Origin of the sequence: Candidatus Nitrospira neomarina (assembly GCF_032051675.1) — a bacterium.
Taxonomy (GTDB): Bacteria; Nitrospirota; Nitrospiria; order Nitrospirales; family UBA8639; genus Nitrospira_E; species Nitrospira_E neomarina.
Window position 1 is genome coordinate 4213028 of sequence record NZ_CP116968.1, and the last position, 230686, is coordinate 4443713.

Sequence of the window (230686 nt, forward strand, 5' to 3'; positions counted from 1 at the left end):
CTTTTCGGGAGGCGCTTTATCAAGGCTTACTATTTTCGCATTGGGCATTATGCCCTATATTAGTGCCTCGATTATATTACAGCTTCTCACGGTAGTTGTTCCGCATCTTTCGAAATTAGCAAAAGAAGGTGAGCGAGGAAGAAAGACTATCATTCAATACACCAGGTATGGAACGATCCTAATTGCCTTGATCCAAGGATTTGGTATTGCTCTCGGCTTGGAAGGAATGAATGATGGAGCATTTGTTCTTGACCCTGGCTGGCCTTTTCGGTTGATGACAGTGATTACGTTGGTAGCTGGTACGGCCTTTCTGATGTGGTTAGGAGAGCAAATAACTGAACGGGGTGTTGGAAATGGTATTTCTCTTATAATTTTCTCCGGCATAGTTGCCAGTCTTCCAAGTGCAGTTGTTCAAACCTTTGATTTATATCAGGTTGGTCAAATCAGTCTACTTTTACTATTAGTCCTTGGTGTCGTTATGCTGGCAGTTATGGGGGCTATTGTTTTTTTAGAAAGTGGACGAAGAAAAATCGCGGTGCAATATGCCAAGCGAATTGTGGGGAGGCGGGTATATGGGGGACAAAATACCCATATTCCTTTGAAAATCAATACGGCTGGTGTAATTCCGCCAATTTTTGCCTCTTCAATTATTGCGTTTCCGGCCACAATTGCCAGTTTTATACAAGTACCGTGGGTTCAAAGCATCGGGTCCCAACTAGCTCCAGGATCCTTACTTTATACAATGTTATATGTTGGAATGATTATCTTTTTCTGTTTCTTCTACACAGCTGTGGTGCTAAATCCTGTTGATATGGCTGACAACATGAAGAAATATGGTGGATTTATCCCAGGGATACGACCTGGGCAAAAGACTGCAGACTTTATTTATAAGGTTTTAACCAGAATTACATTTGCTGGAGCTATTTATTTAGCCATCGTATGCGTTATTCCAGAATTATTGATTTACCGACTTAATATGCCTTTTTATTTTGGGGGTACCTCACTTTTAATTGTCATCGGGGTGGGGTTGGATACGGCCCAACAAATAGAAAATCATATGCTCATGCGGAATTATGAAGGTTTTCTTGGAAAAGGGTCCTTAAAAGGGAGAAGTGGGTAACAGAATGAGGGTTGTTTTTTTAGGCCCTCCTGGAGTTGGAAAAGGGACTCAGGCAGATTTTATTGCCAAAAAGTTCTGTATTCAAAAACTTTCAACAGGAGATTTGCTGAGAGAGAGCGTTGAAAGGCATACCAAACTTGGAATTGAAGCAAAACTTTTCATGGATCGTGGTGAATTAGTTCCTGATGATGTCGTGATTGGGTTAGTTGAAGAAAAATTAAGTTCTCCTGAATGTCGAAATGGGTTTCTGTTAGATGGATTTCCTCGAACGGTAGCCCAAGCCAATAAGTTGTCTTCGTTTTTGCAAAAGAATGAGGAGGCCATTGATCGGGTGGTATATTTTTCCCTTCCCCAGGCGGATATAATTGAACGAATAAGCGGGAGACGAAGTTGCCCCAAATGTAAGGCCGTATATCATCTGAAGTCCATCCCACCAAAAAAAGAGGGGGTGTGCAATGTATGTGAAATACCCCTTATTCAGCGAAATGATGATAAGTCGGAAACCATACAATCCCGATTGGTGGTATATCAAAAACAAACAGAGCCCTTAATCCAATATTATAAGGAAAGGGGAATTCTTTCCGAATTGGATGGATCAGGGTCAGTCTCTGAAGTTCGGGAGCGATTGGTAGCTCTCCTAACGCAACCCGGATAGAATGATCATCATAAAAACGGCTGAGGAAATTGAACTCATTGCTCGTGCCGGTAAAATTGTTACCCAATGTCATCAATTGCTGGTTCAGGAAGTAAAGCCCGGTATAACGACACTGGAATTAGATAGACTTACAGAGGAATGTATTCTAGATTTGGGCGGAATTCCAGCATTTAAAGGGTATAGGAACTATCCCAATAGCCTCTGTGCATCCATTAATGAAGAAGTAGTGCATGGAATACCCTCAAAGCGTGAATTGAAGGACGGAGACATTATTGGATTGGATGTGGGCGCCATTGTGGAAGGGTTTTACGGAGATGGAGCTGTGACGGTATCAGTTGGGGCGGTGCCTGAGAATACTCAATCATTGGTTGCGGTCACTCAAGAAGCCTTACATAAAGGAATTGAACAGGCTGTTGTGGGTAATCGCCTTTCGGACATATCATTTGCAATTCAAACGCATGTAGAAAGGCATGGGTATTCGGTTGTCCGTGATTTTGTGGGTCATGGTATTGGGCGTCAGTTGCACGAAGAACCGCAAGTTCCAAATTATGGGAGACCCGGACAGGGGCCACGTTTAAAGCCTGGGATGGCCCTTGCTATAGAACCAATGGTAAACCTAGGAGGATCTGCAGTCAAAGTCCTTAAAGACGGATGGACGGCAGTGACTTGCGATAGATCACTCTCTGCTCACTTTGAGCATACCATCACAATCGAAGCGAATGGTCCACCTCGCATTTTAACAGGATGGTCCTAGGTTGGAGGTCAAATAAATTTCCTCATGGGGAAAGAAGATATTATTGAAGTACAAGGGTCGGTTACTGAAACTTTGCCGAATGCGATGTTTCGGGTTCAGTTGGAAAATGGGCATAAAATTTTAGCTCATATTTCTGGAAAGATGCGAATGCATTTTATAAGAATTTTGCCAGGAGATAAGGTGACAGTGGAACTATCTCCATATGACCTGACTCGTGGACGGATTACCTATCGGTTTAAATAGAGGTTGTTATCGTGAAAGTCAAATCATCAGTAAAACCTATTTGTGTTAAATGTAAGGTCATTCGCCGCAAAGGCGTTGTAAGGGTGCTCTGCACAAACCCCAAACACAAGCAGCGACAAGGCTGAGATGCGTTGATGTTCGTTAGGGATTGATTAAGTTAATCCCCAAAGAAGAGAGGAAAGTAAGCAATGGCTCGAATTGCAGGCGTAGAGTTGCCGGTAGGAAAACGGATTGACGTTGGATTAACCTATATTTTTGGGATTGGTCCGGCCAGTTCGCGAGATATATTACGAAAGACAGGAGTGGCTCCTGAAACAAGGGTAAAGGACCTGCATGAAGATGAGGTCGTCCGTTTACGTGAGACAATTGATAAGGAGTATGACGTAGAGGGTGACCTAAGGAAAGAGGTCACGATGAGTATTAAGCGTTTGATGGATATTGGCACTTATCGAGGGTTACGACATCGGAAGGGTTTACCGGTGAGAGGCCAAAGGACGAAAACAAATTCACGAACGAGAAAAGGACGACGTGGAGCGATTGGCGGAAAAGTCAGGAAATAAGCTGCTGAAAGGGATCTTTCATGAGTGTTAAAAAGGGAAAAAAGAAGGAAAGAAAAGTTTTACAGGTTGGGATCGTGCATATCATGGCCTCTTTCAATAATACTATCGTGACGATCACGGATATGACCGGTGGAGCTGTAACCTGGGCAAGTGCAGGTAGCCAGGGATTTAAGGGATCCAGAAAGAGTACGCCTTTTGCCGCTACGCGTGCCGGTGAAGTGGCTGCAAAAAAAGCCATGGAGTTTGGCCTTCGACAAGTGGATGTCTATGTGAATGGCCCTGGATCTGGACGAGAAGCCGCAGTGAGGGCACTTCAGTCCGCTGGCTTGCGGGTCAATCTTATTCGTGATGTGACACCGATACCTCATAATGGGTGTCGGCCTCCAAAACGAAGACGGGTCTAATTTCTTAGGGGGATCTTTTTACATTATCGGTTTTTCGTGAACTGGAGATAGGGGGAGAAAGTCCATGGCCAAATATACTGGTCCTGTATGTCGGTTATGTCGGCGTGAAGGGGTAAAGCTATTTTTAAAAGGGACCAGGTGTATGACTGAAAAATGCGCAATTGAGCGTCGAAGTTATCCACCTGGACAGCATGGGCAATCGCGCCGAGGGCGTGCGACGGAATACGGCACGCAGCTTAGGGAAAAACAAAAGCTTCGACGTGTGTATGGTATGCAGGAACGTCAATTCCTCAATACCTACCACCGAGCAGTTCGCCGGAAAGGCATTACGGGCGAACATTTGTTGAGTCTCCTTGAACGCAGGCTTGATAACGTTGTCTATCGCCTAGGTTTTGCTTCATCACGCGGCCAAGCGAGACAATTGGTCAATCACGGCCATGTGATGTTGAATGGCCGAAAAGTCACGATTGCTTCGGTAACTGTGAACATTGGGGATATTATCGAAATTAAGGAAAAGAGTCGTCAGCTTGTACCGGTCCAAGCCGCTCTAGAAATTACTAGTGGCCGGGGAGTGCCGAATTGGTTAGAGATGGAGCGAAATATATTGAAGGGTACCGTCCAAGCCATTCCCACTAAGCAGGACATTGATGTATTGGTCAATGAACAAATTGTAGTGGAGCTGTACTCACGGTAATTGTATTGCCGGAGATAGAGCGGATGTTGCGAATTGATCACTTACATGGCCTTGGGACCAAGAAAGGGAGACGCGATCCTTATGATAAATAGCATGAAGGATTTCCAAATACCAACGAAGCTGGAATTGGAAAAGGACAGTGCTTCACCTACTTATGGCAAGTTTACAGCTGAGCCATTTGAACGAGGCTTTGGAACCACCATGGGGAATTCCCTCAGGCGGGTTTTACTTTCTTCGCTTCCTGGGGCGGCTGTCACCTCCGTAAAAATTGAGGGAGTATATCATGAGTTTTCGACCATACCAGGTGTGACCGAGGACGTAACGATCCTCATTTTAAACATTAAAGCATTGCGGTTGCGTTTACATTCTGATAAGGCGAAGGCTATCCGATTGAAAAAGAAGGGGCCTGGCGAAGTGTTAGCCGCCGATTTGTCTGTAGACCCGGACGTGGTAATCCTGAATCCAGATTTTCATATTGCTACTTTAGATAAAGATGGAATGTTAGATATTGAACTTATTGTGAAGCCAGGGCGTGGATATGTCCCCGCAGAACGAAACAAAGAAGAGGGATTGCCAATAGGAGTCATTCCGGTAGACTCAGTCTTTTCTCCCATTAAACGCGTTAATTTCAGTGTGGAAAGTGCTCGGGTAGGTCGGATTACGGATTATGATAAACTGATTTTGGAAGTGTGGACTGACGGAAGCATATCTCCACAGGAAGCTGTTACTTCAGCAGCAGGAATTCTTCGCGACCATTTGGATATTTGCCTCCCATCTGAGGAGAGGGGTGAGCCGGCTCAAGAAGAGGGCGGAGATGAGAGCAAGATGTTGATTAATCAACATCTGTTTCGAAGTGTGAATGAATTGGAACTTTCGGTTCGCGCTGCAAATTGCCTAAAAAATGCTAACATTAAATCTATAGGTGATTTAGTTCAAAAAAGCGAAAATGAAATGTTGAAGACCAAAAACTTTGGTAAAAAATCCTTAAATGAAATTAAAGAGGTTCTAGCGGAAATGGGGTTGGCCTTAGGAACCAAAGTGAGCGAAGTTACAGAATCCCATATCTAACTTTTTTCAAAGGACGTGTATTGTGCGTCATCGAAAACGCGGAAGACAATTAGGACGAAATAGTAAGCATCGTTTGGCATTATTTAGAAATTTGGTGACATCACTCATGGAGCATGAGCGAATTGAAACCACGGAGGCTAAAGCGAAAGAGCTACGTGGTATCACCGATAAATTAATTTCGCTGGGGAAGCAGGGAACTCTTCAAGCCAGACGGGGGGCCTTGCGTGTGTTACGGACCAAGCAAACTGTTCAAAAACTTTTTGATGATGTTGCCAAGCGTTTTCCTGAGCGGAACGGTGGGTATACAAGGATTATTAAAACTCGCCAACGACCAGGTGATGCTGCAAAACTGGTGGCTATTGAATTGGTCGAAAAAGGGAATGAGTCTGAGAAAGTGGTCGTTTCTTCTCCGTCCAGTTAGGAATATGCAGAACTTCGTCTTTTAAAATTATATTTCTCACTGCTTCCGTTTCTCCAACATAGTTTCTTCTCTCCGCATTCGATACTTCACAGGGTTAAGGTCTTTTATTTACTTGGCCTGGACCCTGTGCTATTCTTTTTTATGGGTTTTTTACCCTAAGGGTGGTCTTTCGACCGAGCACGTATTCATGCAATTTTATGGTACGAGGACCATTTTAACTCTGCTTGTTTTAGGTATGGCCGTATTTATTGGATATCGTGTGGTGGATCACATGCAAACGCGAAGCCAAGAAACCACTTCTGTAACTTTAGAGGAGCAGCAAGGCGCGGATGCATGGATTCATGGGTTTACTTACCGCCAAACTCGATCTGGATCCACAAAATGGGTTGTAAATGCGGACCAGGCAAAGGTGTTTGACAAAGAACATGTCGCTAAGTTGGAGACGGTTCAGGTGCGGCTTTTCGATAGTGCATTTCAGAAAGAACAATTGCGGATCACCTCTGAAGAAGGTGTCATGAATACTTCCAATAATGACTTTGAGCTAGTGAGTAAAAACGAGAAAACCGTAATCACCTTTGAGTCTGGTTTTCAAGTATTTTCAGATAAATTGACCTGGAACGAACAAGCACGACAGATTTATACCACGGACCCAGTGACAATTAAGGGAGATGGGTTAATCATTACTGGAACAGGATTAGAGGGAGACGTGGATAAGAATGAATTTCATTTGCTCAAAAATGTTCGTGCTGAGGTGGTGTCGCCATAAGAGTTTCGTCGCCGATCTCACTTGGGTGGTTGATATTCTGGCTAATTTTGGTTCTTGGTCCCATCATAGGAAGAGCAGAAGGGCCGAAAACCTCTACGGTCATTACTTCCAATACGATGACGGCCAGTAGCGAAAAAAACCAAGCGATTTTTAAGGGATCGGTCAAAATGGTTCAAGGCGAACTGGTAGTACATTCTGATGTGATGATCGTGTATTTTAAGGAAAAGGTAGCCTCAGATCTCTCTTCGTCCACACCTTCAGGAGCCAAATCAGAATCGGGGAAAGAAATTAGTTATATTGAAGCAAAGGGTAAGGTTAGAATTGAAAAAGGGGAAAGTCGGGCTACTAGTCAACATGCTTTGTATTACAAAGCAGAGGAAAAGGTTATTTTGACCGGATCTCCAGTGGCCTGGCAGGCCGGGACTAGAATTAGTGGTCCAAAGATGACTATGTTTTTAAAAGAAAACAGGAGCGTGGTGGAAGGTGGAACTCAAGTGATTATTGAAGAATCAGAGCAAAATTGAAAATTGCAGGAGTGTCAAATTAGATTTATTGGGTCGTTCAGAATATTTCATAGTGCTCACAAAAATTGTCTTTTAGATTATGACTGAAAAGGATGGGTCAACCAACAGATAGGATGACTGATGGTTGATCATCAAGTTGAGCACCAAAATTTGCTATGTTCAGTAACCGCACGATTGAATCAAGGAACTCCAATGCCTGAAGCTCTGGCGAAGTCTCTTCACAAAATTTCTGCCAAAGATTTAAAAAAGAGTTTTAAGGGTCGTCAAGTCGTTAGAGGCGTCAGCTTGGAATTATTGGGAGGAGAAGTTGTCGGACTTCTTGGACCTAATGGTGCTGGTAAGACTACGATTTTCGATATGGTCGTAGGGCTCTGTCAACCAGATCATGGTGAAATTTTTCTCAACAACCATGAAATCACTGCCTTGCCGATGTATAAGCGGGCGAGGCGAGGCATTGGTTATTTACCACAAGAAGCTTCAATTTTTCGGCGGCTCTCGGTGGAAGACAACGTGTTAGCTGTTTTGGAGACATTAGATCTTTCCACTTCTACCCGAAAAACCAGATTAGATGAATTGTTAGAGGAATTGGATCTGACTCGGCTTCGAACGCATGGTTCCTTTACCCTTTCAGGTGGAGAACGTCGACGCTTGGAGATTACGCGAGCATTAGCTACGAACCCAAAATTTTTACTTCTAGATGAGCCTTTTGCCGGAATTGATCCCATTGCGGTGGGAGATATTCAAGATATTTTGACCAATTTAAAAAAGAAAAATATCGGCATTCTGATTACAGACCACAATGTCCAAGACACGCTTTCCATTACCGACCGAGCCTATATAATAAGCGAAGGAACCATTTTAGAAAGTGGTCCACCTGATGTCATTGTAAATAGTCCAAAAGCCAGGGCTGTCTACCTGGGCGAGCGCTTCAAAATGTTCCAATAAAGAGGAAGTGGGTTTCTGCAATGGATCTTCGGTTAGACCTTCGGTTATCTCAAAAGTTGGTGATGACCCCACAACTGCAACAAGCGATTAAGCTGTTGCAACTCTCTCGTTTAGAGCTTCAGCAGGTGTTGGCTCAACACTTAGTAGAAAATCCTCTTTTAGAAGATTTGGCATTGGAATCCCTGGATGAAGAAGCCTCGGTGGGGGAGGAGCCTTCAGAGCGGGCGAAAGAGTCTGATGCCGAAAGTGAGGCTTCAGGTGAGGGCACAGAAATTCAACCCACCGTCAAGGAAGGTGAGCCATTGTCCTCCGAAGAGTGGGACAATATTTTAGGCAATGACTGGCGGCCTGCTCAGCGGGATGAAGCTTATTCGGGCGAAGAAGAATTTCCTTCATATGAGCAAACGCTTACCAAACCGACTTCTCTTGAAGAGCATCTGGATTGGCAACTCCGTCTCTCTTCTCTCGCAGGGGATGACCGGGACATTGGCAGAATGATTATTGGCAATTTGGATGAAGACGGGTATATGCGGGTGCCTCTTCCCGAATTAGCTGAGGACGCCAAATGCTCAGTTGAACATGTTGAAGAGGTGCTCCGTCAGATTCAGCAATTTGATCCTCCAGGTGTTGCGGCACGGGATTTAGCAGAATGTTTATTGATCCAACTGGATCATCTACAACATGATGAGACCGAATTCACCTCTCATCTGCATACGACGGTACCGATGAATGTGGTGGCTGCTATTTTGAAAGATCATTTAGTCGATCTTCAGAAAAAACGGTATCAGTCAGTGGCCAAAACATTGAACGTGACTTTGGATGAAGTCTATGAAGCTGTTCGGGTGATAGAGAGTCTAGAGCCGAAGCCAGGGCGCCCCTATTTTTCGGATAGTAACTCGATTATTATTCCGGATGTCTACGTCGTCAAGTATGAAGGGGAGTGGGTCGTGCTGTTGAATGATGATGGTCTCCCTCGATTGAGGATTAGTCCGTATTATCGGAGACTCCTTTCCCATTCAGGAGAAGATGCTGGGAACACGAAAAACTATCTTGAGGAGAAATTGAAAGGCGCACAATGGATTATCCGGAGCATTGATCAGCGTAACAAAACGATTGTGAAAGTCGTCAAGAGCCTTGTGAAGTTTCAAGAAGCGTTTTTGGAAAAAGGGGTTCAGTATCTTCGGCCATTAGTTTTGAAGCAGGTGGCCGAAGATGTGGGTATGCATGAGTCAACAATAAGCCGGGTGACGACCAATAAATATTTGCATTGCCCTCAGGGAATTCTTGAACTGAAATTCTTTTTTAATGCAGGGATTCAAAGGGCTGACAACCGTGGAGAGGATATGTCCTCTGTGACTGTTCGAGAGATGATTCGGGAGATGGTGGCACAAGAAGATGCAGCCAATCCGTTGAAAGATCAGGAAATCGTCTCCAGGCTCCGTCATAAAAATATCTTAATTGCTCGTCGAACTGTAGCGAAATATCGAGCTGAATTACATATTGCTTCTGCTAGCCAACGAAAGCGAATACCCACGTAATTTTATACAGCGGACTTCAGGCCTTAGACCCAATTGTGAATATTCCAAAAAATGGTTCTCATTGAGTTTCTGGTTCCTGCTAACCTAAGGATCAAAGAGTGGGTCCATGCCCGATGATTGTGAAAGCGTCATGATGCCGAAGGAAATACCTGAATCTTCTTTGAAAAGCGATCCGTTGCCTCTTCAATTGATGATGGTGACGGGGACATCGGGATCTGGCAAGACCCAAGCTTTGAAGTGTTTGGAAGATTTAGGCTTTTTCTGTGTTGATAATCTTCCGCCGGCCTTATTTCAAAAATTCACTGAATTGTGTGTCCAGCCAGACAAAGACGTGAAGAAGGTGGCCTTGGGAATTGATATTCGTGAGCGGGCTTTTTTTGAAGATTTATTGAGCAATCTTGAAGCCTTGCAAAGTGATGGCTGTCACGTTGAATTGCTCTTTTTAGAGGCACAGGATGATATATTAGTCAGGCGTTTTTCTGAATCACGGCGCCCGCATCCTTTACTCCCACATCGGCCGATTATTGAGGGAATTCAATTAGAGCGTGAACGGTTACAAAGCCTTCGGGCTAGAGCCCATCGCGTCCTGGATACGTCAGAATTTTCCGTCCACGACCTTAAAGCCTGGATCATTAAACATTATCGAGAACGGGGTGAAGGACAATCCCTGAAAATTAGTTTCATGAGTTTTGGCTATAAATTCGGGGTGCCCTTCGATGTGGACATGGTATTTGATGTTCGATTTCTTCGCAATCCTCATTTCGTGCCTGACCTTCAGCCATTAACGGGGGAACACCCCGATATTCAACGCTTTGTCTTGGACACGAGGGAAGCTAAGGTTTTTCTCGAGCACTTGAAGGAATTATTTACTTTTTTGTTGCCATTGTTCGAAAGGGAACAACGAAGTTATGTCACCGTTGCTTTCGGGTGTACGGGCGGGCGGCATCGTTCGGTGGCGATCGTCCTAAGCATGAAAGATACTTTGAAAACATTGGGCTATGACGTCACGATTCACCATCGAGAAATTTCAAAAGAGGCTACACCAGGGTAGTTTCCTTTCTTCCTTCAGTAGACTTTTCGCCAGAATCAGTTCCTATAATTTCAGAGTTTTCTTTATTTAACATCTATTTTGTAGTCTATTTCTGAAACAAAGATTCTGACCCCTCATCAAGCAGTCTTGAATCATCGAGCCATTCCTAATATAAGAGGAATGCAACTCGTGGTGTCCTGCTGACATATTGTGAATACCTCCAGGGAAAACGAATAATAAATCTAGGTAAAAATATGACATCATATTGGGGGATGGCATTTACAGGGAAAATCCCGATAAAACCCCATTGAGGTCAAGAGCCCTTTGCCGATTATTGTTGGACTGAAAAAGATGAACACAGTCTGGGGAGGCATTAGAGAAAGGGTCCGAGGATTTTCGTGGAAAAGCCAGAATGTAACAGGCGTGGATGTAGGGTCTCGAGTGTTGAAGGCGGTGACTCTACAGCCGGGCCATACCTCCCCTATCCTAAAGGGTATTGTGTTTGAATCGCTTCCCTTTACACCTAATCCAAATTCTCAAACAGATCTTGAGGATGACCGACAACTAGTCCAATTTCTTCGAAGACAGTTATCCCCTTTTCCCCGTGCGGTGGGGATTACGGTTTCGAGTCCCCACGTCTTGTTAAAGAGACTGGCACTTCCCTATATGTCGGAAAAGGATCTTCGAGAACACCTAGCTTTGGAGCTTGACCGGTATATTCCGCTTGATGTTCAAGGTGCGGTTTGGGACGTGTATCGACACAAAGATTCTGATGCCCTGGACAACGAAAAAGTTCAGACATTTCTCGTCGTAGCAAAAAAAGAATTCATAGAGGCGCGAATGCGGCAATTTGAAGGGCAAGGGATGCACGTCCATTTTGTCGATGTGGATGCCTTTTCACTGGTGAATATGGTTGCTTACAACTATGGCCATGACGGAACGTGGATGATTATTCATCTAGGACCAACCGGCATTCTCTCGGTGATGATGGAAAAGGGGCGTCTTGTGCATATGCATCAAGTATCCTACGAGGTCGAGTGGTATGGAGACCTGCTTGACAGGGTGCAAGCGGCTGCATGGGCGGATGATGGTCTTAAGTTAGGTGCCTCGGAAACTCTACTTCTTGAACAATTTTTCAAGGAAACGATTCAGCAGGTCATCGAAAGTATCAAGTATGCTTCAGAAGGAACTGACATGGGAGTGGTGCAGGGCGTGATGCTGTCAGGAGGATATTCGATGCTGGAGGGACTTCAATCGAGACTCGCTGATTCATTGCACGTCTCTGTAACCCTGGTTGACCCGTTTAAAAAAATCAAAGTCCCTCAGGAGATGCAACAGGATTCTTGCTTTCAAAAAGCTTTGCCGTTATTTGGTGTTGCGGTTGGAGCGGCATTGCGTGGGGCAATCCCTCATGATTGAAATTAATTTGGCTCGTTCACTTCAGCGGAAAGTTAATCCCCATGAGAATTCACGACTGTTTTGTTGGCTAGTGGGTGTGGCGGTATTTGTGGGATTTGGAGTGGCGAGTTGGTGGTGGACACAATCTTTGCAAGAACAAGTTGAGGCCTTGTTTCAAGAAAAAACAATCAAAATGCAGGATCTTGCCCAGATAAAGGAAAGCCTCGATAAATTGCAGCGTTTTAATGAACAAAAAGTCCTCCTTATGACCTTTATCGAGCAGCTCAGTGATCAGGAGAGAGAAAAGGCTTGGCCGGTGAAATTGCTGAATGGAGTCAGTCGAAATGTTGAAAATCTAGATATCTGGTTGGAGCGGGTACAACTTGAATCACGGGTGGTGGAATTGCGGGGACAATCATTGGCACTAGAAGATATCGGTAAATTTATGGAGGGATTGGAGAATGATGGAATAATCGTGCGTTTACCTGTGGTGGAAATTCTTGATCACCCAGGAGGAGAATCAGACGTTTTTCCCTTTCTGATTCGTTTTGTATGGGATCAACAGGTGACTACATGATGGCACAGTGGAAGTCATTATCCCTTTGGTGTCGATTCGGTTTCCTGGTTGGAGTAATCCTGGTTTGTCTTTTGGGTATTCACTTTGTGATGTGGGATACGATGAATAACTCAATTAAGCAGTTGCAGGAGGAAGTTTCTCGTCTAGCTCAGGAGAGTCGAGGACTCACCAAAAAAACACAATCACTGAATACTATAGAGAAGGAAGTCAACAGCTTGCGTGATGATTTAGCCACTCGAATTCAACAATTTCCTGAAAATATTGAATCAAGGATTTTTCGAAGGGATGTCATCGAAATTGCGAAACGAAGGAATGTGACTGTTCGGGTGTGGAAACCTGAACGTCCTTTGACCGAGCTTCCGCATTCTGAATTTTCGATACCCATTGCCCTTAGAGTAGAAGGGAATTTCCAGGGGACCGTTCAATTTTTGGATGACTTGCGACAGCTTGCATGGGTGGAACGTATTCCTTCCATTACCCTGGCCGGAAGGCCAGACAACGAGCATTCACCTCTCGTCAGCACGAATCTGGTGATGCACGGGTTAACTCCCTTAGGTATTGAACATGTTCAGCAGCTGCTTAAAACTTAATCGATCCCCTCAATGTCAGGCGGGATTGCGAATTATTGGAGCCATAGATACTCGAAGCAGGGTCTCCACAATGTCTGCCTACTTGAGAGGATTCGGGTGCTGCTCGATTTGTGTGTGGATTGTGCTTAATTGGTGGGGGGGGATGGGAGTATTGGCTGCGGAAGGCACTTCCTCATCGACTTCTTACCTAAACAGGCAAGTTAACCCCAGCCTAATTGAGGACAATTCCCGACGGAATGACGGGAGTCGACGAGACCCTTTCAAGCGGATACCTCAGCCGCGTCTGTCAACTCCTAAAGTTACGGCGCCATCCGAAAAGGACTCGAAAATTGTTCCTTTGCCGAATAATCCGGATTGGAGACTTCTCGGTGTGATTCATGGTCGAGATGGGCATCAGGCGATCATTCAAGTATCTCCATCGAAGCGAGTGCTAGTCCAAACGGGATCTGAACTTGCTCGATCAGGATGGACAATTAAGACCATCAGTGAGGAGGAGGTGCTACTTGAATACCTCTCCTCAGCCCCCTCAATGAAGGAGGCTTCCTCGCCAAGAACCTTCATCCTTTCCTTTCCCACCATCAAATAATCATTATGAATATTCTGGTTGAGAAAGCCTGAAAAAACCTTCATAATCTGTACCCTAAAAGTCCGGCGGGGACTCGTTGACTCGTTCCACAAGGGGAGCTGGTGATTGATCACTATCCGTATCCCTAGGCTACAGCTAAAGGCTTGGGTAGATCGTCCTGGTCAGTAAGGTGGGGAACTTCTTCAGAGGGAACATACTACCGCCATGAGTAATTAATGAGCCAAAAAGGAATGCCATGTTGCGATATTTGAATGCGGGGGAATCTCATGGAAGAGGTCTAATGGCTGTGGTAGAAGGGGTTCCGTCTGGATTACCGGTCACGGCCGAAGGGATTAATGTGGATTTGATTCGCCGACAGGGGGGATATGGGCGTGGAGGTCGGATGCGAATTGAAAAGGACCGGATTGAATTTATTTGTGGAGTTCGAAAAGGGAAAACGTTGGGAAATCCGCTAGGACTGTTGATCTGGAATAAGGATTGGGAAAACTGGAAAGACATCATGGCGTCCGAACCTGGTCCCCCTTCCACTGAACGAGTGGTGACTCGTCCACGGCCGGGTCATGCAGATTTGGTTGGAGCCATCAAATATGGTCATAGCGATATCCGCAATGTGCTGGAAAAGGCCAGTGCCAGAGAAACAGCGATTAGGGTGGCCATTGGTGGCGTGGCAAAATCGTTGCTAGCCGAGTTTGACATGCGAGTGGTCAGTTATACGATGGACATTGGAGGGGTTACGGCTCCCAGTCCGAATGATCCGTTGATGGCGTATGAACATGCAGAACAATCTGAGGTGCGATGCCATGACCCTGAGACGGCCAAAAAAATGATTGAACAGATTCGGGCAGCCAAGCATAAAGGAGATTCCTTAGGCGGCATTTTTGAGGTTGTGGTTACGAACGTACCGATCGGGCTGGGGACCTATGCTCAATGGGATCGGCGCCTAAGTGCTCGCTTGGCATTTGCTGCGATGAGTATTCAAGCGATGAAGGGCGTAGAAATTGGAATGGGATTTGAGTCGGCCCGCCGTTTTGGATCTGAAGTGCATGACGATATTTATTTCGACAAAGCCACAGGACAATTTACCAGAAAATCGAACAATGCCGGTGGGTTGGAAGGCGGCATTACGAATGGGCAACCGATTATTCTACGAGTGGCCATGAAACCCATCGCGACTCTCTATACTCCCAAAGACAGCGTGGACATCGAAACAAAAGAACCGTTTGAGGCCACGGTGGAGCGCTCAGATATTTGTACTGTTCCGGCTGCCGGCGTCGTGGGCGAAGCCGTGATTGCCTATGAAATGGCCAATGCCCTGATTGAAAAATTTGGTGGAGATACGTTGGATGAAATGAAAAGAAACTTTGAGGCTTATCAAGAGTATGTCCGCACGTTTTAATCCTCTTGCCCTTAACTCCTCGCGTGGAAGGTTTCTATTGTTTCTTGGAATAAACCTGGTTTGTGGTGACTTCCGCTAGATGAAGACCTCTGAATTCTCGAAACATGTTCCGGTTTCATTGGGAGATCGGAGTTATCAAGTCCTCATTCAACCTCAAATTCTGCCTCAAATAGGCCGTGTGCTTCAGGATGTTGGATTGTCAGGACGAGTTGCCATTGTGACCAATCCAGTCGTCAATGAACTCTATGGGCGGGTAGTTTCCCGTGCCTTAAAGCGGTGTGGATTTTCTCCATTTCTTGTGGTGATACCCGATGGAGAAAAGGCCAAATCCATGTATTGGCTGTCAAAAATACTGGATGAACTGGTTACCCAACGACTTGAACGCCAGGAAATTGTGTTAGCGTTAGGTGGAGGGGTCGTGGGAGATGTGGCGGGTTTTGCCGCCTCTGTTTATCTGCGAGGTGTTTCGTTTGTCCAAGTGCCGACGACATTGGTGGCTCAAGTAGATTCAAGTGTGGGTGGGAAAACAGGGGTGAACCATCCAATGGGGAAAAATTTGATCGGGGCGTTTTATCAGCCACGTGTTGTGGTTATTGACCCGCAGACTTTGCAATCTTTACCAAAACGTGAATGGGTAGCAGGGTTAGCGGAGGTGATTAAGTATGGCATGATTGCGGATCCGAAGTTTTTTGAATATTTAGAACAACACGTGGATGACCTACGTGAACAAGCAGAGGATGTCATCCCGACCGTCATTCGGCGGTGTTGTGAAATTAAAGCCGAAGTCGTGGGTGGAGATGAACGGGAATCGGGACGCAGACGCATTTTAAATTATGGCCACACCGTAGGCCATGCACTGGAAACCTGGGGTCGTTATAGAACATGGATTCATGGAGAAGCGGTGGGAATTGGCATGGTGCAGGAAGCCGCCATGGCACATTTTTTAGGGTTGTGTACGAAGGAGCTGGTTGAGCGGCAACGCGACTTGATTCAGGATGTTGGGTTACCCGTTGCCATGCCTTCCATGACTTTTCTGGATCTCTGGGGGGCCATGCAACACGACAAAAAGGTCGTAAAGGGTCAAATCAATTGCGTGGTACCCACCACAATCGGGAAGGTCAAGGTCGTTCCCCTGGTTCGACAACGTATTCGCCAATGGTTTACTGCGAGTCAGTCCTCTCGTGGGAAACGATTGGAGCCTGTTCCACAGGCAGTGAGCCGTCCACATCTATCCAAGAAAAAATAACATGGCTTCGATCCGTCCTTCGACTATGGAAGACCTCAAGCACCTTGTTCGGGAGCGGACCCGTGAAGTGCAGATTCTTCACCGAATTAGCGAATCCATCAGTAGTACTTTGGAGCTGGAAACGGTATTAAAGCAAATCGTGGAAGTGGTGGTGGAGGTGACGAAGGGGGATGCCTGTCTATTGTATTTGATCTCTGAAACAACAGACGAGCTTATTTTACGTGCATCGAAAAATCCTCATCCCCGTCTTATCGGGAGGATATCCATCGGTTTGGGAGAAGGGATTACCGGCTGGGTGGCACGGGAAAAAATTCCCGTGGTGATTCCTCGCAATGCAAGTGATGACGCCAGATTTAAGTTTTTTCATCGTCTGCCGGAAGATCGCTATCAGGCGTTTGTGTCAGTTCCCATTACGAGTAAGGGGAAAATGGTCGGTGTCATTAATGTTCAACATAAGCGGTCAAAGCGGTATGCTGAAGAGACGCTCGCGCTCTTACTGACCATTGCTAATCAAGTCGGCGGGGCCATTGCCAATGCCAGATTGTACGATGATATGCGACAAAAAGCGCGTCGACTTGAAACGCTTTCCCAAGTATCGGAAACGGTGGCTTCGAATCGACTGATAGAGGATGTGCTGCAATTAATTGTCACCATGACCGCTCAGCTGATGAATTCAAAAATTTGCTCGATCATGCTTGTCGACCAGGAGTCTGGGGAATTACGTATTGCAGCCACTCAAAGCCTGAGTGATGCGTACCGGAGGAAGCCACCGTTGAAGGTTGGGCAGAGCATGAGCGGCCGAGCGGTGCAGGATCACCATCCGGTGTATGTCCCGGATGTGAAGGCAGAAGATGGGTATTTTTATCGGGATTTGGCGAAACAGGAAGGATTGCATTCTTTATTGTCCATTCCCATGCTCATGAAGGAAAATCCGATTGGGGTTATTAATGTATACACTTCCAGTTATCATGCGTTTTCAGATGAAGAGATTACCACGCTTCAAGCCATTGCGAATCAATCTGCCGTCGCCATTGAGCACACTCGGCTTATGGAAAAGTCGTTTGAGATGCAAGAGGCTCTAGAAGTGCGAAAATTGGTAGAGCGTGCCAAAGGGTTTTTAATGGCGTCTAGGGGATTGTCAGAGCCTGAAGCCTTTCGTCTTATGCAACGACAAAGCATGAATCTTCGGAAATCCATGAGAGAAATTGCCGATGCGATTATTCTCGCGGAGGAACTTCAACGGGCGACACAATAAGCATCCCTAGGACGATTTATCATTGAAATAGGCATTTGAGGAGACATTCTTTGAACGGATTCTTCATTGCTTGTATAATACCTTAAGGGGCGGCAACGACGTCTTCCCGTATATGTTAGCGTAAAGGACAATGGCGTCCTCGGTTCCGATGGGACAGAGGACGTTTTTTTTATCATGATGATTCGATTAGCGATGGTGCAGATGAATGCGGTGGTTGGGGATTTGGAGGGGAATACCCGCACCATTTGCGGATGGATTCGGGAGGCGAGGAAAGCCAAAGCCGATGTGGTGGTCTTTCCAGAATTGGCTGTGTGTGGGTATCCTCCAGAAGATCTGCTCCTCATGCCGAAGTTTTTATTCGATATTAGTCGGATGCGGGACCGTATTATCAAAGTCACGACGGGGATTATGGCTGTAGTGGGAAGCGTGACGGAGTCCGACCGTCCTGCTCAACCTCCCCTCCAGGATCACGGACAAAATCGAAGGAAACCCTTGAATGCGGCGTGGGTCCTGGTCAATGGTCAGGTGAAAAGATCGTATGCCAAATGCAAGCTCCCCAATTATGGGGTGTTTGACGAAGAACGGTATTTTCAACCGGGACGAACCAGTCCGGTCTACTGTCTGGGCCCGTTACGAATTGGAATAAATATTTGTGAAGACATATGGTTTGCTGATGGTCCCGCTAGCCAGCAGGCAGCATATGGGGGCGCGCACCTGGTTCTCAACATTAATGCCTCTCCTTATCACGTCGGAAAAACCCACAATCGTGAACGCATGTTAGCCATTCGGGCGAAAGCTAACAATGTAATGGTCAGTTATACCAATATGGTCGGAGGACAGGATGAATTGGTTTTTGATGGGAATAGTCTCGTCATGGATTCCACCGGTGTGGTCCTTTCGCGGGCAAAAGCCTTTGAAGAAGATCTCTTGCTGACCGACCTTCAGATTCCTTCAACACGAACGGGGAAATCCAAGGGGCCTGGAAAAGCATTAAAAATTGATGGGGAAGACATTCGGGTTCCGATGATCCGCATGGGGTGGACGCCGAGATGGCCGAAGTCCGGCGCTCCATGTGTCAGAAGGCTCACACCGGTAATTGGTGAGTTAGAGGAGATATACCGGGCACTCGTGCTAGGAGTGCGAGATTATGTGAAGAAAAATGCCTTCTCCAGGGTTCTTGTCGGTATCAGCGGAGGGATTGATTCCGCTTTGACTGCATTGATTGCCCGAGATGCCTTAGGTGCGTCCAATGTGATGGGTGTAATGATGCCATCCCCCTATACCTCTAGAGAAAGTCGTGTGGATGCTCGTCAGCTAGGAAAAAAATTGGGAATCGAGATGCGGCATCTTTCGATAACGAGAGTGTTTAAGGCTTTGCTTGGGGTGTTGGACAAGTCCTTTCAGGGTTCTCAGGCTGATTCGACGGAAGAAAATTTGCAAGCTCGCATCCGAGGAACACTGCTGATGGCTCTTTCCAATAAATTCGGGTATTTAGTACTGACCACGGGAAATAAAAGCGAAATGAGTGTGGGATATGCCACGCTGTACGGCGATATGGCTGGTGGGTTTGCCGTGATCAAAGATATTCCCAAAACGAAGGTGTATGAGCTTTCTCGTTGGCGAAGTGAGTATAGGGGCTCCAATTTTGACCGGGTGATTATTCCTGAAAGAATTCAGGTGCGTGCTCCTTCTGCGGAGTTGAGGCCCGATCAGACGGATCAGGATACCCTCCCTCCCTATCCGGTCTTAGATGCAATTCTACAAGCCTATGTTGAGGACAATGAGTCAATGGGCAGAATTGTGAAGATGGGCTATGATTCTCATATTGTGCGAACTGTCATGGGGATGGTGGATCGGAGCGAATACAAGCGTCGACAAGCGCCAGTAGGCATTAAAATTACCTCGAGAGCGTTAGGAAAGGATCGGCGCATGCCGATTACAAACCGATATTTTTCTGGAGCTTAACCTGAATGTGTGACATGGTGAGTGCTGGCGGGAGTTGCCCTCGATGAGTGAAGGGATGCCTTTGCCCCCTACCGGTTTGACGGAACACAAGGACTCCTCTCTGGGCCTTCATGTTCTCCAGTCCCAGCGCGAGGTTCTTCGCCAACGCTTAATTGAAGGAGCGACCGGCAGTGAGATCACCCAGGCTTTTTCGGATTTCATGGATGCTTTACTGATCGCGCGATTTCGGGAGGTCATTCAGCAAGGCAATGCAGGTGTGCGAGCCGGCTGGCAGCAATGCTGTTTAGTGGCCATGGGGGGGTATGGGCGGAGGGAGTTAGCTCCCTATTCCGACATTGATGTGATGATTCTCACTCAGGGCAATCAAAGGGAAGTCGCTGAGGCACTGTCTACCGGAGTCTTTCATCGGCTTTGGGATCTTGGGTTTCAAGTTGGGCATAGTGTGCGGTCCCTCGCAGAATGCCTGACGATTGCAGAAGCCGATCTGGCGGCCTGTACCTCATTGATGGAATCGCGATTTCTTATCGGCAGTGCTTTAGTGTTTCAGGAATTTCAACGGAAATTCGAACGTCGGATCATCAAGAAACGGGCGCAACGGTTTGTTCTGGATAAAATTCAAGAGCGTGAAAGAGAGTATGCCAAATTTGGTGAGACTGTCTTTATGCTGGAACCGAATATTAAAAAAAGTAAGGGTGGGCTTCGGGATCTGCATTTGCTGCAATGGGTTGGCCAGGCCCGATATGGAGCGGGGACGATTCAAGAACTCTCGAATCGGGGAATCATTGCTATTCAGGATTATCAGGTTCTGCAAGACGCACAGGAATTTCTCTGGCGGGTTCGGTGTTTTTTGCATTTTGAAGCGGGACGGGCTCAAGATATCCTCACGTTCGACGATCAGGTCCGGCTCTCTGCACTTTGGGGATTTGTGGATCATCCTCATTTGTTGGCCGTTGAGCAATTTATGCAAGTGTATTTCCGTCATACGACCGGGTTGTTTGACCGTGGGCGGCGGTTTCTTGATCAAGCCCGGGCGAAATCCTGGTTGGACCGGGTTCGCCAATGGTGGCCTCCTCCATTAATTGAGGGGCACTTCCGTATTCTGGAGAATCGATTGACAATTCAGACGGATAAGCTCCTTGAGGTGATGGAGAGCCCCATGTTGCTCCTGAGGTTATTTGTGATCTCTCATCGTCAAGCAGTCCCCATCGATTCGCGCATTCTCAATGAATTGTCCCAGCACATGGGAACCTTACCCAATGAGCGGTTTCATACTAAGCCGGTAAGTCGGCTTTTTCGACATATTTTGTCAAGTCCTGGTCGGATAGTTCAATCTCTTGAAGCCATGCATCAGGCGAGTCTACTGGAAAAGCTTGTGCCGGCTTTCTCCCGAGTACGTGGTCTCATGCAGTTCAATCAATATCATAAATACACGGTCGATGAGCACAGTCTTCTCGCAGTGAGGGAAGCGGAACGCCTTCAAAATCACCAAGGGATCATAGGAGAGGTATATCGAAACATCGCCGATAAAGACATTTTGCATCTGGCGCTGTTGCTGCATGATTTAGGCAAAGGGCGTCCTGGGGATCATAGCGAAGTCGGTCAGGAGATTGCCCACCTAACAGCTGATCGGTTGGATTTATCTGAAAAGGAACGGCAGACTCTCGCTTTTCTGGTTCGCCATCACTTGCAGATGTCTCATACGGCTTTTCGTCGAGATCTCAACGATCCTAAAACCATTGTCACATTTGCCCGATTGGTAAGGACTGTCGGGATCCTTCAAAAACTGTTTATTCTGACTATTGCAGATATATCAGCGGTGGGACCTGAGGTGATGACGAAATGGAAAGAGTCCTTATTAGGGGAATTGTATTCCCTGACCTATGCAGAGCTTGCCGGGGATTCGGGTCCATCATATTCCGGTGATGGGAATAAGAATATTTCTCCCGAAGCTCGAGACAAACTTATCAAGATTTTAAAAACCGATCGAAGCGAGGGACATTCTCCGGAACCTGACTGGACGGAATGGGTGAATGCCAAACTTCAACAACTTCCCAGCCGGTACGTTCAGTCGACACCGGTTGATCAAATGGCGGCGTACCTCTTAGCCATTCGTGCTCTACCTGTCAAGCCGACACATGTGGAAGCCAGATTCAATCAGGCATCTGGTGTTACGGAGTATGTGCTGATCACCCGTGAACAGACCAAACCCGGTATTTTTATGCAGGTGGCTGGAGTGTTAGCAGCTATGGGTTTGCAGGTATTGGAAGCGCAAATTATGACATTGAAGGATGGCACGGTGTGGGATGTGTTCTCGGTACATGATTCAGATTATGAAGGGCCGCCATCTGCCGGACGCCTAGAGGAGGTGGCAAAAGAAATTCAAGAGGTCGTGGAAGGAAGACAATCAGTTCACCAAATGGTTGAACGACGACAGCGCATGGCCCTTGGTCGTCCCTTTCCTACGGGCCGACATCCCACGGAAGTGCATATTGATCATGGAGTCTCAGATGCCTTTACGGTGATTGACCTCTTTGCCGATGACAAGCAAGGGTTGCTCTTTGTGATCGCCAAAACACTGGTTCAATTGGGTCTTTCAATTCATATGGCCAGAATCGGGACCAGGTTAGATCAGGTGGCCGATGTTTTTTATGTGACCAATTTTCATGGAGAAAAAATTCTTTCCGGTGAAGATTGTGAGCAAATTCAACTTACTCTTCACGCCGCGGTTGATCAATTTCTGGATGAATAATTACCGTCGTTCTTGCGCATGCATCATTTGCCGGGGTGGTGAGTTATGGAAGAGGGTCTTCGGCATAGATTAGGGTTTTCCAGCCAAAAACCAGATTTTAGCCATTAAGCATTGACCCGCGGCATCTTCGAAAAGTTTAAGTACACCTGAGAAGGTTTCGGAAATTTCCTGATCGTCAAGTTGTGAATTAATAATTGACGACACTGCTTGGTATCTTCCTCAAATTCCCTGGTTGTTAACGAGATGAAACCCAGAATATTTGAAGTGTGCAAATGGACAATGGCGGATAAATGCAGAAGGAATTTCCCTACGGGAGAGGAAGTGTGTGGCCCCGCAGAGTAACCAGCATAACAGAGAGGCCATTGTGAAAAAAAATGGGCCCAATCCAAGAGGCCGGAAGGTGGAAGCTTGGCTTTGATCCTGATCGGTAGCTGTGCCACGAACGCTTTCGCGGCAACATGGGCAAAAGATGAGACTGGTCGTAAGGTAGAGCAAATTCCGTCACGTGTCTGCCGTGGCTCAGTGGTTGCGATGAACTCACCCTCTCTGAAGCATAATCTATTTTCTCCAATAGAGCCTTAGAGGATCTCATGGATGAGGTGGGCGTGCCGATGGCCTCTGGTTTTGACTGATTCCCTTAGGGCGGCTAGGGCCTGGGAAGTAATCGCAGATCCGCAATTCGTACAGCACCAGAAGGCTCCGGTTGGTGCAAGTGTACTGTTCTGGCATTGAGGACAACGTTGGAATGACATTGTTGATTCCTTTCCTAAGGTGATTCGTGTCAAAAGGTAGCATTGAAAAAAGTAGGGGACCCAGGAGTGCGGGTGGGCCCCCCACTAGTTTGGAGAGGGGAAGGGCCCTCTCCGGGATAGACTGACAGTTCGGGTAATGGAGACTTCCAAGTAAATAAATATTGATGTCGTATCATACAAACGCCGTTGGGTAATTGTGCCATCTGTCCTCCTCATCCATGATCTTCCACGAGGCTGCGAGAGTATCCCGAAGCCACCTTGAGAGGTGGTTGAAGATTGACAAACAAAGGAGAGTTTTTGGACTGGGGAGTTGAGAAAATCATTCGTCCCGTATTCGTTTGCATAAATCGGGTCACCACGACCTCAACTGCTTGACCAACCAGAGTCGCACCGTGATCGACGACGACCATCGTGCCATCATCTAGATGGGCAATGCCCTGCTCCTGCCCCTGACCTTCTTTATGAATGAAGACACGTATGATTTCTCCAGGCAATACCAAAGGGCGCAATTGGTAGGTTAATTCGTTCACGTTGAGGGAGAGCACACCTTGAACTGATGCGACTTTTGCCAGATTCCAATCGTTGGTCACAATCTTGGCTTCACGGTTTTTGGCTATGGCGATGAGTTGATGATCAACCGCTGAGATGTCGGGTTCCCAATCCTCGATAATTACCACATCCATATTTGGCAGTTCCTGCAGTTGGGATAGGATATCCAACCCACGCTTCCCTTTAATTCGTTTAGAGGGGTGAGCGGAGTCGGCTAATGTTTGGAGTTCATGCAGAATACTTTTGGGAACCAGGAAGGGACCTTCCAAAAAACCGGTGGTGCAGAGAGGGAAAATCCGGCCATCGATGATGGCGCTAGAATCCAGCAATTTTTGAATGGTGTTCGATGGGATTAGCGAAGCCTGAGGAGAGGCCTCTTTTGGTAGTTCCGCTTTTGAGGTCAGCGACAATATGTTGGAGATGTGAATACCGACCATCAGTCCAATGTAGGGACAGAGAAGAAAGACAGGCAGCCAGATCCACGGGGTAAGAGAAGACATCTTGAGCAGCCCTGTCCCCACTCCCATGATCAATACAAAACCGATCCCCGCCAAGGCAACGATGAGGCCAAGGCTACCACCAATCAAGGTAGAGCGGTGACATGCGGTCAAATGCCGTTCTAACCATAGAGCCAGGCAGCCGACTGACAAGCCTGTGGCTCCCCAGAGAATAATGTCTGGAAGGGCATCGGTCCACTGAGAGGGAGCATGGTCAAGACCACCATACATCCCCACGCTTAGACACAAGAGGAGATACAGCCATTGGTGAATGGAAAGAGATTGGGTTTTTAAAACGGGGGATGCCGCAGAGGCTGGCGCAATCATCTTAGAATTTCTCCTTCAAGGGTTGGTACAGAATTCCATTGTTGGGGGAGGAGTTTCAGCCCGTTGGAGCCTCAAACGATGAACAGTGTGGCAGAAGATGGTCGAAGGTAAGCCTCGACTTAAGATCACCTTGAGCAGATCTCCGACAGAAATCACTTTCTGCAACCTCCAGCACTGTTGTGATGCCTCGGAGGTTCAGGTCATGGAATAGTCGAAATTGTAGGCAGCAGCGATGGTCAAAAAATAATGTTTCGCATCGATGGGGCGGTAACGAGGCTGAGAGGTGTAAGGTACGTCCCAAACGATTGAGAGGATCAGTCAAAAAGGGAAGGCCAAAGTTCTGAGGAGGACGACACCAGGAATTTCCAAGAAAGGCATTGTCCGGTACTAAGACCGCGAGCACGATCTTTCCTGCATGAAAACGGTTGACCTGTTGTTCCAGCAACCATGCATCGTTTTCAGTAAAGGCAGGTAAGCAGCAGAGCACAAATTGGGTTCCTTGAAACGCTGTCAGGGGAAGATACTGCCATCTGCCATTTAGCAAGCATGGGGTTTTCCACATTGGCGCGCGTGTTCCGATCTTCATGTTGTTCTCTCCTTTGTAATCAGTAAAAACCTTCTGGGTCCGAGCAAATTAGCCATTGGGCAATGTTGCGTCAGGATATTCGTGAACATTCAAGTTGGAGTGCCAAAAAGACATTGGTCATTAATTTCTATGATTTTGAAATCCATTATCATTATCATTTATGATACATAAAAGGAAAAAGATTTGTCAATTTTGTTGATGATCATTGGAAAAAGAATCAATGAATAAAGCATCTTGGCCTAGCTTTAACAAATTGAACTGGCCTTTTTCCCTTGACCAAAAGAAGAAGACAAAGGTTAAGTTGGCCTTATTCAACCTTAGGCCTTCTATTGCATGATTGGTGAGTCAAAAAGCTGGTTTTCTTGGGGGAACCCTTCCTGCATTTCCTGAACTGAGATAGGAAGTGATGGTCTTGACTGTAGAAGTTACATAATCAGTGGCCTGGCAAATATCAGATCAACCACCTTCTCTCCATATTTACCCCTCATAACATGATGACCGAATGCCTGAAATGGCTGGTTCAGTCCTGTTCGCTCCATCTGGAGGATTGAGTGGGACTGAATTCGGGAACGAAACCCTTGCGAATACCGAGCAAGTGGTTTCTTGAAAAAATCCTGTTTAAGAACTTGGGGTGGGCCGGGGGAAGGCTCCCGATTTCTCTCCACTCGATAGTTATCTTAATGATTGGTGAAAGCCTGCTTGCATCAAAAGCGTTCTTTTCTTTTTGGGATCGTTTGTTTTAGAGGAGACGTCCTGATCCTGGTCATACCTACAATGAAGACCCATTGTTCATCCATGCTGACTGGACACTCAATTTCCCCGATCCCTTGTACTGACCTGCACGACCACATAATAGTGTGAAGGGAAAAATAATCAGGAATACCATCTTTCGTACGCTCATAGCCTATGGACATGAGGTCATGGGAAGGGGATCGCAAAGCATGGCATCCATCGGACCTCCTGCTTGAACCTGGGCCATGATATGGTCTTGGCAACCAAAACCGACCAAATCCATTAGACAACCCCGAAGCCAAATTTTTCCCATTCGTCAATTCATTCCAAATGGTCTTATTGGCTTATGAGCAGTATGATTCCAGTCCATGCCCACAGGCCAATGATGCTGAGAAAAACGAATCCCAAGGATACCGATAAACTGATGAACACGGCCTTTTCCCCTTCAATGATCAATGAATCTCGTTTCATGAGATGTTCCTTGAATTTCTTCACCAGATTAGGGTCATCAAGTACGTTCTCTTTGAACGTACTTGATGGATGACGAATGTGTTCCTCAATGACAAGTCGTGGCTTTTGCGTCAGCGAGGCTGGGCGCTCTTCGAAACCCGGCGGTGTTTGTTACCTGAGCCGCCATTCTGGTCAATTGCGTGGCATAGGCGAGGAACTCTTCTTTCTCGAAATGAAGGGTAATCGATCCATAGGTGAGATGAATACGACTACAGTCACACACGTTCAGCTTGAGTTGTTGACTTGATGGCATAAGTGTCTCCTGAGTGGTATGAGGGTAATGTGCGAGTGAGTATCAGCAAAGGGTTGGGTTCAGATCCTGTTTGGCAAACATGAAATTGGTGATGGCAGGAGTATGGTTTCGTTCTTGCGCAGGCGGAAACGAAAAGTCCTGACATTGTTTCAATATGCCCAAAAGTCGGGTCATGCCATGCCAGTTGAACGAATGGTTCCGTCGGTCTCTGATTACTCCTTCTGGGTCGAAGATGAAGGTCTGGCATTGATTAAAGGGAGGTTTACTCCATAACCCCAGGGCTCGATCTAAACGGTGTGTAGGGTCAATTAACAAAGGGATGGAAAGGATGTTGGTTGTGGGGAGGTGCGATCCCTGAAACGAGTGAGCGGGGTGTGGCATACCCAATAGGAGGGCGCCCTGTTTTTTGACGGTTCTGCGAAACTGATTGAGAAACACGGCATCGCAAAATTCAAGTTTGGGAAGGCAACACAATATGCCCCATTGTCCTTCTAAGTTCGCTAGATCTAAATCGATCATATTTCCCTTCAGCAGTGCGGGAACTCTCATGTGGGGCAGGGTGGAATGTCCTATGTTCATGGGGATAGCCTCCATTGTTTGTGTCCTCCGACTAAAAAGAAGGGTTGGGCGCTCCGGAGGAGGAAAAGAACCCCAACCTTTTTGGGTGCGTACTAGGTAGCTCGCTCGGCCTGGAATTTTGTTCGTGTGAATGATTGTTTGCCTTCATTGGCATTTTGTCCGTGCTGGATTTCGCCAAATGGAAACAGATTGTTGTAATTGTGATTGCAAATATCATGATAATGAAAATCATTTGTATTTTCAATATCAAATTGAAATAAATATTTGGCTATGCTCAAAAAGGCAGAAAAGCCATGATTTGAGTTTTTAAACGGAACCAATAGACACCCTTCTTACGGAGAAGGGCTATCTTTCGGGCTCTTCTTCTCCCGGGAATGTGCGGTCATTTGATGTTTATTATTGCCAACACTGCGGTAACCCCGTCCATGCTTTCGAGCCTTGTCCCACTCATGGACCCAACCTCCCTGAGCGTCTTGAAAACGGTCTGAAGGTAAAAGATATTTGGTACATTTAGTGAAAACCAAGTCACTTTGATGATGAAAATAGGACTGAATCGGATTGGGAAGAGGAAAGAACCAGGGCGATTCTTCTACAAAGAAAGTTCCTGCCGGTGTACGGCTTTAGGTGTTTTTTTGTTCTTGGCTATCCGAGCGGTGGAAAAAATAGAAGCTTCCTGCAAGGTGAAGTAGGCAAAAACAAGCCCACGGTGAATGACTCACCGTGGGCTTAAGGAAATTTCCGTTTCTTCCAGTTGGGAGAGTTCCGTGGAAGACTTTGCTTGGGGCGATATGTTCCTCGTTTACTCGTAGTCTTCGTTTAAGGAACGTAGGAATGCTGTTAAGGCCGGGATGTCTTCTTGAATTAAGGCAATGTTTTTGAGGTGGGAAGCACCATTGCGAAGCAAGCCCTTTCGCGCTAAATCCGAATTTGTAATATACCCCCGGATCACATCTTCAAGAGTATCGGCGATACCGGCGTGACTATAGGGAGCCGAATGACTCAAATCCCGGAGGCCGGGAGTTTTGAAAGCGCCAATAGCTCTCGGGAGGAGTCGATCTGGTCGACAGGCTTGGAAGCCACGAAATACCCCAAAGTGTTCATTGAGGGCGTCCTCGCAGAGGATTGACCAAATGGGTAGCTGCGATTCGGGGAAATCAGGATTCCAGAAAATGTTCCAAATTCCCAGATCGGTCCATTGGGGGTTGTCTGGCGTGGGAATAGCGCGGAATGGTTCTTGAGCATGAGGATGTTTTGCCGTGGCAGGCAGGTAGGCTTCGATATTACTATTTCGTTGATGAAATCCTGGTATTTCCAGCATGGAAAACGTTCCGGGGCCGTGGATGCGTTCATATTCCGTCTGGGCAATTCCTGTGTTGTGAAACCGGAAGTCGGTGAAGTTTGGTGGTGTATGACATGCAATGCAATTCCCAATACCTCCTTGAGCTTGATCGCTGGGCCGAATTTGATGGCCTTTATGACGATGCTTATGTCGACCCTGTTGGGTGAAAAATATTTTCAGCCCTGCTAATTCTTCAGGACCAAAGGTGAACGGTTGCTCATGGAATTGAAACTGGCCATCTGCCGTATGGGGATTCTTCTCAACGAACTGCAGAGTCGGGCCATCGGAAGAAGAGGTTGAGGGCCATCGGGAATAATTTTGCGGATCGTATGACTCGAGAAAGTTAATCTGTTGAAGCAATCGACGAGCATATGAACTGGGAGATTCCCACTTATCGGGTCGACGGGGAAAGCTGTTGATTTCCAGAAAAACATCATAAGGAGAAAGATTGAAGCCTCCCTCGCCATCCTGTGAGAAGAGAAGTTGGTCCGTATAGGCGGCGATAAGTTGTGAAACCGCGTGGACAAGTTGTAGGTCGGTGGCTTGAGAAACCTCTACGCGAAAATCTTCAGGGATCAGGAATTCTTGAGGAATAGATGGATCGGTTCCGGTGAACATGACACGATAGGACAATCCGCCAAATTCCTGCGCCAGATCTCCGGTTCCCGAGTCTTCTCGAATAATCCTGGCAATATGTGAGATGGCGGCTTCCTGCTCGTCGGAAAGCCATCCATAGTTTCGTCCGGTGAGGGTCCCTTTGACCAAATCTACCATCGTCGGGAATTCACCATCGGCGTGTAGAAAAAATATCTGTCGAGGAAGAGCAGAATTGACGAGCGGTGGCACGTTTCGGACTGCGGTGTGTTTTCCATCTTCACGGGCCGGAATAGGACTCCGTCGTGCAAAATCGGAATAGGTATTCATTCCGTAGTTCGGAATATCAAGGAGTTCATCGACAAAATGGCAACTCCGGCAGTTCATCGATTGACCGGCAAACGGGCCATCGGCATATTGATCTGACGGGAGTTGCCAATTCGCCACTTTGTCGAGAGCGGGATCGCCTTGGGACAAGGGATCATTCACATCGCCTCCGTCATCCAGAAAGATTTTAAATAATTGAGCAAATCGAGTTTCCAGAAACAACCGTTCCCCGTTGGTGACTTCCGGTGGATCAGCTTCTTCGGTTTCCTGAGCTAACACGAGAGGGACATTGATGAAAAAAGATAGAGTTGATGTGAGTAATGCAAAACAAAAGACCTGTGCGCAAGAGAACATAATAAATCGATGAACGTTCATGGGTGCTCCTCGCGTTAAAATGAATCCCACTTCGGAGAAATCCTCTCTGATCTCTCTCTTTTTGGATAAATGGTGAATGTATGCTCACACGTTATGTGTTGAGGCGGAGTGAGGCGAGGGGGACAGGAGGAGACCCACCCCCTCGCCCACATGAGGATGAATAGATGAGTATTCATCCTCGGGATATATTAAGAATCAGCCCATACCATTCTTGGACACAAAAAAAGCCCATGAGCATACAATGGCGGCTCATGGGCTCTGGACTCAAAAAGTCTCGGGCCGTAGGAATATAGGTGAGACGTACTTAGTCGTCAGACTCTGGCATCATCCATGCCCTTATTTTGGCAGCGAATTTCATGTATGCGGTGCGACGAACATGCATGGAAATCTGCTGCCTATTTGAAGATCTCCGGGCAACACGTTAAGGCAAACACGGGCGAATCTGGTGAATGAGTCATTGCAAAAGTCAGAATTAGGGCTTTTCAGCCAAAAACCAGCCCTTGCTGTTCATGCATTGTGCCAAGGCATCATCAGTTATTCCTTTGCTGAATGGGTTCAATGAAGTCTCGGAATGTATCTCATTGATCAGGATTTCCCGACATGAGCGCAGATCCTGTGCGAATTCACCCTCGCCTGCATCTGGTTTTGCCCAATACAGATCTGGTGCGCAGGCAGAAAGAAACATGGAAAAGAGGCTGATGCCTATCCATTTTCCAAAGCCATGATAACAAGGAACCCTTGGCCAGGCCGATGTGGAATGTGGACGAAAAATTTGTCCTTCTCTCATGAAAGTATGGCCGTCTGATTCGATTGGGTGAGAAAACTCTTGTCGCATTCTTCCATCATAAGATCCAGCCGTTTTAAGCCAACTGGTGGTTGAAGTGACCCGCGTCTAGGCATGGGGCCTGGTAAAGAATGCTCCTCCAATCGGGAAAAGGGCAAAAGTCAGTCATCCGACTCCGGCATCATAAAGGCGGATTTTTGCCACCACATTTCATACATGGGTATGACGAACATAATGAGAAATCCCACAACCATCAGGATGTCTCCCGTCAACATGGCGATGGTGAAGATTGGGGATACATAGGCAATTAGCCAAGGTGAAATCAAATCCAGGGTGACCCCGACAAAAGCCATCCATGTCGTAACCACTTTTAGTGTGGGGCTAACCATCGTGAGATAGAGCACATGAACCAAAATCATGAATGTGACCGGCATGGTAAACAGATGGAAATGTGTGGTCTCGGCCAGTTGGCCAAACGGCATGGGTTCACCGAAGGTCGCATCCGATCCTCGATAATGTTCGGCAAGGCCCTTAAGGCTCAGCTCCGTCATGCTATGAGCCCAAAAGAAGGTGAAAATGAATCCTGCGAGCATGAGCAGGAGAAACCAGGTATAGACTAAGCGGATATGGCGGTCGGTATCGCGGAGCCGGAAGCGGGCATTAAAATTTCGCATTCCATTCTTGCAGGAAGTTAAAACCCCAGCAGGGACTCCAAAAAGTTTTTGTCCGTTCGACTGGCCGTATTTATGGGGGAGCTTTGACTCTGGGATTGCAGGTACAGTTCATGGGCCAGGACGAGGGCGCGTTTCACGCCGGCACTCATGGATCGCACGGACATGGTGGCGCCGGAAATGTTGATGACATCCCGGTTGATCCGAATGGGGTCGTCAATCGTTTTTCCTTGGTATTGGTAATTGAAGCGTTTCTTTCCAACTTCGCTCCCCCGTGATTCCCGGTATACCAATACCTCAACGTTGGAGATTTCTCCATCGGGGTCCACTCCAACCATATAAGTCATCGGTTTATGCTTACCGATGGTATGTTGGACAAAAGCCCATCCATCGATCTTTCCATTCGTTTCTCCAATATAGCAATCAAAGGTCGATTCCGGAAATTGCCATCCTATTCGCTCTTCAATAACTCGTTTCTGGTTTTTGTTGAGGGTGATGACCTCTAAGCGGATGGAATCGGAATCAGGCAGTGTCAATTTGGCAGCCTCTTCAGGTGTCAGATAGACGTCTTCCTGAACCATTTCCTGTGGAGTCAAGTATCGCTTCAATTCACTATCCCAGATCTGGTCATTCTCGGCATTGGAGGGTTGGGGGGCAAACGCCAGTAAAAGACTCCCGAAAATAGCGATGTTTAAGATTCGATGAAACATCCTTCAGCCTCAAGTTTTTCGGTTAAGTTATTTAAAAGGTGATTCACGGCTTGTTGTGATGGTTCGACGGGATACCAATCATAAAGTCTGGCCCCGCCACGGAATCCCCAATGTTGCCGCCGTTCCGCAATTTGGAGGCGCACGGCATTGGAATCGAGTGGCTTCATGGTCAGGGTCAGTTGCGATCGTTCTTTGTCCCCCATGCCTTCCCGTTGGAAAAGGCCATACTTGGCGCCTTCCACATATTCCACCCGCCACCCGGTTTCGATGACTCCGTTGGACTTGTCTTTCTTCGTCACGGGATAGGACCTGAGAGATTCCAGGGAAGAATCCCATACGGAATCAATCGGACAGGCCATGTATCGATCGACAACCAAGTCTTGACCGGAAAGGAAGCTGCAGCCAGGAATATAGGCTGTGAATGCCAAAATAACGATTCCTCGAAGGAGGGAAGCAGGAGATAAAGCCATAAAATAAAAAACGAGAATGATTTTCGATTTATTTGAATTTGATTCTCATTATGAAAAATGAGAACGAATTGTATCATCCGATGTTCAAGGGGTCAACCGGTATGTTCTTTAAAATATGGTGTGATGTGTGGCCCATATATTTCGATACTGATTGAAGCTAAACACAGAGAGAACCGGCAAAGCCGGTTCTCTCTGTGTTCCTGTTCAAAGCGATTTCTTAGAAATATGTGGCCCAGGATGCGACAAAAGCCGTATCATGAATTCGCTCATTTCCACTTCGACCGACGGGCGTATATTGGAAGTCGGTTTTAAAGACAGTATCTTCTGTGGGACGGAAGTTCAGGCCAAAGGTCCAACGTTGCCATTCCCCCAGTTTTCCGGCTTCCCCACTTAAATCCTGTCCCAGGTTCATTTGTTCCCAGCGGACTATAGCGGTGAATGTAGAGACTTCCGGCTTGAAGAAGGTGGGGGCCATGTTGCTTAGCCATTCTGGAAGGAAATGGTAATTCCCTTGTAAGTAATACCCTTGCATTCTGCGAGGATTGCCGTTCTGGGTTCCGTCTTGATTGATATTATTGTCCTTGATGTAAGACCAGGCACTCTCTCCGATGAATTCAAATGGGCCCCGCTGGAAGGTCCAATCCAGGGCCCAAATGGCCAATTTATCATCCTTATTCGTGCCATAATTCCCGTAAAATCCAGAACCGCCGATTTCCACTCCCAAAATGGGGCTGAACGCGACACGTCCCATGACGGATTTGCCGTTATTATTGTCAAAGCTCGTACTATCTGATCTCGCACTGCGTATTCCGTTTGTTTGATTGATATTCGACGTGTTATTAGGATTTCCATTTCCTCCAAAGGCGTTCGTAAATCCATTGGTCACATAGACTTCGTAATCCAGCTTCGAGAGAGCGGTGGGGTAAAAGGTGCCGTAAGCTCCAACACCAGGTTGATGAAGCGTTGATGGGATGATCCGTTGGGACACGAGAGGGCGTTCGGTGAGATCCCGGAGTGGGGCGTCATGCAGGAGGTTGAATTTTCCAAGGGGAGCGAGAATGATGCCCGCCCGCAAATTTATGGGTTCTTGTACGAGATAATCGATGGTCGCGAATTCGACTTTGATGTCGTTGGTTCCATGCTCGAATTCAATTTCTGCCGCGAATTTCACCCGATCGCTGATATCCCCGTAAATGAAAGGTACCAATCGATGCTGATCGAAATAGCTGTTCCCTTGATTTTTGCGATTGAAGTACTCGATATCCATGTAGCCGCCGACGATGGCTTTGGGGGAAGAAACGAAGGGCCGGGCATAGATCAATTGTCCGGACCCTTGCATGGTTGATCCGTATTTTTTATCAGGCGTACGTGGTTGTGATAAACCTCCTAAAGTTTCCTTAACGGGTTCGCCTGGGCGTTGAGTGGGTGGGGCCGCATAAGTTGGCGGGGCAATCCCGGTCCCTGTCTGCTCCATTGGTGGCCTGCCGGCTTCGGGAGATCCCTGCCCTTTCAGATAGTCTTGAACCGCTTGTCGAACCGCTTCCTGTTGAGCGGGCGTCAGTGCTTCCTCACCGGAGGCAGAGAAGGCTGGAAAGGTTGGAAACACAGCAAGGGCCATAAGGACCCCGATTGTGAACTTCTTCATGAATGAAAACCTCCTAATATAGGATTGGGACGCGGAGGTCCTCAGGAAAAGGGTAGGGGACTCGGGGTCCTCAATGGAAGAAACTTATAATAATCCGTGAAACGGAGCACACCGTAAGTTCAGGAGTACACTCAATCTAAGTGTCAGCCTCGTATTAGGCGCTCAATACGGTAAAGGGAATGAAGACAAGACGTTTGCAGCGTTTGCATTTCAATTCCACGCCATCTTTTTTTAAGATGGCCATCAGTTGCCCGCAATGACAGCGTGCCTCTGAGGTGGTCGTGCATGGAGAAGCTATTTCAGTTCCTTGAGTCATCTTGATGTTGAATGTAATTATTGTTAATTTTGAAATTGATAACTGTTATTAATAAGGCCCTTAATACCGCATGAGTTTGGCTTCTGTCAAGAAGGCCTCATTTTTTTGAAATTTTTTTATATGTGCAGTTTGTGGAGAAGACAGACGGTATGATGATGGGATGGCCATGCTGAATGTTCGTGCTTGTTGTCTGGCGTTTCTAGGGATCTTTGTTGGAATGGGTATGGGATGCGCGCATCAGCTCCCGTCTCATCCCGCTCAAGAAGATCTCACAGAGCCCCTGGTTTTCGGACACATTCACGTGTGGCAGGAAGAGCCGTCCGGAAGAATTTATCTGCCGGAATTAGCTTCACTTGAATTCAGTTCCAGTGATGGTCAAAGGCGGTATCGTGTGGAAATTGAGGCGGCTTCCTCCTATTTTTTTCTGTCCTTGAAGCCAGGGCGGTATCATGTGACCAGGGTATTTATTCAGGAAGGCGTATTTCGGTCCAATGCGGAAGTTCCGTTAACCTTTGAGGTTCCGGACCAGGGAGTGGTGTATCTCGGCGGTTGGCGATTCCAGGTCGATCCTCCGAATTATACAAGAGAGTTAGAGGTAACCATTGTCTCCGAATCAGTGAAAGCCATCGTGGAAATGACGGTTCGTTATCCCTCTCTTTCTTCCAATGTGGTCCTGTCCTCCCTGGCGGAACCTCCCCTATTACGGGCACGATTGTTCGAAGTCACGCCCTATCCCAGATTCCGATACTTCAATCGCCATAACTCCACATAAATTCTTTCAACCGGAATTCCGGCTGTTCTGCCATCAACGGTATTGTTACAGATAGGAGATTTATCATGGGGCGAATGCAGAATATCCTTGGACTCTGCTTTTTGATTCTCTTCCTGGCGGGCTGCCAGAGCACGCCTCATTTGGTGAAGCGCAGTCAGATGCTGATGGGAACCGTGGTGTTTGTCACGGCGGTTGGAGCAGATGAGAAGATTGCGCAGAGGGCGGTCAAAGCGGGACTTGATGAAATCCGGCGATTAGAAGAGTTGCTGAGCACCTGGATTTCCACCAGTGAATTATCACGGGTGAATGCTGCGGCGGGACGGAAATCCATACAGGTGAGTCAGGAAACCTTTGAAGTCCTCACGCGATCGCTGGAGGTGGCGAAACTCACGCAGGGAGGGTTCAATATCGCCCTTGGTCCAGCGGTGAATGCATGGGATGTCAGCGGGGAAGGGCATGTTCCGTCCCAGGAAAAGCTGGAAGCGCTTCGCCCGCAAATAGAGTTATCAAACGTGCAATTGGATGAAACAACGCGAAGTGTATGGTTGCGGCGTCCTGGAATGTCTATTGATGTTGGGGGGATCGGGAAAGGGTATGCGGCCGACCTCGCTGCCCGCGTGATGCGTACGGCAGGAGCGACCGCAGGCGTGGTCGCTTTGTCGGGGGATATTAAAACCTTCGGACGTATGCCGGATACCCAACGGTTTGTCTTCGGTATCCAGCATCCCCGAAAGGAGCAGGGCCAAGTCTTAGGGCGGATTGAGTTGGAAGATGAAGCGGTCTCCACTGCGGGAGATTATCAACGGTATTTTATGAAAGACGGAGTTCGCTTTCACCATATCCTCGATCCCAAGACCCTTCATCCGGCTCAAGGTTGTCAAAGTGTCACGGTCATAGCCAAGGATGGTGTCATGGCCGATGGGTTGGACACCGGCATTTTTGTCATGGGTCCTGACAAGGGCATGGCCCTCATTGAGTCTTTGCCGGATGTTGAAGGGGTGATTGTCGATCGGGAAGGCACCGTGTTGGTCTCATCGGGTCTGAAGAATCGCTTAAGCCTCGAGCCGTAACAAGGCCTTCAACACTCCATCAAAAAAAAGGAGGCATGTAGCCTCCTTTTTTTGAGCATAGATGTGGGCTGCTCAGCCTTGTTTGTCCTTGGAATGGTGGGAATACCCGCCTGGATGACCTTTCGTCATCCCGCCATCTTGATGGGCATTGATGCGATCATGGACCGCTTTCATGCGAGAGCGTTGCTCGTCCGTTAATACCGCCTTGGCATCCCGCCCGGCTTTAACTGATGCCAGGTAAAGGCCGGCACGAATCTCATAAAGACTCTTTAGCTTCGATTCAACAGCGCCCAAATCCCCTTGGTCATTCCGCAACAATTCGTGCAAATCCAGGCTGGTCAGTTGCATGTCAGCTTTCATTTTAATTTTGCTTTTTTCAAAATCGGTTTTAATTGTCTGAAGTTTGGTGACCTGGTCCTCGGTAAGAGCCATCCCTTCTTTGAATTTCAAAATGTGTTCGATGAATTCAGAGGCACTTTGATGAGGCCCATGTCCTGATTGATGAGGGCTTCCCTTTGTCCCATAGCCACCCGACATGCTCTTGCCATGATGAGCCTGGCCATGGCCATAGGCCCCTGTTCCGTGTGGGGACGTGCTGTACCCGGATGGGTGGTGCGCATTTCCTGCATATCCAGTAGCCAGACCCATAGCAGGGAATCCCAGAATTAAGGACAAGACACCGGACCAAAGTGGAATCATTCGTTTGTGGTTCGTGTTGCTTGTAATGGTCATGTGAACAGCCTCCTTTCGCGAAGAGAACGACGCTATGGTGATAGAAAAAATGAGGGGACAAGTCATGCTGATCTGTGAGTTCCCTGACTCATTCGTATTATACACTGGAATGCGGAAAATGTAGCACGTGAGCCTCTATCTTATCTCAAAAATTCAAGAGGTTACACAACCCCCATTGATTTGAGGCCCTGCTTCGGGTGACAGGGAAGAGAGGTGAACCTGTGGGTGAGGTAGTTTGTGGTTCGATAAGGGGTCGAACCAATGCCGATTTGAAAAGTATTGGTTATCAAAAGGAAAAAGCTGTGGACGAAGGGAAAGAGAAAGCCAGTCTTATGAGGCTTTTTGGCAGGTACTGCAGAGACCGTACAGTTCCAGCTTATGGGTTTGAATGGTAAAGCCGTTTTTTCTCGCCACCTCTTCTTGGAGATTTTCGATTTGGCAATTTTGAAATTCCACTATTTTTCCGCAGGAGGTGCAAATGAGGTGATCATGATGACCCTTATGAGACACATTATCGAATTGCGTTTGTGAGCCGAAATGGCGCTCCTGTGCCAGGTCGGTTTCACAGAATAATTTGAGCGTGCGATAGATGGTGGCCAGGCCAATATGCGGGTCTTTTTTGGCGAGGATATGATATAACTGCTCGGCAGTGACATGCTCCATTTTGAGGAAGGTCGTCAAAATTAACTCGCGTTGACGAGTTAATTTAAGGCTGTTTTTTTGGAGATGATTCTTGAGTGTTTCGAGCTCTTTGACCGGCTTTGACATGGTGAAATCTTTCGTAAGATGAAGAGGAATATATTAAACCCCAATCATCCTGGGTAATCAAGAATTATTTTTCCGTTTTGGTATTGGTGGAGAAATTTAGGGAGTACCTATGAGAAAACCCTCAGAAGTGACCGGTGACCGCGCTTTGCTGATTTATACGTTGCATTTGACCGAATCGATGGGCCTGATGAGTGACGTGAAACTTCAACAATTATTATTCCTCTGTGAATTGCAAATGTTGGGGAAAGGATTGAAAGGGTTGCATTTTGAATTTGTTCGATTTCCTTATGGGGCCTTCAGCAAGGATGTGGATAATGATTTGCTCTTCTTGCGGAAAAAGGAACGGATAGAGAATTTTGATGTCACGGAACAGGCTGAGGGGGTTGTGGGCTTGGTTGAGAAGATCATGAAGGAACCCGAAGCCAATCAACAGGTCATGGAAATTATTCAGACGGTGGTTGAGAAATATGGACCCATGGATACCAGCGCCATCATGAGTGCCGTGGAGGCAGTGGAATTGGGTCCTGCTGATAATCCGGAGCAAAAACTTGCCATCCGGGATATTTCCTTCCACACCATTATGCTGGTGCCCTCCCGGATTGAAGCAACCGAAGCCATCACGCTTTCCTCCGCACAGGTAAAATCCTTAAATACGGCGATGGGGTATTAAAGCCCCGTCGACATCTGGAGGACGGTGTATCCTGGTTGTGCCATTTATTGAAGGTAAGGAGAGCATAAGAGGTCCCGAGGCCGAACAGGGGTCCGGCCTCGGTCTTATGAATTGAAAATTCTGGGATTACTTGGTAGGCGAGGCTTCTTCAGGAGAAGCTGTTGAGCCGACGGTAAAGGTATCCCGCAGCGCTTCCAGTCTGACCTTCCCCACGCCCTTCACTTTTCCCAGATCATCGAATGATTTAAAGGCGCCATGATCTTTTTTGTAGGCGAGGATGTTGTGGGCGATATCCTGTCCCACGCCTTTGACGGCTTCGAGTTGTTCAAGACTGGCAGTGTTAATGTCAATCTTGTTCACGGTAGCTTCTGCCCAGGACATGGGGAACAACAGGCCAACGGAAAGAACCAGAGCAAACATGAAGACCGAAACTTGTTGTGAATGAAGCCTCACGGCACACACTCCTTTGAAAATGGTTGAAACGTGTCGTGGCAATTCTTCCCTTTCACGGGGAGAAGGCCACGAAATGAATGAGTGAGGCTAGGGAGCAGTACGATTGAAGGGCAATCTGTCGAAGGTGGTGTCTTGGAAGTGTGAAAAGCCCAATAAATGTGAAAATTTACTGAGAGGAAGATGAAGGACCGGTTGTCGGAAATTGATACAAGGTGCCGAATTTCTGTCTGAGGTCTTGAATAAAGGGTTCAGGAGTCAGGGCCTGCCCCGTCACACGGGTGAGTAAATCGGTTGCCGTATATTGTCGTCCCCAACGATGGACCTTATCATTCAGCCAGCCTTTCAATGGAAGCAAGTTACCTTGACTGATGGCCTGGTCGAGATCTGGGAGATCCTTGTGGGCCTGCCGAAATAGCATGGCCGCATACAGATTCCCAAGCGTGTAGGTGGGGAAATAGCCAAACGCTCCAAAGGACCAGTGCACGTCCTGCAGCACACCTTCTGCATCGGAGGAAGGCACGATCCCCAGGTAGTCCTGAATTTTGGCGTTCCAGATTTCCGGCAGATCATCAACATGCAAACGGCCTTCAATAATTTCCAGCTCAATTTCAAATCGCACCATGATATGCAGGTTGTACGTCAGTTCATCGGCTTCGACCCGGACAAACGACGGGGCCACCCGGTTGATCGCCAGGTAGAAGTCTTCCGCACTGACTTGCCCCAACTGTGTCGGAAAAACCTCCTGAAGTTTCGGGTAAAAATATTGCCAGAAGGCCCGGGATCGCCCCACGCAATTTTCCCATAATCGGGATTGGCTCTCATGAATACCCAGAGAAATGGCTTCACCTAATGGAGTGCCATATTGTTTTGCGGGTAACCCTTGTTCGTACAGGCCATGCCCTCCTTCGTGAATACAGCTAAAGAGACAGGAAGGAAGATCCGTTTCGAAGACGCGCGTGGTCACCCGTACATCTGTTGGATGGAACGCCGTTGTAAACGGATGCTCCGACAAATCCAGGCGTCCGCGTTGAAAATCATAGCCCATGTGCTTGAGCACAAGCCGGCCAAAGTCCATCTGTGGGGTATGTCCATACGATTGCGTCAGGAGTCGGGAGTTGGGTTGGACAGGGGACTGTCGAATGTGGTCAAGCAGACGAATCAGCTCCGTCCGCAAGGTGGCAAAGAGTGGACGTAATTGGGCCACGGTCGATCCCGGTTCGTAGGTGTCGAGTAACGCATTATAGGGAGAATCCGCGTAACCCAAATAGTCCGCCTCTTGTTGCTTAAGTTTCACGACCCGTTGCAGATTCGGCAGAAACCGTTGGAAGTCATTCGTCTTCCTGGCTTCCGCCCATACTTGTTGCGCCAAAGAACATTCCCGCTCAAGCTGATTGACGAAGGCCGACGGCAATTTTTTCGCACGGGAAAAGTCCCGCCAGGTCTCGCGAAGGAGAGCCTGTGAGGGTTCGTCCAAGGCAGACGCGTGCTGGGAATGTATTGTTCCGGTGGGGAGATCCACAAACGTTCCAAGCAGGGATTCCATCTCAGACGAAACAAATTGGTCATGGGCCAGCGTTTGGAGAGTGGCCAGTTGCTCCGCGCGAACCGCTCCTCCTCCTGAAGGCATATAGGTTTCCTGATCCCAGGAGAGCACGGCTGCGGCATCATGCAAGTGATGGATCTGTCGCAAGGTCTGTTTCAGGGGATCAAGAGCAGCGTCAGCGGACATGAGCGATTTCCCCAAAGAGTGGTGAAAATTTCAGCGGATAACCGGACCACTGTAAGGCAGCTCTTAAGAAATTGGCAAGAAGCATTTGCCGATGAGTGAAGAGAACCGGCCAGGCGTGGAAGCCTGTGACCATTTGTCCGGACACAAAGGACAGGCCAGGCAATAGTGAGAAAAAAATAAGAGAATGGACGGGATGGCTTGCAGCAGGAGGATGAAGGGAAGGACAATGTGGGTCATTGAAGATCAGTCGTGAGGCGATGAGTTAACTGCAAAGGGGGGTACAACATGAAATCCTTGGTGCTGCCGGACATTGAAGCCTATGCCGAAGCGCACTCCTTGCCGGAATCGGAGGTGTGTCGGCGACTTCGGGAGGAAACGTATCGGAATATGGACTGCCCTCAGATGGTGGTCGGTCCATTGGAAGGGGCTTTTTTAAAGGTCATGGCGTTGAGTGTGGGAGCCAAACGGGTGTTGGAAATCGGCACCTTTACGGGCTATAGCGCCCTCTGTATGGCGGAATGTCTTCCGGATGATGGAGTGGTCATCACGTGTGATATCGATCCTGAGTCCACGGCTATGGCCAAGCGGTATTGGGCTCAGAGCGCTCATGGGACGAAGATTCATCTTCGCCTCGGCCCCGCCTTGGAAACGATGGCGACATTGACTGGAACATTTGACCTGATCTTCATCGATGCCGACAAAGCCAATTATGTGAATTATTTTCGTCAGGCATTAGAGTTAATATCAGATCAAGGCGTCATACTCATTGATAATGTTCTGTGGAATGGAGATGTGCTGACATATCCGGCTCCCGATACCAATACGGCCGCCATACAAGAACTGAATCGAGTCGTGCATGCCGAGCCGCGGGTCTCAGCGGTCCTGTTGACCATTCGCGATGGGATATTTTTGATCAAGCTGCGACCATCCCCCAACGCCAATGCTCGGGTGGCGCAACAACAGGCACAGCAATAAGACCTTCCACAGATCCGGTTCTCGCCAACGTTCATGAGTCAATCCACCGGCCTTTCTTCATCTCTTTCCGCCCAGACGAATCGGGCGGATTATTCCGCATGCCCAGTCAGTTGATTCTATTTCTCTTTAGATTTAGTCTAAGGCCGGATCTATTCAAACCCTAAAGAAGAAGAGAGCGATGACAGAAGGGTGAGGCATGAAGCCACATGCGTTTGTCGCGATGCCGTTCGGCGTGAAGAAAGACAGCCAGGGCACCGAGATTGATTTCAACCGGGTCTATGATGAATTGATCAAGCCTGCCCTTGATGAGGCAGGCTTGGATGTCTTCCGTGCTGACGAGGAGGAACGTGCCGGTGATATCCGGACGGATATGTTCCAGGAACTCCTCATCGCCGACCTCGTGGTGGCCGACCTCACTATTGATAATCCCAATGTCTGGTACGAGCTGGGTGTGCGCCATGCGCTGCGCGCCCGCGGCGTCGTCCTGATTTGTGGCGGGCGCGTGACGACCGCTTTCGATCTGTATACCGACCGCAAACTTCGTTACAGCATCAAAAACAGTGGACCCGATCCGGCGACATTAGAGCAGGAAAAGAAGAACCTTTCGAGCCTCGTCAAGGCCACCATGGAGTCGTGGCATGGCCGCAAGGTGAGTCCGGTATATCACCTCATGCCCAATCTTCAGGAACCGGACTGGAAGACGCTCCGCATAGGCGATGTGCGGGAATTCTGGGATCAGCATGAGGCATGGGAAGCGCGCGTAAATTTAGCGCGAAAATCCGGCTACATCGGGGATGTGCTGGTTTTGGCAGACGAGGCGCCCATTGCCGCGTTTCGAGCGGAAGCATGGATCAAGGCCGGTGAAGCTTTGCGGAAAGCTGAGCATTTTGACTTCGCCTTGGAACAGCTCGAACATGGTCTGGCCATTGAGCCGAATAATCTCAGAGGGCTACGCGAGCAGGGCATCTGTCTGCAACGACTGGCCCTGGCCGGTTCTCCAAGTCATTCGTTGGATCGTGCGCGCGCCCACTACCGCAAGGTCTTAGATCTGTATCCACTCGATGCTGAGGCCTGGGCTCTGCTCGGCCGTGTCGACAAGGATGCCTGGATTGCCGCGTGGCGTCAGTCCGGCAGAACCGCAGAGCAGATGCGAGAGGAAGCCGCTTACGAAGATGCTCTCTTGCGCGGGGCAATCGACAGTTATGCCAAGGCCTACCGCCATAATCCCAGCCATTACTATTCCGGCATCAATGCGCTCACATTGATGCATCTCTACCGTCATTTGACCAATGATGCACGCTATGATCGTGACAGGGAGACCATGGCCGGTGCCGTGCGATTTGCCGCCGAATGTGAACCGGATGAGCAGCAGTGGTTTTGGTCCAAAGCGACGCTCGGCGATCTGGAAGTGTTGATCGGCACGCCGGAGACGACGAAGGCAGCCTATAAGGAAGCTATCGCCAAGAACGACAAGGACTGGTTCGCACTCAAATCCAGCTGCGCGCAGTTGCAACTCCTCAAAGACCTGGATTTCCGTCCGGACACAGTCGGTGCCGGTCTGGCTACCTTCGACCGCGCATTACAGAAGCTGGAGAAGCCGGATGATCGCTGGCGACCCCGGCAGGTGTTCCTCTTTAGTGGTCACATGATTGATGCACCGGAACGACCGACTCCGCGGTTTCCTGCGGACAAAGAATCCATCGCCGCCCAGAAAATCTCGGAGGCCTTGAAGCAACTGGGCGCGGGGCCAGAAGATCTCGCACTCACTCAGGGCGCTTGTGGCGGCGATCTCCTGTTCACAGAGGCCTGTCAGCACCGCAAGGTGATCGTTCAGTGGCTGCAGCCATTCGATGAACCGGCGTTCATTCAGAAATCCGTTATCTGTAGAGGCGAAGTCTGGCGCAATCGATATTTGGCGGCCAAAGCCAAACTCACACGAGGAATTCGCTCCGCACCGGAACAACTCGGCCCACCTCCAAAAGGTGTGGACCCCTTTGAGCGGTGCAATCTATGGCTGCTCTACACCGCACTGGCGTATGGCGTGGACAAGGTGCACTTCATCTGTTTGTGGGATGGCGGCGGAGGTGACGGTCCTGGCGGGACCGCGCACATGTATCAGGAAGTGAAAGGCAGAACAGGAAACGTCACCTGGATTGACAGCCGGAATCTTTAACCGGCGTTCCTCAGGTGATCCCAGCGGAAAACAGTGAGGCTAAAAAACTCCCACTTAAAAACACAAATACTCCGGAGGCAACATGCAAAAAAAATTGCTAGCCCGCATGCAATCTCCCGGCCCGAAAAAAATCCTGGCTCTCGACGGTGGGGGCATCCGCGGGATGATCACCGTAGAGGTCTTAGCTGAAATTGAGAACCTGCTACGCCGGAAACTTGGCTGCGGTGAAGACTTCCGGCTGGCTGACTACTTCGATTTCGTCGCCGGTACCAGTACGGGCGCGATCATCGCGGCCTGTATCTCGGTCGGCATGACCGTGTCCGAGATCCGCGACTTCTACCGCAGCAGTGGGGAAGAGATGTTTGATAAAGCGTCCTTGCTCAGACGCTTTCGCCATACCTATGAGGACGAGAAGCTTGCGTTGAAGTTGCAAACAGTGTTTGGAAAAGACGCCACATTGGGAAGCGACAATCTCAAAACGGTCTTGATGATGGTCATGCGGAATGCCACAACTGACTCGCCATGGCCGGTTTCGAATAACCCCCTGGCGAAATACAACCAGCGAGTACGGGAGGACGGCTGCGCGCGCGACAACTGCAATTTGGAGCTTCCCCTGTGGCAACTGATCCGGGCGAGCACGGCGGCCCCGGTCTATTTTCCACCGGAAGTCGTGAAAGTCGGCAGTCAAGAGTTTGTCTTTGTCGACGGCGGAATCACCATGTATAACAACCCGTCCTTCCAGGCGTTTCTAATGGCCACGCTTGCCCCCTATAAAATGGATTGGTCGGTCGGGGAAGACAAGATGCTGGTCGTGTCGATCGGGACGGGAACCAGTCCCAAGGCGAATGCAGATCTGAATCCCAACGAAATGAATCTCTTATACAACGCCAGTTCCATTCCCTCTGCCCTGATGAGTGCGGCGCTCAACGAGCAGGACTTCCTCTGCCGGGTGTTCGGCCAATGTCTTGCCGGTGATGAGCTGGATCGCGAAATCGGAGACTTGAAAGCAGTGAAGGGGCCGGTCGGTCCCGACAAATTGTTCACCTACCTCAGATATAACGCAGAGCTGACTTTCGACGGATTGAAGAAAATAGGACTTCCGGGGATCAAGCCGGAACATGTGCAACAACTTGATTCGGTAAAGCACGTCACCGAGTTACAGCAGGTGGGCCAGGCGGTCGCGAAGAGCGTGAAAATTGAGCACTTCGCCCAATTTGCTTGATCCTAAAAAACGATCTCGCCCATTTTCAAAAACTGTTTGTTGGTGCACGGTTAGAAGGCGGTTTATGGGAATCTCTCTAAAAGAACCTCCCAGTGAAACGCGAGACCTTAAAAGCTGACACTGTATGAATCGACCGCGTCTCTTTCTCTCGGCCGTGAGTGAGGAATTGCGCACCGCTCGTCAGGCTGTGGCGGCCACGGTTCGCACGCTTGGTTTCGATCCCGTCTCCCAGGACGACTTTCCCACCGGGCACGGTGAACTGCGGCAGTGGCTGCGCGAGCAACTCGACTCTTGCGAGGGCCTCATCCAGCTTGTGGGTCAGGGGTTCGGCGCCGAACCACCCGAGGTGGATCAGGAATACGGCCGTGTGTCCTACACCCAGCTTGAGTTCTTGTACGCGCGCCATCAGAGCAAGAAGACTTGGGTGGTTGTGATCGGTCAGGACTTTGGGCGTGACAAGCCGCCCGATCAGCTCGACTTGCCGCATGACCCCAGCTGTCCTGACCACGCCGGGTACCAGGCCGAGCGGCGAACCCTCCAGGAAGATTACCTCACCAGGCTCACCAGGGAGAATCACCTCCGCCATACTGCAAACAACGGCACCGAGTTGCAAAACATCATATTGCGCTTGCGCGATGAACTGGGTGAGTTGCGGAAGCGGGCCGAGAGCAGAGAAAGCCGACTCACCAAGATTGTCATTGGCATTCTTTTGGGTCTTGTGTTCCTAGGCGGCGGTGGCTGGTGGGGCTTCCAACAACTTCAGATGGGAGTCCAGCAGGTCGGCATGGTGAGTACCGAGAAAATCCGTGCCCACCTGTTACAGACCGCGGAAGAAACCCATCGTCGGGAATTGGCCGAGGCTGAGATAGACACGGACTGGAAGAGACGTCAGCAACTGCGCGAAGAGGCCGACAAGGCTCACGCGGTGCGGCTGTCCCGCATAGATGAACTGGCCGCGTCCTTTGCCGAGATCGAGGGTCGCGGCACAGGCACAAACGTCTTTCAGGAAATGACCCGCATTTTGACCGAACAGGGCGTGGACGAGGCTATCACCTATGTGGAGAAACAGCGTTCCTCCATCTTCAAGACCGTTCGCGCCCGCGCTGCATCGGCTCGTGAGCGCAATCGGGCCGACCTTCAACCCCTTCTTCAGACTGCCGCCCTGCACGAGGCCAAGGGGCAGACTACCGAGGCCCGCACACTCTACACGGATATCCTCGCCACCGAACCGGACTGGCCGGAGGCCCTCCATCAGTATTTCTGGTTCCTTGCCGACCAGGGAGACCTTGCCCGCGTCCGCACCACTCTCGTTGCGGCCAGTCGGAACTATAAAGATGCGCACCACATTGCCCAGCGCCTCACTGCGAGCGATTCCCGCAATACCCAGTGGCAGCGCGACCTGTCGGTCTCTTTCAACAAGCTTGGCAACGTGGCGGTGGCGCAAGGGCAGTTAGAAGAGGCGGCGCGGGACTATACCGAAGGGCTGACAGTTCGAAAGACCCTGGCCGCGAGCGACCCCAGCAACACCGAGTGGCAGCGCGACCTGTCGGTCTCTTTCAACAAGCTTGGCGACGTGGCGGTGGCGCAAGGGCAGTTAGAAGAGGCGGCGCGGGACTATACCGAAGGGCTGACAGTTCGAAAGACCCTGGCCGCGAGCGACCCCAGCAACACCCCGCGAGCGACCCCAGCAACACCCAGTGGCAGCGCGACCTGTCGGTCTCCTACGACCGGCTTGGCGACGTGGCGGTGGCGCAAGGGCAGTTAGAAGAGGCGGCGCGGGACTATACCGAAGGGCTGACGGTGGCGAAGACCCTGGCCGCGAGCGACCCCAGCAACACCGAGTGGCAGCGCGACCTGTCGGTCTCTTTCAACAAGCTTGGCGACGTGGCGGTGGCGCAAGGGCAATTAGAAGAGGCGGCGCGGGACTATACCGAAGGGCTGACGGTGGCGAAGGCCCTGGCCGCGAGCGACCCCAGCAACACCGAGTGGCAGCGCGACCTGTCGGTCTCCTACGACCGGCTTGGCAACGTGGCGGTGGCGCAGGGGCAGTTAGAAGAGGCGGCGCGGGACTATACCGAAGGGCTGACGGTGGCGAAGACCCTGGCCGCGAGCGACCCCAGCAACACCGAGTGGCAGCGCGACCTGTTTGTGTCCTACTGGAAGATGGCAGGTCTGGCTGAACGGCAGAAGGGAACTAGCGAAGCGTATGTCTATTGGAGACAAGCTTTTAACGTGCTGTCGGACATCGACAAGCGGGGACTGCACCTCTCGCCGGAGGACCGGAATTTTTTGGAAATCCTGCGGGAGAAACTTGGTGCCGATCCAGGTTGACCAGTTCAATTCACGGCCTCGGCTCATTTGGGAACTCCAGTATCTGATCTTCACAATGCACAAGCACAAAGTCATACAAGAATTGAATCGTCTCTAGTTCACTACCTAATCATTAACCGGGAATTTGTTGATTAAACGAGAGAGGCCGGGTTTTCGGCCCGGCAGCCTAGCCACTTTTCTTCCGGGAAAAGTGGCCAAAACCATTGACGCCCCTTCTGGCCTTAGGAGAGCGAACGGACGCCAGTCTTAAGAGGGCGGTCCAACTCGCAGGGCTCAAACAAGGCCCGCCCGCTGAGAAGAGCGTCCCTCTCTTGGACCAGCCGGCAGGCGTCGGTCAGGAACGAAAGCCGTGCCAAGCGTGGGTCACGATCAGATCAAGGTATGAAAAATTGTCATCCTGATTGGAACGAAGGATCTAGCTGAGCAGTAGAACATTCGATTTGGGCACCGATCCTCCTTGGTGGAGGTTAGCTTAAGGACTGGGTGACCATCCAATATCTTTCGCCAATGTTTGAATAGTGGAGTGTAGATCTTTCTCCTATAACGGTTTCTAACGCCCCTGCCGGATAGTTTTGTCTCCTGCCGCCGGCTTGGCAAACTCGAACTTCAGCTCATTGATGCGTGTCAGGTAGTCGCTGACGTGGTGGTCGCCGCACCGTTGATTGCGGGACAACTTGAGCCCGCGTGCGGCATAGGCGCGCCCCGCTCCCGCTCCACAGAGGTGAATCACGGCGGCCAGATTCTGCTTCCGCTGGAGCGTCACCTTGCCAATCCGCTTCGGTCCTAACGTCTGACTGACTTGGCGATCGAGCAGCGCCGCCGTCAACTCAATGGCATGGCTCGGCAGGATGCGGGTATAGAGGCTATTGAACCAGCACGATCTCCAATCGTGCCACGGGCCGTCCTCGACCACCTCGTGGTCGTGGATGCAGTAGCGCTTCGCCTCGCTGAAGGTTCCGTCGGTAATCTGGTACATGCCAACCGCGCTCGAGGCCGGTTTGAACAGCTCCAAGGGATTCCATGTCAATTGCCACCGCCAGTAGGTCCGTGCCACAGGATTCCCCCCGCCCTCGACCTGCGCCAGCGCGGCGAGAAACTCAGGTGTGATGACCGCAGTGGCATGCTCCCGAAAAAGAGATTCGTATTCTTTCCAGGTCTGGACCGGGCTCTTGTTGAGGGATTGGTCCAACGGAAAGAAGATTTCGGTGGGTTTTTGGAAGGTATGAAAGGCCCAGTTGATGCCGAGCCACAGTAGAAAAAGGAGGGTCGGGATCACGACGACCCGAACAATCGGATGGGTGGCCAGCACCCCCCTCATGACCGCGCGGAGCACACGCCACCCCTGGCGCACAAAACCCCAGAGCATGGTGAACGTCGTTCGACGTTTGTGTCTCTTGGATCGGTGTGGTTGTTTGGCGGTCGGTCGGGTGGGCCTCAATGCCATAAATTCACTATACCCGAAAAAAGAGGGATGAAAGATCTAGTGGGGCACTACTCTTGCGCACCGCGAACGAGGGAATTTGAGATTTTCAAATAAAAGTCAGCCTTCGGTCAATTTGAAAAGTATCGGATTAATCGCTCTCCCTTTCGGGGAAGAAAAAGAGCAAACTTGTAGCGCCCATAAAAAATTAATGGAGTAGTAGCGCCTTCATATGGAACTGCTTCCTTTCAGCCAAGACCTTCATTTTGTAGGGAATGATACATCGTTCTTACCAAGGGATCGATCTCATCTCTTACAGCATCGTATTCTTCACTATGCAGCAACTTATATTGCTGGTCGAGCACGACTTTGTTGTCGAAGAAATGAGGAGTGTCAATCTCTATTCCTACAATAACTTGGACTCCTTCTGGGAGGTCATCAGCAATGTAGGTGAGAACTTTAGGAAGATTAATATCGTCTTGCCCCTGTTGATTAGGTGCATCAATGACCAAGGGAATGGAAAAAGCGCCGTAAGTGTCAATACACGTCCGCCAGAGTGCCCCATAATAAGCTAATATTGAGCGAGGCCCCCCACTTCCTGAAAGATCTGGGCGACTGGTAAGTCTTAGTTTGCTCGTATCGATTGGAGGAAGGTTTAAGCTGACAAGTGCAGAAGAGTATGTCTGACGGAAGGTCTGCAAGATTTCCCTAGAACGCTTCTTGTCCCCAAGTTCTTTCAGTTGAGTGTCTAGAGTTTCAATGTCGCTAAGCTTCTGATCGATTTCTCCCTTGAGCGCAGCATTTTGTTCCTCAAATACTCGGAATGCCCTTTCGGCTCCCATGCTATTAACAACATCATTGAATTGCAGTGCACCGCGTCGGATGCTGAGGATTTCAGATACCTTCTGATAATGTTTTTCGAGCTCAATTTTTTTTGCTAGGGTTTTTTGATGTTGCTCCCTAATCTTGGTCGCATCCTCTTGCAAGTGGGTGACGAGATCCCTAAGTATGCGGGCATCTTCTGCGTACGTAAGTAAATCGAAAAAGGACTCCAAGTGTTCAGCACCACATGTAGGGCATGTCAGTTTTTCTCTTGCCTCCTTGAGAAGGTAAAAAGAGTCCCCTTCATGGGTTGCCAGGGCATTATTGGCAAGCTCGATTTGAAGCTGAATGTTGTCATATTGTTCTTCTTCCCGCACGGCTGTGTCTCGTAACATTTCCTGCTTTTTATTTAATACAGTAACTTCGCTTGTGAGGCGAGAAATTTCCTGTTCAAAGTTGTCGGGTTGAAGTTTTGGTCCTGAGAGGGTCATTGATTCGCTAAATCGTTCACGTGCTCTATCTAAAAATTGACGTTCTTTTTGTAGGTCTTCCAACGCTCGCTGTTTTTGAGTTCGCTGAGAGTTTAGCTCGTAGTATTCAGGGGGCTTGATCCCACTGAAGTAGTCGAGGATGGTTCCTGTTGGTTTGCGGTACTGTTGAAGTCCAATGAAAGTGTTCCAGCTAGATTGCCAGCTGCCATCTTGGTTGATATAGAACGGCAGGAAAAAGCAGCGTGGGTCAGCTTGAACTGTCTCGAGGTTCTTGTCGGTAAGGACTAGGTTGAACCCAACTGTTTTGGCGAAGGTTTCCGCCCATTTGTCGTGATTGTTTGTAGCGATGATAAGATCGTTTGTCTCGTTGAATAAAGCTCGATGTCTGAGCTGATGAACGGCGCGGTATCGCTTCTTGTCAATACAGAAATCAACTGCAGATATTGTCTTTTCATCCCATTGAGCTAGGTCACCTTGAGGTCGAGCTCCTAGAGTTAGGAATAGAGTCTTGATCAGACTTGACTTGCCTGTGTGATTCCTTCCCACGAATAAGTTCTTCCTTGGGTGAAAACGAATCAGTCGGCCTCGCTGTTCCCCGTGCGATAGAAGCCATATGCTTTCGAATAAGAAGCTTTTCATAAGATTTCGTCCTGAGGCTCCTTATGAGCTTTCTTAAGTCTGGGCCACGCATTTCTTTATCGCTTGCAGCATGAAGTAGGCGAAGAGTTCTGGCTTCTTTATTAAGGGGTATTTACTGGCAAGGTCATTGTAAGCTTGTTGTAGATAAGGTATCAAATCATTTGGGCTTGAGTGTAAATTCAGCCAACTTTCACAATCAACAATAAGGCATTCGGCCTCAATGGATTTAGCCCCCATTACTTGTCTCCGATAGATTACAGTGGCTGCAACTCGAATTGATGTAATGTCCATGATACCCATTCCTTCCTGATTAAGTTTTGTTAGCCAGTCTTCCAGGTGCAAAAGCAGGTCGGGTACTTGGTTAAGCGTGTCCAACGCGTCGACAAAATCATCTTTTGAATAGCCGTGTTGCCGGCGCACTTCATCGGGAGTTTTGCATGTATCGGTCCGTGCACCAAGAGGACTAATTTTTGCCATTAGCGACTCAACGAGCGCGCGCGCTTGGCCTGCATGGAGAGGGCTTCGTTTTGTCAGAAAAGTGTTCACTCTTCCTACAAGGTATGTGCCGGGATCATTGACCGGAATGTTGGTCCGCTCAATATGGATTGCAGATAGCTTGATGGCCGGGTCTCCTGATGCTCTGATTGTTTTTAAACTTTTTGACAAAAGCTCACGATGGTCTTTAGCTAATGAAAGGAGTGCGCAAGGTAAGGACGTTGCTGCATTCGTGCCATCTTCCAAAGGAAGATCGCATCCAGCGTTAGATACAAAATGCCCAGTACTTTTTAAGGTTTTGAATGCAATTACACTTCTATAGAGTTTGCCGAGGGGGCTGTTTTTGACTTTTATAAGGGGCACTTTTTTTGTTGAAGAGCGTTTGCCAGGAGTTTTAGGCGAAGGCAATGCAGTTAATTCAGCCCATTTCCACTCATTCCGATCTTTCTTTTTTACTTGGTATATGCAAATAGTTTTTGGTGTTATGCAGGAGTCCAAGACTGCTATGTCCTGGAGAGCTTCAAAAAGCAACAAAAAATCTTCGGCGTTTTCTTCTTCAAGCTCGACTATTTTCATCATGCCCCAGTATCGCTGGAAATCGACACCTTTCTGGTTATGTCCTCCACCGACTTCTGTAAGATCATCGCGATTGATTACTTCCAGAATTTCGGAAAGAGAGTCGCTAGGCATGGGTTACAAAAAGTTCCGTATTATTTTGATGGAACTGAGAAAATTAATTCGGTGCCAGGAGTATATTCCCTTAAAAAAATTCTGGCAACGAGACGGGGAAAATACATTTCGGTGGTTCCTGGAAATACTCTTCTGTAGAGATCGGGGATTTGAAACTCGCGGGGCTGGAAAGCCTTGAGGCAGTAAATTTCACAATTTCAGTAATGCTGAATGGGCAGAAGTGATGATTTTGGATTTATTGCCAATCTGAGTCCATTTTGATTCTGCTCATGGCAGGCTTGGCGAAGCATCTGTCCAAGGAGAGCAAGTTTGGCTGGGCTCGGATCTTTCGTTTCATTCAAGATGACAACTTTTCCCGGATACGCATTTCCAGTAACTTGTTAGGGTTGGTAACTCTCAACGAATCACTGGCAATTCAATATGGGACGGCCGATCGAATGTGTGCCAGATTTCCCAGTTGGGTGCCGGGCCATCCAGGTTTGGAAATGTTAGTTGTCGGCTCCTGCCAGGGCGATTCGGTTGCGAGACCCTGTTTGAATTTATAGGACGTCGGAAGCAACTCGAGTAGAGGCTTGAGGTCAGTTTTCCCAACTCAATGTCTAGAAAATTCGTCGCGGACGGTGGCGATTTTTTCGTTTCTTATGCGTTAAGCCTGGCGGTTTGCCGTGACGGCGAGGCGAAATCCTAACGCGTGGAGGAGGGCATCGAGGCTTTTGAGTTCAGGATTGCCCCGTTCGGAGAGTATTATGTACAAGCTTTCGCGGTTGAGCTTGGCCTTTTCGGCCAGTTGGGCCACCCCGCCCTGAGCTTCGGCCACATTCCTTAACGCCAGCAGGAACAATTCGGAATCTCCCTCCTCCAGCGCCGCATTCAAGTATTCTTCCGCCTCACCGGCATCACGCAGACTTTCAATCAGGTCTGGTTGATAAGCTTTGCTTCTTTTCATGGCCTCCTCCTGTATTCGTTCCCATATCGGGACTGTTGAAAAAAGCCGCCAACGGCGTTCTCGCCATTTTTCCGTGCTCACGTACTGGAAGTACGCTCTGCGCGCAAAAATGACTGCGGCCTTGCTGGACGAACTTTTTTGAACCGCCCCGAGGCCTCTGATAGGCAACGTGCCCGTGGGGCAAGATGCCCTTGGAAATTATTATTATTCAATACGCCCATATCGGTTCGCTTGTGGTTAATCCTACAGAATATAGGCCTGATTGCTCATTCATGGAAGTATATGAAAGGTTCGTCTCCTCCGCTCCGACGCCTGCCGGCTGGCCCAAGGGAGGGACGCTCTCCTCAGTAGGCGGGCCTTGTCTGAGCTCTGCGAGTTGGACCGCCCTCTTAAGACTGGCGTCCGTTCGCTCTCCTAAGGCCAGACGGGGCGTCAATGGTTTTGGGTCCTTTTGCCGAAACAAAAGGGCCTCGTTTGCCGGGGCGAAACCCGGCAACACAGAATATCACGAGGTTGTGAGAGTAGGGCAAATACGTGGAATGGACTCCCTTGCCAACACGTTTTACGTTCAAGCTCTAAGAGGGATTCTCGACGATGTAAAACGGGAGTGTGATTTGGCTGGGCTCAGATCTTTCGTTTCACTCAAGATGACAAATTTTTAGAGTACGCCTTTCCCACATCCTTTTAGGGTTTGGTAAATTTTAACGGACTACCGGCAGTTCAATGTGGGATGGGCGGTCGGGTGTGCGCCAGATTTCCCATGTGGGTGCCTGGCCCTCCAAGTTCTGGAAATGATCCTTGTCGGCTCCCGCCAGGGCGATCCGGACGCGATGCCCTTTTTTGAATTGGTAGGACGTGGGAAGTAACTCGACTAGCAGTGGCACCACTTCACCTGGAATGAGCGGGGCGGCATCAGCACGGCGAAACGTGTGGACGGAGAGGGGACCTGTCGAGGTGAAGATGGTGTCGCTTGGTTGCCATTGCCGATGGATGGCCCGCAACTCGCCTTCGGTGATGTAATGCACGTCTCCTTCGGGTGTAACATCTTCCAGGTAGACGAAAAGATTCGTGTCTTGAGTGGTGGCAGAGAGGTAGACGGTGGCTACGGGATGCCCTGTGACTTCGAGCGCCTCCGAAAGCGGCTCCGAGGTATAGAGCAACAAATCCTGGTCGCGTTCTTTCCGATCGGGGTAGGGATCTTTCAGCGAAATTCCCACTAGTGTGTTCCATCTGGAGTGTTTACCGGTTCCCGTCGTGAGATCCACCTGGTATCGATCTGGCTTGTTTGGTGCTTGAGGAGCATTTATCGAGAGCCCGCCTTCTTGTTGGAAATACATTGAAGTGGGAGTGGACTCAGGGGGCCAGCTTGTCGATGTTTTCCATCGTTCTTCGCCCATGGTGTAGTACCGGATCGGTGAATCATTCGGGTTTCTTGTGGTCACGCCCTTCAGATGGACATCGAAAAATTTGAGCAGTTCAGCCGCATGGTCGAATGGCGCCGGTCCAAGCGCATAGGGGCTGATCCGGCGTTTGCCTCCGTGGTCCCATGGTCCGAGCATGAGCCGATGCGATGGTTGTTTGTGGTGGAGGTACCGTTTGATGGCGGCCAGTTGATATCCGCCGTCAAACCACCCGCTGTAGCTGTAGATGGCTGCGCCTGATTTGGCAATGTCGTCGGCATAGGTTTGCGTGCTGAGAGCGTCGATGTTGGCGGCCTGTCCCGATGGTGGAGGGTCATCCCGAAAGACAATTTCCGAGGCTTCCCGGTATGGACTCCAATTGGTCTTGTGGTCCTGTAGGGCGAGTGACAAGAGGTCAAGGCTCGCATCGCCATCCACCGGCCGTACTCCACGAATAAAGAAATTCGCGATGATGCCACCGTGGGGTAATCGATTGTGGTCAAGACGATGAGTAATCGCACTCCAGGTTTCGGTAAACCAGTTGAGGTGGATGCCACCTGGAAAGATTATTTCGGAATAGAGATCGAAGCCTGAATACATCGGGGCAATGGCTTTGACAGCCGGATGCTGATTGACGAGTAACATTTCAGCGGTCCCGCCACTATAGGAAATACCCATGGCCCCGACCTTTCCGTTCGACCAGGGTTGGGCAATGATCCAGTCCACAATTTCTGCGCCGTCTTTGATTTCCTGAGGGGAATAGGCGATCGGTCTGGTCCCGAATGACGCGCCGGAGCCACGCACATCTACATCGACCCACGCATAGCCCTGTTGAAGGAATCGTTTGGCATAGGTCCCGATGAGCCCTCGGGGACCGTCATCTTTGAAGGCGGAGACCAGCCATCGATATTCGATCGCCCGCCAATACCGGGTTTGATGTAAAAGGGTGGGAATGGTGTGGCCTGGTTTCAGTCCGTCGGGGAGATAGACATCCACTGCAATCTTGACCCCGTCCCGCATCGTGAGATACTGCGAGGTACGGTGGAATGTCCCGTCTGGCTCTCCAACGCTGCTAGCTGAAGAAGATGGACCGGCTGCCGCCGGGTCAGAATGCTCAACGGTATTTGGCGCACAACCTGCGAAGAAAGGGAGTGCCAGCCAAAGCATGAAGAAAGCCCATACACAGAAACGCTTCGGCATAGGGAGATAGGAGAAACGGCTGGTAGATGGGAAATGGAGATTGGTTCGTCTGAACATATGGAGTGAACGGGTCTTGGTTTTACAGCATTACCATGGTAATCGGGAATTCATCTACTTTGGATTTGCCAGAAAAACGATTGCTGGTGAACGCGTCCAGGTGTTTTCCCCCATTCTCATATCGACGTGAATTTCTGTGGTGCCGGGTTTCGCCCCGGCAGGCGAGGCCCTTTTGTTTCGGCAAAAGGGCCCAAAACCATGGACGCCCCGTCTGGCCGCATTAGAGGGGAGAGACGCCAACTATGGGGAGGGCGGTCCAACTCGCAAGGCTCAAACAAGGCCCGCCAGCGGATGAGAGCGTCCCTCCTTTGGGCCAGACGGCAGGCGTCGGAGCCGAGGAGACGACCATCTCAGTGACTCCCATCGAAGAGCGACATAGATGTTCTGACCTAAATATCAATGGGTCATGATAACAAGAGCGTGAAGAGAAGGAGAAGGCGATGGCCTCTTTGTTTGGACATGTGATACTGGCGTATGCCATGGGCAAAAGTCTGAGGACTTCTTTCTACACGGCAAGGTTTTGGTGGTTCACGATGGCCTGTTGTCTTTTGCCGGATGCGGATGTGCTGGGACTGGTGCTCGGCATTCCGTATGAACATATATTGGGGCATCGTGGCCTCACGCATTCCATTATGTTTGCCATGCTGGTGGGTGTGGTGGTGCCCCGGTGGGCTACTCCAGCGATTGCGTTTGGGACCAGACCGTATTGGCTGATTGCCCTATATTTCTCTCTTGTCACCCTGTCCCATGGGCTTCTGGACGCTCTGACCGATGGTGGATTAGGCATTGCCTTTTTTGCGCCATTCGACTCGACCAGGTATTTCCTGCCACTGAGACCTGTATCCGTCTCGCCCATTGGAATCTCGGCCTTTGTCTCCCATGAAGGATTTCGAGTGCTCCTCAGTGAACTGGTGTGGATTGGGATACCTGTTGGGGTCTGGTTGCTGTGCCTACGCGTCATCAGGAAGACGGAAGGGAAGGGAGTTTAGTGGGACAACAGAGACCGGACTTTTATCCTGGCTATCAGGTAACATTGCGCGTTCTCTCGCTGGAAATGCTTTTCGTATAATTTCAGGTCTGATGGCGTCATCCTCTAAAAAAGTTATCTACGCAGCGTTGATCGGCAATGCCTTAATTGCTGTCACGAAATTCGCGGCTTCGGCGATGACCGGCAGTTCGGTGATGCTGGCCGAAGGTATCCATTCACTGGTGGACACCGGCAATCAAGGGCTTCTGCTCTATGGACTTCATCGCGCCAAACGACCGGCTGATGAGCGCTACCCCTTCGGGTATGGCAAAGAAATCTATTTTTGGAGTTTTGCGGTGGCCATTCTGGTCTTCGCCTTGGGCGCGGGAATTTCTCTGTATGAGGGCGTGTTGCACATTCTCCATCCGGAGCCGATTACCAACCCCATGGTAAATTATATCGTCTTGAGTCTCTCCCTCGTCTTTGAGGGTGCCGCCTGGTACCTGGCCTTCCGTGAATTTACCCGTGCCAAAGGAAAGTGGTCGTATTTGGAAGCGGTTCAACGAGGCAAAGATCCGACCATTTTTATGGTTCTCTTTGAAGACTCGGCGGCGGTGCTGGGCTTAGCGGTGGCTTTTGTCGGTATCTGGTTGGGACAGGTCACCGGTATTGTCTACATTGACGGCATTGCGACCTGTATTATCGGATTGATTTTGGCGGGAATCGCCATGTGGCTCGCGTATGAAACCAAGGGATTGTTGATTGGCGAAAGTGCCAATAAGGAAGTGGTCCAGAGTATTCGCGACATGGCCAGACAACTTCCCGGTGTGGAGCATGTGAACGAAGTCTTGACTATGCACATGGGGCCCAGTTTTATTTTGGTGAATCTGAGTGTGGACTTTCGGGATGGCGTGACTTCGGAGGAGGTCGAGCGGGGTGTGGCCGGCCTGGATAAGGAGATCAAGTCAAAGCATCCCCTTGTTAAACGGGTCTTTGTGGAGGCCGAAGCCCGGCGGGTTACCAAGATTCCGGAATAATGCATCACGGTTTTTTGGGCGTGAGTTCGAGCAAGGATGGGGCATGAGCTCCGTGGGTGCTGGCTTGCCCCTTTACTCTATCCGCTTAATCTTTATCGGTGTTCTCGATTTCCAACACGACCGGGCAATGATCGGAGAGTTGCCGGTAGGCGAGCGGATAGTTTCCTCGAATGCGTTCACAGCCTGCCACGGCGCAATAGCCGGTGACCTGAACGGTGGTGACGGTGACTTCTTGCATCTCTTGAGGCACGAGCACATGATCCAGCCAGCCACCGCGTCCGCGAAAATAGTGGGAACATTGCGGATGTAAGGTCAGATCAACAAACCCGGGTTTTTCCTTGGCAACTTTCCTGCGCAGATTTTTCAGCTCGGAGTCTCGCGATTGCCAATCGCCCGCGCCCATCGTATTGAAGTCGCCGAGAAGAATCACATCCCGGTCGCGAGCGAGGAGGGGATCGATCGCTTCATCAATCCGGTTTAAGGCGTGATGCCGATCCTCCACGGCAAACACCGTGGGACCGGATTTTAAATGCAATCCGATCAGATGAAAATCAACTCCATGGGGTTCTCTGGCTTGTACCCACGCATATTGCCCTGGGCGTAATCCGTAGGTGCAGGCGTTATGAGCCGATTTTGCCCTCGCGTTAAACTGCCACAAGCTTTCAAACTGAGACAAGGACACGCGGGTGTCGTTCCACAACAGGCCGACATGATGGTCCTCGGGCCGGCCGCACGGTTGGCGATACCACCGCCATGTGTCTCCCGTCTGTTGATTCAGCGACGCGATGATCGTGTTCCAGGCTTTGGTGGCCTCTGGGGTCGCGAGACTTTCCTGGACCGCGAGAATATCAATTTGCATCCAACGGATCGCACAGATCAGCCAGTCGAGATCGGTCGGATCGGCATGATCCTCCTTTTGGTCTGTGGGCTGACCGATGGGAAACCATCGGATATTCCATGTGGCAAGCCGGATCTTGACAGAAGATTCCGCAGCCATACGGCTGCCTTGCTTGACGGCGGTCTCGCACTGATCCCGGCTGGCCCATACTTCGTGCTCTCCTCCTGCAGCAGTCTGAGGAGCTTCGGGTGTGGATTGTGGCTGTGGTTGCAATGAACCCGTTTTGAGATATTTTTTATGCACCCAGGCCGTTTTCCCATCTGGCAGGCGAAGGGAAAGCCATTGTCCATTCTGTGCAGTCTCCTCAATGGTAGCGCTGGTGCCCGTCGGGACATGCTTCAGATAGCTCGGGGCAGGGTTGCGATGGAGAGGCACTCCGATTGGTTTAATGGCTTCAAGAGTCACCGATTGCCCAACCTCAAAATCTTGGGCGAAGGTGATGGTCCAGCCACACATGGTGAACCAGCATACAAAGCCGAATGTAGAGAAAAGCTTATGCATGTCCTCTACTTACCAAAACTTGGGATAGAATACCAATCGGGGCCCGGAGTGCCTGTCATGCGGAAATAGGCCCTGAGGCGGACCTCCTTCTCGTTGTCTCCCGGTCAAAACCCATCAATGCGGAATAGACCTTTGGTGTTTTCGAAGTTGTCCTGGGGTCCCCGCTTCGTCACACCGGGCAGACTTGATTGAATGCCAAAGCGAGGTTAGTGTCTCGGGCCGGCCGGCCACGGGGTGGGAGAACGGGCCCGCCGTCCGCTTCGAGTATGCGATAATGAATATAACATTTAGACCGTAACCCCATGCACGTTTTTGAGGAGTCAGCCTGATGAGCCATTCTTCCATTAACCTCGACATCGCCAACCGCATCCCCTTGCAACCCATCGCCGAAGTGGCCTGGGAAAAACTCCAACTGGATGCGAGTCAAATCGAATTGTATGGGCGGTATAAGGCCAAAATTCCCTTAGCGTCCCTCCCGCCATTTCCGAACAAGCCGGAGAGTAAGCTTATTTTGGTGACCGCCATGAGTCCGACGACGGCTGGAGAAGGCAAGACCACGACACTCATCGGTCTGGTAGACGGCTTGAATAAGATCGGCAAACGGGCTGTGGCGGCCGTTCGGGAGCCAAGCCTGGGGCCCTGTTTCGGAATGAAGGGCGGCGGATGTGGGGGAGGGCATGCCCAGGTTGTCCCTATGACCGACATCAATTTACATTTCACTGGGGACTTTCATGCGATCACGTCTGCGCACAATATGTTGGCGGCGCTGGTAGACAATCATTTGTATTGGGGGCACAAACCCCAGATTGATCCGCGTCGGGTGACGTGGGGTCGGGTGCTGGATGTGAATGATCGGTCCCTGCGATCCGTGGTCACGGGACTTGGGGGAAAATCCAACGGATTTACCAGAGAAGCCCGGTTTGATATCACCGCAGCTTCGGAGGTCATGGCGATTCTGTGTCTGGCGACCGACCTTCAGGATCTTCAACAACGTCTCGGTCATATTAAAGTGGGGAGAACGGCCAACAAGGAAATGGTTTTTGCGAAAGATATCCAGGCGGAGGGAGCCATGACCGTGTTACTCAAGGAGGCCCTCAATCCCAATCTTGTGCAGACCCTGGAACATAATCCGGCCCTGGTTCATGGCGGTCCGTTTGGGAACATTGCCCATGGATGTAGTTCCGTCGTGGCCACCAAGGCTGCGCTGACTCTCGCGGATTACGTTGTAACCGAAGGAGGGTTTGGCGCCGATCTGGGGGCCGAGAAGTTTTTTAACATTAAATGTCGCCGATCGGGTCTCATGCCGGCATGTGCCGTGGTGGTCGGGACGATTAAGGCATTAAAACTTCATGGTGGAGCCAAGGAAAAAGAACTCGAACAGGAAGATCTGGACGCACTGCGTCAAGGGTTGCCGAATTTATTACGCCATTTGGAAAATGTGAAAAAATTCGGGGTCCCCACGGTTGTAGCCATTAACCAATTTACGAGTGATACCAAACGGGAGTTGGAACTGGTGGAACAGGCGTGCGCGGATCATGGGGTCAAAATGGCTCTGGCGAATCATTGGGCTGAAGGCGGCGCGGGTGCCGTGTGTTTGGCCGAAACCGTTCGTGAGGTCATCGAAAAGGAGCCCGCCGACTTTCGCGTGCTGTATCCTGATACGATGCCGCTGGCAGAAAAAGTGCGAATTATTGCCAAAGAGATTTACCGTGCTGAGGATGTGGAGATTCCGCCGGCTGTCCATGCCCGTTTCGCTGAACTCGAAAAAAACGGGTTCGGGCATTTCCCCATTTGTATGGCGAAGACGCAATACAGCTTTTCCACGGACCCTGCCAAAAAAGGAGCCCCGACCGGATTTACGCTTCCGGTGCGAGAGGTTCGCCTCGCGATGGGCGCAGGATTTGTGGTGGTCATTACCGGGGAGATGATGACGATGCCCGGACTTCCTCGCGTGCCGGCGGCGCAATCGATCGGCATCGACGCAAAAGGGAATATTGTGGGGTTGTTTTAGAAAGGAGCACGGGAACGTGACTGGCCGCAGGGGGTGTGCCGGTCGAGGAGATCAGTTTCCCATCCGGGCGAGCAGGGAAGCCCGTTCTTTGTCGCTGACGCAATTGTCAATCCACGGATAGAGGATTTTTTCTTCCTTCACATTGTGTGCAGTTAACACCCGAAGTAAACCTTCTTCCGCTTCCTCAGTGGTAAGGTCTCCCTCTGCAACTTTTGCCTGAATCTGTTCCAGAAAGTCCTTGATCTGCCGATGCTCATTTCGCATGACTCCGGTCGGCCCATGGTCTCTGACCATTTCCGCTTGAGCCTCAAAGACCGGAAAAAGAATTTCCTCCTCCCACCTGATATGCCGGTGCAGTCCGGTTAACAATTCTTGAAACAGTAATCGGGATTTTTGAGAATCCTGCTTCTTGAATGCTTGAAATCCGGTGAATATGTCATCCAGGCGGTCATGATCATGTCCCATAAACTCCGCAATGGTGGTGGTGGCCATACGTCCTCCTCTCTTGAAGGCGGTTTGTCCCGGATGTTCTTGGCGGATCCTGGACTGACCAGCATAACAGCGTCAAGGGGATCCACGGATCCCATCGGCCTGCCTCCCACAATCGCCTTGTGATACATTGACAAGATGCAAGCGACCAATACCTTTTCTCTCAAATCCGATTACACACCCAAAGGTGATCAAGGGAATGCGATTGCCGCGTTGACTGATGGCTTAGAGCAAGGGCTTAAGCATCAAGTGCTGTTGGGTGTCACGGGTTCGGGGAAAACCTTCACCATGGCCAATGTGATCGTCAATGTGCAAAAACCTACCCTGGTTGTGGTCCACAATAAGACGTTGGCGGCTCAGTTGTATCAGGAGTTTAAATCATTTTTTCCTGACAATGCCGTCGAATATTTTGTGAGCTATTACGACTATTATCAGCCGGAAGCCTATATTCCGACCACGGACACTTATATCGCCAAAGACTCCGCCATCAACGACACCATCGACCAGATGCGCCATGCGGCTACGACGGCGCTCCTGCAACGCAATGACATTATTATTGTGGCATCCGTGTCGTGTATTTATGGTCTGGGATCGCCGGAGGTCTATCACGACATGTTGTTATATCTGGAGCCGGGTATGGAGATTCGCCGGGAGCGCATTCTGGCCAAGCTGGTGGATATTCAATATTCGCGGAATGATCTCGAGTTGCAACGTGGGATGTTTCGGGCGCGGGGGGATGTCATTGAGATCTATCCCGCTTCGTCCGATTCGAATACGGTCCGGGTGGAATTGTTCGGCGACGAAGTGGAAGCCCTGTATGAAATCGATCCGTTGACCGGCCAGTCGTTGCGGAAGCTGCCGAAAATTGCCATCTATCCTAAGAGCCACTATGTGATTGCGCCCGATCGCTATGAACAGGCTATTACCGGCATTGAAACAGAGCTGGAAGAACGTATTGCCTACTTTCGCCGGACCAATCAATTGCTTGAAGCGCAACGGATTGAACAACGGACGAGATTTGACCTGGAGATGATTCGAACGATGGGGTATTGCCATGGGATTGAGAACTATTCCCGTCACCTGAGCGGACGGGCGCCGGGCGAGCCGCCGCCGACCCTGTTGGATTATTTCCCCAAGGATTTTTTGCTGATTGTGGACGAATCGCATGCCACCGTTCCGCAATTTGGCGGGATGTACGAGGGAGACCGTTCACGCAAAAACACCTTGGTCGAGTACGGGTTTCGCTTGCCCTCGGCGATGGATAACCGGCCCCTTAAATTTCCCGAATTTGAAAGGTGCATGAATCAGGTGGTGTATGTCTCCGCCACTCCGGGACCGTATGAACTGAAATATGCCGGCAAGGCGCTGGTTGAGCAGATCATTCGACCCACGGGCCTGATTGACCCCGTGATGGACGTGAAGCCGGCGAAAGGTCAGGTCGAACAGTTGCTCGGGGAAATCCAGCTGCGAGTGACGAAAGGGCAGCGGGTGCTGGTGACGACGTTGACCAAACGCATGGCGGAAGATCTTACCGAGTATTATCACGACCAGGGGTTAAAGGTGCGCTATCTGCATTCTGATATTAAAACGCTTGAGCGGGCCGACATCATCAGGGATTTGCGTAAGGGTGTGTTTGATGTGCTGGTCGGCATTAATTTATTGCGTGAGGGATTGGATTTGCCGGAGGTCAGTCTAGTTGCGGTGCTGGATGCGGATAAGGAAGGTTTCCTCCGGGGATATCGTGCCTTAGTACAGACAGCCGGGCGCGCCGCACGGCATCGCGAAGGCACCGTGATTTTGTATGGCGATGTGGTCACGGATTCGATGCGGAGGGCGTTGGACGAAACCGGCCGCAGACGAACCATTCAATTGGCATACAACGCCGAGCATGGGATCACGCCGGAAACGATCAAAAAACGCATCCACGATTTGGAGTACCAATTGGCGGAAGCCGATTATGTGGATGTATCGTTGGCGGCAGAAGCGGTGGCGGCATACGGGGGCGAAAAAGATTTAGAACAGAATATCGCCGCATTGGAAAAAGATATGAAGGCGGCTGCCAAGGCATTGGAATTCGAACGAGCCGCCCAGTTGCGCGATACCCTTCGTGTTCTCCGCCAAAAGCAGATCCAGGTCGGAATTTAAATCCAAACCACCGCCTTCTTTCATTCTCCCTTATTCAAATCCGGGATAGGGAACCGGTCCCTTTCCTTTTCGGTTGCCATGCCGGAAAGAGACTGTGTCGAAGGGTACGGTCGGGTCTTTTTTGAGTTAGTCTATACGTGTTTATAAACGTAAGCCCCGAGGAACATGCCCAACACGGTGAGGAGGTTCATTTTCAGGAGGAACCCGAGTGTGAATTTGATCAAGACCAAATTGACGGTCACGGGCGGGTCTAAGCCTAAGTTTAATGCCTGAATGAAAATATTTTGTACGGTGCCCTGCGGAGCCACGACCTGAAGAATTTCCCCTAAAATACTGCCTAACAGCCCGCCAATAAAAATAAATAAGAGTAAGTAGCTTCCACTCTTTTTTAACACCCGTTGCCTCCCGGCGCATGGTTGGGGATCAGGGACTTGTGTGTATGCGAACGGTGGAATGTATCAGAAATTTGCACGAAATGATGGCTGGAATGGCCCAAGAATATGCTTAGGGTAAACTGCTCAACACATTACAAGAAACATTGAATTGAGTCAAGAAATAGGCCGGCGCCAAAGGTCTGTGGCCATAAGAGAGTGTTTAGGGTAAAGCGGGTGCGACAGGGTGAGGAGCAATGGTAAATCGCATGGTGCCTAACTTATTGGCGTCATTGGCGATATACCCCACGAAGATTTCGACGCGGTATGGGCCTGGTTGCCAGGTCCCGTCCGGTGGGAAAAATTTCAGAAAGCCGCTCTCGTCTTCCGTAGCCAGATCGACGATATCCTCGTCGAGCCATTGAGGAGCATGCATGCCGGTTTCTGAGTCAGAGAACAGACGGCCAATGATTTGATAGGACGACAAATGTTCATGGACGGTAAACACCAGGTATACTGAGGTGAGGTCTGGCAGGAATGTCTCGGCTGGCCTGACGGGGATATGTGTATGACCGCCCCTGGTGGTCGGTTTGACCTCGAAACTTTCTGCGAAATCTAATCCCAGAAATACTCCACCTGGTTTTTTATCTAATGAGGGGATAAGAGGAGATTGGGAGTAATTATCATATAGGGATGGAGCATCAGAAAAGTGATCGGGCGGAGTATCATATTGGGAAAACCCATGTTGTGTATCTTTCGGTTGCAATACGGAAGGGGAGTCGGTCTGAACGGGAGAATCATTGCCCAAAGCGGTGCCGGGCATCCTAAAGAGCATGATTGATATCAAGATGCCCCACAGGAGGTTGCGCCGCATGACGAGCAATGGATGTTTCATACAGGTCTTTATGTAGAGTGTGCGTGACTCGACAATCGTGATTTCCAAAAATCTTTTCCGGCTCTTTTTAAGAATCCACGTTCTCTACCTTCGATGGCGCCATTGAGTCAAGGAGTTTCGAGCTTGCCTTGCAGCACCATGAGGTGTTTGTTAAGATTCCGGCCGATTCTACGCATTTTCATCTACTTTGTTGCCACTGGCATTTTCATTCATTCTTTCTAAGGAATATAGGTTAGAACTATGGGTGCTTCACCAAGTATGGATCCCGATGCATTGCCGCAACTCGTAGGAGATTTTCAACCGGTTGATATGTGGCAAGCTCACATTAATCGTCTATTTTACGGATTGAGGGGAAGTCGTGTTCGAGAATATTACCAAACGGTGGCTGCGGCCGATTTCCGGTTAGGCTTTGCCTTGGCCGAGGACTATTGGCGTCGGTGTGGACAACGAGCGAAAACTCAAGGTGGCGATCAAGCGACCACACCATTGACCGTGATGGAATGGGGCGCCGGAAATGGGAATCTCGCGGCGTGTTTCTTGGATCGTCTTCAGGAGTTGGATCAAGAAAAACGGATATTTCCAAGAATCACCTATCGTTGTATAGAGCGCGAACCGGTCTTGTTGGAGCAAGCCAAGGCCAACACGGATCTGGCCAAGCATGGTGACCGGGTCACGTTTGACCTTGTGTCTATCGAGGATCTGTCGAACTTTCCAGATGGGAGTATTGATCGGATTATTTGCAATGAACTCTGGAGCGAGTTGCCAACCAAGCTCATTCTACGAAAAGGCGGTGAGATCCATGAGGAACACCTTCGTCCCAATCTGAACGAAAAGCGGTTGGCAGATTTCCCGGATTGGCCAAAGTTTATTGAGGCCTTTGGTCAGCAGGATATTGAATCTCTCACCGCGTTACCCTCGTTTCTCGAAGATCTTGTCTGGGAGCGGGAATATCGCCTCATCGAGACCAAGGACTTTCCATTTCGCCGCACGGTCGCCGAGTTTCTCAAACAGATCGACGAAGAAGTCCTCGTACCCTACAACGTGGGCGCGTGTCAGAGCCTTAAGGAAGCCAAACGATTGTTGGCCCCGAACGCGATCGGATTTAGCGGTTTTGACGCAGGAACGGTCGATCCGCATGTGCTGAATGATCCGGAAAAGCCCTGTTATACGGTGCAGGGTGGCCAATTCAGCTTTATGGTCAACTTTCAGTTGATGCAAGACGTGGCCAGGCATTTGAATATTCACACGGGCGTGATTGAATCCCAACGGGATTTTGTGGGACGGAGTTTGTCAACCAATGTGATCACGGTCATGGATCTACTGGCATCACATCCTTCGCCGCCCGAAGGCCAGGCCTGGCAATTGGACGCGTTGATTCTTCAAACACTTGATGCATTGAACCGCACATACCGGAGTCCATACTCACGTCATATCGAATTTCCGCTTTCCGAAAGTACTCCCGCTCACGAACGCGCCGAACTAGAAAAGCTGGTGCAATCGTTACAGCCACATGGTGTGCCGGATACCATTGCCTTCCTCACGGAATCGGAAATTTGGAAGGCCATGCCCGATTTGGAAAAATTGGGATACGATTCAGAAGGCATCAAAGGTATGCTGGAACTTCCCCTACAGCCGGTGGATTACATCCACATGTTTTTTGCCTTAAAGGATTCATAATTATCCTGAAGGTTGCGGGATGCGTTTTGTCGTGTGCCCATGAGTGAGTGCGGAACATGGTCAGAATGAATGTGAGATTGGAAGTCTCTCGAAGGTGAGTGGATCGTGTGAAGGCAAAAACTCAATCTGAAAAAAGTCATTGCCTACGCAAGAATTTTGCAATCAGGTAGATTTTTTGAAAATGGTTGTGTATACTTCGGCGGATTTTTCTAAGAATGTAGTCACTCATTCACAATAAGACGAGGTTGCTGTGTTTGGATCGTTTGGATGGATGGAGCTTATGCTCATCCTTATCATTGTGCTCATCATTTTCGGTGCAGGGAAAATCCCGCAGCTTGGTGAGGGCTTAGGCAAAGCGATCAAGGGCTTTAAAAAGTCTGTTGCCGAAGCGGATGCGTTGGATGTGACGCCTAATGAGCAAGGCGAAGGCGGGCAGGCCCCACCGCCCCAACCGGATCAATTGTCGAGCCAACACCAGACAGCAGAGGTTCCCCCTCCGCCTCCGGCGCAAGGGGTGCCGCAGCCAACGGAATCCACGCAATCCAAACAGGGATAATTTGCGGGTGAGATTGACACGGTGAAGACCGCACACCGAAGAGACAGGCAGCATGGACTCAAGCCTGATCAACGCTCAAGGTGTATATTCAGCGGGCAAATTATAGAGGAGTGGGAAAATGTTCGGCTTAGGAGCGATGGAAATTTTGATCATCCTCGTCATCGCGTTCCTGCTCTTTGGTCCTAAGGAATTACCGGAAATCGGCAAGCAGGTCGGGAGAGCGGTTAAAGGGTTTAAGGAAACAACGGAAGATCTTCGGCAATCGGTTGAGCCGGAAATCAATATGATTACGCAGGAATTCAAATCTGTCGAACAAGATTTGGAATCGTCAATCAAAGAAGCCGAAGCAGAGATCAAAGGGGCGACAGAACAAGCCACCGAGTCCGGTGGATCCAAAATGGGGTAGCCAGGGGAGGTGCGACTCCGTGAGGACGTTGATTGCTGGATCGTTTCGTTGACACCCAAGCCTTATTTCGATTTTTAAAATTTTTCTGTCATCACGAAATCCTTCCGGACGGTCCTCAGACTGTTCATTGTGCGCACTGCGGGCGGGTCTACGGTTCTCTTCTGTCGTGTGGTTTTTGCAACTATCGTAGCATTCAAGCGATAGGGCAATGTACCAAAATCATCAAGAAAGTCAGGGAAAAGACATTAATTTTTAATGATTTACGACAAATAACGGGACTTGGCATCTAAATGGCAAACGATAAAAGATCGGAAGAGTCGTAGAACAGGGCAACCAAAGATTTATAGAAAACATGTTAGTGCTTGAGATGGCAAAAGTTACGCAGTCAAGACGGAAGCGGATGAGAGAAACCATCAGCTCTGGATATAAATGGGGTACAGGGCGTTGGATCTTGAATCCACAGGGCTATTCACCAACAGGAGGAGTGCAATGAGGACTTTTTATCGATCCTTTACCAGGTTGACAGCAGCGGCTTTGATTGTCGCCATGTCCGCAGCACCAGGGTTGGCCGCCAAGACCACTCCGGCGACCGACAAAAACACCAACGTACCTGCCGTACCACGGGCCATTCCCGATTTAGTGCCCTATCACCAGTTTGATCCACCCAAAGGGGTGTTTGATCCCAGCAAGTTGACGATTTCCGGCGACATGCGTGTCCGGCCTGAGTTCCGGACGAATGGGAATTTTAGCAACAACGGGGATTCTAATTCCTTTTTCACGCAGCAACTCATCCGGTTAGGATTTAACTACGACATTTCCCCGGATGTCGTGTTTTTCCTCCAACCTCAGGTATCAAATAACTTTGGTGCGATGCCGAACCCATCGAATGTGGGTGGGGCCGGGAATCCCAATTCCACCGATGCGGATCTGTTCCTTCGTCAGGGGTTCATGTTGGTCAGAAATTTCTTAATGCCAAATTTGACATTGAAAGCTGGTCGACAACTTGTGGTGTGGGGAAATCACCGGATCTTCGGTCACTTTGACTGGAACAACGTCGGGTTTGCCTTCGATGGTGTGACGATGCGCTATAACCATGCTACCGTGCCGGTGGAATTGGGCTGGTTGCGTGTGGCGGAAGGCAATTGCGTGCAAAATGCTGGCGGATGTTCAACCGGGAAGGCCAGTAAGGGTGACGGCGACATTCTGTTCTTACGTCTCCCGATGAAGTTCGGGTCTGTCGCAATCGAACCCGCCTATATCTATGAAGACGGGGGTTCAACCACGGGAGCCGGTTCCCCGGCCTTCGGTACCGGTGGACAGCAATCCAATCAGGAACGAAGCACCGTCGGTGGCCGTGTCGCGTTCAAACAGGGAATGTTCGATCTCACGGGAGAAGGTTATTGGCAATTTGGAGAAATCGGGCCTGTCGGGGGAGCGAGTGAGACTCGCATCAATGCGTTGGCCGGACATTTGGATGGTGGTGTGACGCTGCCGGTTCCGATGCAACCACGGATCGGTTTTGAACTCAATTATGCCACCGGCAGCAGCAATAAGGATGGTGGCCATACCTTCAGCCAATTGTTCCCGACGAACCACATTCACTTCGGGTACATGGACTTGATGTCCTGGCAGAATATGTTGAATTATGGCGGGAACTTGCAACTGCGTCCGACGCCGGAAAGCCATTTCGAAATTGCCGGGCATATCATGCGGTTGGCGAACAAGAGGGACAACTGGTACACGGCTTCTCAGGCCACCTTCTTTAGCACTCCTGCAGGCAATAACGAAAAGTCCCTGGGTGGAGAAATCGATGTGGTGTACACCTTATTCTTCCAAAACAATCATGTGGGTTGGCAAGTGGGCTACGGCCACTTCTTCACCGGGGATTATCTGAAGAAGAACGGATTTGGCACGGCTGATCAGAACTGGGGCTACACCCAACTCTGGATCAACTTCTAAGAGTTCTGTTAATTAACAAGGGGACATAACCCTCCCCGTTATCCTGAACGCCCCGGTTGGTATTCCCAGCCGGGGCGTTTTTTTTCTTTGCCCTCGCTCGGTGGCTGACAGGGTTTGGTTTCAATCAGGCAGCCGAGGTCTTTTCTCTCGGAAAGAAACCACAAAATCATTATCACTCAGATCCAGTACCGGCCCTGTACTTTTTTGAAGTCCGGTATCCTAACGCCACTCTCGGCTAGTGTATTTCAGCAGACATCATTGTCCATGGTCCTCACCATCCGCAAGCGTTCAATACCGGCATTCGAATGCGAGCAAAAATTCCTTTCTTTTTAACGATCCATCCATTAAGAATCATTGGGGCCGATAGGTGTTGTTTTGGCCGCAGTTACGCTGCAAGGGTTTGATTTCCTTTTGAGGACGCGTTCTCTCACAGTTAAAAGCCGGTCGATCTTACCTTCCTGTGTTTGAGCCCTCTGTTTCATCTCAAATTCTGTTTCTTTGCCAGATTCGTGGAACAGTATTCTGTGTCACAAGATCTGGTCAGCGCGGCGACGAACAGTCAGATAATTTCATAAGTCATTGAAAAAAATGAAGATATATTGTGCTATTTTTCACTGGCATTAGGCTTGTATTAGTCAGGAATGTGAAAGAACCCCTCTCTCCACAATTTTATCGGAAAGGTTCATAACACGATGCGAACTCATAAAATTTATTTGACCTTCCTTCTGGGAGGAGTGGGTGTGTTGGGCTGTGTTATTTTTGGGTTTGTACCGACAACTTATGGCGCCACGACGCCCATTCCCTCTTTATATGAACCGACATCATTATCCCGTCTGGAGGCTTTGCCTCATAGGTGGTCTTTGAAAGTGTGGGAAGGGATAGGACAGGTTCAGGTGGTGCAGGAGGATCATAGAAAAGTCTTGCGTCTTGAAACCGAGCAGGGATGTATTAGTCTGTTCCGTTCGCTGACGGTAAATCTTGAAGCAAGTCCTGTTGTCTCCTGGGAATGGAACGTGCTTACGTTACCTACGGCCGTAGCGAGTAGCCAATCTTCACGAGACGATCACGGGGCCGCCTTATACTTGGTATTTTCATCCAGGGAGGCGCCAAGCAGGAAGACCATTCTTGGATATATTTGGGACAATGCTCGTCCGGTGGGGACAATCCTTGTACACCCCAAAGATCCGTCAGTTCATTATGTGATCGTGCGCAGCGGGCCTTCCCAGCTAGGAACGTGGTTCACAGAAGAACGGAATGTGCTTGCCGATTATCGCAGTATCTTTGGAGAGGAACCCTCAATTTTAGAGGGCATGTCCTTAGTGGTGGATTCGGATCAGACAGGGTCGAAAGCTGCCACTTTATTCGGCCCAATCGCCTTTCATTCCGAATTCAAGTTAGCCAGGGAGATACCGGATCAGGGGGATGAGCCGTCCCAGGGGACTTCAAAGAATAAACTGCTTGGGGCTCTTCTGATGTATTTGGGATTGAAGCACTCACAAGGGACCAACTAATGTTTCTTGCTCATTCATATGGATTCCATCCCTGGCTTCCTGTCCATTGGATGATTTTAGGAGCCTCAAAATGTGTTTTACCCCACAACCCATGTATAAATTGGTTGTATTCCTCAAACAGGTAACGTGGCTGGGACTAAAAATATTTTGGGATGATGAGTTGGCTACCTGGAGGATGGTTTTCTGGGTCCTGGTTGAATTTCAGCGCGGATGGTATGGGTTCCAGGCGGCAGGCCTTCCGAAAGGATGATTCCGATGATCAACTCACCTTGGACGTGTTCGGTCACCTGACCCAATCGTCCCCGTATTTCTGCGGTCCGCTTTTCACCCGGCTTAAATGATCCTAGGGGAACGGGAAGAGGGGCTACCCGTTTAAAAGCCTCAACCAAAATAGGGGTCCCACGTAACTCCACATAGGCCGATGGAATGGATGTTTCGCTGGCATTGGTCGTTTCAATTAACAGGATGATGGCCTCTCCGCCCTCCAATACCAGATTGCGGTTGGCATCAATTAATTTGGTTCTAAATTGAACTGATGGGCTTGCCACGGGTTGGGCGGTGGGCGGCACGCCTACAGCCGGACCTTGAAGAGCCGGCGCAGGGGATCCTGGTTGCGGGGCGACGGGTTGCTGGCCGGTATTGAGTTGGACCAATTGGGGGAGAACTCCTATCATCTGTTTAGCCAGAGTTTCAGCGGCGTCTTCTACTGTTCCGTCAATTTGACCGGTGTGGCAGGAGACGGATTGGCTTGTGAGTTCCGGCACCCATAGCCTGACTTTCTGGTGGTAGCTCAGGGGGCTCTGGGCAAGAGCGGTGCCGTTCGCATCTTCATAGACGGCGTGGAGTTTCAGATCTACAAAGACATCGTACCGATCTTCTTGTCCCGAACGGGTTACTGGATCGAATCCAAATTCCTGGAGACTCAGGACGATTCGATAGCCATCGGGAGAAACGCCTTGCGCCTCTCCGACGGGGGGCTCGGCTCTCACGCCATCGAATTGTTCTTGGCCGATCTGGAGAAATGTTTTGGATATGATCTCCCCTACCGGAATCGTATAAGGCAACCCACACCCACCCACGGTCTGAGTATGGGTCAGAAGATTGGGTGCAAAGGCGTAGGTGATCGTGACAGGGATTCTTGGTTCATGTTTATCTTCGTGAGTCAGGCGGGGAATGGAGAGTTTGTCGCAGGCGGGAAGAACGGACAGGATAACCACGAGTAAGACATAATGGAAAAATTTTTTAAGCAGTGGGCACACCGCCTTACCCTACCCCAAGATCCTGAAAGATGGCAACTGGATCCCGTGTTTTTTCAGAGACTTTCCTCTTGCTTTGGCAGGTCCGAATCTTAAGCGGGTATCCGGTTGTCAAGATAAACAATAAATAGCCTGAGAGTGAAAGAAAGTGAAAACCATGGGAGACAGAGAGGAAGATCTGGGAAGCAACAGTATGGATAATCCAGAGAGGACAATGGATCCCGGCCTTCAGCTTGGCAGCTTTTGACAGATATCACCTTCACGGGTTTTTCTGTTCTTGACGATCCTTGATTCAAGGGAGGAGAATTTAACATTCAGACGGCCATTTTTTTCTTAACCAATGGAGGCTTCATTATGTGGCGTCACATCTGGTTGATTGTCGGGTTCCTCTCTGCTTTTTCTTTCTTGGGCTGTTCGTTGGATAACACTCCCAAACGATTGCCGGCTTACCTGCCCCAACCTTCCGGTCTGTCAGGCGGGAGCGTGGCAACAATGGCGCTTCCCGCCGAAGGAGTGACCGCCGTCTTAGTCGTTCTGAACGATTCGGGATTTGAAAAATCAGCTCCTGAACTTCGCCGAGGGACGTTGGAGAATCTTGGGGAACACCTGAAGACGGAAATTCAAAAACAGTTACCGATTCAAATTCATTCGGTCGTGTATCCGGATGATGTGAAACCCAAGGGCTCCGTGGACCCATTCATTCAATTGGGGAAGGAGCAGCACGTGCCCTATCTTTTGTTGGCGGTATTATCCAGTTCCGAGTATGAGGTCTTTGATCGTTTTCCAATGGGCGGGTTGCAGCAGCCGACGGGTATGCGGGGTGGGGGAATGCCAGGGTATCGTGCGGAAAATTATGCCCGTCTGGAACTGGCTTTACTGGATATCCAGACAGGTCAATCGGTGGTCTCTACGGATGGTCAAGCATGGGCGACCCTTGAACGGCTGGTTGTCCCGATTGAATCGAATGTATATCCCGTGGTCCGACGGGCTCAGACCCAACCTCCCATTTATCCCAATTCAGAGGGTGAAGAGTATGAAACGCTTCGATGGGTTTCCGGACAGGATGCCATTGCCCAGGCGGTGATGCATTTAGAAATGTTATGGAGGAAGAATCAGGCGGCTTAAACCGATGACCCTTTCAACAGTATTGTTTACCTGTGCGTTGGTTTCCATGCTGGCGGGGTGTGGGGCTGGTTCCACACCCCGTCTGATGGATCTTGTCGGAAAGAAGGCCTTTGAATCACAGGAATTATCTCACAAGAGCGGTGAGTGGCCCCGGGTCCCTACGATTGGTCTCGTCGTGCATGCAGATGCCACCGCCCAGAATGCCGCTCCGGTGATCATTCCCGAGTATCTTGAGACGCTTACACGACGCACCGAAGATTTTCTGAGACGGCGTTGTTCTTTTCAGAACATTATGACTTTTCCACGGTTGTCTCAGCCGGTAAACTTTTCCCAAGAATTGAAAGTCCAAGGCCAACACTTTGGCGTCCCTTATGAAATTGTCGTGGTGTTCTCAAGTCGTGAGAACACTGGTCCCGTAAAAATTGGAGAAGCGACGATGATGAATCAAATGGGCGGGTTGGTCATTGAAAATTCAGCAATAGCTGAGGTGGGTCTTCTTCGCCTCTCGGATTTTCAAATGGTCTATTGGACGCAGGGGGCGGCATCTGAAGTTTTAGAACAACTGGATGTTCCTATTGGGAAAAATCGCCCTTCCCCGATGGAGGCTCGGGACATGTTAAGAGCCCGAGCCGGGCAACAGGCTCTCGACCGGGCGCTGGAAGACCTGGGGGCCGAATGTGAGCCTGCGGTGTGACCCACGATTGTCCCTTACCGATAGTTTTCAAATTGCAGATCGAGTCCGAAATCCTGTTCTTTGAGATGTTTCATGACGGCTTGAAGTTCGTCTTTGCTTTTGCTTTGCACCCTGACTTGTTCCCCTTGAATTTGTCCCTGGGCTTTGAATTTTGCCTCTTTAATCGATTTAGTGATGGCTTTAGCCTTGTCTTCGGGAAGCCCGCTCTGAATGGTAATGGTTTGGCGTACAGTTCCGCCTAGGGCTTCTTCCACTTTCCCATACGTCAGCCCTTTCAAGGACACGTTACGTTTGACGCATTTGGACTTAAGGATATCCAAGACCGCGTTGAGTTTGTAGTCATCATCCGAAATCACCACTAATTGCTTGTCCTTTTCTTTTAATGTCAATTCGGTTTTGGATCCTTTGAAGTCAAAGCGTTGTCCGACTTCTTTTTCTGTTTGATCCACCACATTTTTCATTTCCTGCATGTCGATGCGAGAAATGACGTCGAAGGAATAGTTGTCCGCCATAAGCCTCCTTTCAAGTTGTTGTGACAGACCCCTGGATTAGCAGCACCGTCCTGCGGGAAGTTGAATGCCTTCGCCTTCGATCACTTCGGTGCTGTTCAGTGGTTGTTTGTGTATAAGATACCCGTACCATTTTCTGGCGCTGTCTGTGAGGACAATGAGTGCGAGTATGGCCACCAGGCCCACGAGGGAGGCATTGATGGCCATGGTCAGGCTTTGCGCCCCGTCTGTTGAGAGCGCCCGACTGATAAAGATCACCAGGAGTTCATAGCATCCGGCCAGCGTGATCACGCCAACAAACACCATCGGGATCACCGTCACCCACAGATAGGATGTTTTGTTCATCTTGATGAGCACGGTCGTGGCAATACAGAGCGCGAGCATCCCGAGTAATTGATTGGCTGCGCCAAACATAGGCCAGATGGTCGCAATGGATCCGGTGCCAATGAGATACCCCCACGCCCCAACCACGAACAGACTGGCGCCTAATACCCCGGGCCACCAATTGATCTGTTTGAGCGGGGTGTAGAATCGTCCCCCTAATTCCTGAACCAGGTAACGGGCGACCCGTGTCCCAGCATCAATGGTGGTCAAAATGAACAGGGCCTCGAACAAGAGCGCGAATTGATACCAGTAGGCCATGAGCCCGGACATCCCCGGCAAGCTTGAAAAAATCGAGGCCATGCCAACGGCGAGGGATACCGCACCTCCCGGACGGCCCGATACATCTACCTCAACAAGCGTGGAGAGTTCCATAATGTGGGCCGTTGGAAATCCCATAGTTTGCAGGGTATCTGTGGACAGGCTGGTGTTGATGGCAAAATAATCTCCGGGAACGAGAAGGCAGGCGGCGATGAGCGCCACAACTCCGACAAAGCTTTCCAGAAGCATGGCACCGTAGCCGACGATGGCCTGAGATTCCCGACTGATCAACTTGGGCGTCGTCCCTGATGAGACCAGGGAATGAAAGCCGGAAATGGCCCCACAGGCAATGGTAATAAAGAGAAAGGGAAACAGCGTTCCTGGAATGATCGGTCCATTGCCCGCCGTAAATATGGTGGTGCGAGGCATTTCAATGGTGGGCGCGAGCACTATCACGCCGACGGCCAGAAGGGCGACCACACCCAATTTCATAAATGTTGAGAGATAATCCCGGGGCACTAATAACATCCAGACGGGGAGGACTGAGGCAAGAAATCCATATGCCGCAAGGCTCCATGTGAGCGTGGTGCGGTCCCATAAAAACCATTCAGCCCATTCTGATTGTGCCACGGTTCTGCCGACGAGAATGGCCACGATCAAAAGTCCTAACCCAATCAGTGTCATTTCCCCGACTTGTCCCTGGCGAAATTTTTGAAGGTAGAGTCCCATGAGCAGAGCGATGGGAATGGTCATGACGATGGTAAACGTGCCCCAGGCATTGTGATACAGCGCATTGACCACTGCCAGGCCTAATCCGGCTAGCGCGACGACCACGATAAAGAGCACGGCAATCGCCGTGGCCATCCCGGTGATGGGACCTAATTCAGCATGGGCGATCTCCGGGAGTGAACGGCCATTTCGCCGCATGGAGGCGACAAGGATTATAAAATCCTGAACTGCGCCTGCCAGAACCGCGCCAATGACAATCCATAAAAACCCCGGGAGAAAGCCAAATTGTGCCGCCAATACGGGACCGAGTAATGGGCCGGCTCCGGCGATAGCCGCAAAATGATGGCCGAAGAGAATGTATTTGTTGGCGGGATAGAAATTGGTGCCGTCCTCCAGCCGGTGGGCGGGAGTGCGACGTCGATCGTCCAGATTCATGACTTGCTGTGCCAAAAATCGGCCATAGAACCGGTAGGCCAATACGTAGAAGCAGGAGGCGGCGACCACGAGCCAGAGTCCGTTCACCTTTTCGTGAGGATTGACTAGGCCTACGACATGGCCGAAGGCGACGGCACAGAGTCCGGCGAGTCCGAGCCATCCGATCTTGTTCCATACAGACATGGGGGCCATCCTATCAATGGGAGAAAAGGGTGTAAACGGGTGTTGACTGGGAGAGCTTCAGGTCGACGTGAGGTTAGGTCGGGGTGTTTTCATGAAACACAAACGGCAGTTTGCCCGCTTTTTCTCGCATGGCGTTGATGGCGTTAAGAATCTGGGGTTGTCGAATGAGTTTTTGTTCGACACGGTGTTTTCCCGGAAAATCCAGAAACAAGATACCCAGAACCATTGTGAGGATACCTTGTCCTGGTAAAACCAGCATGGCAATTCCGGCTACAAGAAAAATGAGTCCCAGGCCGTTTTTCAACATCAAGCCAATGGCGCGAATAATTGGATGATGATTGGCAAACCACTTGCGGTGGCCGTGATTGTCGAAGTAATCAGGTGGCAGGCGAATTAACATAGCAGGGATCGCAATAAGGGTTCCGACAAACGCAATTAGGGAAAGAGTGATCATGCCGACCCAGATTTCCCTGGGAACCCAAGATTCGGCAAATTGAATTAATTGATCAATCATGGTTGGTCATGATGTCTTAAAAATATTAGGCACTCACGCGGTAGATGTGGTAGGAAAGGGTCCAATTGTACTCTGAAAAATATACACTTTATAATTGCTTAATGGTATTGGTGGTTTTCAAAGCCAATAATTGGGTGAGGCAGGATGGTACAGTATTGGTTGTTCAAATCAGAGCCGACAACATTTTCCATTGATGATCTGGTTCACTCTCCCCGTAAGACCACATGTTGGGAAGGCGTACGTAATTACCAGGCTAGGAATTTCCTTAAATCCATGAATGTTGGGGATTTGGGATTTTTTTACCATAGCAATACTGACCCTCCAGCTATAGTTGGAATCGTGAAAGTGGTTAAGGCCGCGTATCCCGACTCTTTTGCCTTCGATTCAAGGAGCCGATATTTCGATCCGCGTAGTGCTCCGGATTCGCCCCGTTGGTTCCTTGTGGATGTCCAGTTCGTTGAAAAGTTTCCTCAAGCCTTGCATTTGGATCAGTTGCGGGCCGTTAAGGGATTAGAAAAAATGGAATTGCTTCGTAAAGGTTCCAGGCTTTCGATTCAACCAGTGCGTCCGGATGAATGGCAACGGGTGTTGGATTTTGCTCAACATAATACAAAACATTCGTCTGTTCCAAAGTAGACCACCAGGATTTTCCCAAGCGTGGGATACATTCTTTTTCCACTTTCATCCTGGTTAAAGTGAGAGGTTCGCTTTGGGAAACACCTGTAAAAACGGGTGGATGGTGACTTCCTGAAAAACCCCATGAAGAGCATAGGGATCATCCTTGGCAAATGCTTGGACTTCTTCGAGTGATTCTGCTTCAACCACGATTAAGCTTCCTATTTTATCGGTCAGAGGCCCAGCCAAAATAACTTTACCTTCTTGGGCCCACGCCTCAAGTCGTTTGAGGTGGGCCTCTCGATAGAGGGGGCGTTTTTGTGCGCCTTCAGGACCATCTTTACCTAAAATGACGAATTTCATTCTTTCTCCTCGTTCCTTTTCCGAAGTCGCATCAATGGCCTTTTCTTCGACAACGGGCACAACTTCTCTATCCTATCAGAAGGCGGTCGTATGGACATGTTCCGTCGGAAGCTCCGGTTGTCCGGAGAGTGTGATTGCAACGAATAGGCGAATGTGCGGCAGGTCTAGGGATTCGGGTCTTCTAAAGGCTGTCTGTTCGCATACCCGCTGTCAATATCGTGCCACCAGCGAACCTGTTTTTCTCCGGATTTCCAACACAAAAAAACCAGACGGTCATCCAGCAAAAATGGGAAATCACATAATCCAATTTCGACATCTTTGATCACCACGCCGAGTTCCTGAATGGCATGCAGGCTGCCATTGATGTCTTGTAACCCTTTGATATATTGTACGCCCATGACCGTCCCTCCTCCAGAGGATGCTTGGGCGCTGGCTTTTTTGACTTCTTCCCTCGTGTCCATAAGTATTTGCCGTCCTGCCTTAATATTGTCCCAAAATTGTTCCAGCTCGGGAATTAACCCGTTGGCTTCGGAGAGGGTGAAAATCCGTTCGCTGGAAAAGGGAAAACCTGAATCAGACATGGGAGAGGACCTTCCTTGTTGACTTTCATTTACCAATATGATGGTTTAACATAATAAGATTCAGGGTGCCAACCTTACGAGAGTGGCTAACTTTTCGATGATTGGTTTGGGGAAAAATTTGAGTTTCGTGTCGCAACTTCCGAAAGGAGCCTATTGACAAGTTGTTCAATAGTGAGATAAATAATTACTTAAGACCTGCCCATTTGATAGCAAAATCCATTTCCGCCAATTAACTTCTCGGACTTCACGTATTATTTCAAATCGTAGATAGGACAACACGGTGGTTTTGACAAGTGTGGTTCTTCAGTTTCTCTAAACATTCTTCCTAAAACACACAATACCGGTCTAAATCTTTTAACTTTTATAAAGTCTGGTGCGGTTCCCTTTTTGGGGATCGCCAAAATTCGCAGCGCATAACCCAGATGAAAATGTTCGTATCCTTTCCACCCCTCGTAACAGGCTAAGCCCACGAGAAAACCCTTCCGGCCAATGAATGGAGTAACCTAATGTATCTTGCCGAATTGAAGCAAAAGTCCATTGGAGAATTAAATGAAATCGCGCGTGATCTCAAAATTGATGGCGCGCCAAATTTGCGAAAGCAAGAGCTGATTTTCTCTATTCTTCAAGGGCAGAGCGACAAGAACGGAGTCATTTTCGGAGAGGGAGTCCTGGAGACTCTATCAGATGGTTTTGGATTTCTCCGGGCCCCGGATTCCAACTACCTACCGGGCCCCGATGATATTTATATTTCTCCGTCTCAAATTCGACGATTCAATTTGCGAACCGGTGATATTGTCTCAGGGCAGATTCGTCCACCGAAAGACGGAGAGCGGTATTTTGCCCTCTTGAAAGTCGAAAAAATTAATTATGATGAGCCTGAGGTGCAGCGGGATAAAATTCTGTTCGATAATCTCACTCCACTGTATCCTGAAGAGCGGATCAACCTTGAATTTGATCCTGAAGAGTATTGCACAAGAGTGATGGAGCTCACGACGCCCATTGGCAAAGGGCAACGGGGACTGATCGTGGCGGCTCCCAGAACGGGAAAGACCATGCTCTTGCAGGCTGTGGCGCGGGCCATTATTGCGAATCATCCGGAAATTGTCTTGATTGTCCTTCTCATTGATGAACGACCAGAAGAAGTCACCGATTGGCAGCGCCAAGTTAAAGCTGCCGAAGTTATTAGCTCCACCTTTGATGAGCCTCCTCAACGGCATGCCCAAGTGGCAGAGATTGTCATGGAAAAAGCCAAGCGGTTGGTCGAACATAAACGGGATGTGGTGATTTTGTTAGACAGTGTGACTCGATTGGCGCGTGCCTATAATACGATTTCCCCTCCCAGTGGTAAGGTGTTATCCGGAGGTTTGGATTCCAATGCCCTGCAACGACCAAAGCGGTTTTTTGGTGCCGCCAGAAATATCGAATTTGGTGGAAGTTTGACGATTCTGGCCACAGCATTGGTTGATACCGGCAGTCGAATGGATGATGTTATTTTTGAAGAGTTTAAAGGCACGGGCAATATGGAAGTGCACTTGGATCGTCGGTTAGCGGATAAGCGGCTTTTCCCGGCCATCGATATCAGTCAATCCGGCACGAGAAAAGAAGAGTTGCTGGTTGATCGCGACCGTCTGAACAAAATGTGGATCCTCCGGAAGGTGTTAAGCCCTCTCGGGACCATGGAGGCGATGGAATTTCTCATGGATAAAATTGGCGGAACCAAGAGTAATAATGAGTTCTTGCAATCTATGAATCGATAATTCACAATAGAGGTTTGGCATTGTGGGCATTTCAAATTTAGATGATGAATAGAGAGATGGCGTTGAAGGAGGTAGTATGAAAAAGGGCATTCACCCGGCTTATGAATTTGCAAATGTGAGTTGTGCGTGCGGTATGACCTATCAAACCCGGACGACCGTGGGAGACTTAAAGGTCGATATCTGTTCCAGTTGCCATCCGTTTTTCACGGGCACTCAGAAAATTGTGGATGCCGAAGGACGGGTGGAACGTTTCAATAAAAAATACGCCAAAACGGCAAAGCCCAAGGCCAAAGCGTAAAGACCCTATTCTCTTTCTTCTCCATTGTCCTGCCTAACCAATCCCCAGGGGATGATGTCCGTGCATGGTGCTGAAGCCGTCCCGGTTGTTGTTTTTCTCGATTTGCGGTCGAGAAGACCAGGTTTCCCAGCAGCGGCTCCCCTGAGTGTTGACAAGGTTCCCCTCGGTTCAATCCCCTCTTTCTATGAAAAATTTCGTATGAGGCCAGCGGGCATGGTTGTCTAGGATAAAGGGTACATGTCGTGTTATTTCATTTCCTGTTAAACTAGATATATGCCACCAATTACTAAGACAGAGCTTAAAGAGGGCGGTTTATTTGGCAAATGGGAAGCCATTGCGAATAAATATGACACGCTCAACGATCAGTTGTCAGATCCTGCCGTTTTGTCTCAACCGACCCTTCTGGTTGCGCTCAATAAGGAGCGATCAGAGATAGAGCCCATTGCGCAGTTGTTTGGGGGGTACCGACGGGTAGTCGAAGAGATTGCCCAGACTCGCCTGATGACAGAGGATCTGCAATTAGACCCCGATATGCGCCGCTTGGCCGGTGAAGAATTGCAAAGCCTGGAAAGTCAACGCGAGGCCATGGAGTCCCAGGTCATTGAATTGCTCTGCCCGGCTGATGAAGGGGATAATAAAAATTCATTCATTGAAATTCGCGCAGGGACGGGTGGAAGTGAGGCCGCACTTTTTGCCGGCGATCTCCTTCGAATGTACACGAAGTTTGCCGAGGCTAAAGGGTTACGGGTCGAATTAATGGAATTTCAGGAAACCGGTCTTGGTGGGGTCAAAGAGGCGGTTTTGCTGGTTGAAGGCAAGGGAGCCTTTGGAAATTTTAAATATGAAAGTGGAGTGCATCGGGTGCAGCGGGTTCCGACGACAGAGGCTAATGGACGAATTCATACGTCCACGGCTACGGTTGCGGTGATGCCGGAGGTTGAAGAGGTGGAGGTGCACATTGATCCGAAAGATTTACGGATTGACACCTATTGTTCATCAGGAGCTGGTGGACAGAGTGTGAATACGACCTATTCTGCGATCCGGATTACGCATATTCCGACAGGAGTGGTCGTGACATGTCAGGACGAGCGATCCCAACTAAAAAATCGAACAAAGGCCATGCGAACCCTTCGAACACGAATCGGCGATGCCGAGCGCGAAAAACAGGAAGCCTCTATTGCGCAACAACGCCGTTCCCAAGTCGGGACAGGGGAGCGGAGTGAAAAAATCCGCACGTATAATTTTCCACAGAATCGAGTGACCGACCATCGAATCGGGCTGACATTGCACAAATTGGATCGAGTGATGGAAGGCGATCTTGACGGGTTAATCGCGGGCCTCAAAGCCCAATGATGTCTTTCGGGTAGCGCCAGTCCGTCTCTTTCAACGGTTCAACGCGCATGTGCTTTTTGAGGCTCAGATGCCCTGCTTCACTTCCTACTCACAGTTATATCGTGGTGCGGTTGAGACGCTGATTCAAGCGGGGATTGCCAACGCCCGCCATGAAGCCCTGTGGATTCTTGAGGATGCCCTTGGTATTACGCGATTGCAACTGCATGCGAATCCAGACACTCCCGTTGATGCGGAAGTCTGTCAGCGGGCTGTAACCTTGTTCCAACGCCGTGCCTTACATGAACCACTTCAATATATATTAGGGAATCAAGATTTTTTCGGTTTGGATTTTCTCGTCCAACCTGGTGTGCTCATTCCAAGGCCTGAGAGCGAATTATTGGTGGAAGAGACGATTGGACTGCTAGGGACTGACGTGCGGCCGGTGATTCTGGATGTCGGGACGGGTTCTGGATGCCTGGCGATCAGTCTGGCGGTCCACCTTCCTGCAGCGGTGATTATCGCCTCAGATAAGTCAATCTCCGCGCTACATCTTGCGCAGGTCAATGCCATGCGCCATGGCGTTGCGCAACGAATTCTATGGGTGGCCGGTGACCTGCTTTCCCACTTGTTATCCAGAAATTTAGCAGGTAAAGTGACCGCCATTATTGCCAACCTGCCGTATATCTCCCATTCGGAATGGGAACACCTTTCTCCAGATGTCAAAGACTTTGAACCACGGCTGGCGTTGGATGGAGGGCCGGATGGGCTCGATGTGTACCGGCGGTTATTGGATGAATCGCCGGGACTTGTCTCCTCAAAGGGATATGTCCTCATGGAAGTGGGAGTTGGTCAGGCTGACCTTCTGTGCCGGGACCCTTCCCTGACGAATGCGTTTAGGATGGTAAAGGTCCTTCCGGACTCCCAAGGCATTCCACGAGTGGTATGCGTGCAACGGCGTCTTGTGTAGACACGGGATATTGTCAATGGATCAAATTCGAATCACCGGTGGATTGCCATTAAAGGGGTCCGTGGAAATTGGCGGAGCCAAGAATGCCGCCTTGCCTATTTTGGCAGCGACGTTGTTAGGGGGTGGGGAATGCGTCATAGACCATGTTCCACATGTTCGTGATGTGATGACTATGGGGAAATTACTGGCCTTGTTGGGAGTGGCGGTTCAAGAGGAAGGCGCCAGGGTCAGACTGGATGCAGCTCAGGTGCATTCGATTGAAGCGCCGTATGATTTAGTCAAAACGATGCGAGCGTCTATTTTAGCCTTAGGCCCTTTACTCGCTCGGCTGGGAGAAGCCAAGGTTTCTCTGCCGGGCGGATGTGCGATCGGCACCAGACCGGTCAATCTTCACCTCAAAGGATTGGAGATGATGGGGGCTGAAATTCAAGTGGAGCATGGATATATCCATGCGAAAGCCGGTCGTCTTAAAGGAGCAAGGATTGACTTGGATTTCCCGACGGTCACGGGCACGGAAAACCTGATCATGGCGGCTTGCCTGGCACAAGGGACCACGAGTTTGCATAATGTCGCACGGGAACCGGAAATCACGGACCTGTGTGCATTCTTAACCAAGCGGGGTGCCAAAATTCACGGAATGGGAACGGACACCATTACAATTGAAGGGGTGAAGGAACTTCATGGGGCAGGGCATTGGGTGATCCCTGATCGAGTTGAAGCCGGCACCTATTTAATGGCCGGAGCGATCACCGGTGGGGATGTGATGGTGAAGGGGTGCGTATCAGATCATTTAGGCAGCGTCCTGAAAAAAGTTCAGGAAATGGGTGCCGAGTTAACCGAAAGCCATGATGGTGTGCGAATTCGCCGGTCGGGTCCGCTCAAAGCGGTGGAAATTAAGACGCTCCCCTATCCCGGCTTCCCGACCGATCTTCAAGCCCAAATGATGGCGTTAATGTCGGTGGCAGAAGGCGTGAGCGTGATTTCCGAAACCATTTTTGAAGGGCGATTTTTGCACGTCCCAGAACTTCACCGGATGGGAGCGTCAATAGAGATTGATGGCCCACATGCCGTGGTCAAAGGTGTGCCGTTGCTCACCGGTGCACCCGTCATGGCTTCGGATTTACGCGCCAGTGCAGGCTTGGTCTTGGCCGGATTAGCGGCTGAGGGCGAAACGATTGTGTCCCGCGTGTATCATTTAGACCGCGGCTATGAACGCCTGGAAGAAAAATTTCAGGCCCTGGGTGCGAGGATTGTTCGCGTTCGCGAGGCGGCATGAGCGAAGGGATTACCATTGCCCTTTCCAAGGGTAAACTGCTTGATCCGACTCTTGAATTGTTCCGCCAGGCAGGCTATACGGGATATCATGTCCGAGCGGACGACCGTCGATTGATTTTGGAATTCCCGGAGCACGGGCACCGGGTCTTAATTGTTCGCCCGAGTGATGTGCCGGCCTATGTGGAATATGGGGCCGCCGATTTAGGGGTGGTTGGGAAAGATGTCTTGTTGGAACAGAGCCCGGATGTCTATGAACCGGTTGACTTGAACCTGGGAGTCTGTCGTCTGGTGGTCGCCAGGCCGAACGGGCCACAGCTGGTGCAACGGATGTCTTCCAAGCTTCGGGTGGCAACCAAATATCCCACGATCACCGAACGGTATTTTAATCAGCAAGGGTTGCCTGTGGAGTTGATTAAGCTCTACGGGTCGATCGAGTTGGCTCCATTGGTCGGATTGGCCGATCGGATTGTCGATCTGGTGGAGACGGGAAACACTCTGAAAGCCAATAATCTGGTCGAGGATGGAGTGATCGCCTGGTCATCTGCCCGATTGATTGTGAATCGGGCAAGCTTAAAAATGAAACATGCCGTGATTACAGAACTGATTGCCCGGATGAAGAAAATTCTTTCTCGTTCCCGCTCCAAAAAGGTTCATGCATGAAAATTGTTTCCTACAAGGACCAAGAGTTTTCACAAGCGGTGAATCGTGTCTGTCAGCGGGCAGCTCAACAAAACGTCAAGGTTGAAAAATCCGTCAAGACCATATTGGATGCTGTTCGGCAGGAGGGCGATCAGGCACTCCAGCGATTGACCTGGAAATTCGATCATGTCCGAATCAGTCCTGACAGTCTTCGTGTAACGTCCAAAGACACCGAGCGTGCCTATGGCGAACTACCGTCCTCAGATATTAAGGCGCTGAAATATGCGGCGAATCGTATTCGGACTTTTCATCGTCGACAACGAAGGAGATCCTGGGTCTATCGTCAACAGGGGATTCAATTAGGCCAACGGATTACGCCGTTAGATGCTGTCGGTGTGTATGTTCCAGGAGGAAAAGCCCTGTATCCATCGTCGGTGCTCATGAATGCCATCCCCGCGAAAGTAGCTGGGGTGAAGCGAGTGGTCATGTGTACGCCGACCCCGAACGGCATCATCCACCCCGCGTTGTTGGTGGCGGCGGATGTCGCTGGAGTGGATGAAATCTATCGGGTCGGTGGAGCCCAAGCCATTGGGGCCTTGGCTTTTGGCACCTCGACAATCCGGCCCGTGGATAAAATTGTCGGACCCGGGAATTTGTATGTGGCCACGGCCAAACGCCTGGTCTATGGCCAGGTCGACATTGATATGATTGCGGGTCCGAGTGAGTTGTTGGTCATTGCGGATTCCGCCAGTGACCCACTGCATGTGGCGGCTGATCTTCTTTGTGAAGCCGAGCATGATGAGGAGGCCTGTGTCTATCTGGTGACGACTTCTTTGACTCTTGCCAGGCGGGTGGTGACTGAAGTGACCCGCCAACTCGCACAGTTGGGGCGCCAGGCGATTGCGTCCCGATCCATTCAAAATCATGCCCTGGCATTTGTTGTGCGAACCTTTGATGAGGCCTTTGAATTAGCCAATCGGATTGCGCCTGAGCATTTATCATTAAATATGGATCGGGCGGGAGACTATGTGTCACGTATACGTCATGCGGGTGCCATTTTTGTTGGCCGCTATACCCCTCCCGCGGTGGTGGATTATGTGGCAGGGCCCAATCATGTGTTACCAACTGGTGGAAGTGCCAGATTTTTTTCGTGTTTGGGTGTGGATGAGTACATAAAAACCAGCAATGTGGTGGCCTATTCGAAGGCCGCGTTGCGCAAATCCCATGCTCCAGTGATGCGGCTGTCTCTGCTGGAAGGCCTGGATGCACATGGGCGATCAATGGAGAGTCGATGGACATGAACCAACATCTTGCTCCCAGAACGGCTTCTCAAGAACGGAAAACCGCGGAAACGGCCATTCGAGTGGAATGGGGCCTCGACGGGTCCGGCCATAATCAGATTAAGACCTCGATCCCGTTTTTGGATCACATGTTGAATCTATTCGGTAAACATGGATTTTTTGATCTGACGGTGGAAGCGAAAGGGGATATCGAGATTGATGACCATCACACGATCGAAGACGTGGGTATTGTCATGGGGCAGGTCTTAACACAGGCTCTCGGGACCAAAGAGGGCCTCACCCGATTCGGGTGGGCGACGGTTCCATTGGATGAAACCCTGGCCCAGGTGACGGTAGATCTGAGTGGCCGGCCGTACCTTGTTTACAATGTGGTGTTACCCACGCGGTATATAAAGTCGTTTGATTTGGGTTTGTTTGAAGATTTTTTTCAGGCATTCGTGAGTCAGGGAGGGTTAAACCTTCATGTGAATGTGTTGTATGGGAGAAATCCTCATCACATCATGGAAGCGATTTTTAAGGCGTTTGCGAAAGCCATGGATCAAGCGGTGAGACGGGAAGAACGAATTAAGGGAGTGCTCTCCACCAAAGGGATGCTCTAAATGGTGAGAATCAGTGGGCGGAGAGAGAGGAAAACAGGCAGGACATGATTGCCATTATTGATTATGGGATGGGAAATCTCCGGAGTGTGCAGAAAGGGTTCGAATGTGTGGGCCATGAAGCGGTCGTGACTCGAGACCTTCCCGTGATTGACCGGGCCAGTCATGTCGTGTTGCCGGGTGTAGGCGCGTTTGGGGATTGCATGGATAACCTGGCTCGCTTTGAGTTGATGGATGTCATATACCGTTCCATAGCTTCGGGAAAACCTTTTCTCGGCATTTGTTTAGGATTTCAATTGCTGTTTTCGGAGAGCGAAGAATTTGGCTATCATCAAGGATTAGGGATCCTGGCCGGGAAGGTGAAAGCGATTCCCCGTCCGTCCGATGATGGGGAAACGTCCTTTAAAATTCCTCATATGGGTTGGAATACGATTCAGGTCAACACGGTTGCTCCGCCTTTACGTGGCATTGTCACCGACTCCTATGTGTATTTCGTGCATTCCTACTATGTGGAACCGACGGATTGTGCTCTCGTCAGTACCCACACCGACTATGGAATTTCTTTTGCGAGTAGTGTCTGGAAAGACAATGTGTTTGCGACTCAATGGCATCCCGAGAAAAGTCAGGCCGTCGGGTTGCAGGTCTTAAAGAATTTTGGTGATTGGCAATGAGGGGAATGTGTCTTGCGATCAATGGGCGGTCGAAACCGTTGCCCGTCCGGTTCCTGGTCATGGGCCTTATCGGGTGGTGGTGTCTCGGAGTAGGTTGTGTTCCCCCTAAAGTTCAAATTCAGGCCGCTCCACAATTTGACCCCTCCCGTATATCCAGTCTCGCCATCCTTCCATTTCAGACCATCAAAACGCCTCAATTGGCGGGTAACTCACGTGGAGGCATAAGGGATCCCGAAGAAATTCGTACACAATTTCGGTTGCCGGGGACTGATCAGGCGGATGGGACAGAATTCAGACAAGTTCGTTATGTGGTGCCTGAAACGGCTGCACATCGAATTACCCTACAGGTGGCTTCTGTGTTGGCCGGCCGGCCTTCCTTGCGGGTGATCGGTCCAGAGGAGTCTTCTGCCGTGATAGGTAAGGAAAGGCCGGAAGCGGAATCCTCCTTCTCCGTCATGGCCCAAGAGGTTGGAACGCGCTTGAAGGTGGATGGAGTTGTGACGGGACTCGTCCGGACATACCGTGAGCGTGAAGGAAGCAAGCTTGGGGCCAAGCCGGCCGCAGTAGGATTTGAAGTGTATCTCCTGAGACCGTCCGATGGTATGGTCGTGTGGACAGGGGAATTTTTTGAGGAACAAAAACCACTTAACCAGGATGTAGTAGGATTTTTTGAAAAGGGTGGAGGGTTTGTGACTGCCGATACACTTGCTGAATTGGGTGTCAACAAAGTGATGAAAGCCTTCCCCGTCGGCTTGGGCGAACAGGGGCCTCCTCTTTCTGCTCCATCCTTGAAGGAGAATCCCTAACCGATGCTACTGATTCCTGCAATTGATCTGAAGGACGGGAAATGTGTCCGCTTGCGACAGGGCGAGATGGATCAGGTCACCAGGTATTCTGATGACCCCGCGGCGATGGCGGAACATTGGCAGAGTCTTGGGGCCCGCTACCTTCATGTGGTGGATTTAGATGGGGCGGTGACTGGAACCCCTCAGCATCTCTCACACATTGAAGCCATTACCAAACGGTTAGGCATTCCGGTGCAGGTCGGTGGGGGCATACGAAACACGTCAACCATTCGCGCCTACTTGTCCTGTGGAGTGGACCGGGTGGTGATTGGAACAGCGGCCTTACAGGATGCGGATTTTTTGGCGGCAGCCGCGACAGAATTTCCTGATAAAATTTTAATCGGGATTGATGTCAAACAGGGGTTAGTCGCGGTGCATGGGTGGAAGACCGTGTCCAGTCTGACCCCACGACAGGTCTTTGAATCAGTAAAAGACTTGCCCTTGGGAGGCATGGTCTTTACGGACATATCCAGGGACGGCATGTTGGCAGGACCCAATATTTCAGCTCTGCGAGAAGCTGTGGACATTTCGCCGTTTCCCGTCATTGCCTCTGGTGGAGTCACGGTCCTGAAAGATGTGCAGACCATTCAGGCCCTCGGAAGCAAGATTTCCGGAATCATTATCGGAAAGGCCTTATATGAAGGCACCTTGGACTTGAAAGCGGCTCTTGAAATGGTGGCCTTGACAGAAGCGTCCCAAACATCATGCTGACGAAAAGAATCATACCTTGCCTGGATGTTAAAGACGGGCGAGTGGTGAAGGGCGTCTCGTTCGTGAATTTGCGCGATGCGGGAGATCCGGTTCACATTGCCCAGGTGTATGATCGAGAAGGTGCGGACGAGCTGTGCTTTCTGGATATTACCGCTTCACATGAAAAACGGGATACGATTTTAGATGTGGTGATTCGGACGGCGGAGCAGGTCTTTATGCCGCTTACGGTTGGGGGAGGGATCCGGACCATTGAGGATATTCGCCGGTTATTAGAGGCCGGAGCGGACAAAGTCAGCATTAATACGGCTGCTGTTGAACATCCGGACTTCGTAAAGGCCGCCGCCAATCGTTTCGGCTCGCAATGTATCGTCGTGGCTATTGATGCGAAACGGGCAACGACATGTGAAGGGGGGGAACCCGGGTGGGAAGTGTTTACCCATGGCGGGCGGAACTCGACCGGCCTGGACGCCGTTGAGTGGGCGAAACGGATGAAGGATTATGGCGCCGGAGAGATTCTTTTGACCAGTATGGATCAGGATGGAAAGCAGGACGGATATGATTTGGCTTTAACGGCGGCTATTTCCGAGTCCGTCTCTATTCCCGTCATTGCCTCCGGGGGGGCTGGCACGCTTCAGCACCTGTCTGAGGCGTTCCATGTGGGGAAGGCCGATGCGGTGCTGGCGGCATCTATTTTCCATTATCAAACCTATTCCATCGGGCAAGCCAAATCGTATTTGGCTCAACAGGGTATCCCTGTGCGCCCGGTAACCGTCCCGGTTTCAATTTCATAACAACCCATGAGCGAACTCTCTTCGATAAGCCCATTGCGATTTGATGAACAAGGATTGCTCCCCTGTGTTGTGCAGGATTGGCTGGACGGGACCGTCTTGATGGTGGGATTCATGAACCAACAAGCGTGGGAGATGACTTGCGATTCCCAACGGGTTCATTTCTGGAGTCGTTCCCGAAAACGGTTATGGAAAAAAGGTGAGACGTCCGGCCATGAATTGCTTGTAAAGGAAATGTTTGTGGATTGTGATCGGGATACAATTTTGGTGAAGGCCCAGCCCATTGGACCGACGTGTCATACCGGAACCCGTTCTTGTTTTTTTTCTCCCCTACCTTCTTTGCCTTCTGAAGAGCCAGCCACTCTCTTCTCCGGTACGGCCTGGGGGGGGATTACCCGGCGTCTGTATGAAATGGTTGGCGATCGGAAGGCCCACCCGAGCCCTGATTCCTATGTGTCGAAATTGATGGAGGGAGGCCTCGATCGTATGTTGAAAAAGGTGGCGGAAGAAGCCGGCGAAGTCCTTCTCGCTGGGAAAAATGGCGATCGGGAAGAAATTATTTACGAAATGGCTGATTTGTGGTTTCATACCCTCATCATGCTCGGGCATTTTTCCATTCCTCCTGAAGACGTCTATCAAGAGCTTGGCAAGCGATTTGGGAAATCAGGAATTCGACAGCCGGAAGGAGGCTCTCCCCGTGGGTGATTGTCTTTTTTGTCAAATCGTCAAGGGGGCTATTCCCGCCGACACCCTGTATGAGGATGAACACACGTTCGTGTTTAACGATATCAATCCTCAAGCGCAGGTGCATATGTTGGTGATTCCCAAGCGGCACGTGGTGTCTCTGGATGATACCAAAGAGACGGATGCCGCTTTGTTAGGTCACCTGATGCTGATCTGTGCCAAGATGGCCAGGCAGCGGCACATTGCCGGTGGTGGATATCGGGTCGTTGCGAATACCGGACCGGAAGCCGGGCAGAGTGTCTTTCATTTGCACTTTCACGTTATGGGCGGGCGAACATTTGCGTGGCCTCCAGGGTAAAGCTGGTTTGCCGGGGACAAAGCGCCCCGAAATTATTTGGTATCCGCAGGGAACGACATTCGTGATGTTTCCCTAACGTAGTTCGTGGTGAGAAGTGAGATGACCGGCGAAAAACGAGGAGTTCCTCCAGAGATTCTTCAACAAATTCGAGATCGCATTGATATTATTGATCTCATTTCCACCTACGTGAGTCTCTCCAAGGCTGGGCAAAACTTTAAAGGGCTGTGCCCCTTCCATTCAGAAAAAACTCCCTCATTTTCGGTCAACCCCGTTCGACAAATGTTTTATTGTTTTGGCTGCAGTGTCGGAGGAGATGCCTTTACCTTTTTGATGAAACAGGAAGGCATGGATTTCATGGAGGCTCTGCGTGAGTTAAGCCAACGGACAGGAGTGCCTCTGCCTGAACGCCGGGAATCAGCGGGGAAGACCACATCAGGCTTATCTCGTGAACGGTATTTTCATCTGTATCAATTGGCCGTATCCTGGTATCACCGTAATCTTCAGGAAAATCCTGAAGGTCAAGTCGCCCGGGATTATTTGGATCAGCGGGGGATTACCAGGGAATCCTGGAACACATTCCAGTTGGGATTCGTTCCGGAAGGATGGAATGGCCTTTCCAAATGGTTGGAACAGCAGTCTGTCAAGCCGGAAGAACTCATACAGGCCGGATTGGTCGTGCGGAAAGAGTCTGAGGATGGCGGCAGAATATCAACATATGATCGCTTTCGTGATCGGGTGATGTTTCCCATAACTGATCCACGTGGGCAAGTGGTGGGATTTGGGGGTCGGATTCTAAAAGATGGAGCCTCTCCCAAATATCTCAATTCACCCGAAACCGACTTATTCTTTAAGGGGAAATCCCTCTATGGAATGGACAAGGCCAGGCAGTCAGCCACTGCGTCCGGGAGGTTTTATTTGGTAGAAGGGTATTTTGATGTCATTGCTCTCCACCAAAACGGGATTGAAAATGCCGTGGCACCATTGGGAACGGCGTTAACCGCTGATCATGTCCAGATTTTACGCCGATTAGCCCCTTCGGTGATGCTCGTCTTTGATGGAGATGCCGCAGGGATCGGCGCGGCCTTACGGACGCTTGATTTGTTTATGAATTCTGGCATTGAAGTCCGAGTGCTCCTGCTCCCGGCCGGTGAAGATCCTGACACATTTATTCGGAAAAACGGGGTGCCGGCGTTTCGTGAGTTGGAGGGGAAAGCCGCCACGTTACTGGATTTTGCCATCATGTCTGTGTTGAATAAAGCCAAAAATGATTCTATTCAAGATCGAGTCAAGCGGGCGGATGACATTCTTGCGATTCTTCATAAGACTAAAAATCCCATAGAAAAAGAAGAATATCTGAAAGTGGTCTCAGAACGGTTGGGTATTCGACCGGAATTACTCCGTAAACGTCTCCCGACCATCTCCCGGACGATGAGTGTCGCCCAGCCGACTAAGGGGAAGGAGCAAGCTGCTACGAATCTGGCAATTCCTCAAGGCAAGCCGGAGGAACGGGATCTTATTGTATTATTACTCCAAGGCCGTCTGGAGCCGGATCAGATTCGTCAACTCGATGAAGGTGCATTTACTGTCGAACTGTATCGCCATATTCTTGGCAGGGCCTTTCAGCATACGGATGACGAAGGGCATTTGAACCTCGATGCACTGCATGCGGAATTCAGTCAGGATCCGGCTTATGAACCGGTCATTTCCCGGTTGAGTGTTGGGGAATACAATTGTGACGAAGTGTCTATTCATGTCGCCGGATGTCTCCGTGTTTTAAAGAAAAACCAGATCCAACGCCTCATGGACGAGGTGATTAGTCAACTCAAGATTGCACAACGGGAGGGACGCCAGGACTTGGTCGATGCTTTGGTCGCGGAGTCCAATGAGCTTCGTCAGAAAAAGGCCTTATTAACGGCTTCCACCTAAGTTTCCCTCCTGCCAGGGAATAAAATTCGCAAGGGGGAGTTTTTCCTGAGCGCCATTTATGGTAAAAGGGTGTGTGTGCCGTGATGATCTCGGGCCCATAGCTCAGTTGGTTAGAGCGGCTGACTCATAATCAGTTGGTCCCAGGTTCAAGTCCTGGTGGGCCCACCACGAGACAGGGCCGGACTTGAGTAACCGGTGAGCAAACATGTTCTAGGATATTGAGGACTTTGTGAATTTGCAGTTGCAATACCTGATTAATCTTCAAAAATTTGATCTTCGAATTTTTCAGATTCAAGACCAGTTGCGGAAAGCTCCAGAGCTTATCAAATCCGCTGAAACTCCGCTCCAAGATATTCTTGCCAAGCTACAAGTCCTTAAAAATACCGGTGAATCTCTCGTCAAACAACGACGAAGCTCTGAACGTGAACTCGCTACTCAGGAAGAACAACTCCAGAAAATCAGAAATCGGCTTTCTGAATTAAAAACGAACAAAGAATATCAGGCGCATCTGTTTGAAATAGAGTTAGCTCGGAAGAAAAAAGACTCGATTGAGGAGAATGTGCTGGAAATCATGGAGCGGGTGGAACAGAACGAGCAAGCCCTTAAAGAGCTGGAGGAGCAATCCACAGAAGCCCAGAAAGTTTTTGATAGCGAAAAGGCGAGGCTGGAGACTCATTTTGCCAATTTGGCGAATGAATTAGCCGATTTGGACCGTCAGCAAACAACTCTTTCCCTACAGGTGGATAAGCAACTCCTGGTTCGATACAACCGATTAAAGACCTTAAGAAAAGGATATGCCGTCGCCCAGCTTCGTGACGGGGCCTGTGGGGGATGTCAGCTTCAGCTTCCTCCTCAACTGGTTGCGGAAGTGAAACGCGGTGACGAACTTTTGGATTGTTCCTATTGCCACCGCATTCTCTATATGGCTCGGCATCTTGAAGAGGAAACGACCGAATAGCTTTTTCTCCATGTGACCTGCCTCTTGCTTTCATTATTTTCTCAACCTACGATAGTTACTGATGGTGCGAGTGGGCCGGGTGGCCGCTCACGGAACTTTTCGTGAGAGGAAAGTCCGGACTCCAAAGGGCAAGGTGCTGGGTAACGCCCAGGCGGAGCAATCCGACACCAGCGCCACAGAAAATATACCGCCAATGGCAAATTCCTCGGTTTTTGCCAGGTAAGGGTGAAATGGTGGGGTAAGAGCCCACCGCGCCTGTGGTAACACAGGTGGCAGGGTAAGCGTCACCTGGAGCAAAACCAAATAGGGGGACGATTCCCGGTTTGTCGAAGGAAGCGATTTCTCTTCGGACCGGGAGAGAGACCGGCCCGGTCGAGGTTCTCGGGTAGGTTGCTTGAAGCCTAGGGTAACCTAGGTTCCAGAGAAATGGTCACCACTGGATGAAACTCGTTTCATCTAGCACAGAATCCGGCTTACAGGCCCACTCCTTCACCATCTTTACTGATTAGGTTTTTGGTCCAAATTATGGTGGTTTCTCCTCACGTGAGGTCGAGGCGTTTTCCGGGAGATCCCCAAAGGGAGTCAAAAGTTACAGTCGGAGCCACGTGCTGTTCTGGGAGCTGATAGTATTCAGAGAGTTGAGAATAACTTCCTGGTTTGACTCGTGTTTTCCCCATTGATAGAATGCCGGGTCCATCGCTTCCGTGTTAATCATACAAAGGCCTAACACTCATCCTCAATTACCGCGTCCCCATCGTCTAGCCTGGCCTAGGACGCCGGCCTTTCAAGCCGGCAACACGGGTTCGAATCCCGTTGGGGACGCCATAGCTTAAGCCGTTGAAGGTTTCTTCAACGGCTTTTTTTTTATAATTTTAATCATTGACGGTGATTGCTGACAGAGTATGTAGCGGGGTCATTAAGGAAATCGACTGAGGCCTCTTCACTCGTTCAGTTAAGTTCGATATGGTAGGTATAACAGTCGTACTTTTTCCCGGGCCTGTCGAATCTTACTCTACTAATTGAGAGAGGGATTCTTTTGGTTGCCACATAATGTTGTAAACGAGCATCATCACCAGAGTCGTCATTCAATTAGGCCGTATGGTGTTTGGCTGGCCGAGGTATCACTGAAAGTACTTAAATGTGTTTGATGATCATTCCGATTCCAGTGGCTGGTTGAAGAAATGTGACGCGTGTTGCGGACCAAAATTTAATAATTCAAATTTCTGGCGAGGTGTTATGACGCACACATGGTTAGTGGGCATAATGGCGGCATTCTTCATGTTCAATGGTCTGATCGAGCCCACCTGGGCTCAAGAATCCAAAGGAGGAAATTCTTGGCTGGATGCTCCGGTGCAAGATGATGGACCGCCGGGTTCAATGGTACTGATTCCTGAAGGGGAATTTCTCATGGGGGATAATGACGGTCCTCGCAACGAACGACCGGAACATACCGTGTGGCTGGATGCCTATTCTATCGATCGGTACGAAGTGACCATGGCGGAATATCAGAAACTATTGGATACCGATTACAGCATTGAACCTCCGCCACTGTGGGATGATGGCGTTGCCACGGGAGAGTTAGGGATTCGACCGGCCGTGGGCATTTCCTGGAACGATGCCCAACGGTACTGTCAGTGGGTGGAAAAACGCCTGCCAACGGAGGCCGAATGGGAGAAAGCCGCTCGTGGTACAGATGGGCGAAGGTATCCATGGGGTCACATGCAGCCATTTGTGGATATTGCCAACTATAATCAGGGGACGACGGGCTGGGTAAGTTATAAATTGACACTTTCTCCGGTCACCAGTGGGACCAGGGGCATGAGTATTCGTCACGGTTTAAAACAGGGCGGAAAAAGCGCCTATGGCTTGTACCATATGGCCGGGAATGCGGCTGAATGGGTCAATGATTGGTATGAACGTTTTTATTATGAAGACAGCCCTAAAAAGAATCCTCAAGGGCCGGCGGAGGGCGATTATAAAGTATTACGCGGGGGATCGTGGGAAGATCAGCCGGTAAACCTGCGGGTGACCGCCCGCTCAAAAGGGGAAGTTGATTTTCAGGACCTGACCACAGGATTTCGTTGTGCCAAGGATGCGAAGTGACGGTGCGGCTACTCGTAAGAGTCGCCACACCCGGTCAAACTCTACAGGGGGGAATGGATGAGATCGCGATTGGATGCTACCGGTTGTAGTGGAGTAGAAGGCGACCGTTTTTGCCCATAGAGCCAACGAGCCGTTGTACCCCCAATATTACGAATGGTATAAGGTGCACCGCTGGGAATAAGAACTTCTTTTCCCACAGATGGCTGAATCCGCTCTCCTGCGATTTCTAATTCCAATTCTCCTGACATTGCCATAAATATTTCTTCCATATCCTTGGTGGCGGCTCTCCATTCACGTCCGGCATGATCAATCCACACCCCACAGGAAAATCCGCGAGCATGCCAGTTTTTTGCAACGATTGCACGGTCAATGATAGGACGGCTTTCCATGATAGGCCTCTTAAAGAATAAAAGACTTATAAAAAATTTTGATGAATACGCTGGTGACCGCCCACATTTAGGCATTGAATCCTGCACAGACAGAAGTTTGGAGAGGGACAGGACGGGCAGGGAAATACGCCAGTCACTCTTACGGAAGGAAAGCCAGAGAAAAGAATCAGCAGTGCATTCATGGGGGATAGAGAGAAGAGAATGCATGGGAGTTAAATTTTTTATGAATGCGACCTCTTATATAGAGGGGAGATACCTCTGTCAATGTCACAATTTGTGGAAAAGATGTGAACGGTGGTGGATAATTTCACTGTGTGGTCACAATATCCTTTGTGAAAAGGGATTTCATTATGTGAATTCTGGGGATAAATATTTTTTTGAGGACTTTGCAAAATGTGAATGCGGCAAGCCAAATAATACGTATGGTTAAGGTAGGAGTTAGGCGGTGTCCAGGTTTATTGGTTGGCACCAGCGTGACATCTGCCGTAATCGAAAAAAAATGTGGCTGATTTCTTAATTCTGCCAACAGATTCTCTGGTGTGGAGCCCTGTCCTTCGCGTATATTTTTACGCGACTATGGTTCGCAGCAAGAATTAACTCTTAGTACAACAACATGATTGACGGATTGAACTATTACCAAATTCTGGGGATTCCTGAAGATGCACTCCTGAAAGAAGTTCAGAGTGCATGGCGGAAATTTGTCAAAGAAAATCATGAGGATGTCGTTCCACAAGCGGAACGACAGGCCGCCAAGGAAAGGATGTTCAGGATCAACGAAGCCTATGCCGTGCTCAGTCACGAAGAAAAGCGGGCTGATTACGATAACGGGTATATGCTGAACGGCGGGTCAAAAATTGAACTTGTCAGGAGTCGGGTCCGAAGAGCAAAAGACATCATTCTTCGAGATCGATCGCTCATTACCAGAGAAGAGATAAAGCTGATTGAATCCATTATCGATTATCTTGATAGAAGTACCCAGGAAAGATGTTTTGTCTGGATGGCCGATATCTTATGCGAACGTCCGGAAATGGCCAAACATGTGGTGACGTCGGCGTTTGATGAGCAACTGTTGGGGGTCAATACCCATTTACTCGACAGGCTCTTAGAAAAAGCGCCATACGCCATGACATGGGAAAAAATCTACCTCTATGGAGAAGAGATTCTCGGGATTGCCGGAAAGGAAAACAAAGAACGAAATTACAACCAACTCGCCCGTATCTTGTGTCACAGGCTTGATTTGGCGAAACACTTTGTGTACCCGTCATTTCAGGAGCAAGCCTCCGGTTGTGAAAGCTGCCTGCTGCCAACATTACTGAAATTAGCCCCAAATGAAATCACGCAGGACCATTTTAATGATTACATTGATACCGTTCACGGCATGCGGTGGATCGTTTACGGCCAGCTCAGAAACTATAACGAGCAGGCCGTTTCATGGATTCTGAAGGCCCGGCCAGATCTTGTCAGAAAGCCGGAAGAGAAACCAGCACCGAAGGAGTTGCCACTTCCCTTGCGGTCATGACCCTAGGGTCTAATGGTATTGCTTGAAGGTAAAGAGAGACTTTGTCTGCTATTCTCATTTGGGCCAGCGCCATTCTAAGCATTCCCTTCTTCGTCAGTTACATATCCATCACAGAAGAAATCCAAATTAAGTTTGGCAAGCCTTTTTATTTATCTGAACTAATGACAATTGCAAATTGGCCATTATTTGAACTCAAGTAGCACCATATCTCTGGCTTACGAGATTTTACTACCAGATTCTCAACTTCTGTTATTCGTGTCTCAAGCCAATGCAGCGCATCGCGAAATCGGCTCTCAATGCTGTCTGTGATGGGTTGGGTTGACGTTTCTCCAAACTTGAATTTGTGTCAAGCCGGTTAGAACTTTTTGAAATCCGACCAAATCTGAGGTAGGACCTAGTTTAATTATGACTTCTTTAAGGGAAAACCCATTTGTAAAGATTCTTAGGCTAGCTATGATTTTTAACGCCGGACTTCTTCACGGGATCGATAAAGTTGGTCGAGTTATTAAGGGTATAGACATAGAAATTCTCATCGCCACCTTTCAAACCGATCCGCGAGAAAAAGGCCACGTCCTCTAAAGAAGGGTTTCTTCAGAAGAATCGTAGCCTTTTTCAATCTACCCAATTTTTTAGTGGCTAATAGCTCAAAAACCAAGAGAAGGTGAAAACAGATGAATAAGCGTATCTTTTTACGAGCACCCGTTGGTTGATCCGCAGTTATCACACTTCAAGCAGGTTCCGTTCCTTACCATTTTAAATTGCTTGCATTCCGGACAGGGGTCGCCCTCATAGCCTTTTTGCCGGGCTTCCTGTACTTCCGTGATAGTGAGGGTCTCGCGTTTCATTTCCACTTTTCTGGCGACTTTCCCATGCTCTCCGTTCTTTCCCACCCCGTTACCTACGGACTTCCTGGAGGGAAACACCTCTGGACTGATGGAAGTTGAGCTGAGTGAGCGTGGGTCCACTAAACCTTCTTCGCCATCATCCGGCATATCCGTTTCCTTCTTGAGGGCATCTACGCGAAGATCTTCAGGAGCGACTTGTTCCAAATCATGCCGGTCCAGGTAGGTGATCGCCAATTCGCGGAAAATGTAGTCGATAATCGATGTGGACATTTTGATATGGTCGTTGAGCTTGACCGGTCCGTTTGGTTCAAATCGAGTGAACACAAATGCGTCCACATATTCCTCAAGTGGTACGCCATGTTGGAATCCCAGGGAAATCGCAATGGCGAAGCAGTTCATCAGACTTCGAAATGCGGCCCCCTCTTTATGCATATCCAGGAAAATTTCGCCCAGAGTGCCATCTTCATATTCGCCGGTTCGGAGATAGATTTTGTGACCACCGACAATCGCCTTTTGGGTATACCCGCCCCGACGGGTTGGTAGGGGACGGCGTTTCGCCAGGTAACGGACCAGCACCCGGGAAGCCGCTTGTTTTGCCACGGAGGCGATGTGCTCATTTTGGGCGGATAAATCGCCCCATTCACTCACAGTATTGAGCGGTTGACTCAGTTTCGATCCATCCCGATACAGGGCCACGGCCTTGACCATGGAAGTCCAGGACAGCATATAAGCCTCTTTCACGGAGTCCACGGATGCCTCTGCCGGCATATTGATGGTTTTGCTAATGGCTCCGCTGATAAAGGGCTGGGCGGCCGCCATCATCCGGATGTGTGCCGGAGGAGAAATAAATCGTTGTCCTATACGTCCGCACCGGTTGGCACAATCAAATACTGACAAATGCTCGGGTTTGAGGTGGGGTGCGCCTTCGACGGTCATGGTGCCACAGCAAAAGTCCGTGGCCGCAAGAATTTCTTCCTGAGTAAAACCTAGGATTTTGAGGATATTTAATTGAGGGCTCTGAAGTTGCGATTCGGTCAGACTTAATTTTTCTCGACAAAATTCCTCGGTGAGGGTCCATTTGTTAAACGCAAAATGAATATCAAAGGCTCCGTCCAGCGTGGCCTCCATGCGTTCAAGCACCTCGCGGTCGAATCCCTTGGCCAGCAAGGTGTCATGGTTGATATAGGGGGCCTGTTTGAGCGTTCGGGTTCCCGTCGCATAGGTGATGATATCCTGAATCTGGCTGGAGCTGTATCCAAGATGCCGTAATGCGGGGGGAAGACTTTGATTGATGATTTTAAAGTAGCCACCGCCGGCCAGTTTTTTGAATTTGACCAGGGCGAAATCCGGCTCGATCCCGGTCGTATCGCAATCCATAACTAAGCCGATCGTGCCGGTCGGTGCGATGACCGTGGCTTGTGCGTTTCGAAACCCGTACTGTTCCCCTAGTGCCAATGCCCGGTCCCATGATTTTTGTGCGGCTTGCAAGAGGGTGTGGGGACATTGGTCCGGTTGAATGCCCATCGGCGGAATTGTGAGCTCTTCATATTCATCCGCCGAAGCATTGTAGGCCGCTCGCCGATGGTTTCGCATAACTCGAAGCATGGCTTCGGCATTACGTGGATAGGCATTAAAGTGCCCCAATTCTTTGGCCATTTCTGCGGAGGTGGCATAGGCTTCCCCGGTCATCAGGGACGTAATGGCGCCAGTCCAGGCTAAGGCCTGTGGCGAATCATAGGGAATCCCGATTTTCATTAGAATGGAGCCCAAGTTGGCATAGCCAAGGCCGAGGGTTCTATAGGCAAAGCTTTTTTCAGCAATTGCACGACCCGGGAATCCAGCCATCAGCACGCTGATTTCCAGGACAATCGTCCACAACCGGACAGCATGTCGAAAGCCATCAATATCAAATTGTCCTTCCGATGAGAGAAATCGTCCTAAATTGAGGGAAGCCAAGTTGCATGCGGTATCATCTAAAAACATGTATTCGCTGCAAGGATTCGAGGCATTAATCCGACCATCCTGGGGACAGGTGTGCCATTCATTAATGGTGGTGTCGTATTGCACGCCGGGATCTGCGCAGATCCAGGCCGCCCAGGCGATTCGATCCCATAAATCCTTTGCCGGCATGGTTTTGCAGACTGCACCGTCGGTGCGTCTGGTCAACTTCCAATCCCCGCCTGCCTGAAGGGTCTCAAAAAACTCATTGGGAATTCGGATGCTATTATTCGAGTTTTGCCCGGAGACCGTCTGATAGGCTTTGCTATCCCAATTGGTGTCATATTCATGAAACACAAAATGGGTAAATCCTTCCTGAGCGTAGCTGAACATCCGGTGTATATAGGGTTCAGGCACAGCGGCTTCCCGTGCGGATTGGATCGCCTCACGTAAGGAATGGTTATCTCGGGGATTGGTATCGACCTGAGTCGTCCCGTCCTGACGGGGGACATGACAGGCCTTTAAAATGGCATTCAGATGACGCGCGCAGACTTTCGATCCGGTGACCATGGCCGCCACTTTTTGTTCTTCTATGACTTTCCAGTCAATAAATTCTTCAATGTCGGGATGATCTAAATCCAGGCACACCATTTTCGCGGCGCGGCGGGTGGTGCCCCCCGATTTAATGGCACCAGCAGCCCGATCGCCGATTTTGAGAAAGGACATGAGTCCTGACGAGCGGCCGCCTCCCGATAACGATTCTCCATCGGCCCGTAACTTGGAGAAATTGGTACCGGTTCCCGACCCGTATTTGAAAAGCCGGGCTTCCCGAACCCACAGATCCATAATTCCCCCTTCATTCACCAAATCATCAGAGATCGATTGGATAAAGCAGGCATGGACTTGAGGGCGTTCATACGCATTGCGGGCTTGTTTGACCCGGTGGGTATTCGGGTCTACGTAGAAATGTCCTTGTGAGGGTCCAGTCAGGCCATAGGCAAAGTGCAGGCCGGTATTGAACCATTGGGGAGAGTTTGGAGCGGCCATTTGCCAGGCCAACATGTAGCTGAGTTCGTCTTTAAAGGTTTCCGCATCCTCAGGGGTATCAAAGTAGTGATGGGTCTTGCCCCATTCCGTCCAACAACCGGCTAGTCGATGGAACACCTGCCGGGCATCCCGTTCTCCTCCAAGAATGGGGCCGCCTTTGTCATTGAGGAGTGGTTGTCCTTGGTCGTCAAATTGAGGAACTCCGGCTTTGCGAAAATATTTTTGGGCTAAAATATCGACCGCTAATTGAGACCAATGTTCCGGGGCCAGAATATTATCTTGGTGGAACACGGCCGAGCCATCCGGATTGCGAATTTCTGATGATCGGTGTGAAAAGGGAATGGTTTGATACGGGCTTTCACCGGTTTTTGTAAATCGACGGTCAATTTTCATGTAGGACTCCTTTGGAAGAGACTGCAAACCTGAGGGGTAATTCTTCTGTCATTTTTTCCGCCTCATTTGGCGTCCCTGCCTTCCAAGAAAGCACATTGAAATTGTGCCTCTCTACTGCCTGGTATTCTCTCAGGGAATCTGGAGTTCATACAACAAGCAGTGCAACCAGAAGCCATCAAGGCAGCGTATCGGCGAATGACTGGCCTCTAGCAGGAAAGAATGGGCGTATGCCAAATGCCTGCACAAATCAGAAAAATAGGAAAAAATAAAACCGGAAGAAATAATTGGTATAAACCAATGGCCCACAATCTATAGCGGATCGAAAAAAATGTCAATACTAAATGTTGTGACTGCTCCCTCATAAATGGGGATTTCTGTGCAGAACATGTGAGTTCAAAAAACCTAATATTTCGTGCGGAGTTCTGAATGAATTTTGATGGTTATCAACAGGCTGAAATTTTCACCCAACAAGTTATGCACACGCATACGACCCAAGAAAAAAAATTTTTCGAAAAATGTCAGTGTGCCTTTTGAAATTTTCAGGACAATTCCTAACACCATTCATGATCTGAAAATTTATAGAGGAAAAATGTGTTCATTTGTCAGGGTGAAAGACGTCAGAAGGGAATCGATAGGACGTCGTTTGGAGAATTTTTTGATTTGCGACGGTATCTTATGCCACGTTAGGACATGTCGCAGGTGGACCGGATAGGGTCCAAAGGAGACCGGGAAAACTATTTTTTGAAGAAGGAGCCAAATCATGTATGTGTGGAGTAAACCCTTGGTTCTTGGATTAGTGCTGGCGTTGGTCGTGTTGGAGGGAATGTTTTTCTTCCTAATCGGCGAGGAGGCGGAAGGCCAGTTACATGTCCGAACGACTCAATGGATTACGGCCAATTATGTGTTGCTCATGATTTGGATTTTTGTCTGGATGTATGATCAAGCGAGGGTGAGAGGAAAAAATGTGTGGTTGTGGGTCTTGCCCTATGTCTTATTTCCGCTTCCGACGCTGGCATTTTTTATTTTCAGGCTGCAACGACGGATTGTCTGAGTCGATTTACCCGATAATCACACGGGCCTTGGCATAACGATAGGGTTTGCTTACGGCCGTTTTCACGGCAAATAACCCGATCATTAACGGCCCGAACCGGCCCAATAGCATGGACAGCATAATCATCACTTTTCCAAAGTCGGTAAAGAGGGCCGATAGGCTCAGTGTTTCGCCGTTCCCTAATGACATACCCACAATGCCCATGGCTGAGGTGATTTCGAACATTAGAAATAAAAACGGTTGTGACTCGGTAGAATCCAACAGGAGGGTCATGCCGGTAATCATGACAATGGCCAGGACGGTGAAGCAAAGGGCTCGAGTAATGAGGTCCTGGGGAATTCGCCGGTTAAAGACCTCGACGTCTCTATCTCGACGAAGCATGTTTATGATGGTCAGAAATACGATAGCGGCAGTGGTCGTTTTGAGGCCTCCCGCCATACTCCCGGGCGATCCTCCGATGGCCATCAATAATAACAGGAAATAGAGGGTGGCATCACGCATGTCGACAATATCAATGGATGTGAATCCTGCGGTACGGGAAACGGAATGAAAATAGGAAATTGTCAGCTTTTTCCCGATGGAGGCGGATTGGAAGGTGGAGGGATTGTTCCACTCCAATATGGTAATGCCTATTGTTCCCCCTACGATAAGCAGGGCGGTGGTGACGAGCACCAATTTGGTATGGGTCTGTAGACGAAAGCGTTGCCCACGAAGATTGCCCAGCAGATCTTCAAAGACAAAAAACCCGATGCTTCCGAAGATCACCAAAATGGTGATGATTCCATTGATGGACCAGTCTGTTTGAAAGGACTTAAAGCTATCAGAAAAAAGGGCAAACCCGGCATTATTAAATGCCGAAATGGAATGGAATATCCCGTAATAGGCGGCGGTCCCCCAAGGCAATTCGACGGCAAAGCGAAGCGTGAGCAACACCGCGCCTAGGCCCTCTAATCCGAAAGTAATCATGGCCACCAGTTTCACGAACCGGACCAATCCCTGTAAATCCATGGTATTCATGGATTCGCTGAGCATCATGCGGTCTCGCAACCCCAGGCGACGCCCTAAAATGAGTAAAATCATCGTGGCCATTAAGGCGTATCCTAATCCTCCAATCTGAATCAATCCGAGAACCACGCCCTGCCCAAACAAGGTGAAATCATGAGGAGTATCCACGACGATGAGACCCGTCACGCAGACCGCAGAGGTTGCCGTAAAGAGCGCGTCAAGGAATGAAATGTCCACTCCGGGATGAGTGGCGAATGGCAGCATGAGTAGGCAGGCACCGAAGAAAATGAGTCCGAGGGCGGCTAATGCGACAATCTGGCCCGGCAGCAACCGAAAGCCGACAAAACGAGCTATCAGGAGTCTTCCGAAACCGTCAGTCATTGCTTGAGGGGAGAGGGTTCGATTGAACGTGAACAGGACAAGGAGATAGGGTCATGGTGTTTGAACCAACGGGACTGCCAAGCTGTGGTCCATATCCAAGCACAGGCCTTTTGTTATAAAAAAGAAGTGGGCGGGAGACAAGATTGAAAGACGATAGATAACTGTAGGGCAATCCCCGAATGTGCCCGGCTGCATCTAGGATATAAAAAATATTAGCATGTTCGATCGGCAATGGAAACCTGGTTTCCCCTGCCTTGTTGTGTGGAAAGGCCTTCTTTATAATGCTTTGCCTATGAATTCTGATGATTTCCAACAACCCCAACCGCGTGTCACGTTGTATACGTTAGGGTGTCGACTCAACCAGGCTGAAACGGCTCTACTTAAAGACGGGTTTCAGCAAAGCGGATTTATCCCGGTCGAGTTTGGCCAGGAAACGGATGTGTTTGTGATCAATACCTGCACCGTCACGGAAGGGGCTGAGGTGGATTGTCGACGAATCGTTCGCCAGGTCCTCCGTCATTCCCCCCATGCCTTTGTCGCTGTTACCGGGTGTTATGCCCAGACCGGCTTGGAAGTGCTTCGTCGCATGGCCGATATTGACCTCATTGTCGGCAATCAATTCAAAATGAAGCTGCCTGAGATCATTCCGCCTTTTCCCCGGCTTAAAAAACAACCTGAGCCACTGGTGCATCATGGACGAATTGATCCTAAGAATTTTTCGATAGAAGGCGTTGGAGCCTATACGACGACCCGGGCAAATCTAAAAATTCAGGACGGGTGTCAGTTTATGTGTTCGTTTTGTCTGATTCCCTTTGCCAGAGGCCGGGAGCGAAGTCGGTTTCTGGAGGATGCGGTTTGTGAGGCCGAGCTGTTGGTGGAAAGGGGGCATCGGGAATTAGTGCTGACGGGGGTAAACATCGGGCAATACCGTGATGGAGCTGCCGATATCCTGACCCTCATTCAACGCTTTGAAGCTATTAAAGGTCTGGAGCGGATCCGTATTTCCTCTATTGAACCCACCACGGTTCCTGAGAGTCTCCTGGACTATATGAGTAGTTCCACCAAGCTGTGCCGGCATTTACATGTTCCCTTACAGAGTGGGGACGATCGTATCTTGCAGGCCATGAATCGCCGGTATTCCGTGCGAGAGTACCAGGAGTCCATGGAATCAGCACTGAAACGCATTCCAGATCTGTGTTTCGGCACGGATGTACTGGTGGGGTTTCCTGGGGAGGGCCCACGAGAATTTGCGAATACGGAAGCGGTGGTCAGGGATTTTCCTTTTGCGTATTTGCATGTGTTTAGTTACTCGCCTCGGCCCGGTACGGCTTCCACCAAATTACCGCATCCCGTGTCTCCCGTTACGACGAAAGAGCGGAGTCGATCTTTGCGGAAAATATCCGATCATAAGCGAATGGCGTTTCAACAGCGGTTTGTCGGGCGACGAGTCTCGGTGTTATTTGAAGCAGCGGAGGCCGACGGGTATTGGCCGGGGCTCACAGATAATTTTCTTCGTGTCACCGTTCGTTCTCCACATTCGCTCCGGAATACTATTCAGCCGGTTGTCGTGACCGGCATGATGTCGGATACGACGTTGGGGCTGCTGGAGCCAATTTCTGAAAGTCCTCCGCCGGCACAGGATCTGTTCTCTTCTTCACTTGTGTGTGTTTCATAAGAAAGGCGATATTTGTGAGCGGACCCCCTTTACTCCTCCCTACCAGTCTGAAGGCCAGGACCCGTTCCCCTGGTCAAAGTGGCTATCAGGTGTATATGGAGACCTTCGGGTGTCAGATGAATGAATATGATTCGGAAATCGTTCGGTCGCTGTTAAAAACCCGGGGATTTCAATTTACGCCGCATGATGATGAAGCCGATGTGATCCTGTTTAACACCTGTGCCATTCGTGAGAATGCACATAATCGCGTGTATGGCCATTTAGCCCGCTATACCAATAGAAAACAGGAACGTGGATTGGTCATCGGGGTATTAGGCTGTATGGCGCAGAATCTGAAACAAGAATTGATGGATACCCGATCGTTTATTGATGTACTGGTCGGGCCGGATGGGTACCGGCGACTGCCTGATCTTCTTATGGATGCACTGGAGAATCGTAAACGAGGATTGGCCGTTGATCTGTCTGAATACGAAACGTATGCCCATATCGTCCCGGACCGGCCGGATGGAATTAATGGATGGATTGCCGTCATGCGGGGCTGTGATAATTTTTGTTCCTTTTGCGTGGTGCCCTATACGCGAGGACGAGAACGTTCTCGAGACCCTGAGGGAATAATTCAGGAAGCCCATCAATTGGTCAGTCAGGGGGTTCGGCAAATCACATTATTGGGACAAAATGTCAATTCCTACCGGTCAGGGGAATGGGATTTTGCCCGATTGTTAATCGCCGTTGGGGATGTCCCAGGGATTCAGCGTGTGCGGTTTATGTCGCCCCATCCTAAAGATTTTCCTCCTGCCCTGCTTGAAGCCGTTGCGGAGCATCCTGCCGTCTGTAAAACGATTCATTTGCCGCTGCAATCGGCTAATGATCGAATTTTGGATCGGATGGGTCGGGGTTACACTCAACGGGAGTATCGTAAGCTGGTGGAGGCTATTCGAAAAAAAGGTCCTCTTGTTTTGACCACCGATATCATTTGTGGATTTTGTGGAGAAACCGATGAGGAGTTCCAGGAGACCTATCGTCTTATGCAAGAGGTGGGATATCAGGCAGCGTTCGTATTCAAATATTCTGAACGAAAGCACACAATTGCAGCCAGAAAATTTGTGGACGATGTTCCTGAGCAGGTGAAGGGATACAGGACCAACCAGATCGTGGAATTACAAAAAGAAATTTCCCTTTTAAAAAACAAAGAACTCATCGGCACCACGGTGGAGGTTATGCTGGAAGGGCATTCCAAAAAATCCGACCTTCAATGGATGGGGCATAGCGACCACAATGTGACGGTTGTCTGGCCCAAGGATGACAAAGTCCGTCAACCAGGAGACCTTGTGCCCGTTCTGGTCATGGATGCCTCGCCTTCGACCCTTTATGGGCATGTCCGATCCTGATGAATTTGGTGTGCTCCCGAAGGCAAAAAGATTCTTAACCCCACCCTCCATAAATCTTCGATTTTCCTGCCATTCCCTATGCTCGGTTTCTCCTAAATTGTCTCTTTTTCCCGGTTGAGGGCGTGATTGCGTTGGAGAAATCAGTCAACCCGTAAGCTGGTTCTTTCTCAAGTCAGGTACTCATTGTCCGATAAAATCTTTGAATACTTGTGGAATTCCGGTCGTATGCCGGCGGGAACGAAATGTCCTTCAACTTCCTGGTGCTCATTCGGAAAAGAATTCCCTATCCAATCGATTTATGAAGACAAGCCTATACGTGGATAAGTCTGGATGATTGGTTTATGAAGAAATGCTGTTGTGGGAAATGGTGACAAGGGATGAGGTTTGACAAATAATGGATCCCCAGATTCTGCAGCGTATAAAAAATTGCAAGACCCTTCCGGCGATCCCTGCGTTGCCTCTGCAAGTCCTACAACTGTGTCGGGATGAAAGGACGACCGCCCAACGCATTGGTGACGTCATTAGCAAAGACCCGTCCTTTGTCGCCAAGTTGTTGAATGTGGCGAATTCCAGTTTTTACGGGGGCAGTCGACATAAAGTGACGACCGTCACCCATGCGGTGACCTTATTGGGCATGAATTCCATTGCCACGTTGGCGTTTTGCTTTTCGTTATATCGGGACTTACGAAAAAAAGGTGGTGGTGCGTTTGATCATACCCACTTTTGGCATCGATGTATTTTGGCGAGTTTGGCCGCGAAGATTTTGGCCAAGCGCGTCCGGGTGACGAACGAAGAGGAGGTGTTCCTTGCCGGATTATTGCAGGACCTTGGCGTATTGGTGATGAGCGAGGCGTTAGGCATGGAATATGGATTACTTTATAAAAAAGCTGCGCAGGATCATCAGACACTTGAGGCGTTGGAACAAGATCGATGGAAAACGGATCATTGCGAGATCGGAGCATGGTTGGCGGAGACATGGGAATTACCTGAATTATTGCGAGAATCCGTCAAGGGGAGCCATGACCCCTCTTTGGCGTCGGGGAGCGATGACGTCTCCCGGTTAACTATTCAATGCGTGGCCTTGTCGGGGCGGTTAGCTGACATGTGGTGCCACCAACAGCCCGAGGTGGCTATTCAATCGGCCATTCAATTTTCAAAGGAGCTTTTGGAAATTGAACCTGACGGACTTGTGGAAGTGGCCAAACAAATTGCTGACGGCATCCCCGATATGTCCAGTTTTTTTCAGATCAGCTTGGGTAAACCCGAAGATATTCAAAAAGTGTTGGATCATCTTATTCAAATTGTAACGGGCCTCTCTCAACCAGAAAGTTCAGAACCCATCCCTGCCCTTTAAGTCAGTGGTTCCTTCAAGGTTTTTCCTGAGTTTCTCCCAGCATTCAACCAATATCGCTTCCATTAGCCGAATGGATTTGCACGTGGCTTCTTATGTTAGGGGGGGATGGCGTGACAAGTCCGTCGTTTACCAGGAAATGCCGAGGGCCTGACTTAGGAGCCTGTCGGACTTCGGATGAATCGGCTGCAAAAGTGACTCAGCGGTCCATATTTCGCCGCGTCCTTGGCCCATAGTCCCAATATGGGTCGGCAACATCGTCAAAATCTGTCCTCGCTCAGCCACATTTTCGCTATCGATTCCCAAAGTCCGCCAGACTCCTAGGAGTTCTTAAGGCACAAAGCGACATTCACTCGCGAAGGTGTTGAGTGAAAAAGTATTTATCCACTCAAAGGGAAGGACAGGATTGAGGCCCAGTCCATGGGATGTTCGCTCTTGGCATGGATAAGATGGATTGTGTCGACTGTGAAGTTGAGGGACAATGCTTGAGATAAGGAGGACGTGATTTTGTGTTTCAATTCAAGGGAATAATGACCATACAAGAGACTGAGATGGGGCATAAAGGGGTTAGGTGCTTTGACGAACAGTCTATTTGCCAATTCATGCGCATTCGTGAGCGCCGGTGTTTCCTGAGCCTTTAAGAACACGCATTGAAAGTACTGATCACCACAGGCCGGTTCGGCCAGAAAAATATCGAAGGGTGCAAGCGATTCTCCGAGTTTGACGCATCGAAGGGATATAGCCTCCTCTGTTCCTGGCAGAGAACCCAGGAGCGTCACATGCGGGTCGAAGACTGGAGCGTGATACGCTTTGCTCAAGTCGGTAATGGTCTTTTGGAGAATGTCGTAGACCTGACCCGTAGGTGTCAGCCAGAGGTGATAGGCGCTTGCCATGCGCACCTTTCAGATCTGTAGAGAAGTGCCTGAATAACGCATATTTATGGGCTATGGCCCAAAGGAGTACCTCTAGGTAGAGGCCTTTTCTTTGGATTTTGAGGGTTTAATACCAGTCCAGATCAGCAGGCCTCCAATCATGATCAATGCCAATGGAACGAGCATCAATACAAAGAGGTTCCCTTTGGCTTGCCAGGCTGCTGTGCCCATTGTCCCGCCCACAAAAGCCAACGCGGTGCCAAGTGTGATCAGGATGATCCTTACAATGAAAATTGCGACATGCTTGACCTTGCTTGGATGCGCTTTTGGACGTTCTGCTTCTCTACCGAACAAGAGTGTTGGTCTCGTGGCCGGGGTGTGCCTTCGTTCCCCCTTGGTGCCTGGTACACCAGGTGGTTGCTTGTCACTGTCTTTTTTCCTGATGGGCCCAAGGATTTGAAATTTGATAGCAACGAATCCTTGATTTGCGACAGAGATGGAATCCAGCCTGAGTTGCAAAAATGGCCAGAGCCCGCTAGTCACAATCTGTTTGGCTACATCACCTGGAACATAGCCCAGCATATCCCGTTTCGTAGAAAAGATTTGCTCCGATACCCCAAATATCTTGATGGCATGAGGGTCTTGGGGATTGCTCGGTTCTTGTTCCCAGTCCAATAGGTGTTTGGAGCCTTGGATAAATTGCCAGACAATGGCCTGCCGTTCTTGAATTCCCTGAATCTCAAGGTTTTCATAGTAGATTTCATACCCGACTTGAATTGGGGGCAAGAAAGAAATGCCTTCAGGCATGACAATATTCTGATGGGCTTTTCGTTCCGACATATTTCAGCTGTACCTATTTCGTTGATTTAAGGGGCAGAAATGGGGACTTCTCCCACGAAAAAATGTCCTTTGTTCTATATCAACAGGGTCCTCTCTTTGGGCGTGGTGCATAAGACTGGATTTAACTCAAATCAAGCAAGGTTTCTTACACCATACAAAAATTGGAGGGTAAAGGAAATGTGTACAAAGATTTGTGGCTAATTGACATATTGTTTTGGTGCCGTGTTTTTAACCCACCAGAAGAGTGGCGAATCCCTCAAAAAAAATTGGGTTGGTAGGAAATTTGATCACACGGAGGTCTCATTTCTACCCTTGTTCATAAGGGCAGGGGGAGAGTGCCATGTTGAATCTGAAAGGAGAGCTATGAGACAGGGGGACTCATGAGTCAAAGAGAAAAGAATTCGGGGAAGTCCGCCTTTTTTACTTTCGTTTTTGGGATTAGGAAGGAGTTGCCTATAGGGATGAGAATCATCGCATGAAGATGAGATAGGATTATTTCATAACCCATAAAAGAATCGCGGCAAAGAGAAAGAGCCACCACCTGACACTCAACGAGAGTTTTTCTCCCTCGCTTTGGTAATAAAAACGTTTGTCCATCTCATATATCCTCAGTTGATGATTTCAAAATACAGGCGTATGTTCATGCTTACCATTACACTTAGGACCTACATTCCAGTCAGGGGCTATTGTAGGAAGGGTCTTTGCACAATGAATAATTGGGTTAGAAAAAAAAGAGCCTGCCCCATGTGGGGCAGGCTCTTGGGAGGCCAAAAAGTTATGTGTGGATTTCTTCGTGTTCGAGCCTTATCTCCTTCTCTCAGGGATTCAGCGAGTGCGTTGTTATCGCTCTAGGGTTGAATGTCCCAGGAGGAGGGGACTGTATCAGGAGAGCCGACCCCAATCAGGACTACCCCATTCATCAGCCAGACTTTCACCTCCCCTGTAGACGTATTCTTCAAAACCACGTCGGCTTTCCCATCCCCATTCATATCCCCCACCTGCTCAATCTTCCACGCCGAGGCGATGCCGCCTAACACTTTAGATGACGCAATAGAAGTCCCATTCATGAGCCAGATGGCCACAATGTCGCTTGTGTCATTCTTCCAGATAAAGTCGGCCTTCCCATCGCCATTGAAATCGCCAACACCCTCAATTTTCCAATCCGTGGAGGTGCTGCCGGGAAAGCCCGTGCTGGTCACAGTAGTCCCATTCATCACCCACACGGCCACGGCCCCATTGCTGCCGTTATGCCAGATGATATCGGCCTTGCCGTCCCCCGTCACATCGCCGATCCGCGTGATCTGCCAATTGAGCGGCACCCCGCCCGGGAAGGCAACCGAGTCCCTGGCGGTTCCGTTCATCACCCAGATGGCGGTGTTGCCGTCACTGCTATTGCGCCATATCAGATCGGCTTTGCCATCGCCGTTGACATCCCCGACGGCCTGAATGACCCAGGCAGTCGGCGCACTGCCGGGAAAACCTGTGGATGTCACGGCCGTGCCGTTCATCACCCATATCGCCACCGTGCCGTTGGTACTATTGCGCCAGATGACATCGGCCTTGCCATCTCCTGTCACATCGCCGATTCCCGCGATCTGCCAATTGAGCGGCACCCCGCCCGGGAAGCCGACCGAGGCCCGGACTATCCCGTTCATCAACCAGACGGCCGTGCTCCCGGTGTTTGTGTTGCGCCAGATCAGGTCGCCCTTCCCATCTCCATTGAGGTCATAAGGCGTATTTTTGGGTAAAACGACAGGAGGAGGGACAGCCCCACTTCTGGTATCTGTGCCCATCTGAGTCCACTGACAGGTATCTCCCACGAGATCCTGACCGGCAAGCGTGTAGGTCAAGGTATTTCCCACAAGGGAAGCGGTTAAAGTGGATGTGCCGCTATACCAAAATCCGCCGTTGAGAGTAACCACATACGGACATGACGCATTCACTGTACCATTCGCTGCTACGGTTCCTGAACAGGTCACTGTTTGTACAGCGGTAAATCCGTTATCCACCACGGTCTCCACCTGTGTTACGCTCCAGTTGGGGCCAGTTTGGTTGGTAATACTGTAAGTGCTCCCTCCGGGATCATTGAACGGTCCATTATCATCCGCGTCCTGACACCCCGTTGCTGAACCACTACTCGGGCCGTCTTTCCAGGTGCCTCGAATGTCCGGCACTGTCCCCGCTTGCAGCCTTTCTATGGCCAAAGGCATAAAAAATAATCCATTCGCTAAACCCACAATTACCAGTAAATATGTCAAATTTTTGCGCTTCATGTGAAATGCCTCCTGTTGAATCCGAACAGTCGCTTTTCACCGTTGAATCTGAAATAAGTAAAAAATAAACCTTTTGTGGGAGACACAATTCTCGTGAGCGTTAATCTCTTGTAGAAATGCACCCTTGTGGAATGGGAAGCATGAAAAGACGACCTGTCGCACAGGGAGCCTTTGTAGAAAAAATGTCCAAACCATGATGCCACTTTGTCCATCTACTCCCCCCTAGCTGCTACGACAGTTAGCGTTAACATCTTCCTGGTTGGATCCGGTCCATTAGTTTCTTGATATCCCCATTAATGAGGGTAATGCTCGGAATTCATCGAGCATGGTTCGCCCGCTCATCAAGGGCATATGCATATCTAGCAAAATTCCGTCGACCGTATAATTCATGCCCAATCCAGGCCTTCCCGTCCATTTTTCGCCAACACAGACGTGATATCCCGATTCTTTAAGGACAGAGTTGAGTAACTCTGCCACTGAAGGATCATCTTCAACCACCAAAATAGCTGCCCTGGTTTTCCCGTCATGCAAGGAATCAATTACGGAATCATGTGTGGAATCTGGTGTGTTCGTTCCTGGATTCTCCATTTCACTTGTCTTGTGGCGAGAAGGAGACAACCGGGGCTTAAGAAAAATGGCTCCTATGCAGTGGGAACCGGGTATCCGAAATTGCGGGTCCTTCACCATTTTTCCTAAACCATGGGGAACAAATTTAGGGAAAGTAATGTCTGGAATATTCCTGGATAGCGATGTGGAAATGGAGTGCTCACCTCAACCGAGTTTTTAGGCTGTAGTCGGGTTTCTTGCTCAGCAAAATCAAGAACTGCGGGAATGGGTATTCCAAGAACGTGGTGAGGGTAATTCAAGGGGAGATCTTCCGCCCTTTCTAAGGCTGAAGGGGATTGTTCAAACATTAAGGAGACTGGGGTTGAGCCTCCACAGCTTCTTTTTCAGATTGGTAGATAGGAACAATTTCGGAGAGGTGGGTCGACTCTAAAAGATCTTTGACCGTCGGTTGCGGACTGACGATACTGAGGTGCACATGATTGGGTCTCATCATGTGATACCAAAGGAATAATTGTCCTAGTCCCATTGAATCAATCCAGGTAATCTCAGAAAAATTTAAGATGATATGTTGACAGCCCATTTCCTTTGCTCCGAGGATGGCGACTTCAAGTCCCACCTTGGAACTGGCGTCAAAACTCCCTGAGAGGTCCAGTATTTTCGTGTTGTGCTGACAATGCTCTCTAACCGCTAGCATGGGTACTTCCTCCCTTCTTCTTTCATTCACTGAGGACTGAAATTAATTGTCTGATACTGTCTGGGCCTATCGTGAAGAGATCTTCGTGATGTATTCTTGACAGTTGACGCTCCCAGGAGATGGGCATCAATTCCCCAGACAGGTTAAATGAAAATACGTATATTCCATCGGGGAACTCCATCAATGAAAAAGGCGAATTCGTCTAAATGAATTGTCATTCCGTCCGCTTGCCGAACCGATTAGATCCTCTCCAGTCTTATAGTCTGGTTCAAGACCGGGATGCCTGACCCAGGTACCAAATTTAGGGGTCTTGCCAGGTAGGAGCATCAGCGTTCTAAAAACAAGTCACAACGAAGAATCTCCTGTTGAACGAAGCATAGAAAAACCTGGGATTTCGTGGTGGTTCCGGTTGCCCCATACGGGGATGTGGCACATAACCAGGGTGCCATCAGATGGTAAGATGGCACCCGTGAGGTGCGGCGAGTCAAAATTTTGAGCAGGATTTTTGCGGTTCCAGCCTTAAGGCACGAAGTTCAGGAGGGGGCGGCGGCCGTATTAACGGGAGAACGAGTGAGGAATAATCTCAGGCGGGACATTAATCATTGACACCCCAAAAAATATGAATCTCCAGACAAAATGATCGGGCATTTCTCCTTAATTAAATTACGGCCCTTACACAAGAATTGGCCTTTCCAGAGCTTATTAATTTTCACGACCACCTAATACCTACCAGACGTTCGAGAATTAAAAGTTTTCAAGATGGGTTGGCCTGTTCCTATCCAACGAATTGACGCGTTTAGGAAATAACGGGTATAAGGCTGGTTGTTCCAGGATGGAAAGAGATTGACCACTTATCCGATTTTTAAAATTTCTGCCCATAAAATTAAGACATGAAAAGTTAGTAAATGGTAGAGTGGGTTTCACCACTAACAGGTGGGAACGGTTTCCGGATTAGCATTAATTTCACGCTAGTTAATTGCCCCTGTTTGACGAGCTCGCCTAACGTATTGAAAATGCAATAAAAGCGCCCGTAGCTCAATGGATAGAGCACTTGACTACGGATCAAGAGGTTACAGGTTCGACTCCTGTCGGGCGCACCATCATCGGTTATTCGTTTTTAGAACCCCTCACATATTTTTCCAAATCCCGACGTGTTGATTTGCTGTGTGCAAGATTGAGGGGGTCTCCAGGCATTTTTCACCTAAGCCATTTGCTTGCTCTTGTCCGTATTGGCTGTCGAAGAGTTTTTCTCAATCCCGATCCGTCATTAGCTTACGAGGCAGTTCGGTAAATATGGCGAGGACTTTTTTCGGCTGCGGTGGGGAGTAGAGGGAGAGAAAAGGCGACTTCCAGGATTTTTTTTGATTCATGTTTGAAAAATTAGAAGAGTCTTGGGTGAAATTCTCAGACATGGTTTCTACCACGCTGAAATATACACGTGTGATTCATTCTGCGGTATGTGCGCTTGGACTCAGTTGCCAGAGGCTCCAACTCAGTATTTTACGGAGAGCCATCATTTCAGGACCGGTGGAAGGATTTGTCCAGGTTTTCAGGTTAAGTTTTTCCAAAGGTTGAATCGCGCGTCGATCCCCAAGGTTCCCAAGGCCCTTGACGGCTTCCGTTTGTATTTTGGGCTCTTCTGTATCCAAAGCTTTCATAAACTGAGTGAATAAGGCGGGAGCATTGCTCTGGGTGGCAATGGCGCTCAAGGCTTGCATAGCGGCTAATCTGTGGTCTGAGTTTGTGGAGGATTCCAGAAATGAAGCCAAGGCAGGGATAGCCTTTTCTCCTTGTTGCCCAAGGGCCGCTAGTGCCGTCGGTGTCAGGGGGGGGGTGGTGAGTGCCTGCTTAAGAGCTTCGAAAGCTTGATCAGAAGCCAGGGTTCCCAAAAGTTTGAGGATTGTCGTTTGTCGGTCAATATTGTTGGAGGATTTCTGAAAGAGCATCAGCAATCTGTCGGTTTGTTCCCATTCAGCCACTAGATACAATGGGAAATCATCCTGTTGAAGTCGGGTGTTTAGAGCAGTCATGGCGAAGGTTCCCGTATCCGAGGCTCCTGCGATTTCCGCAGCCTCACTTGTATCTTCAAATGAAGTGTGAACATCCCAGTTCCAAGGAGGATATTGTTCTCCATAGCGATAAGAAATATGACAGGCGGGGCCTTTCCATAATCGCGAAGTAAGGGCCGGACTGGTATGCCGATGTTTACTCGGGCCGGTGAATGTCTGTCGTTCTTCGCATTTCACCCGTATGACCGCATCGTGAGGTTCTTCTGGAGTTGCGACGATGGTAAATCCTGTGTCCGCCAATCGGTCGGTGACGGTCTTTGTGATAGCTGTGGAGTCCAGGAGTCCTCGCTCCGTGAGCGCGATGGTTTCGACCACTAAGACTTGGGCTCCTATCAGGGGATGAACTGGATGAGCCTCCAGTGGTGTTTGTTGAGCCCAGGATGGTGAGGAAAGAACCATCAGACAGGAAATTCCTCCGACTATTTGCCAAAAGACGGAAAGAGGTGTGAAGAGTGTGCTCATTATGGTACGGACCTTGATGTTCGGGTGAATGAAAAAATGAATTGTGTCGTGCACGAATTTACTTGGTCCTTGAAACCGTCGGTAAGAAGGAGAAAAAGGGGTTCTTAAGGGGGAGAATCTGGGGTCTGAGTAAAGACTCAAATGGAGAAACTAGCCACCCATCACCTATCTTATCAGGCATACAGGTCTAAAAAAAACTAGGTGAGGCAAAAAGGTGCAAGTTATGGAAGGAAATATCGCTATGGTTTCAAAAATCGAATGGTGCCTACATGCTGTTCAACGATGGGGCTTCTCATTTCTCCTTGGCATAGTGTCCATGGGGATTTGCCCAGTTTCGGCCGAAGTCCTCATCACTACGGATTTTGAATCGGGGACCCTTTCTGACTGGACGGTGTTTTCTACCTCGAATGGAACCTTAGGGGGCAAGGGATTTCCTATCGTTGCCCTGTGTGATCTTGGGAACCCGGTTTCTCCCTCTTATTGTCTTCAAGTCCAAGTCGGCCAGCTTCATTTTGCTCCTGCCCATGACGTGCAACAAGGTGGAGGGATTAGTCTCACCACAATGACAATTGCCGGCCTTATTCAGCTCTCAGCCCGTGTGGGGGCCACCTACCATTCTCCCGATTATAAAAGAAATCTGAATGGGGGATTGTTTGAATGGGTTGTTGATGATCAAGTCATAGCCGATTTCGATGTCGGTCCGATGGAAGATGGTATCACGGTTCAGCAACATTTCATTGGAACAGTCCCTGTGGCAGCAGGTCGTCATATCATCCAGCTTCGGGTGACCCGTCCCTTTCAGAGCGGTGCCGGCAAGCCCTCACCGGTTCAGTTTATAGATGATGTTGTAGTGGAACTCCTTTCCGAACCCTGAAAGGTCCCTTCAAGCTTTGAGCTTTGTTGAAGATAAAGTCTGTCCTTCCTTTGCCGGCATGCCGGGTTAAGACTGGAGCGAGGAAAACCGATATAGGAAGACACCACCCAATATCACCACGAAAGCATCTTCTATGGTTATTTCCGAACGGAGTCTCAGCCCCGATACCTTGGTGGAGACTTTTATGGGTCGATTTGATCAACATGCCAGACAGGATTTTAAATGGCGGATTGATCATGCCATTCTGCAAGGTTATCGGTTTGTGATGTTAAATATGGTGGCCGTATCATTTATTGACAGCGCTGCCCTCGGATGGTTGGTTCTCGCCCAACGGCGCTTTCAGCGAATTGGTGGCAAACTGGCCATTATTTCTCCGATAGGGTTTGTCCGGGATGTCCTGGAAATCACTGAAATTGGGGAATGGATCCCTATCTTTTCCAGTGAGGATGAAGCCTTGAAGATCTTTGAATCTAGCAAAGAACATCCAGCGGAGTCTTGACGATGGGAACATCGACTGCACTGAGACAAGATTTCCGGCAACCGATACCAATTCCTCAAGGAGATCGACGGTCTTTTCGCCGGATGTCCATCAAACCCTACCAAGTGCTTCCGGTTGCCATACGTTATGGGCAAGACACAGTGTGTCGGGGCCGTGTCCTCAATCTCAGTCCTCAGGGCATGCTCGTTGAATTCCCCGACAATCAAATTCCTTCTGTGCTAAGGGGCACCCAGGTGTCTGTCAAACTGCATTACCTCGGCGATAGCATTTGGTTGCCTGGACTTGTCCGGCACTGCAAGGGCCAAAGGATGGGATTTTTGTTCCCGGCCCTGACCAACCATCCCTCGAGAGCGACCAGGCACCCATTGACCATCGTTCTGCATTCTCTTTCTCGCGCAGTCACCTCTCTCTAATTTTTTCTCTTTTTCATCATTTCAGCCATGTTCCCGATCCTGAGCAGATATTCATCTGACTCCTGAACAGAACGGCATCAGTAGAAACGTCCTCGTCCAACGCAACACCCATGACGGATTCCGTCTTCAGCTAATGGGGCTGTTGAAAAAAGCCGCCAGCGGCGTTCTCGCCATTTTCCCGTGCTCACGTACTGGAAGTACGCTCTGCGCGCAAAACAAAAGGTGTGCCCTTCGGGACACGGCAGGCAATTTGCGGCCTTCCCTTCGGCATGACTCAGGGCAGGACTGGACGGACTTTTTTGAACCGCCCCGAGGCCTCTAATATGCAACGTGCCTGTGGGTCAATATGCCCTTGGAAATTGGTTTTATTCAACACTCCCTTAATTGAAAAAGCGAAGTCTGGCGAATGAGGATTGGAAGGACCAACGACACATGAAATATCCGCCGTTAGAGAGGGACGGACGTGTCTGGATTTCAACAAGGATTATGGTCTGTTGAAGACTGAGGGACAGTTCGGGGACTGGTTTTGGTGACCATCGAGAGAGTTTTGGGGGATCGGATTGTCCGGGCGATGGGTTCCTGAATAGCTAATAGGCATTCTAGGCGGGGACGGACCGAATCCAGGTCTTTGTGTAGATGAATTTCAGTGATGCGGTTGTCATTGAGATCGATGGCTTGGCAAATGGCATCCTGCGCGATTTTGAGCCCGCCATCCAGATCCCGTCGCAGGGCTGTTTTGAAGTGGAAGCGGAGGGAAAGGCTAAGGGTGTGGTTCTCCAATTGCTCTAAAAATTCCGTTCGATGAGATGATTGCCGCAAGATGGTGAGTAGGTGGCGGGCCACGGCGGTCTTATACTGCCGGCCTGGGGAGGCCAGGACCCTCCGTCCGTTGACGGTGGCGTATTGATGATTAATGCTGGGTGGAAGCGGTAAGACAACAAAAAGTTCGCGAGTCGACAGAGTATCGGCGCCCAAATTCGACCAATCCATCCCAGAACCTGCTGTTTTGGCTTTTCGTTTATGACTGTGGAGGAGGATCAGGCCACCTTTCCCTTTGGACTGCAAAAGCTTGGGAAGGGAGGGAATACGAATCGTTCTCAATGGGGCATCTATGAAAGGGGTTTGGTATCGGTGTTGGAACAAGGCAAAGGGTCTGTTAGAGGAGGCTCTGAATTTTGCTCATGCTGTGTTCAAAGGTGTCTTCGTTTACATGGACAAAACGTCGCCATTCCGATGGATTCCACACTTCAAGGCGATGAAACATGCCCACTAATACCACTTCCTGATCCTCATCCACCGGGACGAGTTTGCGAAACCGGCCCGGGATAAGGATGCGACCTGCCTTATCCATTTCTGAGGCGGAGGCTTCCGAGACCATGTGATACATGAAAAGGCGTCGTTGATCTTCATCAAGAGATTGTTTGGCGTTTTCCAGGATTTTGGCCCATTCCGGATTGGTATAGGCGGAAACGGGCATATCCTGCCCCTTGAGAAACATCAGACTATTTCCGTGAATTTCGATTTCTTCACGAATAGGACTCGGGACAACAAATCGTCCCTTTTCGTCGATTTTACAATAATATTGTCCGGCAAACATGCAGAATGTTCCTGGGATCTCCTGAAGTCCTATCTGTGAGTGTAGCTTACCGAAAGTTTAAGAAAAGTCAAGTAGTTTTGCTTGAGTAGTCGAGCTAGTCGCCTTCGGTGGCAGGCATCCCCATATCCATCTCGTCTGTGTCCATCGCGTCCATGGCCTCGTCCATGTCATCTCCCAGGTCTTCTCCCATCTCCTTACCCATTTTTTTCATGAAGCGGGCCATGCTCTGTGGGTCGTTTTCGTCGAGGTCCCCGAAGTTACTGGGATCGGCCAAGGCTTCCATTCTGGCTTCTTCCGATTTGGGTGCAGCAAAGCGGGACATGATGCGTTCAAGGTTGGTACTTTGGCAATGCTTGCAGGATGGGACTGGGGCTTTCGAGGTGAGGATTAAAAAGGAGTTGCGCTTCCGGCAATCCTGACAACGGTATTCGTAAATGGGCATTGAGTCGTTCCTCCTGATCGCAATGTAGGGGCTGTATATATCGCAAAATTGTTTCTTTGGGAAGAGTCGAAAATTGATTTATGCGAATCGCAATATCTCAATTACGTGAATGGTGCGGAGGTATCGGACTTATTCTTCTATGACCCTCATAGAAGGGGCTGGTGAAAAGGACCAATCGAGAAAAGACAGACACGGGGAAAAGTCATGGAGGTGGGGATTTATTCAGAGAAAACAGCCAACAATAGATCCATGTTGGCAGACTATTTTCCTCGTCTTCCAAAAGGAAAATTGGCAACCAATTCCTTACAGGGAGTGTTGAATAATAAATATTTTCAAGGGCATATTGACCTACAGGTACGTTGCATATCAGAGGCCTCGGGGCCTTCAAAAAAGTTCGTCCAGTCCTGTCCTGAGGCCCCTCGAAGGAAAGGCCGCAAATTGCCTGTCGTGTCCCGAAGGGCACACCTTTTGTTTTGCGCACAGAGCGTACTTCCAGTACGTGAGTACGAAAAAATGGCGAGAACGCCGCAGGCGGCTTTTTTCAATAGCCCCTTACACCATTCTGGCGAGTGTCAGCCCATATACCGGGCCTGAGCCGGCCCGTCGAAGCGTCTTGGCGCATTCATGCAGGGTTGTGCCAGTGGTTAAGACGTCGTCCACCAATAAGATCCGTTTGCCTTTGATACGGGCCGGCTTGGGGACAGAAAAAGCCCGACGCAGATTCGTGAGTCGCTCTTTCCTTGATAACGATGTTTGGGGGACTGTGGGACGAATTCGGAGTAAACACGCCAGGAAAAGAGGGATCCCCAGGTGGTGACTCAGCCGGTTTGCGAGCATCAGGGATTGATTGTATTCACGTTCTCGTAAGCGTTGCGGATGAAGTGGGACGGGAATGATGACATCTAAGGATGGTAAAGCGGGCAACGCTTCAACTATGGCTTGGGCGAGTGGTTGAGTCAACGACAGTTTTCCCCGGTATTTGAACAGGGCAATGGCTTCTTTCAGGGGGGATTGATAGGGGAAGAGACTCCAGACTTGCGTAAGAGCCATTGGTCGTGCGCGGCAGGCGCCACACTGATGAGTGGGACTATGTAAAAGGGCAATGGGGGAGGCAAAGGGGCGTCCACATCGCGGACAAAACGGGCCTGGAATTGGTTTGAGCCTATCCCAACACCGGCGGCAAAAAAACGGAACGGGATCGTCCTCCAAGGGATTCTGACAACCGGCACAGGCGGTGGGAAAAATGACATGCAGGAGCCTTCGGAGTAGACGTGTCATGGTAAATGGTGGAGCAACGGAGGCGAACTTTCCGTGCTGATGGCAACCGGGAAAGAAACCTAATATTCGTGGGGCGTCTTGGTCCATTTACCTTCGTTATGATATAGGAGAGATAGTGAATATGCCATGATTCAAGAGCGTAACTAAGGGCAGAAATTTCTGATAGGTTCACGTGATTCAGTTTCAACATGTCTATAAGGAATATCAGCGCGGACCCACTTCGGTCGTGGCGCTACGGGATGTCTGTGTGGAAATTCAGCAGGGAGAATTCTGTGCGCTCATGGGACCCAGCGGGAGTGGAAAAAGCACGCTATTGCATTTGGTGGCCGGGCTGGACTGGGTGACCTCTGGAGATATCCTGCTGGATGGGCGTTCCTGTCTGGGGTTTGGTGATCAGGAATGGACCCGATGGCGTCGGGAGGAGGTGGGGGTCGTATTTCAGGCTTTCCATCTGATCCCGGGATTGACGATCGAAGAAAACGTGGCGCTTCCCTTGCGTTTACGAGGTGAGGAATCCGGAACGATCCGAACCCGGACCGCTGACATGCTGGAGCGGGTAGGGATGAGTCATCGGCTGGGTCACCGGTCGCATGAATTATCCGGAGGAGAACAGCAGCGGGTAGCGCTTGCCAGGGCCTTCGGGCATCGCCCCCGACTGATTGTGGCCGATGAACCCACCGGCAATTTGGATGGTGAAACCGGAGAGAAAATTGTGTCGTTGCTGCGCCTATGTGCCAAGGAATTTGGCCAGACGGTGCTCTTGGCCACCCATTCATTGCGCGCCGCTCAGGCGGCGGATCGGATCATCGCGATTCGAGACGGACAATTGGAGTAATACGAAATGGATTTCTCAACAGTCATTGCCGGTGTATCGTTTCCTTTTGGAGTGATGAACGCATCAGGAGCCTTGTGTGTGACACCGGAAGAGCTGGAGGCCCTGGGCATGTCCCATGCCGGTGCGATTGTGACAAAATCGATGACGCCGCTAGCCCGTGAGGGGAATCCTCAACCGAGATATGTGGCCTTCGACGGCGGCTCGATCAATTCGATGGGCCTCCCCAATTTAGGATTTCCCGTCTACGCGAAACTCATTCCAGAGTTGAAGCGGTTTGGGAAACCCGTCATCGCCAGTCTGGCCGGCCTTCATCCCGATGATTTTCTAGAAGGGGCCAAGGCCTTGGAGATCGCTCGACCGGATTTGGTAGAAGTAAATTTGTCGTGTCCAAATATTCCTGGTAAGCCACAGATCGGCTATGACTTTGAGGAAACGGAACGGTTATTAACAGAAATTCGTGCGTTGCTGACGGTGCCGTTCGGAGTGAAACTCCCGCCCTACTTTGATCCGATCCATCATCAGAAGATTGCCGAGGTGCTTCAGCGAATCGGGGTGGCCTTTGTGACGGTCATCAATTCAGTTGGGAATACCCTGGTGGTCGATCCGGAAAAAGAAGCGGTGGTAATTAAACCCAAGGGTGGTTTTGGTGGGTTAGGGGGACGAATCATTAAGCCTGTGGCTCTGGCCAATGTTCGCGCGTTTTGGAAGATCTGGGGCGATCAGATTCCTATTATCGGCACAGGTGGGGTGGAACACGGCGTGGATGTGTTCGAGCATGTGTTGTGTGGCGCCTCGGCGGTTCAGATAGGCACCGTGCTGGTTGAGGAAGGTTGTGAAGTGTTTGCAAGGCTCGAAGGGGAGATTGCCGATTGCCTGAAGCGAAAAGGTTATCCGTCATTGATGTCGTGTCGAGGGAAATTACGGGAGATGGATTGAAGAGCAATGCGCTTGAACGCCTTCACAGGGTAAAGTCAACTATAGGCGTTCAGCTGCATTTTTCAACGCTTAAAGAACAGGCCAGGTCGAGGCACGTCTCTCAGGTCTTTGTGGTCGGAGTCGCCGGGCCTTGGGGGATGATACGAAGCGCAATGGCTTGCCGGAGTAATTGGGCCACGTTTCTGACCCGTAACCGGCGCATCAAATTGAAGCGGTGTACCTCAACCGTTCGCACGCTAATGTCGAGCTTTTCACCAATTTCACGATTGGTAAATCCTTGAGCCACCAGGCTCAGGATTTCTTTTTGCCGAGCGGTGAGAGATTGTCCCTCGGAATTTGCTTCCAAGAGTTCTTCTGTTGATTCCGATTCAGTCACTTTCTCTTTTGGCATGTTGAGTCCGTGCCCCACGCATAATTTTCTAGTTGTTTTAACATACGTCCATTACTTCCGACAACCGCTCCCATGATACGAATTCTTCTTCTATTGGTCCTTGACCATGTGCGCCATCGGCCCTTCCGAGCCTTTCTCACAGTGGTCGGGGTGGCGATTGGGGTTTCGGCCTGGTTGGCCATTCGCTTGGCCAATGGCGCAGTGTATCAATCCTTTGAGGATTCGGTGGTGTCCGTTGTTGGGAAGGCGTCCATCACCCTATCACGCGGGTCGGAGGGGATGGATGAGTCCATTATCGAGGAGATTCAACGTTTTTCCGGGGTCCAATCGGCTCAGCCTGTTCTGAAAATTGAGTCCGTGATCCAGGAAGGCCCCTCAACGGGTCTCACGCTCGTGATTTGGGGAGTCGATCTTCTGGAATATGAGGAGGTTAGACCATCAGGGGATTCGACAAATGCGATCACGGATGATCAGTGGAAGCAGGTTTTTTCGCCGAAGACGGTCTTTTTGGGGGAAGAGTTTGCCGGGGAATTAGGGGTGACCGAAGGGCAGACGCTGACTGTGACGAGTCAGGGCAATTCCCATGATCTGATCGTGGGGGGTCTGTTGAGATCCTCCGATGCCCTTCTCCAGGGCACCAAACGACAGGCGATCATGGATATTGCTGCTGCCCAATGGGTGTTCAATTGGTTGGGGCGTCTACATTCCATTGCGGTCGTTTCTGACCCTGGCGTGTCGGGGGCGACCCTCATCCAAGCTTTGAAAACGGTGGTGCCGCCGGATATTCAAATCAACCAATCCTCGCGACGGACGGAGCAAGTGGAATCGATGTTGAAAGCCTTCCAGTTTAATCTCACCATGCTCAGTGCAATTGCGCTGTTAGTGGGAGTGTTTCTGGTCTATAACACGATGGCATTTTCGGTGGCACACCATCGTCGGGAGATTGGCATTCTCCGGGCACTCGGCATGGAACGGCGAGCTATCACGGGATTGTTTCTCTTGGAGGCGGGTCTGCTCGGCCTCGTGGGTGGAGCCTTGGGCTGCTGGTTCGGGGTCTTCCTGGCCGGCGGATTGACGACGCTCATCGGGCAGAGTGTCGGCGAGTTATATGGGGTCACGTCTTTGGCGGTGTCTCAGGTTCATCCCTGGCTGTTTGCGGAGGCGATAGTGATTGGGGCTGGGGTTTCCCTCCTCGGAGCGCTCCGCCCTTCCTGGGATGCCAGCACTATAGCTCCGGTTCAAGCCTTATCCGTAGGTCAATCCGAAGATGAAGAAACTGGTTCGTACAGGACGTCAGGGTGGATTGCGGTGATCGCATTTGGTGGAAGCGCTTTCCTGAGTACCATTACTCCCGTAGACGGTATTCCGGTCGGAGGGTATGCCGCGGCGTTTTGTCTTCTGGTGGGCGGAACCGCCCTTGGGCCTGTGCTCTGCGGGTTGATTCATGAGTGGAGGAGAACATGGCAAAGCGGGCGATGGGGCCTCCTGCCGTCCCTCGCGGCGGAACAGATCAGCCGCAATCCCGGTCGGACCAGTGTGACCATGGCAGCGATTGTCGTCGGGCTGGCCATCATGGTTGGAGTAGGCATCATGATCCAGAGTTTCCGGCATACGGTAGACATCTGGATTGAGCAAACGATGCTGGCGGATATTATTGTGGCTCCAGTGTCATGGTTGGGGGAACAGGAGGTCGAGAATGATAAGCCGGGTCTGCCGTTGTCTCTGGTCAAGACGGTCCTGTCGATACCAGGGGTTGAGGCGGTTGATCCCTACATGGAAACCGTGGGTGAGGTTTCAGGGCAGACGGTGTCATTGGTTGCACGCGACATGGCCCTTCATGCCGGGCGCAGCCAATATCTGTTTGTGACAGGTGATTCCACTCCCATTTTAAAAGAAACAATTGAAGGTGAAGGCGTGATTGTGTCTGAGGTGTTAGCCGGGCGGCTGGGACTGGCGGTAGGAAACCATATAGACATGAAGATGCCTTCAGGAAGCCACGCCTTTCCCGTGAAGGGCATTTTTTATGACTATGCCACCGATGGGGGAAAGGTCGTCATGGACGACAAACTCTTTCGTCGGCATTGGGGAGAGGCCGACGCGACCATCTTTGCGGTCTATCTCAAGGCCGGTCAGGCGCTCCCGGTTGTGCGACGTGCAATCGAACAGGTGTTAAAAAATGACATCCCCATCGTCACGATCAGTAACGGGGAACTGAAAACCGAGATTCTGGAAATTTTTGACCGGACGTTTCGCGTCACCTATGTGTTGGAGTTGATTGCCCTGAGCGTAGCGGTGCTTGGGATTATCAATACCCTCATGACCGCCATTACGGAACGCCGGCGGGAACTGGCCACGCTGCGTGCCTTAGGCGTGAGTGGTCCACAAATCCAAGGCCTGATTTTTTGGGAATCCTGCTATGTGGCCGGGTTAGGTGCCGGCTTAGGCATTCTGGTGGGGTTGGCGCTGTCGGTGTTGTTGATCAACGTGATCAACAAGCAATCATTTGGATGGACCATTCAGTTCACCCTGCCACTTGAAACCTTGGGGATGGCCCTACTGGTGGCATTGTTGGCCGCATTTCTGGGAGCATGGGGGCCAGCCAGATGGGCCAGCCGGCAACCGATAGCCGAGGATTTACGGTATGAATGAACAGGAATGAGGTTGGGTAGGTACAGGAATGGGCGCGCGAGTTGCTCAATCGTCGAATATCGACGAATAATGACGCACCGGACATAGTAAATTAAAACCAATGGAGGAGGACTGGCGATGGGTAGCAGTTTAAATCTGACCTTAACTGATGAGCTTCGTGCGTTCATTGATCGAAATTGTGGAGATGGCACACTCTACGCCACTCCCACGGAATTTATGCGGGATGTCTTGCGTGAGAAAAAACAATGTATGGAGGTTGCGGCTTTACGTGCCGGGATACTGGAGGGATACCAAGATGCGATTGCAGGTCGAACGACGACCTTTTCAGGAAAGTTGAAAGACGATATGGTCCGGTTCAAAAAACAGGGGCAATAACCCTGTCGATTGTCGTCAAGCTCACTGACAGAGTTCATTATGACCTTCAAGAGATTGAACGCTATTCTCTCCAACGATGGGGCAGAAAAAGGGCCAATCGTTATCTAGCGGACATTCAAACCGCATTGTCGCTCCTGCAAGAAGACCCAGATTTACTGCGTCACGACTCCAATATTTCCACATCATTATAAATTTTATCGGGTCCGCGAACATTTTCTGATTTGCAGTGAGCTGGAACCCGCGTTGCTTCAAGAAGCCGACCTTCTACAGAAACGACTCGAGGCTGCTGAGAAAAAACGGAAGAGATCCCACCCCAAGAAAAAAGCATCTGCTACACCGGAACATGCGCATGAGTCTTTTTGTCGCATCCGGCACGTTGGCGGCAGAGGTCAGTTCTTGTGACTTGCCACCACCAAAAACCAACGCATGGTCGCCGAGTGATCAAGAAGGAAGTCCAGGCCGGCCCAGCAGGCCGGCCACCAGGCGATTTCTTCCGGTTTGCGGAATGAGTGAACCGGTTGGTCGTTGGGAGGAATGTTCAACCTTCTTCTGAAGGTGGTGCATCTTTCAGGTGGGCTGTGAGTGGATGTGACAAAAAAATCCCCACTGTAATATTTTTTAACTCGTTCTCTTGAACACGGCTCCCGACCCCGTTTTTGCAGGCCACATTTCTGAGATGAAAACTCTTTCTTCAACCGGACGTTCTCCGGATTGGCCGTGCGAGGGCAGGCCCATCCCCCGGATTAGGGTTTAGCGGTTTTCTCGCCATTGGCATCCAGCAACGCTTCGATTTGTTCCTCAAAGGCAGGTAACCCCTGGGCGCCACGAATGAGTTTGACCGCTTTGACGGCACCGTCGGCTTCGGTGCGGCCTAACGCAAACGACGGAGTTCCCCGGACCCCCGCTTTGGTGCCATCGGTCACCCCGGCTTTCGTCTGCCCTTCATATTTGCCGCTGTCCAGACAGGCTTGAAAGGCCGCAGCATCACCTACCCCGGCGGTCGTGGCATATCCCGCGAGGTTGTCGGCTTGCAACGCATTTTGATTGGCAAAGAGCTGGTCGTGCAATTCCCAATACTTGCCCTGCTCTGCGGCACAATGGGCCGCTTCATGCGCTTTGCCGGCATTCGGATGGATGGCGGCCAGCGGAAAATCCCGGAGCACGTACCGGAGCTTGCCGGTCTCGATAAAATTCTTCGCGAGTTGCGGCAATACCATTTGACTATGCCGTGCGCAAAAGGGACATTGATAATCGGTGTATTCCACGAGCGTGACGGGGGCGTCTGCCTGACCTTGGGTCGGAGCGTCGGCGACATTCAACGTGAGTGAAATGTCTTCAACCGGGCTGGGCGGTTTAACGCGCGAGGTAAGCAGCGCTTTGATCGCTTTGAGTTCGTCACGAATGCCTTGTTGCTCCTGTTGCAGGGTATCAATTTGCTGCTGCAAGGAGGGTGACTGTTGGGGGCTGGACGACTCGGCCCAAATGCCGGCGGGGTGGATGATTCCGCCTAGTAATAGCACGATGATGATGAGCCACATTTTCTCGGTTTCTCGTCCTGTGTACATGTTTAGCTACCTAATTGGTGGAAGGTCTTCCTATTTCTGTTGCCATACCAGTCGAAGACACCCCACCCACGTTAAGAGTCTCGCCAGTCACCCTAGCGTCGGGTGTTAATACGTGGGGACACCCAGCTTAAACAGCAAGAAAAAAGTGAGAGATCCGCAGGACTTCCCCTCACGCTTGGAGCGGATCTGTCGCGGTGGGGCAGGTGGGAAACAGTTGTGGCCTGGCTCACGGCCTTTCCAGGAAGCATGCAGTTGCTTCAGCAGGTTCAGTCATGAACAACGCACACGCCTCGAGGTCCGCGCGTGACAGCCCCTTGCGGCAAGTACCGGCGCCAATATCATTCGAAAAATTGGCGTTACATTCGAATAGTTGTAGTTGCGACCCGAAGGTTTGTGGATCAGGTCTCAAGCTGAACCATCCTAAAAGGTGTTGGTCGTTGGGGAGAGCAGATCGTCCAATATTCCAATAAAACCTATGGTCAATACTACCCTCGCATTGCTTATCCTGTTCAATACGCGGTACCAAATCTAATAACCTCAGTGCTTCCGCACACGGGCAAATACCTTCATTCCCCTCCACCTTATTAACACAATTCCAATACTCAGCTCTCACCCTAGTTCCAATTACCGCGGCAAGCTCTTTGGCGCCAGCAGAACCAAGTTCGCCTCGAAAGACCACAGGGAGGCGATCACGGGCGTCAAGGTGGTGATAGAATGTATTGAGAGTGATTTCATCGCCATTGGCGACTTCCTCCATAATCTTCTGACTGTGAACCAGAGTTCGCATGCCATCAGTCCGCCGCTCATAATATACCGACAGTTCCCCCGGTCCCATGGGAACCCCGGATTGATTGGTGACCGTGACCGTAATGGGCTCGGATAGCTGCCAGTCGGGGTGAGCAGGAAGATAAAAACCCGGGTTGATCCTCGCCTCAATCTTGCCTCGGAAGAAATACTGCAGCAAAGCTGCCGAGTAGGCCACCGCCCTGGGACCCAACTCCTTGAAGTAATCATCAAAGATCGCATCATCAAGCCTGAACGCGCATGACTGTCCCAACGCTTGCAACCCCAAACAATACTGAGGGTACGCAATGGTCAGAATGGCAGAGCCGATGTCATTCTTCAGGGCATGCTGAAGATTCAGGTGCGTTCCTCGCTGCAAACTCCAGTAGAGCGGGAATCCGCCACTGAGTTCCCCGAATTGGGGATGCGGATAGGTTCTTCCGGCTAGCACATCGGGTGTTGTATCGTCGGTAAAGAAATTGGCGTTGGCAAACTCCGCAGTGCCCGTCACGCCGGATGTGGTGACTTCGGGATTGGCTCCCGTGTACTGGTCACTGTCGATCAAATTCCCAGGAGGAGGCATACTCCCGCCGGCGCTCTTGGTCCCGAGCAGGGTCTCAGCCTTTTGCGTATACGATTTAATTTTATCGTGATTCAGGTCGGAGATTTCCGCTACTTTGTGCAACTGGACGTATTTGTGGAAGTTATCGGGATCGGGGAAGCCACTTAGGCCATAACCCGTGAGGTCAAGATTGAGAGCTCCCAGGACATCTAGATGATTATCATTTCGGGCATGTGCAGGATTCGCGTTGTCCTGGATCAGGTGCATCACATGCCCGATGGCCTTAAACATTCGTGCGAAGGCCTCTTCACGGTCGCTCTGCAATGGCTCTGTCAGGGCTTTCTCGAAATCGCTACGCGCATCATTCCATGACATATTATCCAAATTTTGGTTGCAGCCGAATGCCGGGAAGGATTCAGGCACGAATCCGTCTTTTTCAGATTGTTTTCTGGCGTCAAGGCCGAAACCCCATTTTCGAGCTGACGGACCTCTAAATACTGGGTTAGCTAAATATGGTTGAAACCCTTCGTTTCCGATTGGCATAAGGGGATCATGCCAATGGGCAAACACCCGGCAGTCGGGAGCGTCTTCGCTGTCTGCTCCCTCGATTATCCAACCCATTACGCTTCGGGGTTTGTCCCCCCACTTTACATTTAAAATCTGATCTACGCCATTGGTCAGCGCATAGTCCGTGGTGAGCCGGGCATTTAGACCTTCCTGACTTACATATTTGGCCGCACGCTTCGCAAATTCCTTGTGCGTACCATTCTCCCACGCCCACGCGGGTGTGGCTTGCCAGTTCACAAAAGAAATTCCGGCGCAGATGCTAAAAGATAATAGAAACGTCACCACGGTGGAAAAGGGTTTCATCGTCAAGAGACCTTTCTCAGCCAAAGATTGTTCTATCTCGCTTAAAGAGACCGGAATCTCCAAATGCCGTCGTGATCCAGAAGGCACTCCACTTCAATAGGAAGGAAGAGGCCATTGACAAGTACCTCTTCCGTAGAACGCAGAATCGCAAATCGCTCTCGCACTTCATACAGGGTCATCGGAACGCGGAGTGCCCCCGCCAGAAACGCCAGTTGTTCAGGCGTGGTTGCGTTATATTGACCTCGGAATCGATCCCGGCGGCTGAGGGAGATGAAGGACGCGGCCTCCTCCACCTTTCCCTGCCCGAGCGCGTCCAGCATGCTGGTCAACTTGGAGACCAGTTCTTGTTCCAATGCCGGTTGAGAGATGATCTGTACGACCCCCTGCTCGGAGACTTGCGTGTTTTGACTATCGGTAAGGACCACGGTGGGCAGATAGAGACCCGGCTCAGAATAGGCATGGGAGGTGTCAAAAAGATCGGGTCCGCTTTGGTCTATCTGACCGTCACCGTCGAAATCCCAGGCAACCGACTGCAGAACATGTTCCAAGAAGGGGTGTATTCCCATGTCAATCGGCTGATTCACCACGCCGAGTTTCGGCGAAATAGACAGCCCCACGGAATTTCCTGAGAAGGGCTGTGTGGCTTGGATGTTGACCGTCGCTGTGGCTGTGGTTCCCTTGCTGTCGGTCGCGGTGGCGGTGATCGTGTTCTCTCCCGGCACTAGCTGCACATGGGCGACGGCAAACTCTTTTCCCATGGTCCCTGCAAGAAGGCCATTGACTCGAACCCCAACCTCTCCTTCTACCGCCCCAGTTATTTGGCCCCGGACTAATGTTTCCAGCGTCGGTACCGTGCTGCCTGGGGTAGGTGACACAATCTCCACCCCAAACCCACAGTTTTTCATACCCGTTACGCTCATCGTGATGGAACTGCGGGGTTTGCCTATGAGCAGAATTTCCAGCGTATTGGCAGGTTGGACCGTGATGGGTTGTTCCAACAGCTCAGTCTTTTTGTTTAAATCCTGTGGCTTCACGATCATGGTGCCATTCAGACGAATCCATCCGATCAGGACGGACATTTTTTGATTGGGCGTGCCATTGGTCACCACCAGTGTGTAGGGGCCGCTTGGATTGCACACTTGAAAGGTGTCTTTAAAATAGAATTTGGGCGGCTTCAGACTCAGCGTATATTGCTGCGGTCCAAACACGGTTTCTGTTGCCGCCCAACTTGGCGAGACGGTCGTGACCCCAAGTCCTCCCACGAGTCCAATTACCAGCCATCGAAAAGCATTCATATACACTCCTGTCATTGACACACCGGCCGCATGTGAGCCTTTACATTTTATTTTTGCCTTTTCCCTTTGCCTTCCGGAGCCGCCTGAGGTCGGGTGCCTGTGTATTGCGGAGCGGGCTGCCTTGCCGGTTGATGCCTTGTGTGATCAAAGGGAGTACATGCCACAGGAGCAACTTCTGCACCGATGGGTCGCTCCGTGTCTCAGACCTCACAAGGGCAGAAGCCCAATGCAGATCCTGCGGAAATTGTTCGCGTTTTTGGTCAGGGGCTTGGACAGCAGTCCTGCTGGAGATGAGCTGTGGTCACGCGGGTGTCTCAAAAAGGAAGACTCAAACCAGCGTCAGGTGGCCCTGAATGGAGTCAGTTGAATTGGGGGCTGGCGACCTTTGATTAGGCAGGCACGGTGACTCAGGGAGTGGAGTTATGGAGGAAGCATAGATGAAGTTGATAATTAATTGTGCTTCAGCAGTTTCCGGCTGCGCTAACATTGGGTATCAAGATCGTTATTTACCAGTCGGCATCATCAACCAATTTTTTCGAGAGGTGGCAGTTTGGCGGGAATCCGTTTTTGCTTCAGCAATTTGGTGAAATGCGTTCTATTTAAATTGAGGAGAGCGGCCGCTTTGGTTTGATTCCAGCCCGTTTGCCTGAGCGCGGACAGGATCAGTGTTTTGCTATAGACTTCCAGGGCTTCGTGATAGGTAGTCTGACCGAAGGCAGCAATTGTCTCTGATGTTTCTTTCGCGATGGTTTCCGATCCCAGGCAGATGAATTCCGGGCCGATCTCCTCTTGATCACAGAGAATAGTGGCTCTCGCCAGAACGTTTTCCAACTCGCGAATGTTGCCCGGCCAGTGATAATTCATGAGCAAGTCCAGGGAATCCTGGCTCAAGGGTTTACTGCCTGTTTTGTTCTCTTTTTCTTCGCGCTTCAGGATGAAGCTCGCTAAGGCAGGCAGGTCCCTCATATGGTCACGTAAGGGGGGAAGGGTGATGGGGAAACTGTTGAGGCGGAAAAACAGATCTTCGCGAAAGGTGCCGGCCTTAACCCCTCGGCCAAGGTCCTTGTTGGTGGCCGCCATGAAGCGGACATCCACCCGGATCGGTCGAGTGCCACCCAGCCGGTAGAGTTCCTTGTTTTGCAGGAGACGGAGAAACCGGCCTTGAATGGCCAAGGCCATGTCTCCGATTTCATCCAGGAAGACCGTTCCCCCCTCGGCGGCTTCAATCTTTCCTTCGCGTCTTTCATTCGCTCCCGTAAACGCGCCTTTTTCATGTCCAAACAATTCGTTCTCCAGCAGGCTTTCGGGGAGGGCGGCACAATTAATCACCATAAAGGGGTGGGCATGTCGAGGACTCAATCGATGGATGGCCCTTCCCACGAGTTCCTTCCCTGTGCCTGTCTCTCCCAACAAGAGCACCGTGGCATTCGTTGGCGCGATTTGTTGGGCCATCTTCATGATGCTTTTCATGGCCGGGCTATCGGCAATGATGGTGTCATATCGGGCATCGACCTGGGCATGCCAGAATTCGGCTTCCCGTTTGATGGTCTCTTGTTCTAAGGTTTTTTCGATGACCGCCAGCAGGTATTCGTGCGCAAATGGTTTGAGAATGAAATTCTCGGCCCCAAGCTTCATGGCTTCCACGGCCTGTTCCATGGTGCCGAACGCCGTCAACATAATAATGGGGGGCACATTGTGTTTATGGTGCAGATGCGTGAGAATTTCAATGCCGGATAGACCGGGGAGCTTCAGATCCAACAGCACCAGGGCCGGCGTGTCTTGTTCTATGAGATTGAGGGCTTGCAGGCCATCATTGGCTGTGAGGACTTCATAGCACTGTTGTTCTAAACGGTCGGTGAGAGCGAGGAGGATGTCCGGATCATCATCCGCAACCAGAATCTTTTTGGCCATGGGTGACCTGTCAGATTAAGTTGTTGAAAAGATGGGCTGATTATCCTTTATCCACAGCAATAAATGATAGGGGGAATTCGGTATTTATTTAATTAATTTTTAGGGAGGTTGCGCTCTCTGGGGATGGGTAAGCCGTAAGGCCTCGACTGTCTGGCCGATACCCGATAAGAGGGGTGTTGTTGGAATAGAAAAAAAGCGGATGGCGGATTGAATTTGACCAATGAAGGTTATGAATACACCCTAGGAATGGTTATCAGGATGAACAAGTTTCGGCCTTTGTCGCTTCGGCACCTTCGTACTTCACTTCCACCGTAAAGCCGAGATCTTCGATCATCTTCCAGACTTCCTGGTGTGCCAGGCCCGGTGTCGTCAGATAGCCATCCACGAAGAGGGAGTCGGCGACGTAGAGCGCCAAGGGTTGGAGCGAGCGGAGGTTTCGTTCCCGTCCGCCGGCCGCCCGGATTTCGGTTTTGGGGTGGAAGAACCTGAAGAGACAGAGGATTTTTAAGCAACGGACCGGTGTGAGGTTTTTCATGTCGTCAAATGGTGTGCCTTCGACCGGGTACAACATGTTTAACGGAATGGAATCGGGTTGGATGTCCTGTAATGCCAGGGCAAGGTCCACCAGATCTTCGTCCCGTTCGCCCATGCCGACGATACCGCCGCTGCAGAGTTCCAATCCGGCTGCGCGGGCATGTTTCAGTGTGTCTATACGATCTTGATAGGTGTGTGTCGTGCAAATAGCAGGGTGATACGCTTCACTGGTGTTGAGATTATGGTTGATGCGATCGACTCCTGCCGCCTTTAACTGGCTGGCTTGTTCGCCATTCAAGAGCCCTAGTGAACAACAGATCTGAATCGGTAGTTCCTCTTTAATCTGTTTGACGGCCCTGGTGATGTGTGTGATTTCTGATTGCAACGGGGAGCGCCCGCTGATCACGATGCAATACCGTTGGGCTTTGGCCTGTGCGGCCCGCCGAGCGCCTTCCAGCATTTTTTCCGGAGAGACGAGTGCGTACCGCTCGATAGGGGCGGTGGAAATGGTTGATTGGGAACAATAGTGGCAATCTTCCTGACAGGCTCCGCTTTTGGCATTGAGCAACATTTGCAGGCGGATGGTGTTGCCAAAATACCGTGACCGAATCCGATAGGCCGCATTGACCAGATCGAGCAGTTTGTCCTGAGGGGTGTCCAGAATGGCCACGCCTTCCTTCCGGCTTGGGACGATTCCCTCCAGCACGCGATCTGCCAAATCTTGAAATGCGGTCATGGGGTTCTCCATTATTTTTTTCAAAAAAATTTGATTTCCAACCTACGGATAAAAAGATGAAACCTTCTCGTTGGTTATGAAAGCCTGGCGATCTTTCCGGGTGCTTTTGGCGCTTGTGCGACCTGTGGAAAAGGTTTACGGCTTTCAGGAATAGAAATTTGTGGAGCGTCCGCCCACATACTTTCTAAGGCATAATACTTCCGGACGTCTGATTTAAATATATGGACGATGATGTCTCCATAGTCGAGTAATATCCAATTGGCCGTTTCTTTTCCCTCAATATCCGGGCTTAATGCATAGCCTGTGGACATGACCTTTTCAATGAAGGAGGCAATCCCTCGCACCTGGCGTTCGGAATCCCCTGAGGCAAAGACGAAATAGTCTGCTATTGACGTCATTGCTCCCACATCAAGCACCAACACCTCTCCTGCTTGCTTTTCTTGAGCCGCTTGAGCGATGTAGACCGCCTGTTCGAGGGTAGGAGATGGTTTCGGGTGGGTTAGACGGGCCATTGGTACAATCGATGGCGAATTATATAGGACTCCACCGTGGGCGGCAACCACTGGCGGACGAGGGAACCACTGGCCAGTTGCTCCCGAATTGTCGAGGCCGAGATCTCGCACGGTGGTGCGGACAGAAGAAAAATGGTCTTGCCGGAGGGAAGAAGCATGTCCAGACGGGTCGTATCCTGTTGGTCAAGGCTTTGAAATGCTTGAAGCTTTGTCGCAGGTAGGAACGGCAGGGCTTGAAGTTGGGTGAAGGCAACCCCAGGTCTCGAGCAGACAATAAAATGGCATAGGGTGAGCAAATGATCCACCTGCCTCCAACTGCAGAAATCCAAAAAAGCATCAAGCCCCACAATAAACCCCAACTCCGTTCCCTCGGGGCATTCATTTTTGAAATGAGTGACGGTGTCGACACTGTACGACACTGCCTCAGATTGGATTTCGTAATCGGATACCGTGCAGTAGGGAAACGGGGCAACTGCTTGCTGCACCATGGCTAACCGGTGATGGGCTGGCGCTAGAGATGCCGATGGTTTATGTGGAGGATCCCCCGTCGGAATGAAAATTATGCGATCGAGCTGGATTGTGCGGTAGACATACTGGGCAATATGCAAATGTCCATTATGGATGGGATTGAATGAGCCGCCTAGGAGGCCGATAAACATCAGTCTAGATTTTTCTCATGTGGAGAGTGTTAAAAAAGGCCGCCAGCGGCCTTGCTGTACGGGTCTTTTAAGAACACTTCGCCACATTTCTCTGATGAGGCTCGGTCACTCATATGCTGAGGGAACGGCCATATTTTTGAAATATTCGATAGCTCCATGTTTAATTTTAGGAGCTAAAGGTGATCCATACCTTTGCCAATGGAGCGTTGTTCATGAGAGGGAGTCACGTCGCTTATGAGACCTGCTGCTTAGTCAGAACCAGATTGTCCCGGTGAATGACTTCCTCATACTCCAACGAGCCTAGGAGTTGTCTGATGTCTGATGTTTTTTTCCCCTTGATGCGATGGAGAGTTTCGGCAGAATAATTCGTGAGTCCCTGCGCGAACGGCATTCCCTCCCGGGTGGCGCAGGTGATGGGGTCCCCTGTCAGAAAGATGCCTGTGATGTCCAGAATGCCTGAGGGTAATAAGCTTTTTCCTCGAAGGGTGAGGGCGGCCACCGCTCCTTCGTCTAACCGGACCTCCCCTTTTGGTCGAAGGGTATAGGCAATCCACTGTTTTCGACTGGTCAGGGGTGATTGGTCGGACACAAAAAACGTTCCCCCGGGCTTTCCGTTCAGAACATCTTCCAACGCATGGGGAGTTTCTCCATTTAATAAAAGGGTCGGAACTCCAAAGCGTCCTGCCTGTTTGGCGGCTCTGATCTTGGTAACCATGCCTCCACGGCTGGCTTGTGTTCGGGAAGTTCCGGCGAGGTCTTCAATGTCCTTGGTGACGTTGGCAACCAGAGGAATTAATTCTGCCGAAGGATTGAGGTGAGGATCCTGGCTGTAGAGCCCATCGACATCTGATAAAATCACCAGCAGATCCGCGTCAACCAAGTGGGCCACTTCCCCTGCGAGGGTATCATTGTCACCAAATCTGATTTCCTCGATAGCTACAGTGTCATTTTCATTAATAATCGGAATGACCCTCAGTTGAATAAGGGTATTGAGGGTATGGCGGGCATTCAGGAATCGTCGACGATCGGATAAATCCTGGTGAGTTAAGAGGACCTGGGCAATCTTATTTTTCGTTTCTTCAAACGCCATCTCATAGGCTCGCATGAGCCGGCTTTGTCCGACGGCAGCGGCGGCTTGCTGAAGGGGTAATTCAGCAGGATAGGAAAAAATGGCGAGGTGTGAGAGGCCCGCAACAATGGCTCCGGAGGAAACCACGACAATTTGTCGATCCTGAGCCTGCAGGGTGCCCAATTCCTGGGCTAAACGGTTGATGCGGTCGAGACGAAGACCGCCTTGCGAGGAAGCCACCAGGCTGCTTCCCACTTTGACGACGATCCTCTTGCACGCCGCTAGCACTTGCTCGCGCATGAGGTTTTGGCTTCCAGAACGGCTTTTCCTAAATAGGTCACGAGTGATGGAAGGCCTTCCCTGGTAACGGCCGAAATGGGAAAGAACGGAAAGTGGTGTGCGCGGCAATACTCCCGAAGGGCTTCCAAGTGCTGGCCGTTTCCCTGAGAATCAATTTTTGTCGCCACGATGGCAAATGGCCGTTCAAGGAGTTCGGGGTCAAAGGCCTGGAGTTCCCTTTGTAAGGTTTCAACGATCTCGACGGGATCTTCTGCAATCCATTCGGTGATATCGACCAGATATAACAAAAAAGCGGTTCGCTGGATATGTCGCAGGAATTTAATACCTAACCCTTTCCCCTCATGAGCGCCTTCGATCAATCCCGGAATATCGGCTACCACAAACGACGAATGTTCCATCCATTCCACCACTCCCAAATGAGGCCGCAGGGTGGTGAAGGGATAACTCGCAATTTCCGGGTGTGCAGAAGAAATCGCGGAAATCAACGTGGATTTGCCGGCGTTAGGAAAGCCCACCAAGCCGACATCGGCTAACAGTTTTAATTCCAGATTCACCCATCGCTCTTCGCCGGGAGTCCCTGGTTCGAATTGACGTGGCGCTCGATTCGTTGACGTGGCAAAACGTGCGTTGCCCTTTCCGCCTTTGCCCCCCTTTGCAACAATGGCGGTTTGTCCTTCCGCAATAAGGTCGGCGATGATTTCACCGTCCTCGGTTTTCACGAGAGTTCCGACAGGAAGGGGAATCACGATATCGGAGCCATTGGCCCCGTGGCAGTTGGTCTTGAGGCCTCTTACGCCGGAAGTGGCCTCATAATGTTTTTGATATCGCAGGTCGAGCAAGGTTGAGACTCTATTGGAGGCCACAAAGACCACATCTCCTCCATCACCGCCGTCGCCACCGTTGGGACCGCCAAATTCGGCAAATTTTTCTCGTCGAAAGCTACAGTGTCCAGTGCCACCGTCACCAGCTTTGATGAATATTCGTGCTTGATCGATAAACATACTGATCCTTAAATCCCACCGGATTTACCAGGGAAAAATGAAGGCGATGAGTTTGATAAAGCAGGAAATGGGAAGGGGAGCTAGACGGCGGGATAGACGCTCACCTTCCGGCGGGCGATTCCTCCTTCAAACTTAACGATCCCGTCTACCTTGGCAAAGAGGGTGTAGTCGCTTCCAAGTCCGACATTTGTCCCGGGGAAGAATTTTGTCCCGCGTTGACGAACGATGATGCTTCCGCCGCTCACCTTTTCGCCGGCATAGGCTTTGACGCCTAAATATTGTGGATTGCTATCGCGACCGTTGCGGGATGATCCGCCACCTTTTTTATGCGCCATGAGTCAAACCTCCAAAGATTTCTATCAAGGATTAAGCCGACGCCACAATTTCAGTGATTCGAACTTGCGTGAATCCCTGACGATGGCCCTTGGTCCGTCGATAGTTTTTTCGTCGTTTCTTTTTGAAAATGGTAATGGACCGGGTTCGCGCATGCCGGATAATTTCTCCTTTGACTACTGCATCTGTAATCATGGGAGAGCCGACAATCGGCGCTTGGTCCGTTTGGACAAATCGCACTGAGTCAAATTGAATGATGGATCCGACATCGCCTTCAAGTGACTCGACTTGTAGGATACCGTTCGGTTCCGCCCGGTATTGTTTTCCACCTGTTTCGATAATTGCATACATGTTTTTTAGCTCCTTAACAAACACGCATTTTGCCAGTATGTTTACATTTATGTCAAGATTTTAGTATATCATCACGCGTTCTTGATGCTTAGCAAAAAACTCTTCACTCACTTGCCTTGTCTAGTTCAGCTACTGTCAATCGGAGAAGTATACCTATGGTGACTGGTTCAAAAAAAATCTGGATGGATGGAGCCTTCGTCGATTGGGATGAGGCTTCGGTTCATGTTCTTACCCATTCCCTCCATTATGGTTTAGCGGCCTTTGAGGGGATTCGTTGTTATGAGGGCAAGGCCGGATCAAACATTTTTCGATTACAAGAGCATGTGGACCGGCTCTTTGAGTCTGCCCATATTACGATGATGCCCATGCCTTTTACCAAAAAAGAGGTGTCGGCCGCCATTGTTGAGACAGTTCGGGTCAATCAATTGGCCTCCTGTTACATCCGCCCGATCGCCTATGTGGGATATGGCGCAATGGGTGTGTACCCTGGCGACAACCCGATTCGTCTGGCTATTGCGGCTTGGCCATGGGGATCGTATTTAGGGGAGGATGCCTTGGCGCAAGGCATCAGGGCAAAAATTTCATCCTTCACCCGGCACCATGTGAATGTATCCATGACCCGGGCAAAAATCTCGGGATATTACGTCAATTCGATTTTGGCCAAATGGGAGGCGAAGAAGTCAGGATATGCCGAATCTATTCTCCTTGATCCTGATGGATATGTCTCTGAGGGAACAGGAGAAAACGTGTTTATCGTGAAAAAGGGGGTCTTAAAAACGACTCCCTTGACCTCGATCCTGGACGGGATTACCCGGAATTCGATCCTTGAAATGGCAAGAGCCAAAAACATCCCGGTGATTGAGGAGCGGTTTACTCGGGATGGGATGTATGTGGCAGACGAAATATTTCTTACCGGAACCGCTGCCGAAGTGACACCGGTTCGCGAATTGGATGATCGAAAAATCGGCGAAGGTAAGCCAGGGGCTCTCACGAAATCCCTGCAGGATGAATTCTTTAGAATTGTGCGTGGCGAAGAATCTGCGTATGCCAATTGGCTGACTCCTATTTAGGAGTCAGCTCTTCTCACTCAGGTGGCCCCCATGATCATGGGCCATTTCATCAATCAATTGTCAAAATAGTCGCCGACTCAGTAAAGAATATTTACGGAGCAGTCGGGGCGGGAGTCGTTTCTGACGTGGGTTCAGTTGCGTTGGTTTCAGTTGGAGGAGCTGTCTCCGTAGTCGTTGGAGAAGACGTTTCATGGTGTGAGGTTGGGTGAAGATCTATGACGGTGGACGAGGTATTAGCCTGTTTAGAAAGTAATGCAAGGCTGAGCGATGTCAGCATAAACACAATAGCAGCTCCCACGGTGATCTTGCTTAAAAACGTACCGGGGCCCCGGCTTCCAAACACCGTTTGAGAAGATCCTCCAAATGAAGCACCGATTTCAGCGCCTTTTCCTGCCTGAAGCAAGATGGCGGCAATCATGAGAAAACAGACAATGATATGAAGAATGACGGTCAGGGTATACATAATGTGTACGTGTTCTTTGGAGTGTTCCTGGTTAATTGGAAGAAGCTAATTCGGCTATCTTAACAAAGGATTCGGAATTCAAACAAGCTTTTCCCACGAGAGCTCCATTAATTTGTGAAGATTGAAAGAGACTTTTGGCATTGTCCTGGGTCACGCTGCCACCGTATATGATTCTGGTTTGATCAGGTTTGATGCCCCATTGCATGGCAAGAAAAGACCGGATGTGGCCGTGGACCTCGGCTGCCTGGTCGACGGTAGCCGCCTGGCCGGTCCCAATGGCCCAGACAGGTTCGTAGGCGATGGTGATCCTCGCAAAATCTTTGGATTCGAGACCTTCAAGGCAGGTTTGTAATTGCTGTTGAATGACGGCCTGCGTGTTATTGGATTGACGTTCCTCCAGACGTTCCCCGACACATAAAATCGGTAGGAGGTTATGGCGGAAGGCGGCGTGGACTTTTTTGTTAATATCCTGGTCGGTTTCTCCAAAAATATGCCGTCGTTCGGAATGCCCAATAATGACATAATGACAGCCGACGTCCCGCAGCATGGGTGGCGAAATTTCTCCGGTAAAGGCGCCCTCGTCACTCGCGCAGGTATTTTGCGCAGCCAATTTGATAGAAGTCGAAGCCAGCAGGCGTGCAACTGCTGGCAACGACACGAAGGGGGGAGCGATGGCCAATTCTACCGAAGCTTGCGGTTGATATATCCGGAGAATATCGGTCACAAGGGACTCGGCCTGGGAAATCGTCTTGTGCATTTTCCAATTGCCGACAATGAATCGACTGCGCATGAGGACCTCTTAACTTTTGGAATTCAAAAAAGGGGGGCGTTGGGATCAAAGACGATCGGGTAAGGCTGCAAGCCCCGGCATATGCTTGCCTTCCAGGAGTTGGAGTGCCGCACCACCACCGGTTGAAATGAAGGACATACTTTCCGATTCTCCAGCTCGATACACGGCGAGAGCCGTATCTCCTCCTCCCACAATTGTTTTCGCATAGGCATTGGCCACAGCATGGGCCATTGCATAGGTCCCGCGTGAAAATGCATCACGCTCAAAGACTCCCATGGGGCCATTCCACAAAATGGTTTTGGCGTTTTGGACGGCTTCGCTAAACAGGCGGACCGACGCGGGTCCGATGTCCATGCCATACCAGCCCGCGGGGATTTCCTGCACCGGGACAATTTTTGTTTCCGCTTCAGGGTCGAGACTGGCGGCGACCACACAATCGACGGGAAGATAGAATTTGATTTTTTGAGCCATCGCCTGTTCGTGAATGCGTTTGGCAAAGTCCAGCATGTCTTTTTCGACGAGAGACTGGCCGATTTCCAATCCCATGGCCTTAATAAAGGTAAAGGCCATGCCGCCACCGATGATGACTTTATCGACCACTTTGCCAAGATTTTCAATGACCCCGATTTTTCCCGAAACTTTGGCCCCTCCCAAAATGGCCACAAACGGACGAACAGGGTTCTCCACTGTGCCTTCCAGAGCTTCGACTTCCCGTTTCATGAGAAATCCTGCCGCAGATACCTTCACATATTTGGTGACGCCGACAGTGGAGGCATGAGACCGGTGAGCGGTTCCAAATGCGTCATTGATGTACACCTCTGCCAATGAGGCCAATTGTGCCGAGAAATGGTCGTCGTTTTTCTCTTCTTCCGGATGAAAGCGCAAATTTTCTAAGACCACCACGTCGCCCGGTTTGGCTTTGTTGACGACAGTTTCAACGGTCGGCCCAATGCAATCGCCGACAAATTCAACCGGTTTATTTAATAGTCGCTGGAGTCGCTTGGCCACGGGAGCCAGACTGAGGGCCTGGTTGATGGTTCCATCCGGGCGTCCCAGGTGGGAACAGAGAATGACGACAGCGTTTTCATCTACAGCACGGTTGATGGTGGGAAGGGCGGCCCGTATCCTTGAATCGTCCGTGATCTGGCAGGAGTCATCGAGGGGAACGTTAAAATCCACGCGAATCAGTACGCGTTTGTTACGGAGGTCAAGCTGATCAATGGTTTGTTTTTTTAAATGCTTCATGCCTTCCTTTCCCTTCGGATACCGGTGGTTCGCGGGGGAAAGCCGGATAACACTGCGGTAATGTGTATTTAACGGTGTTGAGCGAGAACATTGATCAGATCATGTAAGCGACACGAATATCCCCATTCATTGTCATACCAGGCAAATACCTTAACCAGTCGTTTATTGATGACGGATGTGAGAGGTGCGTCCACGGTGGCTGAGTATGAACACCCATTGAGATCACTTGAAACAATAGGGGCTTCAGAGACCTGCAAATAACCCTTTAACGATCCCTGGGCAGCTTGTTGAAAGGCCGCGTTTACCGTTGCCGCATCACAATCGCGTTCGACTTCAACTGAAAGGTCAATGAGCGAGACATTGGGGGTCGGTACTCGAATGGCCATGCCATCGATTTTCCCTTTCAATTCCGGGATGACCAGGTACAACGCTTTGGCCGCCCCGGTTGATGTAGGAATCATGGATAAGGTGGCCGCCCGTGCCCGTCGTAAATCCTTATGAGGCAAATCAAGCAGTTGTTGATCGTTGGTGTACGAATGAATGGTGGTCATAAATCCGTGCTTGATGCCGAATTCCTGTAAAAGGACTTTCGACACAGGAGCAAGACAATTGGTCGTACAGGAGGCATTGGATATGATGGTGTGTTGTTGAGGATCGTAGTCGGAGTCATTTACGCCTAACACGATCGTGATATCCGGGTCTTTGGCAGGTGCTGAAATAAGGACCCGTTTGGCTCCGGCGGAAATGTGTTGTCCCGCGCCTTTCCGGTCGGTAAAACGCCCAGTGGATTCAATGACGAAATCGATCTGGTGTTCTTTCCACGGCAAAGTCTGAGGGTCTTTGATGGCCAGGATCTGAATCTTTTTCCCATTGACTGTCAGAAAGTCTGGTCCGTGTTGAATATCGGCCTGAAATTTTCCATGAATCGAGTCATAGGTCAAGAGATGGGCCAGGGTTTGCGAGTCAGTCAGGTCATTGATGGCCACAATCTCGATGGCAGGATCATTGAAGCAGGTCCGGAAAAAATTTCTTCCTATGCGACCAAACCCATTAATGGCAACGCGGATACTCATAGTTTGATATACCTAACTAAATGAAAATAAGGGAATCTTTTATAGGAATATGATCGTAATTTCACAATAGCATGAAGTCAAGAAAATATCGCGAGTCTGTCTCAAGAAAGTTCCTCGTTTGCCTGGATTGTGAGAGCAATGAGACTTTGAAAAGTCACGCGATTCCCGTGAACATGGTTTTTGTGTGCCCACTTTGGACTGAGAAACGTGAGGTTGAGCTTTTTATCGGTCGCTCTGGTAGGAGAAGAATTCTTCTTTAGAAGGTGCTCGAGGATTGTGCGATTTGAGGTTGCTAGAGAATTTTCATCGCGGTTTTCACTTCCTGCATCGTCTCCTGTGCCACGTGAGAGGCCCGTTTTCGTCCTTCTTCTACCATTTCCTGGGTCTGTTCGGGATGTTGAAGGATTGTGGCCCGTTTGTCCCACATAGGTCGGTAGCGTTCCACCATGGCGTCGGCAACTTGGCGCTTGCAATCAATGCATCCAATGGCAGCGGTGCGGCAATCCTGTTCAACCTGTTTGACGACGTCGGATGATGAATAAATTTTGTGAAAGTCGAAAACCGGGCAGACATCTGGATTGCCCTTGTCGGTCCGGCGAACGCGTGCCGGATCCGTCACCATGGTTTTGAGCTTTTGTCGAACGACCGGCTCGGTATCGGAAAGATTGATCGTATTGCCGTAACTTTTGCTCATTTTGCGTCCGTCGGTGCCCATGACTTTGGGGAATTGTGTGAGATGTGCCTTGGGTTCAGGAAATACCGGCGAATAGAGATTGTTGAACCGGCGGCCTATTTCCCGTGTGAGTTCCAAATGGGGAAGCTGATCCTTGCCGACCGGGACAATATCGGGTTTGTATAACAGAATGTCAGCCGCCTGGAGGACCGGATAGCCCAAAAATCCATAGGTGGAAAGATCTTTTTCTTTGATCTCCTCCTGCTTTTCCTTATACGTAGGATTTCTCTCCAACCAGGGAATGGGCACAATCATAGAGAACAGCAAATGAAGAATAGCGTGTTCGGGAATGCTGGATTGGACAAATACCGTAGCCCGATCCGGATCAATGCCGGCAGACAGCCAATCAACCAGCAATTCCTGTGTAAAATCTTTAATCCGGCCGGTGTCGGCATAATTTGTCGACATGGCATGCCAGTCGGCCACAAAAAAATAACATTCATATTGGGCTTGTAAGGATTTCCAATTTTCCAGCGCCCCAAGAAGGTTGCCTAAATGCATGAGCCCGCTCGGTTGCATGCCGCTGAGTACTCGTGTGGTCATAGTCAGTATTCCGGTTCCAGTTATGTAATAAAAGCAGGTAAAAAGAGGTGTTGAAATACCTGAAACACCATTCCGATAAAGCTGCTGATTATGGGGATATACGAATTCAGCATCAGGAGTCCTAAAATAAGAAACATCCCATAGGGTTCCAACCGGTTTAAGACTTCCGCGGAACTGACCGGGAGGAGGCTACGAAGGACCCGGCTCCCATCCAAAGGAGGAACCGGTAGAAGATTGAACGAAAATAACACGATATTAATGATCATGGAAGATAAGGCCATGGCCGTGAGGGGAACCAGGATCATGCCGAGAAGATCGCGGCGTGGTTCAACGCCAGGCTGGGGAGGCCAGTTGGCTTGGAGGGTGGGGTCGAGATACAGAAACAGGGCGAGCAGCAGGCTGCTGACAATGGCTAAAAACAAATTCATGAGTGGTCCGGCTATGGCCACAAACGCCATATCCCGTCTGGGGTTATGGAGTTGGTCAGGATTGACTGGAACGGGTTTGGCCCAACCAAACACAAACCCTCCAGGTATCAGAGACAACATCAGTGGCACAATGATGCTTCCATACAGGTCGATGTGCGGGAGGGGATTGATGGTGAGTCGGCCCAGGTTTTTGGCTGTCTGGTCCCCAAAGAAATTTGCGACCCACCCATGGGCGCATTCGTGAAACACCACTGCGGCCATGAGTGGAACCAGCATGAAAGAGAGGTTATAAAGAAAAGAGGAAAGGGAATCCATGTGGTTTAGTTGAGTTGGGTGAAGGTCTTGTCTTTGACCTGGAGGAGGTAGAGCCTTCGGTTCAGTATGCCGGCGGAACTAAAAGAGGCAAATCCGCTCAACGCCGGCAAGTCAGAGCGTCGCACAAGCTGGTCCCAGACACCTTGTCCGGATTGAGCACCCTGGCGGATGGTTTCCATCACCATGGTTGCCGCATCATAGGCCTGGAAGGCAAAGAGGGAGGGTTCCTTTTGGAACTGATTGCGATACCGCTGAACAAACATCTGAATATTAGGATCAGGGCTGTTGGGGAAAAAACCATCGACAAAAATATGACCGTCCAGATCGTGTTTGGCCCACCGAAATATCTCAGAGTTATGCCAGCTATTGCCGCCTAAAATCGGCACATTCATGTCATAAAATGCCAGTTGAGCCGCAATGAGGGCCAAGTGTACTGGTTGTCCCGGGACAAACACGGCGTCAAACCCGGGTGTGTAGACTAAGCGATCTTCTCCGGTTCGGGTTTTTTCGTTTTGGGTGGTGCCGTATTTAGCCAGATCTTTCTCCTTCAAGCGGCGTAATTGTTCACCAATATCGGTCTGGTCATCAGCATAACCTTCTGAGGCGATAATTTCCCCGCCGGAGTGCAACACTTCCTTCGCAAACATATCCGCCATTTCTCGTCCATACGCTGTTTGGGGATAAATAATGCCAAAACGGTGGTATCCCAGTTTTAGGATGGCATATTCCACCAGTCGTTTGGCCTGGACGGATGAGGTCATAGCGGTACTAAACCAAAATGATCCAAACTGCCGAACATTTAAGAGCGTGGATGAAGGGGTGATAAACGGCGTGACATAGTCATCAGGGAGTCGGCCGAGACCCTGTATCTCACGTGACAATAGGGGCCCTACGACCGCAAGGGGCCGAAATTCATCAAGCATTTGTTGTATCTCGACGCGCAACGGAGCGGTGAGGGTTGTGGTATCTTTCACGACCAGCCCGATCGAAGTCAGTCCCCATTGTTCCTTGGCAATTTCGAGAGCGAGTCGAATGCCGTTTAACGAATCCGTGCCATACGTTTTCATGGGACCGGAAAAAGGCAGGGCAGCTGCCAAAATATGCGAATGAAATTTGATTTTGCTGATAAATGATTGCAGGAGGGCCATTGCCGTTTGAGCATAGGGATGGGTGGGAAAGCGTTTGAGAAATCCCCGGATATCCCGTTCGGCAAGGACCTCATCCCCGTGGGCGGTATGCAGTTCAATCAGCCGGATGGTGGCGATGTCACCCGGATACCGGGAGGAATAACTCTCAACCAGTTCCTGGAGCGCGGATTCGTCTAACTGCTGTAAAATCAGAGTTTGAGTAAGACTTTCTAACTCGAGCCGTTCGGTCTGATTGGCCAGACTCATTTCATTTAACAGGGCTTTTACCGCGCCTAGCGGGTTGTGATTGTTTAACTCGGTTTGACGAATCAATTGGAATATGGACCGGCGCAGGTCCAGATCCGTGGCATAATCCAATGCCTGATACAGTTGATCCAGGGCAGGCTCATAGTTCTGTAACTCGATATAGAGTTCCGCCATTAAGACCCGGGCCGGGTTTGTGGAATGCGAAAAGGGAAATTCTTCCAGGAGTTGCTTTAAAACCGTAAGGGCATCCGTCGGCTGGTGATCATGTTTCAAGGCGGTGGCTTGCAAAAGATAGGCTTCTTCCAGGATCTCTGGAGGGGGGAATGAATCAATCAGCTTCTCGAGAGTCGTAATGGCGGCTGCAGGATTATCGGCTTCCAGCTCCAATCTTGCCTGATCCAGAAGAGGAGAAGTGGAAGATTGTTGAGCAAATGCGAGGTTGATGTCTCCGCCCAAGAAGGGCCACCATCCCTGGTCCATCAGCAATCCCGAGCTTCCCAGGATGAGACACAACAGGGTTCGCAGCAACAGATATGTAAGTCTGACAGTCGTCAAAGGGAATGTACCTAAACGCCTTGGAAATGGAAGGGATTGTTCGTATGGAAACAGGCCAATACCCGAATGCTTGGGTGGATAATTCACAAGCAGAATACGGTGACGACAATGCTTTTCTTGTTTAGTATACCAGGAAGTCCGCTTACCAAAATAGAAGAATGCAAGAAAATCTCTGGATAGGATTAAGAGCGGTGGGGGCATGAAAAGGTTTGTGGTTCTTCCATCATGAAGATGAGGATGGCATAAAGAGGCGATGCAGGAATGTATTGATCGTTATCTCACCATGTTGCAAGTCGAGCAGGGCTATGCGGCGAATACCATTGAGAGCTATCGCCGGGACCTCAGGAAACTCGAAATCTTTTTTCGAACACACGACATTGCCGATCCCACCTATCTTTCCAGGCCACTGTGGTTTCAATTCTTAAACAGTTTGAAAGCCGAAGGGCTGTCCTCCTCTTCAATTGCCAGGTGCCTGGCTTCTATCAGGGGTTTCTATAAATCGTTTGAGAGGGGTAAGGACGATCCGACCTTTGCGGGTATCTTGAAAGGGACACCGAAGCAATGGAGTCAATTGCCAAAGTTGTTATCCGAAGCCGAAGTGACCAGATTGCTCAACTTGTCGGTGATGAATACCAGGGAAGATCTACGTGATGCCGCCATGGTGGAACTGCTTTATGCCACCGGGCTTCGGGTATCGGAGCTCATCAATTTGGAAATGGCCCATCTGAATCTGGAGGTGGGGTTTTTGCAAGCGACCGGCAAGCGGGACAAACAACGAATTGTTCCGATCGGAGACAAGGCACGCCAGTTGGTCTCGGAGTATCTGCAGTCTTCCCGTCCGGCCTTTGTCAAAAAGCGAACCTCTTCCACGTTATTTCTTACCCGGCTGGGGCGGGCCATGAGCCGGCAATGTTTTTGGAAAATTCTCAAGGATCGTACGGCTCGTGCAGGCATCACCAAGCCTATTTCACCTCACATGCTTCGCCATTCCTTTGCGACGCATTTATTGGATCATGGTGCCGATCTTCGTTCGGTCCAAATGATGCTCGGCCATGCCAGCATTGCCACGACTCAAATCTATACTCATGTGGAGCAAGCCCGCCTCAAAAAGGTTCATGACCAATATTTTCCGCGTAAACAACGTACGAAGGTCTTTGGAGCCCCTCATGATACTAAGCCTTGAGCAGGTATTTGCCCGGAAGCCACACTGCGGTAATGGCCCGATCCCAATTTGCAATTGGAAAAAGGCCTATGGCAGGCTAGCACCGACCTTTTATTTTAAAAATTTCTGGAGGGTTTGGTTATGAAGTATAGAAAGCAGGTGCATTATGTGAAGGGGGTGTTTGCGTGCCCAAAATGTCATCAACATTTTGTACAAGAGAAGTGGTTGGAGGAATTTCGGGTGCGGTGTCATAAGTGCGATTATCGAGGGGCCTTGACCCATGTATCGGTGGAAGAGCAAATAGACGAAGAAATTGAACGACGGTAGCGGGGTTTGATGCTCTTAAGGATTGGTCTGTCAGGTCCGGACATTTGATTTCTCTCTTCCAGTTTGATTTCCCTATGAAGATTTTTCGAAGAAATACCTTATGGGTAGCTCTGGCTGTCCTTGTTTGGTGGTGTGGGTATGTGCAAGTTTCCGCTCAACCTTCATCTCCCCAAGCATCTCCTCAGGCTAACGATGGCCTTCAGGTCTTAGTCACCTATCATTCTCTGTCGGGGCATACGGCCGAGATGGCCAAAAGTGTGAAAAAGGGTGCTGAATCGATACCAGGGATCACCGTCCTCCTGAAGACCGTGGGGCAGGTGACCGCCGATGAGTTGTTTGGCAGCGATGCCGTCATCGTGGGTTCGCCAGTCTATTGGTCGAATATGTCAGGTGAAGTGAAATCTTTTTTTGACCGCTGGCAGTTTGAATTTGGCGTGTATCCTGAATGGAAAATGCGTAATAAGGTAGGAGCAGCCTTTGCGACCGGTGGGCAAATATCCAGCGGAAAAGAGGTGACGATGTTGACCATCCTTGCAGCCATGCTTGGAAACAAGATGATTGTCGTGAGTGACGGAGGAGCGTTTGGCGCTTCAGCGACGACGGAAGGCGTTAGCCCTGGAATTAATGATGCGGAGCGTGCCGATGCATGGGCGTTGGGAAAGCGTGTGGCTGAAGTGGCGTGGATGATTAAGCGAGGGCAGACGATCCCAGGGCAATCCTGAAGGGCATTCCATGAGTTCGAAACCGGGAACCACAGACGATAAATGGGTTATTTATTGGGAGCGGGAGTATGCCACCGCCTTTGCTCCGGAACGACTCAAGCTTGATTTCCATCCACACCGCCCCTTGATGACCAACATGCCGTTGCCTGAGCAACGGGAGTTAGCGGCCTCCGGATACAAGGTCCTTCCTGATGATTGTGGGCCGGTTCGGGCCGTAGGGCAATATGGCTGGCTCATCCGTTCACCGGCGGATTGCCGGTTTCGTCGGAAAGGCACTGGTTTTGAATGGCAGTCTCCGCCCATCCTTCCTGAAGAGCGGCTTTTGGGGTATAAGTCATTTTCGGGAATGTATGTCGATACGATTTTGAATAGTGGATTTCCCAAGCTTTATTGTGGCATACGGTTTTATTACCCCAAACAAGTCGGCATGATGATGAAGGATCTTCCCAATCATTTTTATCATTTCCCCAACCGGACCTTCTCCATCTGGGAAGGGATCAAAACGCAAGAATATAAACTCACCCCGAATCCCTATGATTTTCTCCCTGACCACGATGCCTTTGTGACGAATTTTCTGCTGCAATTGGACCCTTCTCCGGATAAGACCACGACCATTTTGCGTGGCGATCCCATTGGTGTGGTGTTCCCGGTCATGCTCCCGAAACACTTTACACTCGAAGAATTGAAGCATCCCTCAGAAGCTTCTAGCGCATAATGCCAGGCAGGTCCTCAGCTTGAGCCTCCTACGTCCTTTTTCCCCTTAGTTTATATACAGTGAATGGCTGTGAGGATAAGCTATGGCCCGATTTCCTGCCTAAAGGGAAAGCCTGTTGCCGCTTCAAATTGATATACTGGTTGAGTGTCGAGGGGTACTCGTGGGCCGTAATTGCCAAAAAATGCATCTGTTGGTTCGATTTCGTGCTTATGATGGAGGAGTGTGAAGATACAACCCAAGTCAGATTTGATTCACCACCAATGGCACACTCTTGCCAGAGCTTGTGATGACGGAGAAAGCCAGACTCGACTGGCGATTTTATGGGAGCACATTCATCGGTTTCCGGTCAGGCAGGCGGCGTCCGCGCATGCCGAGATCGAGACCGCGTATTTTCTCGCGCAAGCAGGCTTTTCCGTGGCATTTTTAGAGGCTTCTGGCGGGCGAACGGCGGACCTGGAGTGTTATGAAGGTACGCATCGATTTTTTGTGGAAGTCACGGTAATCCAATCGACCCAAGGACCTACTCGCAAATCACCGGCGGTGCGTCTACAACCTCACCAGATTCTAGAATCCTCGGATGAGTTTTTTGAGCAGGCTTTAGTCAGGCGACTGTTGTCACGCATGGCGGAAAAAGCCAGGCAATTAGAACGGTACTGTGCACCCGTGTTGCTGGCAGTCAGTGTCCCTGATTTACCATGGAGGAATGGGCGCCCTCAGGACATTCCTCCCTTGGATCTTCAGCGATTGGCTGCGATGTTGGTCGGAGTGGTCGTCGACGTCCCTCAGTTCAGTGCGATCCTGCTGACCTTATGGAAGGCACCGGCGCAGGAATTACGTAATCCCATTCGTATTCGTCAGGTCACGTGGGTGACTCGACCACCAGGGGATGCACGCGATCCTCGAATTCGATTGTTGGCAGTGAACCCGGTTGCTCGATATCGCCTTACCTCCAAAGAACTCGCGAGTATCAAGGAAAGGATGTGAAGCGAACCTGCGGGAAGGATTAGAAAAAGTACGAGCGGTTAAGATGAAGGCAGGGAGGCTTTGAGGGCTTCCAGGTTTTTAATGACGAGAAGATCACCATTCTTGGTTGCCACGGCGATGCCTTGGGTACATATTGTCCGGCATTTTTCAAATTCGCCTGTTTGGTGAAGCGATTGAGCCAACGCAAAATAGGCGGCTGAATATTCAGGTTTCACTTGAATGCATTGCTCAAGGGCGGGAATCGCCTCTTCCCAATTTTCGTCATTCATGTAGGCTTTCCCCAGGCCGAACCACATGGTCTCGTCCTTTGGATCCATTTGGAGCACTTTTTTGAATTGTTCGATCTTAGGATTGGCCATGGCTGAAATCCGATCAGAAATAAAGGTGACGGAACGTGAATGAAATCGAGCCTATCATGCGGGTGTATTCGTTGTCTAAGCCATTTCCCTGTGCTAGGATCTTTTTCGATTTTCCCTCCTGCTTGTCAGTAGGCGCAAGGTTTATTCCCGGTAACGGTGATCAGGTTTTTCCTCTTTAGCATGATTTCCTTTTCAAGTTTGGGAGTTCTGTAGCATGGGACGTGTTGGATACGTATCTCATCCGGCCTATGAGCTCCATGAAATGAGCAGAAGCCATCCGGAGTCACCTGAACGGCTTCGTGCGATACGCGCACAATTAGAGAGTTCGGGAACGTGGTCCCGGCTGCATCAGGTTGCCCCGCGACGGGCCGATCTGAAATGGATTGAACTCGTCCACGACTCATCCTATGTGGAGAGTCTTGAACGACGCTCCCCCTCAACCGGGTATGTCTCCCTGGATCCTGATACGTCGATGTGTCCGGGAACGTTGGAGGCCGCTTATCTGGCAGTCGGCGGGGGTTTGGCGGCGGTGGATGCGATCATGAACCACGACATTGATCAGGCGTTTTGCGCCGTGCGGCCTCCCGGGCATCACGCGGAGGCGGATCGAGCGATGGGGTTTTGTTTCTTTAATACCGTCGCGATTGCCGCCCGTTATCTTCAGCAACAATATGGACTACAGAGAATTATGATTGTGGATTGGGATGTGCACCATGGTAATGGCACGCAACAGGCTTTCTATGATGATCCCACAGTCCTTTTTTTTAGTGCCCACCAGGCTCCATTTTATCCCGGGACGGGCCGGGCGACGGAAACCGGGGCAGGTCAAGGAAAAGGTCTGACCATCAATGTGCCGCTCTCGGGAGGACAAGGAGATGAAAAGTATCGCGAAATATTCCAGAGAATCTTGGTCCCGGCCGCTGAACACTTTCAACCTGAATGTATTCTGATTTCCGCCGGATTTGACGGTCACCGGGATGATCCATTGGCGAGTATGGCTTTAACGGAGCAAGGATATGCCGATATGACAACGATTGTCTTGAAGATTGCAAAAAAATTTGCAAGTGGGCGAATTGTGTCATGTTTGGAAGGGGGATATCACCTCAAGGCGTTGGCGGGATCCGTGGACCGTCATCTCAAGGCTCTGCTGGATAATTAACGCGATGAAATCAAAGCGATCATGGGGAGGAAAAGCGTGGGTGTTGCTCCTGTTGGTGCTGGGGGTAGGGATCTACATTTTTTATACGGAGATTCGTCCCACCGTCATATTCGGCTTACGAGAGGATTACGCGAAACCCATTCCCTATCAACAGATTCCGGTGGGATTGCAGAGCTTGAAAGCGGAGGAATGTGGAAGTTGTCATGTCGAAATCTACGAAGAGTGGAAATCCAGTATTCATGCCAAGGCCTTTCACGATCCGTTCTTTCAAGCCTATTGGAAAAAAGATGACAATATCTGGGTCTGTTTGAATTGCCATACGCCATTGGAAAATCAGCAACCGACTCTTATTCAAGATCTTCCCCGTGGGCGTGTCGAAAAAGCCATTCAAATTCCCAATTACCGGTACGATGCGGAGTATCAACAAGAAGGTGTGACGTGCGCAGCCTGCCATGTTCGCGATGGGAAGATTCTCGGTCCATATGACGATTCGGCGGCGCCGCATCCCACCCAATTTGATCCTTCCTTCAGAACGACCCAGGTCTGTTATCGCTGCCATAATGTGGTTTCGGGACCCATGCAATTTTACAATGCGGGTCCTTGTGGCACGTATCCTGAGTATGAAGGCAAGTTTTTCATGAAGGAAAAGGGACTGATCTGTCAGAGTTGTCATATGCCGGAAGTCGAGCGGCCGGTGGCCAAGGGGAGCCCTATCCGATTCGGTCGACGACATCTCTGGCGGGGAGGTCATGATCCGGACATGGTCAAGCGAGCGGTCGCTGTCCAGGTGCAGGCAGACCCTCCGACACCCCAACCGGGTGACGATGTCAAATTAACGTTGACCCTGATTAATGCAGGGGCTGGGCACAAAATCCCGACAGGGGACCCGGACCGGTTTTTTACCGTTGAATTTACGGTGCGCGATTCGAACGGCACGGTGGTGCATGAGCAATCTGATACCATGGGCCGTTGGATCCTCTGGCAGCCCGTGATTGTGGAAGTATATGATAACCGATTGCTGCCTCTTGCCAGCCGGGATTATTCCTTTGAATATGAAATCCCGGAACATGAAAAAGGGTGGATCGTTCAGTCGCGGATTCGGTATCATATTCAGACGGATAGTCAAAATCAGATGTTGAGAGATCAGTATGGTCTGACGGGTGAGGATCCATATGTCTTTACGATCTATGAACGGGAGTTTCCCTTGGATGCGACCCTTTCTACGGTTGTACAGGATCAGGAACCCGATCTTCGGGTAGGGTGTACGGCACCGTCCGATGGGCCTACTCCTCATCCCCCGGCAGATGCGTCTTCACTTCATTCATAAAGGAAAGCACTGTGGCCGAAAATTTTTTCATTGATACCGAATCACTTGCCCAAAATCTGGGCCGCGAAGACTTGGTCATTCTTGATGTACGAGGTCGCGCCGCCTATTCCACACATATTCCCGGTGCCGTTCACAGCACTTGGCATGAGTACAGCGATCCCTCAGCCGTGGCAAAGGGGGTCTTAGATCCTGACCTTGGGAGAATTGAACAGCGCCTTCGAGCGCTGGGTATTAACCAGTCCAGTGACGTGGTTATTTATTGTAATCCCTTCGATAATTGGGGTGATGAGGGACGCATGTTTTGGATGTTGACGTATCTGGGTCATTCAAGTGTCCGAATTCTGGACGGTGGGTGGGTCAAGTGGACTGCAGAGCAGCGCCCCTTTGAACATGAAGCGGTTCAACCCAAGCCGGGCGATTTTACTGTCAAGGTTAATCCGGACCTCATTGTGAATAAGGATGGATTGAAAAAACTGGTCAAAGGCCCTCATCCGGATACCATCATTCTTGATGCCAGAAGCGTTGAGGAATATGCGGGGAAGGAAATCGATGGGTTGCCCCGGGCCGGCCATATTCCTTCTGCCATCAATATCCCCTGGAACCGGTTTTTACAACCGGATGCCACGGTGAAACCTCCGGAGCAGGTCAAGAAAATATTTGAAGATCACGGGCTACGAAACAATCAGGAAATCCTGACCTATTGCTTGGGTGGGGTGCGGGCGGCTTGGGTTTTTTGTCTATTGCGATACGTCGGGTTTCCACGAGTGAAAGTCTATCCGGGGTCATGGTGGGAATGGTCCCGTGATTTTGCGGCACCGGCCGAAAAAGACGTGAAGTTATTATATCGGGTCACCAATCAGGATCAAATGAGATCATCTTGATCTTGTATGTGAGGGATGAGAGGATATTTGAAACTCTCAGCTCAATATTATTTACTTTTTCAAGGAGGTCAGGGATGAAAAAGCAAGCGGTTGTTAGGGGAATTGGTCTGTTCGCGATTCTGGGGTTACTGATTGCGGGGTCGTGGGGGTCTGTCGCCCTTGCAGGAGCCAATCCACATGTGGCTGAAGCGATTGCCCATGCTGAAGGCGCTGCCGATCACGGCGGGCAGGGACATGCTGATGCGTTGGTTGAGCATGCACAAGAAGCCTTGACTCACGCTCAAGCTGCTCAAAAAGACGTGAAAAATCCTCATTTAGACGAGGGAGTTCACGAACTCATGGAAGCGGTGGAACATGGCAAAGCCGGTCATGCCGATGTCGGGACCAAACATGCGAAAAGCGCCGTGATGCATTTGAAAGAGGTTAAGTAATCATAACGCCTTAATCTGATGAAGAAGCGGGTAGAGTCTATCTCTGCCCGCTTTTTTTTGTGGGGTGGCGATGTCCAAGATCAGTGGAGGGTATTTTCAATTTTCTCCAGGGTTTGGAGAAATTCAACGCAATCTAGAGACGATTCTCCGCGCCATCCATCGTTTTGAAGGGCATCTCCTTGTTTTTCCTGAACTAGCCCTTTCGGGATATCAATTTCTTTCAAAAGACGAAGTTCGGGAGTTGGCAGAGGAAGTTCCTGCTGGCTCCACCATCAAAGCTTTGGAAGAGGCCGTTCGGGGCCGTGATCTGCACGTCGTGATCGGGTTGGCTGAACGGGACCATGACCGATTATATAATTCGGCCGTGCTGATCGGACCGAGGGGGTATATCGGGACTTATCGCAAAACCCATTTATTTTTTGAGGAAACCCTCTGGTTTGATCCTGGAGATACGGGATTTCTTGTCTGGGATATTGGTAAGGCTAAGGTGGGGCTTCTCGTCTGTTTTGATTGGTTTTTCCCTGAAGCTGCAAGAAGTCTGGCCATTAAAGGCGCCGATATTTTATGTCACCCCAGCAATTTAGTGTTGCCTTATTGTCCTGATGCCATGGTGACGAGATGCTTGGAAAATGGGGTGTTTGCCATAACAGCCAATCGAGTCGGTCGGGAGCAGCGCGGGGAAAAACCCGCATTGCCATTTATTGGCATGAGTGAGATTGTGGCCCCCAATGGACGGATTTTGTGTCGCTCTTCCCTCAAAGACGAAGAAGTTGGTCTGTATGAGATGGATATGGCGGAAGCCCGCGACAAACGAATCAATCCTTATAACGATTTGCTCAAAGACCGACGCCCTCAATTGTATGTTTTGTAAGCGGTAGGTAGTTGGAACCCTTAACCCGTGGCGCCGCGAGGCTTGACATAACCGAGAGGATGCCATAAATCCTGAAATAAGGGTGTAAACCCAAGAGCCGGACAGGGCAGGAAGAGTTATTCAAGCATGAATCTTTCTATTGGCAGGGACGAGGAGGATATTATGAACAGGTGGTTGGTTATTGCGGTCGTGCTTCTGTTGGGATTGCCAGGGTGCATGGTTTCGAAGTCGAAATATGAGGCATCGGTGGCGGATATGGAGTCGGCCAAGGCCGAGTTGGAAAAAAGCCGGATGCATCAGGAAGCCCTTGAAGAACAAATACGCAATTTAAAGGGGCTGAACGAAAAAGTTTCCACAGATTTGGAGACGATGACCACCGAGGTGCAACGGATTAAAGAAGGGCGAAAAAATGAGCACACCTTACTGGAAACGCGTGAGCGGGAATTAGATCAGGAAAAAGAGCAGCTCACGTCCAAATTGCGTGTGGTCGTGGACCAATATCAAAAAGTAAAAGCCCAAAACAAAGCCCTGAAAGAGACCGTGTTGCGCTATCAGAAGGAATTAAAAGATACCCGTGAATCTTCCATAGGAAGTACTGCCGGAGTGATGAAGTCCTCGGAGAAGCCTGACATGCCAAAGACCGAAATGGCCCCGTCAGTGAATTCCAGCCCGATCGTTTCGTCCAAACCACCTGTGCCCAAGATTGTGACGCCCCCAACCCTGCCAAAAATCGGAGGGGATTTAGTCAATATTAATAAGGCGCCGGTGAGTGATCTGGTGTTGACGCTGGGGTTAACTCGGGAGGTAGCTGAGGAAGTGGTTTCAAACCGGCCTTATCGGCTCCGTGGCGAACTTGTGGCGAAAAACATCATTCCCAAGACCACATTTGATGAGATAAAGGACCGTATCACGGCTTCTCCGTAATTGTGAAAAATGCCGCCAGCGGTGGTTTCGTTGCCTGGCCGAGCTCACGTACTCCTTCGTACGCTCCGGTCGTCCAAGCAGCTGCGGCCTTCCTTTCGGCATGACTCTGGGCAGGACTGGACGGGCATTTTTAACCACTCCCAGCATTCCTTAACAAGGGGAACTTCATCGACAGAGGTGGAGTTCCCCTTGATTTTTGTGGTGTGGTCTTACGACCTGTCCGTCGCGGTTGAGCGATCCGTCAGACAGCGATCCTCGATAATTAGTCCATCCTGCAGTTGAATCAGCCGGTCGGTCTGAAGGGAGAGTTTTTCGTTGTGGGTCACAATCACGAAGGCTGTTCCATGGGTATGATTGAGTTTTCGTAAAAGCTCAAATAATTCATCACCGGTATGCGTATCCAGATTGCCTGTCGGTTCATCCGCCAACACCAGGTCAGGGTGCCGGATTAAGGCTCTGGCCACGGCGACACGCTGCTGCTCTCCTCCTGATAATTCCCCCGGTTTATGGTGCAGACGGTGAGAAAGCCCCACTTCAGAGAGAAGAGATTTTGCGGCGTCTATAGCCTGTTGCTTGGGAATTTTTTGAATGAGCGCCGGAAGATAGGTGTTTTCCAACGCGGTGAATTCCGGAAGAAGATGATGGAATTGAAAGACAAATCCGATGGAGCGATTCCGAAATCCCGCTAATGCGGTTTCGCTGACCCGGAACATATTCTTTCCTTCAAACAATACTTTTCCACTTGTCGGGCGATCCAAGGTTCCCATGATGTGGAGCAGGGTACTTTTTCCTGCGCCTGATGCTCCGACAATCGACACCATTTCCTTTTACATGATGGCTCCTGGCGTAGCGCCCATGGCTCTGAGGATGGCAATTTCCCGTTGTTTTTCATTGAAAAAACATCGTCAAGGTACCCACGATATTCAAATGAGGCGACCAGGGTAATTAGGACGAGCAGAAGTAACAACCTCATGGTCTTTTCGAGTTTAAAGAAGTTCCTCAACGATAGAGCTGCGTCGAGGTGCATCTATGCTGCGGCGAGGCGTTCTGACGCTTCGCACCCACTCTTTGAGCAGCGATAACGGCTGCTTTCTTAAGCGCTTCAGATTAAAGCTATTTTCAGAGGAAGCGCTTCACTCGGCGGGAAGATCGTCAAAAAGAAAGCTCCGCCTTGTTTCCAGGACGGAGCTTAGTAGAACAGCGCAATTTTTAAATTCCGTTCCTGATAGCGTTTCCGCCACCCGTTCAGAATATTTCCACTGCCCTGTTCTGATTGTATGCTATCGCGTTTATGTGTCTGGCCGGTACTGGCAAAACTCCTAGGAACTGAACAGAGCAAGCTCCCCCACGGTCGCATAGGTGTGCCCTCCTATCTCACAAGCAGAATCTCTCCCCACCGCGTCGTATAGCGCGGGCTGCGGAAACCGGCCCGCATGGCCCACTGCGGCCTTGCTCAGCCGGGAACACCGAAGTGGAACGTGGTCGCGCCATGGTCTAAATTAATGGCATCGAGCGCTTTCATCAGGCGGGATTGTCTGTGCCGGTCACGCTCACCGAACAGATCATGCCGGTTACTTCACGCCGGAACCAGATCGGTGAGCATGATGCCGCATTTCTGGTACACGTAACCGGCCCGGTAAATCTTCTCCAGGATTGCCCAAGGCGCATCAATGACATCCGGCGTGTAGGCGGTGGGAACAGCAACTTCTTCCCTGCCCGCCCGACGAACTGCAGCAGCGCCTGCCGAATCGCTTCCCGATCGGTGAGTCGCCTGCCGAACGACCGCGACCCTGATCCCCTTTTGCGGCGGCGCGACCAGCTCAAAATTAAGGCATGCTTCGCCATTCAGCTCTGAAACATTCCGCTGCCCTCCCACCACCAGGCACGCGGCCCTGAGTGCGGCGTGCGCTGGCGTGCAGAAGGGCACGCACGTGTTCCAGAATGGGTGCCGCTCCAAATTGAGCACGCAGCTTCTTTTCTTTCGATGGCGTGCAGATTGAGCTGAGGGTGGCTCCTGACCACAAAGTTGACTGGGGTTTTAACCAGATGGTAACTATTATCCCTACCCCACACTACGCCCCTTTGGGTCAGCACCTTCCAATAACCGCGAGCTAGACGAAAGGAGCCTTGATGAAACATGAGACTAAGCCATCCGTCAAAGACTTACCCATGCATCTCGACCGGGACCTTTTTACACGCGTACTCATACGTGAGCTCAGCGGCACATTGCAGGATGTCGTGGGCCTCGAGGAGGCATCTGGGTTCATCAGCCTCGTCGGGCAAACAATGGGGGAGCAGATTAATCATGAATACCAGAAGGCCTTGAGCGTTGATCGACTTACACGCGAAGAAGTCCGGGACGTGCTAGTTGACCTAAAGCGGCGTATCCAGGGAGACTTTTATGTGATCGAGGAAAATGATGACAAAATCGTGTTGGGCAATCGGCGGTGTCCCTTTGGAGACAAGGTGCTCGATCGTCCTGCGCTCTGTATGATGACCTCCAATGTATTCGGCTCGATTACCGCAGACAACTTGGGATATTCCAAAGTGGAACTCCAGGAGACTATCGCGAAACATGACCAGGAGTGTCGAATTATCGTGCATCTGAGAGCCACACCGGAATCGGCCCATGTTGAAGGGCGAGAATACTTCAAGGGCCACTAGCTCATGTTTCAGGCGCTGTTGGATTTTTTATCCGACCCCACGGTCCTCGTGACCGCCGATGGGATCGTTCTGTCTTGCAACAAAGCCTTTGCCGCCCTAGTCGCCGGCTCGGCAGTGGAGCTTACAGGGCGATCGATTTCCTCGGTCACAAACGCACCAGAATCCGACTTCTCTGCCATTCTCGAACGGTGCTGCCGCTCATCATCCCGTTTACCGTTTGCCATTGGGATTCGGAATTCTCAGGGCCAGCTAAACCAATATCGCGTGGAGGGGGCCGTCCTGGAACGAGGTCCTAGTAAGAGTTTAACCACGATAGGCCTCCGGATAAAGTCCCATGCCCTAGCAACTCAGGGATTTCAGAGGCTCAACAAAGAAATTGCTGCTCTCAAAAAAGAGAACCACGAGCGCCAACGAATCCAGCACAAACTGACAGACCTGCAATCCCGCCTGACGGCCACCTTGGAAAGTATGGGGGATGCAGTAGTGACGACAGATGCGCAATCCCGTGTCACGTACCTCAATCCCGTGGCTGTTCAGTTACTTGGATATTCCTCCGAAGAGGCCGTGGGTCAACCCTTGGACACCGTGTTCCGCATCGTACACCGAGACACTCGAAGCCCGGTTGAAAGCCCTATAGATCGTGTTTTGCGAGAAGGCATTGCTACTGGACTGGCCGATCGCACGGTCCTTGTGCGCCGAGATGGCATTGACGTGCCTATCGATGACTGCGCCACCACGATCAAGGATTCGAGCGGTCAAATCCTGGGTGCCGTTCTTCTCTTTCGTGACGTGTCTGATCGGCAAGATAGCTTTCGTAAAGCCGAGCTTCTCGCAGCGGTGGTCTCGTCTTCGGAAGATGCGATTATGACTAAGGATCTGAACGGAACGGTGACCAGTTGGAATGAGGGAGCCGTGCGCATCTTTGGATATACCGCCGAAGAGATGATCGGTCAACCCATACGGCTGCTCTTTCCACCAGATCGACAGGATGAAGAAGTGGACATATTGGCACAAATAAGCAGTGGCCAACGGATTACGCCGTACGAGACCGTGCGCCGCAAAAAGAGCGGGCATTTCTGCGATATATCCTTGAGTGTGTCTCCGATCAGGGATGAGGACGGGCGGATCATTGGCGCCTCAACGATTGCACGTGACATTACGGAACATAAGCGCGCTCAGCGCGCGCTCTATGAGTCGCTGGAACGGTGGAAAGTCACTCTCGAGAGTATCGGGGATGCGGTACTCGCCACGGATGCACAGGGTCATATCACGTTTGCCAATGCGGTCGCCCTGAACTTATTGGGGCGGGTGAAGGCAGATGTGATCGGGAGACCGTTGGTTCACGTTTTTAATATTCTGAATGAACACACACGCTCCACCGTGGCAAATCCTGTGGATCGCGTCCTTCGAGATGGCGTGGTCGTCGGCTTGGCGAATCATACACTGCTGATCCGGCCGGACGGCAGTGAGGTGCCCATCGATGACAGCGCTGCTCCCATTTTCGATCTCGAGGGGAGCTTGGTAGGAGTGATACTCATATTTCGAGACATTACTAAACGCAAGGAAGCGGAATCCAAGCTGCAGCGTTGGAGCACAGAACTGGAAGCCCGAGTGCTCGCACGGACTCAGAAACTTGTCCACTCGCAAGAGCGTCTTCGAGGGCTCGCCTCCCAACTAAGCTCCGCGGAGAGGCGGGAGCGTCGCCGACTCGCGAATAGCTTACATGATTACCTCGCTCAGCTGCTTGCCTTGGCCCGTATGAAGGTGAGCCAAACAAAGCAGCTGAGAAACACGCCGATGGAATCGGAGACTGCCCTGACCGAGCTCGACAACGTCTTACAGCAGTGTATGTCTTTTACCCGGTCTCTGATGGCACAACTGAGCCCTTCTGTCTTGCACGATTTGGGATTGGTCCCTGCCCTTCATTGGCTCGCTGAGCAAATGAGGCAACAGGGTCTCACCGTCGAGGTTCAAGTCAATACAGAGGAGCAGCCGCGCTTAGAGGACAATGAAGCGGATATGCTATTTCAGTCTATACGTGAGCTCCTACTAAACGTCATCAAGCATGCAGGTGTTTTGCTCGCGACTGTTGTGGTTGAGCAAGACGGCGACAAGAACTGGCTGATTTCCGTGCAAGACAGCGGCACGGGTTTCGAGGTAGGAACGATGCCACGGCCTTCTGCCTCGGGCGAGCGTTTCGGTCTCTTTAGTATCCAGGAGCGCATGGAGTTGATGGGTGGACACTGTTTTATTGATTCCAAGCCTGGCCGAGGGGCAACAGTCACATTGAGTCTTCCCATATCACGCCCGGCAATGACGCTAGAACCGTCACTATCACCCGCTACCATCGACAAAAAGACAGCTCCAAAACCAACAGGGACACGCTGGAGAGTATTGCTAGTCGATGATCATGTCATGGTACGTCAAGGACTTCACAGCCTTCTTGAGACATATCCAGATCTGGAAGTGGTTGCGGTGGCGGCGGATGGGGAGGAAGCCGTCGAGCATGCTCTGCACTGTCAGCCGGATGTCGTCCTTATGGATATCAACTTGCCAAAGTTAAATGGGATTGATGCGACAAGACGGATTAAACAAAGGGCACCGCATATTCTTGTGATTGGATTATCAGTCCAAACCTCGGCACAGACAACTGAGGCTCTCCTTGAGGCGGGTGGAGCAATCCTCCTGAGCAAGGAAAAAGCAGCCGATGATCTGTATCGAACCATCGCACAACTTCTTCTGGGCACCAGTAATGCTTACAAAGTCTAATCCATGGTGAGATATCTTAATAGGGGTAGATCCTCGTTAAGAAGGAGTCCTTACAATCGGGTGCTGAAGCCAACGGCCAATGTTACCCCGTATTTCTTTCCCACCTCGGCAATGTATATAGCAGTAACAAGTGCTTCGTTCTGGCAGAAGAAAGTTTCTTCTGGCGGGTGGGATCAGTCCAGTAGGTGAACAATCGTGCCGTAGCCGGCGTTACACCAACATAACCGCCCTTGCGCCACATTGCGACGCGACGACGGATGTCGTTAACGAGCTTATTTTCTTCAATGCGGTCTTGTGTCCACTCCGGGTCGAATGGAAGCTGTTGCGCGCCTTTCTTTTTCGGCTTGGTGATAGGCACGAAATACGAACTTGTCCGCCGGCCGTCGTCGATCTCGTTGGAGATGCATTCCTCGGTAAATCGAAAATGGCGAGCAGGCTCGTTAAAAGGCGAATTGATGATCGGGTTCTAAATGACAACTTGGCTCATACTCACACGTCCAAGGATTGCAAAGCTCTTTCTCCGCATCCCTCCCCCTTCTTCACCATCAGAAACGACCGAGACCAGTTTCCACCATTACAGTACCTCTCTGCAAACACTATTCGTATCCTCAGGAAAAGCCTTTTTTAAGCCTTTGTGAGGCACCGATCTTCAATGATTTTTCCATCCTGCAGTTGAATCAGCCGGTCGGTCTGAAGGGAGAGTTTTTCGTTGTGGGTCACAATCACGAAGGCTGTTCCATGGGTATGATTGAGTTTTCGTAAAAGCTCAAATAATTCATCACCGGTATGCGTATCCAGATTGCCTGTCGGTTCATCCGCCAACACCAGGTCAGGGTGCCGGATTAAGGCTCTGGCCACGGCGACACGCTGCTGCTCTCCTCCTGATAATTCCCCCGGTTTATGGTGCAGACGGTGAGAAAGCCCCACTTCAGAGAGAAGAGATTTTGCGGCGTCTATAGCCTGTTGCTTGGGAATTTTTTGAATGAGCGCCGGAAGATAGGTGTTTTCCAACGCGGTGAATTCCGGAAGAAGATGATGGAATTGAAAGACAAATCCGATGGAGCGATTCCGAAATCCCGCTAATGCGGTTTCGCTGACCCGGAACATATTCTTTCCTTCAAACAATACTTTTCCACTTGTCGGGCGATCCAAGGTTCCCATGATGTGGAGCAGGGTACTTTTTCCTGCGCCTGATGCTCCGACAATCGACACCATTTCCTTTCGAGCTAAGGTCATGGAAATGCCGTTGAGGACATGCACCGTCTGCTTGCCCATCTGAAATGAACGACAGAGATTGTCGATAGAGACCAATGGCACCTGGGGGGTGAACTCTGAGTCGGTTGAGTTATTCATAACGAAGGGCGCTGACCGGGTCTAACTTCGCTGCTTGCCATGAGGGGTAGAACGTGGCGGCAAAACTGATGAGGATGGCCGAAGTGGCGACTAATAGCACATCCAATGGCAGGATGTGCACGGGAATGCGGGATATGTAATAGACGGAGGCGTCGAAGGTCCAATAGTTCTGAATGAGCCACAAAAAGGTATAGCCGAGAGGGACACCAATGCCCGTTCCCACAATTCCAATTACCAACCCGTTTAACATAAAAATCCGCATGATGGCTCCTGGGGTGGCGCCCATGGCTTTGAGGATGGCAATTTCCCGTTGTTTTTCGTTGACAATCATCGTCAAGGTTCCCACGATATTGAACGAGGCGACCAGGGTGATCAAGACCAACAAAAGAAACATCATGGTCTTTTCGAGTTTCAATGCCGAAAATAAGTTTCGATTTAGCTGCATCCAATCACGGGCGATAAAGATGTGACCGAGTGTGGCTTCCAAACGTTGGGCAATCTGCTGGGCCAAAAATACGTCGTTGACTTTGACTTGAATCCCGGTGACCGTCTCACCGAGATTAAAAAATTTCTGGGCCTCTTCCAGGCTGATATACGACAATGAAGAATCATATTCGAACATGCCGGATTCGAACACGCCGACGACGGTGTAGGGCCGAATTTTCGGTGTCATGGTCAACGAGGTCATTGGGCCGACAGGTGAGACGACGTTGATGGTATCGCCGATAAACACGCCAAGCCGAAAGGCCAATTCCTTCCCCAAAATAATTCCTGGCGGGTTGGAGGGCGCAGGAGTGGGGTTGTCCCGACCGGAATCAGGAGATGTCGATGTGGGTGGGGCAAAAGTGCGGGTCAGGTCAGCCAAATCCCCAAATTTCATGTTGGCTTCTATATCGGTTACGCGTGTTTCCTGCGAGGGCTGAATACCCCGTAGGATGATCCCTTGCACCGCCGTTTTGGAGGTGACGAGCACTTGTTTGAAAATAAACGGGGCAGCGGCTATCACATCGGGAACGGCTTCAATTTGATCGACCAGGTCCGCATAGCCTTTCATGTCATTGCTGCCTCGTTCCTGGACGATCACATGCGCAGTGGTACCAAGGATTTTCGACTGGAGATCCTCCTTGAAGCCGGTCATGATGCCAAGCGTCCCAATGAGTGCTGCGACACCAAGCGTGATTCCGGTGATGGAGATAAACGTGTTCAGCGAAATCGTTCGCTGCCGACGCTTGGCCCGAAGATACCGCAGTCCGACTAATATCTCATATGGGAGGGTCACAAAGGCCGATCCGGTCGAAGTTGGGGGAAAAGAATGACATCGCGAATTGAGGCCTGATTGGTGAGTAGCATGACGAGTCGATCAATCCCAATACCTTCTCCTGCTGTGGGAGGCATGCCATATTCGAGGGCTCGAATAAAGTCCTCATCCAGATAATGGGCTTCGTCGTCTCCCGCATCCCGCAAGGCCACTTGGGCCTCAAAGCGTTGTCGTTGGTCTAATGGGTCGTTTAACTCAGAGAATCCATTGGCTAATTCCCGTCCACCAATGAAGAGTTCAAATCGGTCGGTCAAGGCTGGGTTGGATTCTTTTTTCCTGGCCAAGGGAGAGATCTCAATGGGAAAATCGGTAATGAATGTTGGTTGAATCAAGGTTGGCTCGACTGTGGCTTCAAAAAGGTTGACGAGGATGTCGACATGGCTGGCTTGCGGCACATAATCAACGCCTAACCGTTTTGCCGCGTCTATGGCTTTCTTTTGGTCGGACAGGACCTCAGGGTCCAACTGGTTGACCTCTACGATCGAATCCAGATACGGCACTCGGCGCCAGGGTGGCGCCAGAGAAATGCTTTGGCTCTGGTATTCCACCATTGAGCCTCCGCATACTTCCAGACTCAAGGTGTGAAACAACTGTTCGGTCAGGTCCATCAGATCATGATAATCCGCATAGGCCTGATAAAATTCCAACATGGTAAATTCAGGATTGTGAATGGTGGAAATACCTTCATTGCGGAAATTGCGGTTAATTTCAAAGACGCGCCGGAAGCCCCCGACAATGAGGCGCTTGAGGTATAGTTCCGGTGCCACGCGCAAATATAAGTCTACGTCGAGGGTGTTGTGATGGGTCACAAACGGGCGTGCCGTGGCTCCTCCAGGAATGGAATGCATCATCGGGGTTTCCACTTCGAGGTATTCTCGTTCTGTGAGAAACGAACGAATGATATTAATGATCCGACTGCGCGTGCGGAATACCTGGTGTACCGATGGATTGGCAATCAAATCCACATAGCGTTGCCGATACCGGGTTTCAATGTCGGTGAGCCCGTGCCATTTTTCCGGAAGCGGCCGTAACCCTTTCGTGAGAAAGGTGAGGCGATGGACTTCTACCGTGAGTTCGTCGGTTTTGGTGCGAAATAACTTGCCTTCGACACCGATCCAATCCCCTAAATCAAACGACTGCGAAAGTTCGTAGGACTGATCCCCAAGCAGATCTTTCTTGAGGTAGACCTGGAGACGATGGCCTTCTTCCTGTAGGGCTGCGAAAGCGGCCTTTCCAAAACGGCGCATGGCCACAATGCGTCCGGCCACCGTGCACGAAATCGGTGTACCTTCAAGGTCTTCTTTGGTCGAGGCCGTATACGATTGAAGAATGGCCTCAACCGTGTGGGAGGTGGGAAAACGTGTACCAAAGGGATGAAGCCCTCCATCCTGGAGCGCGTGGAGTTTTTCCAGCCGTTGTTGTTGTTGTTCGTTCAATTCTTCCATAACTTACATGACTCTACTGGATTCATAGGGGTGAATATCTCGATGGTCGTCTGGTCAGCACAGGAAACACGAGTATGACGGTGATGAATCATGAAGGCCGAGTCTCGAATGTGGATGCGTGTTAATTGGCCGGCATATGTGAAGCCTTCGAGGCCTTCATGGTTAAATACGCTTCAATGAAAGGGTCCAACCCTCCATCCATGACCGCGGCGACATTGCCTGATTCGAAGTTGGTCCGGTGATCCTTGACCATTTGATACGGTTGGAACACATAGGAACGAATTTGGCTACCCCAGGCGATATCTTTCTTTTCCCCAACAATATTTTGAAATTCAGCGTCTTTCTTTTGTTGTTCCAGCTCATACAGCTTCGCTTTTAACACTCGCATGGCGCCGATCCGGTTTTGCAATTGCGACCGTTCATTTTGGCATTGCACCACGGTTCCAGTGGGAAGATGGGTCATGCGAATTGCGGTTTCCACCTTGTTTACATTTTGCCCGCCCGCGCCACCAGCGCGAAAGGTATCGACTTTCAGATCCTTATCATCAATCACAATGTCAATGTCGTCGTCCAATTCCGGATAGACCCCCACTGCGGCGAAGGAGGTATGCCGACGCTTGTTGGCATCAAAGGGGGAGATGCGAACCAGCCGGTGTACGCCCGCCTCTGAGTGCAGGTATCCATAAGCCAATGGTCCGGCAATGGCCAAGGTCACGCTTTTGATGCCGGCTTCATCGCCGGGTTGCAGATCGATGGTTTCCACTTTGTATCCCCGTTCCTGAGCCCATCGAAGATACATGCGCATGAGCATCTGTGCCCAGTCCTGGGATTCGGTTCCGCCTGCTCCCGGATTAATGCTGAGGATGGCATTGTTCTGGTCATGTTCGCCCGATAACAATTGTTCCAATCGCCAGGCTTCCAGCGTGGCCTCAACGTCTTTGATGCCCTTGCTCCACTCGGCTTCTAATTCCGGATCCCCCTGTTGGCCAATCAGATCCAGAATGGCGAGAAGGTCATCCCGTTGCTGGTCGAGTTGGTGAAGGCGTGCGAGTTGGCGTTCGATCTCGGCTTGGCGTCGTCCGGCTTTGGCGGCCTGACGGGGATTGTTCCAAAAGTCCGGCTGGGAGGTCTCCCGCTCGAGTTCTTCCAGTTCAGTTGTTAGCCGAGGAACGTCAAAGATACCTCCGGAATTCCAGAATGTAGTCGTTGATTTTATCCATTCGAATGCGAATATCTTCGAGCATGGGCAGCACTCCTCTCGCGGCTATATCGGTGAAGACCGTGGCTTGGGGGTGGAAAGCGGTGTGGTAAACCGACACCAAGTGAACAAAATACCAGCCATTATAACACAACCCCAACTAAAGACATCCCCAAATTGCGTGTAAAAGGTGGGTGATGAGAAACGGAGTGGGAGTAATCCCGTCACCGCCTGTTCGGAGAAAATTGATGTCTGGGAAAGAATGTGTCCGTCCGGGGCAATGAAGCCGGAAATCCCGGTGTTGGCGGCCCGGGCAAACCCTAAATGATTTTCCACGGCACGAAAAACGACCATGCCGAAATGTTGATAGGGCGCAGCAGAATCTCCGAACCAGGCATCATTGGTAATCGTGACGAGAAAATTCGCGCCCTCCTGGGCCATCCGGCGAACCAGATCCGGGAAAATGACTTCGAAACAAATAGCCACCCCGAATCTCGGACCATTGTCGGGTGGCGGCGTTGGGACTTGCATGGTCATGACTCCCTGGCCCGATTTGAAGTCGCCGATCCCTACCACGAGCTTATCCAGAAAAAAGAGAATTGATCGCAAGGGTATGTATTCCCCAAATGGCACCAGATGACGTTTGTCATACCGGTCTGAGGCCCGTCCTTCCGCCGTCACCAGAAAGGCACTGTTATACAAATACGGACGGCCGTCCTGTTGAAATCGAAGTGTGGGGCTGCCAAATAGCAACGAGTTGTGTGTGTCTTTCGCAATATCAAGGACCTGTTTCTGGTAGGCGGGTTCCTGCTCGAAAAGAAAGGGGGTGGCTGCCTCCGGCCAAATGAGCAGGTCGGTGTTCTTTCCGGCTTCTTGACTGAGGGAGGCGTAGCGTCGAAGTGTCTCATCCCGGTAGGCCTCGTTCCATTTAACGGCTTGATCGATATTGGCTTGGACTAACCCAATGGACAAAGTGCGTGCCGAGGCGTCAAGGTGGGCCTGTTCCTGCACCCTCCAGGTTCCATAGGCGAGGACGAGAGTCAGTGCGCACCCAAAGCCTGTCACCGACACCCAGGGTCCTGGTAGGGCCAGGCCCCGTCTTTTGCCGTAGATCCATAACAGGAGAGAGGTCAGAGCAACATTTCCCATGACGAGTAAATATGAAACCCCATAGACTCCGGTCACGTCGGCAAATTGAATGAGCGGGAGCCATTTGTATTGGGAATAGCCCAAGAGCGCCCAGGGGAACCCGCTCAACGCATGGGTTCGGACAAATTCCAGGGCAACCCACAAGCCGGGAGCTGCCAGCCACACGAGGTTGGGACATGTGTGTTGGAACTTGGCATACCCCCAGCTATAGATGCCCATATATAGGCCAAGATAGGCAGCCAAAAGGAGCATCAACAACGCACTCACCATGAACGGCACTTGACCAAATTGATGCATGGCCGTGATGACCCATGTCACGGTCCCTGCAAAGGCGATGGTTCCGGCCAGCCATCCATAAAACAAGGCCCGCCTTGGCCGGAGGTCATGAATAATCATGTGGAGCGGAACCAACACCAACCAGGCCAGCCATCCGAGATCAAATGGGGGGAAACTCAGAGGATGAAAAATCCCGATTAAGGCAAAAGCGAAAAAAAGGGCGGCGGTCCTGCGAGTGGGAAAGGATGAAGGTGGAATGGTCTGCCCCACGTTAATAGGGACCAGCGGTCGTTTCCAGGGACGAGCCCTGCTGATTCATCAGAAGTGGGCGTATTTCAGAATGACACCCAAGGATCAGTAGGAAAATCGGCTGGAAAGGAATGAAGTAATGATGACAGTCGAATAGGTGAATACGATTCAGGGCTACAAGAACATCAAATGTGACATACCGTTCACCTCGCATGAACGGCCTGAGAAACGACTAGACGGCTTTTTGGACCAATCCGGACCGCAGGCAACGGGTGCAGACTTTAATGCGTTGTGCCGCACCCTTCACGAGCGCGCGAACCGTCCGGAGATTCGGCCTAAAGATCCGTTTTGTCCTATTATTCGCGTGACTCACATTATTTCCCACTAAGCGGTTTTTTCCGCATACGTCACATGAAAAAGCCATTGTCTTCTCCCTGGATATTTAAAATGACCGAATTGTCGATTAGAATCTGTTTGTTACCACAGGTGCTATTGTACACACAAGTGCTCCATAATGAAAATCTTCTGTGCTCGCGGAAGGCCTCCACGATGAAACGGTTGTTGTTCCACCTGCGCACTAGAAGGTCACTGGAAGTCGCTCTTACGAAAGAAGGGTAACGATCACGGAGTAGTTTAATAGTGTGCGGTAGATAAGCATTAGACTTCTTTGCATTAAACTTTTCCCTAAGAATGCGTTGAGGCCACGTTTTGGAGTAGTGCCAGTGACAGTCGAAGGACTCGCGTCACTATCGGGAGGACGCTGCGGCCCAACACCTAACCAGGCAAGATGTATCACATGTTGTCACGATCACTTAATCCGGAGAATCCAAGCTGGAATGTCCGAATTCACACGCCTATCATAACCGCCGGTTCCTTAAACGTGTGACACTAACTTGTTTGTTTTCAACAAAGGAGGATTCATGATGAATCTGAAATTTCCTGCAAGGGATTGGTATTTTCCGTTTACGATGGGTCTCGTGATTATGAGTCTACTATTCTTGACCCACGGGTGCCAGCAACCCAGAGTCGATACGATCGTCATTAAACCCAATACCTGCCCGCTTCCGGAAGACTTGTCGACAGAAGATCAACATAAGGTTAAGAAATTTGGTGCGGAAATATCAGGTCTCATGTCTAGCCTGGCCGGGGGCAAGTTGGATGCCGATTTGCAAAGCGCACTCAAAGAAAATTATCCGGACGCCGGAGATGTCAATCGCATTTATGCATTGAGTTATGCCGCCTGTGTCTCTTGCCGAGTCGACCCTAATGATGTGAAGGGGTGTGCCCAACGTTTCGATGACATTCTTGATAGGTTCACCGCGAAAGAAACAGCTCCGGGCCATCCGGCGAAGGTGTATCGTTCCAAACTCCTGACCCCTTTGCGGGGACCGAAGTAGTCTCTCTCCATCAATAGGAGATGGTTCTGCGAAGCCTTCGCATTGATGTCATCACAACTTCATTTCCTTCTCTCTTATTTTCCCTAAGCCATTTGCGGCCATTGGGGAAAAATGGTTTCATGTTTTTTCTTTGAAAATTTGCGAGTTCAATTGTAATAGGATTTTTGTAATCATCATGCCGACTCCTTCCTCTCTTTCTGAGATCCCTATTCAGTTTGCCAAAGGGGTGGGGCCTCGGAGAGCCCGCCTGCTGGAAAAATTAGACGTGAAAACATTAGAGGATGCTTTCTGGTTTTTACCCTGGCGATATGAAAACCGATTGGAAGTGTTGCCCATCGGGAACCTTCTCCCAGGCATGAAGGCCACCATTAAAGGCAGAGTGCAGAAAGCGTGGGTGAAAACCACCTATCGAAGACGTCTGGTCGTGGTCACGGTGACGGTGAGGGATGAGACGGGTCTTATCGAATGCGTGTTTTTTAACCAGCCCTATTTGGAGAAAACCTTTGTGCCTGGTGTCTCTCTGTTACTAACCGGTCCAGTCCTGTCCAATTCGTCTGGAAGTTCACCGATGACCATGCGGGGCCCGGAGTATGAATTGCTGGATGAGGACGAATTGCCGGACATGTGTGGGGGCCGGATTGTTCCCGTCTATCATGAAACGAATGGGTTGAGTTCCAAGCAGATTCGACGAATTATTCGATCAATTTTTGACCATTATGCCGATCAGTTACAAGAGATGTTGCCCTTAACCATGCGAACACAACTCGGAGTGCCAGCCCTTCCGGAGGCATTACCCGTCTTACACTTTCCCAATCAGGAGCGTTCGGTGGAGGCCTTGAATGCCTACGCGACGCCAGAGCACCAACGCCTGGCGTTTGAAGAATTGTTTCTCCTGCAATTAGCACTCGCCATGCGGCGCCAAGGGCAGACTCAGGACACTCAGGACATTGAAGGCATCCCATTTGTTGTTCGCAACCCGTTAGTTGAACAGCTGAAAACCGTGCTGCCCTTTTCGCTCACTTCGGCGCAAGAGCGGGTGATCAAGGAAATTAGCCATGATATGGGACGGCCAATCAGTATGAACCGCTTGCTGCAAGGAGATGTCGGGTGTGGGAAGACCGTGGTGGCTCTTCATGCCATCGTGATGGCCTGTGGGTCCGGATATCAAGCGGCTCTGATGGCCCCCACGGAAGTGTTGAGCGAACAGCACTATCTGTCGTTGCTTCCCCTATTTGACGCCCTGGGTGTCCGGTGCCTTTTGTTGAAAGGCGGGCAGACAGGACGCGAGCGCGGAAAGATCCTTGCCGGAATGCAGTCAGGTCAGGTTCAGGTGGTGGTGGGTACACACGCGTTGTTACAGCCGGATGTGCACTTTGCCAAGCTCGGGTTGGTGATTGTGGATGAGCAACACAAATTCGGTGTGCTGCAGCGCGCGCAGCTTCGTGGGAAAGCGCCATGGCATCCCGATGTGTTGGTGATGACCGCCACGCCTATTCCCAGGACCTTAGCGATGACGATGTATGGGGATTTGGATGTGTCGATAATTGATCAGTTTCCTCCAGGGAAAAAACCCGTGAAGACGATGTTATTCCCGACCGGTCAACGGAAAGACGCGCATCGTTTGATGCGAAAGGAATTAGAAGCGGGGCGGCAGGCTTATGTGGTGTATCCGCTGGTTGAACCATCAGAAAAAATTGATTTGCAAGCAGCCATTGAGGCTGCAGAACAATTACGCGAAGAATGTGCTCCCTTTCGTATCGGTTTGCTGCATGGGCGCTTGCCGTCTCGGGAAAAACAAGTGGTCATGGCCCAGTTTAAAAAGAAAGAGATTGATGTGTTGGTGGCCACTACTGTTGTCGAGGTCGGCTTGGATGTTCACAATGCCACGGTCATGCTCATTGAACATGCGGAACGGTTTGGGTTGGCCCAATTGCATCAATTACGCGGCCGGGTCGGGCGAGGTCGGGATCAAGGCTATTGTGTGCTGATTCATGGCCTGGGAAAAATTCCTCCCTATTCCCAGCAAATACCCTTAAAGCTTGAGTCCAGTCGAATGTTGCTCGATGAGATCGGGAGGCGTTCCCCGGGGGAAGCGTTTTCCCCTTCTACAGCGAGGAGACGCCTTGGGGTATTTGCACAATGTGAAGACGGTTTTGCACTGGCGGAAGAAGATTTGAAAATTCGTGGGCCTGGGCATGTCTTAGGGGTCAAGCAATGGGGGGAAATGGATTTTCGTGTGGCGGATTTGGCTCGAGATACCGGGTTGTTAATAAAAGCGAAACAAATGGCAGGAAAAATATTGGAAGGTGATCCACGGTTGACGCTGCCTGATCATCGCATCCTCAAGGAAGCATTGTTTCGAAAATGGGGTGAAAAGTTCGCACTGGGTTCCATTGGATAAAATTTGGGACTGGTCTTAATGGGGAATAAATGAGAATGCCCCGCTATGGTTTATTTATAATAGGAGAAGGGGGGGCACCTTTTCCTGTTTGACCTGCATAAAGGTTCATGGTAGATATCGCATGAAAAAATGGCCTTGCCCGGATGGCGGAACTGGCAGACGCGCCGGACTCAAAATCCGGTTCTTTCACGAGAGTGGGAGTTCGACCCTCCCTCCGGGCACCATTACTGTCTTTAAGGTTTAATTGAAATTGAGAGAAAATTGGAAAAACAGTGTAAGTCTTTAAGTGAAATTTCTGGTATGTTAACCAAGGATTTAAAGGCAAGAATTGACTTGACAGGGGCTACCGCCTTGACTATAGTTGGTGCCCTTGATCATGAAATAAAATCGTATATATGTATTCGTTCGTTTTTTTGATTATTCACTCACACTTCCAAGGAGGAGCCACATGCGGAAGGTAGGGTATTTTGGATTAGCAATGATTTTTGCAGGCTCGGTGAGCGTGGCGGTGGCGCAAGAGCGTCCACCTCAGCATGTAGGGTATGGGACTGGTGTTGGAGACTCTCAAGGTGTAGGCGACAGGTCACGAGTGATGGACCAAGACGACATGTTGCGGTACCTTTCAGCAGATGAAACGATTCAGGGTGAAGTTGTCGGTATTGATTACGCTGGGGGAAGGCTGTGGCTCGACATGGGAGGAAGTTCCCACGATGAACGGCAAACCCTTCGTGGTGCCTTGAACTTAAAAGAGCTGTATTTTGACGACAAAACCAACATGGCAAATCTTAAAGCTATTGGCAAGGGTGATTACGTCACGATCCAAGCAGGGAATGAAACCTCCGAGGACCAAAAATTTGGAACCGGGCGAAAGTTGGTTCGTGATGTGTATGTGTTAAAGGGAAGTCAATTGTTGGGAGGAGCCGATAATCCAGGCTTTGGTGGCGGGTTTGGTCAAAAACCAGATCCTTACGCCTCAAGGGGTCTTACCGTAAAGAGTGGTGGTTATACTGGAATGCCAGAGGGTTCAGTACAGCCAGGGGAAGTCAAGTCAGGAATTACCAGCGAAGTGGGTATGGTGACCGGTGCTGCGCCTTGCTGGCAATGTGCCCCCCAACCTTCCACCATCAATGAAAAAACGGATAAGACCATTGCCACCGACTATGGCGATGATCGCAAGAACTTTAACAAGGGTACCGTTCAATAGATTTCTGATTACAAGCCATTTTTGTAGTGGAAAAGAGCGTGTCGGTCAATATCCGGCACGCTCTTTTGTTATTAGGCCCATGAAATCAATATGAATTAAAGAAAGTAAAGTTTATCTGTTCATAGCCGTCGGCGGGAGAAGCTTGAGAGATCATGGAGGAATTGGATCTTCGAGGTGTAATTTGTCCCTATAACTTTGTGAAGACGAAGCTTAAGCTGGAATCTTTAGAAAGCGGTGATCAGTTGAGGGTGTTGTTGGATGAAGGCGAACCAATTCGAAATGTCCCGCAAAGCATTACCAATGAGGGTCACCAAATCCTAAAACAAGAAAAGGTTGATCATTATTACCGTGTGGTTATTCAGAAGGTAAGTGTGTGATGGAAGTCGAGCTGGAGCTTTCAAGTAATGGTTCAAATTGCCTTTTACTCCTTTGAGGTAAGCCTTGTATTAAAAGCGTTATTTCCCCTTTAATCGATTTGCCTTTTAACTGTTGAACCACTTCTTCAATTTCTCCCCGTAGAATTTCTTCGTTGAGTTTTGTCAGTTCCCGTGTCAGGACGATGTGTCTGTTTCCCATGACAGTAGTGATGACTTGTAATGTTTTAAGAATCCGATGCTGGGTTTCAAAGACAATAATGGTACCCTTTTCTTCTTTAAGATTTTGGAAAAACTTTTCTCTGGCCCCTGGTTTTCTGGGCACAAATCCCTCAAAAATAAATCGATCCGTTGCCAAACCTGACACGCATAATGCGGTAAGAACGGAGGATGGTCCTGGAATTGGGATAAGTGGAATATTTGATTTGATCGCCTGACGAACCAGATAAAACCCAGGATCACTAATAAGAGGGGTCCCCGCATCGCAAACCAAGGCAACGGAACTTCCTTCCTGGAGCCGATGGAGGAGAATGTCGGTTTTCTCCTCCTTGTTGAAATCGTGATAACTGGTGAGTGGTGTCCCGATGTGATAATAGGTGCAAAGTTTTTGTGTGCGACGTGTGTCCTCAGCTGCAATAATGGCTACCTCTTGTAGAATGCGGATAGCCCGGAATGTCATATCTTCCAGATTTCCGATAGGTGTGCTGACAATATAGAGCGTTCCGGCCATGGTCTATTGAGGGAAAATGATATAGGGCAAGGTTGGAGATGGTACTGCGTGGGCCTGCCATTGTCCAGGAGGATCCAGTCGTACCTACCTTGTCTCTCAGTTGCCATATGAAAGGATATGAAGGATGGGTGACATCCATAGTTTGCAGGGTCAGGTGGCTCTGGTTACGGGAGGTGGAGTGGGCATTGGACGGGCCATTGCCCAGGCGTTTGTGGGACAACAGGCGGGAGTCGCTATTTGTGGAAGACGTGTGGAAGAATTAGAGCGCACAGCAGCCGATCTCATTCAGGCTGGCGGAGAAGTGCTTTCGGTACTATGCGATGTGACCCAACGGGTCGATGTTGAGCGTACCATGAAGAGGGTGATCCAGAATTTTGTAGGCTGGACATTCTTGTTAATAACGCAGGAGCATCAGGTCAAACGCCGATCCATGATCCGGATGAGTCCAAGTGGCAGAATATTCTTCAGGTGAATTTAACAGGCAGCAACTTGGTTTCTAAGCTCGCGATTCCATGTATGCTTACCCATCATTATGGATGTATCATTAATATCTCCTCCGTCCTGGGACGATTTGGCGTGAGGCAGGGTATTTGGCCTATTGTATAGCCATACATGGCATTTTAGGGTTCACCAAAGCTCTGGCACTGGAAGTCGCCTCTCAGGGCATAACGGTGAACGCTATTTGCCCAACGTGGGTGGATACCGCCATGGCCAGGCAGGGGATTGAAGAAACTGCCTCCAGCCTTGGGGTTTCGCCAGATGAATTTCGTGAAATCGCGATTAGTGCGATTCCGATAAAAAGAATGGCCGCAGCCGAGGAAGTGGCCAGTGTCGCCCTGTTCTTTGCTCACATGCGGCTAGTGCGATAACCGGTCAAGCCTTAAATGTTTGTGGTGGAACTACCGCGGCACTGTATAAGCGGATATAAGGTGTGATTTTCCTGGTCTTGGCAACGAATGAATGCTGGTAACTCATTGATTTTCTTGACCTTCTCTATGTCCAGTTCTATACTCGACATGGGTCATTGTGCATGTTCCTTTACTAGGTTGTTCAATGTCTGAATTACTGCCATATCTCACCATGGGCCTTTATTTTGGAGGCACGCTCCTTTTTCTTCTGTATCTCTGGCACCGTTCTGATGCCATCTCAAAAATTTCTCTTACGGCCACAGGTTTGGGGTTTGTTTCTCATACCACGGCCCTCATCATGGCTATGGTATCGACGGGGCATGTCCCTATCATGACATTTAAGGACGCGATGTCATTTTTTGCCTGGGGGTTAGTGCTGGTCTTTTTGGTTGTTGGCCTGAAACGAGGGTTGGAAGTGTTGGGCGCCTTTATCCTTCCACTGGCCTTTCTGTCTCTCGTTTCGGCAACCCTGGCTCCTCAGTCAGCCAGCACCCTTTCTCCGGTCTTTCAAACGGTCTGGGTGCATGTGACCCTGAGTATCCTGGGTACCATCGGATTTGCTGTGGCCTTTGTGGCCGGGCTGATGTATGTGATGCAGGAGCGTCTCTTGAAGTCCAAACAATTTAATGTGTTAGCTTTCAAGCTCCCACCGCTGGACTTTTTAGATTCTCTCAATCAACGATCTATCCTTTTTGGGTTTCCCTTATTGACCTTAGGAATTCTGACAGGGGCCGTTTCAGCCCAATTAACGATTGGGTCGTATTTGAGTTGGAACTCTGAGCAAATTTGGGCGTTAATTACCTGGTTCTTTTATTTCGCGGTCCTGATGGGAAGGGTGACGGCCGGATGGAGGGCGAAAAAAGCTGCCTATCTAACCATTGTGGGATTTGCCGGAGTAATTTTGACTTTTGTCGGCATCCTTATCAAAAGCCCTCAACCGATATCACCGTTATGAATATTATCGTGTTAGGCCTCAATCATCGGACGGCTTCCGTTGAACTTCGTGAATTACTGGCCATCCAGGATAGCCGGATGGGAGAAGCGTTGGGTCGGCTCATGGCGTATTCCGGAATTAAAGAGGCCATGTATCTGGGGACCTGCAACCGTGTTGAAGTATATGCCGTCGTGGAAAAAGGAGAATGGGGTTTTCGTCAATTGGAAGATTTTATGGTCTCAACACATTTCTCCTTATCTTCGGAGGATTTACTCCCTCACCTGTATCGATATAGTGATGACGAAGCCATCGCGCATTTATTTCGTGTATCGGCTAGTTTAGATTCCATGGTCGTGGGAGAACCACAGGTCCTGGGGCAAGTCAAAGAGGCCTATGAGCTGGCTCTGACCCATCGTTCGTCCGGAGTCATTCTTAATAAGGTCGTCAAGAAAGCTATTTCGGTAGGAAAAAGTATCCGGACGAACACGCGGATTGGGGAATATGCGGTTTCTGTCAGCTATGCCGCTGTGGAATTAGCCAAAAAAGTTTTTTCGAATTTAAAACAACGAGTCGTGTTGTTAGTCGGTGCCGGGGAGATGGGAAAGTTGGCGGCGCAACACCTGGTGAATCAGGGTGTAAAGGAGGTCCTCATTACCAATCGGAATCATCATCGTGCTTTCACACTGGCCGAGCGCTTTCATGGACAGGCGGTTCCCTATGAACAGCTTCGAAGCACGTTACCCAAGGTGGATATTGTGATATGCGCCACGGGGGCTCCTCACTATGTTATTACCAAGGATGATATCGAAATGGCGGTGTATCATCGAATGAATCGTCCCATGTTTTTGATTGATATCACAGTGCCTCGAAATATTGATCCGGCGGTCAAGGATGTTGATAACGCCTATGTGTTTGACATTGATGATCTCAAAGCCCATGTGGGGCATAATCAGGAAGAACGATTGAAAGAAGCCGAAACTGCCGAGCATATGGTCAGGGAAGAAGTCGGAAGTATGGTCGCCTGGGTTCGTGGCCTGGAAGCCACGCCCACTATTGTGGCCTTGAGAAAAAAAGCGGAAGAGATCAAACAAGGCGAGTTGGAGAAAGTCTTCGGTCGTCTGGGAGAATTGTCGCCGAAGGAGCGAGCTGCTATCGAAGGGCTGGCCTCGGCGATTGTGAATAAATTGCTCCATGGTCCGGTCGTGACCTTAAAATCAGAAGCGCAATCTCAAAATGGATTTGCGTTTATTGAAGCCGCCCGCCGGTTTTTTGAACTTCGTGAACGGGAGATTCACTCCGGAGAGATCCCGCTCCTGGAAGAGGAGACAGGTGATGGCGTCACCGAGGAGCCCCTGCCGCAGAAGGATGGTGTATGAATCAGGGGAAGAGTCGAACACGGTCTACGCTCATTGTGGGAACACGAGGAAGCCAATTGGCTATATGGCAGGCCGAATGGGTGCAAGGTCAGCTCAAAGCCCTTGCTCCGGATATTTCTGTCATTCTGAAGCGTATTCAAACCAGCGGAGATAAGATTCAAGATGTGCCGTTGGCCAAAATTGGAGGAAAAGGCCTGTTTGTCAAAGAAATCGAAGAAGCGTTGCTCAGACGAGATATTGATCTGGCCGTACATAGCATGAAAGATGTACCGTCAGAATTGCCTGAAGGGCTGGGGATTGTTTGTGTTCCCGAGCGGGAGGATCCCAGGGATGCGTTGATTGCCCGTGAAGGCCATACCTTGGCGACGTTGCCAATCGGTGCACGAGTCGGAACCAGTAGCTTGCGACGACAGGCGCAGTTGTTACATGCTCGTCCGGATCTTGAGATTGCGATGTTGCGTGGGAATGTTGATACACGACTTCGCAAGGTTCGCGAGGGTCAGTATGATGCCATTATTCTGGCCGCCTCCGGGCTCAAGCGCTTAGGATGGGATCAGGAAGTGACGGAGTATTTGTCCGTGGATGTGAGTCTGCCGGCAATTGGCCAAGGTTCATTGGGTCTGGAAGGACGGAACGATGATTCGTGGATTCGAGATCTGGTCGCTCAGTTTGAACATCGGCCAACTCGGATTGCGGTCACTGCCGAACGGGCGTTGCTTGCAGGGTTGGAAGGCGGATGCCAGGTTCCCATTGCAGGGTATGCGACACTCCAAGGGGACATCCTGACTCTGGATGGGTTAGTTACAAGCCTTGATGGGAAACGATATATCCGTCAAGTGGTATCGGGACCAGCGGGAGAAGCCGAATCAATTGGCACGCAGATGGCTGAACAATTGTTGGACGGTGGGGCGCAGCCCATTCTCCAGGAAATTTATGGGATGGCATGACCAAGTCAATTGCAATTCATGGTCGGGTGTTTTTGGTTGGAGCCGGTCCTGGAGATGCCAAGTTGCTGACCTTGCGAGGGAAAGAGTGTCTCGAGCAAGCTGACGTGGTGCTCTACGATCACCTGGCAAATCCAGAGTTGTTGAAATTTGCCCCTTCTCACGCCGAGTGTATTTACGTCGGCAGAAAAGGGCGTGGTGCTTATCGGGATCAGGCAGAGATTCACGCCTTGTTGGTTAGCAAAGCTCAAGAAGGCAAATGTGTCGTGCGACTCAAGGGGGGAGATCCTTTTGTGTTTGGCCGTGGAGGTGAAGAAGCCGAAGTGATCGCTGACGCTGAGATCCCCTTTGAAGTCGTCCCTGGAGTGACGGCTGCCGTGGCTGTGCCGGCTTATGCCGGCATTCCCGTGACACACCGGACCCTCGCCTCGACGGTTGCATTTGTGACCGGCCATGAAGATCCGACCAAACCATCGAGTGCCATGGAATGGCCGCGTTTCGCTTCGGCTGAAGGGACCCTTGTCTTTTTAATGGGCATGAAAAATCTTCCGCAGATTGTGGGCCGGCTCATTCAGGAAGGCAAGCCTGCAACGACTCCCGTTGCGGTGATCCGATGGGGGACCTATGCACGTCAACGAACAGTGGTGGGAACGTTATCCGACATTGTGGAATTAGCCTTTCAGGCAGACATGAGTCCGCCATCAGTGATTGTCGTGGGTGAAGTTGTTCGGTTACGTGAACGACTGAACTGGCATGAATCACGTCCTCTGTTTGGTCAAGGGGTTTTAGTGACCAGACCTCGTGCCCAGGCGCCGGCTCTTTCAAATTTGTTGGCGGCGCAGGGTGCGGAACCGGTGGAATGTCCTACGTTGGAGATTCATCCTCCTGATAGCTGGGCACCTGTGGATGAGGCGATTGCTGCGATTTCGACATACGACTGGGTGATTTTCACGAGTGTGAATGGCGTGCAATCCTTCATGGAACGTCTCTGGTTTCATCACAAAGATGTGAGGAGCTTGGCCGGAATCCGTCTGTGTTGTATTGGTCCTCGGACCCGGGAAGAGGCTGCTCGTTGGGGGATTGCCTCGGATCTGGTTCCCCAAGATTTTCAGGCCGAGGGGATTTTGCAGGACCTCGGCGGGTTAGGGGTCGCCAATCAACGGATATTGATTCCTCGAGCCAAAGTGGCACGGGAAATTCTTCCTGACCAGTTGAAAGCCATGGGTGCCACCGTTCATGTGGTTCATGCCTATCAAGCTCTTCCTCCTATCGTCGATATGGGCCCTCTTCGTGATCGACTGCGCAACAGGGAAATTCAATATGTGACCTTTACCAGTTCTTCAACAGTGAAAAATTTTTGCCAGTTGTTCGAGAATCGTCAAGAATTGCAGGAATTGACACGGCATTTGATCGTGGCCGTTATTGGCCCGATCACCGCTCACACCGTTCAGGAAGAAGGGCTGTCGGTGGATGTCATGGCGTTGGAAAACACGGTTCCGGCGTTGGTCGATGCCATGATCATTCACGCCCAGCAAAATCCCAAGGATACGCGATTGGTATCGTCTTCATAAATATTCTATGGTGGAGAAGGTTCTGAACACCACGTTTTGTTAACCGATAGATGGGAGGAGTAGCGTCATGGTTCCTGTAAAATCTTGTATGGTCCCGGTAGACAAAATTGTCAAAGTTGACCGGGATATTTTAGTCAAGACCGCTGCAGAAATGATGCGGGATAATGGAATCGGGAGTGTGATTGTGACCAGTGGAGAGGAAATTATCGGCATTTTAACTGATACGGATTTGGTTCGAAGGGTGGTCGCTGCGGGTGCGGACCCGATGCGGACGACGGTCGAAAAAATTATGTCCGCTCCGATTGTCAGTATCGAGGCCGATCGAACCCTGTTGGATGCAAATGATTTAATGGCTAAAGAACATATTCGGCACCTGGGAGTTACCCAGGCTGGAACCATGGTGGGGATGATTTCTGTTCGGGATCTCGTGGTCTTTTTAACAAATCTTCCTCGAAAATAAGGACGAGTATGGGATTTCCGGTTCATCGTTTACGTCGTTTGCGGCAACATGAATCCCTTCGCCGCATGGTCAGGGAGACGCACCTGAGTCCGGCTGATTTCATCTTTCCCTTGTTTGTGACCTTTGGGGAGAATAAGCAAGAACCGATCGCTTCGATGCCTGGTCAATGGCGGTGGTCTGTGGATCGGGTCGTTCAGGAAGCCAAAGATGCCTGGGAATTAGGGATTCCGGCCGTCATCTTATTTGGGATTCCTGAACACAAAGACGAGCGTGGATCTTCCGCCTATGAAAAGGATGGGATTGTTCAGCGTGCAGTTCGGGCGCTTAAAGACCATTTGCCCGATTTAATGGTGATCACCGATGTGTGTATTGATGAATATACTTCGCATGGTCATTGCGGAATTGTTCGAGACGGACGGATTCTCAATGATGAAACGCTGGAGTGCCTTCAGGCAATGGCGCTGAGTCATGTGGAAGCGGGGGTGGATATGGTTGCTCCTTCCGATATGATGGATGGCCGGGTTGCCGCGATTCGACAGGCATTGGACCAACAGGGATTTTCTGAAATGCCCATCATGGCCTATTCTGCCAAGTATGCTTCGGCGTTGTATGCTCCGTTTCGTGATGCGGCCTTTTCGAGCCCATCTTTTGGGGACCGACGGTCCTACCAAATGGATGCAGCCAATGCGAGGGAAGCGTTGCGTGAGGTGGAACTGGACATTCAGGAGGGGGCCGATATCGTGATGGTGAAGCCAGCCTTGTTTTATTTGGATATTCTGCGACGAGTTCGCGAACTTGTGGCCGTTCCCGTGGCGGCGTATCAAGTGAGTGGGGAATACAGCATGATCAAGGCCGGTGCGCAGTTAGGCTGGGTCAATGAAGCTTCGGTGATGATGGAAAGTTTACTCGCGATTAAACGCGCAGGGGCGGATTTGATCCTCACATATTTTGCCAAAGAGGCTGCATGTCTCCTCACCCGTGACGGTGTATGAAAATTTCTCGAGGATTACCGACGGTTCGTCCCGCTCCCTGTCCTGTTCTCACCATTGGCAATTTTGATGGCCAGCATTTGGGACACCGTGCTCTTGTACAGGCTGTCGTAGATTGTGCCCGGCAGATCAATGGATATCCTATGGTGTTGTCCTTTGCTCCGCATCCTGTCGAGGTGTTGCGTCCCGGCTCTGTCCATAAATTTTTATCTGATGACCATGAAAAGATTGCGTTCTTTGAACGTCTAGGAGTCGGGGAGCTGGTGATTCTCCCTTTCACCAAGGAATTAGCCGGTCTTCGGCCGGATGAGTTTGTTCGTCAGGTTCTCCATGACGGGCTTGGAATCCGAAAGCTGTTTGTTGGAGAAAATTTTGTATTCGGTAAGGAACGAAGTGGAGGAGTGAAGGATCTGATTGCATTGGGGACACAAGCAGATTTTTCGGTTGAGCCAATGGCGCCCGTCATTGTGGGACAGAAGGTGGTGAGTTCGACGCGCATTCGCCAATGCCTGACCGTTGGAGACGTGGGGCAGGGTGCACAATGTTTGGGGCGCCCTTATATGCTAGAGGGTATTGTGATTTCCGGGGAGAAGCGAGGGAAACAGTTTGGATGGCCGACGGCCAATCTTCGACTCCCCGGGCATCGTGTTCTTCCTGCGGATGGTGTGTATGCCACCCTGACAGTGTTGAAAGGGGAATGTCTGGATTCCATTGCCTATATCGGCACGCGGCCAACGTTTTCTGAAGAGGAACGTTTATTGGAAGTGCATATGTTTGATAAGACTCTTCAGCTATATGGGGAAGATATTTCAGTGCATTTTATTGAAAGAGTGCGAGGGGATATGGTGTTTGCCAATTCCCAGGATCTCGTGAGTCAAATGGACCAGGATGGCCGGCGAGCCAGGGAGATCTTGCGGAACTATTCAGGAGGACCACGAATTCCTGCGGTCGTTCAGGGGGAAAGTGTATAGATGAATCGTTTAAGTCCCGTGGTTGGAATGGAAGGAAAAGTTGATCGGGCTATTCGAGCTAAGGGATTATTGGCGTCTGGAGATCGGATCGTGGCGGCGGTTTCCGGCGGCCCTGATTCTGTAGCCCTTTTTAGGTGTTTGGTGGAGTTGCGCACCCGGTGGCATTGGGACATCAGTATTGGACATGTGGACCATGGATTTCGCGGAGCTGAAAGTGAAGGGGATGCGAAGTTCGTGCAGGATTTAGGTGAAAGATTTGGAGTGCCCGTTATGGTTCGCCGGCTCCATCTGAATAAAGATGACGCAAAATTGAAGAAGGAGTCACTCCAGGAATATGCCAGAAGAGCGCGGTACCGGGCATTAGAGCAAATGGTCCTTGACCGAAAGGCAACAAAGTTAGTGCTTGGTCATACGGCAGACGATCAAGCCGAGACGGTTCTTATGTGGATGCTACGTGGGTGTGGAACCGGTGGATTAGGCGGCATCCCTCCCAAACGAGGAATGTATGTCGTTCGTCCCTTGCTTGATATCCATCGAAGTGAGATTGTGGCGTATCTGAAGGAGAGGGAGGAGGAATCCAGATTGGATTCCTCCAATGTTCAACCGGTGTATCTCCGGAATCGCATTCGTCAGCACCTGATTCCTCAATTGAAACAGTACTCGCCAGGGATTGTGAACGTGTTGACCCGGCAGGCACATATACTACGGGATGATCATGCATACCTGGAGACATTAGCGGATGAAGCGTTCCAGCGCACGTGTATGTCAGACGTCATGGGAGAACGGCAATTTGACCGTATGGCGCTTTTAAACGTACCGTTACCTATTCGTCGGAGGGTGGTCCGCCAGAGTCTTCAGATCATTGCGGGACACCAGCAGAGTCCGAGGTTCGACTTTGTGGAACGGGTATTAGATCGGTTAGAGCATGGGCAGTCGGGTTGGACGATGGAATTTAATGGCATGCGGGTTGGACAGGAATATGATCGTCTGGTGATGTGCTCCTGTGAGGAAATGCATCAACCTGATAAGGATTATTCCAAGGTAAGCGTGATGCCTTTATCCATCCCTGGTGAGGTGGTTTGGCTCCCCACGGGGCACCATTTTTCAGTTTCCAGAAAATTATCTCCAGTAATGAATGGCCAGGCGACCCACTCAGAGATTTATCTTGATCCGGCGAAATTTACTCCTGAATTAATGTTACGACGTTGGATGCCTGGAGATATTTTTTGTCCCAAGGGACTTGGTGGCCGACAAAAAAAAATCCAGGATTTTTTTTCGGATCTTAAATTGCCCCGTTCCCAGCGGAACAAGGTGCCTTTATTGGTTGCCCCTGAGGGAATTGTTTGGGTTGCTGGATTACGAGCAGATGAACGTTTCCAGGTTTCATCATCTACGACCTCGGTCGTCGTGGCCAGGATGATCATGTAATATGGAAGTCTCTATGGATCAAATATTTGGAAAACCCCTGGTGACGCAAGAAGCCATGAGGGCGCGCATTAAGGATCTGGGCAAGCAAATTTCTCAGGATTATCAAGATAAGGATCTTTTGGTTGTCGGGGTGCTCAAAGGGGCCTATGTGTTTTTTGCCGATCTGGTTCGAGTCATCCGATTGCCTATTCAGATTGATTTTCTGATTGCCAAAAGTCACAAAACCATCGGTAGTTCGGCCAAAAAGGTGAAAGTGTGGTCAGAGTTGACAGAAAAGATTCATAATCGCCATGTGTTGCTGGTAGAAGATATCGTGGACTCTGGAGTAACTGCTCAGTTTTTAGTCAAAACGTTGATGAGGAAGAAGCCAGCCTCTGTGGCTGTCTGCGCGTTGATTAGTAAGCCTGCCAATCGGAAGGTGGAGGTTGATTTGCGGTATGTGGGGTTTGAAGTGCCTTCGACCTATGTTGTGGGATATGGGCTGGATTTTAAGCAAAAATATCGAAATCTTCCTTACCTAGCTAAACTCGACCCAAAGTTGGTTCGAGAAGACTCGCAGGCTTAATGCGGTTGTCAGTTCTAAAAAGTGCGTGATAGAATCAATTGGTTAAGCTAATGGCTGGACGTTACGGCTCTTTATGACATTTGAATTGCTAAGGGGGTTACCCTCGGTATGAATTCTCGGGTGAAAAACTTACTGTTTTGGGTGTTTGTCTGTTTGTTCATGATTTTGTTGTTCAATCTCTTTACGGTGCCCAATCAGCATCCTGAAGATCCCGTCATCTTTAGTGACTTTATGGCTCACTTGGAAAAAGGGGATGTTGAACGAGTTATCATCAAGAACAATAATATCAGTGCGATTTTGAAAGATGGTACCCGGATCCAAACCTATTCGGTTGAGTATCCAGACCTGGTTAAGGTTTTGCAGGAAAAATCCGTACAAATTGAAGCCAAACCACCTGAAGATAATCCCTGGTACATCACCTTCCTGCTCTCCTGGGGACCATTTGTACTCTTTTTGGGATTGTGGTTTTTCCTGATGCGTCAAATGCAGATGGGCGGCAACCGGGCTCTGTCCTTTGGGAAAAGCCGTGCCCGCCTTCTGACCGAGGAGAAGAAAAAAATTACGTTTGCGGATGTCGCGGGGGTGGATGAGGCAAAAGAGGAAGTGGTGGAAATCATTGATTTTCTGAAAGACCCCGCAAAATTCCAAAAATTAGGGGGGCGTATTCCTAAGGGAGTCTTGATTGTTGGGCCTCCAGGTACGGGAAAAACCCTGTTAGCCAAAGCGATTGCTGGCGAGGCTGGTGTGCCGTTTTTCAGCATTAGTGGATCGGATTTTGTAGAAATGTTTGTCGGAGTTGGGGCTTCCCGGGTTCGAGATCTCTTTGAGCAGGGGAAAAAGCATGCGCCATGTATCATTTTTATTGATGAAATCGATGCGGTAGGCCGATTGCGTGGCGCCGGTCTTGGGGGAGGGCATGATGAACGGGAGCAAACACTCAATCAATTATTAGTTGAAATGGATGGGTTTGATACCACGGAAGGCGTGATCCTGATTGCGGCGACCAATAGGCCTGATGTGCTGGACCCTGCCTTGTTAAGACCAGGCCGGTTTGATCGGCAAGTTGTCGTGAATCGTCCTGACGTTCGTGGGAGAGGGGAAATTCTCAAGGTTCATACTAAAAAAGTCCCTGTCTCGTCAGATGTGGATTTGGAACAAATTGCCAGAGGGACTCCAGGTTTCTCCGGGGCTGATTTGGAAAATCTGGTTAACGAAGCCGCCTTGTGGGCTGCTCGCCTGGATAAAAAAACTGTTGACCAAATCGACTTTGAAAACGCCAAAGATAAGGTCTTAATGGGGGTCGAACGCAAGAGCATGGTTCTGACTGAGGAAGAAAAGCGCACGACGGCGTTTCATGAGGCTGGTCATGCTTTGATGGCGAAACTCTTACCAGGAACGGATCCTGTTCATAAGGTCACCATTATCCCTCGGGGGCGGGCTTTGGGCATGACGATGCAACTGCCCATCGATGACCGACATAGTTACTCGAAGGACTTTTTGTACAACACACTCTCCATTCTGTTTGGGGGACGCGTGGCTGAAGAATTAATATTTAAAAGCGTGACGACTGGGGCTGGAAACGATATTGAGCGGGCCACTGATTTGGCGAGAAAAATGGTTTGCGAATGGGGTATGAGTGAAAAATTAGGTCCGTTGACATTTGGGAAAAAAGACGAAGAAGTTTTCCTTGGACGTGATTTTGGTTCTCGTCGAGATTTTAGTGATCAAGTGGCTTTAGAAATCGACAAGGAAGTGAAACGGCTTGTAGTTGAATCTTATGAACGAACAACCAGGATGCTAACCGAACACATTCATACATTACGGGCCATCGCTGAAGCGTTGTTGGAAAAAGAGGTGTTAGACGGCATCGAAATTGAAAAAATTGTTCAACAGTCATCTTCGCTTGAGCAAGCTGCAGCAGTGTAACGAGATTTCCCAATTTTTCATCAATTGATAGCCAGGGAATTTTCGTCTCCAGCTGAGCTGGTTTATTTCCATACACCCCCTTATGAAAAAATCAAATGTTGGAACCCCTTGTTTCCATTGAGATCATGTTTCTTTATCCACCGTGGGTATAGAGCATGTTAATTGGGCCCATCACTATTGTGAGGGCTTCCCCCCTAAGAGTTTTTCTACCAAACATACCCCCACTTTTCTTTGTCCATTCGCGGCTTTTCTACTCGTTCAATTTGTTGAAATGTATAGAGCAGCAAGTCCTATTTAATAGTTACAACCCATCATGACAATGAGTTGGTTAACCGCATAAGCACATGAAACCCGCAGCTGTCGCTGGTTCCACTTTTTCTGCAATCCGATGCCGGGAAAAGACAATACCCATTGGGTCAAAGGTCTTAATTATGGGTATTTTGAATATGACCCCGGATTCTTTTTCTGAGGATGGACATTTCCTCAACCCTGAGGCAGCCATTGAACGAGCACAACAGATGATTGCCGAGGGAGCGGACGTAATTGATATCGGGGGAGAATCGACGAGGCCTGGAGCGTTATATGTGGACAAGGATGAGGAAATAAATCGCATTGCTCCCATTCTGACCGTGTTGAGAAAACTCACCAATATCCCGATTTCTATTGATACCCGCAAAGCTGCTGTGGCTCGAACCGCATTGGATCTAGGAGCCGATATCATCAATGATGTGAGCGCACTTCAAGATGATCCTCGAATGGCTCAATTAATTCAAGAAACCGGAGCGGGGTTGGTCCTTATGCACCGGCAAGGGCATAGTATAAATATGCAGCATGCCCCGCAATATAATGATGTCATAGTTGAAATTAAAGACTTTTTATCTGAACGGGTCTCCATGGCTCGATCGATGGGGATTCCGGCCGATCATATTATGATTGATCCGGGAATCGGGTTTGGAAAAACCCTTGATCATAATTTAAAAATTCTTGGTAACATTGGGGAATTTCTTCCATTGGGACACCCTATTTTAATTGGGGTGTCACGGAAAGCCTTTATTGGCACATTAACGGGAAAGCCGGTTGGAAAACGGGAATTCGGGAATGCTGTTGCGGTGGCCGCTGCTGTCTGGCAGGGAGCACATATGGTACGGGTACATGAGGTGGGGGCCATGCACGATGCTATTAAGGTGGCTCAAGCTTTACAAAATTTGTGCGACAAGTAATAGGGTCGGTGGTAAGATCTCTCCCCGCGGCGTTTTCATCGCTTCGTCCGGCTTACGACAATTGCTTGGCCTGGATTGTTTGAATTGTCTTTCCAGGCCTTTGATGCGCTTTTGAGTGGTGCGACAACATATATTTTCCCTCATTCATTTTGTTTTATGGTCTGAGTTCATTACTAAAAAAAAGGGAATCAAATGGGGAAACTATTCGGTACGGATGGGGTGCGTGGGGTCGCGAACCTGGATCCGATGACTAGCGAAATGGCCATGAAATTAGGACGGGCGGCAGCCCATGTTTTTCGTAAACGTGATGGACGACATAAAATCATCATTGGAAAAGATACTCGTGTGTCCGGGTATATGCTGGAGTCTGCCTTAACTGCCGGACTGTGCTCTATGGGTGTGGATGTCTTATTAGTCGGACCCTTGCCGACCCCGGCAATTGCGTTCATGACCCGTAGTTTGAGAGCCGATGCCGGGGTGATGATTTCTGCTTCTCACAATCCCTATCAGGATAATGGCATAAAGTTTTTCTCGAATGACGGGATGAAATTGCCGGATGAACTGGAACATCGTATCGAAAATCTTATTCTTTCCAATGAAATAGAGCATATTCGACCGACCGCTGACGCCATCGGGAAAGCCTATCGCATTGATGATGCTGAAGGACGATATATTGAGTTCGTCAAGCGTTCGCTTCCCCGTGAAATGGATTTTCAGAATATGCGAATTGTCTTGGATTGTGCTCATGGAGCAGCGTATCACGTTTTTCCAAAGGTCATTCATGAACTAGGCGCGAAAGTCTGGGTGATGGGCAATGAACCTGACGGTCTCAATATAAATGACGGGTGTGGCGCAGTGCACCCGGAACGATTACAGCAGATGGTTCGAGACCGGAAGGCCGACATCGGTATTGCCCTCGACGGAGATGCGGATCGGGCTTTGTTTGTCTGTGAGAAGGGACAGGTGGTGGATGGAGATCATGCCTTGGCGGCTTTTGCTCTTGACCTTAAACGGCTAGGCCGGTTACGACACAATACCGTGGTCGGAACGGTAATGAGTAATTTTGGGTTTGAGGTCTGTATGCGAGAGGCTGGTATCAATTTGGTACGAACGGCTGTTGGGGATCGATATATCTTGGAGCGAATGGTGGCTGAAGATTTTAATCTGGGTGGAGAGCAATCCGGCCATATGATCTTTTTGGATTATCATACGAGTGGTGATGGAATGATCTCCGGCTTGCAAATGCTGAAGCTGATGAAGCGAGCTCAAAAACCATTGTCGGAAATTGCCATGTGTATGCATTCTACCCCTCAAGTGTTGGTGGGGGTCACCGTTCCCCACAAGCCTGACCTGCAGAGCCTTCCACAGTTACAGCAGGCTATTCAAGACAAAGAGCGGGCGATGAATGGAACCGGACGGATTCTTGTACGCTATTCCGGTACGGAACCGTTGCTGCGAGTGATGGTTGAAGGTCAAGATAACCAGGTCATTCAGGAGATTGCAGAAGATTTAATCACAGTTGTGAAGTCCTGCATTCAGTAAAGATCAGGCCGCTGTCGCCGGTCTTGCTAAAGAGTTTCATTAACCCTATGCATTGTCCTATGTGATACTCCATGGAGTAGTGTCCTACCTCACCGGGCTGTGGTTGGGCCCGTTTCTAACCTTCTTCCCCCTATCCCTTTTGGGGGCTCTTTTTATTTTTGGGTGCATTCTCACCTGGTTTGAACAACACCGACGCCTAACTCGAAAGACCGGATTCATCCTGTTTGCCCTTGTGGTGGGAGGAATCGGCCATGCTTATTGGGCAGCAACCACGCAATGGGATTCGAATCTAGTTATCGAGGCGGATGCACAGCCCATCTTCCTTGAAGGAACTATTGTCGCACCGGTCAGGCAGACCCCGGATGGACTGATTTTGCTGGTGGAGGCGACCCATATGGTGAAACAGGGAGAAGAGCAGATGGCTCGTGGGCGAATCCGTCTCACTTGGCGGGAACCAGGTGCTTCTACATTAATTTACGGTGATCATGTCGCCTTTATGGCCCGAGTACGCGAACCCTATGGAACCATGAACCCTGGCGGATTTCATTATGGACGATATCTAAAACGCCAAGGAATTCATGCTGTCGCGTCCGTGCAAGGCCCGGAAGGCATCCGGATTCAGGGCTCCCCAGAGCCGACCACCCGTGGGTTTATATTGGGTGTGGTCGATCGCTGGCGCCAATCGATTCATCATGCGGCGGTCTCCAGTCTCACAAATCCTGCATTGGGATTGTTCCTAGGGATGGTATTGGGAGAGCAAAGTTATATTGAGTCGGATATTCGGGACGCTTTTATGGCCAGCGGAACCGTGCATATTCTCTCGATCTCCGGGTCTCATTTAGGGTTATTGGCCTTGTTGATTTTTGCCGGAGCACGATGGAGCCTGCGCCAGTTACCGACGGTTTGGCTGGAACAACTCTCGTTACGACTCACCGCTACACGGTTTGCGGTCCTAATCACATTGCCGGCCGTCTCGTTTTATACCTTGCTGGCGGGAGCGGAAATGGCAACGGTCCGCTCATGGATCATGATCGTGGTATGTTGTGCCGGCATATGGTTGGGAAGGGAACGCAATCTGGTGACGGCGTTAGCGCTAGCCGCGCTTCTTATGGTATTGCCGCATCCGGAGGCGATTCGGGATATTTCTTTCCAGTTATCATATCTCTCAGTTGCTGCAATTGCCCTCGTGGTTCAGGCCCGGAAAGAAAAAGAATCCAATCTATCCGGATTAGATGCAGCCTTCCCAACAGAAAAACCGACATGGCTCTTGGGTTTCTGGCAAAAGGTCGTGCTAGCCTGGCTGATGACCCTCGCAGTCAGCTTGACCACCTTGCCTTTGGTCGCCCATGACTTTCATCAAATACCGTGGCTGGGGTTATTGGCAAATATGGTGATTGTGCCCTTCGTCGGCACGATAATGATTCCTCTGGGTTTGTTGTCAGGGATGATGGTCTTAGTGGGGGGAGGAGGAATTCTTCCTTTGGCCAGTCTGAATCAATGGGCCTTCGACTGGCTCGCGCAGGTGGTGATGATACTCTCACATGTTCCCGGAGCGGCCTGGTATGTTGCATCGCCGAGCTTGAGTTCGATGATCGTCTTTTGGGGACTGTTGGCCGTGGTTGTGGCTATGTGGCATCGGCAGCTGATCCGATGGGGGTGTGGCACAATCCTGCTCGCGATCCTTCTGTGGTGGGGATGGTCCCCGCGCACAGGGTGGGATCCAGGAACCGTACGAGTCACGTTCCTGGATGTGGGACAAGGTGATGCCACCCTCATTGAATTACCCGACGGTCAAACCGTTTTGATCGATGGTGGACCTTCCTACCGACGCTTGGATATGGGACGGGCGGTCATCGGACCGTATCTCTGGAATCGGGGTATCCGAAGGCTGGATCATGTGGTTGCAACGCATCCGCAATGGGATCATGTGGGTGGCCTGCCGTGGGTGTTGGATACGTTCGAGGTGGGACAATATTGGGATAATGGCATCTCTCGCCCTGAACGGTTTTTTTCTCGTCTCCACCTGGCGGTGAAATCTGCCGGACTTCAGGAACAGACAAGCACAGCAGGAACTGTCATTGTCAGCCCAGGACCTTGCTCGCTGATTGTGCTGAATCCTTCCCCTCGCCAAGGGACGGAGCAAAATGTTTCCTGGACAGTGTCTAGTGGAAAAGATCTTAATAATCGATCGCTCGTCACCAGACTCGAATGCGGGCTGCATTCATTTTTGTTCACGGCCGATGCGGAACAGCAATCTCTGAATGAATTGCTGCAGGTTTCTAGTGGTCTTTCTGCCCGCATCGTGAAAGTACCGCATCATGGAGCGAAAAGTTCTCTGCATCGTGAATGGGTGAATCGCCTTCAAGCTGAGGCGATGGTTGTTTCGGTGGGCGTCCATAACCGGTATGGACATCCAGCTCCTGAGGTGTTGGATGCCTATAAACAGCGAGGCCTTCCTGTATACCGAACTGATCGCGATGGAGCGGTCTGGTTCATCGCACATCTCGGATCAGACGACATGATCGTGCGAACAGCGAGGGAGGGGAGTCTGCTCCAGGTTCAAGCCGGCCCGCGTATGTGGGAAGAGGAATGGGGCAATTGGACTCGAGTATGGAATCGATAAAAAGGGTTTTTCCTATAACCTGCCATGTGGACCTCGGGGTCTTCCTTCCCATTGGCCTTTTCGCCACATTGCGAATCTGTCGTGGACATTTTACGATAAAGTTGCCGTATTCGATAACTGGTGCAGGGGATGGTCTATTCCCACATATGAGGAAGAGTGTTGTGTCAAATTTTGTATCAACGTTGTCAGCCACTGTCGGGGACAGATGTGTCAGCCACAGATAAAATATTTATCAAGATCGGTTATTGTCAGTAAAGGAGTCTCATGGCGAATCAAGAGCAATTGAAGCTCATCAAGGCGGGGGTAAATGTCTGGAATGCATGGAGAAAAGCCAATCCTTCCATTCGCATAGATTTGAGTGGGGGAAACTTTTCCAGACTGGAATTGTCCTGTGTCGATTTGGCCGGTGCCAACTTGCAAGATGTCAATTTCAATCACGCGGATCTTTCAGGTGCCATATTGTCCGGGGCTAATTTGACTGAGTCCAGTTTGTTGGAAACAAATTTGACCGGCGCGAACTTGGAAAATGCGAATGTGAGTGACGCGGATCTTCTTCGGGCCATACTCATACGGGCGAATCTTGAGCGGGCACATCTCGCCAAAACGGATTTAACAGGGGCAGATCTCACCGAAGCGAATCTGACTGAAGCGAATCTTCTCTTGGCCAATTTGCAAGGCGCAAAACTCATTGAAGCCAATTTGGAGGGATGTAAGCTGCGAGAGGCAAACCTGAGCCAGGCGAATCTTGCTAGCGCCAATATTGGTCGTGCTGATTTGGCGCAGGCTAATCTCAAGCAAGCGAATTTAGGGGGTGCGAATGTTGAGCAGGCTTCACTGATTCAGGTGAATTTGCAGGAAGCTAATCTTCAGGACCTGTACAACATGACTCTCCTACAATTGTCAAAAGCCAGATCGTTGCGGCAGGCTCGACTTGACCCGTCAATCTATGCACAGCTTTTAAGGGAGTATCCTCATGTATGTGGGGAGGATTAGTTAAGAAACTTTGTGAAATGGTAAGAAATTTTCAATTGTGAGGGAGAATTTCGGATGGAGGCGAGAAAGATCATGCCAATATCGGAAAACGGGAATTGTTATCCTAATCTAAGAAGAAGAGACTCGCTCTTTCTTGTGTAAAAAGAAAGAGGGTAATTGTTCAGGAGGACGTGCAGCGAACTCTTGGCCGCCCTAAATTTCCGGGAGTCCTAGAATTCAGCCTGTTATCGCCTTCTTATGTGCGGATGCCGCTGACGATCTGCAGAAACATGGCCGTGAGGAACATGAGACTGATACCGGTGAAGACCCCATAGGCCGACTGGACCCGGCGGGTGGCGGTATAGAAGATCGTAGTAAGAGAAAAGATTACGTATAACAGCGAGCCCGCGGCTAACGCAAAAAACATGATGGTAAAATAGTGAGACACCGCGAATCCGCTGATTAAAGTTCCCAGACAAGTTGGCAGACCTGCCAGCAATCCCATCAAAATGATATCTTTGAAGCTCGGCCTTGATTTTCCAGCCGAGCCGATGATGGCAAATCCTTCTGTCCCATTGTGAAGAGCGAAGCCCATAATGAGGACCCCGCTTAAAACCCATTCGCCCTGCATGTAGGCAGCGCCGATCGCCAGGCCTTCACCCAAATTATGTAGGCCCATTCCGAGTGCAATCATGTAGGGGAGGAATAGCTTGGATGGCTCTGTCCGGTTCCGACCCTGCTGGCGCTGCTCAATGAGGACCAATCCCACAAACCCGATCAACAGGCTTCCGAGAAAGGCGACCCACGAAAGGACGTCAGTCGCGCCCGTGAATTCCACGGCCTCGTGCATGAGGTCAAAAAAGAGATACACCAGTACGCCGGTGGCGATTCCTGTTAAATAGCCTTCCCAAGTCCTGCTCAAGGCCTTTGCAACTATTAAGGCCAATGCGATGCCAAGATAAATCGGGAAAACCCCTGCAATGGCACCTAGACCGATTAATGATCCGATTGTTTCCATAAGATAAACCTATCAAATATTATAGTTTGTTGGCAATAATGAAACTTGGTTTCATTTTCAAATTATAAATAATTAATATGGCATGACGTATCAGGGAACCTCGGATGTATGGATAGTTTCAAATAGTGTTCGGGGTTGAGAGAGCACTTCCCATTTCAGAATGGATAGTGAGTCATCCACATAAACAGGATGTCGCATGCCGTTGAGCACACAGGTTACACCTGGGATACTGGCAACCGCCCAGAGGGCTATACGGGCAAAGGGTTCTTCCCTTTTGGATTCTGGTATGAGGGGGTCAATGAGCTTTCGAATTTCAGAGAGTTTCTTGGCACTTTTTTGTGCGGCCTCCATGCGCATGACCTTAAGGAGGGAGACGAGTTCAGGGACATAGCGATCGCGCCACGATTCCCATATTTGTTCCTCTTCCTGTTTGCCGGCGAAATGTCGGGTAAGCAGTTGGAAGACCTGATTGGCATGTGGGGCAATCGTTTGAGATTCAATTTGGTCCCAGTGCTCAAGATTTTGGATAGAGAGACGAATTCGTTTCAGTTCTTCGGCCCAGTTGAAATAGTCCAGCGGAGCAGCTCCTTTTTCGGGTTTAGGGACCTGGGGTGCTAACACCTGCTTGTAGTCGTGTTCCAGCGCGGCGACTTTTGGTTGTTGGGCATCAAAGTTTGTATTGGAAATTTCGATCTGAGGGTCTGCGAGTCGGATCATCCCTCCGCCTTTTCCAGGAATGGCATTCAAAGGCCGGTTCACCAGGACAGCAATGTTGGCTTCCTGGGCAAATGCCAAGACCGTTTGCGTCTGTTCGGGGCCGGTATTGGGCGTGAGCAGAGCTCCCGATTCAAACACATTCATCGGGAGTTGCAGTATTCGAAAATGATGGTGCGGAATGCCGGCGTGCTTCGCGGCAGCCTCAGCGGCCTTGAGCATGCGAGAGAGTGAGGTGGCTTCGGGATTATCGGGTTTGGCCGTGCAGGTGTTGGAGGAGACTCCATAGTATTGCAACCTGCCTGCAGCGATTTGTGTCTCCAGATAAGAAAATGCCTGTTGCAGGCGGCGATAAAACTCCTGCCGGAGATCTTCAAGTCTGATGGGATCAATCGACAAATTCCTGTTCTTGGCATCGGATAGAAAATATTCTGGATTGTGCAGGAGGCAGATATCCAGGGTTTCCAGTCCCAAGCGATCAAGGGACAGAATGAGTTGTTCTTCTAGAAACGAAGGATGGAGGCAATGCCAGATGCCTTCGCCATATTTGACCATCTCGGGAAATGGTTTGCCGGCTTGTTCTCTGGTCTCAGCGCGCGTAAGATTATTTCCCTGCACATAGCCGATTTTCGAAACCACGATGACTTCATCACGGGAGACAACCTCTTTCGCGATGAGATCCTTGAGTACAACACCCACCAAGCGTTCGCTTCCACCGTCGGCATAATTGGTGGACGTATCGATCAGGTTGCACCCGCCCTGTAAAGACTTTTCAAGAGCCTTTCGGTGGTCTTCCACTCCAAGGTTGATCCGGTAACCACCAAAGCCTATGCGAGAGGTGGTCAATCCGGTTGAACCCAAAGACGTATATCCATGAGAGGAAGGGCCAGAATCCTGGGGGCTGGCCAGGATTCTGGCCACGTACTGCCCCGTCCCTTGAGGAGTGGCATGTCCGGAAAGCCCCTGGCTGGTCAGTGCTTGCAAGGGTGGGTCTGGTGAGGTGATGGTTCCCTGAGGATAGGTCAATACGTCAATTGCCTCTTGAGGATCGGTAATCGGAGCCTGGCAGGCAAAGTTTTTACAGACGTAGAGCGCGGCTTGCCCATTGACCAGGGTTTTCCCAGTTAACAGAGGATGAGGGGTTTCAGCCTCCAGCTCTTGCCGATAGGCCAAAATGCGATACGGTACGAAACACGCATTGACCGCCGTGCGGAGTTGGCCATATCCCTTGTCTGCGGGAGATCCCACGAGAGCCAATTCCACCGGGCCTCGTAATAAAAGATCGACAACCATAAGACTTTTGGGAAATCCCCGTGGCACCTGACCGATTTGCTGTCCATAGGCACGAATAGCATTGGTCGCGGCTTTCCGAAAGTCTTCGCGATCACCGTGAAAGGATAAGCGGGCTAACGCCGATGCGGCTACCGCATTTCCACTGGGAGTTGCGCCATCCGCGCCTTCCCGCCCCCGGATAATTAAGGCCTCATGATCGGCGGCTGTGGTAAAGAATCCTCCATGGTCTCGATCTTCAAAGTCTTCAATGAGGCGTTCCGCTAATGAGACTCCTTCATGGAGATACCGTTCAAGCCCCGTCGCTTCATAGACATCGATCATCGCCTCGGCCGCATAGGCATAATCCTCCAAGCAGGCATTGAGGTGAGCGTGCCCCGCCCGATAGGTACGCCAGAGCCGGCTTTCAGGCCGTGAAAGCGTGGTCAGCAGGAAATCGGCGGCCCGGATGGCACCATCCAGATACGGTTCATGGTTGAAAACTCGACCGGCTTCCGCCATCGTCCCGATCATCATGCCATTCCAGGCGGTAATGATTTTGTCATCGAGTCCCGGTGGTACACGTTTCAGACGAGCCTGGTATACGATTGGTTTTGCACGCATGATGGTCTCGCGTAAGTCTTCAGGGGAACAGCCCAATTCCTCCGCTACCGATTTTAGTGATTTTTTTGTGCGTGGGATGTTGGTGTGTTCCCAATTGCCTTCATCCGTGATGTCGTAATATGCGCAGAAGCGGGTGGCGTCTTGTTCGTTTGTCAGAATTTCACGTATCTGGTCCGGCGTCCACACGAAAAACTTGCCTTCTACTCCTTCGCTGTCCGCATCGGTGGCTGAATAAAAACCACCTTCCGGTGCGGTCATTTCACGCAAAATGTAATCTAAGGTCTCTGTGGCGACCTGGCGGTATCGATTCTCCCCTGTGACTTGAAACGCTTCAACGTATGTCCGTGCAAGGAGGGCGTTGTCATACAGCATTTTTTCAAAATGCGGGGCTAACCATTCGTCATCGGTGGAGTAGCGAGCAAATCCTCCACCGATATGATCATACAGTCCGCCTTCGGCCATCCCATCCAGGGTTTTGGTGACCATGGAGAGTATTTTCTTCTCTCGACTCCAGTGATATTGGCGCAGGAGAAAGGAGAGGCCGGTGGCAGGTGGAAATTTGGGTGCACGTCCAAATCCCCCGTAACGTGCGTCAAAATCACGGGCATATTGCTTGACGGCATCTTCAATTTCGGCTGCACCAACGGCAAGGGGAGATGCGGGTTCCAGGGCGTTTCGCAGGCGTGAGGTGAATCGACTGGCTTGTTGGGTGATGTTGGCTTGATCTTTCTTCCACCCCTCTCCAATGTTTGTCAGAATTGATCCGAATCCCGGACGACCATAGCGGTCGGTGGGAGGAAAATAGGTTCCCGCAAAAATGGGTTCCTGATCAGGGGTGAGAAATACGGTCATGGGCCATCCGCCGTGCCCCTGGTTCATGGCAGTCGTGGCCTGCATATAGATTTCATCCAAATCCGGACGTTCTTCCCTGTCCACTTTAATATTCACAAAGTAGCGGTTCATCAGATCCGCGATGGCCTGATTTTCAAAGGATTCCCGCTCCATTACGTGGCACCAATGGCAGGCTGAATAGCCTATGGAGAGCAAGATAGGCTTATTTTCTTTTTTTGCTAGATTCAGCGCCTCTTCTCCCCAGGGGAACCAATCTACCGGGTTGTAGGCATGTTGAAGAAGATAAGGGCTGGTTTCGTGACTCAGACGATTGGGTTGGCGTTCTGCTGTGGATTCAGACATAAAGGCTTTTCACTCACCATGATGTAGGATAATAAATAATAATAGAGGCGTTGTATTTTGAAATAATTCTGACGTTTGGGGAAAAAGCATTATGGTTGTTGTTCTCCCAGACTTCGTTCATACAGCAACACCTTCCATCCATCTTCCTCCGAAATGAAACCCTTGGGCTGGACAACCGGAAGCATTCCCGTTCCAGGGACCCGGCCTGTCTGTCCCATGCTTCCGTTTTTGAGGACCCACATCATTTCACCCGGTGTTCGATAGGTGTTAAACTTCGGGTTGGTAAAATTTCTCGGTTGAATGGGAAGGTTTTTTGCGGCGGGCCCATTTCCTTTTCCTTCGGCCCCATGACAACTAATACAGCCTCCACGTCCCAGAAAGATTTCCTTTCCTTCGGCAAGGATTTCCGAAGTGGGCTCAATGGGAGGTTTTGCCGATTTGGCTTTGGCTATCTCATTCGAAGGGACCCTGGAGATTTTGATGTTGAATTCACCACCTGCGCTGCCATAGCCGGCAGGGTTGACTGACCAGGCTGTTGGCGTAAGGATGATGGAGAGAAGAAAGCTACTTCCCAAAATAAGCAGGTAGTGATTCATGAAACCCTCCTTCCATAAGACTTGGGAAACTGAAAAAAGTTAAATACTTGGGAGATAACTCGTGTTCCTTATATCTTAAGCTTTTCAAGGGTTCACAAAGGTCATCAGGATACCAATCATCAAGCTGGGGGGCAAACTCAGCTATTTATTAACTATTTTCAATTGGGGGCCTCCCTTTTAAGTCATATCAAACATCCTTCCATGGTGGCCAGTTGTGGTACAATTAGCCCCAAATTTTTCTTGAGCATTGGCTTTATGGCGTTAAATGAACACAATCGTCGGAAATTTGTGGCTGGCATGAGTCGGCGGATTGCTAAGCTTCGTGATCAATCTGAGCAAAGCTTGGACTTCGCTATTGAAACGATGTTTCAAGAACGGACAGAGGCCTATTTGCATGTTGAGCAGGGGTTGATCGAGGTTGATCGGATGTTGGGGCTGGTTGAGGGGGAGTTGGAGGAGATTACCGAATTGACTACGGCCCAGCGCTTGGAATCGCGCTTGGAATTTATTGAGGACCGGTTTGAAGAGTTTGAAAGTGAGATCAGACAGCGTCCTCGCCGTCGAAGGCACAAAATCAATCTTTTTAATTTTTTCAAGGCTGCTGGCGGCGGCGGCGGAGAGGGAGAGCCCACTTCGGTTCGTGGAGAAATTCGTTCGTCTGTCCAAGCCTATGAAGTGCTTGGTGTTGAATTTGGAAGTCCTTTGCCAGTGGTGACTCGAGCCTTTCGAGAGCGGGCGAAGAAGATCCATCCTGATATTCGGCAAGGCGACCGCAGTTCCGAGCCGGAACTGCGGCGTATTATCGAAGCCTATCAGTTTCTCAAAACCGACTATTTTGGCAGTACGGCCTCAGATTCTATCCAGCGGCCATTTTGACCAATGGCCCGCCTCTTACAGAAAGAGCTTAATTAAGAATTTTGGAGACGGTTTCCGGAGGGCGGGCGAGGATTACTTGGTCCCCTTTTTGGACCAGAGGACGCTGGATGAGATCCGGATGTTTGATGAGGATATCTAATAATTCATCATCGGTGAATTCTGAGTCTTGTAAGTTCAGCTTTTTGTAGATCTCTTCCTTTTTACGGATGATTTCCGACGATTTAATCCCTGCTTTTTTGAGTAGCCCTTTGAGCGTGGATTTAGAAAAAGTTTTTTCGTAATAGTTAATGGTCGTAAAGGGTTGCCCGCTTTCCTCCACTAATTTGATGACCTGTCGGCAGGTGGAACAGGTTGGTTTGTGATAAATGAGGATGTCAGCCATACATACGCCTCCTTTGTGATTGGTCTGTCAATTCCATCTGCCTTGACCTCCTTTTTGGGGCCATGCTACAAGCTGGTCCAGCTATTAGCGGAAGGATCAGTCTGATGTATACATATGACAGAGGGATTTTGCCAGAATGAGCGAGCCAAACCCAGCTCAAGACTTTTTTTGTGCATCTGAGACCGAGCGAACCTTAAAGGATCTTCGGATTAAACGTAAAGGTCAGCCTGTGTATGTGATGGGTCATGAAGATCGGTATAAGGGCAAGGAAGGAGTATTTGAATTTTTTAATGTTCGCCTTGCAGTGGTCAAGTTTCCCGATGAAAAATCCCTAGGATTCGATCCCATTGATTTATTGTTGCCGTGCGAGATCAACGAGGAAGGCGTGCCTTTTTTTGAAATTCGCTATTGCGAAACGTGCGATCAAGTTTTTCCTCTCACCGCATCTGAATTTTATGCCCCTGTGGAGCGGAAAGAATGTCCCGAGTGTGCACCATAAGTTTCTATTGAAATTAGAGGCTTCCCTGCAGATTGGTTGACTAACCGTTTTCCGTTTTTTTTCCTTTGTTTTATCCAATCGTCTATTTTTGTTTGATTAAGTACGGGCAGACTGTCCTGATGAATACATGAAATGAAATTTCAGATTAGCCAGGCTAAAAAGCTAATGGGATAGTCAATAAAATTAGTCGTGTTGGTTGTAGAGAATGTTGAAGGCCGGATTCACCCATCCCCCCACTTTAATTTTGTACGTAATACCTCAAAGTAGCTTCGCTCTGGAAAACGAATAAGATGCGTGCGGTGGTCTGAGGCTCGCACTTGCACAAGATCACCAGTTAACATTTCCACTCCCACTTGACCATCTATGGTCGCCATGGCTGGTTCCTGACTTCTCAGTTCAATGGTAATCGGCACATCACCAGGGGCGAGGAAGGGACGGTGGGAAAAGGTGTGCGGGCAAATTGGATTGATCAGCAATACTTCCAGCCGTGGATCTAAAATTGGACCTTTTGCCGAAAGGGAATAAGCGGTCGATCCCGTCGGGGTAGCGATGATCAGTCCATCACCACGCAAGTTTGTCATAAATGCGTGGTTTACCCATATTTTAGTGGCGATCATTCTCGCTAAATGGCCTTTACTTATTACCACGTCGTTTAAGGCTGAGTAGGTGCAGAGAATTTGGTCACCGCGTTGTAGCTGGACTTTTAGCATCAAGCGTTTATCCAGTTGCCATTCCCCTGCGAATACTTTTTCTAAGGCGGTGGGGAGATCGTCGAAATTAATTTCAGTGAGGAAACCCAGACCTCCCATATTGACTCCCAGGATGGGAATCCCTCGTTGTTCAACAAGCCGTGCTCCGCTTAACATCGTGCCATCGCCACCCAATACAATAAGGAGGTCGGCTTTCCGGGCAATCTGAATACGTGTGGGACTATCCGAAGTAGGAAATCCTTGAGTAGAATCAATAATGACGGTTTTGTGATGTGCCACCAACCAATCACGGAGATAGGAAATCTCCTTCAGAATGTTAGGGGCGTTAGGTTTGGTAATGATCCCAATGGTCTGAAAGGTAGACATGAGCTTAGATAGGGCGTGGTGTTGCCAGGCGTCAGGATGGTAGTGTCTTCGTGGATCTGATAGCAAGAGAGGAGTTTTTTGATAATTGGGTCGGCCATTTCATCCATGTGTGACAGGAGGCTTTTCTTAGCATGTTTTGATTGGTAGACTAATTCATTATTCCTATGGCTGGGGTCTCTCATCTCTAGCTTCTGACTTGACAGTTTTGAGGGATCACGGATAGACTGAAATTGTGAATTTTTATCGAATTTCTTTGTGGATAATAGACGATAATAGACGAATGTGTGAGCGAAAAGTTTCGCGAATAATCGGCTAGAGGAGGTCCAATGTTCGAACGATTCACGGATCGTGGTAGAAAAATCATCATCCTTGCCAGAGAAGAAGCGGAACGGCACCAAAACGATTATCTGGGTACCGAGCATTTGGTTCTCGCAATTCTTCGAGAGTCAGACGGCATAGCCTTGATGATCATCAAAAAAATGGGCCTCTCGCCCGAACAAATCCGCCTCGAAATAGAACGGAATTTGCCTGGAGGTGGGACAACGGTCACCTTCGGTGAAATCCCATTCAGTCCCAGAGTCAAAAAAGTTATTGAGTATGGTGTTGAAGAGGCCAGACTGCTGGGTCATAACCATATTGGAAGTGAACATCTACTCCTTGGCCTCCTCCGTGAGGAAGAAGGCATAGGCGGGAAAGTCCTTCGTAGTTTAGGGGCCAATCTTTTAACGGCCCGTCAATTGACCGTTACATTTCTTCGAAAATCAGGAACAAGAGAGCGAGATAAAAAAAGTAGCACACCTGCGTTGGATGAATTTGGTAGGGATTTGACGCAATTGGCTCAGGAGGGAACGCTGGACCCTGTTATTGGACGATCAGATGAGATTCAAAGGGTTCTTCAAATTCTCAGCCGACGAACGAAAAATAACCCGGCGTTAATCGGTGAGTCCGGAGTGGGGAAAACAGCAATTGTGGAAGGTCTGGCTCAGCGGATCATTGGCCTGGATGTTCCAGACAATTTATTGAATCGTAGGGTCATTGCCTTGGATCTTGGCTCCTTGGTGGCAGGTACCAAATATCGGGGCCAATTTGAGGAACGTCTCAAAGTGGTGATGAAAGAAATTTCCCAAGCCGGGAATATCATTCTCTTTATTGATGAACTTCACACGCTAGTCGGTGCAGGTGCTGCTGAAGGGTCCATTGATGCTGCGAATATGTTAAAGCCGGCTTTGTCTCGTGGGGAAATTCAATGCATTGGTGCAACGACCCTGGATGAATATCGAAAACATATTGAAAAAGATGGGGCACTTAAGCGGCGGTTTCAGCCCATTTATGTTCAGCCTCCTTCAGTAGAAGAGACTGTACAAATCATTCAGGGGCTTCGTGATCGATACGAAGAACATCATGGAGTTGAAATTACGGATGAGGCGGTTGAAGAGGCGGTGAAGCTGAGTGAACGGTATATCACCGACAGATTTTTGCCTGATAAGGCTATTGATCTAATTGATGAAACCGGTTCGCGAGCAAAGTTACTAACGTATGCCCTCCCTCCTGAGTTGAAGTCCCTGGAACAGGAACTCAAACGAGTCGCTCGGGAAAAAGAAGTGGCAATCGGGCTCCAGAATTTTGAAGAAGCCGTGAAATTTCGAGAAGAGGAAGAACGATTCCGAAAATTATTAGATGATTCCAAGCGTGATTGGAAGAAAAAGCAAGAAAAAAACAAACCGGTTATCTCCGGTGAGGATGTCGCCTACGTCATTTCAAAAATGACAGGTATTCCCCTGTTTAAACTTGAAGAAGAAGAATCTGAAAAACTGCTGCATATGGAGGATTATCTTCACAAGCGTATTATCGGACAGGAAGAAGCTATTTCTGCGGTCTGTCGGTCCATTCGTCGGTCGCGTGCTGGTTTGAAAGATGCTAAAAAACCCATTGGGTCATTTATTTTCCTTGGACCGACTGGGGTTGGTAAGACGGAGTTGGCTCGTGCATTAGCAGAATTCTTGTTCAATACTGACGATGCGTTAATCCGAGTAGACATGTCAGAGTACCAGGAGAAATTTACCAGTTCACGGCTGTTTGGAGCCCCTCCTGGCTATGTGGGGTATGAGGAAGGTGGGCAATTGACGGAGAAAGTTAGGCGTCGTCCTTATTCAGTAGTATTATTTGATGAAATTGAAAAGGCCCATCCGGATATTTTTAATGTGTTGTTGCAGGTACTTGATGATGGAGTATTGACGGATAGTTTGGGTCGGAAGGTGGACTTTAAAAATACCATTTTGGTGATGACCTCAAATTTGGGGACTCGATTCATTCAGAAGGGTGTATCCCTTGGGTTCCAGCGTGATGTAGAGGCTGAGCATTCTTCACGTATGCGAGGTGAAGTCCTTGCCGAGTTAAAGCGTCATTTCAGTCCTGAATTCTTAAATCGTATCGATGAATTAGTTGTCTTCCACCAACTCACGAAAGAACACTTGGTGAGTATCGTTGATATTCTTATTGGAGAACTTAATGGTCGTCTTGTGGAAAGAGGAGTATATTTAGATGTAACGGACGAGGTGAAGCAGTGGTTGATTGACGAAGGGTTTGAACAACAATACGGTGCCCGTCCCCTTCGCCGAACTATTCAACGACGACTGGGAGATCCTCTTTCTGAAGAACTGATTAAGGGGCGGTTCAAGGATGCCAAAAAGATTAAGGTTGTCCTGACCGATCAGACTCCTAATTTCATTGAAGAAGAGGTGTTAGCGAGTGTTTGATTGGATATAGGGATGGTCAAATCCTAGATGAAACCCTCAGGACCGCCCGTCCTGGGGGTTTTGTTGTTTTTTGCCAAATGAATTTTGGTGCTGAAAAGGACTCTTAAGTGATTTTAGGAATTGAAACTTCATGTGATGAAACGGCCGTGGCTGTGTTGGATGGCGAAGGTCACATCCTTTCAAATATTTTGGATTCTCAGGTTGAGGTGCATGCCCGTTACGGCGGAGTTGTCCCGGAATTGGCTTCGCGTCGTCATATGGAGTGTCTGGAACTTCTGACACGGGAAGCCTTGGGTCTGGCTAATGTTTCTCTTTCCCAATTAACGGGAATAGCGGTCACCAATCGTCCAGGATTGGTAGGGGCCTTACTCGTTGGAGTAAATTTTGCCAAAGCTCTGGCGTTTGCCACCAAAATTCCCTTGGTGACAGTGAATCATTTGGAGGGGCATTTGGCGTCCGCATGGTTATCGAATCCAAATTTCCCAACTCCGGCCATGGTCTTGATTGCATCCGGTGGGCACACGCATTTGGCATTGGTTCCTCATCGTGGAGAATATCAATTCATTGGATGGACGATGGATGATGCAGCGGGAGAAGCGTTCGATAAAGGCGCCAAAATGCTAGGGCTTCCTTATCCGGGTGGTCCGGCAATAGACCGGCTTGCCCAACAGGGGAATGCACAATATGTATCATTCCCCAGACCAACTCTTCAAAGCCACAACTTCAATTTCAGTTTCAGTGGGCTGAAAACTGCACTTCGATATTTTGTTCGGGATGAACAACAAAAGGGGAACTCTCCATTGCCCGTTGCTGATATCGCGGCCAGTTACCAGGAAGCGATTGTGGATGTGTTGGTGGAGAAACTTTGTCGCGCTGCCCGTCAATATGATGTGAAAGCGATCTCTGTTGTGGGAGGAGTGGCTGCAAACTCCCGTCTTCGCCTGAGGCTCGAGGAGCGAGCTCGCACCTTGGGGCTGCATGTGACTCTACCTCCACGCGCGCTCTGCACAGACAATGGTGCCATGATTGCAGCTGCGGGGTTGGAAAAACTCAAGCGCAAGGAGAGGGCCACATGGGATGTGGATGCGATTTCTACGTTGCAATGTAAATACGATGAGTCTGCCATGGCTGGACTTCCTTCTCAATGACTCAGATGATATCGCTAAAGGAGAAGAATCATTCCTGTTGTTCTCGGTAATCTTCATGGGTTAAAGGCTAATCACATTAGCCGAATGGAGCGTCTCTATCGTCGACGGATCCCTCCAGAAAAAGTCGTAACCTCGGAGGTGGCTCGGGAATGTGCCGAACTCACCTATGAGACGAGACGGCAAATCGGGCTTTTGGTCAATCGACAAGGCCAAATTGAATCGGTTTTAATCGGTGACCATCACGAATTGGTTATTCCCCATCTTTCGCGGACCCGGTCAGGCCTTCGGTTATTGCGAGGGGTTCGTTTGGTCCATACCCACCTCAATAATCAACCTCTGACCCAGGATGATCTGACCGATCTGGCTCTTCTTCGATTGGATTTAATTATGGCGCTGGGTGTGGGAAAAGATGGGACCCTTCGGGATGTTTATGTGGCGCACATTCTTTCGAACCCCATCAAGGGACGAACCACGGTGGAGTTACCGCCTTGTGCCTTTCACGCGTTTCAGTTGGATTGTCAGCAATTTATTCAATCATTGGAGCAAGAAATTGTTCGCTCGAATCCAGGGTTACGAGAAGGTGTTCGGGAGGGCAGGGCGCTCCTGGTTAGTGTCAGCACAGGGAATGCCGCTTCGGAAGAAGGTCGTCTCCAGGAATTACAAGAATTGGTACGTGCCCAGAACGTGGAAGTTTTAGGGTGTATCACTCAACGGTTGGGAGCGATCCATCCAAAGTTTGTCGTGGGTTCGGGAAAGATGAAAGAGTTGGCGATTCGAGCGCTCCAATCCGGTGCCGATACCTTGATTTTTGACCAAGATTTAACCCCGGCTCAGGTACGGGGAATTTCGGAAATCACGGATCTGCGGGTCTTGGACCGATCACAAGTGATTCTCGATATTTTTGCACAGCGGGCCCATTCCTCCATTGGAAAAATTCAAGTTGAACTCGCTCAGCTGCGGTATCTGCTACCACGACTTGCCCAATCCAGTACGGCTCTTTCCCGGTTAGCGGGGGGAATTGGCACGCGAGGGCCTGGAGAAACCAAGTTGGAAACGGATCGACGTCGAGCCCGCGAGCGCATTCAACGATTGGAGCGCGACTTGGAGTCAATGGCACATGGTCGTCAGGAACAACGAAAAATGCGCATGAAGCGAGGACTTCCGATCATTTCCATTATTGGCTATACCAATGTGGGGAAATCGACTTTGTTAAATGCGTTGACAAAGAGCCAAGTCTCTGTAAAGGATCGTGTATTTGAGACACTTGATACGGTCAATCGCCGCTGGTATTTACCTGGACTAGGCGACGTCATTCTGACTGATACCGTAGGATTCATCCGGGATCTGCCAAAAGACCTCATGGCGGCATTTCAGACCACCTTGCTGGAATTACAAGAGGCCGATGTGTTGCTCCACGTGATAGATGCCCATGTTCTCGATCCTGGGCAGCACATTATTGCGGTAGACAATATATTGAAGGAATTGGGGCTTGAAAACATTCCATGCCTGCGTTTTTTTAATAAAGCCGATCTGATGGCGGAAGAGGATGTGCAACTCCTCTGTCAGCGATATGGAGGAATGGGGGGATCGGCGTTACAAGAGGCGTCCCTTCTTATGATTCAGGAGGAACTCACTTCCCTGCTTCGTGGCCTTCAGGCAGAAGATGGCAGGACGGGGAAGTGTCAGGAGATGCCCCTCTATACCCTTCCGGCTCCAGCCGAGACCTTTCCCTGAGGGGTCTTGCGTCACCGATGAGTCGTCTCAGAACAGCAAGATCTCCGATAGAATCGCCTGTAGAAGCGAAGAAGCGGGTACGTCGGATCCTTGCCGCCTTGGATCAATCCGTTCCTGACGTGAGAGTAGAGTTAGATTCCTCCAACCGACTTGAGTTGTTAGTGGCCACAATTCTTTCGGCCCAATGCACAGACCAGAGAGTCAACCAGGTGACCCCAATCCTGTTTGCCCGCTTTCGCACGGCACAGGATTATGCCAGTGCGGATCCAGCCGAATTGGAAGCGCTCATTCGGACAACGGGATTTTATAAAAATAAAGCGCGTCATCTCATTGGGTGTGGCCAAACTCTGGTGCAGCGTTTTCACGGAATGGTGCCTGGAACGATGAAGGACTTAACATCCCTGCCCGGCGTTGGACGAAAAACAGCCAATGTTATTTTGGGGAGTTCTGTGGGAGAGCCTGCCATTGTGGTAGATACTCATGTAAAGCGGGTGGCCAATCGCCTCGGATTGACGAGAAGCCAGGACCCGGCCAAAATTGAAGAGGATCTTCAACGCCTCTTACCCAAATCCAAATGGACGAACGGGGCTCAACGCCTCCTGCTTCATGGGCGATATGTGTGTTTGGCCAGAACGCCAAAGTGTGCTCATTGTGTGCTTGATTCAGACTGTGGATGGGAAGGAAAACGAAAGCCAACATGAAAAGTATGACCGGTTTTGGAAAACGAGAATCCCTATATCAGGGAACCATGGTGGGGGTAGAAGTGCGATCTGTGAATCATCGGTTTTGCGAGCTGATGGTGCGTCTGCCCAAGTCTCTGTCTCATATGGAGTTGGAACTGAAAGAGCAAGTCAAGCGTACCTGCGAACGTGGTCGCATTGAATTGACCGTGACTATGAATGGTGGAGGGTCTGGAGCTACGAAGATTGTCCGGTTAGATCGCGCCATGGCGAAGCGGTATATTCAAGGGTTGCGGGAATTGCAACGGGAATTCAAGCTGAGTGGAACGGTGGATGTGAATGTGGTGGCAGGGTTTCGGGATCTATTTTCCACCAGTGAGGAGCCCCTGGTGATCAAGGATGTCCCGAAGGTCGTTGAGGGGTTAGTCCAGCGTGCCTTGACCGATTTAGAGAAAATGCGCAAGCAAGAAGGTTCCGCCTTACAAAAAGATCTTTTGCAGCGTGTTCAGGCTGTCGAGGACCGGCTTCATGTGGTTCAGCAACGTATTCCTATGGCACTGCAGGTGTCCGCGGATCGTTTGAAAGCTCGTGTCGCCAAGTTATTAGAGGGGGAGCGGGTAAACGATGATCGAATTGCTCAAGAAATAGCCATGTTGGCGGAACGATCAGATGTGACGGAAGAATTAACACGGTTGCAAAGCCATGTGACACAATTTCGTTCCACACTCAAATCCAAAGGCCCGGTGGGCAAGCGGCTTGATTTTCTTCTCCAAGAAATGGGAAGGGAAGTCAATACCATTGGATCAAAGGCGAGCGACTCCGAGATCTCCGGGCAGGTTGTGGAGTTAAAGAGTGAATTAGAAAAAATCCGTGAACAGGTCCAAAATATTGAATGATCAATCTATGTCATAACGTCGGAGGAGCGGTGGGAGTCACGGGAAAAAAATTGTTATTTGTCGTATCAGGTCCTTCTGGAGTGGGGAAGTCAACGCTCTGCCGGCATATTTTGAAGACGATTCCCGACATTCGCCTTTCGGTTTCGTACACCACGCGGAAGCCACGGTCAGGCGAGACGGATGGCAAGGAGTACAAGTTTATTTCAGAAACGGAGTTTCACACAAAAATTTCCGAGCACGCGTTTGCTGAATATGCTGAAGTCTATGGACGATTATACGGAACACCATGGAAGGAGTTGGAGCAGGAGTCTGGATCGAACACGGATATCTTGTTGGATATCGATGTCCAGGGTGCGCGGCAGGTTATGAAAACGCTTCAAAAAGCCGTGACCGTGTTTATCCTGCCTCCCTCATTAGAGGTGCTTCGGACCCGTCTGGTCGAACGAGCGACGGATACAACGGACGAGCAGGAGCGGCGGTTTCAGAAATCCCAGGATGAGATGCGGAGCTATTCGGAATACCAATATACGATTCGTAATGAAACCTTGGAACAGGCCATCGAGGAACTCCAATCCGTCATTATGGCTGAACGTGTCCGAACCACCCATATCGATGCCGCGCATGTGTTCCGGTAATTGCTGCATTGATGGGATGGATTTGTGTAGAATTCACCAGGTACGTGTGTTTTTCACAGAAAGGAAAGAGGATATTCAATGGAAGCATTATCGTTACTACCCCAACATCACCAAAAAGAATTTGATTCGCGGTATCGGATTGTGCTGATTGCCGCCCAACGGGCCAAACAATTGGTTCGGGGTGGAGAGCCGTATGGAGCCAGTAAATTTTCGAAAGACACCTCAAGAGCCCTGGAAGAAGTGCTCAACGGGCAGGTTCCGTATTTAATTGGCCAGGACGCTAAAGAGGCCATTAAAAATGCCAAACGCGCGAATGAACGTCCCATTGATCCGGCTCTTTACGCACAGCCGGATGAAAACGCGCAAGAGATCAAAAAAGAATTGAGTGTGTATATTGATGACACGGCTCAACATCTTGGCACGGTGGTCGAACCTGAAGAAGGATAGTTAAAAGCATTTGGCGAAAGAATGCAGAAGATGAGTACCGGGTTAGCAGGCAAGCGGATTATTCTGGGAGTGACGGGAAGTATTGCGGCCTATAAGGCGGTCGGACTCCTACGTCTGTTGACGCAAGCCGGTGCCAGCGTGCATGTGGTCATGACGGATTCAGCCATCCGGTTTATTGCCCCCCTGACATTTGAAGTGCTGTCACAGAATCCGGTGGCAAGTGATGTTTTTGCGGGCCATCAGGACATGAAGCACCTGTCCTTAACGGAACAAGCCGATTTGTTGGTCGTGGCTCCCTGTACTGCGAACACGTTAGCCAAATTGGCTCTGGGCTTAGCCGACAATTTGCTTGGAACCCTTTCGCTCACCGTTCAATGTCCGGTGATGATTTGTCCGGCGATGGATGGAGAAATGTGGGCCCATCCGGCGGTCCAAGCCCATGCTCAGACCCTCCGTCATCGAGGGGTCGTCCTGGTGGAGCCGGAAGTCGGGGCCTTGGCCTCCGGAGAATGGGGACAGGGGCGTTTAGCTGCGGAGGAAAGCATCATGTCGACTGCGGTTGACCTGTTGCGTCGCCGAACTGATTGGCAAGCGGAGCGTGTCTTGATATCGGCAGGACCTACCCAGGAACCCATTGACCCCGTGCGATTTATCAGTAACGGGTCATCAGGCAAAATGGGGTTTGCCTTGGCCGAGGCAGCCGTTGCACGTGGGGCCCAGGTCGTCTTAGTGACGGGTCCCACCCAGTTAATGGCTCCGAAGAACGTAACCGTGATTCCGGTAGTCACCGCAGAAGACATGTTACAGGCGCTCACGGCCCGATTTGAATGGGCAACCACGCTCTTGATGACCGCTGCCGTGGGAGATTTTCGCCCCAAACAGGCGCAGGTACAGAAGGTAAAAAAAGACCAATGGCAGGGCGAAGGATTGGATTTGGAACGGACCCCGGATATTTTAATGGCACTCTCCGCCCAGCGTACACATCAACGCCTGATTGGCTTTGCGGCTGAAACCGATCATCTAATTGACCATGGGCAGACCAAGCTTACCGGCAAACATCTGGATATGCTGATTGTCAATCACGTCGGTGGCGAGCAGTCTGCTTTTGGAAACGATACCAATGAGGTGTATGTGCTCACACCGGCTGCCGCCCCGCATCACATCCCGCGAATGCCAAAACGACAGCTTGCGGATTTACTCCTAGATCGTATCGTATCCCTTCCGGTTCAGCCTTTCAGGCAGAAGACCCTGTCTTCACCGACGTCATAGTTTGTGCTCACCTGATGGGGTGTCTCCTCACCCTTTTCCATTGAGATGGAACAACGTCTCCAAATCCAAAGGACTCGTGCTTGTGTGGTGAATGGTCAAAGGTCCTAATGGATTTTATGGCTAAAATTGGGAGAGTGAGTGAAAAATGAAACAGGAATCTCAGAGAACAAGAAAAAACTTAACTTTAGGAGCTGATCAGCCGATAAAAATAGGATGGAAGGATTTTTCATTAATATCGTCTTTTTCGCCTGGCTTATTGCCATGATTCTTCTGGCTATCCGAAGAATCTAGCTCATTTCCCCCGGCCCGGTTCAGAAAAAAGTATCGGCTTTTCTTTGAAGCCTTCCCAACAGGAAAATGTCAGGGAAGGGCCCCATCTGAATCGAAATTCCTGACGGGTGGCTGGGCTGAGTAAATGGCCTGCTTTAGGGAATGGCTCGGATTTGAATCCCATCGACCCGCTCTTGAGCCAACACGTCTGAGATAATCACGACTTTGTCTCCTATTTGAAAATGTTCACGGGTTTTTAATATCCGAAATGCGGTTTGTAACGTTTTCTCCGGGTCTGAACTAAAGTCGATCCGAAAGGGATAGACCCCTCGATTGAGCGTCATCGTTCGACGGGATTGACTCCCGTTTGTGAAAGCATAAATGTTTGTGGAAAATGGACGACAATTCGAGACCAGATCCGCCATGATACCTCGTCGGGTGATCACGACAATCCCTTTGGCGCGTAGTCCTTCTGCGAGCTGGACGGCAGCGGTGGCGAGTTGTTGTTTGTCGGTCGTCAGCTTTAACTGTTTCGCAAACTGCAAACCTGGAATGGCTTCGGTTTTGAGGGAGATTTTTCGCAGATACTCGATGCATTTCAGCGGATATTTTCCGACCGTGGTTTCTCCCGATAACATCACCCCGTCGACCTCCTCATAAATGGCATTCGCCACGTCAGTGACCTCGGCACGCGTAGGGATGGGATTATGGATCATCGATTCCAGGAGATGGGTTGCCACAATCACGCGCTTGCCGGATTCCGCGCAGAGTCGCACAATTCTGCGCTGCACATTCGGCAGATCCTCCAGGTTGATTTCTGCCCCTAAATCTCCGCGAGCCACCATGATGCCATCCGATTCCCGGATAATATCCTCCAGATTACGAACCCCTTCCTGATCTTCAATCTTGGCAATAATTTTCACCCTCCCCACTTTGGGCCCCATCAACTGTTTCAATTGTTGGATATCCTTCGCTTCCCGAACAAAGGACAGCGCAATGTAATCCACATCGGCGGCTAAACCAAAGGCAATATCCTTTTCGTCCTTTTGCGTAATCGCCGGGAGATTGACCCGGATTCCCGGTAAATTGACATGGCGTTTGCTTTTTAAAACCCCCCCATCAATGACCCGGCACTGCATGAGGCGATCCTGTTTTTCAAGGACCTCAAAATTGATCAACCCATTATCCACGGTAATCTTATCGCCGACATTCACGGACTCCATTAAATCGGCATAGTTGATGTGAATGGAGCTTTCTTCCACATCCATCGGCCCCCGTGCAGAAATCGAGACGATCGTGCCTTCCTGGAGATTGAGATCAATCGATAAATCTCCTGTCCGGATTTCAGGGCCTTGGGTATCCAGAAGAATCGGAATAGGAAAGGGAACCTTGGTATTGAGGGTCTTAATGTGTTTGATCACTTTGGCATGGGATTCGTGGGTCCCATGGGACATATTCAATCGCACGATGTTCATGCCGGCGTCATACATTTTGCGTAACATCTCGTACGATTCGGTCACCGGTCCGATCGTGCAGATAATTTTGGTCTTTTGCATGAATGGTTCCCTATCAGTTTTTAATACGCGTCAATTGTGCAAACGATCTCATCACCTTCCAATATTCGTCAGCCACATTCTATGGCACTTCTGCCTACTGTGAGCGCGGCATCAGACGCAGGCGTCCAAGGAGATGGGGAGGCACCCAACTCCTGTTTGAGATTCATAGGATTGAGGGTATGCGTGTTGCTGGAATGCTGTTTTGGCGCAGACGATATCCCACCTCCCTGTGGGTTCTCATGAAGTGTAGCCCACTTTAGCGTCAAACTCTAGCAGGGTCGAGCACTGACCAGGGTCGGTCGGGGTGGGTTCTCCTTACCTGGTGAGTGACGCAAGGGGGCCTTTTCCACCAACCGTGAGAACCGATATGCATAGAGGGAGTGTTGAATAATAAAGATGTTCACGGGCAAATTTGCCCAGGATTAGATTACTCATTAAAGGCTCCGGGTCGGTTCAAAAAAGTCCGTCCAGCAAGGCCGCAGCCGTTTTATGCGCGCGGAGCGTACTCGTGGTACGTGAGCACGGAAAAATGGCGAGAACGCCGCTGGCGGCTTTTTTCAACAGACCCATAGAATGATCGTATCGGCAGGTGACATCAGACGGTTATGTCGAGGACTTGTGTTGTCGATCAGGTGGGATATTATTATGATGATGGGACAAGATGAATATGAAATCAAGAATAGCTGAAGGATTGGAAGAGGTGCATAGATGAAAACGGAAGCCGAGACTCTGGAATTTGTCACAATTAATGGGCTGCTCATCTATGGTGAGGTCATTGCGAGGCGACCGCCGGTAGAGGGAGCAGGGCCTCATCCCCCGTTACCTCCCATGGAAGATCGTCCGCAACGGGTGTTAGAGGCCATGGCCGCCCTACGACTGTTTGTCCGGGATGCCCAAAAAGGGTTTGCCAATGCGGCGGCCTACAGAGGGGCAAGACAGGCGCTAATTCAGCAGGCCTGCGGTGGAGATGAGTTGATGTTTTTCGCGGCCTGGAATCAACTGCTCGCTCAGGGCGAGCTTTCTCCGTTATTTCGGGCCCCTATCGGGGCCACGAATAAACCCATACGACGTCGACCCGTGGCGATCGTTCCGCGCGAGCATATGACGCCCAATCTGGCTGAGGGTCGGATTGTCCTTGATATCGGGGATGACCGCTATTGGTTGATGCCGAGAGATTTAAGTGCCCGCACACTGTTTTTCACGATGCGGCACGGCGTCTCTCAGATGGATAGTAAAAAGTTTCGTGTGGGGCGACGGTTGAAGAATGTTCTTGATGCCGAGCGGGGAATTCCCAAGGCTGATGCCATCGGAACCGCCCTGGTCCGGACCTTGGGCCTGGTCGGAAAGCAACTGGATTTCCTTCAGCTCGATAACTACCTGGATGCGAAATCATTTGTCCATATGGTGAGTCAAAGCCCCAATACCCGACAGCTTTTTGAACGGGTCGTCTCCGTCCTGTCTCCCGAGACAGCCGGGACCACCGAGCCCATCACGGAATGGGCATTGGAATCACAAGACTTTGGATGGGCTACCGGTATTGAGAAAACGATTGAAATTGAAGAAGCCGCCAAGGCCTTTGGGGTCGACACGAAAACGGCCCAGCGTCTGATTAAGCATCCGCTGTACAGTTATCCGGGAGGCCACTCCTTCTTTGAACTGTATGTGGAGTTGGTCGATGGGTTCCATCAATTAGGCCAGAGTCATCAGGGAAAAGTGTTGTGTTTATATACGCACAGCTCAACGCTACGGGCGCTCTTAATATTTCTCGATCCACGGCCGTTCAGTGAAGCCTTTTCCGAATTTGGAGCCTATAAGGAAGGACAGGACAACGTCGTCCTCCTCACCTATGAGCATGGGCAATTGTCGGGCTACTCCACGGCCGTGGGTCTTTCAGAACGGGAAAAGGCCGTCCGCGAGGCCTGGATGACCGTGGAACAGAGCCGCCGGGAGAAGGTGGCGCTCAAGCCACGGCAAATTCGGCGAATTGTCGCACTGGTCTCAGGTGGAGATTTTGCCGGAGCCGGTGCGGCATTGAAGGAACTCCGTGTGACCGGGAATCGATTAGGTCTGGAAGTCTATTTCGTTCAACACGGATTTCTGGGGTTGGCCAATAATTGGATTGAGTTGGTGACGGAACAGGACACACGTGGCATGAGCAACCATGCCAGCAGCCCGATTGGCAGCAGCCGGTTTGAAGATTTTAAAGATGAGGAGGTCCAACTGGCCGCCATTCATCATCTCAAGCCATATATGAAGGATGGGGCGCTCATCGTGATGGGAGGGGACGGAAGTATGCGTGGGGCTCGCGCCATCTATGAACGGTTCGGCATCCAGGTCGTGGGGATTCCCGGTTCGATCGACGACAATATCGCCGGGACCACCTCACTGGGTGTCCAATCGGCTGTCGCCTTGGCCAACCAATCCATCGAGTCGCTGAAAGCAACCAGCGCGGCCATGGGCAGTGTGTTTTTTGTGGAGGTCATGGGGGCAGGATCCGGGCACCTGGCGCTTATGTGTGCCTACCAGGCACGAGCTGAAGGCTTGTTGGTCAATGAACATCCTGATCCGAATGCCTATATCGAGGAGGTGGTTCTGGGCACACTGAAACAGACGTTGGGCGTCCGGAATAAAAGCCATATTATTATCGTGGCCGAACGCACCCCGCACCAGTATCATCCTGAAGGCGGGGTCCATGGCCTGGTGGATTATTTCGGCAGTAGGATTTCTCAATGGACGCATCTGCAAACCCGGTCCGGCCACTACCCCCTGTCGGTGGCGACCAAGGCCACCATTCTTGGCCATACCCTGCGAGGAGCTTTTCCCACTCCCGTGGACAAAACCATGGCCCAACTTTTTGCCTATGAGGCCATCCGGCGGTTGATCGAACAACCGGATCAGGTCATCGGCTGCATGTTAGCCTACCGCGATCCCGGAACCATTCAGCCCATTCCTCTGCATGCCGTGGCACCCAAGCCCTTTGATTGGGAACTGTTCGCCCGCATGCACGGAACTGAATTGGTGTAGCGAAAGGGATTGTTCTGTCTGAGAATTCGTCTTTGGGATGTGAAAGCTCGTTTCGACGGAAGTTGATATCACCAATGGCCTGGAGCTCGTCTGATGTACCGGTGCGGACGACCACCGATTATGGAGCGCTCCTACTGCCATTGATGAAAGGATCAACTTCATGGCGAGTGTGCTGACTCTGTTATTCTACGCTGGAAGGCGGCAGGCACCTAGGCGAGTATGTCCGACGCAACGGTGCCCTGCATGGACTCGGGAACCATCTGGCCCATCAGGCGCAGACAGGTCGGTGCGACATCAAGCACGGACAACTTGAGAACCCGTCCCTGGGGGGAAATGCCTGGTCCAGCGGCTGCGAAAAATCCACAGAGGTTGTGTCGCGTGTCCCTATTAAAAAACATGTCTTTCTGTTCAAGGATCGCGCGTGGATGCTCGATGCGCCGTTTGGGGTAGGGTGTGGGTGCCCAGTCGAAGAAAATATCCGGCAGGGATTCATGCGGCGCGGTATTGTAGTGATCGACTGTGCGGGCAATATACCCGATTGCAGGCCTGCCGGTTTCCGGATCGATCAGACGCTTCAGGTCCGCTTCGATTCGCTCCAACAGTTGTCGATACTCCGGGCCAGGCTCGACAACGCCCTGCGGCTCCCGACCGCGAAGATTGACGCGCAGGAATCCGAGAAAATAAGCCGGGATCGGGAACACAGTCGTTGCTGACCAGTCAGTACCCCCGAGCCATTCCCGGGACAGCATTCGGCCATGAAAGGCGTCCGGCAGCATGGAGCTGATGGCTTGTTGCCAGGATTGCGGTATTAGGCGCCGGGCGAGTCGAGGAATTGCGGGCCAGGAGTTCGAATGCTGCTGCATCCGGTGGTAGCCGAGTTGGCGGCAGAAAGCCTGCGTCAATTCAAGGTTGGGGTAGTCCTCCTGTAACCCCATGTTCGACACGACGACAGCCGTGCTATTCTTGGGCAATTGTTCAAGCAGGGCACCGAATACCCTGTCGATTGCTTGATAGACATCGCGCGTGGCATGCGTCAGCCGACCTCCACTGTTCACAGGCATGCTGGATCGATCGGAATACTTCCAGAATTGATGACCGGCAATGTGTGATTCGTGAAACCCGAGGACAACCAGATCCAATCGATCGCGGGACAGCAGATGATGACAGATAGCCGCTTTCTGTTCGATCTGCTTCAACAGGCCCTTGTAGATCTGTACATCCTCATCGAACGTGCTTCCGACTTGTTCTTCCACACCGAGGGGCGATCCGAATCTGGTCTTCAGATCAGCGAACAGCGATGCCGGGACCGAATACCCCGCAAAGCGTGCGTTGTGTGGTGCCCAGTTGGCGACCTGTACGCCCGGCACTCCTGCTGTACAATGCGTTTCGGGCACATCGACGACGGCAACCCGCATTGCGGTATGGCGCAAGTGTCCCCAGAAAGGCACAGCGCTGTCGACCCGCTGGTTGGAGAGTTCCAGCTCATAGGTGCCCGGTTTGAGCGGACGCCAATAGTAGTATCCGTGTTGGGCCCGCGACAGGCCGGAAAACAAGGAGACCCAGATCCCGTTTTCACTGACAAGCTCGGGGCCAGTGAGTCGGCTTTGCACCCCACGGTCAAGCAATCCCTTAATAGTTGGCAAATGTCCCTCATCAGCCCATTGCTCGATCAAGGCGGCATCGCCGGCGTCCAATGCGAGGACGACGAGTGGTCCGTGTGCACGTTGCTGGTTCATGCGTAACGCCCCATAGATCCCAAGAGGGATAGAATAATCATATTGAAGCAATCACTGATGATAACAGCAGCAATCCCAAAAATACTAACGCGAGGGTCGTCAGTCGAGGATTGAGAATAACGGACGATCTCGACAGGAAAGTATAATGTCTATCGGGATAGGTATGATCGGGTACTCTGGAGTTGCGTCACGGCTTCACCTTCCCGCACTGAGAGGTCTGCCGGAGGCCCGGGTGACCGCTATCGCCGGCACAACGCGCGAAGCCCTTACTGCAGTCGCCGATCGTTACGCCATTCCCGCCCGATACCACGATTACCGGGATCTATTACACGATCCAACTGTCGATGCGGTGGCCATCTGCGTTCCACCGGAACTGCACGAAGTCATCGGGCTGGCAGCCATGGCAGCCAACAAGCACGTGTTCATGGAGAAGCCGATGGCCCTCTCGCTGGAGCAATGCGCCCGTTTGGTGCAAGCGGCTGAATCCTCGCCCGTCATGACCTCGGTCGGGTTTCACCTTCGTTGGCATCGACTGGTTCGTGAGGCGCATAAGTGGATCGCCGATGGCCGGCTTGGCACGGTCGAATTGCTCCGCACGGTGTTTACCAGTGGTATTCGCTGGCGTGCGAAGCTGCCAGTCTGGCGTACACGCAGACAGGCAGGCGGTGGCGTTCTCATCGAATCGGGCGTTCACTACTATGACCTCTGGCGTTTCCTTACCGGGAGTGAGGTTGATGAGGTACACGTCATGAGCCGCTCCGCCGAACACGATGATGTCACCGCGGTGGTGACCGCGCGACTGCGGAATGGCATTGTGGCGACTGCGGGTTTTTGCCAGGGCACGGTTGATAATCTGGAGATTGACATCTATGGGTCCGCCGGCCGGTTGCGGATCTCTGGATATGCCCGAGACGGGCTGGTCTTTGATCCGACGGGATACAAGGGGCTAAAAAAAATATGGCCGAAAGCCCGGTCGGTACCTGGTCGATTGCTCCGTGCGGCACGTGCGATTCCTCTGGGGGGGTATTATGCTCACGCGTACCGCGATCAGTGGATTGGCTTTCTGAACGCTATTGAAAACGGAAAGCCGGCAGGTGCAAGTTTTGCCGATGGTCGGGAGGCAACCCGGGTGGCCCTTGCGGTGACACAGTCGGCCAGTGGACGCCGTCCGGTTTGCATTGCCGATTGTGCCGATGCGATTGCACCAGTCCTGGAGAACGGAAACGGGAACGTCATCAAATATTAATGGCGGGGACTGGTTTTCGATGTTGTGAGGCGGTTCCTGGTCAGCTGTTCATAGATGGCCACGAAACGATCGAGAAATATGCTCTGGTCGAATGCCTTGAGCGCGAAGCGACGGGCGGCGAGTCCGAGAGATTCGGCGTAATCCCGATTGCTGACAATTTTTAGTAGCGCCATGCCGAGGGTTGCAGGGTCCTCGGGAGGCACGAGGAGTCCTGTCTGTTCATGCTTCACATACTCAGTGAAGCCGCCGCTTCCGCTTACGACGACCGCTGTGCCTCGCATCATCGCTTCAGCCGCTGCGTTTCCGAAGGCCTCCGCGCCGCGCGAGGGTACGACTTGTACCCAGGCGGCATCGAAACGGCGTTCGATTGTCTCGCGTGGCTGGTGTCCGAGAAAGTCGATTTTCGCGTCAAGCTGTTTTGCGATCTCCCGCAATCGCCCACTCTCCGGTCCCTCCCCGGCAATGAGGAGCTGCGTCTGTGGCAGAGACTGAATGACGAGCTTGAACGCATCGAGCAGGATATCGACTCCCTTCTCGTGCGCCAAGCGACCCGAGAACACGATGGTCGGCGGATCCTCTAACGGAGGGCGCCGTTTACGTGCCACTACGCCGTTGTGGATCACCTCAACGGGGGTGGTGCCGGATATTTCCAGCCATCTGGCGACTGATCGGCTGTTCGCCACGACCACATCAAATACGCCTTGCCAGTAGCGCCACAGGCGAAGTTGTGTCATCAGGAGCGGCCAGGCAACGAGGGGCACACAACCGTTTTGATAGCAGACGTAGCCGGCAGGTTCATTGCATCCCTTCCCATCGGGCAAGACCCTTGATCCAATCGGACAAACGGTTCGGTACCACCCGTCGTGATAGATGGCAGGAATGTCGCGCAACAACGGCAGAATTAATGGCGACAATTGAGAAAGAAATAATCGCACATGCACAACGTCGGGTTTAAATTCTGCCAATGCGCGACGCAGACTGAAGTAGGCAGATGGGTTGCCGCACCAAAGCGCCGCGCGCAAGGAAGAGGCGGTCCCAAAACAGTGGTAGTTGGGCAGATCGCTGCCTCCATTGATATGCGCGCGGCTAGAAAATAGGCGTGCGTCGTGGCCACGTGCCCGCAAACCGTCTCGCAGTGCCAGCGTGACGATTTCGTTCCCGCCTCTCGGTACGCTGTAATCGCTAATCAACAGAATCTTCATATCCTGAGTGAGAACCTATTCTCTGTGGATAATCAAATTCTATGAGAGGCCGGCAGCCCGGCTACCACCACTATCGCGCACAAAGCTTCAGGACACCGCCGGCGAATCCAAAGAGCCCGTGTGGGAATTGGAAATAGCAGGTGTCTTGCGTTTTGGATTCTCGTTTCCATTCGTGTCTATCAAGGAAATTCCTCGTACGGGTCAGGATGGCATGGGAAACCCCGAGGCGATGGCACCAGAAGTTCTTGATCTACTCAGACCCTTCCGTTGACCGACTTCCTTCTGGTATGAGCAAGTGAGGTGCATCTTCACCATACAATATTCAGTACTCATGGATGGTTCAATAGTCAGCTTACTGGCCGGCGCTGGAAAGTCAACTCAAATTGACTCTTGAACCCACTCGGCCTCTCGGTCTCCTCAACTCGGGCCTATGCGAACAAATTCTACAACAGGGTTTTTCCTACAAGTGGTGTTTGGGAATGGAGCCACAACGTCAGTTTCCGTCCACCCTTCAATCCTCAACCAATCCGTTACTGTGATTCCAGAAAAAGTCCCATTTGGCTTTTTTATTGAAGTCATGGCCAGGGAATTCAGGTTTTGGTAACGTGAAATCCCATAGACTCGGCCATCGCAGTATTAAGGGGTGAAACATGAAGGTCGATAGTTGGTCTGGAACCATCATTTCCATTCCTTTCCAAAACCACAACATTGATGGGCTGTATTATCATCTTGTCACACACGATGAACATGTCCGGAACAAGCCTGTCCTGCTGAGACTCCATGGACTCTTAGGGAATCTCCTGGATGAAACCGAGCATGATCTTCCTTACATTCTGGCGAAGTGTGGGTATTCCTCCATTACCATAAATACCATCATGGCCAACCTGGGCCTATTTTTTGGATTTGGTATTTTCGACGATGCGATGCCTCAAATCCATGCTGCGTGTACCTATCTTCGACAGATGGGCTTTCAGAAAATTATTATTGCAGGACATGGATTGGGAGGAGCCATGGCGATTCGCTATGGCGCGTTGCAACAGCAACAATTCCCGTCTCCTGACATTCAAGGAATTATCGCCATTGCCACAGCGTATTCTTTGCCCGACACGATCCGGAAACGATGGACACGATTTGGCAGTCAACCTTCCTACCGGGAAGTCTATGAAAAGGCGAAAACACTCTATGATCCACAGCCCGGGCACGATCGATCCGATGATGAAACCATTGTCGTTAAACGGGCGCATGGTCCGACACGCCGACCGGAGCATTCAGAAATCTATACGTTGAAAACCTGGTGGGCCTTAGCAGGACCTGAAGCCGATGGTCCCAAAGCCTACCAACATATAGGGAATATCAAGGTACCAATCCTGTTAGTTCACGGAAAATATGATGAAATGATCGACTCACAGGAGTGTGACGCACTGGGAAATGTGGCCAGAACAGCAGGCAACCCGGATGTGACCATGCTCCAGCTTGAAGCCGGGCACGACCTTTCTGGAAAGCACGAGGACCTCGGGCAAGGAGTGGTGAAATGGATTCAGGAACGATTTGAATAATGCGTGCCTTCTACGGGACTGTCCGAAAATCTCACAACCAAAGAATCCGATGATTCACCCCCACCAAAAACTGTTCCGACTTCGAACACGCGATGGCTTTATGATGAATGGGCATCTGGTCATCAAAGAAGATGATCTTGATACGAACATCCTCGAAACCCCAATTATCATTGAGGTGCATGGTTTGTTAGGGAACTTCCTGGCACGAGGAACTCCTCGCCTTCTTCCTCAGGCACTCCGGGAGCGGGATATTTCGTCGTTTTCCATTAACACCAGGCTGGCATTCGCCGGGCAAATAAATGGAAGAGGAATTTTCGATGAGACGATCCATGATATAGATGCCGCAGTGGACTTCCTGACTCAAGAAGGTTTTCATCATATTTTCATCTTAGGCTATAGCCTCGGTGCCAGTATGGTCCTGCACTGGGCCGGGCAGCGCCAGGTTCCCAATGTCAAAGGGCTCATTCTTGAGGGGACCCATTATGCCATCCCCGATACACAGAGAAAGCGATTGGACAAATGGGAAAGTATTCCCAGCTATGAGGAATTGTATGCCCAGGCCAAGTCCATTCTAGGCGAGGATCCTTCTCACAGTGAGCATGACGAAATGATGGTGATCTACCGAGCCCGAGGGCCAAGCCGGAGCCCATTGCACGATGAAATCTTTACCTATAAAACGTGGTGGCACATGATGGGACCGGAGGCGTATTCTGCCATGGCCTACAAACAGATAAGCCGGGTCACATTGCCCATGCTGCTGCTCCGTGGGGAACATGATCCTCTCATCGAGGCGTGGGAAGCCGAAGCATTACAACGCATTGCACAAGAGGCAGGTAATACCTTCGTGTCTATCAAGGAAATTCCCCGCGCGGGCCATGATTGCATGGAAAACCCGGATGCGATGCTACAAGAAATCCTTCATCTACTCAGACCCTCCCGTTGAGTGACTTCCTTCCCGTATGGGCAAGTTAAGGGCATCTGCACAAATAGTAAGCCATACAAGATTCAGCACTCATGGATGGTTCAATAGCACTTCCCTGGAGAGATCCTGGGAAGGTTACCCCTGTTCTGGCTCACAAGTGGCGAAACGGCTGGCTGGAAAGGGAACGAAGGACTCATTATGCTGGCGAAAGAAAGCCCAAAGCTCTGATTGCTGTTAAAGTAGGTGACAGCAACGACAGCAGGATGACCTGAAAAAACGGCGTCATGAAACCTGTTATCCCGCCACGTTCAAAAATCCAGAACGTCGATCCGGTACAACCAAAATATACAAAATTAGAAATTGGATGAAAGGCATGTTCGGTATTCGCCAGCACAGCCGCCGTATTGCCGCATGCTATGACGGGACCTTCGCTTTCTTCTTTGCCTTTCGGTACCCGGCTGGTATAGCGATTTGGACAAATTATTTATAGAGTAAGGTTCGAAGGATTCTTCCGATTTTAGCGGGAGGCTGATAAGAAGCACATGGAAAAAAACCGAAAGCTGGTGCTGTTATTTTTCATAATTTTCCTGGAAGGCTATGTCGTTCTGTCCGCCGAACTTCTTGCCATTCGTCAGACCCTGCCTTTTGTTGGCAGCGGCACGGATACAGTGTCCATTATTATTGCGGCCATCCTGATGCCGCTGGCTTTCGGGTACTATGCGGGTGGGCAGTACCGGGGAAGAATACGTCACAAGCTTGTTTGCAATCTGCTGATTGCCGGGGCGTTTTTGACAATCGGGCTTTCTTATCTTGTCTTGACGTCGTTTTTCGGCGCGCTGACCGAAGGGCTTGAATGGAAAAATCGGCTCCTGCTGACAACGTTTTACGGGCTGTTATTTATCATCACGCCGGTCTATCTGCTTGGGCAAACCGTGCCGCTCGTCAGCAATTATTTCCGCCGGGCGCATTTGCCGCACGCTGCCGGGAAAATTCTGTTCTACTCGACGATTGGCTCGTTTCTGGGAGCTATTTTGACCACCCTTTTCCTGATGAATACGATCGGCGTATCGGGCACGGTCACCGTAACCATCACCTGCATTGCTGTTCTAATTATCCTGCTGTCAAAGCTGAGGATCTGTCTTAGCGCTGCTGCTGCCGTTTTCCTGGTCCTAATCGCTGCCGCCCTTAACAGCCCTCAGGCGCTTGAATCGGTCGGGGTCATTTCAAATAACGCGTATAATACGGCGCAGATGGAAGCTGACGGCGATACCCTTTACCTGCGTCTGAACAGATCGTATGCCTCGGCTATTTATCCGGATAAACCGGAATACCCTGTTTATGAATATGTCCGTTATATAGAGAGTCAGTATATCCGGTATTTCAGGCACACGAATATGAAGGGAAAAATTCTCGTCCTTGGCGCGGGCGGCTTTACCATCGGTCTGGGCGACACCTGGAACGATTATATTTTTGTTGATATAGACTCTGATCTGAAGGAGCTTGCGGAAAAACAATTTCTCAAAAGACCACTGGATAAAAACAAGATTTTTGAGGCCGTACCGGCGCGGGGATATCTCAACCAGACCAAAGAGCATTTCCATCTGATTGTCGTCGATGTGTTTCACGGGCTGAACAATGCGCCGGAGCATCTGCTTACAAGGGAATTTTTTCTGCAGGTGAGGAACAGACTGACGCCGCGCGGTATTGTTATCGTCAATCAACTGGGCTCCCCGCTCGGCGAGGACGATTATGCGCGCGGGATCGACAACACCATCCGGAGCATCTTCCCCCATGCCAACCGTATCCCACTTTACAATTTCAATCCATGGCGGACTGTCCCGTCTGATGATAAGAACGTCCTCTACATCGCACAGAATTTTGCGCCCGGCGGCCACGAAAATATTTACACCGATAATTTGAACAGGGCAGCCTTCGACAAAAAGCAAGAAGTGCCCTATTAACTGCCGTTTCGGCATCGGAATGTAGAATCGTCCAACCCGGTCCGGCGGATGCCGGGCCGGATTGTTGCGGCAATTGTCAATTCACGCACAATTCTTCTCGTTTGCGGGGTAGTTGATTTTTAAGACGGAAAGAGTAGAGTAGCGCAATCTCCCGGTCCGAAAATGGGAGGCGTGCGGACTTCACCCACCACAAAGAGAGTCATCATGGCACCGAAAAAACCATCCAAGAAACCTGCGAAGCCGACCGAGCCTGAACCATTCAACAAACGCAAGGTGAACCCCGCCAAATTTCCCTCAGACCTACCGTTGAAGAATCTCAAAGACCTATTCGAACCGGTCAGTGGCTGGCGCAATGTCGGCCTGTTTATATTTCCGATAGAGACATTGAGCCCGGCCAAGACCGTAGGGCGTGGCCGCACCAATCTGACGCTCATCAGACCGACCATCGTCCAGGTGGATGCGACCACGCCGTATGCCGGATTCGACCGTCGGGAGTCGCCCAATCGGGATCCCGCCGTGTCCATGCACTTTGAGCCGAAAGCCTATGGGATTACGGCCGTCTCGACATACGTCATGGTCTTCTCGATTGAGATCTTTGGACAGGCATCCACGTTCAACCTATCCGGGTTCGCCGGGGGTGGCACGGTCGCCAACAGTGGCTCACGCACATTGAGTGGCCAGACAACGGTGTCGCTGGTGCTCAGGAACGTGCCACCCTCGGCACAGGTCTGGGGAGCCATCACGCAGACGGCGGGTGGGCAATGGAACTGGTACACCGTGCAGGCTCGCTATCCGGCGCTGGTCGTGAAAGCGTAGATGCTTGCAGTCCCGGTGAGTAGAGGTTTCACGAGCTGGGCACGACGCTCCACGGAATTTCCTGGACTGTGGAAGGCTTGAATGGATATTTCCAAGCGATAGCTATGGAATGATCGTTACGATCGCGGGTCTTGGAAATCAAGAGGTGCGGAGGATGTCGAGGTGTGTTGTGAATTGCCCTTATACTGACTCGGCCTCTCGCATTCCAGGAACCAGGGATAAATTTCCGGATTTTGCTCCAACGGAATGGATGGGAAGCGTCCTTAACACGACCCGGAGTTGATAACAGGCTCTTTTTGTTTCTGTAGGAAGGGATGTCAAATCGTGCGGCCAACCCGTGGTTTCAGGGAATGGGCTGGCCATATTGAGCGGAAGAATATGGCTGGATGTTCACATCCAGCCACTGCCCCCCATCACGATTGCCGCGAGGTACACATAACCGGCCGTGATGCCAAGGCTGACAGTCAACGCCAAAATAAATGTGCTCATTGATCATTCCTTTCTTCTGGTTCTCATCCACGCTGGTATGTCTCAAACTTCAAGGTCTTTGATGACAACCATGGTGTTGATTCCGACGAGGGGGAGGTGCAAATCATCAAACATTCCCAAGGTATCTGTCTGACCTACGAAGTTTTGCCCGGATCGGTGAAGAAGGGTACTGAGGACGCTTTCCCTTCAGCATCACGATCATGCCAATAATCCCCAAAATAATAGAAGGTATTCCGAAGAGTTCCATGACCTCCTCCTTGTTCTATGTTTACCTGCTAAGGTCAACGGATTTGCCCTGCAAGGGCTATATTTCGTTTACGATTACAAGATATCCGGTGGGAGAAAGGGGAGGGTCAGGTTTGTCGAAGATTTTGGAAAGTAAAAATCCAAAAACCTAAAGTTGAGATAAGGGCCGTGGTGTGACTGACTAATATTGAGCCGTCTGCGTTGACGACCATTCAGCTCACGAATATTGATTGACTCGCATATGTATCGATCAAACCATCCTATAAACATCGGCCTTCTGCCCAGGTATTGTCCTTCCTTGTCACAGGAGTGCTAATATAAGGCTTCTTCGAGTTGTCCTTAACCGGAACTGAAGATGAAGCTTTTCTCTTCTCTCGCCCTCATTATCCTTGCGGTCGTGTTTCCTACTCCGATGTTCGCCGAACCGTATTCGCCATCCTGTGAGATCGTGTTAGACAGGGTTGAAACAGCCCGGAAAGCTCTCCTTCCATTTCGTCGGACCATGGAATTGTTCAGAGCCCATCAATCCGGCGCATATGGTGAAGCGGAAGCCTGTGTTGCCGGGAGTCGGCGTGGTGGGGACAAATCCGTCTCTTGTTCTCAGTCGCAATGGCACAGCCCGAAACCCGACACGTTCGCCTTGGCGGCCATAGACCAATACCGGCAGGAGAGAAAAACGTTTGAGGAATCGTTTCAACAAGCCAGGCAGATCTGTCTGTATGAGCCATAATCACGCACGAGTGTCGTGAAGGTTCTATCGGGAATCAACGTGTGATGGTCAAATCCTTGTATGGTATCGGTCTCACTCTTCTACTTCTTTTCGCATGGACGTGTCCTGCCAGCAGCGAACCGTATTCTCCTTCCTGTGGCCTTGCAGTAGAAAAAGTGATCAAAGCTCGAAAGAATCTCAGTGTCTATCAACGGACAGTACAATCAGCCAGGAGCCGGGAGCGCTTAGCCTATGCAGACTTAGCGGTGTGTGCACGAGGTGGAATCTTTAGCGTGAGTCGAGCCGTGGCCTGCAACCAGGCCTCTTGGAAGGCCCCGGCGCGAACGAAGGAATTAATTGAAGCCGAAGAAGACTATCGACAGGCAAAACATGAATTTGAGAAGTCCTTTGAATATGCTGAGAACTCCTGCCTCTTGTCCCCGTGATTTTTCACCGGTCTCTCCTCCTTTCTTCTTTCATCTGTAGAACAATCACGCTGTGCGGTATTTTTCCCTGTCGGAATTCCCGTGAGCTGTTTTTATGTCAGATGCGCAGCGTGTGTTCCACGCCGGAGATTCCGTCGTCATACTCGACTGATGCCGGGATGAATCCGCCGTAAGCCAAGGGTGATGGCTCGTAGACTGACCTTGTCCTTTAAAAGATGCGAGTATGTTTGTTGTTATCGAAATTTCGTCAACACGTTTCCATCCATCACGTCCTAAAGAATTTGCATGCGGCTGTGCACCGCGTTTGTGAATGTGCGATCGATGTTTTGTTTCACTGATATTCTTGCCGTTTATATGCAAAAGTTGTAAGGTTTCAAAACTGCTACTGTTCTTTTCAATGTTTTGGGCATGAACCAACCAACACAAGGAGGTATTTATGGCTGTTTCAAGAAAACGCCCGTCTGCAAAGGTAAAGTTGGCAGGACGTGGTTCTGCAAAATTAAGTCAGGCAGCGGGAACGATTAAGAAAAAATTACGGGGTGTCAAAATCATTGATTGGCATGAAGTTGGCCAACCGGGGCCCGATGTGATTTTTGGCACCGTCCAGGCGAACATCGGCAACTTCAGGTCTCATGTGGCCACGTTGACGAAATTGAAAGAGTTGCGCGATCTGAACATTCTCATTCACGGTCAACCACCTCGGCCTGAGGTCGTCCAGGTGAATTTTACACTCGGACGAGGATAGATGATTCATGCAGGGACCGGCTGGTAAATATCCCGCATTGCAGGTCCACCCCGGCAGACGCTGTAACCTGCAGTGTCTGCATTGTTATTCGGATTCCGGGCCGGACGTCTCCGAACAATTGGATATTGATGCGCTGCGAACAGTCGTGGTTGATGCAGCAAGTCTCGGGTACGCGGTCATGTCGGTGTCAGGCGGGGAACCCCTGTTGTATTCGGCGCTAGGGGAACTGCTTCGCGTATCGCATGAGGCGGGATTGGCCACCACGGTCACCACGAACGGCATGTTACTCGATCAACGCCATCTGGACATCTTACAGGCTGATTGCGATCTCATCGCAATCAGCCTTGATGGCGTACCCGAATCGCATAACCTCATGCGAAATTCTCCCCGGGCGTTCGACGACATGTGCGCAAAACTTGAGGGCTTGCGGGCATCCGGCATCCGATTCGGGTTCATTTTTACGCTCACGTTTCACAACGTCAATGAGTTGGAGTGGGTCGCAGAATTTGCGGTTGAACAAGGCGCCAAATTGTTGCAACTCCATCCGCTCGAACCCGTCGGCCGGGCCGCGTATACGCTTGACGGTTCCTTGCCTGATGCCGAAGAAAATGCGGCAGCCGTGGTCGAAGCCGTTCGGATCCGGGAACAATACAAAGATGTCATCGATGTCCAGATCGATCTCGCCACGATCCCCGCACTGCTCGAGCATCCGACTCGTGTCTTTGTGCGGGAAGCGGAGGTGTGTGGCGAGCAGACTGTTGCAGACATCATCGCCCCGTTGGTCATTGAAACAAGTGGAGTGGTCTCACCCCTCCAGTACGGTTTCCCGCGCGCCTGGTCGTGGGGCAATATTAGAAATGCGCGACTGCCGGAATTGGCTGCGTCGTGGCTGTCTCGCGATTACGCCGCGTTCCTCACCCTATGCAAGCTGGTGTACGAACAGGCGGTGACCAATGACGATGAACCGGTCCTGAACTGGTATCAACATATCCAAGCCGCGGCCTCACGTTTTTCGCCGCTGCAAATTCGCGACATCATGAGCCAGGCAGATGATACCGGGACTTGTAACCGGCTGCGAACAATGGCCTCAGCTCCTGTCGGTCATGCCCCTCTTTGAAGGGCGCACCTGGTTCCACGACATTCCGCCGCCCTCGGGCCAT

At 50.2% G+C, this 230686-nt stretch carries 205 protein-coding genes, 4 tRNA genes, 1 other RNA gene and 5 pseudogenes (1 of these 215 only partly in view); 133 read left to right on the forward strand and 82 right to left on the reverse strand.

The window, feature by feature from the left end; genetic code table 11:
- The 23 genes and pseudogenes from secY to glnD all read left to right on the forward strand — a co-directional run.
- On the forward strand, window positions 1-1120 hold the 3' portion of the coding sequence (secY, locus tag PQG83_RS18220; RefSeq protein ID WP_312744118.1) for a preprotein translocase subunit SecY. It extends 194 nt beyond the left edge of the window; only the last 1120 of its 1314 coding nucleotides appear in the window; its start codon lies off the left edge, out of view; it ends in the stop codon at window positions 1118-1120.
- A gap of 4 nt (window positions 1121-1124) precedes the next feature.
- On the forward strand, window positions 1125-1775 hold the full coding sequence (locus PQG83_RS18225; protein WP_312744120.1) for an adenylate kinase: 651 nt from the start codon (window positions 1125-1127) through the stop codon (window positions 1773-1775).
- 1 nt (window position 1776) lies between these two features.
- Window positions 1777-2529, forward strand: coding sequence for a type I methionyl aminopeptidase (gene map, locus PQG83_RS18230; protein ID WP_312744122.1), 753 nt, complete (start codon window positions 1777-1779; stop codon window positions 2527-2529).
- 24 nt (window positions 2530-2553) lie between these two features.
- Complete coding sequence (gene infA / locus PQG83_RS18235) at window positions 2554-2772, forward strand: translation initiation factor IF-1 (RefSeq protein WP_312646279.1); 219 nt, start codon at window positions 2554-2556, stop codon at window positions 2770-2772.
- A gap of 11 nt (window positions 2773-2783) precedes the next feature.
- Window positions 2784-2897, forward strand: coding sequence for a 50S ribosomal protein L36 (rpmJ, locus tag PQG83_RS18240; RefSeq protein ID WP_312646280.1), 114 nt, complete (start codon window positions 2784-2786; stop codon window positions 2895-2897).
- A gap of 63 nt (window positions 2898-2960) precedes the next feature.
- On the forward strand, window positions 2961-3332 hold the full coding sequence (gene rpsM, locus PQG83_RS18245; RefSeq protein WP_312744123.1) for a 30S ribosomal protein S13: 372 nt from the start codon (window positions 2961-2963) through the stop codon (window positions 3330-3332).
- Window positions 3333-3352: 20 nt separating this feature from the next.
- Window positions 3353-3736: a 30S ribosomal protein S11 gene (gene rpsK / locus PQG83_RS18250; RefSeq protein ID WP_312646282.1), complete on the forward strand. Its 384-nt coding sequence runs from the start codon at window positions 3353-3355 to the stop codon at window positions 3734-3736.
- Between the two features lie 64 nt (window positions 3737-3800).
- Window positions 3801-4430, forward strand: a complete 630-nt coding sequence (gene rpsD / locus PQG83_RS18255) for a 30S ribosomal protein S4 (protein WP_312744125.1) — start codon at window positions 3801-3803, stop codon at window positions 4428-4430.
- Window positions 4431-4511: 81 nt separating this feature from the next.
- Window positions 4512-5498: a DNA-directed RNA polymerase subunit alpha gene (locus tag PQG83_RS18260; protein WP_376753402.1), complete on the forward strand. Its 987-nt coding sequence runs from the start codon at window positions 4512-4514 to the stop codon at window positions 5496-5498.
- A gap of 22 nt (window positions 5499-5520) precedes the next feature.
- Window positions 5521-5892 (forward strand): annotated as a pseudogene (rplQ, locus tag PQG83_RS18265) (50S ribosomal protein L17); the annotation flags it as partial.
- A gap of 139 nt (window positions 5893-6031) precedes the next feature.
- Complete coding sequence (gene lptC / locus PQG83_RS18270) at window positions 6032-6685, forward strand: LPS export ABC transporter periplasmic protein LptC (RefSeq protein ID WP_312744129.1); 654 nt, start codon at window positions 6032-6034, stop codon at window positions 6683-6685.
- A 47-nt stretch (window positions 6686-6732) separates the two neighbouring features.
- On the forward strand, window positions 6733-7209 hold the full coding sequence (locus PQG83_RS18275; protein WP_312744130.1) for an LptA/OstA family protein: 477 nt from the start codon (window positions 6733-6735) through the stop codon (window positions 7207-7209).
- A gap of 192 nt (window positions 7210-7401) precedes the next feature.
- Window positions 7402-8154: an LPS export ABC transporter ATP-binding protein gene (lptB, locus tag PQG83_RS18280; protein ID WP_376753611.1), complete on the forward strand. Its 753-nt coding sequence runs from the start codon at window positions 7402-7404 to the stop codon at window positions 8152-8154.
- Window positions 8155-8174: 20 nt separating this feature from the next.
- A complete protein-coding gene (gene rpoN / locus PQG83_RS18285; protein WP_312744134.1) occupies window positions 8175-9692 on the forward strand; it encodes an RNA polymerase factor sigma-54 in 1518 nt (505 codons plus the stop codon).
- A 106-nt stretch (window positions 9693-9798) separates the two neighbouring features.
- On the forward strand, window positions 9799-10743 hold the full coding sequence (rapZ, locus tag PQG83_RS18290; RefSeq protein WP_312744136.1) for an RNase adapter RapZ: 945 nt from the start codon (window positions 9799-9801) through the stop codon (window positions 10741-10743).
- A 402-nt stretch (window positions 10744-11145) separates the two neighbouring features.
- Window positions 11146-12141 (forward strand): pilus assembly protein PilM, encoded by a 996-nt coding sequence (gene pilM, locus PQG83_RS18295; protein WP_312744140.1) that lies wholly within the window; start codon window positions 11146-11148, stop codon window positions 12139-12141.
- Entirely contained in the window at window positions 12134-12697 is a 564-nt protein-coding gene (locus PQG83_RS18300; protein WP_312744142.1) for a PilN domain-containing protein, read from the forward strand. The genes pilM and PQG83_RS18300 overlap by 8 nt, the downstream gene beginning before the upstream one ends.
- Complete coding sequence (locus PQG83_RS18305; protein ID WP_502572810.1) at window positions 12697-13287, forward strand: hypothetical protein; 591 nt, start codon at window positions 12697-12699, stop codon at window positions 13285-13287. The genes PQG83_RS18300 and PQG83_RS18305 overlap by 1 nt, the downstream gene beginning before the upstream one ends.
- Window positions 13288-14108: 821 nt before the next feature.
- Window positions 14109-15269 carry a chorismate synthase gene (gene aroC, locus PQG83_RS18310; RefSeq protein ID WP_312744146.1) on the forward strand — a complete coding sequence of 387 codons (1161 nt, stop codon included), beginning with the start codon at window positions 14109-14111 and terminating at the stop codon, window positions 15267-15269.
- A 79-nt stretch (window positions 15270-15348) separates the two neighbouring features.
- Window positions 15349-16515 carry a 3-dehydroquinate synthase gene (gene aroB / locus PQG83_RS18315; RefSeq protein WP_312744148.1) on the forward strand — a complete coding sequence of 389 codons (1167 nt, stop codon included), beginning with the start codon at window positions 15349-15351 and terminating at the stop codon, window positions 16513-16515.
- A 1-nt stretch (window position 16516) separates the two neighbouring features.
- Window positions 16517-17770: a GAF domain-containing protein gene (locus tag PQG83_RS18320; protein WP_312744149.1), complete on the forward strand. Its 1254-nt coding sequence runs from the start codon at window positions 16517-16519 to the stop codon at window positions 17768-17770.
- A gap of 174 nt (window positions 17771-17944) precedes the next feature.
- Complete coding sequence (locus PQG83_RS18325) at window positions 17945-19735, forward strand: NAD+ synthase (RefSeq protein ID WP_312744152.1); 1791 nt, start codon at window positions 17945-17947, stop codon at window positions 19733-19735.
- Window positions 19736-19778: 43 nt separating this feature from the next.
- Window positions 19779-22484: a [protein-PII] uridylyltransferase gene (gene glnD, locus PQG83_RS18330; RefSeq protein ID WP_312744153.1), complete on the forward strand. Its 2706-nt coding sequence runs from the start codon at window positions 19779-19781 to the stop codon at window positions 22482-22484.
- A 964-nt stretch (window positions 22485-23448) separates the two neighbouring features.
- Here the strand turns inward: glnD and PQG83_RS18335 are convergent.
- From PQG83_RS18335 to PQG83_RS18380, 10 genes are all read right to left on the reverse strand, one after another.
- Window positions 23449-24609, reverse strand: a complete 1161-nt coding sequence (locus PQG83_RS18335) for a PIN/TRAM domain-containing protein (RefSeq protein ID WP_312744155.1) — start codon at window positions 24607-24609, stop codon at window positions 23449-23451.
- A gap of 1654 nt (window positions 24610-26263) precedes the next feature.
- Entirely contained in the window at window positions 26264-26398 is a 135-nt protein-coding gene (locus PQG83_RS18340; RefSeq protein ID WP_312744157.1) for a hypothetical protein, read from the reverse strand.
- 85 nt (window positions 26399-26483) lie between these two features.
- Window positions 26484-26690: a hypothetical protein gene (locus tag PQG83_RS18345; RefSeq protein ID WP_312744159.1), complete on the reverse strand. Its 207-nt coding sequence runs from the start codon at window positions 26688-26690 to the stop codon at window positions 26484-26486.
- Window positions 26691-26732: 42 nt separating this feature from the next.
- Window positions 26733-27269, reverse strand: coding sequence for a redoxin domain-containing protein (locus tag PQG83_RS18350; protein WP_312744161.1), 537 nt, complete (start codon window positions 27267-27269; stop codon window positions 26733-26735).
- Between the two features lie 799 nt (window positions 27270-28068).
- Window positions 28069-29904: a hypothetical protein gene (locus PQG83_RS18355; RefSeq protein ID WP_312744163.1), complete on the reverse strand. Its 1836-nt coding sequence runs from the start codon at window positions 29902-29904 to the stop codon at window positions 28069-28071.
- Between the two features lie 472 nt (window positions 29905-30376).
- Complete coding sequence (locus tag PQG83_RS18360) at window positions 30377-30739, reverse strand: hypothetical protein (RefSeq protein ID WP_312744164.1); 363 nt, start codon at window positions 30737-30739, stop codon at window positions 30377-30379.
- A 110-nt stretch (window positions 30740-30849) separates the two neighbouring features.
- Window positions 30850-31362 carry an Aq_1264-related membrane protein gene (locus tag PQG83_RS18365; RefSeq protein ID WP_312744165.1) on the reverse strand — a complete coding sequence of 171 codons (513 nt, stop codon included), beginning with the start codon at window positions 31360-31362 and terminating at the stop codon, window positions 30850-30852.
- 17 nt (window positions 31363-31379) lie between these two features.
- Window positions 31380-32069, reverse strand: coding sequence for an FMN-binding protein (locus PQG83_RS18370; protein ID WP_312744167.1), 690 nt, complete (start codon window positions 32067-32069; stop codon window positions 31380-31382).
- Entirely contained in the window at window positions 32051-32497 is a 447-nt protein-coding gene (locus PQG83_RS18375) for a hypothetical protein (protein ID WP_312744169.1), read from the reverse strand. The genes PQG83_RS18370 and PQG83_RS18375 overlap by 19 nt, the downstream gene beginning before the upstream one ends.
- Window positions 32498-32756: 259 nt before the next feature.
- On the reverse strand, window positions 32757-34184 hold the full coding sequence (locus PQG83_RS18380) for a putative porin (RefSeq protein WP_312744171.1): 1428 nt from the start codon (window positions 34182-34184) through the stop codon (window positions 32757-32759).
- 482 nt (window positions 34185-34666) lie between these two features.
- Here PQG83_RS18380 and PQG83_RS18385 point away from each other — a divergent pair, with 482 nt between their 5' ends.
- Both PQG83_RS18385 and PQG83_RS18390 read left to right on the forward strand, forming a co-directional pair.
- Entirely contained in the window at window positions 34667-35272 is a 606-nt protein-coding gene (locus tag PQG83_RS18385; protein WP_312744173.1) for a hypothetical protein, read from the forward strand.
- A 65-nt stretch (window positions 35273-35337) separates the two neighbouring features.
- A complete protein-coding gene (locus tag PQG83_RS18390; RefSeq protein WP_312744175.1) occupies window positions 35338-36342 on the forward strand; it encodes an FAD:protein FMN transferase in 1005 nt (334 codons plus the stop codon).
- Window positions 36343-36414: 72 nt separating this feature from the next.
- Here PQG83_RS18390 and PQG83_RS18395 read toward each other — a convergent pair whose 3' ends face one another.
- Both PQG83_RS18395 and PQG83_RS18400 read right to left on the reverse strand, forming a co-directional pair.
- The gene (locus PQG83_RS18395) at window positions 36415-37074 is read right to left on the reverse strand and encodes a Spy/CpxP family protein refolding chaperone (RefSeq protein ID WP_312744177.1); all 660 of its coding nucleotides are present in this window, start codon (window positions 37072-37074) and stop codon (window positions 36415-36417) included.
- Between the two features lie 330 nt (window positions 37075-37404).
- Complete coding sequence (locus PQG83_RS18400) at window positions 37405-37842, reverse strand: Fur family transcriptional regulator (RefSeq protein WP_312744179.1); 438 nt, start codon at window positions 37840-37842, stop codon at window positions 37405-37407.
- A gap of 109 nt (window positions 37843-37951) precedes the next feature.
- Here PQG83_RS18400 and PQG83_RS18405 point away from each other — a divergent pair, with 109 nt between their 5' ends.
- Window positions 37952-38512, forward strand: coding sequence for a Panacea domain-containing protein (locus tag PQG83_RS18405; protein ID WP_312744181.1), 561 nt, complete (start codon window positions 37952-37954; stop codon window positions 38510-38512).
- A 126-nt stretch (window positions 38513-38638) separates the two neighbouring features.
- Here PQG83_RS18405 and PQG83_RS18410 read toward each other — a convergent pair whose 3' ends face one another.
- Together PQG83_RS18410 and PQG83_RS18415 are read right to left on the reverse strand one after the other, a co-directional pair.
- Window positions 38639-38965, reverse strand: a complete 327-nt coding sequence (locus tag PQG83_RS18410; protein WP_312744183.1) for a ComEA family DNA-binding protein — start codon at window positions 38963-38965, stop codon at window positions 38639-38641.
- Between the two features lie 166 nt (window positions 38966-39131).
- Complete coding sequence (locus PQG83_RS18415; protein ID WP_312744185.1) at window positions 39132-40694, reverse strand: carboxypeptidase M32; 1563 nt, start codon at window positions 40692-40694, stop codon at window positions 39132-39134.
- A gap of 285 nt (window positions 40695-40979) precedes the next feature.
- On the opposite strand from PQG83_RS18415, the gene PQG83_RS18420 reads away from it, so the two are divergent.
- The 5 genes from PQG83_RS18420 (at window position 40980) to PQG83_RS18440 (ending at window position 47395) form a co-directional block, all read left to right on the forward strand.
- Complete coding sequence (locus tag PQG83_RS18420) at window positions 40980-41669, forward strand: O-methyltransferase (RefSeq protein WP_312744187.1); 690 nt, start codon at window positions 40980-40982, stop codon at window positions 41667-41669.
- A gap of 196 nt (window positions 41670-41865) precedes the next feature.
- Complete coding sequence (locus PQG83_RS18425) at window positions 41866-43842, forward strand: tetratricopeptide repeat-containing protein (RefSeq protein ID WP_312744189.1); 1977 nt, start codon at window positions 41866-41868, stop codon at window positions 43840-43842.
- Between the two features lie 82 nt (window positions 43843-43924).
- On the forward strand, window positions 43925-45064 hold the full coding sequence (locus tag PQG83_RS18430; RefSeq protein WP_312744191.1) for a patatin-like phospholipase family protein: 1140 nt from the start codon (window positions 43925-43927) through the stop codon (window positions 45062-45064).
- A 124-nt stretch (window positions 45065-45188) separates the two neighbouring features.
- Window positions 45189-46829 (forward strand): DUF4062 domain-containing protein, encoded by a 1641-nt coding sequence (locus PQG83_RS18435; protein ID WP_312744192.1) that lies wholly within the window; start codon window positions 45189-45191, stop codon window positions 46827-46829.
- The gene (locus PQG83_RS18440; protein ID WP_312744193.1) at window positions 46805-47395 is read left to right on the forward strand and encodes a tetratricopeptide repeat protein; all 591 of its coding nucleotides are present in this window, start codon (window positions 46805-46807) and stop codon (window positions 47393-47395) included. The genes PQG83_RS18435 and PQG83_RS18440 overlap by 25 nt, the downstream gene beginning before the upstream one ends.
- Before the next feature lie 550 nt (window positions 47396-47945).
- Here PQG83_RS18440 and PQG83_RS18445 read toward each other — a convergent pair.
- The 3 genes from PQG83_RS18445 to PQG83_RS18455 form a co-directional block, all read right to left on the reverse strand.
- A complete protein-coding gene (locus PQG83_RS18445) occupies window positions 47946-48728 on the reverse strand; it encodes a transglycosylase SLT domain-containing protein (RefSeq protein WP_312744194.1) in 783 nt (260 codons plus the stop codon).
- Window positions 48729-49063: 335 nt separating this feature from the next.
- Entirely contained in the window at window positions 49064-50767 is a 1704-nt protein-coding gene (locus PQG83_RS18450; RefSeq protein ID WP_376753541.1) for an AAA family ATPase, read from the reverse strand.
- Window positions 50768-50800: 33 nt separating this feature from the next.
- The gene (locus PQG83_RS18455) at window positions 50801-51952 is read right to left on the reverse strand and encodes a dsDNA nuclease domain-containing protein (protein WP_312744198.1); all 1152 of its coding nucleotides are present in this window, start codon (window positions 51950-51952) and stop codon (window positions 50801-50803) included.
- 269 nt (window positions 51953-52221) lie between these two features.
- Between PQG83_RS18455 and PQG83_RS18460 the strand changes: the two genes are divergently transcribed.
- Complete coding sequence (locus PQG83_RS18460; protein WP_312744200.1) at window positions 52222-52497, forward strand: hypothetical protein; 276 nt, start codon at window positions 52222-52224, stop codon at window positions 52495-52497.
- Between the two features lie 101 nt (window positions 52498-52598).
- Here the strand turns inward: PQG83_RS18460 and PQG83_RS18465 are convergent, their stop codons facing one another.
- Window positions 52599-52898: an addiction module antidote protein gene (locus PQG83_RS18465; protein WP_312744201.1), complete on the reverse strand. Its 300-nt coding sequence runs from the start codon at window positions 52896-52898 to the stop codon at window positions 52599-52601.
- A gap of 701 nt (window positions 52899-53599) precedes the next feature.
- Window positions 53600-55465: a CocE/NonD family hydrolase gene (locus PQG83_RS18470; RefSeq protein WP_312744203.1), complete on the reverse strand. Its 1866-nt coding sequence runs from the start codon at window positions 55463-55465 to the stop codon at window positions 53600-53602.
- Between the two features lie 530 nt (window positions 55466-55995).
- Here PQG83_RS18470 and PQG83_RS18475 point away from each other — a divergent pair.
- Together PQG83_RS18475 and PQG83_RS18480 are read left to right on the forward strand one after the other, a co-directional pair.
- Entirely contained in the window at window positions 55996-56544 is a 549-nt protein-coding gene (locus PQG83_RS18475; RefSeq protein ID WP_312744206.1) for a metal-dependent hydrolase, read from the forward strand.
- A gap of 91 nt (window positions 56545-56635) precedes the next feature.
- The gene (locus PQG83_RS18480) at window positions 56636-57559 is read left to right on the forward strand and encodes a cation diffusion facilitator family transporter (protein ID WP_312744207.1); all 924 of its coding nucleotides are present in this window, start codon (window positions 56636-56638) and stop codon (window positions 57557-57559) included.
- An 85-nt stretch (window positions 57560-57644) separates the two neighbouring features.
- Here PQG83_RS18480 and PQG83_RS18485 read toward each other — a convergent pair whose 3' ends face one another.
- Window positions 57645-58958 (reverse strand): endonuclease/exonuclease/phosphatase family protein, encoded by a 1314-nt coding sequence (locus PQG83_RS18485; protein WP_312744209.1) that lies wholly within the window; start codon window positions 58956-58958, stop codon window positions 57645-57647.
- A 328-nt stretch (window positions 58959-59286) separates the two neighbouring features.
- Here PQG83_RS18485 and PQG83_RS18490 point away from each other — a divergent pair, with 328 nt between their 5' ends.
- Window positions 59287-60969: a formate--tetrahydrofolate ligase gene (locus PQG83_RS18490; RefSeq protein WP_312744211.1), complete on the forward strand. Its 1683-nt coding sequence runs from the start codon at window positions 59287-59289 to the stop codon at window positions 60967-60969.
- Between the two features lie 51 nt (window positions 60970-61020).
- Here PQG83_RS18490 and PQG83_RS18495 read toward each other — a convergent pair whose 3' ends face one another.
- A complete protein-coding gene (locus PQG83_RS18495; protein WP_312744214.1) occupies window positions 61021-61461 on the reverse strand; it encodes a hemerythrin domain-containing protein in 441 nt (146 codons plus the stop codon).
- A 135-nt stretch (window positions 61462-61596) separates the two neighbouring features.
- On the opposite strand from PQG83_RS18495, the gene uvrB reads away from it, so the two are divergent.
- Window positions 61597-63603, forward strand: a complete 2007-nt coding sequence (uvrB, locus tag PQG83_RS18500; protein WP_312744216.1) for an excinuclease ABC subunit UvrB — start codon at window positions 61597-61599, stop codon at window positions 63601-63603.
- A 131-nt stretch (window positions 63604-63734) separates the two neighbouring features.
- Here the strand turns inward: uvrB and PQG83_RS18505 are convergent, their stop codons facing one another.
- Window positions 63735-63998, reverse strand: coding sequence for a DUF4321 domain-containing protein (locus tag PQG83_RS18505; protein ID WP_312744218.1), 264 nt, complete (start codon window positions 63996-63998; stop codon window positions 63735-63737).
- A gap of 199 nt (window positions 63999-64197) precedes the next feature.
- Window positions 64198-64869, reverse strand: coding sequence for a hypothetical protein (locus PQG83_RS18510; protein WP_312744221.1), 672 nt, complete (start codon window positions 64867-64869; stop codon window positions 64198-64200).
- Between the two features lie 240 nt (window positions 64870-65109).
- On the opposite strand from PQG83_RS18510, the gene PQG83_RS18515 reads away from it, so the two are divergent.
- From PQG83_RS18515 to PQG83_RS18535, 5 genes are all read left to right on the forward strand, one after another.
- The gene (locus PQG83_RS18515) at window positions 65110-66546 is read left to right on the forward strand and encodes an SAM-dependent methyltransferase (protein ID WP_312744224.1); all 1437 of its coding nucleotides are present in this window, start codon (window positions 65110-65112) and stop codon (window positions 66544-66546) included.
- Between the two features lie 271 nt (window positions 66547-66817).
- The gene (tatA, locus tag PQG83_RS18520; protein ID WP_376753612.1) at window positions 66818-67102 is read left to right on the forward strand and encodes a twin-arginine translocase TatA/TatE family subunit; all 285 of its coding nucleotides are present in this window, start codon (window positions 66818-66820) and stop codon (window positions 67100-67102) included.
- 118 nt (window positions 67103-67220) lie between these two features.
- A complete protein-coding gene (locus PQG83_RS21085; protein WP_376753403.1) occupies window positions 67221-67508 on the forward strand; it encodes a Sec-independent protein translocase subunit TatA/TatB in 288 nt (95 codons plus the stop codon).
- 489 nt (window positions 67509-67997) lie between these two features.
- Entirely contained in the window at window positions 67998-69467 is a 1470-nt protein-coding gene (locus PQG83_RS18530; protein ID WP_312744228.1) for an alginate export family protein, read from the forward strand.
- Between the two features lie 692 nt (window positions 69468-70159).
- On the forward strand, window positions 70160-70978 hold the full coding sequence (locus PQG83_RS18535; RefSeq protein ID WP_312744231.1) for a DUF3047 domain-containing protein: 819 nt from the start codon (window positions 70160-70162) through the stop codon (window positions 70976-70978).
- Between the two features lie 164 nt (window positions 70979-71142).
- Here the strand turns inward: PQG83_RS18535 and PQG83_RS18540 are convergent, their stop codons facing one another.
- The gene (locus PQG83_RS18540; RefSeq protein ID WP_312744233.1) at window positions 71143-72237 is read right to left on the reverse strand and encodes a hypothetical protein; all 1095 of its coding nucleotides are present in this window, start codon (window positions 72235-72237) and stop codon (window positions 71143-71145) included.
- 351 nt (window positions 72238-72588) lie between these two features.
- On the opposite strand from PQG83_RS18540, the gene PQG83_RS18545 reads away from it, so the two are divergent.
- Together PQG83_RS18545 and PQG83_RS18550 are read left to right on the forward strand one after the other, a co-directional pair.
- A complete protein-coding gene (locus PQG83_RS18545; protein WP_312744236.1) occupies window positions 72589-73359 on the forward strand; it encodes a hypothetical protein in 771 nt (256 codons plus the stop codon).
- A gap of 4 nt (window positions 73360-73363) precedes the next feature.
- Window positions 73364-74053: a hypothetical protein gene (locus tag PQG83_RS18550; protein ID WP_312744239.1), complete on the forward strand. Its 690-nt coding sequence runs from the start codon at window positions 73364-73366 to the stop codon at window positions 74051-74053.
- Window positions 74054-74067: 14 nt separating this feature from the next.
- On the opposite strand, the gene PQG83_RS18555 is transcribed toward PQG83_RS18550, so the two are convergent.
- The 3 genes from PQG83_RS18555 to PQG83_RS18565 all read right to left on the reverse strand — a co-directional run bounded on the left by PQG83_RS18555 (window position 74068) and on the right by PQG83_RS18565 (window position 77065).
- Entirely contained in the window at window positions 74068-74565 is a 498-nt protein-coding gene (locus tag PQG83_RS18555; protein ID WP_312646352.1) for a YajQ family cyclic di-GMP-binding protein, read from the reverse strand.
- A 36-nt stretch (window positions 74566-74601) separates the two neighbouring features.
- Window positions 74602-76551 carry a carbon starvation CstA family protein gene (locus tag PQG83_RS18560; RefSeq protein WP_312744242.1) on the reverse strand — a complete coding sequence of 650 codons (1950 nt, stop codon included), beginning with the start codon at window positions 76549-76551 and terminating at the stop codon, window positions 74602-74604.
- A 73-nt stretch (window positions 76552-76624) separates the two neighbouring features.
- Window positions 76625-77065 carry a PGPGW domain-containing protein gene (locus tag PQG83_RS18565; protein WP_312744245.1) on the reverse strand — a complete coding sequence of 147 codons (441 nt, stop codon included), beginning with the start codon at window positions 77063-77065 and terminating at the stop codon, window positions 76625-76627.
- A gap of 144 nt (window positions 77066-77209) precedes the next feature.
- Here PQG83_RS18565 and PQG83_RS18570 point away from each other — a divergent pair, with 144 nt between their 5' ends.
- Window positions 77210-77701, forward strand: a complete 492-nt coding sequence (locus PQG83_RS18570; protein ID WP_312744248.1) for an EVE domain-containing protein — start codon at window positions 77210-77212, stop codon at window positions 77699-77701.
- A gap of 54 nt (window positions 77702-77755) precedes the next feature.
- Here PQG83_RS18570 and PQG83_RS18575 read toward each other — a convergent pair whose 3' ends face one another.
- Complete coding sequence (locus PQG83_RS18575; protein ID WP_312744251.1) at window positions 77756-78043, reverse strand: YciI family protein; 288 nt, start codon at window positions 78041-78043, stop codon at window positions 77756-77758.
- A gap of 164 nt (window positions 78044-78207) precedes the next feature.
- Window positions 78208-78624, reverse strand: coding sequence for a DUF2203 domain-containing protein (locus PQG83_RS18580; RefSeq protein ID WP_312646356.1), 417 nt, complete (start codon window positions 78622-78624; stop codon window positions 78208-78210).
- 506 nt (window positions 78625-79130) lie between these two features.
- On the opposite strand from PQG83_RS18580, the gene rho reads away from it, so the two are divergent.
- From rho to PQG83_RS18680, 20 genes are all read left to right on the forward strand, one after another.
- Window positions 79131-80381, forward strand: a complete 1251-nt coding sequence (gene rho, locus PQG83_RS18585) for a transcription termination factor Rho (RefSeq protein WP_312646358.1) — start codon at window positions 79131-79133, stop codon at window positions 80379-80381.
- A 76-nt stretch (window positions 80382-80457) separates the two neighbouring features.
- Window positions 80458-80679 carry a 50S ribosomal protein L31 gene (gene rpmE / locus PQG83_RS18590; protein ID WP_312646359.1) on the forward strand — a complete coding sequence of 74 codons (222 nt, stop codon included), beginning with the start codon at window positions 80458-80460 and terminating at the stop codon, window positions 80677-80679.
- A gap of 273 nt (window positions 80680-80952) precedes the next feature.
- On the forward strand, window positions 80953-82032 hold the full coding sequence (gene prfA / locus PQG83_RS18595; protein WP_312744255.1) for a peptide chain release factor 1: 1080 nt from the start codon (window positions 80953-80955) through the stop codon (window positions 82030-82032).
- Window positions 82033-82099: 67 nt separating this feature from the next.
- The gene (gene prmC, locus PQG83_RS18600) at window positions 82100-82978 is read left to right on the forward strand and encodes a peptide chain release factor N(5)-glutamine methyltransferase (RefSeq protein ID WP_312744258.1); all 879 of its coding nucleotides are present in this window, start codon (window positions 82100-82102) and stop codon (window positions 82976-82978) included.
- A gap of 16 nt (window positions 82979-82994) precedes the next feature.
- The gene (gene murA / locus PQG83_RS18605) at window positions 82995-84254 is read left to right on the forward strand and encodes a UDP-N-acetylglucosamine 1-carboxyvinyltransferase (RefSeq protein WP_312744261.1); all 1260 of its coding nucleotides are present in this window, start codon (window positions 82995-82997) and stop codon (window positions 84252-84254) included.
- The gene (gene hisG / locus PQG83_RS18610; protein ID WP_312744263.1) at window positions 84251-84913 is read left to right on the forward strand and encodes an ATP phosphoribosyltransferase; all 663 of its coding nucleotides are present in this window, start codon (window positions 84251-84253) and stop codon (window positions 84911-84913) included. The genes murA and hisG overlap by 4 nt, the downstream gene beginning before the upstream one ends.
- A complete protein-coding gene (hisD, locus tag PQG83_RS18615) occupies window positions 84910-86193 on the forward strand; it encodes a histidinol dehydrogenase (RefSeq protein WP_312744265.1) in 1284 nt (427 codons plus the stop codon). Before hisG ends, hisD begins: the two co-directional genes overlap by 4 nt.
- Complete coding sequence (gene hisB / locus PQG83_RS18620; RefSeq protein WP_312744268.1) at window positions 86190-86792, forward strand: imidazoleglycerol-phosphate dehydratase HisB; 603 nt, start codon at window positions 86190-86192, stop codon at window positions 86790-86792. Before hisD ends, hisB begins: the two co-directional genes overlap by 4 nt.
- 44 nt (window positions 86793-86836) lie before the next feature.
- On the forward strand, window positions 86837-87460 hold the full coding sequence (hisH, locus tag PQG83_RS18625; RefSeq protein WP_312744271.1) for an imidazole glycerol phosphate synthase subunit HisH: 624 nt from the start codon (window positions 86837-86839) through the stop codon (window positions 87458-87460).
- Between the two features lie 5 nt (window positions 87461-87465).
- Window positions 87466-88266 carry a hypothetical protein gene (locus tag PQG83_RS18630; protein ID WP_312744274.1) on the forward strand — a complete coding sequence of 267 codons (801 nt, stop codon included), beginning with the start codon at window positions 87466-87468 and terminating at the stop codon, window positions 88264-88266.
- A gap of 3 nt (window positions 88267-88269) precedes the next feature.
- Window positions 88270-89016, forward strand: a complete 747-nt coding sequence (gene hisA / locus PQG83_RS18635) for a 1-(5-phosphoribosyl)-5-[(5-phosphoribosylamino)methylideneamino]imidazole-4-carboxamide isomerase (protein WP_312744276.1) — start codon at window positions 88270-88272, stop codon at window positions 89014-89016.
- The gene (hisF, locus tag PQG83_RS18640; RefSeq protein ID WP_312744278.1) at window positions 89010-89807 is read left to right on the forward strand and encodes an imidazole glycerol phosphate synthase subunit HisF; all 798 of its coding nucleotides are present in this window, start codon (window positions 89010-89012) and stop codon (window positions 89805-89807) included. Before hisA ends, hisF begins: the two co-directional genes overlap by 7 nt.
- Before the next feature lie 6 nt (window positions 89808-89813).
- Window positions 89814-90509: a bifunctional phosphoribosyl-AMP cyclohydrolase/phosphoribosyl-ATP diphosphatase HisIE gene (hisIE, locus tag PQG83_RS18645; RefSeq protein WP_312744280.1), complete on the forward strand. Its 696-nt coding sequence runs from the start codon at window positions 89814-89816 to the stop codon at window positions 90507-90509.
- Window positions 90502-90846 (forward strand): histidine triad nucleotide-binding protein, encoded by a 345-nt coding sequence (locus PQG83_RS18650; protein WP_312744282.1) that lies wholly within the window; start codon window positions 90502-90504, stop codon window positions 90844-90846. The genes hisIE and PQG83_RS18650 overlap by 8 nt, the downstream gene beginning before the upstream one ends.
- A 99-nt stretch (window positions 90847-90945) precedes the next feature.
- On the forward strand, window positions 90946-92772 hold the full coding sequence (dnaG, locus tag PQG83_RS18655; protein ID WP_312744284.1) for a DNA primase: 1827 nt from the start codon (window positions 90946-90948) through the stop codon (window positions 92770-92772).
- A 91-nt stretch (window positions 92773-92863) separates the two neighbouring features.
- Window positions 92864-92940, forward strand: a tRNA-Ile gene (locus tag PQG83_RS18660).
- 61 nt (window positions 92941-93001) lie between these two features.
- Window positions 93002-93730, forward strand: a complete 729-nt coding sequence (locus tag PQG83_RS18665) for a zinc ribbon domain-containing protein (RefSeq protein WP_312744286.1) — start codon at window positions 93002-93004, stop codon at window positions 93728-93730.
- Between the two features lie 67 nt (window positions 93731-93797).
- Window positions 93798-94222: RNase P RNA component class A (gene rnpB, locus PQG83_RS18670), an RNA gene on the forward strand.
- Window positions 94223-94477: 255 nt separating this feature from the next.
- A tRNA-Glu gene (locus PQG83_RS18675) sits at window positions 94478-94555 on the forward strand.
- Between the two features lie 411 nt (window positions 94556-94966).
- Window positions 94967-95833, forward strand: coding sequence for a formylglycine-generating enzyme family protein (locus PQG83_RS18680; RefSeq protein WP_312744288.1), 867 nt, complete (start codon window positions 94967-94969; stop codon window positions 95831-95833).
- 41 nt (window positions 95834-95874) lie between these two features.
- Here PQG83_RS18680 and PQG83_RS18685 read toward each other — a convergent pair whose 3' ends face one another.
- On the reverse strand, window positions 95875-96222 hold the full coding sequence (locus tag PQG83_RS18685; RefSeq protein ID WP_312744290.1) for a cupin domain-containing protein: 348 nt from the start codon (window positions 96220-96222) through the stop codon (window positions 95875-95877).
- 613 nt (window positions 96223-96835) lie between these two features.
- On the opposite strand from PQG83_RS18685, the gene PQG83_RS18690 reads away from it, so the two are divergent.
- Window positions 96836-97741: a J domain-containing protein gene (locus PQG83_RS18690; RefSeq protein WP_312744292.1), complete on the forward strand. Its 906-nt coding sequence runs from the start codon at window positions 96836-96838 to the stop codon at window positions 97739-97741.
- 689 nt (window positions 97742-98430) lie between these two features.
- Here the strand turns inward: PQG83_RS18690 and PQG83_RS18695 are convergent.
- On the reverse strand, window positions 98431-101964 hold the full coding sequence (locus tag PQG83_RS18695; RefSeq protein WP_312744294.1) for a vitamin B12-dependent ribonucleotide reductase: 3534 nt from the start codon (window positions 101962-101964) through the stop codon (window positions 98431-98433).
- Window positions 101965-102724: 760 nt separating this feature from the next.
- Here PQG83_RS18695 and PQG83_RS18700 point away from each other — a divergent pair.
- The gene (locus PQG83_RS18700) at window positions 102725-103015 is read left to right on the forward strand and encodes a hypothetical protein (protein WP_312744296.1); all 291 of its coding nucleotides are present in this window, start codon (window positions 102725-102727) and stop codon (window positions 103013-103015) included.
- Window positions 103016-103021: 6 nt separating this feature from the next.
- Here the strand turns inward: PQG83_RS18700 and PQG83_RS18705 are convergent, their stop codons facing one another.
- Window positions 103022-104401: a TrkH family potassium uptake protein gene (locus PQG83_RS18705; protein WP_312744298.1), complete on the reverse strand. Its 1380-nt coding sequence runs from the start codon at window positions 104399-104401 to the stop codon at window positions 103022-103024.
- A 292-nt stretch (window positions 104402-104693) separates the two neighbouring features.
- On the opposite strand from PQG83_RS18705, the gene mtaB reads away from it, so the two are divergent.
- The 3 genes from mtaB (at window position 104694) to PQG83_RS18720 (ending at window position 108818) form a co-directional block, all read left to right on the forward strand.
- Window positions 104694-106076, forward strand: a complete 1383-nt coding sequence (gene mtaB, locus PQG83_RS18710) for a tRNA (N(6)-L-threonylcarbamoyladenosine(37)-C(2))-methylthiotransferase MtaB (protein WP_312744301.1) — start codon at window positions 104694-104696, stop codon at window positions 106074-106076.
- Between the two features lie 14 nt (window positions 106077-106090).
- A complete protein-coding gene (gene miaB / locus PQG83_RS18715) occupies window positions 106091-107464 on the forward strand; it encodes a tRNA (N6-isopentenyl adenosine(37)-C2)-methylthiotransferase MiaB (protein WP_312744304.1) in 1374 nt (457 codons plus the stop codon).
- 394 nt (window positions 107465-107858) lie between these two features.
- Entirely contained in the window at window positions 107859-108818 is a 960-nt protein-coding gene (locus PQG83_RS18720) for an HDOD domain-containing protein (protein WP_312744306.1), read from the forward strand.
- Between the two features lie 377 nt (window positions 108819-109195).
- On the opposite strand, the gene PQG83_RS18725 is transcribed toward PQG83_RS18720, so the two are convergent.
- The 5 genes from PQG83_RS18725 to PQG83_RS18745 all read right to left on the reverse strand — a co-directional run bounded on the left by PQG83_RS18725 (window position 109196) and on the right by PQG83_RS18745 (window position 114061).
- The gene (locus tag PQG83_RS18725) at window positions 109196-109708 is read right to left on the reverse strand and encodes a 2'-5' RNA ligase family protein (RefSeq protein ID WP_312744308.1); all 513 of its coding nucleotides are present in this window, start codon (window positions 109706-109708) and stop codon (window positions 109196-109198) included.
- Between the two features lie 72 nt (window positions 109709-109780).
- Window positions 109781-110527 (reverse strand): hypothetical protein, encoded by a 747-nt coding sequence (locus PQG83_RS18730; protein ID WP_312744310.1) that lies wholly within the window; start codon window positions 110525-110527, stop codon window positions 109781-109783.
- An 848-nt stretch (window positions 110528-111375) separates the two neighbouring features.
- Window positions 111376-112800 (reverse strand): FG-GAP repeat domain-containing protein, encoded by a 1425-nt coding sequence (locus tag PQG83_RS18735; protein ID WP_312744312.1) that lies wholly within the window; start codon window positions 112798-112800, stop codon window positions 111376-111378.
- A gap of 273 nt (window positions 112801-113073) precedes the next feature.
- Complete coding sequence (locus PQG83_RS18740) at window positions 113074-113388, reverse strand: response regulator (RefSeq protein WP_312744313.1); 315 nt, start codon at window positions 113386-113388, stop codon at window positions 113074-113076.
- A gap of 325 nt (window positions 113389-113713) precedes the next feature.
- Entirely contained in the window at window positions 113714-114061 is a 348-nt protein-coding gene (locus PQG83_RS18745; RefSeq protein WP_312744314.1) for an STAS domain-containing protein, read from the reverse strand.
- 1024 nt (window positions 114062-115085) lie between these two features.
- Here PQG83_RS18745 and PQG83_RS18750 point away from each other — a divergent pair.
- Window positions 115086-115161: transfer RNA gene (locus PQG83_RS18750), tRNA-Arg, on the forward strand.
- A gap of 345 nt (window positions 115162-115506) precedes the next feature.
- Here the strand turns inward: PQG83_RS18750 and PQG83_RS18755 are convergent.
- Window positions 115507-116592: a HEAT repeat domain-containing protein gene (locus tag PQG83_RS18755; protein WP_312744315.1), complete on the reverse strand. Its 1086-nt coding sequence runs from the start codon at window positions 116590-116592 to the stop codon at window positions 115507-115509.
- Between the two features lie 241 nt (window positions 116593-116833).
- On the opposite strand from PQG83_RS18755, the gene PQG83_RS18760 reads away from it, so the two are divergent.
- The 3 genes from PQG83_RS18760 (at window position 116834) to PQG83_RS18770 (ending at window position 118378) form a co-directional block, all read left to right on the forward strand.
- Window positions 116834-117466, forward strand: a complete 633-nt coding sequence (locus PQG83_RS18760) for a hypothetical protein (RefSeq protein ID WP_312744317.1) — start codon at window positions 116834-116836, stop codon at window positions 117464-117466.
- Between the two features lie 133 nt (window positions 117467-117599).
- Window positions 117600-117965: an STAS domain-containing protein gene (locus PQG83_RS18765; RefSeq protein WP_376753542.1), complete on the forward strand. Its 366-nt coding sequence runs from the start codon at window positions 117600-117602 to the stop codon at window positions 117963-117965.
- A gap of 2 nt (window positions 117966-117967) precedes the next feature.
- Entirely contained in the window at window positions 117968-118378 is a 411-nt protein-coding gene (locus PQG83_RS18770; protein WP_312744319.1) for a PilZ domain-containing protein, read from the forward strand.
- Between the two features lie 474 nt (window positions 118379-118852).
- Here PQG83_RS18770 and PQG83_RS18775 read toward each other — a convergent pair whose 3' ends face one another.
- The 4 genes from PQG83_RS18775 to PQG83_RS18790 form a co-directional block, all read right to left on the reverse strand.
- A complete protein-coding gene (locus tag PQG83_RS18775) occupies window positions 118853-119368 on the reverse strand; it encodes a RusA family crossover junction endodeoxyribonuclease (RefSeq protein ID WP_312744321.1) in 516 nt (171 codons plus the stop codon).
- Between the two features lie 166 nt (window positions 119369-119534).
- Complete coding sequence (locus PQG83_RS18780) at window positions 119535-119975, reverse strand: division/cell wall cluster transcriptional repressor MraZ (RefSeq protein WP_312744323.1); 441 nt, start codon at window positions 119973-119975, stop codon at window positions 119535-119537.
- A 94-nt stretch (window positions 119976-120069) separates the two neighbouring features.
- Window positions 120070-120417 carry an FmdB family zinc ribbon protein gene (locus tag PQG83_RS18785; protein WP_312744325.1) on the reverse strand — a complete coding sequence of 116 codons (348 nt, stop codon included), beginning with the start codon at window positions 120415-120417 and terminating at the stop codon, window positions 120070-120072.
- Between the two features lie 552 nt (window positions 120418-120969).
- The gene (locus PQG83_RS18790) at window positions 120970-121782 is read right to left on the reverse strand and encodes a double zinc ribbon domain-containing protein (protein ID WP_312744326.1); all 813 of its coding nucleotides are present in this window, start codon (window positions 121780-121782) and stop codon (window positions 120970-120972) included.
- 85 nt (window positions 121783-121867) lie between these two features.
- Here PQG83_RS18790 and PQG83_RS18795 point away from each other — a divergent pair, with 85 nt between their 5' ends.
- Together PQG83_RS18795 and PQG83_RS18800 are read left to right on the forward strand one after the other, a co-directional pair.
- Window positions 121868-122530: an ABC transporter ATP-binding protein gene (locus PQG83_RS18795; RefSeq protein ID WP_312744328.1), complete on the forward strand. Its 663-nt coding sequence runs from the start codon at window positions 121868-121870 to the stop codon at window positions 122528-122530.
- Window positions 122531-122536: 6 nt separating this feature from the next.
- Window positions 122537-123466: a dihydroorotate oxidase gene (locus PQG83_RS18800; RefSeq protein WP_312744330.1), complete on the forward strand. Its 930-nt coding sequence runs from the start codon at window positions 122537-122539 to the stop codon at window positions 123464-123466.
- Window positions 123467-123566: 100 nt separating this feature from the next.
- On the opposite strand, the gene PQG83_RS18805 is transcribed toward PQG83_RS18800, so the two are convergent.
- Entirely contained in the window at window positions 123567-123857 is a 291-nt protein-coding gene (locus PQG83_RS18805; protein ID WP_312744332.1) for a response regulator transcription factor, read from the reverse strand.
- A 72-nt stretch (window positions 123858-123929) separates the two neighbouring features.
- Here PQG83_RS18805 and PQG83_RS18810 point away from each other — a divergent pair, with 72 nt between their 5' ends.
- The 3 genes from PQG83_RS18810 to PQG83_RS21090 all read left to right on the forward strand — a co-directional run bounded on the left by PQG83_RS18810 (window position 123930) and on the right by PQG83_RS21090 (window position 127072).
- Entirely contained in the window at window positions 123930-126506 is a 2577-nt protein-coding gene (locus tag PQG83_RS18810) for an FtsX-like permease family protein (RefSeq protein ID WP_312744334.1), read from the forward strand.
- A 117-nt stretch (window positions 126507-126623) separates the two neighbouring features.
- The gene (locus PQG83_RS18815; RefSeq protein ID WP_312744336.1) at window positions 126624-126881 is read left to right on the forward strand and encodes a ribbon-helix-helix domain-containing protein; all 258 of its coding nucleotides are present in this window, start codon (window positions 126624-126626) and stop codon (window positions 126879-126881) included.
- A gap of 8 nt (window positions 126882-126889) precedes the next feature.
- Complete coding sequence (locus PQG83_RS21090) at window positions 126890-127072, forward strand: type II toxin-antitoxin system RelE/ParE family toxin (protein WP_376753613.1); 183 nt, start codon at window positions 126890-126892, stop codon at window positions 127070-127072.
- A 552-nt stretch (window positions 127073-127624) separates the two neighbouring features.
- On the opposite strand, the gene PQG83_RS18820 is transcribed toward PQG83_RS21090, so the two are convergent.
- The 11 genes from PQG83_RS18820 to rplU form a co-directional block, all read right to left on the reverse strand.
- Window positions 127625-128446, reverse strand: coding sequence for a DsbA family protein (locus tag PQG83_RS18820; protein WP_312744339.1), 822 nt, complete (start codon window positions 128444-128446; stop codon window positions 127625-127627).
- Window positions 128447-128672: 226 nt separating this feature from the next.
- Window positions 128673-130661 (reverse strand): phospholipase C/P1 nuclease family protein, encoded by a 1989-nt coding sequence (locus tag PQG83_RS18825; protein ID WP_312744341.1) that lies wholly within the window; start codon window positions 130659-130661, stop codon window positions 128673-128675.
- 41 nt (window positions 130662-130702) lie between these two features.
- Window positions 130703-131956 carry a hypothetical protein gene (locus PQG83_RS18830; RefSeq protein ID WP_312744343.1) on the reverse strand — a complete coding sequence of 418 codons (1254 nt, stop codon included), beginning with the start codon at window positions 131954-131956 and terminating at the stop codon, window positions 130703-130705.
- Window positions 131957-132478: 522 nt separating this feature from the next.
- Window positions 132479-133867: a sigma-54-dependent transcriptional regulator gene (locus PQG83_RS18835; protein ID WP_312744345.1), complete on the reverse strand. Its 1389-nt coding sequence runs from the start codon at window positions 133865-133867 to the stop codon at window positions 132479-132481.
- A gap of 253 nt (window positions 133868-134120) precedes the next feature.
- Window positions 134121-135137 carry a biotin synthase BioB gene (gene bioB / locus PQG83_RS18840; protein ID WP_312744347.1) on the reverse strand — a complete coding sequence of 339 codons (1017 nt, stop codon included), beginning with the start codon at window positions 135135-135137 and terminating at the stop codon, window positions 134121-134123.
- Between the two features lie 74 nt (window positions 135138-135211).
- Window positions 135212-135649 (reverse strand): ribosome silencing factor, encoded by a 438-nt coding sequence (gene rsfS, locus PQG83_RS18845; RefSeq protein ID WP_312744349.1) that lies wholly within the window; start codon window positions 135647-135649, stop codon window positions 135212-135214.
- The gene (nadD, locus tag PQG83_RS18850) at window positions 135637-136308 is read right to left on the reverse strand and encodes a nicotinate-nucleotide adenylyltransferase (protein ID WP_312744351.1); all 672 of its coding nucleotides are present in this window, start codon (window positions 136306-136308) and stop codon (window positions 135637-135639) included. The genes rsfS and nadD overlap by 13 nt, the downstream gene beginning before the upstream one ends.
- Before the next feature lie 232 nt (window positions 136309-136540).
- Window positions 136541-137677 carry a glutamate 5-kinase gene (gene proB, locus PQG83_RS18855; RefSeq protein WP_312744353.1) on the reverse strand — a complete coding sequence of 379 codons (1137 nt, stop codon included), beginning with the start codon at window positions 137675-137677 and terminating at the stop codon, window positions 136541-136543.
- On the reverse strand, window positions 137659-138678 hold the full coding sequence (obgE, locus tag PQG83_RS18860; protein WP_312744354.1) for a GTPase ObgE: 1020 nt from the start codon (window positions 138676-138678) through the stop codon (window positions 137659-137661). The genes proB and obgE overlap by 19 nt, the downstream gene beginning before the upstream one ends.
- A gap of 80 nt (window positions 138679-138758) precedes the next feature.
- Window positions 138759-139013 (reverse strand): 50S ribosomal protein L27, encoded by a 255-nt coding sequence (gene rpmA / locus PQG83_RS18865; RefSeq protein ID WP_312744355.1) that lies wholly within the window; start codon window positions 139011-139013, stop codon window positions 138759-138761.
- Between the two features lie 31 nt (window positions 139014-139044).
- The gene (gene rplU / locus PQG83_RS18870) at window positions 139045-139362 is read right to left on the reverse strand and encodes a 50S ribosomal protein L21 (RefSeq protein ID WP_312744357.1); all 318 of its coding nucleotides are present in this window, start codon (window positions 139360-139362) and stop codon (window positions 139045-139047) included.
- Window positions 139363-139517: 155 nt separating this feature from the next.
- Between rplU and PQG83_RS18875 the strand changes: the two genes are divergently transcribed.
- The gene (locus PQG83_RS18875) at window positions 139518-140432 is read left to right on the forward strand and encodes a branched-chain amino acid transaminase (protein ID WP_312744359.1); all 915 of its coding nucleotides are present in this window, start codon (window positions 139518-139520) and stop codon (window positions 140430-140432) included.
- Between the two features lie 91 nt (window positions 140433-140523).
- Here PQG83_RS18875 and secG read toward each other — a convergent pair whose 3' ends face one another.
- The 7 genes from secG to PQG83_RS18910 all read right to left on the reverse strand — a co-directional run bounded on the left by secG (window position 140524) and on the right by PQG83_RS18910 (window position 147872).
- Window positions 140524-140895 carry a preprotein translocase subunit SecG gene (gene secG / locus PQG83_RS18880; RefSeq protein WP_312744361.1) on the reverse strand — a complete coding sequence of 124 codons (372 nt, stop codon included), beginning with the start codon at window positions 140893-140895 and terminating at the stop codon, window positions 140524-140526.
- 31 nt (window positions 140896-140926) lie between these two features.
- On the reverse strand, window positions 140927-141685 hold the full coding sequence (gene tpiA, locus PQG83_RS18885) for a triose-phosphate isomerase (protein WP_312744363.1): 759 nt from the start codon (window positions 141683-141685) through the stop codon (window positions 140927-140929).
- A 45-nt stretch (window positions 141686-141730) separates the two neighbouring features.
- Entirely contained in the window at window positions 141731-142930 is a 1200-nt protein-coding gene (locus tag PQG83_RS18890; protein WP_312744365.1) for a phosphoglycerate kinase, read from the reverse strand.
- 68 nt (window positions 142931-142998) lie between these two features.
- Entirely contained in the window at window positions 142999-144003 is a 1005-nt protein-coding gene (gap, locus tag PQG83_RS18895) for a type I glyceraldehyde-3-phosphate dehydrogenase (protein WP_312744367.1), read from the reverse strand.
- 292 nt (window positions 144004-144295) lie between these two features.
- Window positions 144296-145279 carry a tryptophan--tRNA ligase gene (gene trpS / locus PQG83_RS18900; protein ID WP_312744369.1) on the reverse strand — a complete coding sequence of 328 codons (984 nt, stop codon included), beginning with the start codon at window positions 145277-145279 and terminating at the stop codon, window positions 144296-144298.
- Window positions 145280-145299: 20 nt separating this feature from the next.
- Window positions 145300-145983, reverse strand: coding sequence for a site-2 protease family protein (locus tag PQG83_RS18905; RefSeq protein WP_312744371.1), 684 nt, complete (start codon window positions 145981-145983; stop codon window positions 145300-145302).
- A gap of 44 nt (window positions 145984-146027) precedes the next feature.
- Window positions 146028-147872, reverse strand: a complete 1845-nt coding sequence (locus tag PQG83_RS18910; protein ID WP_312744373.1) for an ABC transporter substrate-binding protein — start codon at window positions 147870-147872, stop codon at window positions 146028-146030.
- A gap of 352 nt (window positions 147873-148224) precedes the next feature.
- Between PQG83_RS18910 and xerD the strand changes: the two genes are divergently transcribed.
- The 5 genes from xerD (at window position 148225) to PQG83_RS18935 (ending at window position 151881) form a co-directional block, all read left to right on the forward strand.
- Entirely contained in the window at window positions 148225-149154 is a 930-nt protein-coding gene (gene xerD, locus PQG83_RS18915) for a site-specific tyrosine recombinase XerD (protein WP_312744375.1), read from the forward strand.
- A 120-nt stretch (window positions 149155-149274) separates the two neighbouring features.
- Window positions 149275-149460 (forward strand): hypothetical protein, encoded by a 186-nt coding sequence (locus tag PQG83_RS18920; protein ID WP_312744377.1) that lies wholly within the window; start codon window positions 149275-149277, stop codon window positions 149458-149460.
- 74 nt (window positions 149461-149534) lie between these two features.
- Window positions 149535-150182, forward strand: a complete 648-nt coding sequence (locus PQG83_RS18925) for a flavodoxin family protein (RefSeq protein WP_312744378.1) — start codon at window positions 149535-149537, stop codon at window positions 150180-150182.
- A 10-nt stretch (window positions 150183-150192) separates the two neighbouring features.
- Complete coding sequence (locus PQG83_RS18930; protein ID WP_312744380.1) at window positions 150193-150897, forward strand: hypothetical protein; 705 nt, start codon at window positions 150193-150195, stop codon at window positions 150895-150897.
- A 222-nt stretch (window positions 150898-151119) separates the two neighbouring features.
- Entirely contained in the window at window positions 151120-151881 is a 762-nt protein-coding gene (locus PQG83_RS18935; protein ID WP_312744382.1) for a hypothetical protein, read from the forward strand.
- A gap of 38 nt (window positions 151882-151919) precedes the next feature.
- Here PQG83_RS18935 and PQG83_RS18940 read toward each other — a convergent pair whose 3' ends face one another.
- On the reverse strand, window positions 151920-152240 hold the full coding sequence (locus PQG83_RS18940; protein ID WP_312744384.1) for a tetratricopeptide repeat protein: 321 nt from the start codon (window positions 152238-152240) through the stop codon (window positions 151920-151922).
- Window positions 152241-152454: 214 nt separating this feature from the next.
- Between PQG83_RS18940 and PQG83_RS18945 the strand changes: the two genes are divergently transcribed.
- The 6 genes from PQG83_RS18945 (at window position 152455) to PQG83_RS18970 (ending at window position 157833) form a co-directional block, all read left to right on the forward strand.
- Window positions 152455-153399: a histone deacetylase family protein gene (locus tag PQG83_RS18945; RefSeq protein WP_312744386.1), complete on the forward strand. Its 945-nt coding sequence runs from the start codon at window positions 152455-152457 to the stop codon at window positions 153397-153399.
- A gap of 4 nt (window positions 153400-153403) precedes the next feature.
- Window positions 153404-154726: a multiheme c-type cytochrome gene (locus tag PQG83_RS18950; protein WP_312744388.1), complete on the forward strand. Its 1323-nt coding sequence runs from the start codon at window positions 153404-153406 to the stop codon at window positions 154724-154726.
- 11 nt (window positions 154727-154737) lie between these two features.
- Window positions 154738-155607 (forward strand): sulfurtransferase, encoded by an 870-nt coding sequence (locus tag PQG83_RS18955; protein WP_312744390.1) that lies wholly within the window; start codon window positions 154738-154740, stop codon window positions 155605-155607.
- 74 nt (window positions 155608-155681) lie between these two features.
- Window positions 155682-156038 (forward strand): small metal-binding protein SmbP, encoded by a 357-nt coding sequence (gene smbP / locus PQG83_RS18960; protein ID WP_312744391.1) that lies wholly within the window; start codon window positions 155682-155684, stop codon window positions 156036-156038.
- 70 nt (window positions 156039-156108) lie between these two features.
- Entirely contained in the window at window positions 156109-156909 is an 801-nt protein-coding gene (locus PQG83_RS18965) for a nitrilase-related carbon-nitrogen hydrolase (RefSeq protein WP_312744392.1), read from the forward strand.
- 162 nt (window positions 156910-157071) lie between these two features.
- Window positions 157072-157833, forward strand: a complete 762-nt coding sequence (locus PQG83_RS18970) for a helix-hairpin-helix domain-containing protein (RefSeq protein WP_312744394.1) — start codon at window positions 157072-157074, stop codon at window positions 157831-157833.
- A gap of 209 nt (window positions 157834-158042) precedes the next feature.
- Here PQG83_RS18970 and PQG83_RS18975 read toward each other — a convergent pair.
- From PQG83_RS18975 to PQG83_RS18985, 4 genes and pseudogenes are all read right to left on the reverse strand, one after another.
- Window positions 158043-158657: pseudogene (locus tag PQG83_RS18975) on the reverse strand (ABC transporter ATP-binding protein); the annotation flags it as partial.
- 365 nt (window positions 158658-159022) lie between these two features.
- Window positions 159023-159190, reverse strand: a complete 168-nt coding sequence (locus PQG83_RS18980) for a hypothetical protein (protein ID WP_312744397.1) — start codon at window positions 159188-159190, stop codon at window positions 159023-159025.
- A gap of 12 nt (window positions 159191-159202) precedes the next feature.
- Window positions 159203-159274, reverse strand: a pseudogene (locus PQG83_RS21095) (DUF4113 domain-containing protein); the annotation flags it as partial.
- Between the two features lie 80 nt (window positions 159275-159354).
- On the reverse strand, window positions 159355-159678 hold the full coding sequence (locus PQG83_RS18985; protein ID WP_502572805.1) for a DinB/UmuC family translesion DNA polymerase: 324 nt from the start codon (window positions 159676-159678) through the stop codon (window positions 159355-159357).
- Between the two features lie 285 nt (window positions 159679-159963).
- Here PQG83_RS18985 and PQG83_RS18990 point away from each other — a divergent pair, with 285 nt between their 5' ends.
- On the forward strand, window positions 159964-160497 hold the full coding sequence (locus PQG83_RS18990) for a methanogen output domain 1-containing protein (RefSeq protein WP_312744400.1): 534 nt from the start codon (window positions 159964-159966) through the stop codon (window positions 160495-160497).
- A 3-nt stretch (window positions 160498-160500) separates the two neighbouring features.
- Window positions 160501-163266 (forward strand): PAS domain S-box protein, encoded by a 2766-nt coding sequence (locus PQG83_RS18995; protein WP_312744402.1) that lies wholly within the window; start codon window positions 160501-160503, stop codon window positions 163264-163266.
- Between the two features lie 86 nt (window positions 163267-163352).
- On the opposite strand, the pseudogene PQG83_RS21100 reads toward PQG83_RS18995, so the two are convergent.
- From PQG83_RS21100 to rpmB, 7 genes and pseudogenes are all read right to left on the reverse strand, one after another.
- Window positions 163353-163726: pseudogene (locus PQG83_RS21100) on the reverse strand (BPTD_3080 family restriction endonuclease); the annotation flags it as partial.
- A 164-nt stretch (window positions 163727-163890) separates the two neighbouring features.
- Complete coding sequence (locus PQG83_RS19000; RefSeq protein WP_312744404.1) at window positions 163891-164619, reverse strand: ABC transporter ATP-binding protein; 729 nt, start codon at window positions 164617-164619, stop codon at window positions 163891-163893.
- Window positions 164612-165898 (reverse strand): FtsX-like permease family protein, encoded by a 1287-nt coding sequence (locus PQG83_RS19005; RefSeq protein ID WP_312744406.1) that lies wholly within the window; start codon window positions 165896-165898, stop codon window positions 164612-164614. The genes PQG83_RS19000 and PQG83_RS19005 overlap by 8 nt, the downstream gene beginning before the upstream one ends.
- Window positions 165895-167382 carry a lysine--tRNA ligase gene (gene lysS, locus PQG83_RS19010; protein ID WP_312744407.1) on the reverse strand — a complete coding sequence of 496 codons (1488 nt, stop codon included), beginning with the start codon at window positions 167380-167382 and terminating at the stop codon, window positions 165895-165897. The genes PQG83_RS19005 and lysS overlap by 4 nt, the downstream gene beginning before the upstream one ends.
- 121 nt (window positions 167383-167503) lie before the next feature.
- A protein-coding gene (gene prfB / locus PQG83_RS19015; protein WP_312744409.1) for a peptide chain release factor 2 occupies window positions 167504-168626 on the reverse strand; the annotation gives its coding sequence in 2 pieces (ribosomal slippage) (window positions 167504-168556 and window positions 168558-168626; 1122 coding nt in all).
- Between the two features lie 20 nt (window positions 168627-168646).
- The gene (gene lnt / locus PQG83_RS19020) at window positions 168647-170275 is read right to left on the reverse strand and encodes an apolipoprotein N-acyltransferase (protein ID WP_312744411.1); all 1629 of its coding nucleotides are present in this window, start codon (window positions 170273-170275) and stop codon (window positions 168647-168649) included.
- Between the two features lie 211 nt (window positions 170276-170486).
- Entirely contained in the window at window positions 170487-170678 is a 192-nt protein-coding gene (gene rpmB, locus PQG83_RS19025; protein WP_312646448.1) for a 50S ribosomal protein L28, read from the reverse strand.
- A gap of 496 nt (window positions 170679-171174) precedes the next feature.
- On the opposite strand from rpmB, the gene PQG83_RS19030 reads away from it, so the two are divergent.
- The 5 genes from PQG83_RS19030 (at window position 171175) to PQG83_RS19050 (ending at window position 175633) form a co-directional block, all read left to right on the forward strand.
- Window positions 171175-171651 (forward strand): hypothetical protein, encoded by a 477-nt coding sequence (locus PQG83_RS19030; RefSeq protein ID WP_312744413.1) that lies wholly within the window; start codon window positions 171175-171177, stop codon window positions 171649-171651.
- A gap of 175 nt (window positions 171652-171826) precedes the next feature.
- Window positions 171827-174052, forward strand: coding sequence for an ATP-dependent DNA helicase RecG (recG, locus tag PQG83_RS19035; RefSeq protein WP_312744415.1), 2226 nt, complete (start codon window positions 171827-171829; stop codon window positions 174050-174052).
- A gap of 137 nt (window positions 174053-174189) precedes the next feature.
- Window positions 174190-174276: transfer RNA gene (locus PQG83_RS19040), tRNA-Leu, on the forward strand.
- 224 nt (window positions 174277-174500) lie between these two features.
- Entirely contained in the window at window positions 174501-175256 is a 756-nt protein-coding gene (locus PQG83_RS19045) for a hypothetical protein (protein ID WP_312744417.1), read from the forward strand.
- 152 nt (window positions 175257-175408) lie between these two features.
- Window positions 175409-175633 (forward strand): sulfurtransferase TusA family protein, encoded by a 225-nt coding sequence (locus PQG83_RS19050; protein WP_312744418.1) that lies wholly within the window; start codon window positions 175409-175411, stop codon window positions 175631-175633.
- Here the strand turns inward: PQG83_RS19050 and rsmI are convergent.
- Window positions 175611-176360, reverse strand: a complete 750-nt coding sequence (gene rsmI, locus PQG83_RS19055; protein ID WP_312744419.1) for a 16S rRNA (cytidine(1402)-2'-O)-methyltransferase — start codon at window positions 176358-176360, stop codon at window positions 175611-175613. The two genes, PQG83_RS19050 and rsmI, sit on opposite strands and share 23 nt — an antisense overlap.
- A gap of 124 nt (window positions 176361-176484) precedes the next feature.
- Here rsmI and PQG83_RS19060 point away from each other — a divergent pair.
- The 16 genes and pseudogenes from PQG83_RS19060 (at window position 176485) to PQG83_RS19135 (ending at window position 194810) form a co-directional block, all read left to right on the forward strand.
- Window positions 176485-176966, forward strand: a pseudogene (locus tag PQG83_RS19060) (SDR family NAD(P)-dependent oxidoreductase).
- Complete coding sequence (locus PQG83_RS19065; protein WP_312744422.1) at window positions 176951-177229, forward strand: SDR family oxidoreductase; 279 nt, start codon at window positions 176951-176953, stop codon at window positions 177227-177229. The pseudogene PQG83_RS19060 and the gene PQG83_RS19065 overlap by 16 nt, the downstream one beginning before the upstream one ends.
- A 184-nt stretch (window positions 177230-177413) precedes the next feature.
- Window positions 177414-178223, forward strand: a complete 810-nt coding sequence (locus tag PQG83_RS19070; RefSeq protein ID WP_312744423.1) for a cytochrome C assembly family protein — start codon at window positions 177414-177416, stop codon at window positions 178221-178223.
- On the forward strand, window positions 178220-179578 hold the full coding sequence (gene hemA / locus PQG83_RS19075; RefSeq protein ID WP_312744425.1) for a glutamyl-tRNA reductase: 1359 nt from the start codon (window positions 178220-178222) through the stop codon (window positions 179576-179578). The genes PQG83_RS19070 and hemA overlap by 4 nt, the downstream gene beginning before the upstream one ends.
- A complete protein-coding gene (gene hemC, locus PQG83_RS19080) occupies window positions 179575-180525 on the forward strand; it encodes a hydroxymethylbilane synthase (RefSeq protein ID WP_312744428.1) in 951 nt (316 codons plus the stop codon). Before hemA ends, hemC begins: the two co-directional genes overlap by 4 nt.
- On the forward strand, window positions 180522-182093 hold the full coding sequence (gene cobA / locus PQG83_RS19085) for a uroporphyrinogen-III C-methyltransferase (protein ID WP_312744430.1): 1572 nt from the start codon (window positions 180522-180524) through the stop codon (window positions 182091-182093). The genes hemC and cobA overlap by 4 nt, the downstream gene beginning before the upstream one ends.
- A gap of 67 nt (window positions 182094-182160) precedes the next feature.
- Window positions 182161-182553, forward strand: coding sequence for a CBS domain-containing protein (locus tag PQG83_RS19090; RefSeq protein ID WP_312744432.1), 393 nt, complete (start codon window positions 182161-182163; stop codon window positions 182551-182553).
- A gap of 8 nt (window positions 182554-182561) precedes the next feature.
- Window positions 182562-183545 carry a porphobilinogen synthase gene (gene hemB / locus PQG83_RS19095; RefSeq protein ID WP_312744435.1) on the forward strand — a complete coding sequence of 328 codons (984 nt, stop codon included), beginning with the start codon at window positions 182562-182564 and terminating at the stop codon, window positions 183543-183545.
- The gene (locus PQG83_RS19100; RefSeq protein WP_312744436.1) at window positions 183542-184513 is read left to right on the forward strand and encodes a bifunctional riboflavin kinase/FAD synthetase; all 972 of its coding nucleotides are present in this window, start codon (window positions 183542-183544) and stop codon (window positions 184511-184513) included. Before hemB ends, PQG83_RS19100 begins: the two co-directional genes overlap by 4 nt.
- A complete protein-coding gene (gene tilS / locus PQG83_RS19105) occupies window positions 184514-185941 on the forward strand; it encodes a tRNA lysidine(34) synthetase TilS (protein ID WP_312744437.1) in 1428 nt (475 codons plus the stop codon).
- A 13-nt stretch (window positions 185942-185954) separates the two neighbouring features.
- On the forward strand, window positions 185955-186506 hold the full coding sequence (gene hpt / locus PQG83_RS19110; protein WP_312744439.1) for a hypoxanthine phosphoribosyltransferase: 552 nt from the start codon (window positions 185955-185957) through the stop codon (window positions 186504-186506).
- Window positions 186507-186614: 108 nt separating this feature from the next.
- Window positions 186615-188432, forward strand: coding sequence for an ATP-dependent zinc metalloprotease FtsH (ftsH, locus tag PQG83_RS19115; protein WP_312646477.1), 1818 nt, complete (start codon window positions 186615-186617; stop codon window positions 188430-188432).
- Between the two features lie 431 nt (window positions 188433-188863).
- Window positions 188864-189652 carry a dihydropteroate synthase gene (folP, locus tag PQG83_RS19120; RefSeq protein WP_312744441.1) on the forward strand — a complete coding sequence of 263 codons (789 nt, stop codon included), beginning with the start codon at window positions 188864-188866 and terminating at the stop codon, window positions 189650-189652.
- Between the two features lie 192 nt (window positions 189653-189844).
- Window positions 189845-191194: a phosphoglucosamine mutase gene (gene glmM / locus PQG83_RS19125; RefSeq protein WP_312744443.1), complete on the forward strand. Its 1350-nt coding sequence runs from the start codon at window positions 189845-189847 to the stop codon at window positions 191192-191194.
- A gap of 79 nt (window positions 191195-191273) precedes the next feature.
- A complete protein-coding gene (locus PQG83_RS19130; RefSeq protein WP_312744445.1) occupies window positions 191274-193817 on the forward strand; it encodes a DNA internalization-related competence protein ComEC/Rec2 in 2544 nt (847 codons plus the stop codon).
- A 264-nt stretch (window positions 193818-194081) separates the two neighbouring features.
- A complete protein-coding gene (locus PQG83_RS19135) occupies window positions 194082-194810 on the forward strand; it encodes a pentapeptide repeat-containing protein (protein ID WP_312744446.1) in 729 nt (242 codons plus the stop codon).
- A gap of 235 nt (window positions 194811-195045) precedes the next feature.
- Here PQG83_RS19135 and PQG83_RS19140 read toward each other — a convergent pair whose 3' ends face one another.
- From PQG83_RS19140 to PQG83_RS19150, 3 genes are all read right to left on the reverse strand, one after another.
- Window positions 195046-195807 (reverse strand): ZIP family metal transporter, encoded by a 762-nt coding sequence (locus PQG83_RS19140; protein WP_312744448.1) that lies wholly within the window; start codon window positions 195805-195807, stop codon window positions 195046-195048.
- Between the two features lie 90 nt (window positions 195808-195897).
- Window positions 195898-199608, reverse strand: coding sequence for an aldo/keto reductase (locus tag PQG83_RS19145; RefSeq protein ID WP_312744449.1), 3711 nt, complete (start codon window positions 199606-199608; stop codon window positions 195898-195900).
- Between the two features lie 89 nt (window positions 199609-199697).
- On the reverse strand, window positions 199698-200204 hold the full coding sequence (locus tag PQG83_RS19150; protein ID WP_312744450.1) for a c-type cytochrome: 507 nt from the start codon (window positions 200202-200204) through the stop codon (window positions 199698-199700).
- A 255-nt stretch (window positions 200205-200459) separates the two neighbouring features.
- On the opposite strand from PQG83_RS19150, the gene PQG83_RS19155 reads away from it, so the two are divergent.
- On the forward strand, window positions 200460-201080 hold the full coding sequence (locus tag PQG83_RS19155; RefSeq protein WP_312744452.1) for a DnaJ domain-containing protein: 621 nt from the start codon (window positions 200460-200462) through the stop codon (window positions 201078-201080).
- Between the two features lie 28 nt (window positions 201081-201108).
- Here the strand turns inward: PQG83_RS19155 and arsC are convergent, their stop codons facing one another.
- Window positions 201109-201462 carry an arsenate reductase (glutaredoxin) gene (gene arsC, locus PQG83_RS19160; RefSeq protein WP_312744454.1) on the reverse strand — a complete coding sequence of 118 codons (354 nt, stop codon included), beginning with the start codon at window positions 201460-201462 and terminating at the stop codon, window positions 201109-201111.
- Between the two features lie 136 nt (window positions 201463-201598).
- Here arsC and PQG83_RS19165 point away from each other — a divergent pair, with 136 nt between their 5' ends.
- Complete coding sequence (locus PQG83_RS19165; protein WP_312646489.1) at window positions 201599-201961, forward strand: hypothetical protein; 363 nt, start codon at window positions 201599-201601, stop codon at window positions 201959-201961.
- Between the two features lie 221 nt (window positions 201962-202182).
- Here the strand turns inward: PQG83_RS19165 and PQG83_RS19170 are convergent, their stop codons facing one another.
- Entirely contained in the window at window positions 202183-203037 is an 855-nt protein-coding gene (locus PQG83_RS19170) for an NAD(+)/NADH kinase (protein ID WP_312744456.1), read from the reverse strand.
- 326 nt (window positions 203038-203363) lie between these two features.
- Between PQG83_RS19170 and PQG83_RS19175 the strand changes: the two genes are divergently transcribed.
- From PQG83_RS19175 to coaBC, 8 genes are all read left to right on the forward strand, one after another.
- Entirely contained in the window at window positions 203364-205793 is a 2430-nt protein-coding gene (locus PQG83_RS19175; protein ID WP_312744458.1) for an ATP-dependent Clp protease ATP-binding subunit, read from the forward strand.
- Window positions 205794-205900: 107 nt separating this feature from the next.
- Window positions 205901-206941, forward strand: a complete 1041-nt coding sequence (gene tsaD / locus PQG83_RS19180; RefSeq protein WP_312744460.1) for a tRNA (adenosine(37)-N6)-threonylcarbamoyltransferase complex transferase subunit TsaD — start codon at window positions 205901-205903, stop codon at window positions 206939-206941.
- Window positions 206942-207025: 84 nt separating this feature from the next.
- A complete protein-coding gene (hflX, locus tag PQG83_RS19185; protein ID WP_312744462.1) occupies window positions 207026-208675 on the forward strand; it encodes a GTPase HflX in 1650 nt (549 codons plus the stop codon).
- Window positions 208676-208692: 17 nt separating this feature from the next.
- Complete coding sequence (gene nth / locus PQG83_RS19190; RefSeq protein WP_312744464.1) at window positions 208693-209376, forward strand: endonuclease III; 684 nt, start codon at window positions 208693-208695, stop codon at window positions 209374-209376.
- Entirely contained in the window at window positions 209373-210251 is an 879-nt protein-coding gene (locus PQG83_RS19195) for a YicC/YloC family endoribonuclease (RefSeq protein ID WP_312744467.1), read from the forward strand. Before nth ends, PQG83_RS19195 begins: the two co-directional genes overlap by 4 nt.
- Window positions 210248-210886, forward strand: a complete 639-nt coding sequence (gmk, locus tag PQG83_RS19200) for a guanylate kinase (protein WP_312744470.1) — start codon at window positions 210248-210250, stop codon at window positions 210884-210886. The genes PQG83_RS19195 and gmk overlap by 4 nt, the downstream gene beginning before the upstream one ends.
- 78 nt (window positions 210887-210964) lie before the next feature.
- Window positions 210965-211333, forward strand: coding sequence for a DNA-directed RNA polymerase subunit omega (gene rpoZ / locus PQG83_RS19205; RefSeq protein ID WP_312744473.1), 369 nt, complete (start codon window positions 210965-210967; stop codon window positions 211331-211333).
- A 30-nt stretch (window positions 211334-211363) separates the two neighbouring features.
- Entirely contained in the window at window positions 211364-212602 is a 1239-nt protein-coding gene (coaBC, locus tag PQG83_RS19210) for a bifunctional phosphopantothenoylcysteine decarboxylase/phosphopantothenate--cysteine ligase CoaBC (protein ID WP_312744476.1), read from the forward strand.
- A 425-nt stretch (window positions 212603-213027) separates the two neighbouring features.
- Here coaBC and pyk read toward each other — a convergent pair whose 3' ends face one another.
- Window positions 213028-214428, reverse strand: coding sequence for a pyruvate kinase (gene pyk, locus PQG83_RS19215; protein WP_312744479.1), 1401 nt, complete (start codon window positions 214426-214428; stop codon window positions 213028-213030).
- A gap of 708 nt (window positions 214429-215136) precedes the next feature.
- Between pyk and PQG83_RS19220 the strand changes: the two genes are divergently transcribed.
- Window positions 215137-217452 (forward strand): 6-phosphofructokinase, encoded by a 2316-nt coding sequence (locus tag PQG83_RS19220; RefSeq protein ID WP_312744481.1) that lies wholly within the window; start codon window positions 215137-215139, stop codon window positions 217450-217452.
- 209 nt (window positions 217453-217661) lie between these two features.
- On the opposite strand, the gene PQG83_RS19225 is transcribed toward PQG83_RS19220, so the two are convergent.
- Window positions 217662-219188 (reverse strand): alkaline phosphatase family protein, encoded by a 1527-nt coding sequence (locus tag PQG83_RS19225; protein WP_312744484.1) that lies wholly within the window; start codon window positions 219186-219188, stop codon window positions 217662-217664.
- Window positions 219189-219333: 145 nt separating this feature from the next.
- Here PQG83_RS19225 and PQG83_RS19230 point away from each other — a divergent pair, with 145 nt between their 5' ends.
- Window positions 219334-220434 carry a Gfo/Idh/MocA family protein gene (locus PQG83_RS19230; RefSeq protein WP_312744486.1) on the forward strand — a complete coding sequence of 367 codons (1101 nt, stop codon included), beginning with the start codon at window positions 219334-219336 and terminating at the stop codon, window positions 220432-220434.
- Here PQG83_RS19230 and PQG83_RS19235 read toward each other — a convergent pair.
- On the reverse strand, window positions 220431-221636 hold the full coding sequence (locus PQG83_RS19235; protein ID WP_312744489.1) for a glycosyltransferase family 4 protein: 1206 nt from the start codon (window positions 221634-221636) through the stop codon (window positions 220431-220433). The two genes, PQG83_RS19230 and PQG83_RS19235, sit on opposite strands and share 4 nt — an antisense overlap.
- A 650-nt stretch (window positions 221637-222286) precedes the next feature.
- On the opposite strand from PQG83_RS19235, the gene PQG83_RS19240 reads away from it, so the two are divergent.
- The 8 genes from PQG83_RS19240 to PQG83_RS19275 all read left to right on the forward strand — a co-directional run bounded on the left by PQG83_RS19240 (window position 222287) and on the right by PQG83_RS19275 (window position 230643).
- Window positions 222287-223192 carry a serine aminopeptidase domain-containing protein gene (locus PQG83_RS19240; protein ID WP_312744492.1) on the forward strand — a complete coding sequence of 302 codons (906 nt, stop codon included), beginning with the start codon at window positions 222287-222289 and terminating at the stop codon, window positions 223190-223192.
- A 49-nt stretch (window positions 223193-223241) separates the two neighbouring features.
- Window positions 223242-224135, forward strand: coding sequence for an alpha/beta hydrolase (locus PQG83_RS19245; protein ID WP_312744494.1), 894 nt, complete (start codon window positions 223242-223244; stop codon window positions 224133-224135).
- A gap of 521 nt (window positions 224136-224656) precedes the next feature.
- A complete protein-coding gene (locus tag PQG83_RS19250) occupies window positions 224657-226075 on the forward strand; it encodes a fused MFS/spermidine synthase (protein ID WP_312744496.1) in 1419 nt (472 codons plus the stop codon).
- A gap of 204 nt (window positions 226076-226279) precedes the next feature.
- Window positions 226280-226891, forward strand: a complete 612-nt coding sequence (locus PQG83_RS19255; protein WP_312744500.1) for a hypothetical protein — start codon at window positions 226280-226282, stop codon at window positions 226889-226891.
- Window positions 226892-227981: 1090 nt separating this feature from the next.
- Window positions 227982-228356: a hypothetical protein gene (locus tag PQG83_RS19260; protein WP_312744502.1), complete on the forward strand. Its 375-nt coding sequence runs from the start codon at window positions 227982-227984 to the stop codon at window positions 228354-228356.
- Between the two features lie 41 nt (window positions 228357-228397).
- Window positions 228398-228781, forward strand: coding sequence for a hypothetical protein (locus PQG83_RS19265; protein ID WP_312744503.1), 384 nt, complete (start codon window positions 228398-228400; stop codon window positions 228779-228781).
- A gap of 436 nt (window positions 228782-229217) precedes the next feature.
- Entirely contained in the window at window positions 229218-229526 is a 309-nt protein-coding gene (locus PQG83_RS19270; RefSeq protein WP_312744504.1) for a hypothetical protein, read from the forward strand.
- A gap of 7 nt (window positions 229527-229533) precedes the next feature.
- On the forward strand, window positions 229534-230643 hold the full coding sequence (locus PQG83_RS19275; protein WP_312744505.1) for a radical SAM protein: 1110 nt from the start codon (window positions 229534-229536) through the stop codon (window positions 230641-230643).
- Window positions 230644-230686: the final 43 nt, after the last annotated feature.

Excerpts from the sequence above, each read along its gene's own strand:
- PQG83_RS18225 (WP_312744120.1), top strand. The coding sequence starts at position 1,125 with ATGAGGGTTGTTTTTTTAGGCCCTCCTGGAGTTGGAAAAGGGACTCAG.
- map (WP_312744122.1), top strand. The coding sequence starts at position 1,777 with ATGATCATCATAAAAACGGCTGAGGAAATTGAACTCATTGCTCGTGCC.
- infA (WP_312646279.1), top strand. The coding sequence starts at position 2,554 with ATGGGGAAAGAAGATATTATTGAAGTACAAGGGTCGGTTACTGAAACT.
- rpsM (WP_312744123.1), top strand. The coding sequence starts at position 2,961 with ATGGCTCGAATTGCAGGCGTAGAGTTGCCGGTAGGAAAACGGATTGAC.
- rpsK (WP_312646282.1), top strand. The coding sequence starts at position 3,353 with ATGAGTGTTAAAAAGGGAAAAAAGAAGGAAAGAAAAGTTTTACAGGTT.
- rpsD (WP_312744125.1), top strand. The coding sequence starts at position 3,801 with ATGGCCAAATATACTGGTCCTGTATGTCGGTTATGTCGGCGTGAAGGG.
- PQG83_RS18260 (WP_376753402.1), top strand. The coding sequence starts at position 4,512 with ATGATAAATAGCATGAAGGATTTCCAAATACCAACGAAGCTGGAATTG.
- lptB (WP_376753611.1), top strand. The coding sequence starts at position 7,402 with ATGCCTGAAGCTCTGGCGAAGTCTCTTCACAAAATTTCTGCCAAAGAT.
- rpoN (WP_312744134.1), top strand. The coding sequence starts at position 8,175 with ATGGATCTTCGGTTAGACCTTCGGTTATCTCAAAAGTTGGTGATGACC.
- rapZ (WP_312744136.1), top strand. The coding sequence starts at position 9,799 with ATGCCCGATGATTGTGAAAGCGTCATGATGCCGAAGGAAATACCTGAA.
- PQG83_RS18300 (WP_312744142.1), top strand. The coding sequence starts at position 12,134 with ATGATTGAAATTAATTTGGCTCGTTCACTTCAGCGGAAAGTTAATCCC.
- PQG83_RS18305 (WP_502572810.1), top strand. The coding sequence starts at position 12,697 with ATGGCACAGTGGAAGTCATTATCCCTTTGGTGTCGATTCGGTTTCCTG.
- aroC (WP_312744146.1), top strand. The coding sequence starts at position 14,109 with ATGTTGCGATATTTGAATGCGGGGGAATCTCATGGAAGAGGTCTAATG.
- aroB (WP_312744148.1), top strand. The coding sequence starts at position 15,349 with ATGAAGACCTCTGAATTCTCGAAACATGTTCCGGTTTCATTGGGAGAT.
- PQG83_RS18320 (WP_312744149.1), top strand. The coding sequence starts at position 16,517 with ATGGCTTCGATCCGTCCTTCGACTATGGAAGACCTCAAGCACCTTGTT.
- PQG83_RS18325 (WP_312744152.1), top strand. The coding sequence starts at position 17,945 with ATGATGATTCGATTAGCGATGGTGCAGATGAATGCGGTGGTTGGGGAT.
- glnD (WP_312744153.1), top strand. The coding sequence starts at position 19,779 with ATGAGTGAAGGGATGCCTTTGCCCCCTACCGGTTTGACGGAACACAAG.
- PQG83_RS18335 (WP_312744155.1), bottom strand. The coding sequence starts at position 24,609 with ATGATTGCGCCAGCCTCTGCGGCATCCCCCGTTTTAAAAACCCAATCT.
- PQG83_RS18340 (WP_312744157.1), bottom strand. The coding sequence starts at position 26,398 with ATGAAACGAGATTCATTGATCATTGAAGGGGAAAAGGCCGTGTTCATC.
- PQG83_RS18345 (WP_312744159.1), bottom strand. The coding sequence starts at position 26,690 with ATGCCATCAAGTCAACAACTCAAGCTGAACGTGTGTGACTGTAGTCGT.
- PQG83_RS18350 (WP_312744161.1), bottom strand. The coding sequence starts at position 27,269 with ATGAACATAGGACATTCCACCCTGCCCCACATGAGAGTTCCCGCACTG.
- PQG83_RS18355 (WP_312744163.1), bottom strand. The coding sequence starts at position 29,904 with ATGAACGTTCATCGATTTATTATGTTCTCTTGCGCACAGGTCTTTTGT.
- PQG83_RS18360 (WP_312744164.1), bottom strand. The coding sequence starts at position 30,739 with ATGCGACAAGAGTTTTCTCACCCAATCGAATCAGACGGCCATACTTTC.
- PQG83_RS18365 (WP_312744165.1), bottom strand. The coding sequence starts at position 31,362 with ATGCGAAATTTTAATGCCCGCTTCCGGCTCCGCGATACCGACCGCCAT.
- PQG83_RS18370 (WP_312744167.1), bottom strand. The coding sequence starts at position 32,069 with ATGTTTCATCGAATCTTAAACATCGCTATTTTCGGGAGTCTTTTACTG.
- PQG83_RS18380 (WP_312744171.1), bottom strand. The coding sequence starts at position 34,184 with ATGAAGAAGTTCACAATCGGGGTCCTTATGGCCCTTGCTGTGTTTCCA.
- PQG83_RS18385 (WP_312744173.1), top strand. The coding sequence starts at position 34,667 with ATGCTGAATGTTCGTGCTTGTTGTCTGGCGTTTCTAGGGATCTTTGTT.
- PQG83_RS18390 (WP_312744175.1), top strand. The coding sequence starts at position 35,338 with ATGGGGCGAATGCAGAATATCCTTGGACTCTGCTTTTTGATTCTCTTC.
- PQG83_RS18395 (WP_312744177.1), bottom strand. The coding sequence starts at position 37,074 with ATGACCATTACAAGCAACACGAACCACAAACGAATGATTCCACTTTGG.
- PQG83_RS18400 (WP_312744179.1), bottom strand. The coding sequence starts at position 37,842 with ATGTCAAAGCCGGTCAAAGAGCTCGAAACACTCAAGAATCATCTCCAA.
- PQG83_RS18405 (WP_312744181.1), top strand. The coding sequence starts at position 37,952 with ATGAGAAAACCCTCAGAAGTGACCGGTGACCGCGCTTTGCTGATTTAT.
- PQG83_RS18415 (WP_312744185.1), bottom strand. The coding sequence starts at position 40,694 with ATGTCCGCTGACGCTGCTCTTGATCCCCTGAAACAGACCTTGCGACAG.
- PQG83_RS18420 (WP_312744187.1), top strand. The coding sequence starts at position 40,980 with ATGAAATCCTTGGTGCTGCCGGACATTGAAGCCTATGCCGAAGCGCAC.
- PQG83_RS18425 (WP_312744189.1), top strand. The coding sequence starts at position 41,866 with ATGAAGCCACATGCGTTTGTCGCGATGCCGTTCGGCGTGAAGAAAGAC.
- PQG83_RS18430 (WP_312744191.1), top strand. The coding sequence starts at position 43,925 with ATGCAAAAAAAATTGCTAGCCCGCATGCAATCTCCCGGCCCGAAAAAA.
- PQG83_RS18435 (WP_312744192.1), top strand. The coding sequence starts at position 45,189 with ATGAATCGACCGCGTCTCTTTCTCTCGGCCGTGAGTGAGGAATTGCGC.
- PQG83_RS18450 (WP_376753541.1), bottom strand. The coding sequence starts at position 50,767 with ATGAAAAGCTTCTTATTCGAAAGCATATGGCTTCTATCGCACGGGGAA.
- PQG83_RS18455 (WP_312744198.1), bottom strand. The coding sequence starts at position 51,952 with ATGCCTAGCGACTCTCTTTCCGAAATTCTGGAAGTAATCAATCGCGAT.
- PQG83_RS18460 (WP_312744200.1), top strand. The coding sequence starts at position 52,222 with ATGGCAGGCTTGGCGAAGCATCTGTCCAAGGAGAGCAAGTTTGGCTGG.
- PQG83_RS18465 (WP_312744201.1), bottom strand. The coding sequence starts at position 52,898 with ATGAAAAGAAGCAAAGCTTATCAACCAGACCTGATTGAAAGTCTGCGT.
- PQG83_RS18470 (WP_312744203.1), bottom strand. The coding sequence starts at position 55,465 with ATGCTTTGGCTGGCACTCCCTTTCTTCGCAGGTTGTGCGCCAAATACC.
- PQG83_RS18475 (WP_312744206.1), top strand. The coding sequence starts at position 55,996 with ATGGCCTCTTTGTTTGGACATGTGATACTGGCGTATGCCATGGGCAAA.
- PQG83_RS18480 (WP_312744207.1), top strand. The coding sequence starts at position 56,636 with ATGGCGTCATCCTCTAAAAAAGTTATCTACGCAGCGTTGATCGGCAAT.
- PQG83_RS18485 (WP_312744209.1), bottom strand. The coding sequence starts at position 58,958 with ATGCATAAGCTTTTCTCTACATTCGGCTTTGTATGCTGGTTCACCATG.
- PQG83_RS18490 (WP_312744211.1), top strand. The coding sequence starts at position 59,287 with ATGAGCCATTCTTCCATTAACCTCGACATCGCCAACCGCATCCCCTTG.
- PQG83_RS18495 (WP_312744214.1), bottom strand. The coding sequence starts at position 61,461 with ATGGCCACCACCACCATTGCGGAGTTTATGGGACATGATCATGACCGC.
- uvrB (WP_312744216.1), top strand. The coding sequence starts at position 61,597 with ATGCAAGCGACCAATACCTTTTCTCTCAAATCCGATTACACACCCAAA.
- PQG83_RS18510 (WP_312744221.1), bottom strand. The coding sequence starts at position 64,869 with ATGAAACATCCATTGCTCGTCATGCGGCGCAACCTCCTGTGGGGCATC.
- PQG83_RS18515 (WP_312744224.1), top strand. The coding sequence starts at position 65,110 with ATGGGTGCTTCACCAAGTATGGATCCCGATGCATTGCCGCAACTCGTA.
- tatA (WP_376753612.1), top strand. The coding sequence starts at position 66,818 with ATGGAGCTTATGCTCATCCTTATCATTGTGCTCATCATTTTCGGTGCA.
- PQG83_RS21085 (WP_376753403.1), top strand. The coding sequence starts at position 67,221 with ATGTTCGGCTTAGGAGCGATGGAAATTTTGATCATCCTCGTCATCGCG.
- PQG83_RS18530 (WP_312744228.1), top strand. The coding sequence starts at position 67,998 with ATGAGGACTTTTTATCGATCCTTTACCAGGTTGACAGCAGCGGCTTTG.
- PQG83_RS18535 (WP_312744231.1), top strand. The coding sequence starts at position 70,160 with ATGCGAACTCATAAAATTTATTTGACCTTCCTTCTGGGAGGAGTGGGT.
- PQG83_RS18545 (WP_312744236.1), top strand. The coding sequence starts at position 72,589 with ATGTGGCGTCACATCTGGTTGATTGTCGGGTTCCTCTCTGCTTTTTCT.
- PQG83_RS18550 (WP_312744239.1), top strand. The coding sequence starts at position 73,364 with ATGACCCTTTCAACAGTATTGTTTACCTGTGCGTTGGTTTCCATGCTG.
- PQG83_RS18555 (WP_312646352.1), bottom strand. The coding sequence starts at position 74,565 with ATGGCGGACAACTATTCCTTCGACGTCATTTCTCGCATCGACATGCAG.
- PQG83_RS18560 (WP_312744242.1), bottom strand. The coding sequence starts at position 76,551 with ATGTCTGTATGGAACAAGATCGGATGGCTCGGACTCGCCGGACTCTGT.
- PQG83_RS18565 (WP_312744245.1), bottom strand. The coding sequence starts at position 77,065 with ATGATTGATCAATTAATTCAATTTGCCGAATCTTGGGTTCCCAGGGAA.
- PQG83_RS18570 (WP_312744248.1), top strand. The coding sequence starts at position 77,210 with ATGGTACAGTATTGGTTGTTCAAATCAGAGCCGACAACATTTTCCATT.
- PQG83_RS18575 (WP_312744251.1), bottom strand. The coding sequence starts at position 78,043 with ATGAAATTCGTCATTTTAGGTAAAGATGGTCCTGAAGGCGCACAAAAA.
- PQG83_RS18580 (WP_312646356.1), bottom strand. The coding sequence starts at position 78,624 with ATGTCTGATTCAGGTTTTCCCTTTTCCAGCGAACGGATTTTCACCCTC.
- rho (WP_312646358.1), top strand. The coding sequence starts at position 79,131 with ATGTATCTTGCCGAATTGAAGCAAAAGTCCATTGGAGAATTAAATGAA.
- rpmE (WP_312646359.1), top strand. The coding sequence starts at position 80,458 with ATGAAAAAGGGCATTCACCCGGCTTATGAATTTGCAAATGTGAGTTGT.
- prfA (WP_312744255.1), top strand. The coding sequence starts at position 80,953 with ATGCCACCAATTACTAAGACAGAGCTTAAAGAGGGCGGTTTATTTGGC.
- prmC (WP_312744258.1), top strand. The coding sequence starts at position 82,100 with ATGCCCTGCTTCACTTCCTACTCACAGTTATATCGTGGTGCGGTTGAG.
- murA (WP_312744261.1), top strand. The coding sequence starts at position 82,995 with ATGGATCAAATTCGAATCACCGGTGGATTGCCATTAAAGGGGTCCGTG.
- hisG (WP_312744263.1), top strand. The coding sequence starts at position 84,251 with ATGAGCGAAGGGATTACCATTGCCCTTTCCAAGGGTAAACTGCTTGAT.
- hisD (WP_312744265.1), top strand. The coding sequence starts at position 84,910 with ATGAAAATTGTTTCCTACAAGGACCAAGAGTTTTCACAAGCGGTGAAT.
- hisB (WP_312744268.1), top strand. The coding sequence starts at position 86,190 with ATGAACCAACATCTTGCTCCCAGAACGGCTTCTCAAGAACGGAAAACC.
- hisH (WP_312744271.1), top strand. The coding sequence starts at position 86,837 with ATGATTGCCATTATTGATTATGGGATGGGAAATCTCCGGAGTGTGCAG.
- PQG83_RS18630 (WP_312744274.1), top strand. The coding sequence starts at position 87,466 with ATGTGTCTTGCGATCAATGGGCGGTCGAAACCGTTGCCCGTCCGGTTC.
- hisA (WP_312744276.1), top strand. The coding sequence starts at position 88,270 with ATGCTACTGATTCCTGCAATTGATCTGAAGGACGGGAAATGTGTCCGC.
- hisF (WP_312744278.1), top strand. The coding sequence starts at position 89,010 with ATGCTGACGAAAAGAATCATACCTTGCCTGGATGTTAAAGACGGGCGA.
- hisIE (WP_312744280.1), top strand. The coding sequence starts at position 89,814 with ATGAGCGAACTCTCTTCGATAAGCCCATTGCGATTTGATGAACAAGGA.
- dnaG (WP_312744284.1), top strand. The coding sequence starts at position 90,946 with ATGACCGGCGAAAAACGAGGAGTTCCTCCAGAGATTCTTCAACAAATT.
- PQG83_RS18680 (WP_312744288.1), top strand. The coding sequence starts at position 94,967 with ATGACGCACACATGGTTAGTGGGCATAATGGCGGCATTCTTCATGTTC.
- PQG83_RS18685 (WP_312744290.1), bottom strand. The coding sequence starts at position 96,222 with ATGGAAAGCCGTCCTATCATTGACCGTGCAATCGTTGCAAAAAACTGG.
- PQG83_RS18690 (WP_312744292.1), top strand. The coding sequence starts at position 96,836 with ATGATTGACGGATTGAACTATTACCAAATTCTGGGGATTCCTGAAGAT.
- PQG83_RS18695 (WP_312744294.1), bottom strand. The coding sequence starts at position 101,964 with ATGAAAATTGACCGTCGATTTACAAAAACCGGTGAAAGCCCGTATCAA.
- PQG83_RS18700 (WP_312744296.1), top strand. The coding sequence starts at position 102,725 with ATGTATGTGTGGAGTAAACCCTTGGTTCTTGGATTAGTGCTGGCGTTG.
- PQG83_RS18705 (WP_312744298.1), bottom strand. The coding sequence starts at position 104,401 with ATGACTGACGGTTTCGGAAGACTCCTGATAGCTCGTTTTGTCGGCTTT.
- mtaB (WP_312744301.1), top strand. The coding sequence starts at position 104,694 with ATGAATTCTGATGATTTCCAACAACCCCAACCGCGTGTCACGTTGTAT.
- PQG83_RS18720 (WP_312744306.1), top strand. The coding sequence starts at position 107,859 with ATGGATCCCCAGATTCTGCAGCGTATAAAAAATTGCAAGACCCTTCCG.
- PQG83_RS18725 (WP_312744308.1), bottom strand. The coding sequence starts at position 109,708 with ATGGCAAGCGCCTATCACCTCTGGCTGACACCTACGGGTCAGGTCTAC.
- PQG83_RS18730 (WP_312744310.1), bottom strand. The coding sequence starts at position 110,527 with ATGTCGGAACGAAAAGCCCATCAGAATATTGTCATGCCTGAAGGCATT.
- PQG83_RS18735 (WP_312744312.1), bottom strand. The coding sequence starts at position 112,800 with ATGAAGCGCAAAAATTTGACATATTTACTGGTAATTGTGGGTTTAGCG.
- PQG83_RS18740 (WP_312744313.1), bottom strand. The coding sequence starts at position 113,388 with ATGGAGAATCCAGGAACGAACACACCAGATTCCACACATGATTCCGTA.
- PQG83_RS18745 (WP_312744314.1), bottom strand. The coding sequence starts at position 114,061 with ATGCTAGCGGTTAGAGAGCATTGTCAGCACAACACGAAAATACTGGAC.
- PQG83_RS18755 (WP_312744315.1), bottom strand. The coding sequence starts at position 116,592 with ATGAGCACACTCTTCACACCTCTTTCCGTCTTTTGGCAAATAGTCGGA.
- PQG83_RS18760 (WP_312744317.1), top strand. The coding sequence starts at position 116,834 with ATGGTTTCAAAAATCGAATGGTGCCTACATGCTGTTCAACGATGGGGC.
- PQG83_RS18765 (WP_376753542.1), top strand. The coding sequence starts at position 117,600 with ATGGTTATTTCCGAACGGAGTCTCAGCCCCGATACCTTGGTGGAGACT.
- PQG83_RS18770 (WP_312744319.1), top strand. The coding sequence starts at position 117,968 with ATGGGAACATCGACTGCACTGAGACAAGATTTCCGGCAACCGATACCA.
- PQG83_RS18775 (WP_312744321.1), bottom strand. The coding sequence starts at position 119,368 with ATGGATTGGTCGAATTTGGGCGCCGATACTCTGTCGACTCGCGAACTT.
- PQG83_RS18780 (WP_312744323.1), bottom strand. The coding sequence starts at position 119,975 with ATGTTTGCCGGACAATATTATTGTAAAATCGACGAAAAGGGACGATTT.
- PQG83_RS18785 (WP_312744325.1), bottom strand. The coding sequence starts at position 120,417 with ATGCCCATTTACGAATACCGTTGTCAGGATTGCCGGAAGCGCAACTCC.
- PQG83_RS18790 (WP_312744326.1), bottom strand. The coding sequence starts at position 121,782 with ATGGACCAAGACGCCCCACGAATATTAGGTTTCTTTCCCGGTTGCCAT.
- PQG83_RS18800 (WP_312744330.1), top strand. The coding sequence starts at position 122,537 with ATGGATTTCTCAACAGTCATTGCCGGTGTATCGTTTCCTTTTGGAGTG.
- PQG83_RS18805 (WP_312744332.1), bottom strand. The coding sequence starts at position 123,857 with ATGCCAAAAGAGAAAGTGACTGAATCGGAATCAACAGAAGAACTCTTG.
- PQG83_RS18810 (WP_312744334.1), top strand. The coding sequence starts at position 123,930 with ATGATACGAATTCTTCTTCTATTGGTCCTTGACCATGTGCGCCATCGG.
- PQG83_RS18815 (WP_312744336.1), top strand. The coding sequence starts at position 126,624 with ATGGGTAGCAGTTTAAATCTGACCTTAACTGATGAGCTTCGTGCGTTC.
- PQG83_RS18820 (WP_312744339.1), bottom strand. The coding sequence starts at position 128,446 with ATGTACACAGGACGAGAAACCGAGAAAATGTGGCTCATCATCATCGTG.
- PQG83_RS18825 (WP_312744341.1), bottom strand. The coding sequence starts at position 130,661 with ATGAAACCCTTTTCCACCGTGGTGACGTTTCTATTATCTTTTAGCATC.
- PQG83_RS18830 (WP_312744343.1), bottom strand. The coding sequence starts at position 131,956 with ATGAATGCTTTTCGATGGCTGGTAATTGGACTCGTGGGAGGACTTGGG.
- PQG83_RS18835 (WP_312744345.1), bottom strand. The coding sequence starts at position 133,867 with ATGGCCAAAAAGATTCTGGTTGCGGATGATGATCCGGACATCCTCCTC.
- bioB (WP_312744347.1), bottom strand. The coding sequence starts at position 135,137 with ATGACCGCATTTCAAGATTTGGCAGATCGCGTGCTGGAGGGAATCGTC.
- rsfS (WP_312744349.1), bottom strand. The coding sequence starts at position 135,649 with ATGGCCCGTCTAACCCACCCGAAACCATCTCCTACCCTCGAACAGGCG.
- nadD (WP_312744351.1), bottom strand. The coding sequence starts at position 136,308 with ATGTTTATCGGCCTCCTAGGCGGCTCATTCAATCCCATCCATAATGGA.
- proB (WP_312744353.1), bottom strand. The coding sequence starts at position 137,677 with ATGCGCGAGCAAGTGCTAGCGGCGTGCAAGAGGATCGTCGTCAAAGTG.
- obgE (WP_312744354.1), bottom strand. The coding sequence starts at position 138,678 with ATGTTTATCGATCAAGCACGAATATTCATCAAAGCTGGTGACGGTGGC.
- rpmA (WP_312744355.1), bottom strand. The coding sequence starts at position 139,013 with ATGGCGCATAAAAAAGGTGGCGGATCATCCCGCAACGGTCGCGATAGC.
- rplU (WP_312744357.1), bottom strand. The coding sequence starts at position 139,362 with ATGTATGCAATTATCGAAACAGGTGGAAAACAATACCGGGCGGAACCG.
- PQG83_RS18875 (WP_312744359.1), top strand. The coding sequence starts at position 139,518 with ATGGTGACTGGTTCAAAAAAAATCTGGATGGATGGAGCCTTCGTCGAT.
- secG (WP_312744361.1), bottom strand. The coding sequence starts at position 140,895 with ATGTATACCCTGACCGTCATTCTTCATATCATTGTCTGTTTTCTCATG.
- tpiA (WP_312744363.1), bottom strand. The coding sequence starts at position 141,685 with ATGCGCAGTCGATTCATTGTCGGCAATTGGAAAATGCACAAGACGATT.
- PQG83_RS18890 (WP_312744365.1), bottom strand. The coding sequence starts at position 142,930 with ATGAAGCATTTAAAAAAACAAACCATTGATCAGCTTGACCTCCGTAAC.
- gap (WP_312744367.1), bottom strand. The coding sequence starts at position 144,003 with ATGAGTATCCGCGTTGCCATTAATGGGTTTGGTCGCATAGGAAGAAAT.
- trpS (WP_312744369.1), bottom strand. The coding sequence starts at position 145,279 with ATGACCACACGAGTACTCAGCGGCATGCAACCGAGCGGGCTCATGCAT.
- PQG83_RS18905 (WP_312744371.1), bottom strand. The coding sequence starts at position 145,983 with ATGCTGGTTCCACTCATGGCCGCAGTGGTGTTTCACGAATGCGCCCAT.
- xerD (WP_312744375.1), top strand. The coding sequence starts at position 148,225 with ATGCAGGAATGTATTGATCGTTATCTCACCATGTTGCAAGTCGAGCAG.
- PQG83_RS18920 (WP_312744377.1), top strand. The coding sequence starts at position 149,275 with ATGAAGTATAGAAAGCAGGTGCATTATGTGAAGGGGGTGTTTGCGTGC.
- PQG83_RS18925 (WP_312744378.1), top strand. The coding sequence starts at position 149,535 with ATGAAGATTTTTCGAAGAAATACCTTATGGGTAGCTCTGGCTGTCCTT.
- PQG83_RS18930 (WP_312744380.1), top strand. The coding sequence starts at position 150,193 with ATGAGTTCGAAACCGGGAACCACAGACGATAAATGGGTTATTTATTGG.
- PQG83_RS18940 (WP_312744384.1), bottom strand. The coding sequence starts at position 152,240 with ATGGCCAATCCTAAGATCGAACAATTCAAAAAAGTGCTCCAAATGGAT.
- PQG83_RS18945 (WP_312744386.1), top strand. The coding sequence starts at position 152,455 with ATGGGACGTGTTGGATACGTATCTCATCCGGCCTATGAGCTCCATGAA.
- PQG83_RS18950 (WP_312744388.1), top strand. The coding sequence starts at position 153,404 with ATGAAATCAAAGCGATCATGGGGAGGAAAAGCGTGGGTGTTGCTCCTG.
- smbP (WP_312744391.1), top strand. The coding sequence starts at position 155,682 with ATGAAAAAGCAAGCGGTTGTTAGGGGAATTGGTCTGTTCGCGATTCTG.
- PQG83_RS18965 (WP_312744392.1), top strand. The coding sequence starts at position 156,109 with ATGTCCAAGATCAGTGGAGGGTATTTTCAATTTTCTCCAGGGTTTGGA.
- PQG83_RS18970 (WP_312744394.1), top strand. The coding sequence starts at position 157,072 with ATGAACAGGTGGTTGGTTATTGCGGTCGTGCTTCTGTTGGGATTGCCA.
- PQG83_RS18980 (WP_312744397.1), bottom strand. The coding sequence starts at position 159,190 with ATGCGACCGTGGGGGAGCTTGCTCTGTTCAGTTCCTAGGAGTTTTGCC.
- PQG83_RS18985 (WP_502572805.1), bottom strand. The coding sequence starts at position 159,678 with ATGGCGAAGCATGCCTTAATTTTGAGCTGGTCGCGCCGCCGCAAAAGG.
- PQG83_RS18990 (WP_312744400.1), top strand. The coding sequence starts at position 159,964 with ATGAAACATGAGACTAAGCCATCCGTCAAAGACTTACCCATGCATCTC.
- PQG83_RS18995 (WP_312744402.1), top strand. The coding sequence starts at position 160,501 with ATGTTTCAGGCGCTGTTGGATTTTTTATCCGACCCCACGGTCCTCGTG.
- PQG83_RS19000 (WP_312744404.1), bottom strand. The coding sequence starts at position 164,619 with ATGAATAACTCAACCGACTCAGAGTTCACCCCCCAGGTGCCATTGGTC.
- lysS (WP_312744407.1), bottom strand. The coding sequence starts at position 167,382 with ATGGAAGAATTGAACGAACAACAACAACAACGGCTGGAAAAACTCCAC.
- rpmB (WP_312646448.1), bottom strand. The coding sequence starts at position 170,678 with ATGGCTTTTTCATGTGACGTATGCGGAAAAAACCGCTTAGTGGGAAAT.
- PQG83_RS19030 (WP_312744413.1), top strand. The coding sequence starts at position 171,175 with ATGATGAATCTGAAATTTCCTGCAAGGGATTGGTATTTTCCGTTTACG.
- recG (WP_312744415.1), top strand. The coding sequence starts at position 171,827 with ATGCCGACTCCTTCCTCTCTTTCTGAGATCCCTATTCAGTTTGCCAAA.
- PQG83_RS19045 (WP_312744417.1), top strand. The coding sequence starts at position 174,501 with ATGCGGAAGGTAGGGTATTTTGGATTAGCAATGATTTTTGCAGGCTCG.
- PQG83_RS19050 (WP_312744418.1), top strand. The coding sequence starts at position 175,409 with ATGGAGGAATTGGATCTTCGAGGTGTAATTTGTCCCTATAACTTTGTG.
- rsmI (WP_312744419.1), bottom strand. The coding sequence starts at position 176,360 with ATGGCCGGAACGCTCTATATTGTCAGCACACCTATCGGAAATCTGGAA.
- PQG83_RS19070 (WP_312744423.1), top strand. The coding sequence starts at position 177,414 with ATGTCTGAATTACTGCCATATCTCACCATGGGCCTTTATTTTGGAGGC.
- hemA (WP_312744425.1), top strand. The coding sequence starts at position 178,220 with ATGAATATTATCGTGTTAGGCCTCAATCATCGGACGGCTTCCGTTGAA.
- hemC (WP_312744428.1), top strand. The coding sequence starts at position 179,575 with ATGAATCAGGGGAAGAGTCGAACACGGTCTACGCTCATTGTGGGAACA.
- cobA (WP_312744430.1), top strand. The coding sequence starts at position 180,522 with ATGACCAAGTCAATTGCAATTCATGGTCGGGTGTTTTTGGTTGGAGCC.
- PQG83_RS19090 (WP_312744432.1), top strand. The coding sequence starts at position 182,161 with ATGGTTCCTGTAAAATCTTGTATGGTCCCGGTAGACAAAATTGTCAAA.
- hemB (WP_312744435.1), top strand. The coding sequence starts at position 182,562 with ATGGGATTTCCGGTTCATCGTTTACGTCGTTTGCGGCAACATGAATCC.
- PQG83_RS19100 (WP_312744436.1), top strand. The coding sequence starts at position 183,542 with ATGAAAATTTCTCGAGGATTACCGACGGTTCGTCCCGCTCCCTGTCCT.
- tilS (WP_312744437.1), top strand. The coding sequence starts at position 184,514 with ATGAATCGTTTAAGTCCCGTGGTTGGAATGGAAGGAAAAGTTGATCGG.
- hpt (WP_312744439.1), top strand. The coding sequence starts at position 185,955 with ATGGATCAAATATTTGGAAAACCCCTGGTGACGCAAGAAGCCATGAGG.
- ftsH (WP_312646477.1), top strand. The coding sequence starts at position 186,615 with ATGAATTCTCGGGTGAAAAACTTACTGTTTTGGGTGTTTGTCTGTTTG.
- folP (WP_312744441.1), top strand. The coding sequence starts at position 188,864 with ATGGGTATTTTGAATATGACCCCGGATTCTTTTTCTGAGGATGGACAT.
- glmM (WP_312744443.1), top strand. The coding sequence starts at position 189,845 with ATGGGGAAACTATTCGGTACGGATGGGGTGCGTGGGGTCGCGAACCTG.
- PQG83_RS19135 (WP_312744446.1), top strand. The coding sequence starts at position 194,082 with ATGGCGAATCAAGAGCAATTGAAGCTCATCAAGGCGGGGGTAAATGTC.
- PQG83_RS19140 (WP_312744448.1), bottom strand. The coding sequence starts at position 195,807 with ATGGAAACAATCGGATCATTAATCGGTCTAGGTGCCATTGCAGGGGTT.
- PQG83_RS19145 (WP_312744449.1), bottom strand. The coding sequence starts at position 199,608 with ATGTCTGAATCCACAGCAGAACGCCAACCCAATCGTCTGAGTCACGAA.
- PQG83_RS19150 (WP_312744450.1), bottom strand. The coding sequence starts at position 200,204 with ATGAATCACTACCTGCTTATTTTGGGAAGTAGCTTTCTTCTCTCCATC.
- PQG83_RS19155 (WP_312744452.1), top strand. The coding sequence starts at position 200,460 with ATGGCGTTAAATGAACACAATCGTCGGAAATTTGTGGCTGGCATGAGT.
- arsC (WP_312744454.1), bottom strand. The coding sequence starts at position 201,462 with ATGGCTGACATCCTCATTTATCACAAACCAACCTGTTCCACCTGCCGA.
- PQG83_RS19165 (WP_312646489.1), top strand. The coding sequence starts at position 201,599 with ATGAGCGAGCCAAACCCAGCTCAAGACTTTTTTTGTGCATCTGAGACC.
- PQG83_RS19170 (WP_312744456.1), bottom strand. The coding sequence starts at position 203,037 with ATGTCTACCTTTCAGACCATTGGGATCATTACCAAACCTAACGCCCCT.
- PQG83_RS19175 (WP_312744458.1), top strand. The coding sequence starts at position 203,364 with ATGTTCGAACGATTCACGGATCGTGGTAGAAAAATCATCATCCTTGCC.
- hflX (WP_312744462.1), top strand. The coding sequence starts at position 207,026 with ATGGAGCGTCTCTATCGTCGACGGATCCCTCCAGAAAAAGTCGTAACC.
- nth (WP_312744464.1), top strand. The coding sequence starts at position 208,693 with ATGAGTCGTCTCAGAACAGCAAGATCTCCGATAGAATCGCCTGTAGAA.
- PQG83_RS19195 (WP_312744467.1), top strand. The coding sequence starts at position 209,373 with ATGAAAAGTATGACCGGTTTTGGAAAACGAGAATCCCTATATCAGGGA.
- gmk (WP_312744470.1), top strand. The coding sequence starts at position 210,248 with ATGATCAATCTATGTCATAACGTCGGAGGAGCGGTGGGAGTCACGGGA.
- rpoZ (WP_312744473.1), top strand. The coding sequence starts at position 210,965 with ATGGAAGCATTATCGTTACTACCCCAACATCACCAAAAAGAATTTGAT.
- coaBC (WP_312744476.1), top strand. The coding sequence starts at position 211,364 with ATGAGTACCGGGTTAGCAGGCAAGCGGATTATTCTGGGAGTGACGGGA.
- pyk (WP_312744479.1), bottom strand. The coding sequence starts at position 214,428 with ATGCAAAAGACCAAAATTATCTGCACGATCGGACCGGTGACCGAATCG.
- PQG83_RS19220 (WP_312744481.1), top strand. The coding sequence starts at position 215,137 with ATGAAAACGGAAGCCGAGACTCTGGAATTTGTCACAATTAATGGGCTG.
- PQG83_RS19225 (WP_312744484.1), bottom strand. The coding sequence starts at position 219,188 with ATGAACCAGCAACGTGCACACGGACCACTCGTCGTCCTCGCATTGGAC.
- PQG83_RS19230 (WP_312744486.1), top strand. The coding sequence starts at position 219,334 with ATGTCTATCGGGATAGGTATGATCGGGTACTCTGGAGTTGCGTCACGG.
- PQG83_RS19235 (WP_312744489.1), bottom strand. The coding sequence starts at position 221,636 with ATGAAGATTCTGTTGATTAGCGATTACAGCGTACCGAGAGGCGGGAAC.
- PQG83_RS19240 (WP_312744492.1), top strand. The coding sequence starts at position 222,287 with ATGAAGGTCGATAGTTGGTCTGGAACCATCATTTCCATTCCTTTCCAA.
- PQG83_RS19245 (WP_312744494.1), top strand. The coding sequence starts at position 223,242 with ATGATTCACCCCCACCAAAAACTGTTCCGACTTCGAACACGCGATGGC.
- PQG83_RS19250 (WP_312744496.1), top strand. The coding sequence starts at position 224,657 with ATGGAAAAAAACCGAAAGCTGGTGCTGTTATTTTTCATAATTTTCCTG.
- PQG83_RS19255 (WP_312744500.1), top strand. The coding sequence starts at position 226,280 with ATGGCACCGAAAAAACCATCCAAGAAACCTGCGAAGCCGACCGAGCCT.
- PQG83_RS19260 (WP_312744502.1), top strand. The coding sequence starts at position 227,982 with ATGAAGCTTTTCTCTTCTCTCGCCCTCATTATCCTTGCGGTCGTGTTT.
- PQG83_RS19270 (WP_312744504.1), top strand. The coding sequence starts at position 229,218 with ATGGCTGTTTCAAGAAAACGCCCGTCTGCAAAGGTAAAGTTGGCAGGA.
- PQG83_RS19275 (WP_312744505.1), top strand. The coding sequence starts at position 229,534 with ATGCAGGGACCGGCTGGTAAATATCCCGCATTGCAGGTCCACCCCGGC.